The sequence below is a fragment of the Sphingomonas quercus genome (genome assembly GCF_018863195.1).
Classification (GTDB): Bacteria; Pseudomonadota; Alphaproteobacteria; order Sphingomonadales; family Sphingomonadaceae; genus Solisphingomonas; species Solisphingomonas quercus.
On record NZ_JAHKRT010000001.1, the window covers coordinates 223,632 to 445,277 of the forward strand.

A 221,646-nucleotide genomic window follows, 5' to 3' on the forward strand; every position below is an offset into this window, starting at 1 on the left:
TTCCGCCATCATCGCCGCCCCGCCCTCGGCGCGGCAGGTGAGCAGGTCGATGCCGCTGTCGATCAGCGCGTCGAGCACGGCGAGATAGCTTTCGCCGGGCACGCAGGTGGCGCGCTCGACGCCCTGCACGCGCAACTGATCGACGATCAGGCGCGCCGCGCTCCGCATTGGATTGGCCATGGTCCCTGCCTCAGCTGATATGAACCGATTTGGTGACGAGGTGGGCAGCAACTCCCTCCGGCCCATCCTCCGACCCGAAGCCGCTGTCCTTCATTCCGCCGAACGGGGCATCGGGCCAGGTCAGCCTTGTGCCGTTGAACGCGACCATTCCCGCCTCGATCGCGTCGGCGAGGAGATTTTGCCGCCGGGCGTTCTCGGTGAAGCAATAGGCAGCGAGGCCGAAGGGCAGGCGATTGGCGTTGGCGATGGCGTCTTCGACGGTGGCGAAGGACTGGGTCAGCGCCAGCGGCCCGAACGGCTCCTCATTCATCGCCCGCGCAGACGAGGGCACGTCGGCGATCAGCGTCGGCGCGAAGAAGAAGCCGTCGCCCGCCGAACGATCGCCGCCGGCCAGCACCCGCCCGCCCGCGGCACGCGCATCCTCGACCAGTTCGGCAATCGCCGCCGAGCGCCGCGGATTGGCGAGCGGCCCCATCTGCACGTCCGCGCCGAAGCCGCTGCCGAGCCGCAACCGGCGCGTGCGCTCGGCGAAGCCCTCGGTGAAGCGGGAATAGATCGCCTCCTGCACATAAAAGCGCGTCGGCGCGACGCAGACCTGCCCGGCGTTGCGGAACTTGTGGGTGACGAGCATGTCCAGCGTGCGATCGAGGTCGCAATCGTCGAACACCAGCACCGGGCCGTGCCCGCCCAGTTCCATCGTCGTGCGCATCATCGTGTCGGCGGCGAGCCTGGCGAGGTGCTTGCCGACCGGCACCGAGCCGGTGAAGCTCAGCTTGCGCGTCACCGGCGAGGCGAGCAGGTGCCGCGAAACCTCGTCGGGCACGCCGAACACGATCTGCGCGACATTGCCCGGCAGCCCCGCCTCGGCGAGGATGCGCAGAATGGCCACGGCGCTGCCGGGCGTCTCCTCGCTCGGCTTGAGGATGATCGAGCAACCCGCGGCCAGCGCCGGAGACAGTTTGCGGACGACGTTGAGGATCGGGAAATTCCACGCGCAGAAGGCGGCGACCGGACCGATCGGCTGGTGCAGCACCAGAGAGCGGGTGCCCGGCGCCCGCTGCAGCACGCGGCCATAGATGCGCATCGCCTCACCCGCCTGAAAGTCGAGCATCGCGGCTGCGGCCATCGCCTCGCCCTTCGCCTCGGCGATGATCTTGCCCTGCTCGGTGGTGGCGATCGCGGCGAGGGCGTCGATGCGCTCGCGGATCAGCGCTGCGGCGCGCGACAGGACGGCGGCCCGCGCCTCGGGTGCGGTGGCACGCCATTCCCGGAAACCGCGATCGGCGGCCGCCAACGCCCGATCGAGGTCCGCTCGCGTCGCGAGCGGCAGATCGCCCAGCGTCTCGCCAGTGGCCGGGTCGAGCACCGGCACGGTGTCGCGGCCGGCCGCGCCGAGCCATTCGCCGTCGACGAACAGGCCAAGGTCCATCGGGTACGCCGTCATATCGTCCTCCACGTCATCGCGCGGAGAGTGTAGGCGGCGACGGCGTCACTTGCACGGGTCTCCGCGCGACGCTCCGGCGCCACCGTTGCCGGTCAGCCGCCGGGATGGATGCGGCGGCGGCCGGGGTCGGCGTGACAGGCGAGCGTGCAGCCGCCATGATCCTGCCGCGCCGGCGGCTCGCCCGGCGCGATGGGCAGCTCGATCGGCGCGCCCGAGCCGCACAGGCTGAGCCGCAGCACCGCCCCTTGGCCCCCCGCCGGCAGCGAAGCGAGGACGATGCCCGCCGCCGTCGTCAAGGCGATGCTAGACCGCACGGCTGAACGCCCCCACCCCCTGCGCGCGATAGGCGTCGAGATTGCGGGCGATGGCGCGCGCATAGGGAAATCCGTCCGCGGTGATGCCGAGCGTGGGGCCGTCCCACGCGGCGAGCCCGCGGTCGACGAACGGGGCGAGCGGCGCGTTCATTTCCGCCCTGAGCGCGTCGTCGAGCGTGACGCGACCGTCGCACAGCAGCCGCTCGATCGCCGCGCCGCGCCGCCGGTCCTCGGCCGATCGAGCGATGCCGCGGCGTACCGGCAGCCGGCCAGCCGAAACGAGCATGCGATAGGCGCCGGCCTGTTTCTCATTCTGGGCGAGCAGGGTCGGGAAGCTGCTGATCGCGCTGGCGCCCAGCCCGATCAGCACATCGCAGGGATCGTCGGTGAAGCCCTGAAAGTTGCGACGCAGCCGGCCGGTGCGCGCCGCCTCCGCCAGCGGATCGGCAGGCAACGCGAAATGATCGAAGCCGATCGCCTGATAGCCCGCGGCGATCAGCGCTTCCTGCCCGGCCCAGGCCTGGCCGAAGCGCAGTTCGCCGTCAGGCAGCGCGGCGCCGTCGATCTGGCGCTGGCGCGGCAGCAGCTGCGGCAGATGGGCATAGCCGAACAGCGCGATCCGCTCCGGCGCCATCGCAATCGCCATCCCCGCCGTCTCGACGACATCGGCGAGGCTCTGGTTGGGGAGGCCGTACATCAGATCGAAATTGAGCGAGGTGATGCCGGCCAGCCGCAGGCCGGCGACCGCCTCCTCGATCATTTCGCGCGGCTGGATGCGCCCGATCCCCGCCTGAACGTGCGGCGCGAAGGTCTGCACCCCGAGGCTGGCGCGGCGTATGCCGAGCGCGCCGAGCATGTCCGTCCAGTCGCGGTCGAGACCGCGCGGATCGAGCTCGACCGACAGGATCGCGCCGGCCGCGTCGAACCGCTCCACCAGCCGCTCGACCAGCCGGGCGAAGCGAGGCAGCGGCACGGCATTGGGGCTGCCGCCGCCGAACGCGATGCGACCCACCCGACCGCGCAGCCGCGACGCGACGCGGTCAATTTCTTCCTCCACTGCATCGAGATAGGCGAGCAGGCGGGCGTCGCGGTTGGCAGCCCCGGTGTTGCAACCGCAATACCAGCAGATCTCCGTGCAGAAGGGGATGTGGACATAGACCGAGACGGCCTCGTCCGGCGCCACGGCCGCGAGGGCCGCGGCGGCGTCAGCCTCGGTGATTTCGCCGAATTCGGCGGCGGTAGGATAGCTGGTGTAGCGGGGTGCCGGCGCTGCCAGCAATTCGGGATGATATGGCCACATGAAGCGGCCATGGGCCCGTTCTTCCGCCCCCGCTTTGACGGACGTCAATCCACCTTGCCGCCGGGAACAGGCATAACATGCCGGCGACTATGCCGCGCAGCAGGGATGCATCGATGATCGAGATACTGCCCGCCCCCGCCCACGTGCTGTCGCTCCGGCTCAGCGGCACGCTGACGCAGGATGATCTCGAGCGCACCATCGACGATATCGAGGCGCGACTGAAACGCTTCGACCGCATCGGCGTCGTCGCCGACGTCACCGCCTTCGAGGATATCGGCCTGCGGGCCGGGCTGAAGGACATCGCCTATTCCTTCGGCAAGATCATGGAGTGGCGCCGCTTCCCGCGCGAGGCGGTGATCGCTGATCGGCAATGGGTCCGCGCGGCGATCGGCTTCATCGATCCGCTGGTCCCGTTTGTGACCGTGAAGAGCTTCGCGCCGGAAGAAAGCGACGCTGCGCTGGCCTGGGCCGGGGGTTTTGATCCCGGCCGCCGCGACTAACGTCAAGCAACTCATATCGCGTCACAAAGTAGGTCATCCGACCTAGTTATCATTCGCTACGAAAAGCATTTGTCAAATGCCGGAATTTCGATAGTCATCGCCCACGCAATCGTTGCGACCAGCAGGATTGCCGACGCCTCCATCAGGAACGGGCACAGACCCGACCGGAGGAAGATCGGCACGCTGGTAAGGAGAGGGGTGAGATGAATGGCATTTTCCAACCGTTTTAACGGCGCGTCCGCGCTTGTGCTCGCACTGTCAATCTGTGCGCCTGCGGGCGCCCTGGCCCAGTCGGCCGATCCTGCACCGGCGGCCGATGCGACAGCGCCGGCCACGGCTGGCGAGATCGTCGTCACCGGCTCGCGCATCGCCATTTCGGGCTATCGCCAGCCGACGCCGGTGACGGTGGTGAGCGAGGCGACGCTACAGCGCGACGCCAAGGTCAGCATCGGCGATTCGATCCGCGAGCTGCCCTCGGTGGGCACCTCCGGTTCGCCCAATAACGGCGTCGGCGCCAACAACATCGTCGGCGCCGTGACCGGCCTCGACACCGTCAACCTGCGCCAGCTGGGCATCAACCGCACGCTGGTGCTGCTCGACGGCCAGCGCGTCGTGCAATCGAACATCACTGGCGTCGTCGATCTCGGCACGATGCCGACGATGCTGGTGCAGCGCATCGACGTCGTCACCGGCGGCGCCTCCGCAGCGTGGGGCTCGGACGCTGTCGCCGGCGTCGTCAATCTTGTGCTCAACAAGAATTTCGACGGCATCCGGGCGAGCATCGAAGGCGGCGAATCCTACACCTGGGATCACAAGAGCTATCGCCTCCAGGCCGCCGCGGGTACCGGCTTCGCCGACGGCCGCGGCCGGGTGATCGTCGCCGTCAACCATATGAACAGTCCCGACGCCGTGTTCGCCAACCAGCGCGGCTGGAACAAGTATCGCAACCTCGTCCTCAATCCGGCCTATACCGCGACCAACAGCGAGCCGCGGCTGATCCACGCCGACAATGTCGGCCTCGCGCAGGCGACCAATGGCGGCCTGATCACCGGCCAGGCGCAGGTCTGCCGGGTGGCACTGTCGGGAGGCAGCTGCCCGACCGGACAATCCGGCACGGTGCCGGCGTCGCTCGCCAATATCCATTTCGTCGGCGCCAATGCCACGCCGACCAGGTTCAACCCGGGCATCGTCTCGGGGCCGCTTTCGGCCAATGGCGACGGGGAGGCTTTCTATCCGGCAACCAACAACCTCGCCGTCGCTTTCCGTACCACCAACCTGTTCGGCTACACCTATTTCGACCTGAGCGACAATCTGCGCGCCTCGGTGCAGCTCAACTACGGCCTCAGCCGTTCCAAGAATAATTCGACCCCGGCGACGCGCTTCGGCAATCTCTACGTCCAGAGCGACAATCCCTTTCTGCCCGCCGCGATCAAGCAACAGATGGACAGCCTCGGCCTGAGGGCCATCCAGATCGGCACGACCAACATCAACAACGTCCCGTTCGACGATTTCTCCTACGACAACTTCGTCGAGAATTCGGTCGGGATTCCGGTCAGCGTGCAGAAGCGCCGGCTGTTGCGCGGCGTCGTCAGCCTGGATGGCAAGATCGGCTCGGACTGGACGTGGAACGCCTATTACCAGAAGGGCAAGGTCCGCTCGCGGGTCGATACGCTCTCCAACGTGGTGACACAGCGTTATAATTTCGCAGTGGACGCCGTGCGCGACGCCTCCGGCAACATCGTCTGCCGCGCGGTCGCGGCGGGCAATCCGGCGGCGGCGGGCTGCGTGCCGCTCAACGTGTTCGGCGAGGGCGTCGCCAGCCCGCAGGCGATCCGCTACGTCAACGTCACGCCCGGCCAGAACTGGGAGGTGATCAGCCTCACCCAGGATGTCGCGGCGGCGTCGGCGCAGGGCAAGCTGCCCTTCGGCCTGCCGGCGGGCAATATCTCGATGGCGTTCGGCGGCGAATGGCGCCAGGAAAAGGGCAATATCAAGACCGACGCCGGTGCCGCCGCGCGCGCCTATTCATTCGCCAACTTCGCGCCCTTCTCCGGCAAATATAATGTGAAGGAAGCCTTCCTCGAACTCGAAGTGCCGTTGCTTGAGGACAGTTTCGTCGACTCGCTGAGCCTCAATACGGCGGGCCGCATCACCGACTACAGCACCAGCGGCGTGGTCAAGACGTGGAAGATCGGCCTCACCAGCCAGCTCAACAGTCTGATCCGCGTGCGCGGCACCGTCTCCCGCGACATCCGCGCGCCCAACCTCGCCGAGCTGTTCAACAGCGGCACGGCGGTGCAGAGTTCGGCGGTGGATCCCAAGACGGGCCGCAACGTGTCGGTATTCTCGACGACTTCGGGCAATGCCGATCTCGATCCCGAGAAGGCCGACACCTTCTCCGCCGGCGTGGTGTTGAGCCCGGCGCCACGGCTTAATCTCTCGCTCGATTATTATTCGATCAAGCTGAAGGATGCGATCTTCTCGATCGGCACGGCGCAGGTGCTGCAGCGCTGCAATGCCGGCGACACCGCATTCTGCAGCCAGCTTGACTTCAACGGCCCGGAGGGCGCGCTCAGCCAGATCCGCACCTTCCCGCGCAACCTGAGTTCGCAGGATACGTCCGGCCTCGATTTCCAGGTCGATCACCAGCTGCCGTTGTTCGGCGGCACGCTGTCCAGCCGCTTCCTCGGCAATTACATCCTCACCCAGACGCAGGACGCGCTGGGTGTGAAGACTGATTATGCCGGCGCCCTTGGCGTCGACTCGCCGGTGCAGGGCATCCCGAAGCTGCGCGCGACGATCACCGAGACCTATGCCGAGGGTCCCGTCTCCGCGACGATCCAGGGCCGTTTCATCGGCAAGGGCAAGCTGGTCAACGCCTGGGGCGAGAAGGACGTCGACGACAACAGCGTGCCGGCGATCTTCTATATCGACCTGCGCGGCTCCTATCAGATCATGGAAAAGGCGCAGCTTTTCTTCGCGGTGGACAATCTGCTCAACCAGGATCCGCCGAACATCGCCACCAGCTACAACAACTCCGCCTCCTATTATTCGACGGCGGTACGTGGCGACATCTATGATCAGCTCGGCCGTGCTTATCGTATCGGGGTGCGGTTCAACTTCTGATCCTGCTGCCAATCGGCATCGTCGCGCCGGTCATGGGAAACCATGGCCGGCGTTGCCGCATCCCGCGCGGATAGAAAGGCACTTGCCTAACTGTTCCCCCTGTGCAAACTTAGGCAGATGCTTAACCAATCGCCCGAGCTTGACCGTCTTTTCCACGCCCTTGCGGATCCCGCGCGCCGGGCGATGATCGACCGGCTGAGCCACGGCCCCGCCCCGGTCAGCGAACTCGCTCGCCCGCTGCCAATGTCGCTGCCGTCGGCGATGCAGCATCTCGGCGTGCTGGAGGCGGCGGGGCTGGTCCGTTCGGAGAAGGTCGGCCGGGTGCGGACTTGCGCGATCCAGGCGGACGCGCTCAGCCAGGCCGAGCAATGGATCAACGCGCGCCGCCAGCAATGGGAGCAGCGGCTCGACCGCCTCGGCGCCTATCTCGCCACCCTGGAGGACGAAGGAGGTTCCAATGACCGCACCGCATGAGACCGCTCGGCCCGAGCCGCTGCGCATCAGCCGCGAATTCCGCGCCCGTTGCGAGACGGTGTTCCGCGCCTGGAGCAGCGCCGAGCATGTGAAGTCATGGTTCTGCCCGGAAGGCTTCACGGTGCCGGAGGCGGACGTCGATATGCGCGTCGGCGGGGCGTTCAACGTGTGCATGCGCGCGCCCGACGGGCAACAGCATTGGACGCGCGGGACCTTCGTCGAGGTGATCCCGAATCGCCGGCTGGTGATTGACATGATGGTGCCAGATGCGGCCGGCGCGGCGATCTTCAACGCCCGGACCGAAGTCGATTTCTCCGACACCGGCTGCGGCATGCGGCTGGACGTCGTGCAGAGCTACACGCTGGTCGACCCGGACCGCGCGATGGGGATGATCGCCGGGGCCGCGACGGGCTGGCGGATGACCCTCGACAAGCTGGAAGCGCTAGTGCTCAGGCTCGGCGGTTCGGTCGGCGTCGACGCGCGCTCCGTCGCACACGGCAGCTTCAGTCTCGAGCGTAGCTATGACGCGCCGCCTGCGCGGGTTTGGCAGGCGCTGACCGACCCGGCCGCGAAGCAGCAATGGTTTGGCGGCAGGCCCGGCGAATGGGAGCTCATCGAGCGCTCGATGGATGTCCGCGAGGGCGGCCGCGAGCGGCTCAAGGGCCGCTGGAAGAGCGGGATGACCTCCACCTTCGACGCCATCTATCATGACGTCGTCGCGCAGACGCGGCTCGTCTATTCGTACGTCATGCATCTCGACGACAAGAAGATTTCCGCCTCGCTCGCGACCATCCAGCTCGACGCCACGGAGGGCGGCGGCACCCGGCTTGAGATCACCGAACAAGGCGCCTTTCTCGACGGCTATGACGATGCGGGCGGGCGCGAACATGGCACCGGGCTCCTGCTCGACGCGCTCGGCGCCTCGCTAAGCTGAGCTGAGCGCGTCGCGCGGCTGCCCCCGGTTATTCCGCGCCCGGCACGGGGTTGAGCATGAACGGGTTGGTCTCGCCGGCTGCCCTGCGTTCATATTCCTGGGCCAGCATGCGGTGCGTGAGGGCGATCGACGCGCTCGGCGAGCGACGTTCCTTCTCTCGCTCCTCTTTCGCGCGCATCTCGAAATAGAGCCGGTCGATCTGGTCGAACATGCGACGGTCCTCACGACTTTCCGCCCCGTGCCGAACATAGCATGAAGCCGGCGAGCCCGCCGGAGTCGGCCGGCGGCCTGTCGCCGGCCGAATTCGTTTCATCGTTACGGGCGCCGTGCGTCCAGGCTCAGCGGCCCACCGCCGAAAGCGACGATCTGAAGCAGGCCGCCGGCCATGGCGATGTTCTTGAAGAAGTGGATGAACTGGTTCTGGTCGCCGAGAGCGGAGTGGAAGCCGAGCGCCGTTGCCACCGAGAACAGGGCGAGCGCGGCGGCAACGAAGCGGACGCGATAGCCGGCGATCAGCGCCAGTCCGCCGGCCACCTCGACAAAGGCAGCGATGGCGAAAGCGATCTGCGGCACCGGCAGCCCGGCCGACTGGATATAGCCGATGGTGGCGGCCGGCGCCGCGAGCTTGGAGAAGCCGCTCAGCAGGAAGATGGCGGCGATGGCGATACGGCCGACGAGGGCGGTGGCGCCGCCCGTCCGGGGAGAGGCTGCGGAGGGCGCTGCGGAGATGGCGGTGCTGCTCATGGAAATTGGTCCCTGGCTTGGCGGCACCACCATGGTGTCGCCGACAGGGGCTGTTTCGCGCCGCGCAGCCTTGCGAAACAGCCGAATAATATCGGATGGAAAGTTCTATGGTTTAGAAAAGCCGGCGAAGCCATGCTTGGCAGGCCCTCAGGATAAGCAGGGTTGAAGCGCGACGCCGGGCCGCGTAACGCCGCCGACATCATGTCCGAAACCGTCGCCAGCACGGCCGAATCCGGCCTCTCCGCCACCGCCGCCCTCAGTGTCGAGACGGTGGTTTCCGTGCGCCACTGGAACGAGCATCTCTTCTCGTTCCGCATCACCCGCCCGGCGAGCTTCCGCTTCCGCTCGGGCGAGTTCGTGATGATCGGATTGCAGGGCGACAATGGCAAGCCGCTGCTCCGTGCCTATTCCGTGGCCTCGCCAAGCTGGGATGAGGAGCTCGAATTCCTGTCGATCAAGGTGCAGGACGGGCCGCTGACCTCGCGCCTCCAGCTGATCAAGCCGGACGACCAGATCTATCTCGGCCGCAAGCCGACCGGTACGCTCGTCGCCGACGCGCTGCTGCCGGGCAAGCGGCTGTTCCTGCTGTCGACCGGCACCGGCCTTGCGCCGTTCCTGTCGGTGGCGCGCGATCCGGACATTTACGATCTGTTCGATCACGTCATCGTCGTCCATTCCGTGCGCCGCGTCTCCGACCTTGCCTATCGCGAGGAACAGGAGGCGAAATGGGCCAATGATCCGCTGGTCGACGAAAAGTGCGCGACCCAGTTCACCTACATCCCGACGGTGACGCGCGAGCCGTTCCATCGGTCCGCCCGTATCGGCGCGCTGATCGATTCCGGCGAGCTGTTCGCCGCCGGTATCCCCGGCGAGCCGGCGTTCAACCCGGAGACGGACCGGGTAATGATGTGCGGCAGCATGGACATGATCAAGGAGCTCGGCGCCCGCTTCGAGGGGCTCGGCTTCGAGGAAGGATCGAACGCCAAGCCCGGCGCCTATGTGATCGAGCGCGCGTTCGTCGGCTGATCAGTCGGCCTTCGCTGCCGCCCGCGCGTCGCTGTCCACGACAATGCGCAACGACGGCGCGCGAGAAAGCCATTTGCGGGCCGCCTTGCGGACCGCTTCGGCATCCACCGCCTGATAGCCGCTGATCGCGCTGCGGATCTGGTCCAGCACGCGCGGATCGTCGAGGTCGCGATCGAGCACGCCCAGCCAATAGCCGTTGGTGCGGCTGTTGCGCTGGTTGGCGCTGACCACGGGCGCCACCGCGCGGGTCACCTCGTCATCGTTCGGCCCCGCTTTGGCCAGATCTTTGGCGATGTCGCGGGCGACGCGCTCGAAATCGGCGACGCGGTCGGCCCTGACCTGGGCGGTGGCGATGAACACGCCGTAGCGGGGGAACACCTGGCTCTGGTTGCTGCCCACCGAGGGCGAATAGGAGCCGCCCTCGGTCTCCCGGAAACGATCGAACAGGCGGGTGCGGAAGATGGACGCGGCGACGTTCAGCGCCCGCACCGTCGGCACGTCGCGCAACGCGCCGTCGGTCGACCAGACGAGGGCGACGAGCGCCTGCGCCGGATCGCCGCGATGCTTGAGCAGCAGCGGCCGTGAACCGCGCTTTGGCGGGCGGACATTGAGCTGGGCGCGATCCGGCTCCGGCGCCGGCCGCGTCACTGCCGCGCCGATCGTCGCGGCGGTAGCGTCGATGGCAGCCTGCACGTCGACATCGCCGACGATCAGCAACCGGCGCGGGCCATAGGCGAGCAGCGGCGTCCACAGATTACGGTAGCTGTCCATGCCCAGCGTCAGGATCTCCGACTTGCCAGGATAGAACCAGCGCGCGTCCCCGCCATGCAGCGCCTGCGGGGCGAAGGTGCCGAACACCCCGCCCGGCGTGCTGAAGATCGCGTCATAGGTGCCGCCGAGCTGCCCCTTCAGCCGTCCGAACGCGCCGGCATCGAAACGCGGCTCGGCGACGCCCGCCGCGGCGAGGCGCAGCGTATCGGCGAGGTCGCGGGCATTTGTGGCGCCGGCATAGTCGAAGCCATTCTCGTCGACGCCGAAGGACAGGCTGATGCGCCGCCCGGCGAGCAGCCGCTCGATCGCATCGACGTCAAGCGGGCCGATGCCGCCCTGGGTCAGTGCCCGGGCGGTCCACAGCGGCACATAGCGATCCGGCGGCATCCCGGCGATCCCGTAGCCGACCGTCGCTGCGACGAGGACGCGATCCTTCTCGAAATCGGTCTGCTTGACGACCAGCTCGACCCCATTCGCGAAGCGCACCCGCGTGACGCCGAGGTCCGGTATCTCCGAGCGCGAGACGATCCGGCCCGGCACCGGCGGCTTGCCGAGATCGGCGAAGCTCACCGCCTTGGCCTCGACACGCGCCTCGGCCTTGGCCTCGCGCGCCTTGGCAAGGGCTGCGGCGAAGGCCTGCTCGCCGCCCTGGATCGGCACCGGCGCGGTGAACAGCGCGCGCGGCTCGCCCACGGTCAGCGCGCGGAGCGCCGTGCCGACCACTGCCGGCGTCAGCGTCGGCTTTACCGCCTCGAACATGTCGCGCATCGCCTCGGGCGTGGTCAGCGTCATGCCCGCATCGACCGCGCCGAGCATCATCCCCGCCATCACCGGCGACAGCATCGTCGGCCGCGCCGAGATCTGCTGGGCGAGGCTGTCTTCCTGCACCGCGATCTCGCGATCGATCTCCGCACGGGACGGCAGGCCCGCGCTCCCCTCGGCGAGCACGGCGAAGGCGCGCTGCATCGCCGGCTGCCACATCGTCTGGCGATGGGCGACGGCGATGGTCGTCTGGTCCATGAGATGCCGCGCCATCGTCGCCGACACCGACGCGCTGGTGAACGCCGCCCCGCCTCGCGCCGCCTGCGTCATCCGCCGGCTGATGATGCGCGCCGCGATCTGGCGCACGAACTCGTTGGCCTGCCGCTCCTGGCTCCACGGCCGATCGTCATGCGGGCGCGGCCACAGGAAGGTCATGGTGTTGGACGCCTGCCGATCGATGACGATGGCGGTGGCCGGGTCGGGTTGGGTGGGCGTGCCGAAATCCGGGTCGGCCGGCGCATCGCCCTTGCCGCGCCAGCCGGCGAACCATTTCTCGGCGAGCGCGCGCAACATCTCGGGATCGGCATCGCCGGCGATGATGATGGTGGCGCGCTCCGGCCGATACCAGCGCTCGTAGAAGTCGCGGAGCCGGCCGGCGGTGGCGGCGCCGAGGGTTTCGTCGGTGCCGGCGAGTTCGGCCTGCTGCGCGCGAAGGCCGGCATAGAAGACGGACCTCGCCGCCTCCTGGCTGCGGCGGACGAGCGGGGGCATGCGCGCGTCGCGCTCGGCCATCACGACCTTGCGCTCGACATCGACCAGCTTCGGGTCGATCGTCGCCGACCGCATCATGCCGGACAGCGCGCCGAACGCGATGTCGAGCGAGGCGCTGTCATTGCGCGGCAGATCGAGCGCGTAGAAGGTCTGGGTCAGGGTGGTGAAAGCGTTGGTGTCGCTGCCGAAGCTGGCGCCGAGCCGCTGCCAGATGCGGATGCCCTCTCCGTCCGGCACGCCCTCGGCGCCTCGGAACAGCATATGTTCGATGAAATGCGCATAGCCCTTCTGGTCGGGCTGCTCCATCAGCGCGCCGGCATCGATGCGCAGCCGCACCGACACGCTGCCCGCCGGCAATGCGTTGCGCCGGATCGCATAGCGCATGCCATTGTCGAAGCTGCCCAGCTGCCACGCCGGATCGGGCGGCGTGTCGCTGCCTTCATAGAGCCATCCGCCCGGCTGGGCGATCGCCGGCAGCGGAATGTTGAGGACGAGAAGAAGTGCCAGCAGCCGGACGAGCAATGCCATAAACGACTGATAGCCGCCCTTTCTGGCCGCCGCCAGCCGCCCGCTGATCAAGCCAGATCGAGCCGCAGCCGCGCCCACACCGGCAGGTGATCCGACGCCGTCCGTGCCACCGGCGAGTGATGCACGCCGGCGTCCTCCACCGCGATATCGCGGCTCAGCATGATGCGATCGAGCCGGCCGATCGGGCGGCGGGCCGGGAAGCTCGGGAAGCTCGGCGCGAAATGATGATCATGCCCGAAATCGCGCAGGCACCCGGAGGCCGCGCTCCATTCGTTGAGATCGCCCATCATCACCGTCGGCAGCTGTTCCGGCTGGGCGTGAAGATGATTGAGGATCGCGCGCGCCTGCTTGCGCCGCCACAGGCCCGAAAGATCGAGATGCATGCCGACGACGCGCACCGGCCGACCATTGACGACGAGATCGGCGAGCACGGCCCCGCGCGGCTCCAGCGCCGGGATGGCCAGCGTGCAGGCGCGAATCACCTCCACCCCTTCCCTCACGAGCACGGTGTTGCCGTGCCAGCCGATCGAGCCGACGCGCACGTCGAAGGGCACCGGCCGGTAATGGCTGTGCTCGGCCAGCATGTGGAAAGGAATGGCGCTCGCCCGGTCGCCGAAGCGGCGATCCGCCTCCTGCAAGGCGATCACGTCGGCGTCGATCTCGTGGAGCACCTCGATGACGCGATCCGGACGGCGGCGCCTGTCCGATCCGATCGCCTTGCGGATATTGTAGCTTGCAACGGTAACCACGGCGTCTCCTTAGCAGTGCGCAACGGCCTTGGGCGAAACTTTCTCCCTCGGGGCTTGGCCTTGGGGCCGGACAAGCCTATCGGCGCGCTCCTGTCACCACGAAAGGATCAGCCCATGCGTCCCTCGGGCCGCGCGCCGGACCAGATGCGCGTCATCACCATCCAGCCGAACTACACGGTGCATGCCGAAGGCTCGTGCCTGATCGGCTTCGGCGACACCAAGGTGCTGGTCACGGCCTCGATCGAGGAGAAGACGCCGCCATGGCTGCGCGGCAAGGGCCAGGGCTGGGTGACGGCGGAATATGGCATGTTGCCGCGCGCCACCCACACCCGCGGCAGCCGCGAGGCGGCCAAGGGCAAGCAATCCGGCCGCACCCAGGAAATCCAGCGGCTGATCGGCCGCTCGCTGCGCGCGGTGGTCGATCTGCCGGCGCTGGGCGAGCGGCAGATCACGCTCGATTGCGACGTCATCCAGGCGGACGGCGGCACGCGCACCGCGTCCATCTCGGGCGCGTGGGTGGCGCTGCGCCTCGCCGTCGACAGGCTCATCGCCGACGGCAAGCTCACCGCCGATCCGATCCGCGAGAAGGTGGCGGCGATCTCCTGCGGCATCTATGAAGGGGCGCCGGTGCTCGATCTCGACTATATCGAGGATTCCAATGCCCATGCGGATGCCAATTTCGTGCTGATCGGCGACGGCAAGATCGCCGAGGTGCAGGCCACGGCCGAAGGCGCCACCTATGACGAGGAGGCGCTGCTCCGCCTGCTCCGCCTGGCGCGCATCGGCTGCGCGGAGATTTTTGCCACACAGGACAAGGCGACCGGCCGGTGAGCCACCGCAAGCTCACCCCCGGCAAGCTGGTCATCGCCAGCCACAATCAGGGCAAGGTGCGCGAGATCCGCGAGCTGCTCGGCCCCTATGGCATCGAGCCGGTCTCGGCCGCCGAGCTGGACCTGCCCGAACCGGACGAGACCGGCACCACCTTCGCCGCCAATGCCGAGCTGAAGGCGCGCGCCGCCGCCGACCTTTCCGGGCTGCCCGCCCTTGCCGACGACAGCGGGCTGTGCGTCGAGGCGCTGGGTGGCGAGCCGGGCATCTTCTCGGCGCGCTGGGGCGGGCCGGAGAAGGATTTCGGCCTCGCGATGCGGCTGGTGAACGACAATCTCGCCAAGGTCGGGCCGGAGGCGAGCCGCGACGCGCATTTCGTCTGCGCGCTGTCGCTGTGCTGGCCGGACGGACATATCGAGACGTTCGAGGGCCGCGTCGACGGCACGCTCGTCTGGCCGCCGCGGGGCGACAAAGGCCATGGCTACGACCCGATGTTCGTGCCCGGCGAGGGCAAGCTGACCTTCGCTGAGATGGACGACGCGACCAAGAACACCATCAGCCACCGCGCCGACGCGTTCAGGAAGCTCGTTGCCGCACTCCTCTGATCCGCTGGCGCTTTACGTCCACTGGCCGTTCTGCGTCTCCAAATGCCCCTATTGCGACTTCAACAGTCATGTCCGCGCCTCGATCGACGAAGCGGCCTATGCCGACGCGCTGATCGCCGACCTGCGGCATGAGGCGGCGCGGCTGCCGGGGCGGCGGCTCGGCTCGATCTTCTTCGGCGGCGGCACCCCCTCGCTGATGGCGCCGGCGACGGTGGCGCGGGTGATCGCGGAGGCCGGCCGCCACTGGGATTTCGCAGGCGACGTCGAGATCACGCTGGAGGCCAACCCGTCTTCGGTGGAGGCGGCGCGCTTCGCCGATCTGGCGGCAGCGGGCGTCAACCGGGTCAGCCTCGGCCTGCAGGCGCTGGACGATAGCGCCCTCGCCTTTCTCGGCCGCGCCCACAATGTCGCCGAAAGCCTCGCCGCGCTCGACACGGCGCAGCGCCATTTCGGGCGCGTCAGCGTCGACCTCATCTATGCCCGGCCGGACCAGAGCGAGGCGGCATGGGCGGCGGAGCTGGACCGCGCGCTCGCCTTCGGGACCGAGCATATCTCGCTCTATCAGCTGACCATTGAGCCCGGCACGCGCTTCGCGGCACTGGCCGACAAGGGCCAGCTGCCGGCGCTCGACGCCGACACGGCCGCGCACCTGTTCGAGACGACCCGCGCCACCACCGCGGCCGCCGGCGTGCCGGCTTATGAGATCAGCAATCACGCCCGGCCCGGCGCGGAAAGCCGGCACAACCTGACTTATTGGCGCTACGGCAATTATGCCGGGATCGGGCCCGGCGCCCATGGTCGGCGCGGCGGCCTGGCCACGCTCCGGCGGAAGAAGCCGGAGAACTGGCTCGACGCCGTCCACCGCAACGGCCATGGCATGGAAAGCGAAACGGCCCTTGCCGACGAGGAACGCGCCGCCGAGGCGCTGCTGATGGGGCTGAGGCTGGACGAAGGCGTCGATCTCGGGCGCATCGCCGCGCTGACGGGGGTGGCCCGGCTCGTCGACGATGAGGCCGTCGCCCGCCTCTCGCGGCACGGCCTCCTCGCCCGCGACGGCCACCGGCTTCGCGTCACCGAGGCCGGGATGCTGGTCCTCGACCGGATCCTGTCAGACGTCGTCGCGGTCTAAGGACACATAGAGCCCGGCATTCGGGCCGGGAGCGGATGGGCCGCCCCCGGCTCCCTGTTCGGCTCAGAAGCCGTCGACGCTCTTGCTGACCAGGATATTCACCGCGACACGGCGATTCTGCGCCTTGCCCTCGGGCGTGTCGTTGCTGGCCAGCGGGTCCGCCTTGGCCATGCCGGTCGGGGTCAGCATGCGATAGGGCTTCCAGCCGCATGCCTGCTGGAGATAATTGATGACGCGCGACGCGCGCTTCTCGCTCAATTCCTGATTGAAATCGTCGCTGCCCGTTGAATCCGTGTAGCCGACAACCAGCATCAGGGCGTTTTCGGTCGATCCGGCCGAAGCTGCCGCGGCGCACAGATTGGCCTTGTCCTCTTCCGACAGGTTGGCCTTGCCGACGTCGAAATGGACGTTGGTCGTGCTCTTGATGTTATATTTGTCGATATCGGCCATTCGGCCGCGCAACGCCTCGGTGGCCGCGGTCTGTTCGTCGAAACGCTGCGCGGTGGCATTGCGGATCATCGTCGCGGTCTTGAGGTCGTTGTTGCGGAAAGTGACCTGGCTCGCGATCAGCGACGCGCCTGACGGATCATCGGCCGACTGCAAGGTCTTGACGGTGACCGGCAGGCCGTTGAGCAGCGCATCCGGGCCGAGCTTGTTGCGGCTGCCACCGAACAGGCCGCTGCCGGCCTTGATCCGGGTGTTGTCGTTGATGGCGATGATCGTGGTGGCGCCGTCCGCCCCCGTCACCTTCATCTTGTCGGCATTGCGCGCTGAAATTACGCCCTTGATCTCGGGGCCGGCCGGCAATGGCGTGCCATTGACGACGACCTGATCCGACTGCGGCTGTGCATGCAGCGCCGCCGAAGCCGGCAGGGCGAGCATGGCAACCAGGAACTGAACTTCAGGCTTTTTGGAAATTATACGCATCTTTGCGGCTCCTTTAGCCATCTCCGTCCGGCCTTGGGTGTTCAAATCTATCTTTCTATGACATGAACACTGGCCTCAGCCGAGTGGCCAGCCGACAAATCGAGCCAGACGCGCGACGAACCGATGAAGTCGTGGATGTCGAATGCATCGCGGGAACAAACGACGCAACCGTTGATTAGTCAGCGCTGGTTACGGGGAAACTATTGGCTAGGCCGCGACAGCACCCCTGAGCCGAGTACCTTGCGGCAACGGCCAATTTCCCCGGATTCTGGCGGCCGTTACTTGCCCGTACCTCTAGGGTAGGCCGATGAACCGCCGTCGCTGCTGCTCCAGCTCCTGCCCCGCAAGGGTCGGCCGCGCGCTCGCCGCCTGGCCGCGACGCAGCCGCTCGCGGTCCCGCTCGCCGGGCTCGACGCGACGCACACGGACCGCGGCGCGCCCCTTCGCGCGGATGCCGAGCAGTTCTGCCGCGCCGCGCGAAAGGTCGATCAGGCGATCAGGCGCGAACGGCCCGCGATCGTTGATGCGGACCAGGATGGTGCGGCCGGTGTCCAGCGCCGTGACCTCGACATAGGTCGGCAGCGGCAGGGTGGTGTGCGCCGCGGTGATCGCCCCGGGCCGGAACTTCTCGCCGCGGGCGGTACGGTTGCCGGATTCACTGCCGTACCAGCTCGCATAGCCGACCTCGTCGAAGCCGGGGGCAGCGGCGGGCGTATAAGTGAGCCCACGTACCGCATAGGGCCGGCCGATCTGGACGGGCACGTCCGAGACCGGGCGGTAGCTCGCACACGCCGCCAGCGCGAACGCCGGCAGCGCGAGGCCGAGGAGGCGGCCGATCAATTCCCGGTGAAGCTGCGCGGCGCCGGCGAGATGGTGGTCAAGCCGCCCGGCCCGATCTGCTTCACTTCCAGCGCCCGCTCGGCGATACCGTTGCCGCCGAAGCGGAAGGCCCCGTCGACGCCGGCAAAGCCGTCCGCATCGCGCAGCGCCGCCTGCGGAAACGGCGCGCCGACCTTCCAGTTGGCGGCGATGCGCATCGTCAGCAGCACCGAGTCATAGCCCAGGCTGGACAGGCGATAGGGGCCGCGTCCGAAACGGGCGCGATATTTGGCCGCGAACTGATTGTAGAGCCCGTCCGAGACGCTGGCGAACCACGATCCGGCCATCACCGGATCGCGCGACAAGGCCGGGTCGGTATTCCACAATTCGGTGCCGAGGATGCGCGCCTGCGCACCACCCCCGCGCCGCGCCAGCGGCACCGCCTGCAGCACGATGCGTCCGCTGTCGGCGATCAGCAGGGCGTCATAGCCACCCGCCGCCTGCAACTTGGCGACCGCCGCGTTCAGCGAGGCCGGGGTGCGATCATAATCGGCCATTGCCACGACATTGCCTTTCGCGTCCTCCACGGCGCGGAGGAACGCATTCGAGGCGCGACGGCCATAGACCCCCTTCGGCATCAGCCCGGCGAAGCGGCGCAAGCCCCGCGAGGCGGCATAATCGACGACCCGGTCGATCGCGCCGCCGGGCGTAAAGCCGAGCAGATAGACGCCGCTCGCCGCCGCCGACGAATCATTGGAGAAGGCGATCAGCGGCACATGCGCCGCCACCGCCACCGGCGTCGCCACCCGCACATCCTCGCCGAGCAGCGGCCCGAGGAACAGCTGGTTACCCTCGGCGAGCGCCCGCCTGGCAGCCGCCGCCGCGCCGCCGGCGCCGGCCGTGTCATAGGTGGTGATGCGCAGCGACTTGTCGTTGGCGTCGAGCAAGGCGAGATTCGCGGCGTTGGCGATCGACTGGCCGACCCCCGCGTTGCTGCCGGTCATCGGCACCAGCAGCGCGACGCGATGCCGCTCGACGTCCGTCGGCAGCGGGCCGACCGGGGCTGTCTGCACCGGCGGCGGCGGCGCGGCGGGAGGCGGCGCCGGCCGCTCGCGCGGGGCGACGCAGGCCGCGACGGCAAGCGTCAACGCCAGCCCGGCCGCTCGCAGGAAACTGCGGCGCGGTTGCCGCACGGGGGGACGCTCTGCCATGTACACAACCTTATGCAGGAATCTCTCCCGGCAGGGCTCTACATCGTCGCCACCCCAATCGGCAACTTGGGCGACCTCTCACCGCGCGCCGCGGAGGTGCTGGCGCGCGCCGACCTGATCGCGGTCGAGGATTCGCGGGTCACGGCCAAGCTCCTCCAGCGCATCGGCACCAAGCGGCCGATGTTGCCCTATCACGATCACAATGCCGATCGCGTCCGCCCCGGCCTGATCGAACGAATGGCCCGCGAATCGGTGGCCCTCGTGTCGGATGCCGGCACGCCGTTGATCTCCGACCCGGGCTACAAGCTGGTGCGCGACGCGCGGGCGGCGGGCGTGACGGTGACGACGATCCCCGGGCCGTGTGCCGCCGTGGCGGCGCTGACGCTGGCCGGGCTGCCGACGGATCGCTTCCTGTTCATGGGCTTCCTGCCCTCCAGGCAGAAGGCGCGGGCCGACATCGTCGCCGAGGTCGCCGGCGTCCGCGCCACGCTGATCTTCTACGAAAGCGGGCCACGGCTCGGCGCGACGCTGGCGGCGCTGGCCGAGGGACTGGGCGACCGCGAGGCGGCGGTGGCGCGCGAAATCTCGAAGACCTTCGAGGAATGCGTCACCGAGCGGCTGTCCGCGCTCGCCGCGCGCTATGCCGAGGCGCCGCCCAAGGGCGAGATCGTCATCGTCGTCGCCCCGCCCGGCGAGGAAGCGAGCGTCGCGATCGACGCCGATGCGGCGCTGGCCGAAGCGCTGACCCGCCTTTCGCCTGCTCAGGCCGCGCACGAGGTGGCCAGGGCCACCGGCCTCGCCAAGCGCGATCTCTACGCCCGCGCGCTGGCGATGAAGGCGTGAGGGAGAAGGCGTGAGGGACAGGCGCGCCGCCGAGGCGCAGGGCCGCGCCGCCGAGGATGCCGCCGCCGCCTTTCTCGAACGCCGGGGCTGGCGCGTGGTGGCGCGGCGGGTCCGCACCGCCGCCGGCGAGGTGGACCTGATCGCGCGGCGCCCGGGCCTTACCGCCTTCGTCGAGGTGAAGGCGCGAGCCACCACTGCCGCGCTCGACCTTGCGCTCGACGAACGGCGGCTGGCGCGCGTCGCCGCTGCCGCCGAGGCGCTGGCGTCGCGCTATGCCGGCCCCGGCGACGATCTGCGCATCGACGCCATCCTGATCGCGCCGGGCGTGCCGCCGCGCCATCTCGAGAATGTCTGGCTGGGCTGAGACCGGTCGGCGTAGCCCGCACGCGGGCCGGACCGCTAGCGTTTCCGCCGCACGAGACGCCAGCATCCCCACAGCGCCGCTCCGCCGATCAGCAGCCAGCCGCCGACGGACAGCACGGCGCCGAGCAGCGCCGAGAGCATCAGCATCACGAACTCGGTGATGGCGAGGGTGACGTGGATCATCTCGAGGCCATATAGGCGCGACAACACCTGATCAGGAAGGAATCCGACATGTCGCTGCGCGTCGCCGTCCAGATGGACCCGCTGGAGACGATCAACATCGCCGGCGATTCGAGCTTCGCCATCATGCTTGCCGCCCAGGCGCGCGGGCATCGACTGTGGCATTATGAGGCCGGCGACCTTTCCTATCGCGACGGGCGGGTGACCGCACCGGCGCGGCCGGTGACGGTGCAGCGCATCGCCGGGGACCATCATCGCTTCGGGGACCCGGAGGTGCTGGACCTCGCCGAGGATGTCGACGTGGTGCTGATGCGGCAGGATCCGCCCTTCGACCTCGCCTATATCACCGCCACCCACCTGCTGGAGCGCGTCCAGCACCGGACGCTCGTCGTCAACGATCCGGCCGCGGTGCGCAACGCCCCGGAAAAGCTGTTCGTGCTCGATTATGCGCGCTTCATGCCGCCGACGCTGGTCACCCGGCGGCTCGACGATGTGCGCGCCTTCCATGCCGAGCATGGCGAGGTGGTGGTGAAGCCGCTTTACGGAAATGCCGGCTCGGCGGTGTTCCATGTCGGGCGCAAGGACGCCAATCTCGCCGCGCTCACCGAGCTGTTCGGCCAGGTGTGGCGAGAGCCGTTCATGGTCCAGGCGTTCCTGCCGGACGTGTCGAAGGGCGACAAGCGCATCGTGCTCGTCGACGGCAAGGTCGCCGGGGCGATCAACCGGCTGCCCAAGGATGGCGAAATCCGCTCGAACCTCGCTGCCGGAGGACGCGCCGACGCCACGGAACTGACCGCCCGCGAGATCGAGATTTGCGAGGCGCTTGGCCCGGAACTGGCGCGGCGCGGGCTGGTGTTCGTCGGCATCGACGTAATCGCCGGCCATCTCACCGAGATCAACGTCACCTCTCCCACCGGCATCGTCGCCATCGACCGCTTCAACGGCACGGACACCCCTGCCCTGATCTGGGAGGCGATCGAGGCCCGGCTGCGTGGGTGAGCCGCGCGACCCGTCCCGCGCCGATCGTCATGCGGAACGCGGGTCGGCATCCACGCCGTCACCGCCGCCGGACTCCGTGGTGGACCGGCCCTCTGGACCGCATCCGGGGCAGGCCCTGAAACAGGGGTTGGACGGGGCATCCGCGCATGCCCGGGTGGCGGCCCGCCGGCGATGACCGAATGGGTCAACGGACTGGTCGACCAGCTCGGCTATGGCGGCATTCTGTTCCTGATGTTCCTCGAAACGATCTTTCCGCCCATTCCGTCGGAAGTGATCATGCCGCTGGCCGGAGTCGCGGCGGCGCGGGGCGATCTCAGCCTCGCAGGCGTCATCGCTGCCGGCACTGCCGGCGCGATGGCCGGCAACACGGTCTGGTATTATGTCGCGCGCTGGCTGGGGCTGGCGCGATTCCGGCCGCTCGTCATACGCTACGGCCGCATCTTTACCCTCACCGTGGAGGAGCTGGACCGGGTGGATGCCATGTTCGGGCGGCGCGGCCACTGGTTCGTGTGCATCGGCCGGGTGACGCCCAACCTTCGCTCGCTGGTGTCGGTGCCGGCGGGGCTGTTCGGCATGCGGCTGGTGCCGTTCCTGATTTTCTCGACGATCGGCACCGCCTGCTGGACGGGGGCGCTGGCGGCGGCCGGCTATGTTCTGCGCGCGCGCTATGCAGGGATCGAGACGGTGCTCGGCCCGGCCTCGCTGGCGGTCATGCTGCTGCTCGCCGGGCTCTATGTGGTGCGGCTCATCCGCCGGCTCTAGGGTGGGCGTGGCGATAGACGTCGAGCAGATGCGCGGCATCCACTGCCGTATAGACCTGGGTCGAGCTAAGGCTGGCGTGGCCGAGCAGTTCCTGTAGCGAGCGCAGGTCGGCGCCGCGCGCCAGCAGGTGCGTCGCGAAGCTGTGGCGCAGCGCATGCGGCGTGGTGCGCCCGGACAGTCCGAGGCGCGTCCGCGCGCCCTGCACCGCGCGGCGCACCAGCTCGGCCCTGAGCGGCCCGCCCTTGGCGCCACGGAACAGCGCTTCGCCCCGCCCCATCGGCCATGGGCAGAGCCGCACATAATCCTCGATCGCGGCGCGCACCCGCGGCAGCAGCGGCACGACGCGCGTCTTGCCGCCCTTGCCGTGGACGAGCAGCGTGTCGCCGAGCGGAAGCGCGGCGCCGGTCAGCCCCATCGCCTCGCCGACGCGCAGGCCCGAGCCATAGAGAAGCAGCAGCACCGCCATGTCCCGCGCCGCGAGCCATGGCAGGGCGGCGACGGTGGCGGCATCCTCGGCGATATCGAGCGCGTCGGCCGGCGCCACCGGGCGGGGAACGCCGCGCTTGACGCGCGGGCCCTTGACCCGCGGTTGCGCCACGCCGGCGAAGAGGAGGAAACCGCGCACCGCCGACAATTCGCGCGCCGTGGAATTATTGCCCAGCCCCTCCTGCCGGCGATAGGCGAGATAGGCGCGCATCTCCGCCACGCCGGTGCGCGCGAGCAGCGCCTGGTCGACCGGGGCGGCGTGATGGCGGCCAAGAAAGGCGATCAGCCGGTGCGCGGTGGCGACATAGGCGCGCACGGTATGCGCCGAGCGCAGCCGCCCGCTTTCCAGATGGCGCGCCCAATCCGCCGCGATCTGTCGCGCCGGATGATCATCCAGTGTCAGGGGAGCAGCCACCTGCCGATCATGCGCGAAAGCGTGGCGCCGAGGAAGACGAGAAGCTCCGATCCGTGCAACGTCTCGAAGCGCTGGCCGCCGCGCTGGCCCAGCACGAGCAGGCCGGTGAGCGCCGGGTTGGTGGCGGACAGGGTGATCAGCGCCTCGGCGCGAATCAGCGAGGCGGCCGGCCCGAACAGCGGATGTCCCTGCTCCACCCCGCGCAACACGACCCCGTTCACGCCCTGCATGGCGCGATCGATCATGCGCGGCTCGACGAACTGGAGGCCGGACAGATCCGCCCGCATGCCGCGCCCGCCGACGGTCACCGCCAGCGACACCGCGTCGAGACCGAGCGTCTCCGGCCAGCCCTGGGTGACGATATGGAGAAGATGGTCGAGCCCGTCCGCCTCGATCGCGGCGAGCACAGCGGCATGGATCGACGAGACCGCGCCCGAATGGCCGCGTGCAAAGGCGATGAGATCCTGATTGGCCTCCTCCACCTCGGCCACGCGCCGCCGGAGCGTCGCCACCGCCTGTTTCTCGAAGTCGATCACCATGCCTGCCACGATCGCACGCAATCCTTAACGACGAGGACACCCTGCCATTATATGACATGACGGCCCTTGAATCGCGCCACATTATCCGGCGGCCGCAAATTGCCGCGAACGCATGTTGCGCGCGGAACGCAGCCTCTCCCCCGACCGTTGCCCTGCGAATCGGTCCTCAGGGCCGCGGATGGGAGCAACGCCATGGGCATCTTCAGCGCGATCAAGCACGCGATCTTCGGCGATAACGGGCCGCTCGGGGGTCAGCTATCCGGCCATAAGGATGCCCCTGCCCAGCCGGCCGCAGCCCCCGCCCAGCCGCAGGTCGCCGCCACGCCCGCCGCAGCCGCGCCCGCGATCGCTCCGCCCCCGCCGGCCGCCCCGGTGGACGTTGAGGCAGTGCTCGGCGCGCGCCCGGGTGCCGACGCGCTCGACTGGCGCCATTCGATCGTCGATCTGCTCAAGCTGCTCGGCCTCGATTCCAGCCTGTCGGCCCGCAAGGAGCTGGCCGGAGAACTCAATATCCATGTCGGCGCCGACGGCTCGGCGGAGCAGAACATGGCGCTTCACAAGGGGGTGATGCGCGCGCTTGCCGAGAATGGCGGCAAGGTGCCGGCCGACCTTCAGGGCTGAGCGACCCGTTCAGGCAGGGTAGACGCCATCGAACGCGACGATCCGCGTCTCCAGGCCATGGCCTTCATCGAGGCAGCGCAGATTGACGCTGATATGCCCGGGATGCGACCGCGGGCGGTACCAGCTCTTGATCCCGCACTGGCTACAGAAGACGTGCTGCGCGCGGCCGGTGCCGAAGCGATAGCTGGTCACCTCCCTTGCCCCTTCGAGCAGGCGGAAGCGCGCCTCGGGCACGATGACGTGCAGATAACCGGTCATGGCGCAGATCGAGCAGTCGCAATCGAGCACGTCGACCGGCCCGTCCGGCACGGTGACGGCATAGCGAACCAGCCCGCAATGGCATCCGCCCTCGACGATGGGCATGGTCAGTCTCCGGTGAAATGGGGCGCGCGCTTGGCGCGGAAGGCCGCGAGGCCCTCGCGGAAATCGGCGGTGCGCCCGGCGGCGCGCTGATCGGCAACCTCGCGCTCGAGCTGACCCGCGAAATCCGTTTCCAGTGCGGCCCATGCCGCGCGGCGGATCAGCCCCAGCGAAGCGGGGCCGGCGGCGAAATTGCCCGCGAGGTCGAGCGCGACCGCCTCCAGCGTCTCGTCCGTCACCACCCGCGACACCAGTCCCCATTCGAGCGCCCTCGCCGCCGGCAGCCTTTCGCCGAGCAGCATAAGCTCCATCGCCCGCGTCCGCCCGATCGCGCGCGACAGCAGGAAGGCGGCCGCGCCGTCCGGCACCAGGCCGACGCCGCGGAAGGCCTGGAGGAAATAGGCTGACTGCGAGGCGACGATCACGTCCCCCATCAGCGCCAGCGAGCAGCCGAAGCCCGCCGCCGCGCCGCGCACCGCCGTGACGATCGGCAGCGGGCTGTCGCGCAACGCCAGCATCAGCGGATTGCCGTGCCGTTCGAGAAACCATCCGGCGTCGATCTCTCCATCCGCGTCGGGCAGGCGATAGCCGGAGGAGAAGGCGCGGCCGGCGCCGGTGATGACGATCGCCCGCGCTTCCGTCGCCGCCCGATCGAGCGCGGCGCGCAGCGCGTCGGCGCGCGCCTCGGTGACCGCATTGAGCGTCGCCGCATCGTCGAGCGTCAGCAGCGCCACGGCGTCACGGAGCGCATAGCTCACGCCGTCGGTCATGGTCGTCAGCTCCCCGCCTTCTTGCGCGCGGACTGGCGCTCGCGGAAGCTCGCGGCACGGCCCGGAATCTCCTCCTGCCGGCCGCGCGCCAGCGCCAGCGCGTCAGCCGGCACGTCACGGGTGATGACCGAGCCCGCGCCGACGATCGCGCCGGCGCCAACCCGGACGGGCGCCACCAGCGCGCTGTTCGAGCCGATGAACGCCCCTTCGCCGATCACGGTGCGATATTTGAAGAAGCCGTCATAATTGCAGGTGATCGTGCCGGCGCCGATATTGCTGCCGGCGCCGACCTCGGCATCGCCGAGATAGGTGAGGTGATTGGCCTTGGCGCCGCGGCCGAGCCGGGCCTTCTTGGTCTCCACGAAATTGCCGACCCTGGCCTCATCGGCGATCTCGGTGCCGGGGCGCAGCCGGGCATAGGGGCCGATATCCGCCCGACCGACATTGGCTCCCTCGATATGGCAGAAGGGGTGGATGACGGCGCCGTCGGCGATGGTCACGCCCGGCCCGAACACCACATTCTGTCCGATCGTCACGTCGCGGCCGATCGCCGTGTCCCAGGCGAACCACACCGTCGCCGGATCGCGAAGCGTCGCGCCCTCGGCCATCGCCTTCAGCCGCCGGCGCGCCTGCCACGCGCCTTCCACCTCGGCGAGTTCGGCGCGGCTGTTGATGCCGGCCACTTCCCATGGCTCGGCCTCGATCACCGCGGCGGCGCGGCCGTCGGCAAGCGCCAGCATGACGATGTCAGGCAGATAATATTCCCCGGCGGCATTGGCGTTGCCGACGCGGGCGAGCAGCGGCCAGAGATCGACTGCACGGACCGCCATCAGCCCGGAATTGCAGAGGTCGCAGGCGCGTTCCTCCTCGGTCGCGTCCTTATGCTCGACCATCCTGGCGATATGACCATCGGCGTCGGCGATCACCCGCCCATAGGCGAGCGTGTCCGCCGGCCGGAAGCCGAGCACGACGGCGGCCGGTGCGTCGGGCGCGTGCAGCCGGTCGAGCATCGCCTGCATCGTCTCGCTGCGCACCAGCGGCACATCGCCGTAAAGGATCAGGACGTCGCCGGAGAAGCCCGCCAGCGCGCTCTCCGCCTGCAGCACGGCATGGGCGGTGCCGAGCTGCGGCTCCTGCGTGGCGACGTCGATGCCGAGCGGCGCCACCGCCGCCTCGACCTGCGCGCGCCCGGAGCCGACCACCACCACCGATCGCTGCGGCGCAAGCGGCCCCAGCGCGTCGAGAAGGTGAAGCAGCATCGGCCGGCCGGCGACCTCGTGCAGCACCTTGTGGCGATCGGATTTCATCCGTGTCCCCTTGCCGGCGGCAAGGATCACGGCGGCGACGGGCGGGCGGCTCTCGGTCATGCGCCTCCTCTGCCATCTTCCCCTTGCCAATTCCATCGCCGACGGCACAGAGCCGCCGACATGGCCGACCTTTCCATCCGCTTCGACACCGTCGCCTTCGACCTCGACGGCACGCTCGCCGATACCGCGCCGGATCTGTGCGCCTCGCTCAACCACACGCTGATGGCACTCGGGCGGCCGATCGTACCGGCGGAGATGCTGCGCCATCTCGTCGGCCACGGCGCACGCGCGCTGATCGTGAACGGCCTCGCCGCGACCGGCGGCGTCGACGAGGCGCTGGTCGAGCGCGGCCTGCCGATCTTCCTCACCCATTACGCCGCCAATATCTGCGTCGGCACCCGGCCCTTTGACGGTGTGGAGACGGCGCTGGCGGCCCTCGACGCGCGCGGCATCCGCCTCGCCATCTGCACCAACAAGCCGGAGACGCTCGCCCGCGAGCTTATCGGCCGGCTCGGCTGGGACGGGCGCTTCGCGGCGATCGTCGGGGGCGACACCTTGCCGGTGCGCAAACCCGATCCGCTCGCCCTGACCGAGACGATCGCACGAGCGGGCGGCCGGGTGGCGGCGTTCGTCGGCGATTCCATAGCGGACACCGGCGCGGCGCGCGCGGCCGGCGTGCCCTGCATCGCCCTGACCTTCGGTTTCTCCGATCGACCGCCGGCAGAGCTGGGCGCGGACGCGCTGATCGATCATTTCGACGAACTTCTGCCGGCGCTGGCGAAGCTTTAGCGCATCCCCCGCAGCGGAAATCCATGTGAGTCATGGAGCCGCCACAAAAAGCCCGTTAGTCTCTGTCCATGTCGGCGCCGCTCCGTATCCTGATCGCCTCCCTGTGCCTGCTCGGCGCGGGGCTGATCACGGCCTTGTCCGGCGCCAGCCTGCCGGCGCTGACGGCGCTGGTGCTCGGGCTCGTCGCCGGGACCCTGCTCGTCCTGCCCGCGCCCCGCGAGGCGCCGGCACCCGCGCCACCGATCGAGGCGGATGTCGAGATCGAGGCGACGATCGCCGATGTCATCGAGGCGATCGACGACCCCCTGCTCATCATCCACAAGCGCACTGTCACCAATGCCAATGCCGCCGCGCGCACCCTGCTTGGCCAGCACATTGTCGGCGAGGACGCCCGTATCGCCATCCGCCACCCCGACGCCGCCTCCCGCCTCGCCGGGCCGCCGGCGCGGGTGCGAGGCGTGGCGCTGAGCGGGCTCGGCGGGCGGGAGAGCCGCTGGCAGCTCGGCATCACGCCGCTGCCCGGCGAGGGGCGGCTGGTCCATCTGGTCGATCGGTCCGCCGCCCATGCCGCGGAGACGATGCGAGTCGATTTCGTCGCCAACGCCAGCCACGAGCTGCGCACGCCGCTGGCGACATTGCTCGGCTTCATCGAGACGCTCGCCGATCCGGGCGGACCGGACGACCTCGCCACGCGCCAGCGCTTCCTCGGCATCATGCTCGGTGAGGCGCGGCGCATGCGCCAGCTTGTCGACGACCTGATCTCACTGTCGCGGGTGGAGGCCGATCGGCATCGCGCCCCGGACACGCCGCTGGCGCTGGCGCCGCTCGCCGTCTCCGTCGCGGAATCGATGCGGGTGGCCGCAGGCGAAGCCGCCGGCACCTTCGTCGTCGAGGCCGGTGAGGGCCTGCCCCCGGTCGCCGGGGACGAGGCGCAGCTTTCCCAGCTTCTCCACAATCTGCTCGGCAACGCATTGAAATATCGACGGCCGGGCACGCCGGTACGGGTCAGGATCGCGCCCGCCGCCACCGGCTTCATCAAGCTTTCGGTCAGCGACGAAGGTGAAGGCATCTCGCCCGAGCACCTGCCCCGCCTCACCGAGCGCTTCTATCGCGTCGATACCGGGCGCAGCCGGACGATGGGCGGCACCGGGCTCGGCCTCGCCATCGTCAAGCATATCGTCGAGCGCCATCGCGGCCGGCTGGACATCGCCAGCAAGGTCGGCGTCGGCACGGTTGTCACGGTATTGCTGCCCGAAGCGGGGGCGCTGTCACAAAAGCGTAACGAAAATGTCATCGAAATAGGCTCTGACGCCGCCTAGCCGGAGGGGGACGGAGCCGCGGGGGCGGCGTCTCGGCAAGGAGATCGCATGAGGAGGAAAGGCCCGCGGGCCCTGCTGGCCACGCTGCTCCTCACCGGCGTGGCCCTTTCCGGCTGCGACATGTCGGACAGCGCCGCCTCGCGCGATCAGATCCTCGCCGTTGGTTCGTCTACCGTCTATCCGTTCACCACGGCGATGGCGGAGATGTTCCCGCGCAAATATCCCGACTTCAAGGCGCCGATCGTCGAGTCCAACGGCACCGGCGCCGGCCTCAAGCTGTTCTGTGGCGGCATCGGCGCGCGCTTCCCGGACATCGCCGATGCGTCGCGACGCATCAAGAAATCCGAATTTGACGATTGCCGGAAGAACGGCGTCGGAGAAATCGTCGAGATCCAGATCGGCATCGACGGCATCGCCATGGCCGAGAGCGTCCACGGGCCCCACTTCGCGACGCTGAGCGAGGCCGACATCTACAAGGCACTCGCCGCCGATCCCTATGGCCGGCCCAACCGCGCGCGCACCTGGCGGGACGTGAACGCGGCGCTGCCGCCGGTGCCGATTCAGGTCTATGGCCCGCCGCCCAGCTCCGGCACGCGCGATGCCTTTGCCGAGCTGATCCTGACCAAGGGTTGCGAGAGCGATCCCGCGATGCAGGCGCTGAAGAAGGCCGATGCCGACAAGCAGCACGCGATCTGCACCAAGATCCGCGAGGACGGCCTGTTCATCGAGGCCGGCGAGAACGACAACCTCATCGCCCAGAAGCTCGCCGCCAATCCGCAGGCGCTCGGCATCTTCGGCTACAGCTTCCTCGAAGAGAATACCGCCCGGCTGCGCGGCATCCCGCTCCAGGGCGTGGCGCCGACCTATCAGACCATCGCCAGCTATCGCTATCCGGGCGCGCGGCCGCTGTTCATCTATGTGAAGGGCGCGCATCTGAACGCGGTGCCCGGGCTGCGCGAATTCGTCGCCGAATATGCCGGCAGCTGGAACCCGGGCGGCTATCTCGACCGGCGCGGCCTGATCGCGTCGCCCGACGATGTCCGCGCCAAGACGCTTGCCCAGGCGCGCGCGCTCGTGCCGCTCGATCCGGCGACGGTGGAATAGCATGTCGGCGCCCTTCCTCCTCATCGTCATCATCGGCCTCGCCATCGCGGCGTGGTTCACGGCGCGAGCCCGCGCGGCCGCCTTCGCCCCGCCCACCGACGGCGCCCAGCGCCCCCACTCGCGGCCGGGCCAGCATGGCTGGTACACGGCGCTCTGGGTGGCGATCCCGGCGCTGATCGTCGCGGCGGCCTGGAATGTGGCGAGCCCGGCGCTGGTCACCCGCGCCGTGCTCGCCGAGCCCGCCGCAGCCTCGATCCCGGCCGATCCGCTGGAGCGCGGCGCGATCCTGGCCGAGACGCGGGCCCTGGCCACCGGGCGCGTCGCAGCCGCATTCCACCATCAGGCGCCGGTGCTGGCGCCCGCTTATGCGGCGGCGCGTCTGCGCTACGGACTGATGGGGCTGGCGCTGGCGATCGTCGCCGGACTTGCGGGTGGCGCCTATGCCTATTCGCGGGTGCGGCCGGATTTCCGGGCGCGGACCCCGGTCGAGCGGCTGGTGATGGCACTGCTGCTCATCGCCTCGCTCATCGCGATCCTCACCACGATCGGCATCGTCGCCTCGCTTCTCTTTGAGTCGCTGCGTTTTTTCGCCAAGGTGTCGATCGTCGAATTTCTCTTCGGGCTGCACTGGAGCCCGCAGACGGCGATGCGCGCCGATCAGGTCGGAGCGTCGGGCACGTTCGGCGCCGTGCCCCTGTTCTGGGGAACGATCTTCATTGGCGCGATCATCGCGATGATCGTCGCCATCCCGCTCGGCCTGATGAGCGCGATCTTCCTCACCCAATATGCCACGCCGACGGTGCGCAGATGGGTGAAGCCGCTGCTCGAGGTGCTCGCCGGCGTGCCGAGCGTGGTGTACGGCTATTTCGCTGCGCTCACCATCGCGCCGGCGATCCGGACGGCGGGCCTGGCGATGGGCATTTCGAGCGCCTCCTCCGAAAGCGCGCTGGCCGCCGGCCTCGTCATGGGCGTGATGATCATCCCGTTCGTGTCGTCGATGGCCGACGACAGCCTCGCCGCCGTGCCCCAGTCGATGCGCGACGGCAGCCTCGCCATGGGCGCCACCCAGTCGGAGACGATCCGCAAGGTGCTGGTGCCGGCGGCGCTTCCCGGCATCGTCGGCGGCGTGCTGCTCGCCGTCAGCCGCGCGATCGGCGAGACGATGATCGTGGTGATGGCCGCCGGTCTCGCCGCCAACCTCACCGCCAACCCCTTCGCCAGCGTGACCACCGTCACCACCCAGATCGTCCAGTTGCTCACCGGCGATCAGGAGTTCGACAGCGCCAAGACGCTCGCCGCCTTCGCGCTCGGGCTGGTGCTGTTCGTCGTCACGCTGCTGCTCAACATCGTCGCGCTCCGCGTCGTGAAGAAATATCGTGAAGCCTATGAGTGACCTCGTCGTCCTTCCCGATCGCGCGCCGACCGAATGGCGCGGTACGGCCATGCGCCGCCGGATCGCCCGTCGCTACGCTGCCGAGCGTCGCTTCCGGGCGCTCGGGCTGCTGGCGGTGCTGGTCTCGGCCGGTTTCCTCGCCTTCCTGCTTGTCGCCATGCTCGGCGAAGGCGCGCGCGGCTTCCGCCAGACCGAGCTCAGCCTGACCATCGACTTCCCCGCCGCCCATCTGCCGCTGACCGCGCAAGCGGTTGCGCGAGAGCCCAGGCGGGCGATGATCGGCGTCGATCTTGAGGGCGCCGTCGCCAACGCCGCCGAGCGGCAATATGGTGCGGGCGGCGCGCGACTGCTGTCCGACGGCGCCTGGCTGACGGCACGCGACGCGATCCTGCGCGATCCCGATGTGCTCGGCCGCAGCATCACCCTGTGGGTCCCGGCCGCGACCAGCATCGATATCGCCGCCAAGGATGCCGGCGAGCCTGCCGCCGAAGCGGCCTATGCGAAGCTCAGCGGCCGGGGCCTCGTCCGCACCGTCTTCGCCTGGCATTTCCTGACCTCGGCGGACTCCACCGATCCGACGCTGGTCGGCATCTGGGGCGCGCTCAAGGGCTCGCTGCTGACGATGGCGGTGACGCTGCTCCTCGCCTTCCCGATCGGCGTGCTTTCCGCCCTCTATCTCGAGGAATATGCGCCGAAAAACCGCTGGACGGACCTGATCGAGGTGTCGATCAACAATCTCGCGGCAGTGCCCTCGATCATCTTTGGCCTGCTCGGCCTCGCCGTATTCCTGCAGACCTTTCATCTGCCGCGTTCGGCCCCGCTGGTCGGCGGCATCACCCTCGCGCTGATGACGATGCCGGTGATCGTCATCGCCGGGCGCAACGCGATCAAGGGCGTGCCGCCGTCGATCCGCGACGCGGCGCTCGGGATCGGCGCCAGTCGCGTGCAGGTGGTGTTCCACCATGTCCTGCCGCTCGCGCTCCCCGGAATCCTCACCGGCACGATTATCGGCATGGCCCGCGCGCTGGGCGAGACGGCGCCGCTGCTGATGATCGGCATGCGCGCCTTCGTCGCCACCCCGCCCGGCGGCTTCACCGATCCGTCCTCTGCGCTGCCTGTGCAGATCTTCCTGTGGTCGGACGAGGTCAGCGCCGGTTTCATCGAGAAGACCTCGGCGGCGATCGTCGTGCTGCTCGCCGTCCTGATGGCGATGAACGGCGTCGCCATCTACCTTCGCAATAAATTTGAGAGACGCTGGTGATGCTCGAGCCCCGACCCCTCAAGGTGGACGCGCCGAAGATGACGGCACGCAGCGTCAACGTCTATTACGGCGCCAAGCAGGCGATCCGGAATGTCTCGATCGACGTGTCGATGGAGGATGTGACGGCGTTCATCGGCCCGTCCGGCTGCGGCAAATCCACCTTCCTGCGCACGCTGAACCGCATGAACGACACCGTCGCCTCGGCTCGCGTGGAGGGCGACATCACCCTCGATGGCGAGGATATCTACGCTCCCGACATGGACGTGGTGCAGTTGCGGGCCCGCGTCGGCATGGTGTTCCAGAAGCCGAACCCCTTCCCGAAGTCGATCTACGAGAATGTCGCCTATGGCGCGCGCATCCATGGCCTCGCCAGCGCGCGCGCCGACATGGATCAGATCGTCGAACGCTCGCTGCGCCGCGCCGGTTTGTGGGACGAGGTCAAGGACCGGCTGCACGACAGCGGCACCGCGCTCTCCGGCGGCCAGCAGCAGCGGCTGTGCATCGCGCGGGCCATCGCCGTCGACCCGGAGGTAATCCTGATGGACGAGCCCTGCTCCGCACTCGATCCGATCGCCACCGCCCGGATCGAGGAGCTTATCCACGAATTGCGCGGCCGCTACGCGATCGTCATCGTCACCCACAACATGCAGCAGGCGGCGCGGGTCAGCCAGCGTACCGCCTTTTTCCATCTCGGCACGCTCGTCGAATATGGCAGCACGTCGGAGATGTTCACCAACCCGCGGGAAACCCGGACCAAAGACTATATTACCGGCCGCTACGGCTGAGGAGGATGAGATGGCGAGTTCAGGCCATACGGTGAAGGCATTCGACGAGGATCTGACCGATCTGCGCGGCCTCGTCTCGGAAATGGGCGGGCTGGCCGAGCAGGCGATCAGCGCATCGCTCCAGGCGCTCGTCAACCGCGACCTCGACGGCGCCGCGCGCATCGTCGAATCGGACAAGCGAGTCGACGAGATCGAAGCCGAGATCGAATTGCAGGTGGTGCGCCTGATCGCGCTGCGCGCGCCGATGGCGGACGATCTGCGCGACGTGCTGGCGGCGTTGAAGATCGCCAACATCATCGAGCGCATCGCCGATTATGCCAAGAACATCGCCAAGCGCGTGCCGATCGTCTCGGAGACACAGGCGATCGAGCCGCTGTCGATCCTGCCGGCGATGGGCCGCCTCGCCGCCGAGATGGTGCGCGACGCGCTCGACGCCTTCGCCGCGCGCGACGCGGAAGCGGCGGTGGCGGTGTGCGGGCGGGATCGGGCGGTGGATGATTTCTACAACAGCCTGTTCCGCACGCTGCTCACCTACATGATGGAAAATCCGCACAACATCTCGCCGTCGACCCATCTGCTGTTCATCGCCAAGAATCTGGAGCGGATCGGCGATCATGCGACGAACGTCGCGGAGATGGTCTATTTCGCCGCGACCGGCCGCCAGATGGCCGAACGGCCGCGCGGCGAGGATGCGTTCGGACAATTGGACGACCTGGACGAAAAGGGAGGCACGCGATGAGCGGCAGGCTTCTGCTGGTGGAGGACGATCTGGCGCTTGCCGAGCTCGTCACCTGGCATTTCAAGCGCGAGGATTTCGAGGTCGAGCACACCGTCGACGGCGAGGAAGCGCTGCTCCTCGCCCAGGAAAGCCCACCCGACATCGTGCTGCTCGACTGGATGGTCGAGGGCCTGTCCGGCATCGAGGTGTGCCGCCGCCTGCGCCGCCTGCCCGATACCGCCAATGTGCCGATCATCATGCTGACGGCGCGCGGCGAGGAGGAGGATCGCGTGCGCGGGCTGGAGATGGGCGCCGACGATTATGTCACCAAGCCATTCTCCCCGCGCGAGCTGGTGGCGCGCGTCGGCGCGGTGCTGCGCAGGGTGCGGCCGGCACTGGCCGGAGAGCAGCTCGCCTATAGCGACATCGAGATGGACACCGTCGGTCACAAGGTCCGGCGCGGCGGCGGCGCGGTGCCGCTCGGCCCCACCGAGTTCCGGCTGCTCCGCCATTTCCTGGAACATCCCGGCCGCGTCTTCTCGCGCGAACGGCTGCTGGACAGCGTGTGGGGCCGCGAGGCGGACATCGAGCCGCGCACCGTCGACGTCCATATTCGCCGGCTGCGCAAGGCGATCAATCATGGCGGCCGGCCGGACGTCATCCGCACCGTGCGCTCGGCCGGCTATGCGCTGGATGCCGAGGGCGCGCTCTGAATTCCGCTCCCGCCTGTCTCGGCGAGGAACAGGCCAGCTTCCTTTCGTCGGCCCGCCGTCGTAATTGACGTACACGTCAACGAGAGAGGAGCCGTCCATGACCGTGAGCTTTGAGGGCCGCGTCGCGATCGTCACCGGGGCCGGCGGCGGCCTTGGCCGGGCCTATGCGCTGGAGCTGGCAAGGCGTGGCGCCAGGGTGGTCGTCAACGATCTCGGCGGCGCGCGCGACGGCACCGGCCATTCCGACGCCGCGCTGAAGGTCGTGGAGGAGATCGCCGCGCTGGGCGGCGAGGCGATGTCCGACGGCGGCTCCGTCACCGATGCCGGCCAGATGGAGGCGATGGTCGCCCACGCCCGGGAGAAATGGGGCGGCGTCCACATCCTCATCAACAATGCCGGCATCCTGCGCGACAAAAGCTTCGCCAAGATGGAGCTCGCCGACTGGAAGCTCGTCATTGACGTCCACCTGAACGGGTCGGCCATCGCCACCAAGGCGGTGTGGGAGCTGATGCGCGAGCAGAATTACGGCCGCATCCTGATGACCGCATCCTCGACCGGCCTCTACGGCAATTTCGGCCAGGCGAATTACGGCGCCGCCAAGCTCGGCCTCGCCGGCCTCACCAAGACGCTGGCGATCGAGGGGGCCAAGCACAACATCCACGTCAACACCATCGTGCCGGTGGCGGGCACACGCCTCACCGAGGATCTGCTGCCGCCCGAGATTTTCAAGGCGCTGGCCCCGGAAAATGTCGCCCCGGCCGCCCTCCACCTCGTCTCGGAAGCCGCGCCGACCAACATGATCGTCGGCGCCGGCGCGGGCTTTTATCACGCCGCCTATGTGACGATGACGGAGGGCGTGCTGCTGCCGCCGGACGAGCGCACCGTCGAAGGGGTCGCCGCCGCCTGGGACCGCATCATCGATCGCACCGGCGAGCGCGTGCCCCAGAACGGCATGGAACACACCATGGCGGTGATGGCGCGGTTGCAGAAGGGCAGCTGAAGGCGGGCGCCTCGCCCTACCCCTCCACCAGCTTGAGCAATCGCCGCTCGACGGGGGCCAGCACCGGCGACAGTTCATGCCCGCGCCTCAGCACCGCGCCGGCCTCGCCGATCAGCGACCACATGCCCTGGCGGCTGCGCAGTGCCGGCCGCTTCTCGATGCGGAATTCGGGGCGTTCTGCGGCGCGGCGGAAGCAGCTGAACACCGCCGCCTCGCGGCCGAGATCAATGGCATAATCCCGCCAATGCCCCGCCGCGACCATCCGGCCGTAGAGATCGAGGATACGTGACAGCTCCGCGCGATCGAAACCGACCTGGACCGGGGCTTTGACGGGAAGCGGCGTAACCGTTCCCATCAGGCGCGTTCACGCCCCTTGTCGCCCTGCTCGCGCTCCTTGATCAGCTGGGCCAGCTTGTTGCGCAACTGCTCCACCTCGCACTTGAGCATCTCGAGCTGCTGGGTGGCCGGGTCGAACCGCTCGGAGCAGGGCGTGCCATAGGGCACAAAGCTTTTCTGATAGTCGGTCGCATCGACCAGCGTCGGGCGGGCCGGAATGCCCGTCATCGTCGCGCCCATCGGCACATCGCGCGTCACCACCGCGTTGGCGCCGATCCGCGCGCGCTCGCCGACGGTGATCGGGCCGAGCACCTGCGCCCCGGAACCGATGATCGCGCCGTCCAATATGGTCGGGTGGCGCTTGCCGGCGATGCCGTTCGCCGGGTTTGTCCCGCCCAGCGTAACATTTTGATAGATCGTCACATTATTGCCGATCACGGCGGTCTCGCCGATCACGGTGAAGCCGTGATCGATGAAGAAGTTCTCCCCGATCCGGGCGCCGGGATGGATGTCTATCGCGGTGAGGAAGCGGGAAAGGTGGTTTACAAGGCGGGCAAGAAAATAGAGTTCGCCCCGGAACAGCCAATGCGCCACCCGATGGAGGCCGAGCGCGAGCACGCCCGGATAGAGCAGAACCTCCCACCGCGTCCGAGGGGCCGGATCACGGGACTTGATGGAATCGAGATAGGTGACCAGGCCGTTGAACATGTCGCGACTCCACAGGTTGTCTTCAGCAACCGTTCCGGCTCACTTAATCCCGCGCCGCCGATTTTGTAAGATGGCCGACCGGGCGTGACCGATTTGCTCCAGATCGAGGCGCTGGCGCCGTTCGTGCTGGTCGGCTTCCTGGCGCAAATGGTGGACGGGGCGCTCGGTATGGCGTTTGGCATCATCTCCAACACGCTGCTGGTGACTTTGGGGGTGCCGCCGGCCGCCGCCTCGGCAGGCGTGCATACGGTGGAGACCTTTACCACCTGCATCTCGGGCATCAGCCATATCTGGCACCGCAATGTCGATTGGCGACTGTTCGCGCGGCTGGTCATTCCCGGCATCGGCGGGGGCATGCTCGGCGTCTATGCGGTGACGAGCATCCCCGCGGAGATCGTCAAGCCGATCGTGCTCGTCTACCTGATCAGCATCGGCCTGCTGCTGCTCTGGCGAGGCACCCACAAGGCACCGGTCGAGCGCAAGCCGAAGGTGGTTGAGCCGCTCGGGCTGGTCGGCGGCTTTCTCGATGCGGCAGGCGGCGGCGGCTGGGGGCCGGTGGTAACCTCCAACCTGCTCGTGCAGGGCGCCAGCCCGCGACTGACCGTCGGCACCGTCAACACCGTCGAATTCTTCCTCACCGCCACCGTCTCGGCGGCGTTCATCTCCACACTCGGCTGGGCGGCTTTCACCAACGCGACCGTCGGCCTGCTGATCGGCGGGGTGCTGGCAGCCCCCCTCGGCGCGCTGCTCGCCAAGCGCATTGCCGCGCCCAGGCTGATGACGCTGGTCGGCGTCGTCCTCACGGTCACCAGCGCCGTCAATCTATGGACGGCATTGCGCTAGATCGCATTCAATATCAGTCGACATTCGATCAGGTTGTCGGCTAACAGACATTGATAATAGCTGCTAAAGGAATGCGGACAAGCTCCCCGAAAGGGGGCATCTGCGACGTGTCCTCAGAGCGTTCGCGTGCCCCCAGACGAAGCAGGTGCATTATGTTCATCAACCCGCATTTTCCCCGGCCGGAGTCGTTCCGACGGGACGGACGCCGCAGCCGGCCCATGCAGGAGATGCGCTCCATCACGCTGCGCGAGATGGACATTCGCGGTGAGAAAAAGAGCATCTCTATCCGGCTGGTGGAAAGCCGCGAGCGCATCCGCGCTGCGCGCGACCTGATCAACCACCGCTATGCGTGGCGGGGCTACGGATCGGACCATGACATCCGCGCCGACGCCCACCACATGACCTTCACTGCCGAGGACGGAGGCGCGGTGATTGGCACGATCACGCTTGCGGTCGACTCGCCGCGCGGCCTTGCCGTCGATCTCGCCTTTCGCGATGAGGTCGACCCATTTCGCGCCGTACCCGGCAGCGGCCTGTGCGAGCTGACCAAGTTCGCCTTCGATCCCGCCGTCCAGTCCAGGGAGCTGATGGCCGCGCTGTTCCACATCGTGTTCGTCTACGGCCACCGGACCCATGGCTGCACCGACCTGCTGATCGAGGTGAACCCGCGCCACGTCCGTTTCTACGAGGCGATGCTCGGCTTCACCCGCGTCGGCGCTCTGAAGCTAAACGAAAAGGTGGCAGCGCCGGCCCAGCTCATGGCGCTGAAGGTCGCCGCGATCCGTGAGCAGATTAATCGCTTTGCCGGTGGGCGGGGCAGCCCCGGATCGCGATCGCTCTATCCGTTCTTCTTCTCACCGAAGGATGAGGACGGCATTTTCAACCGCCTCGCGCATGCCGCCACGGAAGCGGTCATGCCGCTCTATGCGACAAGCCCGCGGCATAGCCGCGAGATCGCGGTGCTCGCAAGCAACGCCGCCATTCGGCCGCAAGCAACGCCAGCGCCCTGATCGCGCGAACGGAGCGGAGCGCCGACCCGCCGGCGAGATCCATAAGTCTGGCACAGTTGCTTCCGCGAACCCCTGGCACAGACGCATGAGTTGGGGCGCGACGTCTCCCGCGGCTGCGCGTTCCCATGAACCCCTGGCACGGACGCTGAATCATAAGGGGCGCCATCGGCCAAGGCCGGTGGCGCCCCTATGTCATACCGTTGCTTCGATCAGGCGAAGTTGGGGGCGGCCCGCTGGCGACGGCGCGCCGCCATGCCGACGATGCCGAAGCCAGCGACCATCATCGCCCAGGCGGCGGGCTCGGGAACGGCGCTGGTCGCCTGGAAGGCGATGTTGCCCGTATAGGAGCCGACGCCGCTACCGATCACCTGGATGGTGTTCATCACGCCGGCGGTGATCGGAATATTGCTGACCGACAGGAGGATGCCGTTGGCAGCCACGAGGTTCGACGCGAGGAGCGCCGCATAGGAATCGCCATTGATGATGATGTCCGAGATGGTCATCGTCGGATTGGCGAAGTCCGCCAGACTCAAGGACAGCGAGCCGCCGCCGAGCCCGTTCACCGGCAGGGTGAAATTGAAACTGTCGTGAAACGACGTGTCCGTGCTGAAGGCATTGAAGAAAATCGCCGAGACGAAGCTTGGCGTCGACGTCGGGGTGACCGGCCCACCCACGGTGACAAAGAAATTGAACTCTTCGCCCGGGTTCTGCCCGACATCGAAGCTGTTGCAAACATCAGCAGTCGATGTGGTCGGGCAAGCGACCACGGCCGCATTCCCAGCCGATGCCCCGGTTAGCGCGACCACGCCAGCGGCCATCGCCAAACCCATCTTTGTCCAACCCGTAGCCATGCCACTTCCCCTTACCAAATTGCCATGGCGTCCGACTCGTGCCGCCATCGGCACTACGGCAACCAATCTGCGAACGGTTACCGCATTTTATCGGATATTAACAGGGATATTACGCAAATTTACCACGAATCCAATACATGTCCTCATTGGTGACAATTTAGATGTTGAGCGCAGCGATTGACGCAGGTCAATTACAAATTGCGCCCCGCGCGCCCGCTCACGGCAGGCGCGCCGGGGCGCGGGACGAATCACGCGTCAAGAGTGGCGTGGATGGTGGCGACCGCCTTCATCACCGAAGCGATGCGCGCCGCAGTCTGGATGACCTCGGCCTGCACGCCGTGGGTGCGCAGCACCTTCTCGTGGCTGTCGATGCACATGCCGCAGCCGTTCATCGCCGACACAGCGAGGCTGAACAGCTCGAAATCGACCTTCTCGATGCCGGGATTGCCGATGACGTTCATCCTGAGCTTCGCCGGCAGCTGGCCATATTCCTTGTTCGAGGCGAGGTGGACGAAGCGATAATAGACGTTGTTCATCGCCATCACCGCCGCGGCCGCGCGCGCGGCATTGGCGGCCTCGGGCGAGAGCTTGCCCTCGGCCTCCTGCTCGGCGGCGACGACCAGCGGCTTGTAGCCCGAGCCATGGGCGCAGGTGAGCAGCAGCCCGTACTTGCGCTGGTCGCCCAGCGTCTGGTCGCCGAGCAGCGAGCTGACGTTCAGGCGGATGTCCTTGGCATAGTCGGGAAGGGCGTCGGAAAGAGCCTTGATGGACATGGGATGTTCCTTGTTTTCTGGGCAAAAGGAAGGGGCGCGCGGGACCAGCCCGGCGCCCCTCCCCCAGTTTCCGTTGCGGTGATCAGGCGGCCGGACGCAGCACCTCTTCGCCCTGCTGCCAGTTACACGGGCAGAGCTCGTCGGTCTGCAGCGCGTCGAGGACGCGAATCGCCTCGGCCGGGTTGCGGCCCTGGTTGAGGCCGTTGACCGTGATGTGCTGGATCACATTGTGCGGGTCGACGATGAAGGTGGCGCGCAGGGCGACGCCGGCTTCCTCGTGGACGATGCCCAGCGCGTTCGCCAGCTCCTTCTTGTTATCGGCGATCCACGGGAAATCGCAGTTCGCCAGACGCTCGTCGGACTTGCGCCAGGCGAAGTGGACGAAATCGGTGTCGGTGGACGCGCCGATCAGCACGGCATCACGATCCGCCAGATCATTCTTCAGCTCGCCATAGCCGATGATCTCGGTCGGGCAGATGAAGGTGAAGTCCTTCGGCCAGAAGAACACCACCTTCCACTTGCCGCCGGTCTCGGCGAGGTTGATCGTCTCGCCATTGGGAAGGGCGGACACGCCCTGCTGGACGGGCACGGTGAGGGCGGGAAACTTGTCGCCAACGGTGAGCATGCGGAGAGGTCCTTTCAATGGGCCCTGGGGAAAACCTGATAGCGCGACTCCACCGGACGGGGAGCAGCGCGCCGGGGCAGCCTATAGGAAAGCTGGCATATCGCTAGCAAATCGATTATTCCAACGCCGATAATCGAGGGACACGATAAGTGACCACCTATCTGCCGACCCTGAAGCAGCTGCAATATCTCGTCGCGCTGAAGGACGAGGGGCATTTCGGGCGCGCTGCGGACGCCTGTTTCGTCACCCAGTCGACGCTGTCGGCGGGCCTGCGCGAGCTGGAATCGCTGATCGGCATCACGCTGGTCGAGCGCACGCGTCGCGTGGTGCGCTTCACCCCGCTCGGCCAGCGCATCGCCGAGAAAGCGATGCGCGTGCTGCGCGAGGCGGAGGAGCTGGCCGACATGGCGCGTGCCGCCGGCAAGCCGCTGTCGGGCGAGCTGCGCATGGGCGTGATCCCGACCATCGCCCCGTTCCTGCTGCCACGCATGCTGCCGCGGCTGCGCGCCGAATGGCCGGACCTCAAGCTCTATCTGCGCGAGGAGACGACGCCCGCCGCCTGTGAATCGCTTCACCGCGGCCAGCTCGATTGCGTGTTGCTGGCGCTGCCCTATGCGTGCGGCGAGGTGGAGTCGCTCGACCTGTTCGAGGATCGGCTGTTCGTCGCCATGCCGGAGGACGGCCGCGCCCCGACCACCGTCATCGCCCCCGAGGATATCGACCCGGCCCAGCTGCTGCTGCTCGAGGACGGGCATTGCCTGAAGGACCATGCCCTTGCCGCCTGCAACCGGCCGGAGCTGCGCGCGGAGGCGGCGATGCTCGGCACCTCGCTGCACACTCTGGTGCAGATGGTCGACAATCGCCTTGGCGTGACGTTGCTGCCGGAAATGGCGATCACCGCGGGCATTCTCGACGGCACCCGCGTCGTCGCCCATCCGCTCGATGCCGAGCATCCCGTGCGCCGCATCGCGCTGGTCTGGCGGCGCGGCAGTCCGCGGGAAAAGGAATTCCGCCTGCTCGGCGAGGCGCTGCACAAGGCGGCCTGAGCGCGGCGCGAGGGCCGGAGAAGCCCGCCCCCAGGGGCGACGGCGCCGGCTGCTCAGTCCATATGCCTGATGCCGACGCGCAGATAATCCCAGCCGGTGATCACCGTCAGCACCGCGGCCGCCCACAGGCTGAACACCCCGACGAAGCGGACCGACTCCCACCCCGGCAGCGCGCCGGCGAGGATGATGCCGCCCAGCGAGACGAGCTGGAACGTCGTCTTCCACTTGGCGAGCTTCGACACCGGCACTGACACCTGCAGCTGGGCGAGGAACTCGCGCAGGCCCGAAACCGCGATCTCGCGGACGAGGATGATGATCGCGGCGATGACGTTCCAGTCGTCGATGTCGCGGGTGAACACCAGCATCACGATCACCGCGGCGACCATGATCTTGTCGGCGATCGGATCGAGGAAGATGCCGAGCCTGGACACCGCGCCCTGCGCGCGCGCCAGATAGCCGTCGAAATAATCGGTGACGCCCATCAGCACATAGAGCGCGAAGCACAGCGCGTAATGGGACGGCAGCGGATGCCAGAGCAGCGCCACCAGCAGCGGCACGGCGACGATGCGCGACAGGGTCAGGAGATTGGGCAGCGTCAGCATTCGGGCGCAGCCTAGAGTGATTCACGCCACCAAGGAACCCCGCCCGCCTCTTGCCCTTGGACGCGGCCGGCAAAGACGGTTATGGGACGGCGCAGGATAGACAGAGCCGATCCCCACCGCATGACCCCTTCCTTCCGGCTCCTCGGCCAGCGGCGATTTTTGCCGCTGTTCGCGACCCAGTTCCTGGGGGCCTTCAACGACAATCTCTTCAAGACTGCGATGGTGCTCCTCGTCACCTATCGCATCTATTCCGACGAGACGAAGGAAGCGGCGTTCAATGCCGTCGCCGGGGGTGTCTTCATCCTCCCCTTCTTCCTGTTCTCGGCGCTGGCCGGGCAGCTCGCGGACAGCCACGACAAGGCGCGCATCATCCGCATCGTCAAGTCGCTGGAAATCGCCATCATGCTGGTCGGCGCGAGCGGGCTCTATCTGCACAATGTCCCGCTGCTGCTGACGGCGCTGATGGCGATGGGCTGCCACTCGGCCTTTTTCGGGCCGATCAAATACGCCATCCTGCCCCAGCATCTCGAGCCCGAGGACGTGCTCGGCGGCACCGGGCAGGTCGAGGCGGGCACCTATTTCGCGATTCTCGCCGGCACGATCGTCGGCGGCCTCATCTCGGCCGAGGCGGCGGCGGTGCTGGCGCTGGTCGTGGCGGTGATCGGCCGCTTCGTGTCGAGCTTCGTGCCCCCTGCCCCACCGCTCGTCGACGAGAAGCATGCCGGTGTCGACTATCACATCGTCCGCTCCTCCATCCATCTCGTCTCCGAGACGATGCACATCCCGCGCCTGTTCCTGGCGATCGCCTCGATCAGCTTCTTCTGGATGATGGGCGCGATTCTCGCCGCGCAGTTCCCGCCGCTCGTCAAGAACGTGCTCTATGCCGATCAGCAGGTGGCGACGCTGTTCCTCGCCATCTTCTCGATCGGCGTAGCGATCGGCTCGATCGTCATCAACCGGCTGCTCAAGGGCACGGTATCGGCGCGCTGGGCGCCGGCCTCGGCGCTGATCATGGGCGTGTTCGTGCTCGATCTCTACTGGGCGACCTCGCACTGGCCGCTGCCGGAAGCGGGGGCGCCGCTGATGCTGCTCAGCGATTTCATCCGCCTGCCCCATGCCGATCGGGTGCTGATCGACCTGCTCGGCATCGCCACCTTCGGCGGCATGTTCGTGGTGCCCCTCTACGCCTTCCTCACCACCACCGTGGGCAAGGACCACACCGCGCGCACGGTGGCGGCGAACAATATCGTCAACTCAGGCGCGATGGTGCTGGCGGCGGTGCTGCTCTTCGCGCTGGTGCAGATGGGCTATACCGTCGCCGAAACGCTGCTGATGGTGGCGCTGGCCAGCGGCGGCTCGGCGTGGCTCGCCTGGAAGCTGCACAAGGCCTGCGACTGAGGCGGATCAGGCGGTCAGCGCATGCTGGGCGCCGCCGTGTCCGATCGGCGTGCGGAGCACCGGCATCGCCACGGCGTTGGGCATGCCCTCCCCATGCCGGCGCAGAAGCGTGGCGAGCTGGCGCGCATCCACCGCCCGCGAAAACAGGAAGCCCTGCGCGTAGAGGCCGCCCAGCCGCACCAGCTCGGCCGCCTGCTCCACAGTCTCGACCCCTTCCGCAACGACGCGGATGCCGAGCTTGCGGGCGATCTCCAGCAGCCCCTCGATGATCGCCAAGCTGGGATCGCCCGGCGCCATCCGGGCGATGAAGCTGCGGTCGATCTTGATCGCATCGACCGGCACCGACAGCAGGTGAGTGAGCGAGGCATAGCCGGTGCCGAAATCATCGAGGGCGACGCGCAGGCCACAGGAGCGCAGCGCCTGGCTGACTTCGGCGACGACATGGTCATGCTCGCCGATATAGACCTGCTCGGTCACCTCCAGCGTGACGTGGTGAAGCGGAATGCCGCGCGCGTCGAAGGCCGAAACCAGCTTCTCGCGCAGGTTGCCGCCGCGGAAATCTGCGGAGGTGGCGTTGATGCTGACATGCTGGAGCGGCAGCCCCATGTCGAACCAGCGCCGCAGGTCGTCGGCGACCAGCGCCAGCATGCGATCGGTCAGGCTGGCGGCGATGCGGGCATCGGTAATCGCGTCGCTGAACGCGCCGGCGGCGAGGATCTCGCCCCCCGGCAGGATCAGCCGGCACAGCGCCTCCACGCCGATGATCTCGCCCGTGTCGAGGCGGACGATCGGCTGATAGTAAGCGACGATACGGTCGTCGCGCAGCGCCTGCTCGACGTTGCGGATCGACGAAAGCCGGTCAGTCATCCGCGTGCCGATGCCGGGCCAGTATCGCACGAAACCGCCGCGCCCGAGTTCCTTGGCATGATAGAGCGCGAAATCCGCGTTGCGCCGGACCATTTCCGCGTTCTCGTCACCGGGCAGGACAACGGCGCCGCCGATCGTCGCGCGCGGCGTCACCACGAAGACGTCGCAATCCAGCGGGGCGGTGATGGCGGCAAGGATCGCTTCGGCACCGGCCTGGAAATCACCGAGCATGGCCGGGTCCTGCACCAGCACGGCGAAGGCGTTGCCGCCGACGCGAAACACCTTGTCCGGCGCGGCCGAGGCGGCGATGCGCGCGGCGACGCCCTGCAGCACCCGGTCGCCGAGATGACGGCCGAACGTGTCGTTGATGAGGTGGAGATTGTCGATGTCGATCAGCAGCAGGCCCCAGGCGTCCGGCCGGGCGACCGGCATGCCGGCGATCGCCACCCGGAAGGAATCATGATCGGGCAGGCCGGTCAGCGCGTCGAAGCGGGCCCGGCGCTCCCGGGCCAGCGCGCGCTCGTGCCGCTCCATGGCAATGGCGCACAGGCGGGCGCAGAGGTCGACCAGCGAGCGCTCCTCGCCGGTAGGGCCGCGCCGCTCGCGATAATAGATGGCGAAGGTGCCGATCACCTCGCCGGTGCTGTCGAAGACCGGCGTTGACCAGCAGGCGCGCAGGCCGAGGGCGAGGGCAGCCGGGCCGAACTCGCCCCAGCGCGGATCATGCTCGATATCGGAGACGACCACCGGCTCGCGCAGATAGGCAGCGGTGCCGCAGGCGCCGGCATTAGGCCCGATCATCCAGTTGTCGACGGATTCGGCGAAGCTTGCCGGCAGGCTGGGCGCCGACAGCGGGTGCAGGAGCCCGCTGCGGTCGACGCCGATCACCGTACACACGGTCCCGGGCGAGGATGTCTCGACCTCCCGGCAGAGACGGTCGCCGATCAGCCGCGCGGGCGCGCCGCGTGCCAGCATATCCAGAATGGAGATCTGCAGTCGATCCATCGCGGTCCAGCCCTGGTCGGACGCCGGCACAATATACCGGCATGCTGAACAGGAAACCGCAAAACTCTTTGAAAGCGGGTTAATCGCCTCCGACGGTCAGCGCGACCCGGAGCCAAAGGCCCGATTCAGTCCTCGGCCTGCTCGGCGAGGCGCGAATGCTTCTCGGCCTTCGCCGCCTTGGCCTTCAGCCAGTCGCGATTGGCGTAGAGCACCGCTGCGGCGACCGCCGCCGAGCCGATCCCCGCGCCTATGCCGATCCAGCGCGCGACATTGCCATTGGCGGCATTCCGCTCGCCCTTCTCGCCCTTGTCGACCGGCGCCTTGCCGTCCGCGGCACTCTTTCCGTCCGTCTTCACAGTCATATCAATGCGCCATTGCCTTCACGATATCCTCGACCATCTTCTTCGCATCGGCGAGAAGCATCATGGTATTGTCCATGTAGAAGACATCATTGTCCACGCCGGCATAACCAACGCCGCCCATTGATCGTTTCACGAAAAGCACCGTCTTGGCCTTTTCCACGTCGAGCACCGGCATGCCGTAGATCGGCGAGGTCTTGTCGGTCTTGGCCGCCGGATTGGTGACGTCGTTGGCGCCGATGACGAAGGCGACATCGGTCTGGGCGAATTCGCCGTTGATGTCCTCCAGCTCGAACACCTCGTCGTAAGGCACGTTGGCCTCGGCGAGCAGCACGTTCATGTGGCCCGGCATGCGGCCCGCCACCGGATGGATGGCGTACTTCACGGTGACGCCTTCCTTCTTCAACAGGTCGGCCATCTCGCGCAGCGCGTGCTGGGCCTGCGCCACCGCCATGCCGTAACCGGGCACGATGATCACCTGCTCGGCCTGCTTCATCATGAAGGCGGCGTCCTCGGCCGAGCCGCGCTTCCACGGCCGGTCGGTCTGGGCCGCGCCGCCGCCGCCGCCGGCCTCGGCGCCGAAGCCGCCGGCGATCACCGAGATGAAGCTGCGGTTCATCGCCCGGCACATGATGTAGGACAGGATCGCGCCCGAGGAGCCGACCAGCGCGCCGGTGATGATCATCGCCGTATTATGCAGCGTGAAGCCCATCGCCGCAGCCGCCCAGCCCGAATAGCTGTTCAGCATCGACACCACCACCGGCATGTCCGCGCCGCCGATGGGGATGATCAGCAGGAAGCCGATGAGGAAGGAGAGCGCCGTGACAGCGCCGAACACCCAGGTCGACTGGTCGGTCAGGAAATAGGCGATCAGCCCGAGGATCAGCGCCAGCGTGCCAAGATTGATGACATGGCGGCCGGGCAGCATGATCGGCTTGCCCGACATGTTGCCGTTGAGCTTCAGGAAGGCGATCACCGAGCCGGAGAAGGTGATCGCGCCGATCGCCACGCCCAGACCCATCTCGATCCGGCTCTGGAGGTGGATGACGCCGTCCAGGTCGGCGATCCCGAACGGGATCGGGTTGAGATAGGCGGCACCGGCCACCAGCACCGCGGCAAGACCGACCAGCGAGTGGAAGGCCGCGACAAGCTGCGGCATCGCCGTCATCGCGATACGCCGCGCGATAACGAAACCGACGCTTCCGCCGATCAGGATGGCAATCAGAATCTCGGGCAGGCTGGCGATCTCGTGGGTGATGAGCGTCGTCACCACCGCGATCAGCATGCCGATCATGCCGTAGCGGTTGCCGCGGCGCGAGCTTTCCGGGCTCGATAGCCCGCGCAGCGCGAGGACGAAGCACACGCCCGCGATCAGATAGGCGAAGCCCACCCAGGCCGGCACTGCTAGAGCTTCGTGCATCTTAACCCGTTCCCCTCACTGCTTCGGACGATCGCCGGCCCCGCTCAGGCCTTGCGATCCTTTTTCTTGTACATGGCGAGCATGCGCTCGGTGACGGCGAAGCCACCGAAGATGTTGATCGAGGCCAGCACCACGGCCGCGAGGCCGAGCCACTTGGAGGTGGCCGAGCCGGCCGCCGCGGAGGCGACCAGCGCCCCGACGATGATCACCGACGAGATCGCGTTGGTCACCGCCATCAGCGGCGTGTGCAGGGCCGGGGTCACCGACCAGACGACGTAATAGCCCACGAAGCAGGCCATCACGAAGATCGACAGGATCGATACGAAATCCATGTTTCCGCCCTTATTCCCTGCGCTCGTCCGTTCGTTTCGAGCCTGTCGCGAAGCAGCCACCATGGCCGCGCCGTCCCGACTTCGGGTCTCGATCTCGCCCGCCCCACCCCGCTTCGCAAGCGAGGAAGGGGCCGGCAAGCGCCTAGTTCCCCAGCAGCCGCTGGTTCACCACCTTGCCGTCTCTGGTCAGGCGGATCGCGTCACCGATCTCCTCGCCATCGGGCAGGATCGGCCGGTTGGCCTCCTTGTCCCAGAATGCGGAAAGGAAATTATAGAGGTTGCGCGAAAACACCGCCGAGGAATCGGTGGCGATGCGGCTCGGCACGTTGCGGTTGCCGATGATGCGCACGCCGTGCCGCTCCACCGTCTCGCCGGCCACCGCGCCCTCGACATTGCCGCCCGCCTCGACCGCGAGATCGACGATGATCGAGCCGGGGCGCATCGTCGCGATCTGCGCGTCCGTGATCAGGCGCGGCGCGGGCCGGCCGGGGATCAGCGCGGTGGTGATGACGATGTCCTGCTTGGCGATGTGCGAGGAGACCAGGTCCGCCTGCGCGGCCTTATATTCGTCCGACATCTCGGTGGCGTAGCCGCCGGTGCCCTCGCCCTCGATACCGGCGACGCTCTCCACAAAGATCGGCTTGGCGCCGAGCGACAGGATCTGCTCCTTGGTCGCAGAGCGAACGTCCGTCGCCGAAACCTGCGCGCCGAGGCGCCGCGCGGTGGCGATGGCCTGGAGGCCGGCGACGCCGACCCCCATCACGAACAGCTTGGCGGCCGACACCGTGCCCGCCGCCGTCATCATCATCGGCATGGCGCGATCATATTCCGCCGCCGCGTCGATCACCGCGCGGTAGCCGGAGAGGTTCGACTGGGAGGAGAGGATGTCCATGGACTGGGCGCGCGTGATGCGCGGCATGAATTCCATGGCCAGCGCCTCCAGCCCGGCCGCCGCATAGGCATCGACGCGCGCGCGCTCGACAAACGGGTTGAGGCCCGCCACCACCCAGGCGCCGGGCGCCTGTCCGCCCAGCGAGGCGGGGTCCGGGCCTTGCACGCCGAGGATGATCCCGGCGCCGGCCAGCGTCGCGGCGCGGTCGCCCAGCGTCGCGCCGGCATCGGCGTAGGCCTGATCGGGGATGGAGGCGGCGATACCGGCGCCCGACTCCACGGCCAGTTCAGCCCCCAGGCTGCGCAACTTCTTGACCGTTTCCGGCGTGGCAGCGACGCGGCGCTCGCCGGGCGCGCCCTCCTTGAGGACCGCAATCTTCATGGTCAGGGCTTAGCTGGCGATGATGAGGACGACGACGGCCGCGCAGATGAAGCTGATGATCGTGCCCCACTTCATCAGGGCGGTGAACCCGGAATAGGTGCCTTCGTGCGCGCTCAGCTCGAAGCCGCTGTCATGTTCTGCAACCATGCGTTTCCGCCCCCTGATGAATGTGCCGGCTGGTATACAGCCGCGCTCTTATCGCCGCACGACCGGGCGCTCAAGCCCCCGCCGTTTATCGTCCCTTTACACCCCCTGTCCTAGAACGACGCAATACGGCAATAAGGACTTCATGTTCGAGATGGCGGGAATCAGGACAAGGACGCTGCTGCTCGTCGATGACGAGCCGGCGCAGGTGCGTCTTGTCACTGCGATGGCAGCACGAGCCGGCTGGCGGACGATCGCGGTGCCGGATGGGCGCAAGGCGATCGGGTTGATCGCGGATCGGCTCGAACCTGTCGACGCGGTGCTCATCGATGTGTGGCGGCCGGCGGAAAGCGGCGCGGCGCTGGTGCGGGATATCCGCGCGCGCTGGCCGCAGCTGCCGATCGTGATGCTCACCGCGCAGCCGTCGATCGCGCTCGCGGTCGAGGCGATGCGCGCCGGGGCCAGCGATTTCCTGATCAAGCCGATCGCGCCCGACCGGCTGTTCGCCGCGCTCGAAGGCGCCTCCTTCGCCGATCAGGCCGAAGGCGAATTGCGCCCGCTCGCCGAGAAGACCATCGAGTCGCTGGGCTTCGACGAGATCGTCGGTTCCGCCCCCGCTTTCCGCACCGCGATGGCGGTCGCTGCCAAGGCGGCGCGCTCGCGCTTGCCCGTGCTGATCGAGGGCGAGGCCGGCAGCGGCAAGGAGCTGATCGCGCGCGCCATCCACGCCGCCTCGGCCCGCGGGCGGCGCCAGCCCGTGCTCGTCGAATGCGCGGCGCTGAGCCCGACGCACGCCGAATCCGAGATTTTCGGCCATGAGCGGGATGCCTTCGCCGGCGCCTTCCAGTCGAGCCCCGGCCGCATCGCCTATGCCGAGGGCGGGACGCTGATTCTGGGCGAGCCGGCGACGCTGTCCGACGCCGCCCAGGCGCGGCTGCTGACCTTGCTCGAGGACGGGCTGGTGACGCCGGTCGGCGGGCGCAATGCGCGCTGTGTCGACGTTCGCGTGATCGCGCTCGCCGAACGGCCGCTGTCGCAGGCGGTCGCGGCAGGGCGGCTGCGCCCCGAGCTCGCCGAACGGCTGGCGACGATCCAGATCCGCGTGCCCTCGCTGCGCCAGCGTGCCGGCGACGTGCCGGCGCTGGCCCGCCATCTCCTCTCGCGCATCAGCCGCAAGCCGGGCATGCGCGGCCTCGGCCTCACCGACGAGGCGCTGGCCCTGCTCACCACGCACAGCTGGCCGGGCAATGTCCGCCAGCTCCACGACGCGCTGTTCCGCGCGGCGCTGGATGCGGAAGGCGACGTGCTGACCATCGCCGATTTCCCCCAGGTGGCGCGCGCCGCCACCGTGACCGCGGACGCGGCGGTGCCCCTCGCCATTGCCGGCGGCATCGAGCTTTACGAGCGCGACGGGCATATCCGCCGGCTGGAGGCGATCGAAGCCGACATCATCCGCCTCGCCATCGGCCATTACGAAGGCCGGATGAGCGAGGTCGCCCGCCGACTCGGCATCGGCCGGTCGACGCTCTACCGCAAGCTCGTCGAACTGGGCCTGGACAGCGCCGCCTGAGCGCCACGTTAAAGCGTCAGCGCCACGTCGCGCATGCCGCGCCAGACGCGGATCGACTGCATCGTCTCGGGCACGTCATGAACGCGAAGCAGGTGCGCACCCTGCATCGCGCCGGCCAGCGCCAGCGCCAGCGATCCGCCGAGCCGACGGCCCACCGGAGCCTCATTGTCGAGCGCGCCGATCATCCGCTTGCGGCTGGCGCCCAGCATCAGCGGGCAGCCAAGGCCGTGGAACAGTGCCAGCCCGTTCATCAATGCGAGATTGTGGCGTAGCGTCTTGCCGAAGCCGATGCCCGGATCGACGATGATTTGCGATCGCTCGATCCCCGCCGCCTCGGCTGCGGCGATGCGCTCGGCCAGCCAGTCATAGACGTCGAGCAGCACGTCTTCATAATCCGGCGCGTCCTGCATCGTCTCGGGCGTCCCCTGATGATGCATCAGCACCACCGGACACCCCGCGTCCGCCACGATACCGGCCGCGCGCGGATCGTGCGTCAGGGCGGAGACATCGTTGATCAGGCGCGCGCCCGCCTTCAGCCCTTGCGCCATCACCGCCGCGTTGCGCGTGTCGAGCGAGACTGCGGTGCCGGCGCCCGCCAGCCGCTCGATCACCGGCAGGACGCGGGCCGCCTCGTCGCCCTCCCAGATCGGCCTGGCGCCGGGGCGGGTGGATTCACCCCCGACATCGATGATTGCCGCGCCGGCCGCCGCCATGCCGATGCCGGCCGATGCCGCCGCTGCCGCGTCACCATGGTGCGCGCCCGCATCGGAGAAGCTGTCTGGGGTGACGTTGAGGATGCCCATCACCTGCGGCGTATCGAGCGGCACCGTGCGCGGGCCGAGCACCAGCGGCGGGCGCGGCGCGGTGATGCGCGCGAGGATTGCCCGGCCTGGCCCGTCCAGCTCGGCGTCGACCTCGGCGACCGGCACGATGCGCGCCGGCCCGCGCCGTTCGATCAGCTCGACGGCGGAGAACCAGGTGAGCGAGCCGGCGAGGCGAAGCGCCTTCCCGAGGCTGCCGAACGGCGCATCGAGAAAGGCCGTCGGCCGAAGATAGACCGGCTCAGCCATCCCCGTGCTGCAGGAGGTAATCCTGGCGCAGCACGTCGATGGCGACGAGCGCGCCGGCCCGCTCGACATGCCAGAAGGTCCAGCCGTTGCACGAAGGCGCGCCCTGCAACGTGGCGCCGACCTTGTGGATCGAGCCCGTCTCGGTGCCGGCAGCGAGCGAGCCGTCGGCGCGCACGATCGCCGTCCAGCGGCGCCTGGCGTCGCACAGGATCGCGCCCGGCGCCAGCGCGCCGCTTTCCACCAGCGCGCCGAAAGCGACGCGCGGCTGGGTCCGCTTGGAGGCCATCACCGTCATCGCGCTCTCGTCGAGCGGCAGGCTGGCGGCGATGCGCTCCTCGGCGACGGCGACGTACTTGCTCTCGCGCTCGATGCCGATCCAGTGGCGGCCGAGGCGCCGGGCCACCGCGCCGGTGGTGCCGGTGCCGAAGAAGGGATCGAGCACCACGTCGCCCGGCTTGGTCGTCGCCAGCAGGATGCGATAGAGCAATGCCTCGGGCTTCTGGGTGGGATGCGCCTTGGTACCGTTGATCTTCAGCCGCTCCGGCCCGCCGCAGATCGGCAGGACCCAGTCCGATCGCATCTGCAACTCGTCGTTGAGCGCCTTCATCGCCTGATAGTTGAAGGTATAGCGTGAGCCCTCGCCGCGGCTCGCCCAGATCAGCGTCTCATGCGCGTTGGTGAAGCGGGTGCCTTTGAAGTTCGGCATCGGATTGGCCTTGCGCCAGACGATGTCGTTGAGGATCCAGAATCCCTCATCCTGGAGCGCAGAGCCGACCCGGAAGATATTGTGATAGCTGCCGATCACCCACAGCGTGCCGTCCGGTTTCAGAATGCGGCGCGCCTCGGCCAGCCACTCGCGCGTGAAGCGATCATAGGCGGCGAAGGTGTCGAACCTGTCCCAATCGTCGGTGACGGCATCGACGCGGCCGCCCTCCGGCCGGAACAGATCGCCGCCGAGCTGGAGGTTATAGGGCGGATCCGCGAAGATCATGTCGACGCAGGCATCGGGCAGCGCCCGCATCGCCGCCACGCAATCGTCGCGGATGATGCGATCGACCGCAATCGCTTGTGACCCGACGCGCGCGCGCCTCGTCTTCACCGGTAGCACAACGCCCATCCCAAGCCCCCCTGTCAGTGGCGGCAATAAGTGAGTCCCGCCGAGTCGCCGGTCAAGTGCAAAGACTTAGGCTGATTCGCGGAGGTGTCGTGGGAGCGGCGGAACACAAAGAGTCCCCCACATCATGTTGAGTCCGCCCCGCCCGCCCGGACTCAACGGGTGGTGGTGTGGCCGAAAGGACTCACGGCGCCTCGTGCGTAAGTTGGAGGCGGCACGGCGACCGCCAACATGTCTCACAAAAGCGCCGGCACGGGCGGCAGCAGCGCCGCGACCGGCGCGAAGCTGCGGCGGTGGAGGGGGCAGGGGCCGAGGCGGACCAGCGCGGCGCGGTGGTCGGGCGTGGCGTAGCCCTTGTTCGAGGCCCAGTTATAGCCGGGCCAGTCGGCGTGATGCTCCTGCATGATGCGATCGCGCGTCACCTTGGCGATCACCGAGGCGGCCGCGATCGAGCGGCACTTGGCGTCGCCTTCGACGATCGCGGTTGCCGTCCAGCGCCATTTCGGCAGGCGATTGCCGTCGACCAGCACCATCGCCGGCTCCACCCCCAGCGCATCGACGGCGCGAGCCATCGCCAGCATCGTCGCATGATAGATGTTCAGCCGGTCGATCTCCTCGACGTCACAGATGCCGACGCCGACCACGCCCATGCGCCGGATGCGAACATAGAGGCTGTCGCGATCCTCGGCGGTCAGCTTCTTCGAGTCGTCGATGCCGCGCGGGAATTTTCCGCGATCGAGGATCACCGCGGCGGCCACCACCGGGCCGGCGAGCGGCCCCCGCCCCGCCTCGTCGACGCCGGCGAGCGGCAGGGGATGATCCAGTTCGGGCTTGAAACTCGGCGGCATCGCGTCCTCCTAGCCCGCCCGGCCCGGCGCTTCCATCGGCATGATCACGTCGAACGGAACGACGCCCAGCGCGTGGCCCATCGGCCCCGATCCCTGCCCCAGCTCCGGCGCCACCCGCAGCGCGCGGCGGAGATAGGCCCGCGCGCGGCTGACCGAGCGTTCGGCCCCCAGCCCGGCCGCCAGCCCGGCGGCGATGCCGCTTGCCAGCGTGCAGCCGGTGCCATGAGTGTGGACGGTGTCGATGCGCGCCGACGACCAGGCCCGCTCACCCTCGGTCGTAATCAGCACATCGCGGATCACCGGCACGCCGGCGAACTCCGCCTCGATATGCCCGCCCTTGACCACCACGGCATGGCCGTGGCGGGCGACGAGCAGCTTACCGGCCTCGACCGCCTCGTCCATCGTGGTGACCGGCTGGCCGGTGAGCGCCGCCAGTTCCGGCGCGTTGGGGGTGGCAATGGTGGCGATGTCGAGCAATCGGGCAAAGGCGTCGATCGTGCCCCGGTCGGCCAGCATGTCGCCGCTGGTCGCGACCATCACCGGATCGAGCACGATCGGCACGTCCAGCCCCGCCAGTCGCTCGGCAAGCGCATGGGCGGTGCGCGCCGACCCGATCATGCCGATCTTGACCGCGTCGGTGCCGATATCGTCGAGCACGGCGTCGATCTGGGCCAGCACCATCGCCGTCGGGACGGCGTGCACGTCCGTCACGCCGAGCGTGTTCTGGGCGGTGATTGCCGTGATCGCGGTGGTGGCGTGGCCGCCGAGCATGGTGATCGTCTTGATATCGGCCTGGATCCCCGCCCCGCCGCCGGAATCCGATCCGGCGATGACCAGCACGCGCGGGATGGTCATGCCGCGCGCCGCACCGCGTCGCACACCTCGTCGACCACGGTCTCGACCAGCGCCGCGTCCTCGCCCTCGGCCATGACGCGGATAAGCGGCTCCGTGCCGGACTTGCGGATCAGCAGCCGCCCGGTGCCGGCCAGCCGCGCCTCGGCGGCGGCGATCGCGCCCTTCACCGCCTCGTGCTCCAGCGGCTGTCCGCCCGCGAAGCGGACATTCTTCAGCCGCTGCGGCAGCGGCTCGAACTGGCGAAGCAACTCGTGCGCGGGACGACCGGCCTCGACCAGCTCGCCCAGCACCTGGAGAGCGGCGACCAGCCCGTCGCCGGTGGTGGCGTGGTCGGAAAGGATGATGTGGCCGCTCTGCTCGCCGCCGACATTGTAGCCGCCGCGCCGCATCGCCTCGAGCACATGGCGATCGCCGACCGGCGTGCGCACCAGCTCGAGCCCGGCGGTGGCAAGGCGCCGCTCCAGCCCGAGGTTGGACATCACCGTCGCCACCACGCCACCGCCGTGCAGCGTGCCGCGCCGCGCCCAGGCGAGGCCGAGCAACGCCATCAGCTGGTCCCCGTCCACCGCCTGGCCGAGATCGTCGACGACGATCAACCGGTCGGCATCGCCGTCGAGCGCGATGCCGATATCGGCGCGCACCTCCGTCACCTTGCGGCGAAGGGCGGAGGTGTCGGTGGAGCCGACGCCGTCGTTGATATTGGTGCCGTTGGGCGAGACGCCGATCGAGATCACCTCGGCGCCGAGTTCCCACAGCGCCTCGGGCGCGACCTTGTAGGCCGCGCCGTTGGCGCAATCGATGACGACGCGCAGCCCGTCGAGCCGGAGATGCTCGGGAAAGGCAGACTTGACGGCGTGGATATAGCGGCCCTGGGCATCGTCCACCCGCCGCGCCCGGCCGATCTCGGCGGACGGCGCGAGGCGCGGGCTGGCGTCGATGCCCGCCTCGATCGCGGCCTCGTCGGCGTCGGACAGCTTGTAGCCGTCCGGCCCGAACAGCTTGATGCCATTGTCATAATAGGGGTTGTGGCTGGCCGAGATCATCACCCCCAGATCGGCGCGCATCGATCGGGTGAGCATCGCCACCGCCGGTGTCGGCATCGGGCCGACCAGCACCACGTCCATCCCCGCCGAGGTGAATCCGGCGACCAGCGCCGATTCCATCATGTAGCCGGACAGGCGCGTGTCCTTGCCGATGACGACGCGGTGGCGATGGTCGCCGCGCTGAAAGTGCGCGCCCGCCGCCTGCCCGACCCGCATCGCCACCTCCGGGGTCATCGGGGATTCGTTGGTGCGGCCACGAATGCCGTCGGTGCCGAAATATCTGCGGGTCACGGAACGCCTTCCTCGCCGGGAAACTCACCGCCCCTCGATAGCGGGCGCCCGCGTCCATGCAAAGCAGTGCGCTATGCCCAGGACCTAGATGAAGTCCGCCGCGTCGATCGCCGACGGGTTGATGCCGATCAGCCGGATCGCGGTATCGATCGTCGCGCCGCCGCCCTCCACTGAGAAGAGCCAGGTGTCCCCGCCGACAGCGATCGCCGCCACCTCATGCCGGCCGGCGACATCGGCGGCGCGGTCGAGCAGCGACTGGGCGTAGTCCAGCGCCGCCTTCGCGGTGGTGAACGCATCTCCGGTCAGGACCGAAACGGGAAGGCCGTTATAGTGGAAGCCCCGGTCGGGTCCGTCCGCGAATGAGAAGACGGCTCCGCCGAGGCTGATCCTGTCCGCGCCATTCTCGAAGTCGGTGATCGTCTCGACGCGCTCGGTGCCGGCCGGCGCGTCGCCGCCGCCGGCAACCACCACGCCAGAGCCGAAATCGATGCGACCGAAGAGGAAGATGTCGCGACCTTCGCCGCCGCTCAGCAGGTCACGGCCCCCGCCGCCGAGCAGAATGTCATCGCCCCTGTCGCCCTGGATGGTGTCGTCGCCGTCCATGCTGCCGTCAGGCGCGCCGCCGTAGAGCAGGTCATTGCCCTGGCCGCCACGGATCCGGTCGTTGCCCGCGCCACCCTGGATCGTGTCGTCTCCGGCATTGCCGTGGATATAGTCATTCCCGGCGCCGCCATCGATCGAGTCGGCGCCATCCGCCATGCCCTGCACGGCCGTGCTGGCGTTCCCCCAGATATGATCGTTGCCGTCATTCCCCGCCAGGACATCCCCGCCCCCGCCGCCGTAGACGACATCATGGCCGGGTCCGGCATTGGCCCAGTCGTCGGCGCCGGCACCCGTGAGGCTGTCGTCCCTGGTCGTGCCGAACAGGTCCCGCGTCGTGGCTGCATAGCCGGCGCCGCCAGTGACACCGCCGCTCAGGCTCGCCGCCGACAGCGCATCAGCCGGAAAGACGAGGTTCCGGCTGTTGCCGGGACCACCGCCACCGGGGGCGGCGGGGTGCCAGCTGATGTTGAGCGTAGGCGTCAGCCGGATATTGCCGAGATCGTCATAGACCGGGTTCAACGTGGCCAGAAACACGGTGCTGAGGTCCAATGTGTCCGTGGATTTGAAGCCGCTCGCGGCGGCCTGACTCATGTCCAGGAAGGCATAGGCGGTCATTGCATCCCCCGATCTCAGAGCCCACCGGCGCATCATTAGGGCCGTCCGACCCGCATGGCGAAATATTTATTCGCCAGATTACCGCCATTTCCTGTTCTAAAAAGGGGCCCCTCAAAGGGCATTCCTAGCCAAAAATTAACGCAGATCGCGTCAGTTGATCTCAGACACTGGGGTCAGAGGTCACGAAGATGGGTAAGTTTGGATTTGAAAGCCTGACGATCAGGCAGTTGCTGGCGCGCCAGATGCGTGGCGCCGCAGGTCTTTGCGCGGTGGTGCTTGGCGTCACGCTGGCGGGTTCTGTCTATAGCTACAAGTTGATGGAACAGGATCATGCGGTCGCCGATCGCGTGACTGAGACGGTTCAGCTCGAGAAGGATTTCGCTTCCCTCGAACGCGACACCTACAAGGCGATCGCCCGTCAGGATGACGACGCCCGCGCCGCCATGGAAGGCAACGTCAAGGATTATCTCGATCGCCTCGCCAAGGTGACGGCCGGCGCGGAGGAGGCCCAGCGCGGCCCGATCGCGGAGATCGAGACTGCCAATACCAGCTATTTGACGATCAGCCGCAAGCTCACCCATGGGCAGCCCGACGCTGCCGGGCTCAAGGCGCTGGCCGATGCTGGCGACAAGATCGACGGCACCATCGAATCGATCCGCGCGCCGCTGATCGAGATGCAAGGAGCGATCGAGGCCAGCCAGGTCGCCACCGCGCGCCTCATCTCGGTGACGACGATCGTCATCATCCTGCTCGCCGGCGCCTATCTCCTGCTCGTCACGCGCGGCGTCGGCCGGGCGGTGAACAAGGGTCTGGATGCAGCCTCGGGCGCGCTCAAGAACATCGCCGGGGGCCACCTCGACTTCGAGGTGCACGGCACGGAGCGCCAGGACGCGCTGGGCGACCTCGCCCGCGCCGCCGTGCGGCTGCGCGAGGTAAGCCTCGCCAAGCAACAGGCGGATGCCGGCCTGCATGGCACGATCGACATCTTCGCCACCAATCTCGCCGCGCTGGCCAATGGCGACCTGCGCGTCGCCATCGACGGCCTGCCCGCCGAGTATGAGCGGCTGCGGGTCGACTTCAACCAGGCGACCCGCGCGCTGGAGGGCGCGATGCTGCGCGTCGCCGATGCGGCGGAGAGCATCCACACCGGTTCGAGCGAGATCAGCCAGGCGTCGGACGACCTCTCCCGTCGCACCGAGCATCAGGCCGCCGCGCTGGAGCAGACCGCCGCCGCGCTGCAGGAGATCACCGGCAGCGTGCGCGAGACGGCGAGCCAGGTCGCTGCCGCCAATCAGGCGGTCACCGCGGCCGAGGATGACGCCACGTCGAGCGGCACGGTGGTGCGCGAGGCGGTGGCGGCGATGGCCGACATCGAGCGCTCGGCGGATCAGATCGCCCAGATCACCCAGGTGATCGACGGCATCGCCTTCCAGACCAACCTCCTCGCCCTCAACGCGGGCGTCGAGGCGGCGCGCGCCGGGGACGCCGGCAAGGGCTTCGCGGTGGTTGCCTCCGAAGTCCGCGCGCTCGCCCAGCGCTCCGCCGAGGCAGCGAAGGACATCAAGGAGCTGATCGAACAGAGCAACGCGCAGGTCAGCGACGGCGCCCGGCTCGTCGCCCAGACCGGCGAGGCGCTGGAACGCATTCTCAGCCGCGTCGCGGTGGTCAGCAAGCTCATCCACCACATCTCCGACGCCACCACCCGGGAAGCGACCAGCCTCGCCGAGGTCAATGTCGCGATCGGCGAGATGGACCAGACCACGCAGCAGAACGCCGCGATGGTGGAGGAATCGACTGCCGCCGCGCGTCATCTCGCCGATCAGGCGGGGGAGCTTTCCGGGCTGGTCGGCCGGTTCCAGCTCAACGGCGCCGCGTCCCGGCCCGAGCGTATGGCGGCCGTCACGCCGACGCCGCTGCCGGTGCCGGCCGCGCGGGCCTCTCGCCCTCTGCCGGTGCGCGGCAATCTCGCCGTTGCCCCTGCCGCCGAGGACGACTGGAGCGCCTTCTAAGGGCGCCCGCACCGCCCCTGTCGCTGCGGCAACAGGGGCGGTGCGCAGGCCATCGGTCCAACGCTCAGTTAGGCCGACTTTAACCAGTTAGGTTGAATGACGAACATCGCGCGCCCCGAAGGAGACGTCATGATCGCCCTGCCCACCCTTCTCGACACCCAGGCCGCCGGCCCGCTGCTCGCGGACCTGCGCCAGTCCTTTGCCGAGCCGGGCGACGTGCGCGTCGATGGCGGGGCGGTGGAGCGGGTTGGCCAGGCTGCCGTGCAGCTGCTCGCCAGCGCCCGGCTCAGCGCCGCAGCCGACGCGCGTGGCTTCGTCATCGAGCCGGTGAGCGCGCCGTTGCTCGCCGCCGCCAAGCTGCTGGGGGTGCAGGAGCTGCTGTGGCCCGAGGGCGAACCGGCCGTCGTGGCAGCGAATTAAGGGGCAGGACCGATGGAACTCGACGAAATCGCGGCGATCTTCTTCCTCGAATGCGACGAGGGCCTTGCCGCCATCGAGACGCATCTCGCCGTCTATGACCGGGACGATAGCGATCCCGAGACGATCAACACGATTTTCCGCGCCGTCCACTCGATCAAGGGGGGCGCCGGCGCCTTCGGTCATGAGCGGCTGCAGCACTTCGCCCACCATTACGAGACGGTGCTGGACGGCCTGCGCAACAACAAGTTCAGCGCCGACAAGCAGGTCCGCGCGATCCTGTTCGCCGCCTTCGATCTGCTGACCGATCACGTCCTCGCCGCCAAGGGCGAGCGCGACGTGCCGGACGATGCACGCGTGCTGGAGCAGCTCGACGCCGTCGCCGAGGGCCGCCTGTCCTCCGCCGACGACGCCGCGGCCCCGGCGCCCGCCGCGCCCGAACCGGACGAGAACGGCTTCGTCGTCCAGGCCGTCGATCTCGGTGCCCTGTTCGACGAGCCCGCCGACAGCGGCCCTGCGCCGTGGAAGGTGGTTTTCAGGCCCGAGCAGCGCGCTCTCGACAACGGCCAGGAGCCTTCGCTGCTCGTCGCCGAGCTTTGCCAGATGGGCGGCAAGCTGATCGCAGTCGATCACGAGTCGCTGCCCGCGCTCGACGCCATCGCCGCCGACGAGAGCTATCTCGGCTGGACGCTGGAGCTGCCGGCCGATCTCGATCGCGATGAGATCCTCGGCGTGTTCGATTTCATTTCGCCGGCCTCGACGGTGATCGTCGAGCGCTCGGGCGAGCCAGCCGCCGCCGACACGCCGGCGGAGGCTGACGAGGCGGGCTTCGTCGTGACGCCGGTCTCGCTCGACGATTTTGATATCCCCGCCGCGGCCCCCGCCGCCGCGCCTGCGCCAGAGCTGAAGCCCACGCCGGCCGCGCCGGCTGCGCCGGCTGCGAAAGCCGCCCCGGCCGCGCCCGCCGCCGGCCCGTCGCCGACGATCCGCGTCGAACTCGACAAGCTCGATCGCCTGGTCAATCTCGTCGGCGAGCTGGTCATCACCCAGGCGATGCTGGCGCAGCGCCTGTCCGAAAGTGGCATCCCGACGCTCGACGAGCTGTCCGACCTCGATCACCTCACGCGCGAGCTGCAGGACAGCGCCATGTCGATCCGCGCGCAGCCGGTGAAGTCGGTGTTCAGCCGCGTGCCGCGCATCATCCGCGAGCTCGAGTCCGAGACCGGCAAGCGCGTCCGCCTCGAGGTCGAGGGCGAGATGACGGAGGTCGACAAGACCGTCGTCGAGCGCATTGGCGAGCCGCTCACCCACATGATCCGCAATGCCGTCGACCACGGCCTGGAGAAGCCCGAGGACCGCGTCGCCGCCGGCAAGAACCCGGAGGGCGTGGTGCGCCTCGCCGCCGAGCATCGCTCGGGTCGCATCGTCATCTCCGTCACCGATGACGGGCGCGGCATCAATACCGCCAAGGTGCGCGAGAAGGCGATCGAGCGCGGCATCATCACCGCCGATCAGCAGCTGTCGGAAGAGGAGCTGGAGAACCTGATCTTCGCGCCCGGCTTCTCGACGGCTGCGACCGTCTCCAACATCTCCGGCCGCGGCGTCGGCATGGACGTGGTGCGCAAGAATGTGCAGGCGCTGGGCGGCCGCATCCTCATCGCCAACCGGCCCGGCCAGGGCTCGACCTTCAGCCTCACCCTGCCGCTGACCCTCGCCATCCTCGACGGCATGATCGTCACCGTCGGCGGCCAGACCTATGTCATCCCGCTCACCCATATCGTCGAGAGCCTGCGCCCGCAGCCATCCGACATCCATCATCTCGGCCCGGACGCGATGGTGCTCAACGTGCGCGGCAACTACCTGCCGGTCCACACCATCGGCCGCCTGCTCAGCGTTCCCGGCGCCCGCGCCCAGCCGACCGAGGCCGTGCTGGTCGTGGTCGAGACGGATGCCGGCCGCGCCGTGCTGATGGTCGACGACATTCAGGACCAGCGCCAGGTGGTGGTGAAGAGCCTCGAGGCGAATTATCAGCCGGTCGCCGGCATCACCGGCGCCACCATCCTCGGTGACGGCCGCGTCGCGCTGATCCTCGACGTCGAGGGCCTCGTCGCCCGCCACAACCAGATCGGCGGCGATTTCGAGATGCTCGCGGCATGAGCGGCGCCGCCCTTCTCGACGCGCCTGCCGGGTCCTTCGCCTTCTCCAAGGCGGATTTCGCGGTGATCGCGCGCATCGTGCATTCGCAGGCCGGCATCACGCTCAACGAGAGCAAGATGCAGCTGGTCTATTCGCGCCTCGCCAAGTTCGTGCGGGCGAAGGGGATGAGCGACTTCCACGACTATGTCGCCCTCATCCAGCAGGACAAGGAGGAGCGTCAGCGCGCGATCTTCGCGCTGACCACCAACCATACCCGCCTGTTCCGCGAGGATCACCATTTCACCCATTTCGAACAGGTGATGCGCCCGGCGATCCTGGCGGCTGCGGAAAGCGGCAAGCAGGTGCGGCTGTGGTCGTCCGCCTGCTCCAGCGGCGAGGAACCCTATAGCCTCGGCATGACCCTGCTCGGGTCCGACCGCGCCGAGGCGCAGCGGCTGATCAACCGCAACGTCGCCATTCTCGCCACCGACCTTGCCCCGCATGTGCTGGCGACGGCACGCGCCGGCGCCTATCCCGCGACCGCTGCTTCCGACATTCCCGATCGCTATCGCAAGCTGTGGACCAGAATATCCGGCGATACGATGCAGATGGCGCCGGAGCTGATGACGCTGATCGCCTTCCGCCAGCTCAACCTGCTCGACGAATGGCCGATCAAGGTGAAGTTCGACGCGATCTTCTGCCGCAATGTCATGATCTATTTCGACGACGCCGTGAAATCGCGCCTGATCGAGCGCTTCGCCGAGCGGCTGGCGCCGGGCGGCTACCTCTATATCGGCCATTCCGAGCGGCTGGTCGGCCCCGCCACCAATCGCTTCGTGCCCGCCGGCCAGACGATCTACAGGAGCGTCGCATGAAGCCGATCCGGGCCATGATCGTCGATGACAGCCCGACGATGCGCGCGATGGTCGCCCATCTGCTGACGCTCGATCCGGGCATCGAGGTGGTCGGCGCCGCCGCCGAACCGGCGCAGGCGCGCGCGATGATCAAGGAACTCAATCCCGACGTGCTGACGCTCGACATCGAGATGCCGGGCATGAACGGCATCGACTTCCTCGAGAAGATCATGACGCTCAGGCCGATGCCAGTGGTGATGGTCTCTACCCTCACCCAGCGCGGCGCCGAGGCGACGATCCGCGCGCTCGAACTCGGCGCCTTCGATTGCTATGCCAAGCCGCAGCGCGTCGGCAGCGACGGCGGCAAGCTTGCCAGCATCGTCCGCCACGCCGCCACCTCCGGCCGACGCGGTGCCTCCCTCCGGTTGCCGACAGTGTCCCAGGCGCGCGCGGCCACCCCGTCGCAGGATTATCGCCCGGCCGCGAACACGATGATCGCGGTCGGCTCGTCCACCGGCGGCGTCGAGGCGCTGCTGACGCTGTTCCGCGGCTTCCCGGCCAATTGCCCGCCGACCGTGGTCGTCCAGCATTTCCCGGCCGGCTACACGACCAGCTTCGCCCAGCGTCTTGACCGCAGCTGCGCGCCCACCGTCGTGGAGGCGCAGAACGGCATGACGCTGATGGAGGGCCATATCTACATCGCGCCGAGCGGGCCCCAGCATACCGAGGTGATCGGCACGGCCTCGCCGCGCCTGCGCACGCTGCCCGGTGATCCGGTGAGCGGCCATCGCCCGTCGGTGGATGTGCTGTTCCGCTCGGTGGCGAAGATGCCGATGCGTTCGGTCGGCGTGATCCTCACCGGCATGGGCCAGGATGGCGCCGCCGGCCTGCTCGACATGCGCCGTGCGGGCGCGCGCACCATCGGACAGGATGAGGCGAGCTGCGTCGTCTACGGCATGCCCAACGCCGCCCATGCCATGGGCGCGGTCGAAAAGCAGCTTCCTCTCGGCCAGATCGCGGAAAGGGCGCTTGAACTATGTCGGGCATGACGCGCACCTCCGCCGGCACGGCCCTTGGCGGCCTGCGCCAGGACGGCTTTCGCTATGTGAACATCGTCCAGGGCAATCGCGGCGTGTCGCGCGATCCGCAGACGATGTTCACCACCGTGCTGGGCAGCTGCGTCGCCGCCTGCCTGTTCGATCCGGACGCGAAGATCGGCGGCATGAACCACTTCCTCCTCGCCGAGCCGGACGAGGACCAGCATGTCGATGCCGTCGCCGCCCAGCGCTACGGCGTGCATGCGATGGAGCTGCTCATCAACGAGATGCTGCAGGTCGGCGCCGATCGCCGGCGCCTGCGCGGGCATCTCTATGGTGGCGCCAACCTCCACGCCGGCATGCGTGCCATCGGCACCAGCAATGCCGAGTTCGCCATCCGTTTCCTGCGTGACGAGGGCATCCCCCTCATGGCGCAGAATCTCGGCGGCACCGCGGCGCGGCGCGTCGATTTCCAGCCTGCCCACGGCCGCGCCCGCTGCCGCATCGTGCAGGACACCGTCGCCGACGAGGTGCCACGCCGCGTCGCCCCCATCCGCCCCGCCGCCCCGTCCGGCGACCTCGAACTCTTTTGATCGCATACCGGAGCCAGACCAATGTCCCGAACCATCATGACCGTGGATGATTCGCCCAGCATGCGCGCGCTGCTCCGCAATGCGCTCGCTGCCCAGGGCTATACCGTCGCCGAGGCCGAGGACGGCGTCGACGCGCTGGAGCGGATCGACGCATCCGCCCCCGATCTCGTCATCACCGACATCAACATGCCCCGCATGGATGGCTTCGGCCTGATCGAGGCGTTGCGCGGGCGCTCGGCCTATGCCGGCACGCCGATCCTGGTCCTCACCACCGAATTCTCCGACGAGAAGAAGGCGCGCGCCCGCAACGCCGGCGCCACCGGCTGGATCGTCAAGCCCTTCCACCCCGACAAGCTGGCCTCGGCGATCCGCCGCGTCCTGCTGTAACGCCCCAGAGAGGAGCCGCACCCCATGTCCCGTCAGCTCATCACCTTCGAACTGGGCGAACAGTCGCTCGGCGTCGATATCATGGCGATCCGTGAAATCCGCGCCTGGTCGCCGGCGACCCCGCTGCCCAACGTGCCGGCGCACGTCCGCGGCGTCGTCAACCTGCGCGGCGTCGTGCTGCCGGTGCTCGATCTGTCGATGCGCCTCGGCTGGGGCCTGACCGATCCGAGCGCGCGCCACGTCATCATCGTCGTGCGCATCGGCGACCAGCTCCAGGGTGTCATCGTCGATGCCGTCAACGACATCGTCACGATCCGCGAGGAGCATATGCAACCGCTGCCGGATGTCGGCTCCAACGAGGCTTCGGGCTTCCTCGAAGGACTGGCGACGGTCGACGATCGCATGATCCTCGTCCTCGACCTCGAAAAGCTGACGACCGAGATCAAGACGTCTGCCTCGCTGGCGGAAGCCGCCTGACCGGCCGGCCCCGGGGTGGGGCCGGCAGGAGAATATAACGTCTAGTCTCGGAGCCTTGTCGTGGCTGAGTTGCTTCATTCCGGCTTTTCCACCGTCGTCGGCGATCATTCCGTGCGGTCCGTGATCGCCAACGAAATCCTGACGGCGCGCCGCCTGATCGAGACGCTCGGCGCCGAGCTTTGCCGCGATCCGGCGATCACCGCGCGTCACGGCGAAGCCCTCCAGCAGCTTGATCTCGCCGCTCAGCTCATCGAACAGGCGGCCCGGCTGCTGCGCATGGAGGGGGACATGGCCCGTGCGCTCGACGCCGTGACGCTGGAGGCGATGCGTGCCCGCATCGCCAGCGCGCTCGCCATCGCCGATCACGACCCGGCCCCCGCGGTGGCGCAGGAGGACGAGTTCTGGTGAGAAGCCGCATTCGCCTGAATAGCCATCGAGCAGGCCGAAGCCTCGTCTCAGGGCGAACGGTTTAACTTCGGGCGCGCAAGCCCTAAAGCCCCGGACGATGACCGAGATCGTCCCCCTCTCCGACGAAGCCGTCGCCCGCGCCGCCGCGCTGATCCGCGACGGCCAGCCGGTCGCGGTGCCGACCGAGACGGTGTACGGCCTTGCCGCCGACGCTACCAATGGCGTCGCGGTCGCTGCCATCTATGCCGCCAAGGGGCGGCCGAGCTTCAATCCGCTGATCGTCCATGTCCCCGACGCCGGGGCGGCATCGGCCATCGCAGTGCTGGACGGCCCGGCGCGGCGGTTGGCCGAGGCTTTCTGGCCCGGGCCGCTGACCCTCGTGTTGCCGGCGCGCGTGGACGGGCCCGTCGCCGCCCTGACCCGCGCCGGCCTGCCCACCGTGGCGGTGCGCGCGCCGGCCCACCGGGCGATGCGCAGCCTGCTGGCGGCGAGCGGCCGCCCGCTCGCCGCGCCATCGGCCAACGCCTCCGGCACGATCAGCCCGACCCGCGCCGAGCATGTCGCGCGCTCGCTCGACGGGCGCATCCCGCTGATCATTGATGACGGGCCGTGCGCGCTCGGGCTTGAATCGACGATCGCGCGGGTGATGCACGACGGGATCGCGCTGCTCCGCCCCGGCCCGGTCGCCATCGACACGCTGGCAGAGGCGGCCGGCCTGCCGGTCGTGCGCGCGCCAGCGGGCGTTCAGGCGCCCGGCCAGCTCGCCAGCCACTATGCGCCGGCCGCCGCGGTGCGCCTTGACGCCACCGCGCGGCGGGAAGGCGAATGGCTGATCGGCTTCGGGGCGGTAGCCGGGGACGACACGCTGTCGGCGGACGGCGACCTCGTCGAGGCGGCCTGCCGCCTGTTCGACGCCCTCCACCGCGCCGATCTCAGCGGTCGCCCGATCGCCGTCGCGCCCATTCCGGCGACCGGCCTGGGCGCGGCGATCAACGACCGGCTGGGCCGCGCGGCAGCCGAGCGGTAGGCACCAGTGGTAGCCGGGGAGGTCTAGGCCCCGAGCAACCCCAGACACCAGAGCAGCACCGACTTCTGCGCATGCAGCCGGTTCTCCGCCTCGTCCCAGATCGCCGAGGCCGGACCGTCGATCACCGCGTCGACCACCTCTTCGCCGCGATGCGCCGGCAGGCAGTGGAGAAACACCGCTTTCGGATCGGCGCCGGCCATCAGCTCCGGCGTCACCTGATAAGGCTGCATCGCCGCGATCTTCTCGGCCGCATCCGCCTGGCCCATCGAGATCCAGGTATCGGTGACGACGACATTGGCATCGGCGACCGCGCGCACCGGATCGCGGATGATCTCGACCCTGGCGCCGCGTTCAGCCGCCTTGGCGAGCACCGCCACGTCCGGATCATAGCCCGGCGGGCAGGCGGCGCGCACCTCGAAGCCCATCAGCCCGGCCGCCTCGACGATCGAGTGGAGGACGTTGTTGCCGTCGCCCAGCCACGCCCAGCGCGAGCCGGGCAAGGCCACGCCATGCTCGATCACCGTCAGCAGGTCGGCCATGATCTGGCACGGGTGGCTGAAATCGGTGAGGCCGTTGATCACCGGCACGGTGGCGTGGCGCGCCATCTCGACCAGCTTCTCGTGATCGTCGGTGCGGATCATGATCGCGTCGACATAGCGGGAGAGCACCCGCGCGGTGTCAGCGATGGTCTCGCCGCGACCGATCTGCATTGAGCCCGCGTCCATCACGATCGTCGTGCCGCCCAATTGCCGCATCGCCATGTCGAACGAGACGCGGGTGCGCGTCGAATTCTTCTCGAAGATCATCGCCAGCGTGCGGCCGGCAAGCGGGGCGTCGCCATCGACGCGGCCCTTCGGCCAGCCGGCGCGCGCCGCCTTGCGCTCGATGGCGTCATTGATCATCGCCGCCATGGCGAAGCCGCCGGCGTCGGACAGGTCGAGGAAATGCCGCGCCCCCATCACGCCTGCTCCTCCGGCGCATAGCTCCGCGCCGCATCCGAGAGCTTGCCGATGAACTCGTCGATGTGGCTCTGCTCGATGATCAGCGGCGGCAGCACGCGCACCACATTATCCCCCGCCGACACCGTCAGCAGGCCATGATTGTCGCGCAGATGGGCGACGAAGGCGCGGCTGTCGGTCTTCAGCTTGAGGCCGAGCATCAGGCCCATGCCGCGCACCTCCTGGAACAGGTGATCGTGATTGGGGATCATCTGCTCGAGCGCCTGGCGCAGCCGCGCGCCCATCGTCCGGACATTCTCGAGGAAGCCCGGCTCCAGCACCACGTCGAGCACCGCCTCGCCCACCGCCATGGCCAGCGGATTGCCGCCATAAGTGGAGCCGTGGGTGCCGATGGTCATGCCCTTGGCGGCCTTTTCAGTGGCGAGACAGGCGCCGAGCGGGAAGCCCGCGCCGATGCCCTTGGCCACCGCCATGATGTCCGGGACGATGCCATATTGCTCATGCGCGAAGAAGGTGCCGGTACGGGCATAGCCGCACTGCACCTCGTCCAGCACCACCAGCAGCCCGTGCTCATCGGCCAGACGGCGCAGGCCCTGGAGGAACTCAGGCGTTGCCGGCGTCAGCCCGCCTTCGCCCTGGATCGGCTCGATCAGGAAGCCGGCGGTGGTGGCGTCGATCGCCGCCTCGACCGCGGCGAGATCGCCGAACGGGAGCACCTCGAAGCCCGGCAGCAGCGGCTCGAAGCCGTCGCGCATCTTCGGCTGGTCGGTGGCCGAGATGGTGCCGAGCGTGCGGCCGTGGAAAGCGTTCTTGAAGGTGATCAGCTTCACCCGCTCCGGATGGCCATCGGCATAATGATAGCGGCGCGCCGTCTTGATCGCGCATTCCACTGCCTCGGCGCCGGAGTTGGTGAAGAACACCGTGTCGGCGAAGGTCGCGTCCACCAGCCGCTGCGCGAAATGCTCGCCCTGCGGGCTGCCATAGAGGTTGGAGACGTGCATCAGCGTCGCCGCCTGCTCGGCGATCGCGCCGACCAGCTTCGGATGGCCATGGCCCAGCAGGTTGACGGCAATGCCCGAGGCGAAGTCGAGATAGCGCTCGCCCTGCTCGCCGATCAGGTAGCAGCCCTCGCCTCGCACCGGACGCACCCCGCACCGCGGATAGACGGGCATGAGGGGCGTGATGGCCATTGGCGGGGCACTCCTGAGAAAGAACCGTGAAAACGCGAAAAGGCGGCCCGTCCGGGCCGCCCTGTCACGAGGTCGCGCTATAGCGTCGTCACCTCACGCCTTCAAGCGCCAGCCGCTGCGGAGCAACAGGTAGCAGGCGACGCCGAACACCACATTCAGCCCGAGCAGCAGCAGCGAGCCGAGGAGCACCGGCGAATCGCTCTGGCCGAGGAAGCCGTAGCGGAAGCCGGAGATCACGTAGAAGATCGGATTGGCATGGCTGATCGCCTGAAAGGCGGGCGCCAGATGATCGACCGAGTAGAAGGTGCCCGACAGCAGCGCCAGCGGCTGCACGACAAAATTGGTGACCGCCGCGGCGTGGTCGAACTTCTCCGCCCAGACCGAGGTGATCAGGCCGAGAAAGGCGAGCAGCATCGATCCCATCAGCCCGAACCACAGCACCGCCCACAGGTGATGCGGGGTGACATGCACGCCCGGCCACAAGGCCATCGCCAGCCACACGGCGCCGCCGACCAGGAACGCCCGCGTCACCGCCGCGCCGACCATGCCGGCGACCAGCTCGCCATTGGAGAGCGGCGGCATCAGATAATCGACGATGGTGCCCTGCATCTTGCCGACGAGCAGCGAGAAGCTGGCGTTGGCGAAGGCGTTCTGGATCATCCCCATCACGATCAGGCCGGGCGCGATGAAATCGGCGAACGGCACGCCCATCACCCGCTGCCCGCCACGCCCCAGCGCCACGGTGAAGATGATGAGGTACAGCAAGGTCGTGATCGCGGGCGCCCACACCGTCTGGAGGTGGACCTTGAAGAAACGGCGCACCTCCTTGATATAGAGGGCCTTCAATCCGCCCCAGTTGACCTGCCGGATCACGGGCACGCCAGGTGGGGAGCGGACCCAATCCGATGCTTGTTCGGAAGCTGCTTGTTCGGGCATGTCTCCCCGACTATCGGCGGCGGCGGATGCGGGCAAGCCCGACGACACGGCCAAATGGCCGAAGAAGGAGTTTTTGATGGCCTGGACCGACGAGCGCATCGAGCAGCTCAAGACGCTCTGGGGACAAGGCATGACCGCGAGCCAGATCGCCGAGGCGCTCGGCGGCGTCAGCCGCAATGCGGTGATCGGCAAGGCCCATCGGCTCGGTCTCGAGGCGCGGCCATCGCCCGTGCGCGCCAATGAGGTGCCGACGGTGGCCCCCGTGGAGACGCGCAGCGACGGTCCGGTCGAGGCGCCGCCTTTCGTCACCGCACCCGATCCGACGCCCGAACCGCCGACGATCGAGGCCCGCGCCGAAGCGCCGCGCCCGGCACCGCGCCCGGCTGCCCCGGCGCCGGCTCCCGCCCCCGCCGCGGCGGCGGAGCCCGCCGCTTCGGCAACTGCGCCAGCGGCCCCGCCGCAGCCGGTGATGCGCTCAGTCGGCCCGGGCGGCTTCGTGCGCCAGTCGCCCGGTGAACAGCAGCCCCCGTCCCAGCCGGCGCCGCCGCGCCGTATGGTGCCGGCCCGCCCGTCCGCCGACATGGCCGGCAAGACCAGCCTGCTCGAGCTCAACGACAAGATCTGCAAATGGCCGCTCGGCCACCCGGGCGAGCCCGACTTCCACTTTTGCGGGCAGCAGGTGAACCCCGGTTTCCCTTATTGCGTGGAGCATTGCGGCCTCGCCTATCAGGCGCAACTGCCCCGCCGCGATCGCCGCCCGCCGCCGCCCCTGCCCTTTGGCGGTCCGCGCGTGCGCTGAGCGCGCACCCGAGGCCCCTCGTCATGCTGAACCGTTCGACAAGCTAAGGACAGCCAGGTTCAGGGTGACGGGGAAGGCTGAGGCCGCCGCCGTCCGTTTCCCGCCCTTTGCCTCCGCGCGCGCAAGCCGCTAACGCTTGGGCCATGTCCGATCTCTTCGCGTCCGCGCCGTCCACCACGTCCGGAAATTACGACGCTTCGGCGATCGAGGTGCTGGAGGGGCTGGAGCCCGTCCGCCGCCGCCCGGGCATGTATATCGGCGGCACCGACGAGCGCGCGCTGCACCATCTCGCCGCCGAGGTGCTGGACAATGCCATGGACGAGGCCGTCGCCGGCCACGCCAATCGCATCGAGGTGTCGCTGAGCGCCGACAACCGGCTGGCGATCACCGACAATGGCCGCGGCATACCGGTCGATCCGCATCCCAAATATCCGGGCAAGTCGGCGCTGGAGGTGATCCTCACCACGCTGCACTCCGGCGGCAAGTTCACCGACAAGGCCTATGCCACCTCGGGCGGCCTGCACGGCGTCGGCGTGTCGGTGGTCAACGCCTTGTCGACCTCGACGGTGATCGAGGTGGCACGCGACCGGCGGCTGTTCCGCCAGTCCTTCGCGCGCGGCCTCGCCGTGACCGGCCTGGAGGAGGTCGGCGCCGCCCCCAATCGCCGCGGCACCCAGGTCGCCTTCACGCCCGATCCGGAGATTTTCGGCGAGGGCGCGAAGTTCCGCCCCGGCCGGCTCTACCGCCTCGCGCGGTCCAAGGCCTATCTGTTCGCCGGCGTCGAGATACGCTGGCGCTGCGACCCCTCGCTGATCGACGACGACACGCCCGCCGAAGCGGTGTTCCAGTTCCCGGGCGGCCTCGCCGACCATCTGCGCGAGCAGGTCGGCAGTCGCGAATGCGCGACCGCCGACTTCTTCACCGGCCACCAGAATTTCCCGGACGGCGCCGGCTCGGTGGACTGGGCGGTGGCCTGGCCGCTGTGGTCGGAGGGCAGCTACAGCTATTATTGCAACACCATCCCGACGCCTGACGGCGGCACCCACGAGCAGGGCCTGCGCGCGGCGTTGACCAAGGGCATCCGCGCCTTCGCCGAGCTGGTCGGCCAGAAGAAGGGCAAGGACATCACCGCCGAGGATGTGGTGACGGGGTCGGAGATCATGCTCTCCGTGTTCATCCGCAATCCGCAGTTCCAGAGCCAGACCAAGGATCGACTGACCAGCCCGGAGGCGGCCGGCCTCGTCGAGCGGGCGGTGCGCGATCATTTCGATCATTTCCTGTCGGACAATATGGAGCGCGGCCGTGCGCTGCTCGGCTTCGTGCTGGATCGCATGGACGAGCGCCTGCGCCGCCGCGCCGAACGGGAGGTGAAGCGCAAGACGGCGACCTCGTCGCGCAAATTGCGCCTGCCCGGCAAGCTCACCGATTGCGCCAATGACGATCCGGCCGGCACCGAGTTGTTCATCGTGGAGGGCGATTCGGCGGGCGGCTCGGCCAAGCAGGCGCGCGATCGCAAGACGCAGGCGATCCTGCCGATCCGCGGCAAGATCCTCAACGTCGCATCCGCTTCCGCCGACAAGATCCGCGCCAACCAGGAAATCGCCGATCTCATCCAGGCGCTCGGCTGCGGCACCGGCAAGAACTGCGACCCGTCGGCGCTGCGCTATGAGCGCATCGTGATCATGACCGACGCCGATGTCGACGGCGCCCATATCGCCACCCTGCTGATGACTTTCTTCTTCCAGGAAATGCCGGACGTGGTCCGGCAGGGCCATATCTATCTCGCCCAGCCGCCGCTCTACCGCCTCACCGCCGGCGCGAAATCGCTCTACGCCCGCGACGACGCGCATCGCGCCGCGATCGAGAAGAAGGAATTTCGCGGCAAGAAGGTCGACGTTGCCCGCTTCAAGGGCCTCGGCGAGATGAACCCCGGCCAGCTCCGCGAAACGACCATGGATCCCAAGACGCGGACCCTGATCCGCATCACCCTGCCGCAGGAATATGAGGAGCGCGCGGCCGTGCGCGATCTCGTCGACCGGCTGATGGGCCGCGAGGCGTCGCACCGCTTCGCCTTCATCCAGAATCACGCCGCCCAGGTGGACGAAGAGGCGATCGACGCCTGAGCGTGCGCCGTGGCGCGCTCGTCGCACGCCCCGGAAACTGGTCGCAGCCGGCAGCGCACCGGTCGCGCGCGGCTGGGCATTGGCCGCACATATCGCAGTGAGGCGCTCACACCCCCGCCAACCGGGGTCACAGCCCAGGAGTATTGCGATGCTTTTCCATGTTTCGATCGAGGCGGATCGCCCCCAGCACGTCGCCAGCGTGATCGCCGAGCTGTGGGACGGAAAGGCGCTGCCGTTCCCGCCGGTCGGCCTCGGATCGTGGGTGGCGTTTGCCGGGGACGACCGCTCGACCCTGATCGAGGTCTATCCGCGCGGCACCGAGCTGCACGAGGCGCCCGGCGATCACGACGCGGTCGGCGTCACTGCCGCCCACCGCCGCTACACCGCCACCCACATGGCCATCGCCACGCCGCTGGACGTCGACCGCGTGTTCGCCATCGCCCGCCGCGAGGATTGGCCGTGCAAGGTCTGCACGCGCGGGGGCAAGTTCCGCGTCATCGAGCTGTGGGTCGAGGGCGGCCAGCTCGTCGAGGTGCTGACGGCGGAGATGCAGCGCGAATATCTCGCCACGGTGACGATCGAGAATTGGGAACGCATGCTCGCCGCGGCGCCGAGGATGGCGGCGTGATCAAAAGCCCCGCCCTTCTTCGCCGGGTTCTCAGCCCGCCAGCGCCGCCACCAGCGCCTTGACCTTCTTCTGGCGCCATTGCGGCACCGGCGCGACCAGCCAATAGCCGGTCTGGGACGGTGTCTCGCCCACCGCCGTCACCCGGCCGGCGGCGAGGTCGGCGGCGGCGAGCAGCGCCGGCACGCAGGCGCGGCCGAAGCCCTCCGCCGCCGCATCGAGCGCGAGCCCGGCGTCCGGCACGGTCAGGCCGCCGGCGCCCTTGTCTTCGGAGGGGCATCCCGGCCAGGCGATGGGGCGATCCGTGCCGCCGTCGACGCCCACCGTCACGAAGCCCGGTGCGGCCAGCGCCACGCCCTCATGCTCGCCCGGGGAGTCGGCCAGGATCACGGCCAGGTCGAGATTGGCCTGAGTGAAATCGAGCGGACCTTCCGCCGCCATCAGCACGAACCGCAGCTCCGGGTCGCTGCGACCGTAATCGGACAGGCGCTTCGCCAGCCATTTCGCGGTGAAATCGCGCGGCGCGGCGATGGTCAGCGTCTTGGAGGATTGGCCGGCCTGCATGGCGCGCACCGCTTCCTCGAACTGGAGGAAACCGGCGCGCAGCGAATCCAGCCCGGCCTCGCCCTCCGCCGTCAGCTCGAGCCCCTTGGCGGTGCGGCGGAACAGCACCACGCCCAGCGTGTCCTCAAGCGCGCGAATCTGCTGGCCGACGGCGGCCGGCGTCACCGCCAGCTCGTCGGCGGCGCGGGTGAAGGACAGGTGCCGCGCAGCCGCGTCGAACACGCGCAGGCCGTTGAGCGGCAGATGCGTACGCTTCATTGGAGCCCCCTTCCCCCTTACCCGGCGGCACGCGCCGGGCTGACCAGCGCGAAGGGCGGAATGGCAACCTCGAAACCCATGCCATCCTCCCCGCCGATCATGTGATAGCTGCCCTCCATCGCGCCGGTCGGCGTATTGAGCGGGCAGCCGGACACATAGTCGTAAGACTCGCCCGGGCCGATCACCGGCTGTTCGCCGACGACGCCGGCTCCCCGCACATCGTGCCGCCCGCCGCGCCCGTCGGTGATCCGCCAGTGGCGGGAGATGAGCTGGACGGGCTCCGTCGCGCCATTTTCGATGCGGATATGATAAGCCCAGAACCACTTGCCCCGGGCCGGCTCCGACTGTTCGGGCAGGTAGCTTACCGACACCCGCACCGTGACGCCCCGTGTCGTCTCGGCATGCGGGAACAGCGCTTTCACCTCACAACCCCGCCTTGCCCAGCGCCTGATCGAAATCGGCGATGACATCGTCCGGATCCTCGAGGCCGATGGACAGGCGCAGCATGCCCTCGGTGATGCCCATGTCGAGACGCACCTCCTCCTTCAGGCCGGCATGGGTGGTGGAGGCCGGGTGCGTCATCAGCGAGCGCGAATCGCCGACATTGTTGGAGATGTCGACCAGCTCCAGCGCGTCCAGCAGCCCGTGCGCCTGAGCGCGCCCGCCGTCGAGGAAGAGCGACATGATCGTGCCGCCCGCCTCCATCTGGCGCATCGCGAGCTCATGCTGCGGATGGGAGGCAAGCGCCGGATAGAGCACGCGCGGCACCCGCTTTTCCAGGAATCGCGCCACCTTCAGCGCGTTCTCGCTCTGCCGGCGGACGCGCAGGTCCAGCGTCTCCAGCCCCTTCAGCACCACCCAGGCGTTGAACGCCGACAGCGTCGGGCCGGTGTTGCGGGTGAACGGCAGCAGCGTCTCGACGATGAACTTCTCGGTACCGCACACCGCGCCGGCCAGCACGCGGCCCTGCCCGTCCATCATCTTGGTGGCGGAATAGGCGACGACATCCGCGCCTAATTCCATCGGCCGTTGCAGGCAGGCGGTGGCGAAGGCGTTGTCGGAAACCGTGGTGATCCCCGCGTCCCTGGCGATGCCGCACACCGCGGCGATATCGACCACGTCGAGCGTCGGATTGGCCGGCGTCTCGAAGAAGAACGCCTTCGTTTCCGGGCGGATCGCCGCCTTCCATGCGTCATTATCGGTGCCGTCGACGATCGTCGTGGCGATGCCGAAGCGCGGCAGCAGCGTGTCGGTCAGCCAGCGGCAGGATCCGAACATCGCCTTCGCCCCGACGAGATGATCACCCGCCGAAAGCTGGCAGAGGAGCGCCGCCGTCATCGCCGCCATGCCGGACGCCATGCAGCGTGCCGCCTCGGCGCCTTCCATCAGCGCGATGCGCTGCTCCAGCATCTCCACCGTCGGGTTCTGCAGGCGCGAATAGGTCATCCCCTGCTGTTCGCCGGCGAAGCGCGCGGCGGCGTCGCCGGCGCAATCATAGGCATAGCCCGAGGTCAGGAAGAGCGCCTCGGACGTCTCCCCATATTCCGTCCGCGCCACGCCGCCGCGCACGGCCTTGGTGGCCGGGCGCCAGCCCTGGGTGATGCTGCGGTCCTGTCCGGTCTTCTTCTTCATGCCATTCCCTTGCGCGCTGGGCGCGCCTTCCGTCAATCACAGCGCGGCGAGCACTGCATCCGTCATCCGCGCGGCGGTCAGCGTGCCGCCGAGATCGGCGGTGCGCGCGCCGCCGGCCAGGGCCTTGGCCACCGCCGCCTCGATGCGATCGGCGGGCTCGGGCATCGCCAGCGAATAGCGCAGCATCATCGCCGCCGACAGGATCGTCGCCAGCGGATTGGCCTTGCCCTGCCCGGCGATATCCGGCGCCGAGCCGTGGATCGGCTCGTACAGCCCCTTTTGCGCGTCGTTGAGCGCCGCCGACGGCAACAGGCCGATCGAGCCGACGCACATCGACGCCTGATCGGACAGGATGTCGCCGAACAGATTGCCGGTGACGATGACGTCGAACTGACGCGGGTCGCGGACCAGCTGCATCGCCGCGCTGTCGACCAGCATGTGGCTTAGCGCAACGTCCGGATACTCGGCCGCCACCTCGGTGACGACGTCGCGCCATAGCTGCGAGGTCTCCAGCACATTGGCCTTGTCCACCGAGCAGAGCCGGCCGCCCCGCGCGCGCGCCGTCTCGAAGCCGACGCGGGCGATGCGGCGCACCTCGGCCTCGTTGTATGACATCACGTCATAGCCTTCGCGCAGGCCGTCGGCGGTGGTGCGCATCGCCTTCTCGCCGAAATAGACGTCGCCGTTCAGCTCGCGAACGATGACGAGGTCGGTGCCCCGGATCACCTCCGGGCGCAGCGCCGATGCGTCGAGCAGCTCATCGAACAGCCGCGCCGGGCGGAGATTGGCGAACAGGCCCAGCTCCTTGCGCAGGCCGAGGATCGCCTGCTCGGGGCGGAGATGCCGCTCCAGCCGGTCGCAGTCCGGGTCGCCGACTGCGCCGAACAGGATCGCATCGGCGCGGCGGGCGAGATCGAGCGTGCGCGGCGGCAGCGGATGGCCCTGCGCCTTGTACGCCGAGCCACCGACCGGCGCTTCCTCGAAACCGAGGCCGAGATCCAGCGCCTCGAGCACGCGGCGCGCCTCGGCGATGATCTCCGGCCCAATTCCGTCACCCGGCAACAGCGCGACCAACATCGGCAAATCCTCCCTGATCGGATCGTCCATGGCCAGACGGGGCGGATCAGGCAAGCCGCTTGAGCCGGGAAATAAGCCGTTCGCGCGCCGACAGCGCATCGCCGCGTCGCTCCGCCAGCACGTCGCGCTCCAGGAACCAGCCGGTCAGGCGGAAGCCGTCGAACAGCTGCGGCCAATCCGCGTCGCCGCCTTCCACCAGAAAAGCCGGGAGCGGCAGCAGGCGATCGGCATAGGCAGCGCCCGCCCCCGCCGACACCGCCCCCGCGCTCTTCGGGCTGACATAGCGCAACTGCGTCTCGGCCCCGGTCGCCACGCAGCGCGACAGATCGAGGCCGAAGCCGAGCTCCGCCAACAGCAGCAATTCATAGCGTACCACCGCGCCCGCCCAGCCGCGCGCGCTGGGCGCCGCCTCCACCGCATCCAGCACCGCGGAGAGGGCGGCGTGGAGGCGCGGATAAGGCTGGCCCTCCGGCAAGGCGACGGCGGTGAGCGTCGTCAGCCATTCGATCGCGGCGGTGGCCAGCGCTTCGCCGAGCAGCGCCGCGCGGCTGCGCACCAGCTCGACGGTGAGACCGGCAAGCTGGTCCTCGGTGCGCGCGCGGAACTCGGCGGCGACGATATTGCCGGGCTGGAGCACCGGCCGCAGCCGCCGCGATCTTCCACCGCGCACATAGCCGGCGAGCAGCCCGTCGTCCGGCGTCATCAGCCGCGCAATGGCGCCGTGCTCGCCATGGACACGGATGGCGCAGACAATGGCGTGGGCGGCGACATGCATCGCGCCCCTCATGCGCCCGCGCGGCCGGAGCGCCAAGGCGCCGTTCCAGCAATAAATATGCGTATTTTACGTAAAACATGCGCTAGGCACCGTCGAGGACGCGCCGGCCGGGGAGTCGCAAGGACGCGCACATGACCTCTGCGGAGGGGTTTCAACCCCGTCGGCCGGACCCGGGCCGGCGCATCTACGGCATCGACGCCTGGCGGGGCCTGGTTCTCGCCTTGCTCGGCATCGCGCTCCACGGCACCGTCGCGCTCGCCTCCCCGCAGGCCAAATATGTCATCAAGGAAGGCATCCACGTCTTCCGGATGGAAACCTTCTTCGCGATCTCCGGCTTCCTCGCCTGCCTGAAGAATGATCGACCGGGATGGGTCAGGCAGCGCGCCGTCACCTTGCTGGTGCCGCTGGCGTTTGTGGGCGTGTCGACAATCATCGTCCGGAACCTGTTCACCAATCCGCCGCACTGGTGGGCGGAAACCGACCACCTCTGGTTCCTGCCGGCGCTGATGCTGTGCTCATTGCTCCCGCCGATGACGCCGTCGGCGCGGCAGGTCGTGGCGTTCGCGCTGCCGCTGTCGCTGGGCCTCGTCGTGCTGACGGCGCTGCCACCGGATCGCCTGCCGTTGCTCGTCAGCAACCTCGCGGCCACGCCCTATTATGCCGTCTTCTATCTCGCCGGTCATGCCATCGCCGCCGGCAGCATCACCCCGAGGCGCAGCCACATGTGGCTGGCGATCGCCGCCTATACCGGGTGGGTCGGATGGGTCGTCCTGTCGTCGAGCCATTCGTCGTTTCTTCCCGCCTCCCCCCGGAGCGTCGGCGGCGCCATCGGTCAGCTCGCCCGTTGCGCGGTGGCGCTGTCGGTGACGCTGGGCATTTTCTATCAAGCCCTCCGTGTTCGCCGGACCGGCTGGCCGATGCCGCAGCTCTCCCGCGCGGCCTATACGATCTACCTCGTCCACTTCGTGGTGCTGGCGATAATGCAGATGGCCGCCTACCGGCTGAACCCGGATTATCGGGGGTGGCCGGCCTATTTCGCCTTCTGCGCGGTGACACTGATCGTCTGCCTGACCGCGCATTACGGCCTCGTCGAGCGGTTCGGAGCGATCGCCTTCCTTCTCAACGGCCGGCGGCTGACACGCCATCGTCCGCCTGCGCCGGTCGGCGGCCGTCGCCCGGTGCTAGAAGGACAGGCCCAGTCGTGCGACGACCGCGTCACCGGCATGGCCCGGGTCGGCGAATGGCGAGGCGATTGCCCGCCGCCTGCGGATATCCGTGCCGACATAGTCGAGCGCGACGCTGATCGGCCCGCGCGTCCAGCTGCCGCCGATCCGCCAGTCCCAATAGCCGCCAGCCGGACGCAGGCGAGCCGCGCGACGGGGATCGTCCGTATCGCCGCTGGAATGGCCGGCCGCCGCGGAAAGGGCGAAGGGCGTGCCGATCACGGCGACGCCCGCGCGTGCGCCGAGGCGGAGATTGTCGCCGCCGATCGCCGCCTGATCGGGCGCGTAGCTGGCGGTGAGGTCGAGCTGCGCCGGGCCGATCAGCCACCCGCCCTGCGCGCCGATTTCCATGTAATCGAGGGCCTCGCGGCCGCCCGCGAAGACATGTCCCGTCACCCAGCCATCGACGCGCAAGCCGCCGAAGCTGCGCCCATAGCCGCCGCTCACATCGACGACGGCATCCGCCCCGCCGTGGCGCACGCTGTTGCGGGCCGCGACGGCGCGCGCATCGAGGCGCAGATCGCCCAGCCCGAGCCCGACCATGGTCGAGGCCGCCGCCCGCCCGCCGCTCCAGCTCAACCCGCTGCGGCGCTCGTCGGTGGCGATGCCGGCGGCGAATGAAAGGTCCGGCGCCGCCCACCCCGGGGCGGCGGCGGCGAGCATCATGCCGGCCAGCGCCGGCGCGGCCCTATTTCTTCGGGAAGCCGCTGAACGTCGCTGCCTCGCATTTGCCTTCGGTGGCGGCATATTCGCCCGGCGGATAGGGGCCGGCATAGAGATCGACCCATTTGCCGGTGGCGGGTTCATAGGATTCGTCAACCAGCTCGTCCTGTTCATTGGCTTTGGCGTGGGCCTTGAACGCGATCTTGCCCGGCGCGGCGCCGGCCAGCTTGTCGATGCCGATGCACTGGTCGCGGCAATAGCTGCCGGCCGCCACGTCGACGCGATAATGCGCCTCGATCGGGGTGGCGGCGCCGTCCGGCGTGAATTTCTGCTGGCCCTTGCACAGCAGGTCAAACTGGTCGGCGGCCAGCGCCGGCGTCGTGGCCAGGCCAATGGCAAGGGTCAGGCAGAACAGGCCCCGCATCCGTCTCTCCTCTCGGCCGGGCATGGAGTGGCCCGGTCTCGGGCGGCATGCCTACATGGATCGCCTGTGCCGGCAAGGGGCGATCGGTCAATCGCGGGAGGCGATGCGGCGGGCCGCCTCCAGCTCGGCCAGCGCCTGCGGCCGATCGCGCCCGGCGACGGCGGCGACATGGGCGCGCACCGTCTCGCCCCGCGCTGCCACGTCCTCGCCGACCGCCCGGCGATTGGCGAGACAGTCGCCGGGCCGGCTTCCCGACATGATTTCGTCCGTCGCGACGGTGCGCGTGCTGCCCCCCATCGTCCGGTCGACAGCGACATGCACCCGCCACGCGCAGCGCACCGCGGACACCCGCGTCGAGCTCGCCGCGCCGACCTGCTTGCTGCGGATCGTCGCCCGGCCGCGATAGACCAGCTCGACGGCCGCGCCCTGATGCTGCACCTCGGTGCGGTGATCCAGCCCATCCAGCGTCGCCGGCATGTGCACGGCCGCTGCGGCGGCGAACAACATGATGCTCATACTCGTCTCCTCACGCGCCGGATCGTGAAGCCCGGTCGTCCGCCCTAGATTGGCGGACGCGCATTGCGGGTCCGTCTCGCCAACGCGACGAACCTTTTCAGCCGCGCGGGTGGAAATGATCGTAGATGGTGCGTGCCACCGCCTTCGACACCCCGGGCGCGCGCTCCAGATCCTCCAGCGCCGCGCCACGCACCGCGCGGGCCGTGCCGAAATGCATGAGCAGCGCCCGCTTGCGCGCCGGGCCGATGCCCGGCACCTCGTCCAGCGGACTGGCGGTGAAGTTCTTCGCCCGCTTGGCGCGATGAGTGCCGATGGCGAAGCGATGCGCCTCGTCGCGCAGCCGCTGCAGGAAAAACAGCACCGGCGAGTTTGGCGGCAGCATCGATTCGCGGCCATCGGGCAGGTGGAAATGCTCCCGCCCCGCATTGCGATCCGGGCCCTTTGAAATGCCGACCACCGGCACATCCTCGACGCCCGCCTCCTGGAGCACGGCGCACACCGCCGCCACCTGGCCCTTGCCGCCGTCGATCAGCAGCAGGTCGGGCCATTCGCCGGAATTGCGGTCGGGATCCTCTTTCTCCAGCCGGGCGAAGCGGCGCTCGAGCACCTCGCGCATCATCGCGAAATCGTCGCCGGGGGCGGTCTCGGGCCGTTTGATGTTGAACTTGCGATAGGCGCTCTTGCGAAAGCCCTCGGGGCCGGCGACGATCATCGCGCCGACCATGTTGGTGCCCATGATGTGGCTGTTGTCATAGACCTCGATGCGGCCCGGCGGCTCGCCCAGCTCGAACAGGTTGGCGATCTCGCCGAGCAGCTTCCCCTGCGTCGTCGATTCGGCGAGGTGGCGATCCAGCGCTTCCTCGGCGTTGCGGCTGGCCTGGGCGAGCAACCTGCGCTGCTCGCCGCGCTGCGGCCGCTTCAGCTCGACCTTGCGGCCGGCGCGATCGGCCAGCGCCTCGGCGAGCAGCGCCGCCTCGCTCAGATCGCGATCGAGCAGGATCAGGCGTGCCGGCGGCACCTCCTCGTAGAACTGGACGAGAAAGCTGGTCAGCACCTCGTCCTCCGGCACTTCGGCGGTATGGGCCGGAAAGAAGCTGCGATGGCCCCAATTCTGGCCGCCGCGGATGAAGAAGGCCTGGATGCACATGACGCCGCCCTTGGCGTGCAACGCAAACACGTCGGCGTCGGCCACGCCCTCGGCGTTGATCGACTGGCTGCCCTGAATGAAGGTCAGCGCGCGCAGCCGGTCGCGCAGCACCGCGGCGAGTTCGAAGTCCATCGCCTCGGCCGCCGCCTGCATCTGGACGCCGAGCTTCTGCTGCATCTTGGTGGAGCGGCCGGAGAGATAATCCTCCGCGTCACGCACCAGCTCGGCATAATCGTCCGTGCTGATCCGGTCGACGCACGGCGCCGAGCAACGCTTGATCTGATGCAGCAGGCACGGCCGCGTGCGGTTGGCGAAGAAACTGTCGGTGCACGAGCGCAGCAGGAACAGCTTCTGGATCGCGGTCAGCGTCTTGCGCACCGCGCCGGCGCCGGCAAACGGCCCGAAATACTGCCCCTTGGCGCGCCGTGCGCCACGATGCAGCTGCACGCGTGGAAATTCATGATCCTCGCGCAGCAGGATGAACGGGAAGCTCTTATCGTCGCGCAGCAGCACATTATAGGGCGGGCGGAACCGCTTGATCAGCTGCGCCTCGAGCAGCAGCGCCTCGGCCTCGGTATTGGTGGTGACGATGGTCATGCCGCGCGTCTGGGCGACCATGCGCTGCAACCGCTTCGGCAGGCGGGAGACCTGGGTATAATTGGTAACGCGGTTCTTCAGCGCCCGCGCCTTGCCGACATACAGCACCTCGCCGCGCGCATCCTGCATGCGATAGACGCCAGGCCGGACCGGCAGGGTCTTCAACACATTGCGGATCGCCGCAATGCCGGCGTCGAGGTCCGGCTTGTCGGAGCCGCGCACCGTGTAGGTGGACTTCTCCTCGTTGAAGCGGTCGGTGGGCGGGGTATCGTTCACGGGTGGGGATTTAGAGGGTGCGAGGGGGGGATTGAAGCCCCTGCGTTTCACTTCCGTTCTTTGCCGCCCCACCACCGTCCAAAGCTTCGCCCCACCCAGGCCCACAGCGCTGCGGCGGGGATCATCACCAGCCCGATCGGATCATAGCGGACCGGCGTGGCGGCCAGCCAGAGCAGCGCCGGCACGGCCAGCGCCAGTATCAGCACGATCCAGCGGAAACGCCGCAGCAGGAAGCCGCCGATCACCGCCGGCAGTGCCAGCGCCGGGCTCGACAGCCCGGACAGCAAGACGAACCAGACGGCCGCGGCGTCCGGCATCGGCGCCGCCTGCCGGATCAGTTCAGCCGGGAGATCGCCGCGTCGACCAGCGCCTTGTCGGCGGCCTTGTCGTGCACCTCGCCGATCAGCGTCGCGGCGGCGGCAGCGGCGGCGGACGCCGCCTTGGCACGCACCTCGGCGATAGCGGCACGCTCGGCGGCGCCGATCTTGTCCTCGGCCATCCTGGCGCGGCGCTCGATAAGAGCGTCGGCGTCGGTGCGGGCCTTGGCGAGCAGGGCATCGGCCTCATGCCGGGCGGCGGTGCGGATCGCCTCCGCCTCGGCCTCGGCGCCAGCGGTCTTGCCGGTATATTCCGCCTTCAGCGCCTCGGCCTCGGCGCGCAGCCGGCTGGCCTCGTCGAGCTGGGCGCGGATGGCCGCGATCTTCTTGTCGAGCGAGGCGCCAATCACCGCCGGCACTTTCTTCGCCAGCATCAGCGCGATCACCACGATCATGGCGAGCGCGACCCAGGCGGTCGCGTCGAGCCCGAGCGCGGTCGGCTCGGCGGCGGGCTCGCCATGGCCCTGCACGAACGTCGCCTCGACATTCTGGTGCGGCGCGAAGGGCATGGAATTGTCGGCGTTGGCGAGATTGTGGGCGACGGTGGCGTCGGCGGCGGCTGCGTTGCTCATCTGTCGATCCTCAGCCCTGCTGCGCCAGCGCGGCCTTCACCGCCGCGTCCGCACGATCGCGGGCCACGGCGACGCCGGAAAGCCGCTGGACGATGTCCTGCGCCGCCTCGGCGGCGACGCCCTCGATCGTGGCCAGCGCCTCGTTGCGCTGGACGGCGAGACGCGCCTCGGCATCGGCCAGCTTGGTGGCGGAGACGGCATCGGCCGCCTTCACCCGTGTCTCGGCTTCGGCGGCGGCGGCCGACTTGGCCTCGGCAGCGGCCTTCTGCGCGGCGGCGCGAGCCTCGGCGAGGCGGGCACGATAGCCGGCCTCCGCCTCGTCGGCGTCGCTCCGTGCGCGGCTGGCCGCGACGAGATCCTCCCGGACCCGCTTGTCGCGGCCGTCCATCGTCGCCTCGATCTTCGGCAGCATCGACTTCGCGATGACGAAGTAAATCAGGCCGAAGACGACCAGCATCCAGAAGATCTGGGACGAATAGATTTCGGCGAGCTGCGCGATCTGAGGCATCAAGGATTCCTGAGAAGCTGGCGCGGGCGGCGCGAACGCCGCCCGCCCGACCTCATCTTGTTAGGCGACGAAGAGCAGGATCATCGCGACGACGAAGGCCAGCAGGCCGAGCAGCTCGGCGGCCGCGAAGCCGATGAAAAGGCGGCCCTGCTGGCCGTCGGCGGCGGCCGGATTGCGCAGCGCGCTCTCCAGGAACGAGCCGAAGACATTGCCCACGCCCAGCGCGGCGAGGCCCACGCCGATCGCGGCCAGACCGGCGCCGATCAGCTTCGCGGCTTCTGCGTCCATGATAAAACTCCCTTGTTCAAACCATTGAAAGATCAGTGAAGATTGACCGCGTCATTGAGATAGAGCGAGGTCAACAGAGCGAACACATAAGCCTGGATGGCACATACCAGCAGTTCCAGCGCCGAGATGCCGATCATCAGCACGAAGCTCGGCAGGCTGACCAGCAGGCCATAGCCGACCCCGGCCGAGATGCCCTTGATCACGAAGCCGCCGAGCACCTTCAGCAGGATATGGCCTGCAGTCATCGCCACGAACAGTCGCAGCGCGAGGCTGAACGGACGGACGAGGAAGGAGAACAGCTCGATCACGAACATCAGCGGGATCATGATCACCGGCGTGCCATGCGGCACGAACAGCGAGAAGAAGTGGAAGCCGTGGCGCGAGAAGCCGACGATCAGCACCGTCGCGAAGCTCAGCACCGCGAGCACGCCGGTGACGGTGAAGTGGCTCGTCGCCGTGAAAGCGTGCGCGCCATGCCACACCGGCGTCAGGATGCCGATCGGCACCATGCCCATCAGGTTGGCGATGATGATGAACATGAACAGCGTGAACACCAGCGGCACGAAACGCCGGCCCTCAGGCCCGATGCTGGTCGATACCATCGAGTTGACGAAGCCGACGACGCTCTCAGCGGCCGCCTGCCAGCGGCCGGGCACCAGCTGCCGCTTCATGCCGCCGAGCATGAACACCCACAGCACGAACAGCGAGAGCACCATCCACAGCGCGGAATTGGTGAAGGCGATGTTATAGCCGCCCACCTGGAGGCCGCCCGTACCGAACAGCGGCTCCACCATGAACTGGTGCATCGGATCGATCTTGCCAGGTTCGGCGGCCACGGTCGTCAATACCCCCAAAAATTTGGTGCGTCGTCTATGTCAGTCGAGCGCCCGAATTCACTCCGGACGCTCGTTGGAAATCCTGATGATGTTCCTGAAGGCCACCACCATTCCGAGGAACAGGAAGCCAAGCAGGAACCAGGGCGACGTGCCCGCGAACCGATCGATGACCCAGCCCACCAGCGCGCCACCGGCAAGACCCCCGATCAGCTCCGCCAGCACGCGATTGCCCTGGGAATATCCCTTGTTGGCATTGCCGCGTGCCTTGTCGGTCCTGACCTTCTCCGCGTGGTGCGCCGCCTTCAGTCGCGCATCGAGCGCGGTGAGACGGGCATCCTCCGTTTCGATCGGGTCGTGCCCGGGATCGCCTGCCGTCATGTCGCCGCCTCCTTCTGGTCAAGCGCGTCATGCCGCCGAGCGTTCCCGCCAAGGCGCCGCCCCTTTAGGAACGGGCCTCCTGCGAGTCAACCGCGCGGCTGCGCATCGCATGCATGGCCGGGGGACAAGTCGCGAAAATGCGTGTTAATGGCCGGATGATGAAGCGCTTTGCCCTGTCCGCTCTGATGCTGCTTGCCGCGTGCGACAAGCCAGCGGCGCCCCCCGCCCCCTCGCCCGCCCGGCCGCAGGCGACGGCGCCGGCCGCTCCGGCTGCTCCGGCTGCTCCCTCCGCCCCCGCCTCCGCGCCCGCTGCGGCGCCGGTGGTCATCGCCGACAAGAGCGCGCTCATCAATTTCAGCTATCAATGGCCGGCCGAGGCGGCGGCGATTCCGGCGCTCGATGCGCGGCTCCGCGCCGATGCGCGCACCAGTCGCCAGCATGCCATCAACGGCGCGCGCGAGGACAAGCGGGCTCGCCCGGCCGACGCCCCCTTCTTCGCGCACGAGATGCAGAAGACCTGGACGGTGGAGGGCGAGGCGGCCGGCCTGCTCGCCCTGCGCGACGAATTCGCCACATTCACCGGCGGCGCCCATGGCATGAGCGGATTCGAGGCGATCCTGTGGGATCGCGCCGCCGGCCGCGACATCACGCCATGGAGCCTGTTCACCGATCGCGCCCGCGCGCTCGCCGCACTCAAGGCGCGCTTCTGCCCGGCCCTCAACGCCGAGCGCGCCGCCAGGCGCGGCGCGCCGGTGACGACCGGCGAGGACTGGGACGTCGCCTGCCCCGACATCACCAAGCAGATCGTCATCCCCTCGGACGTGAAGAACGGCCGCTTCACCAGCCTGCGCGTGCTGATCGGGCCCTATGAGGCCGGCCCCTATGCCGAGGGCAGCTACGACGTGAACCTTCCCGTCGACGCCGCCATCCTCGCCCTGCTCCGCCCCGAGCGCCGCGGCGCCTTCGCCGCACGGCCATGAACGAAATCGCCACCTCCGACGCCGCCGGCCATCGCGCGCGCATGCGTGAGCGACTGCTCCGCCATGGCGCGGAGACGCTCGGCGATGTCGAACTGGTCGAATATCTGCTTATGCTCGCCATCCCGCGCCGCGACACCAAGCCGCTCGCCCGGCGGCTGCTGCGCGAGTTCGGCGATATCGAGCGGCTGATCTCCGCCCCGCCGGAGGCGCTGATGGCGATGGATGGCGTCGGCGAGACGGTCGCCGCCGCCTTCAAGATCGCGCAGGGCGTCGCCATCCGCCTGCTCCGCCAGCGCACGCTCGAGCAGCCGGTGCTGGCCGGCTGGGAGGCGCTGCTCGACTATCTCCACGCCGACATGGCCCATATCGGCATCGAGCGAGTGCGCGTGCTGCATCTCGATCGCCGCAACCGGCTGCTTCGCGACGAGGTGATGGCGGAAGGATCGGTGGATCAGGCGGCGTTGCATGTGCGCGAAGTCATCGCGCGCGCCATCCAGCTCGGCAGCTCCGCCCTGATCCTCGTCCACAATCACCCGAGTGGAGACGTGAAGCCCAGCCGGCAGGACATCGCGCTCACCCGCGAGGTCGTCGACGCCGGCCGTCCGCTGGGCATCACCGTCCACGATCACGTCATCGTCGGCGGCGCCGGGCATAGCAGCATGCGCGCGCTGGGGCTGCTCTAGCGCCCCCCGCCTTCGCGCTCACCGTGAAAGCCCGCTCCTTTTCCTATTGCGCCAGAAAGCTCGTCAGCTCCTGCGGCGTGATGACATGATCGCCATTCGCATCCGCCTTGCCGAAGAAGCCGGCGGTGGCGTTCAGCACCTGCGCCGGCGGCATGCCGTCGGCGCTGCGGCCGTTGGCGGCCATCACCCAGGCGCCGAATTCCAGAGGGGTCAGCGCACCCTTGTTCTCGCGATCATATTTGCCCCATTGCGCGCGCACCGCATCGGCGATGACGCCGGAGGGCAGCGCCGCCGCCTGTGCCTGCGACTCCGCGGACGGAGAGGGAAGAACGGGGCCCTGCGGCGTATCGGGCAGCGGCGGCAGCGCCCCGGCCGGCACGGCGGCGGACTGGGGAATGGCGGTCATGGGCGCTTGCGCGAGCGCCGGGCCGGCGAGCGCCGCCGCGGCGATGAGCAAGGTCTTCATCGAGAGTCTCCGATCGGTCTCATTGCCCGCCATAATCGCAGGCCTTGCCGCCACGACAAAGGTCGGTTCGTCGCGCAAAGCGGTTGACAGGGCGCACGCGGCATGATGCTGCGAGCGCTTCTCCTAACCCGGCAACCCTGACAGGACAGCGCCATGATCCCCCGCTACGCACGCCCGCAGATGGTCGATATCTGGACGCCGGAAAGCCGTTTCCGGATCTGGTTCGAGATCGAGGCGCATGCGCTGGACGCGATGGCCGAACTCGGCGTCGTGCCGAAGGAAGCCGCCGCTGCGGTGTGGGCCAAGGGGGGCTTCGACGTCGCCCGCATCGACGAGATCGAGGCCGAGGTGAAGCATGACGTCATCGCCTTCCTCACCTCCGTCGCCGAGCATGTCGGCCCCGAGGCGCGCTTCCTGCACCAGGGCATGACCAGTTCGGATGTCCTCGACACCTGCCTCGCGGTGCAGCTGAAGCGCGCCGCCGACCTGCTGATCGCGGACCTCGACGCGCTGCTCGCCGTGCTGCGCCGCCGGGCGGAGGAGCATCGCTACACGCCGACGATCGGCCGCAGCCACGGCATCCATGCCGAACCGGTCACCTTCGGCCTCAAGCTTGCCCAGGCCTACGCGGAGTTCGATCGCTGCCGCGCCCGCCTCGTCGCCGCGCGGGAAGAGATCGCCACCTGCGCCATCTCCGGAGCGGTGGGCACCTTCGCCAACATCGACCCGCGCGTGGAAGCGCATGTCGCCGAGAAGATGGGCCTGACGGTCGAGCCCGTCTCGACGCAGGTCATCCCGCGCGATCGCCACGCGATGTTCTTCGCGGTGCTCGGCGTCGTCGCCTCCTGCATCGAGCGGCTGGCCATCGAGGTTCGCCATCTCCAGCGCACCGAGGTGCTCGAGGCAGAGGAATATTTCTCGCCCGGCCAGAAGGGCTCGTCGGCGATGCCGCACAAGCGCAACCCGGTGCTGACCGAGAACCTTACCGGCCTCGCCCGCCTCGTCCGCGCGGCAGTGACCCCGGCGATGGAGAATGTCGCGCTATGGCATGAGCGCGACATCAGCCATTCCTCGGTCGAGCGCGGCATCGGCCCCGACGCCACCGTAACGCTGGACTTTGCCCTGGCGCGGCTGACCGGGGTGATGGACAAGCTCGTCATCTATCCCGAGCGGATGCGCAAGAATCTCGACAAGATGGGCGGTCTGGTCCACTCCCAGCGCGTGCTGCTGGCCCTGACCCAGGCGGGCGCGTCGCGCGAGGACGCCTATCGGCTCGTCCAGCGCAACGCGATGAAGGTGTGGGATTCGGACGGGGAGCTCTCCTTGATGGAGCTGCTCAAGGCGGACCCCGACGTGACGGCGTCGCTGTCGGCGGAAGATATCGAGGAGAAGTTCGACCTCGGTTATCATTACAAGCACGTCGATACGATCTTCCACCGCGTGTTCGGGGCCTGATCCGGCCAAAGCCGTCACCCTGAACCTGTTTCAGGCTCCATTCCGCCACAAGCTCCGGGGCTTGTGGCCGGTGGACGCTGAAACAACTCCGCATGACATCGCGACGATGCCAATCACCCCCGCCGCATGATGAACTCGTCGTCGCGCCAGTTGCCGACGGCATATTGATAGGCGCCCACCGTGGCGAAGCCTCGCGCCGCATAGAAATGCTGCGCCTTGTCGTTGCCGGACCATACGCCGAGCCACAGCCGGCGCGGCCCGGAGCGCTCAAGCCAGCCGATCGCCGCATCGAACAGGCGCGCCCCAAGCCCGGTTCCCTGCGCCGCCCTGGCGACATAAAGCATGCGCAACTCGCCGTCCTCGGTTGAGGCTTCGGGGTGCGGAAGCTGGCAGGGGCCGGCCACGGCATAGCCCCGGGCCACGCCGTCCGCCGTCTCGCCGATCCATACCCGCGTGTCGGGCCCGGCGATGCGGGCAGCGAACACATCCGCGCCAAACGTCTTCGGCGCCCAGACGGCGACATCCTCAGGCGGATAGGGGATGCCGAAGCCGCCCTCCATGAACGTCTCGCGGAAAGTCGCCTCGCTCAGGCGGGACAGGGCCTCGGCATCGGTGGCTTCGGCCACCCGCACGCGCGTCCCGGCCTTATTCAGCGAACCGGCCCTTGAGGCGCGAGAAAAAGCCCTCCGGCTGATCCTCCACCGCGCCGCCCAGTTCGATCGAGCGCAGTTCCTCGAGCAGTTCGCGGCTGCGCGGATCGAGCCTCGTCGGCGTCTCGACATCGACCTGGATGACGAGGTCGCCCGCGCCGCGGCCATTGAGCACCGGCATGCCGGCGCCGCGCTGGCGCAGCTGGCGGCCGGACTGGATGCCGGCCGGCACGCGGATCTCATGGTTATGGCCGTCAATACCCTCGACGGAGATGACCCCGCCGAGCGCCGCGGTTCCGAAGCCGATCGGCACCCGCGTCAGCAACATGGTGCCGTCACGCTCGAACCGTTCATGCCGGGCGACATGCAGGAAGATGTAGAGATCGCCCGGAGGCGCGCCGCGTGCGCCGGCCTCGCCTTCGCCGGTGAGGCGGATGCGCGTGCCCTCGTCGACACCGGCGGGAATCTTCACCGACAGTGTCTTGCTGCGATCCACCCGGCCCTCGCCGCGGCAGCCGGGGCACGGATCGGCGATCACCTGCCCCGCGCCGTGGCAGGACGGGCAGACCCGCTCGACCACGAAGAAGCCCTGCTGCGCGCGCACCTTGCCGTGGCCCGCGCAGGTGCGGCAGGCGCTGGCCGAAGTGCCCGGCTTGGCGCCACTGCCGTCGCATTGTTCGCACGTCGCAGCGACCTCGATCGAGACCGAGGCGTCCTTGCCGTGAAACGCATCCTCGAGGGTGATCTCCATGTCGTAGCGCAGGTCAGCGCCGCGCTGGTTGGTGCGCCCGCGCCCGCGGCCGCCCCCCATGAACTCGCCGAAGATATCCTCGAAGATATCCGAAAAGCCTTCGAAGCCCTGCGCGCCGCCACCGCCCCGGCCGCCATTCTCGAAGGCGGCATGGCCGAAGCGATCATAGGCCGCGCGCTTCTGCGGGTCCTTCAGGCAATCATAGGCGTGGCTGATCGACTTGAATTTCGCCTCTGAATCCTTGCAGCCCGGATTCTTGTCGGGATGATAGCGCAACGCGAGGCGGCGATAGGCGGCCTTGATGGTCTTGTCGTCGGCGCCGCGCTCGACCTCAAGAAGCTCGTAGAAATCCACACTCTCGGACATGACGACCCCTGCGTGACGGGGCCGCCGCATGTGCGGCGGCCCCGCTCATTCCTCACTTCTTGTCGTCTTCCACTTCGGAGAATTCGGCGTCGACGACATCCTCGCCGCCGCCCGCATTCCCCGCGCCCGTGCCCGCGCCGGCAGCGGCGTTGGGCGAGGCCGAGGCCTGCTGCTCCTTCTCGTAGATCGCCTGACCCAGCTTCATCGCCACCTGGCTGAGCGCCTGGGTCTTGCTGTTCATGGCGTCCGCGTCGCCGCCTTCCACCGCGGCTTTCGCCTCGGCGATCGCCGCCTCGATCTCCGACTTGAGCCCCGCGTCGACCTTGTCGCCATGCTCCTTGAGCTGGCTCTCCGTCGAATGGATCAGGCTGTCGGCCTGGTTCTTCGCCTCGGCGGTCGCACGGCGCTTCTTGTCCTCCTCGGCGAAGGCCTCGGCGTCCTTGACCATCTTCTCGATGTCGGTGTCGGACAGGCCGCCCGACGCCTGGATGCGAATCTGCTGCTCCTTGCCGGTGCCCTTGTCCTTGGCGTGGACGTTGACGAGGCCGTTGGCGTCGATGTCGAACGTCACCTCGATCTGCGGCACGCCGCGCGGCGCCGGCGGGATGCCGATCAGGTCGAACTGGCCGAGCAGCTTGTTGTCGGCGGCCATCTCGCGCTCGCCCTGGAAGACGCGGATCGTCACCGCCGACTGATTGTCGTCAGCCGTGGAATAGACCTGCGACTTCTTGGTCGGGATGGTGGTGTTGCGGTCGATCATGCGGGTGAACACGCCGCCCAGCGTCTCGATGCCCAGCGACAGCGGGGTCACGTCGAGCAGCAGCACGTCCTTCACGTCGCCCTGCAGCACGCCGGCCTGGATGGCGGCGCCCATTGCCACGACTTCGTCCGGATTGACGCCGGTGTGCGGCTCCTTGCCGAAATAGGCCTTCACCACGTCGCGCACCTTGGGCATGCGCGTCATGCCGCCGACGAGCACGATCTCGTCGATCTGGTCCGCCTTGAGGCCGGCGTCGGCCAGCGCCTTCTTGACCGGCTCGATCGAGCGCTGGATCAGCGGCTCGACCAGCTTCTCGAGGTCGGTGCGGCTGATCGACTTGACGAGGTGCTTCGGTCCCGTCGCATCGGCGGTGATGAAGGGCAGGTTGACCTCGGTGGTCTGCGCGGAGGACAGCTCGATCTTCGCCTTCTCGGCCGATTCCTTCAGGCGCTGCAGCGCGAGGCGATCGTTGCGCAGGTCGATGCCCTCGGCCTTCTTGAACTCGTCGGCCAGAAACTCGACGACCCGGCTGTCGAAATCCTCGCCGCCGAGGAAGGTGTCGCCGTTGGTCGACTTCACCTCGAACACGCCGTCGCCGACTTCGAGGATCGAGATGTCGAACGTGCCGCCGCCAAGGTCATAGACGGCGATCGTCTTGTTCTCGTTCTTCTCGAGGCCATAGGCGAGCGCGGCCGCGGTCGGCTCGTTGATGATGCGCAGCACCTCGAGGCCGGCAATCTGGCCGGCGTCCTTGGTCGCCTGGCGCTGGGCGTCGTTGAAATAGGCCGGGACGGTGATCACCGCCTGCGTCACGGTCTCGCCGAGATAGGCCTCGGCGGTCTCCTTCATCTTCTGCAGCGTGAAGGCGGAGATCTGCGACGGGGAATAATCCTTGCCGCCCGCCTGCACCCAGGCGTCGCCATTCTGGCCGCGCACGATGTGGTACGGCACCAGCTCGGTATCGCGCTTGGTCACGGGATCGTCGAAGCGGCGGCCGATGAGGCGCTTCACCGCAAAGATCGTGTTATCGGGATTGGTCACCGCCTGGCGCTTGGCCGGCTGGCCGATGAGCCGCTCGCCGTCCTTGGCGAAGGCGACGATCGACGGGGTGGTTCGCGCGCCCTCGGAATTCTCGATCACCTTGGGCTTGCCGCCCTCCATCACCGCCACGCAGCTGTTGGTGGTCCCGAGATCGATCCCGATCACTTTAGCCATGTTAGTCCTTTCATCCCCACATATAGAGCCGCCGCCCGCTTCCCTCATCAAGCAGAAGCGGAATGGCGAGCCAGTGCGTTCATTTCGCCCGGCGATATAGGGGTGCGGCCAGTTGCTGCAAGACGCCTTGGCGGTTAAGCAGCCGCCGAATTCCTGCCGATCGCAAAGGATGTTGGCCATGGTCCGTCGCACGCTCACCCTCATGGCGGCATTCGGGCTGGCCGCATGCGGCGGCGGCGGCGGCAAGGAGGTCAGCGTCACCGACGCCGAGGTCCGCTTGCCGGTCGTGCCGGGCCGCCCGGGCGCTGCCTATTTCACGGTCACCGCCGGCGGGCAGGCCACCCGCCTCGTCTCCGTCGAGGGGCCGGCGGCGACGCGGATCGAGCTGCATTCCAACACCAACGTCAACGGCCATATGGAGATGCACCGGCTGGACGGCGTGGCGCTGGCCGCCGGCCAGAAGATCAGCTTCGCGCCCACCGGCAACCACGCCATGCTGTTCGGCGTCCCCCCGACGCTGAAGCCGGGCGACACCACCCGCCTCACCTTCCGCTTCGAAAAGGGCGTCCCCGTCACCGCGGAGGCGAAGGTCGTGGCGGGGACGGACGCCCACTGATCGCCACCGCGCCGGCCGCGAGCCGCGCCCTCACGCCGGGCGAGGTGGCGCTGGTCCGCGCCATGTTCGGCGATGCCATCGACACCGCCGCCGTCAGGCTGCACCGTCGCCGCTGGTGGCCGTTCCAGCCGCGCCATTACTGCATGGCGCCGGACGGGCACCTCTGGTTCCACCCGGAAGGCGATCTCTGGCAGGAGGATTTCGCCGACGCGCCGCTGGCGCTGCAGGGGCTGTTCATCCATGAGATGACCCATGTCTGGCAAACGGCACGCGGCGGCCGATGGTGGCTGCCGCTGATGCGGCATCCCTTCTGTCGCTATCGCTATGCGCTGACGCCCGGAAAGCCCTTCGCCGCCTACGGCATCGAGCAACAGGCCGAGATCGTCCGCCACGCCTTCCTGCTGCGCAATGGCTGGATATTGGAAGGTCGCCCGCAATTGTCCGTTTACGAGACGCTCCTGCCCTTCCCGGCCTAGCGGCTTGGCAAGCCCGCGCGGCCGAGTTACGGCGCCGAAACCAGTTTTGTTAAGGGTTGAAGGCGATGAAGGCCGGCCAGGGTCCGGTCGTGCGGCGAATAGTCTCCGTCCTGTTCCTGATCGTCGGCAGTGCGGCCTGCCTCTCGATGACGGCGCAGGACCCGTCCGGACGCGTCAACGAACGGCTGCTCGCCGCCCATAATGGCGAGCGTGGCCGGGTCGGCGTGCCGCCGCTGCGCTGGAACGCGAGACTTGCCGCGGAAGCGGCGCGATACGCCGCCGAGCTCGTCGCCCAGCCGGTGCCGGTCTTGCGGCACGATGTCCTGATGGAGAGCCCCGACAATATCGAGGGCGAGAATATCTGGCTCGGCACCCGCGCCGCCTATTCGCCCGAGGACATGGTCGGCCTGTGGCTCGGCGAGCGCAGGGCGTTCAGGAACGGCCTGTTCCCCAACGTCTCGGCGACCGGCAACTACATGGATGTCGCCCATTATACCCAGGTCGTCTGGCGCAGCACCCGCGAGGTCGGCTGCGCCATCGGGACCGGCGAAGATTACGAGGTGCTGGTCTGCCGCTATCTGGAAGGCGGCAACGTCACCGGCGAGCGGAGCTTCTAGCTCAGCCCGCCGCCTTCGCCACCGCGACCAGCGCCGGGCGCAGCAGCCGATCCTTCAGCATGTAGCCGGCCTGCATCTCCTGGACGATCGTGCCCGGCTGGGCGTCGTCGCTGGGCAGCTCGACCATCGCCTGATGGCGATGCGGATCGAGCGGCTGGCCGAGCGCCTCGACACGGGTGATGCCATGGCGAGAGAAGACATTGTCCAGCTCGCGGCCCGTCGCCTCCAGACCTGAAACGAGGCCCTTCAGCTTGTCGTTGGCGCGCAGCTCTTCGGGGATCGCGGCCAGCGCGCGGGCGAGATTGTCGGCGACGGACAGCATGTCGCGGGCGAAGCCGGTGGCGGCGTAGGCGGCAGCGTCCGCCTTTTCCTTCTCCAGCCGGCGGCGGACATTCTGCGTCTCGGCAGCGGCATAGAGCGCCTTCTGGCGGAGATCCTCCACCTCGGCGCGCAACGCCGCCAGCCCGTCCTCGCCCGCAGGGGCGGAGTCGGCGGCCTCGGCGATATCCTCGCGCAGCTCTTCGTTCACGGATTCGTTGGCGGAATTCTCTGTGCTCATGCCATCAATCTGGACAGGGTCTTTGCGGTGAAGTCAACCATGGGGACCACGCGCGCATAGTTCAACCGGGTCGGCCCGATCACTCCGATCACGCCGACGACATGGCCCTCCGCATCATGCCACGGCGCCGCGATCACCGACGAGCCGGACAGCGAAAAAAGCTTGTTCTCCGATCCGATGAAGATGCGGGTCGCCGGCGCGTGGCGGGCGCCTTCGAGCAGGCGGGCGATCTCTTCCTTGTCCTCCAGCTCGTCGAGCAGCTGGCGGACGCGCTCCAGATCGGCGGCGGCGGCCTGATCGATCAGATTGGCCTGGCCGCGGACGATCAGCACCGGCCGGCTCGCTCCATCCTCGGACCAGATGGCGAGCCCGCGCTCGACGAGATCATGGGCGGCCGCGTCGAGCGCGGCATGGCCCTGGCTCAGCTCGGCGCGCAGCCGCGCCTGCGCCTCGGCCAGCGTGTAGCCGGACAGCCGCGCGCTGACATAATTCGCCGCCTGATTGAGCGTCGAGGAGGATGTGCCGGGCGGCACGTCCACCACTCGATTCTCGACGGTGCCGTCCGTGCCGACGAGCACCGCCAGCGCGCGGCCCGGCGACAGCGGCACGAAGCCGAACTGGGCCAGCACCGGCTCGCGCTTGGGCACCATGACGATGCCCGCGCACGCCGAGAGGCCGGACAGCGCCGCCGTCGCCGCGGCCAGTGCATCCTCGATCGGGCCGCCGCGCTGGACGAGCTGCTGCTCGATCGCGGCGCGCTCCTCCGCGCTCGGCTCGGCCGCCTGCATCATGCCGTCGACGAACAGGCGCAGGCCCGTCTCGGTCGGCATGCGCCCGGCCGAGACATGGGGGGCGGCAAGCAGGCCCAGCTCCTCAAGGTCCTGCATGACATTGCGAATCGACGCCGGCGACAGGTTGAGCCCCGACAGGCGCGAGATGGTGCGGCTGCCCACCGGCGCGCCCGAGCCGAGATAGCTTTCCACCACGACGCGGAAAACGGCGCGGGCGCGATCGGAGAGCTCGGCTACGGGCTGGGTCATGGCATGCTGCTATCTAGGACGCTAAGCGGACAGCGACAACGGCCATGCAACCGGCCACGGGCTCCGCGCGCTTGGCGCCGCGAGCCTGAGACGCGAAGGAGACAGACCATGGCCACATCCACTCCGGATATCCGCAAGGGAGCGCTGGCCGGACTCGCCGCCGGCCTCGTCGCCTCGCTGGCGATGGACGGCTTCCAGCGGCTGTTCAGCAGCCCCAAGGGCATGCCAGCCACCGAGAAGGCCGCCGAGCGGATCGGCGAGGCGGTGACCGGAGACGCTCCCGGCCGGGAAAGCCGCAAGGCCGGCGCCTCCCTCATCCACTATGCCACAGGCATCGGCATCGGCATCGCCTATGGCATCGCCGCCGAATTCGCGCCGGAGGTGACCAAGGGCGGCGGCACCGCCTTTTCCTCCGGCGTCGCCGGCTTGCTCGATGAAGGCGCGGTCCCGGCGCTCCGCCTCGGCCCGGCGCCGTGGGACACGGATGCGGAAACCCACGCCTTCGGCCTCACCTCCCATCTCGTCTTCGGCGTCGTGGCGGAAGGGACGCGCCGCGCCGCCCGCGCGCTTGCCGATCGCGCGCTCGACACGTGATGCGCCTTGAAAGCGGCCTGGCTTTGCGCCCATCTAGAAGGCGATGACCGAACCGCTGCCCTCCGCACCCCAGGATCTTACCGGGGCCTTCAAGGGGGCAATGCGCCGCCTCGCCACGACCGTCACCATCGCCACCACCCGGGCCCCGGACGGACATCCGATCGGGATGACGGCGACGGCCGTCACCTCGCTCTCGGCGGATCCGCCGGCGCTGCTGATCTGCGTCAATCGCGCCGCCAGCATGCACAAGGCGCTGACCATGGGACACCGCTTCTGCGTCAACCTGCTGACCTGCGATCATGGCGAGCTGAGCTATGCCTTTGGCGGCGGGCTCGCCGCTGACCAGCGCTTCAGCGTCGGCAGCTGGGAGCGAAGCGATGGCGAGGTGCCCTATCTCGCCGATGCCCAGTCCAACCTGTTCTGCGTCGTCGACGGGCTTCACGATTACGGTACACATACGATTGTGATCGGCCGGGTGGAATCGGTGCGCCTGCACGGGGACGTGCGGCCGCTGATCTTTGGCGACGGGCGCTTCCTGCCCGTGTGACGAGCGAGCGGAGGGGGAATGATGAGCGACGACAAGGCCGGCGTCTATCCGGTGCCCGCGGAATGGGCGCACGCGAAGATCGATGCCGCCGGCTATCGGGAGATGTATCGCCGCTCGGTGGAGGATCCGCACGGCTTCTGGACCGAGCATGGCCGGCGGATCGACTGGATCAAGCCCTTCACCCGCACCGGCGACTGGTCCTTCGACGCGGAGCATTTCGGCATCGCGTGGTTCGCGGACGGCACGCTCAACGTGTCGGCCAATTGCCTCGATCGCCATCTCGCCACCCGTGGCGAGCAGGTCGCGATCCTGTGGGAGCCCGACGATCCCGCCGGCGAGGGGCGCTCGCTCACCTATCGCGCGCTTCATGACGAGGTCTGCCGCTTCGCCAATGCGCTGAAATCACTGGGCGCGGGCAAGGGCAGCCGCATCACCCTCTACATGCCGATGATCCCTGAAACGACGGTGGCGATGCTCGCCTGTGCGCGGATCGGGGCGATCCATTCGGTGGTGTTCGCCGGCTTCTCCCCGGAAGCGCTCGCCGGCCGCATCCAGGATTGCGATTCGACGATCGTCATCACCGCCGACGAAGGCCGGCGCGGCGGCAAGACCGTGCCGCTCAGGGCCAATGTCGACGAGGCGCTGACCCACTGCAACTCGGTCGAGCATGTCATCGTTGTCCGCCACACCGGCGGCGGCGGCGCGCCGAAGGAGGATGGCCGCGAGCATGACTACGCCGCGCTGGTCGCGGCCGCCTCGCCGGATTGCCCTCCCGAGGAAATGGCGGCGGAGGACCCGCTGTTCATCCTTTACACCTCGGGGTCGACCGGCAAGCCGAAGGGCGTGCTGCACACCTCCGGCGGCTATCTCGTCTGGGCGGCGATGACCCACGAGATCGTGTTCGATTATCGCGCGCCGGAGGTCTATTGGTGCGCCGCCGATGTCGGCTGGGTCACCGGCCACAGCTACATCGTCTACGGCCCGCTCGCCAATGGCGCGACCAGCCTGATGTTCGAGGGTGTGCCCAACTGGCCGGACGCCTCGCGCGTCTGGCAGGTCGTCGACAAGCATCGCGTCACCATTTTCTACGGAGCGCCGACGATGCTGCGCGCGCTGATGCGCGAGGGCGATCAATGGGTCGCGCGCACCGAACGTTCGTCGCTGCGCCTGCTCGGCTCCGTAGGGGAGCCGATCAATCCCGAGGCCTGGGAATGGTATCACAAGGTGGTCGGCGGCGGCCGCTGCCCGATCGTCGATACCTGGTGGCAGACAGAGACGGGCGGCCACATGATCACTCCGCTGCCCGGCGCCACGGCGCTCAAGCCGGGCTCGGCCACCCTGCCCTTCTTCGGCGTGGTGCCCGAGCTGGTCGACGCCGAGGGCAAGCTGCTGGAAGGCGCGGCCGAGGGCAATCTCGTCCTCGCGACGAGCTGGCCCGGCCAGATGCGCACCGTCTGGGGCGATCATGCGCGTTTCTTCCAGACCTATTTCTCGGCCTATCCGGGCAAATACTTCACCGGCGACGGCTGCCGTCGCGACGCCGACGGCTATTACTGGATCACCGGCCGCGTCGACGACGTCATCAACGTTTCCGGCCACCGCATGGGCACCGCCGAGGTGGAGAGCGCGCTCGTCGCCCACCCCAAGGTGGCCGAGGCCGCCGTGGTCGGCATGCCGCACGCGGTAAAGGGCCAGGGTATCTACGCCTATGTCACGCTGAATGCCGGCGAGACCGGCGACGAGGCGCTGCGTGCCGAGCTGGTCCGCTGGGTGCGCCACGAGATCGGGCCGATCGCCGCGCCCGATGCCGTGCAATTCGCGCCCGGCCTGCCGAAGACCCGTTCCGGCAAGATCATGCGCCGCATCCTGCGCAAGATCGCCGAGGGGGAGGTCGGCTCGCTGGGCGACACCTCGACGCTCGCCGATCCGAAGGTGGTCGACGATCTGGTCGCCAACCGGGTGCCGGCCGCGTCCTGAGCCGACGCTGTCGGCGCCTTGGTGAACCCGAAGGGCCGGCCTATACGTTGTCACGTTGAAAAACGGGAGGAAAACCATGCTCGAACCCAATAAGGCAGCGAAACAATCCGCGGCCCAGGCGCAGTCTCTCAACGCCAAGGTGCTCGATCACGCCGAGGAGAATGTGCGCGAGGCATTCAAGGCACTGCGCGCTGCCGCCGGCTCCAGCTCCGTCGCCGATGTGCTGAAGGCGCAAGGCGATTATGTGAAGGAACAGAGTGCCCGCAGCATGGCCCAGGCCAAGGAGATCGGCGAGCTGATCGCCAATTTCGGGCGCAGCGCGATGACCGGCTGGGGCGGCTTCGACAAGAAGGACTAAGCCCCGCCGCGCCGATGCGAGACGGACGGGCGACGAGCGGTTGCTGCCGCGCGCCCGTCCGAATCAAGGATTCTTGTTCGATTCCAGCGAGTCGTCTATAATTCCCCATGGGCGGAGCAAAAACCAGGCCCGCCGGGGAAAGGGGTTTGCGGGGTTGCGACACGCTATCATTGCTGCGCTCGCGCTGACTGCGGGCATCGCCGGAACGCCTGCGATGGCGCCGGCCGCCGGTCTCACACCGATCATCCAGCCGCGCTATGCGGCGATCGTGATGGACGCCTCGACGCGCGAAGTGCTGTACGCCAACGCCGCCGACGAAATCCGCCACCCCGCCTCGATCACCAAGGTGATGACGCTGTTCCTCACCTTCGACGCGCTGCGGTCCGGCCGCCTGCAGCTTGACGACCAGGTGCCGATTTCCCGTCACGCCGCCGCGCAGCGCCCGTCCAAGCTGGGGCTGCCCGCGGGCCGTTCGATCAGCGTGCGGGAGGCGATCGAGGTCGTCGCCGTCAAATCCGCCAACGACATCGCCGTGGCGCTGGCCGAGAAGATCGCCGGCTCCGAACCCGCCTTCGCCCGGATGATGACGAACAAGGCCCGCATGCTTGGCATGAAGGCGACCTATTTCTCCAACGCCTCCGGCCTGAACGACGTGGCGAATTTCACCACGGCGCGGGATCTGGCGATCCTGTCGGCGTCGATTCTGGCCGCCCATCCGGATCGCTACAGCTATTTCGGCATGCGCACCGCTTCCTTTGGCAAGCTGCGCTTCGCCAATCACAATCCGTTGCTCGGCAAGCTGGACGGCGTGGACGGCATCAAGACCGGCTTTACCAACGACGCCGGCTATACGCAGGCGGCGTCGGCCGTGCGCGGCGGGCGCCGGCTCATCACGGTGGTGATGGGCGAACCGACCATCGCGGCGCGCAGCCGCGATCTGACGGCGCTGCTCGACGCCGGCTTCTCGGTGCTTGAAAAGCGGGCCAGGGGCCAGCTCACCACCGTCGCGGCAAACCTCCCGGACATTAGCCATCCGGCGCTCAGGATAATGCCCGGCCACGCAGAGGGTTCGGCCGAATATTGACAGGACTTGACAACGCCGCCTGATTGTGCGGATCGGGCGGCCGCATTGTTCGTTTTACGGGAAACCGCCTGGGGTTTCTCGCAATGCCTGTTGCTTTTCCCGCTGCTGCCCGCCCCGCCCTCGCCGGCCCGTCCTTCGGGGCGCTGGCCTCCATCCTGATGCTGGGCATGCAGCCCGCCGTCCGCGCGCAGGAGCCGGCGCCGCCTGCCGGCTGGTCCCTCACCGCGGCCCGCGGCCTGCTCAAGGCGATCGAAGCCTCCGCAGCCGAAGGGCTCAATCCCGCCGACTATGATCCGGAGGCGCTGCGTCAGGCGATCGCCGGCGGTGAAGGTCCGGGACTGGACGGCGTCGCCGACAGCGCCGGCATGGCCATCGCCCGCGACTATTTCCTCGGCCGGGTGCGGGATCGCGCCGCGTTCGACTGGCATATCGAGCGATCGCCCTACGAGGCGTTCGCGCTGGGCGAGGGGCTGCACAAGGCGGTCGCCACGGGCGATGTGGAGGCATGGCTGGCCGGGCTGCTGCCCAAGGCGCCGCAATATCGCGCGCTCCGCGATGCGCTGCCCGCAGCGCATGACCCGGCCGAGATCGAGCGCCTGCGCGCCAATATGGAGCGGTGGCGCTGGCTGCCGCGCACGCTCGGCGACGATTATCTTCTGGTCAACGTCCCCTCCTACACGCTGCGCGTGGTGCGCGGCGGCGTCGAGGAGGCACGCTACGACGTGGTGGTCGGCGCGCCGAAAACGCCGACCCCGGCGATCGTCGCTCCGGCCGGCCAGGTCGTCGTCAACCCATGGTGGACATTGCCGCCGAGCGTGCTGGCGGAGGGCGGCAGCTACCCGGCGGCGCGCGGCTTCGTGCGGGTGCGGGCGGCCTCCGGCGAGACGATGATCCGCCAGCGCCCCGGCCCGCAGAACGCGCTCGGCCGGATCAAGATCGACATGCCCAACCCGCAGGCCATCTACCTTCACGACACGCCGGCCAAGGCCGCCTTCGCCCGCAAGGACCGCGCGCTGAGCCATGGCTGCATCCGCGTCCGCGGCATCGCCCAGCTGGCCGCCTCGCTGCAGGACGACGGCGCCGTCGCCGCTGCGCTCGACGGCGACGCCACCACCGCCATCGCCCTCAGCCGGCCGCTGCCCGTCTACATCGTCTACATGACGGCCGAGGCGAAGGACGGCCGCGTCGCCTCCTTGCCGGATATTTACCGGCGAGATGAACGACTTGTCGCAATGATGGACAGCGCGACGAAGCGTGCATCAAGTGGGCCGATCTTGGCCAGCAGGGACGGAACCGGGGCCGCCATGGGGTCCAATTAACGGGATATTATGCTAAATGGGCCATTACCAAGCGGGTAGGCAGTTTAGCAGGTTTCGTCTTGAACGATCTTCTCAACGCGAGCGCGGTCTCGCGTCGCAGCTTCCTGTCGGTCACGTCCCTGGGGATCGCCGGCACCCTTAGCGCAGGCCGCGTCGCCGCGGCCCTGCCGGCCGCGGCCGCCACGCCGGCGGCGGTTCGCCCGTCGCTGATGGCGAAGGCGATGGCCGCCCTCCAGCGCCATGGCGACGCCATTCCCAATCGCGATCTGGTCGGCATCGCCGATTTCGCCATCGCCTCGGGCACGCCGCGTTTCCACCTCGTCGACATGGCCAGCGGTCGCACCACGACGCTGCTCGTCTCGCACGGCAAGGGGTCCGATCCGTCGCATAGCGGCATGCTGCAACGCTTCTCCAATATCGAGGGTTCGGAGGCTTCGTCCTCTGGCGCCTACCGCACCGGCGACATCTATGTCGGCAAGCATGGCCGCTCACGTCGGCTGGTCGGGCTCGATCCGACCAATTGCAACGCGCTGGGCCGCGCCATCGTCGTCCATGGCGCCTGGTATGTCTCGCCGGACATCGTCCGCCAGCATGGCAAGCTCGGTCGCAGCCAGGGCTGCCTCGCCGTCTCCACCGCCGAGCTCGAGCAGGTGCTCACCCGCCTCGGCACGGGGCGGATGATCTACGCCGACAAGGTGTGAGGGCCGGGCGGGATCAATCCCCCGCCCTCTCCCTCGCCAGCAACGCCCGCTTGATCGCGAGCCCGTAGGCATAACCGCCCAGCGAGCCATCGCCACGTTGCGCGCGGTGGCAGGGAATCAGCAGCGCAATCGGATTAGCCCCGCACGCCGATCCCGCCGCCCGCGCCGCGCCTGGGCGCCCCGCCCGCGCCGCCAGCGCCGCATAGGACAGCGTCTCGCCCGGCGGGATGCGCGCCAGTTCCCGCCACACCGCTTCCTGAAAGGCGGTGCCGCGCACGTCGAGCGGCAGGGTCATCGCGCGTCCCGGCTCCTCGACATAGGCCACGGCCTCCGTCACCAGTCCGGCCAGCGCCTCTCCGCCCGGTTCGATCGTCGCGTTGGGGAAGCGCTCGGCCAGCATCTCGGCGTCTTCGTCGAAGGACAGCCGGCAGATGCCGCGCGCCGTCGCCGCCACGAACAATGTGCCGAGATCGGTCTCGGCGGTAGCCCAGCGGATCGTCTCGCCCCGTCCGCCGTTCCGCCATGCCGACGGCGTCATCCCCAGGCGATCCCCGGCATCGGCGTAGAAACGGGCTGGCGCGGCATAGCCGGCATCGTAGATGGCCTCGGTCACGGTCTCGCTCTCCTTGAGGGCCTTGGCCGCCCGCTCGGCGCGGCGCGCACGGGCATAGGCGGCGGGCGTGACGCCGGTCGCCCGGCGGAACAGTCGGTGGAAATGGAACAGGCTGTATCCCGCCGCCTCGGCCAGCGCGGCAAGCGACGGCGGCTGCTCCGCCGCCTCGATCAGCGCGAAGGCGCGGGCAAGGCCGGCCTCGTCGGCGGCGATGTCGTCCGGACGGCAGCGCAGGCAGGGCCGCAAGCCGGCCTGCCGTGCCTGGCCGCCGCCGACGAAGAAGCGGACATTCTGCCGCTTGGGGTGTCGCGCCGCGCAGGACGGCCGGCAATAAATGCCCGTGGTCATCACGCCGGTGACGAATTGCCCGTCCCAGGCGCGATCCCGCCGCAGCACGGCCTGCCAGCGATCGCGATCCAGAAGTGATTCGGCCTGTTTCATGCCCCAGATATGGCGCGGCCCGCCTCCGTGCGCATCCCGCGCCTTGCGCTCAAAGCGGCTCGCCGAGCGCGCGCCTTGCATCCACCGGCCCGCTTTGCTAACCGGCCCGCGACCCGAGGGGGCGCGCCATTGGCCGCCGCCCCTTTTCTATATGGGCAAAGCGCATTTACAGGGGAAGCAAGGCGCGTGGAGATTTCCGGCGGCATTCAGGCAAGCCTAAGCGGTCGCTATGCGATCGCCCTGTTCGAGCTGGCGCGGGATGAGAGGCAGCTGGATCCAGTCGCCGCGAGCCTCGCCACGCTGAAGCAGGCGATCGCCGAATCTGCCGATTTCAAGGCGTTGACGAGTTCTCCTCTCGTCAAGCGCCAGGACGCGGGCAAGGCCCTGGCGGCGCTGGCGCCGGTGCTCGGCCTCGATCGGCTGACCCAGAATTTCCTTGGCGTGCTGGCCCGGAACGGCCGCCTGTTCCAGCTTTCCGCGATCATCCGCGCCTTCAACACGCTGCTCGCCGCCCATAAGGGCGAGACGACGGCGGAGGTCGTCTCGGCCCATCCGCTCGACGCGGAGCAGGCCGAGGCGCTGAAGGCCAAGCTCAAGGCCCGTTTCGGCCGTGACGTGACGATGGACCTGAAGGTCGATCCCGCGATCCTCGGCGGGCTGATCGTCCGGGCCGGCTCGACGCAGATCGACGGCTCCATCCGCACCAAATTGAACACGCTCGCGCAGGCGATGAAAGGCTGAACATGGACATCCGCGCCGCAGAAATCTCGAAGGTCATCAAGGACCAGATCGCCGGCTTCGGCACCGAGGCCGAGGTCTCCGAGGTCGGTCAGGTGCTGTCGGTCGGCGACGGCATCGCGCGCATCCACGGGCTGGACAATGTCCAGGCCGGCGAGATGATCGAATTCGCCAATGGCGTGAAGGGCATGGCCCTCAACCTCGAGGCCGACAATGTCGGCGCCGTGATCTTCGGCTCGGACGCCGAGATCCGCGAGGGCGACACGGTGAAGCGCACCGGTACCATCGTCGACGTGCCGGTCGGCAAGGGCCTGCTCGGTCGCGTCGTCGACGGCCTCGGCAATCCGATCGACGGCAAGGGCCCGATTGTCGCCGAGAAGCGCATGCGCGTCGAGGTGAAGGCGCCGGGCATCATCCCCAGGAAGTCGGTGCACGAGCCGGTGCAGACCGGTCTCAAGGCGCTCGACGCCCTCGTTCCGGTCGGCCGTGGCCAGCGCGAGCTGATCATCGGCGACCGCCAGACCGGCAAGACCGCCGTCGCGCTCGACACCTTCATCAACCAGAAGGCCGCCAACGCCAGCGGGGACGAGAACCAGAAGCTCTACTGCATCTACGTCGCGGTCGGCCAGAAGCGCTCGACCGTCGCGCAGATCGTGCGCGCGCTGGAGGAGAATGGCGCGATGGAATATTCCATCGTCGTCGCCGCCACCGCGTCCGAGCCGGCGCCGCTCCAGTTCCTCGCGCCGTACACCGGCTGCACGATGGGCGAATATTTCCGCGACAACGGCATGCACGCTGTGATCGTCTATGACGACCTTTCCAAGCAGGCCGTCGCCTATCGCCAGATGTCGCTGCTGCTGCGCCGCCCGCCGGGCCGCGAGGCCTATCCCGGCGACGTCTTCTATCTCCACTCCCGCCTGCTGGAGCGCGCGGCGAAGCTGAACGACGCCAATGGCAATGGCTCGCTGACGGCGCTGCCGGTGATCGAGACGCAGGCCGGCGACGTGTCGGCCTACATCCCGACCAACGTGATCTCGATCACCGACGGCCAGATCTTCCTCGAGACGGACCTGTTCTATCAGGGCATCCGTCCGGCCATCAACGTCGGCCTGTCGGTGTCCCGCGTCGGCTCGGCAGCGCAGACCAAGGCGATGAAGAAGGTCTCGGGCTCGATCAAGCTGGAGCTGGCCCAGTATCGCGAAATGGCCGCCTTCGCCCAGTTCGGCTCGGACCTCGATGCCTCGACCCAGCGCCTGCTGAATCGTGGCGCGCGCCTGACCGAGCTGCTCAAGCAGGCCCAGTACGCGCCGATGCCGTTCCAGGAGCAGGTGGCGTCGATCTTCGCCGGCACCAACGGCTATCTCGACACCATCCCGGTCTCGGACGTCACCCGCTACGAGCAGGCGATGCTGAGCTTCCTGCGCAGCGAGCATGCCGCCGTGCTGGAAGGGATTCGCACCAGCCGCGATCTGTCGGATGATCTCAAGGCCGGTCTGAAGGCGGCGCTCGACGCCTTCGCCAAGACCTTCGCCTGATAATCTCGCCCTCGCGCGGTCGGAACGGATAAATGGCTAGCCTCAAGGCTCTCAAGCTTCGCATCGGCTCGGTGAAGTCGACGCAGAAGATCACCAAGGCGATGAAGATGGTCGCCGCCGCCAAGCTGCGCCGTGCGCAGGAGGCGGCGGAGGCCGGCCGTCCCTATGCGGAGCGCCTCGCCGAGGTGATGTCCAGCCTCGCCGGCAAGGTGACGGTGGGGCCGCAATCGCCCAGGCTGCTCGCCGGCACCGGCGAGGATCGGGTGCATCTGCTCGTCGTCGCCACGTCCGAGCGCGGGCTTGCCGGCGCCTTCAACACCAACATCGTCCGCGCCGCCCGCAAGAAGGCCGAGGAGCTGGTCGCGCAGGGCAAGCAGGTGAAGTTCTACCTGATCGGCAAGAAGGGCCGCGCCGTTATCCAGCGCATCTTCCCGGGCAAGATCGTGCATCAGGTCGATCAGAGCCATATCAAGAACGTGTCGTTCGGCGACGCGCTCGAGGTCGCGCAGGACATCACCCGCCGCTTCGAGGCGGGCGAGTTCGACGTGGCGCATCTGTTCTACGCCAAATTCCAGTCGGCGCTGGTCCAGATCCCGACCGAGCAGCAGATCATCCCGGTGTCGATCCCGACCGCCGGCTCTGTCGCGCCCGCCGCGGGCACCGCCGCCGCCGTCGAATATGAGCCGGGCGAGGAGGAAATCCTTGCCGCGCTGCTGCCGCGCAACATCGCCGTGCAGCTGTTCCGCGCGATGCTGGAAAATGCCGCATCCGAGCAGGGCAGCCGCATGACGGCGATGGACAACGCCACCCGCAACGCCGGCGACATGATCAATCGCCTCACCATCCAGTATAACCGCACCCGCCAGGCGGCGATCACGACCGAACTGGTCGAGATCATCTCCGGCGCGGAAGCGCTCTAAGGCATAAAGGCAAGGAATAACCGATGCTCAAGCCCTCGCCCCGTTCGGCACAGACCACCAATAATGTCGGCCGCGTCAGCCAGGTCATCGGCGCCGTCGTCGACGTGACCTTCGACGGCCAGCTGCCCGCCATTCTCAGCGCGCTGGAGACCCGCAACCAGGGCAACCGCCTGGTCCTCGAGGTCGCCCAGCATCTCGGCGAGAACACGGTGCGCACCATCGCCATGGACGCGACGGATGGCCTCGTCCGTGGCCAGGAGGTGACCGACACCGGCGCGCAGATCAGCGTCCCGGTCGGCCCGATGACGCTCGGCCGCATCCTCAACGTGGTCGGCGAGCCGATCGACGAGCGCGGCCCGGTCGGCACCGATCTCACCGCCCCGATCCACGCCAAGGCGCCGGAATTCGTCGATCAGTCCACGGAGACGAGCATCCTCGTCACCGGCATCAAGGTGATCGACCTGCTCGCGCCTTACGCGAAGGGCGGCAAGATCGGCCTGTTCGGCGGCGCCGGCGTCGGCAAGACCGTGCTCATCCAGGAGCTGATCAACAACATCGCCAAGGGCCATGGCGGCACTTCGGTGTTCGCCGGCGTCGGCGAGCGCACCCGCGAGGGCAATGATCTCTATCACGAGTTCCTCGACGCGGGCGTCATCGCGAAGGACGCCGACGGCAACCCGACGCCGGAAGGCTCCAAGGTGGCGCTGGTGTTCGGCCAGATGAACGAGCCGCCGGGCGCCCGCGCGCGCGTCGCGCTGTCGGGCCTGACCATCGCGGAATATTTCCGCGACCAGGAAGGCCAGGACGTGCTGTTCTTCGTCGACAACATCTTCCGCTTCACCCAGGCGGGTTCGGAAGTGTCGGCGCTGCTCGGCCGCATCCCGTCGGCCGTGGGCTATCAGCCGACGCTGTCGACCGACATGGGCGCCCTTCAGGAGCGCATCACGTCGACCAACAAGGGCTCGATCACCTCGGTGCAGGCGATCTACGTGCCCGCCGACGATCTTACCGATCCGGCGCCGGCCACCTCCTTCGCCCACCTCGACGCGACGACGGTGCTCAGCCGCGCCATCTCGGAGCTGGGCATCTATCCGGCCGTGGATCCGCTCGACTCGACCAGCCGCGTGCTGTCGCCGGCGGTCGTCGGCCAGCAGCATTACGACACCGCCCGCGCCGTCCAGGAGACACTGCAGAAGTACAAGTCGCTGCAGGACATCATCGCCATCCTCGGCATGGACGAGCTTTCCGAAGAGGATAAGCTGACGGTCAGCCGCGCGCGCAAGATCCAGCGCTTCCTGTCGCAGCCCTTCCACGTCGCTGAGGTGTTCACCGGCATCCCCGGCAAGTTCGTGCAGATCGAGGATACGGTCCGCTCGTTCAAGGCCGTGGTCGACGGCGAATATGATCACCTGCCGGAAGCCGCCTTCTACATGGTCGGCTCGATCGACGAGGCGGTGGAAAAGGCGCAGAAGCTGGCCGCCGCTGCGTAAGGTGGCGGATGCGCTGCGCCTTGTCGATGCGGTGAACAGCGTCTGTCCCTGGTCGGGCGATCCGATCAGGGACGACAGCCTGACGCTCTATCGCGGCGCAGTCGTGGGCTTCTGCAATCCGGGTTGCCGCGACAAGTTCGAAGCGGCGACCCGCGCATTCGACCGCGCGATCGCGGACAAGGATTAAGTCATGGCAGAGCTGCATTTCGAACTCGTCACGCCCGAGCGGCTGATCCGCTCCGAGGATGTGTACATGGTGGTCGTGCCCGGCACCGAGGGCGATTTCGGCGTGCTCGCCGGCCACGCGCCGCTGATGTCCGTGATTCGCAATGGCGAACTCGCCATTTACTCATCCCCGACCAACGTCACCGCGCGCATCCACGTCGAGGGCGGCTTCGCCGAGGTCAATGAGCGCGGCCTGACGGTGCTCGCTGAACGGGCGACCGAGGCGGCTTGACAGGCCCCTCCCCGAGCAATCCCGGGGAGGAATATCTCTACAGGTCCAGCGCCAGCACCGGGTCGTCATAGACCTGGGCGCCGACCTGAAACCGGCGCTGCCCGATCTGCGCGAAACCCTGGCGGCGATAAAAGGCCAGCGCCCGAAAATTCTCGTCCCACAACGCAAGCAGCAGACGCGCCATGCCCTGCTCCCGTGCCCAACGGATCGCCTCGTCCATCAGGGCTTGCCCCGCGCCCGTGCCGTAAAGGCGGGACAGCAGGTAGATGCGCTTCAGCTCGACGTCGCCGGGCGCGGCCGTGAAGCCATCCATGTCGGGCGGCGCCACCACCTGATAGCCGACCGGCGCCCCGCCCTCGTCGGCCTCGACCAGCCATAGCGCATGATCGGCCGCGGTCCCCCAGCGGGCATAGGTGGCCGGCTGGTTCTTGGCGGCGGCATGGGCGACGATGCCCGCCCCCGGCATCCGGCCTGCATAGGCATCGAGGAAGGTCGCCGACCCGATCAGGGCCAGCGCATCGGCATCGCGTTCGTCCGCGCGTCTGATCCGCCACCGCATGGCGCTCAATCCCGTGCGGTTAGCATATTGTCAAACCTCATCCTTTAGTCGGTTGCGCATGAGCGCATTCGGACGACGTGGCGGAGCAGCGGGACCGGGCAGCGGACGCCCGGCCTTCGGCGTGGCGCGACCCATGCAGAGCGCTGACGGCGCTCAGGCCGGCGGGGGCGACCAGTTTCCGCCGATCGAAAGCCTTTCCGCCGACACGGGCGGCGGCGATGACGCGATGGCGCGTCTGCACAGCCGCTCGGCCTTCGTGCCCGAAGCCGCGGCCAAGGCCGAGGGCTTCGAGGCCTCGGTCCACCGCATCAAGGAGCAGGTGCTGCCGCAGCTGCTCGAGCGCGTCGATCCGGAGGCGGCGGCGACGCTGACCAAGGACGAACTGGCCGAAGAGTTTCGCCCGATCATCGGCGAGGTGCTGGCCGAACTGAAGATCCACCTCAACCGCCGCGAACAGTTCGCGCTGGAAAAGGTGCTGGTCGACGAACTGCTCGGCCTCGGCCCGCTGGAGGAGTTGCTCGCCGATCCCGACATCAGCGATATCATGGTCAACGGTCCCGGCCAGACCTATGTCGAGCGCAAGGGCCGGCTGGAGCAGGCCACTGTCCAGTTCCGCGACGAGGAGCATCTGTTCCAGATCGCCCAGCGCATCGTCTCCAAGGTCGGACGCCGCGTCGACCAGACGACCCCGCTCGCCGATGCGCGCCTCGCCGACGGCAGCCGCGTCAACGTCATCGTCCCGCCGCTCAGCCTGCGCGGCACCGCCATCTCGATCCGTAAATTCTCGGCCAAGCCGATCACCATCGACATGATGTCGAAGGGCGGCTCGATGTCGGAGAAGATGGCGACCTGCCTGAAGATCGCGGGCGCCAGCCGCTTCAATATCGTCATTTCGGGGGGCACCGGCTCGGGCAAGACGACGATGCTCAACGCCATGTCGAAGATGATCGACCCGGGCGAGCGCGTGATCACCATCGAGGACGCCGCCGAGCTCCGCCTGCAACAGCCGCACTGGCTGCCGCTGGAGACGCGACCGGCCAATCTCGAGGGTCAGGGCGCGGTCACCATTCGCGATCTCGTCGTCAATGCGCTGCGCATGCGGCCCGATCGCATCATCCTCGGCGAGGTGCGTGGCGCCGAATGTTTCGACATGCTGGCGGCGATGAACACCGGCCATGACGGCTCGATGTGCACCCTGCACTCCAATTCCCCGCGCGAATGCCTGGCGCGCATGGAGAATATGGTGATGATGTCGGACATCAAGGTGCCGAAGGAGGCGATCAGCCGCCAGATCGCGGATTCGGTGGACATGATCGTGCAGGTCAAGCGCCTGCGCGACGGCAGCCGCCGGGTCACCTCGATCACCGAGGTGACGGGCATGGAAGGCCCGGTGATCGTCACGCAGGAGCTGTTCAAGTTCGTCTATCAGGACGAAGGCACCGACGGGAAGATCCGCGGCGAATATCAGGCGTGCGGCCTCCGCCCCTATACGCTCGACAAGGCCCGGCAGTTCGGCTTCGACGGGCCGTTTCTCGAAAGCTGCATGTAGCAACGCTCGAACAGGCCGGCTGTCTGCTCGCCCTGATCAGCCGCTGAGCCGGCCGAAGCGTCGGGGCGCCAACGGGCTCGTCTGGGCCACCCTTCCTCGACAAGGCCGTGGACTTCGTTTGGTCGGAGCGCTCAGCCGTGCATCCCGAGCGCTACCGCGCCCGCGAACACGAACAGCGCCAGCACGGTCAGCCCGGACCACGGCACCCAGCCGACGCGGTCCATGCCGTCGCGCCTCCCGCGGCGACGCTCGGCGAGGCCGCAGCCGCCGGCGGCAGCGAGCGCGGCCGCCGCCACCAAAACCCAAACTTGCATTGCCGGCCCTCCCCCCACATCCTGCCGCCAGAGACCAGCAACCACTGGCCCAAGGAGAAACAATGCGCCACCTGCTTCTCGCCGCCGTCGCGCTGGGCGCGACGGCCCCCCTGTCGCTGCCGATCGCGCCCGCCTTCGCGCAGACGGCGTCCCCCGCCATCGCCAAGGCGGTCGCCGATCCGCGCCGCAAGGCGGAGAACCGCGCCCGCGACCGCTATCGCCACCCGGCCGAGACACTCGCCTTCTTCGGCGTGAAGCCGAACCAGACGGTGGTCGAGGTGTTGCCCGGCGGCGGCTGGTATTCGGAAATACTGGCCCCCCTGCTCCATGATCAGGGTCGTTATATCGCCGCGGTGCCGGCCGGCGGACGGGCCGGGTTCAGCCGCTTCACTGCCGCCGATCCGGCGCGGTTCGGCAAGGTCACGGTGACCGAGTTCGCGCCCGGCAAGGTGCCGATCGCCCCGGACGGCTCGGCGGACGTGGTCCTGACCTTCCGCAACGTCCACAATTTCCTGATGGGTGAGGACGCGACCCCGGCCGCCGCCTTCGCTGCTTTCTTCCGCGCGCTGAAGCCCGGCGGCGTGCTCGGCGTCGTCGACCATCGCCTGCCCGAGGGTCGCGACAGCGCGCTGGAAAAGAAGAGCGGCTATCTCAAGCGCTCCACGGTGGTGCGGCTGGCCGAGCAGGCCGGGTTCCGCCTCGCCGGCGAAAGCGAGGTCAACGCCAACCCCAAGGACACCGCGGACTGGCCGGACGGCGTATGGACCCTGCCCCCGACCTACCAGCTGAAGGACAAGGATCGCGCCAGATATGCCGCGATCGGCGAGAGCGATCGCATGACCCTGCGCTTCGTCAAGCCGGCGCGCTGAACGATGACCAGCGCGTTCGACTTCACCGTGAGGGGCGCGGACGGCGCCCCTCACCCGCTGGACCAGTATCGCGGCCGCGCGCTGCTGATCGTCAACACCGCGTCGAAATGCGGCTTCACGCCTCAATATGCTGGGCTTGAGGCGCTGTGGAAGCGATATCGGGACCAGGGGCTGACGGTGATCGGTTTCCCCTGCAACCAGTTCGGCGAGCAGGAACCGGGCAGCGCCGAGGAGATCGCCAGCTTCTGCTCGCTCACCTACGACGTCGACTTCCCCCTGATGGCCAGGATCGACGTCAATGGCCGCGATGCCGAGCCGCTTTACGAGTGGCTGAAATCCGCGGCGCCCGGCTTGCTGGGGTCGAAGGGGATCAAGTGGAACTTCACCAAGTTCCTCGTCGGCCGCGACGGCCGCGTCATCGAACGCTATGCGCCGACGACCAAGCCCGAGGCGATCGAGGACGACATCGTCAAAGCGCTCGCCTGATCCGCCGGAGTCTGAACGGCGACCTGGCCCGCCGTTCAGCTCCACGACAAAGCGCGTGGGATACAGGCCAGCCCGCATGCGTTGCACTTGCCCTCCACGGAAAGCCTGACCATCTCATGATCATGGACCAACCGACCCGCCGGGACATGCTCGCGACGCTCGGCATGGCCCCCCTGCTGTTGGCGCCCGGTGCGGCGCTGGCGGCGGCGGAGCCCTTCTCCTTCGATCTGCTGAAACGGCGCGCGGCCCAGCTCGCCCGGCGCCCCTATCAGGCCGCGCCGCCGGTGCCCGGCGCGAGCGGGGTCGATTTCGACGCTGCGTGGAAGATCAGGTTTCGCGCGGAACGCACCCTGTTCGCCGGCACTGCGACGCCAGTGCGGTTGTTCCCGCCGATCGCCACCGCGCAGCTGCCGATCGCGATCAACATCGTCAAGAACGGGGTGGCGACGCCCCTCGATGCGGCGGGGGACTGGTTTTCGGCGCCCGACGGCATTCGGGTGCCGGCGGGCTTCGCCGGCTTCCGGGTCATGACCGAGGGCAAGGAAAGCGACTGGCTGGCCTTCATGGGCGCATCCTATTTCCGTTCCTCGGGCGAGCGCGACCAATATGGGCTGTCGGCGCGCGCGATAGCCGTGAATGTCGGCATCGACGGACGCGAGGAATTCCCGCGCTTCACCGAATTCTGGCTGGAGCCCGCGGCGGACGGCGCGCTCACCATCTATGCGCTGCTCGACGGCGAGAGCCTGACCGGCGCCTTCCGCTTCGTCTGCCGCTCGGGCAAGAAGGGCGTGACGCAGGACGTCACCGGCTTCCTGCGCATCCGCCGCGACATTCAGCGCCTCGGCTTCGCCCCGGCGACGAGCATGTTCTGGTACGGCGAGGGCAATCGCCGTGACGCCACCGACTGGCGACCCGAAATCCACGACTCGGATGGGCTCGCGATCATCAACGGCCGGGGCGAGCGCGTCTGGCGGCCGCTCGCCAATCCGCGCCGGCCGATCATCAACACCTTCGCGGACGACAGTCCGGCCGGCTTCGGCCTGCTCCAGCGCGATCAGCATTTCGACCATTATCAGGACGACGGCGCATTTTACGATCGCCGGCCGGGCCTGTGGATCACGCCGCAGGGCAAATGGGGCAAGGGCGCCGTGGCGCTCTACGCCTTCCCGACCCGATCGGAGACGGACGACAATGTCGTCGCCTATTGGTCACCCGCCGGAATCGCCAAGAGCGGACAGGAGTTCAACTACGCCTATCGGCTGGACTGGACCTCCGAAGATCCGACCGCCTCGCCACTGGCGCGCGTGACCGACGTGTGGACCGGCGCCGGCGGCATTCCCGGCGCGCCGCAGCGGGCCGGCGTCACCAAGCTCGTCGCAGATTTCCGCGGCCCGACGCTCAAGGGGCTGGGCCGGGACAGCGGCGTCACCTTCGCGGCCAGCATGGTGCGCGGCCGCATCCTTTCCGCCACTCCCTATCCGGTGGCGGGCTCCGAATCCCACTGGCGCGCCATGCTCGAGCTGTCGCTCGACGGCGGCGGCGAACCCGCCGATCTGCGCCTCACGCTGCAGCAGGGCGGCAAGGCGATCAGCGAGACGCTGATTACCCAACTCTTTGCGGGAAATTGACGCGAATGCGCGACGAAGACAGGAACGCGGAGGCGGGCAACGGGTTTCTTGACCTCAGAAGGGGTCCGACCGTGTCACATGCCGCCGCCAATGAGCTGATGCCTCCCGAAGCGCCGCTGGCGATGAGGGAGCAGGATTTCGCACGCCATGGCGGCACCGCGCGCATGCCCGAGCCGCTGAGCGACGATATGACCGCGCGGCGGACCATCCTGGTGCTTGCCACGCTGTTGCTCGCCGCGGCCGCCGGCACGGAGCTGCGCGTCGCCCTCTCGCAGGATGGGCTGACGCTGAGCGACATCCTGTTGCTGCTGTTGTTCTGGCCGCTGTTCGCATGGATCGCGTTCGGCTTTGTCGGCTCGGCGGTCGGCTTCTGGCAACTGCTCACCCGCCGCACGATGATCGAGCCGGCGCCGCCCTCGGCCCGGCCGGTGGGACGGACCGCGATCCTGGTGCCGATCCGCAACGAGGATATCGACGCGGTCAGCCGCCGTATCGCCGCCATGGCGAGCTCGATCGCCGCCACTGGCTCGGCCGATCGCTTCGCCTTCTTCATGCTGAGCGATTCCGGCGCCGCGGAGGGCGAGGCCGAGGTCAAGGCGGCGAGGCGCCTGCGCCGCAACAGCCCGGTGCCGGTCTATTATCGCCGCCGCGCCATCAACCACGCCCGCAAGCCCGGAAATATCGCCGACTGGGTGCGCAACAACGGCGCCGACTGGGATTACATGCTGGTGCTGGACGCCGACAGCATGATGGGCGGGCGGACGATCGCCGGCCTTGCCGCAGCGATGGACGCACGGCCCGGCGTCGGCCTGATCCAGACCTCGCCGAACATCATCGGCGCGCAGACCCTGTTTGCCAGGTGGCAGCAATTCGCCACCCGCCTTTACGGGCCGATCGCATCGGCCGGCCTGATGTGGTGGTCGGGCTCCGAGGCGACCTTCTGGGGCCATAATGCGATCCTGCGCACCCGTGCGTTCGCGGAGAGCTGCGGCCTGCCCGCGCTGCCCGGCGCGGCGCCATTCGGCGGGCACATCATGAGCCACGACATGGTCGAGGCGGCACTGCTGCGCCGCGACGGCTGGGGCGTGCACATGATCATGGTCGCCGACAGTTTCGAGGAATATCCGCCGACGCTGGTCGACCACGCCATCCGCGATCGCCGCTGGTGCCAGGGCAATATCCAGCATGTCCGCCTGTTCGGCGCCGCCGGCTTCCATTGGGTGAACCGACTTCAGCTGATCATCGGGGCCTCGGCCTATGTCACCTCGCCGCTGTGGCTGCTGCTGCTGCTCGCGGCGACTGCCGGCCACCTGACGCCAGCCGGGGTCGACGCGCTGGCGCCGTCGCCATGGATCCTCGGCCTCACGCTGCTGCTGTTGTTCGGGCCGAAGCTGATGGGCCTCGGCCTCGCTTTGGCGGATCCGGCGCGGCGGGCGGCGTTCGGCGGGGCGAAGCGGCTGATCCTGTCGACCGCGGTCGAAATCCCGCTTGCCATCCTCACCGCCCCGGCAACGATGCTGACCCAGACCATGGCGCTGATCGACATTGTGCGTGGCCGCGCCAGCGGCTGGGCACCGCAGAGCCGCGAAAGCAATGGCATCGCGCTTGCCGACGCGCTGCGCCACTATCGGCCGCACATGATCGCCGGCGTCGGGCTGCTCGCGCTCAGCGCCTTGCTCAATGCCGACCTGTGGTGGATCGCGCCGGTAGTCGCCGGCCTGCTTGCCGCTCCGCTGGTGGCGTCGATCACGTCCCGCCGCGACCTTGGCGAGCGCGCCGCTGCAATCGGCCTGTTCCAGGTGCCCGGCGAGGGCCTTCCCAGTCGCGAGCCACGGTCGCCGACCTCGGCGCGAGCCGCCCAGCGCGTCTAAGCCGCTCATCCTGCTGCACGAAAAGAGAGGTCGGCCTCAGGGTCGGCCTCTTTTTTATGTCTGAATGAGTAGTCCCGGAGCCGCGAGGCTCCATGCGACTCCGGGACCGAGGATTCTGTAATCCATTTCGATTGTGATTTGCATCACATTTTTCGTGTTTTTGTATTTATATCTGGCCGCAATTGAATCTGACCGCCCGGCGGCCTCGCCGTTTGCCGGGAGGGGCTGGCGTGGGCTCGCGGCGCGTGGCAATTCTCCGGCGCAATCCTGCCCGGAGCTCCCTGCCGCACTCATGCACAAGCTCGTCATCGGCATCGCCGGCATCGCCCTCATCCTGGGCATCGCCTTTGCGCTGTCCGCCAACCGTCGCCATATTCGCCTGCGGGTGGTCGGCTCCGCTTTCGCGCTTCAGGTCGGCATCGCCGTGCTGGTGCTCTATGTGCCGGCCGGACGTGCCATCATCGGCTGGATGTCGGCGGGCGTCGGCAATCTCCTCTCCTATGCGCAGGAGGGAACGAATTTCCTGTTCGGCGCCTTCGCCACCTCCGAGCTTGGCAAGAATTTCGCCATTCAGGCGCTGCCGGTGATCATCTTCTTCGCGGCCCTTGTCTCGATCCTGTATTATCTCGGCGTCATGCAGGCCGTTGTCCGGTGGATCGGCGGAGGCATCGAGAAGGTGATCGGGGTCAGCAAGGTGGAGTCGCTGTGCGCCGCGGCAAACATCTTCGTCGGCCAGTCGGAAAGCCCGCTGGTCATCCGCCCCTATCTGCCGGGCCTCACCCCACCGCAGCTGTTCGCGGTGATGACCAGCGGCATGGCCGGCGTCGCCGGCACGATCCTCGCGGCCTATGCTTCGATGGGCATCCGCATCGAATATCTGCTGGCGGCCTCGTTCATGTCCGCGCCGGGCGGCCTGCTGATGGCCAAGATGATCATGCCGGACGATCCGCACCTGCCGCTCGACCGGGTGGTGGAGGTAGCGGATTCGCCGCATTCCCCCGGCCACCCCGAGGAGCGCGACGCCAATATCATCATGGCCGCCGCGTCCGGCGCGCAGACCGGCGTGAGGCTGGCGGTGGCGGTTGGCGCGATGGTGCTGGCCTTCGTCGCGCTGGTCGCGCTGGCCAACGGCATCCTCGGCGGCATCGGCCACTGGTTCGGCCTTGAGGGGCTGAGCTTCCAGCGGCTGCTCGGCTTCCTGTTCGCGCCGGTGATGTACCTGCTCAACGTGCCGTGGAACGAGGCACTGGCGGCTGGCGGCCTGTTCGGCGAGAAGGTCGTGCTCAACGAGTTCGTCGCCTACATCCATCTCGGCCAGATCGCCGGTCAGCTCAGCGCGCATACCATCGCCGTGGTCACCTTCGCGCTGTGCGGCTTCGCGAATTTCTCCTCGATCGCCATCCAGATGGCGGTGACTGGCAGCCTCGCGCCTTCCCAGCGGCCGACCATCGCCCGGCTGGGCGTGAAGGCGCTGGTTGCCGGCAGTCTCGCCAACCTGATGTCGGCGGCGCTGGCCGGCCTGCTCATCCCCTAGAGGCCCCCGGGAGTGGCTGCCATGCTATCGCGCCGCCGGTTCCTTGCCGCCACGGCAGCGGTATCGCTGGGCGCGCCGGCCGTGCTGCGCGCCCAGCCGATGCGCTTCGCCGCATGGCCGTTCCGGCTTGGGGTAGCCGCGGGCGATCCGACCAGCGACGGCATGGTGCTCTGGACCCGCCTCTGCCCGGAGCCGGCCGACGTGCGCGGCGGCATGCCGATGACGCCGATCGCGGTGAGCTGGGAGGTCGCCACCGACAAGGCCTTCGCCAGCATCGTTGCGAGCGGCGAGGCAACCGCCTGGCCGGACCTCGCCCACAGCGTCCATGTCGAGGTGGCGGGGTTGCAGCCGGACCGGCCCTATTTCTACCGCTTCCACTGCGGCGGCGAGCGCAGCGACACCGGCGCCGCGCGCACCCTCCCCGCCCCGGGCGCGGCGGTGGGGCGGATACGCTTCGCGGTTGCCGGCTGCCAGCAATATGAGGACGGCCTCTACACCGCCTGGCGGCGCTTGGCTGCCGATCCGGACCTCGCCTTCTGCTATCACTTTGGCGACTATATCTACGAGAACCGCGAATATCTCTCGCCCACCGATCGCGCGCGCGCGCCGGCCGTCCGTCACCACGACGCGCCGGAGTGTTTCAGCCTCGACGATTATCGGCGCCGCTACACGCTCTACAAGCAGGATGCCGACCTCCAGGCGGCGCATCGCGCCCTCGCGATGTTCCCGACCTTCGACGATCACGAGGTGCAGAACGACTGGACGTCGAACCACGGCCCTGCCGGCACCCCGCCCGAAATCTTCCTGCTTCGGCGCGCCAGCGCATTGCAGGCGTGGTACGAGCATATGCCGGTGCGTGCCCGCTCGATGCCGCATGGCGGAATGATCGAGATGGCCCGGTCGGCGCGGATCGGCACGCTGCTCGACCTGCGGCTGCTCGACACCCGCCAGTTCCGCACCGCCCAGCCGTGCGGCGGCGGCTTCCGGCCGGTCTGCGCGGGGATCAACGACCCGGGCGCGCAGATCATCGGCGGACCCGCCGAACAGGCGCTGGCCAAGGCGTTGGCCCGGCCCGAGACGCGCTGGACGGCGCTCGCCCAGCAGGTGATGATGATGGATCTGGACCGTCGCACCGCCGACGCACCGTCAAAGATCGTCAATATCGACACCTGGGCCGGCTATGCGGTGCCGCGCGCGCGCGTGCTTGATCATCTCGGCGGCCGCGGCGACGTGGTGGTACTGACCGGCGACGAGCATCAGAATTTCGCGGGCCATCTCCGTGATTCAAGGGGCAGGACGGTGGCGGTCGAGTTCGTCTCCACCTCGATCAGCTCCGGCGGCGATGGATCGGACAAGCGCTCCGGCACCGACAGGATACTCGCCGAGAATGACTGCCTGACCTTCATGAACGACCAGCGCGGCTTCACCGTCTGCGAGGTGACGCCGGATCGCTGGAGCACCGATTTCATGGTCCTCGACCGGGTCTCGTCGCCGGGGGGCACGTTGTCCAGGCGCGCGCGTTTCTCCATGGAGCGCGGCAATCCGATGCTGGTGCAGGACGCCTGATCCCGCCGGCCCACGGGGCGTATCCCGAATGCCACAGTCGGCAACAGATATTGGCGCGATTGCGGGCTTCTTCGCCAACTTGCTGCAACTGCGTCATCAATCTGTCAAACGCGCGCCCCAAGGGCAGCGCAATGCGGGCCAGTCTCCGGATTAGCGCTCTCCATCGGCGAGAATCGGGCTCGCCAAACCAACCAGGGGGTTGAAATGCGTAACTATCTTCTTGGAACGGCCGGCATGGCGATCGCCATGGCGGTGGTGTCGCCTGCGTCTGCGCAGGAAACCACTTCGTCCATCCGCGGCAGCGTGAACTCGGCCGGCACGCCGGTCGCCGGCGCTTCGATCACCGTCACCCACACGCCGTCGGGCACGGTGTCGACGGCGACGACGGACGCCGCCGGTACGTTCAACGTCACCGCGCTGCGCGTCGGCGGCCCCTTCACTGTCGCCATCTCGGCGCCGGGCTATTCCAACGCCACCGTCACCGACATCTTCACCGTCGTCGGCCAGCCGTTCAGCCTGCCGGTGGAGCTCGCCAGCGCCGGTCAGGAGATCGTCGTCACCGCCTCGTCGATCGGCGCGCGTACCGTCAGCCAGGGCCCGCAGACCGTCCTCACCACGGCCGACATCGCCAATGTCGCCACGATCAACCGCGACATCCGCGACCTGATGCGCCGCGATCCGTTCGCGCGTCTCGACGACACCCCCTCGGGCGGCCGCGCCATCTCCTTCGCCGGCCAGAATGCCCGCTTCAACCGCTTCACGGTGGACGGCGTGCCGATCACCGACAATTTCGGCCTCAATCCAGACGGTCTGCCGAGCCGCCGCTCGCCGATCCCGCTCGACGCCATCGGCCAGTTCCAGACCAAGGTCGCGCCCTATGACGTGCGCGAAGGCAATTTCCAGGGCGGCACGATCAACGTCGTGCTCCGTTCCGGCACCAATGATTTCCAGGGCACCGGCTTCTTCTCCTATTCGTCGGACGAACTGACCGGCAAGAAGACCAAGGCCGGTCCGGGCGTGCCGACCGGCCGCGTCGTCCAGCCGAATTTCGAGATCAAGAATTACGGCGCCGAGCTGTCCGGCCCGATCATCAAGGACAAGCTGTTCTTCATGGTCGCCGGCGAACGCATCCGCGCCCCACGCCCGATCGCCGAAGGTCCCGGCGACAACAATGCCGGCACGGCCATTCCGACGCTCTCCCAGGCCCAGGTCGACAAGATCAGCGGCATCGCCAAGTCGAAGTACGGGTATGACACCGGCGGCGTCGTCAGCAGCAATGGCGACAAAGACGACCGGCTGGTCGCCAAGATCGACGCCAACCTCACCGAGAAGCACCGCGCCTCGCTGACCTTCACCTACGCCAAGGACTCGATCGTCCTCACCAACAACACGGTGGCGACGCCGAGCGCGCCGTCGCTGGGTCTCGCGTCCAACGCCTATCTGCAGGGCAACAAGCTCTACACCGGCGTCGCCCAGGTCAATTCCGAGTGGAGCGACAGCTTCTCCACCGAGGTCCGCGGCTTCTACAAGGACTATACCCGCATCCAGGACCCGCTGATGGGCCGCGGCTTCGCCGAGATGCGCGTCTGCACGGCGCAAGACTCCGATCGCAACAATCCCGGCGCGGCCGGCAGCGGCGCGTCCACCACGTGCGCCCCGGGCTCGGCGGTGGTCGCGTTCGGCCCCGACGTCTCACGCCAGACCAACGCGCTCCATACCGAAACCTTCGGCGGTATGGTCCAGGGCCGGCTGAACGTCGCCGAGCACGACATCCGCCTGTTCACGGAGTTCCAGTACACGAAGGTGTTCAACGCCTTCCTGAGCAGCTCCAACCCGCGTGGCGGCACCAGCGGCACCTATTATTTCGACTCCATCACCGACTTCCAGGCCGGCAACGCCCAGCGCTTCGGCTATACCAACGCGGTGCCGACGGCGAACCCGGACGATGCCTCGGCCCGCTTCGCCTATGCCAGCTACGTGTTCGGCATCCAGGATACCTGGCGCATCAACGACATGCTGACCGTGTCCTATGGCGGCCGCTACGACCTTTACGGCAGCAAGAGCCGCGCCGCGATCAACCCGGCCTTCACCAGCCGCTACGGCTTCCCGAACAACGAGTTCATCAGCGGCCGGGGCATCTTCCAGCCGCGCCTGGGCATCGAGTTCAAGCCCGATCGTCGCCTGTCGGTACGCGGCGGCGTCGGCATCTTCTCCGGCGGCATGCCCGACGTCTACACCTCGAACAGCTTCTCCAACACCGGCATCCTGTCGAATACCATCGACATCAGACAGGAGAATAACGGCAGCTACACCGGCAATTCGACCTTCCCGGCGGGCTTCCAGCCGCAGGCGATCCTGACCAACGTCAACGGCGCGGCGATCCCCGCGACTGCCAACCAGTATCTCGTCGGCGGCGTTTCGGCGGCGGCGACCAACGCCGTCGATCCGAAGTTCAAGGTGCCGTCCCAGTGGCGCGGCACCCTGTCGGCGGATTACGACCTCAATCTCGGCGCGCTCGGCGATCACTGGGATATCGGCGGCGACCTGTTCTACTCCAAGGTTCGCAACCAGGTGTTCTTCAAGGACATCCGCCTGACGCCACTCGCGTCGACGACGCCGGACGGCCGCGTCCGCTACGGCTCGCTGACCACGTTCAGCGACACGCTGAACGACATCCTGCTCACCAACACCAGCAAGGGCCGCAGCTACGTCGCCGTCGCCCGCATCCGCAAGGCATGGGATTTCGGCCTCGAGGCGGGCGTCAGCTACACCTACCAGAACATCAAGGACCAGACCCCGGCGACCTCGTCGACGGCCGGCTCCAACTACGCCAACGGCGCGTTCCTGGACGGCAATCTCGCCGCCTACGGCACGTCGAACGACGAGGTGAGGCACAACTTCAAGTACGACGTCACCTTCGAGCGCGCCTTCTTCGGCGACTACAAGACGACCATCGCCCTGTTCGGCGAAACGCGCATCGGCCGTCCGTACAGCTACACCTTCCAGGATACGTCGAGCGGCCGCTCGGCCCTGTTCGGCACCACCGGCTCGACGGCGCGCTATCTGATCTACGTGCCGAGCGGCATCGACGATCCGCGCGTGTCCTATGACTCGGCGGCGACCGCCTCGGCGCTGGATGCGTTCTTCAAGTCCTCGGGTCTTGCCAAATATCGCGGCCGGATCGCGCCGCGTAACGCCTTCAACTCCAGGTGGTTCACGCGCATCGACCTGCACTTCGCGCAGGAGGTCCCGACCTTCCTCGGCCGCTCGCGGATCACCTTGTTCGCTGACGTGGAGAACTTCACCAACCTGCTCAACAGCAAGTGGGGCCAGATCCGCGAATACGCCTTCCCCTATACCTCGGTGGCGGCGCGCGTGCAGTGCCTGGTAACCCCGGCCGCGACCGGCACGCCCGGCACCGTCGCCACCAACACGTCGCAGGCGTGCGGCCAGTATCGCTACAGCATGCCCAACGCGACGCCGAGCGACACGATCTACAGCAACCAGTCGCTCTACGCGATCCGCGTCGGCGCCCGCTTCACCTTCTAGGAACCGGGCCGAGACAGAAAAAGGCGGCATCCCGATGGGGTGCCGCCTTTTTCTTTGGATGCGCACCGGTATCGGCGGCTGCTTCCCGACAGGCTCGAAGCGATCGGGCGGGGTGATCAGGCGTCACCAGCCTCGGGGGGAAACGGGAAAGAGGCGCGCAGCCCTATCGCGCGGCGCGCAGCACCGCGCTCACGCCCACCGCGCGCGGCTCATAGTCGACGCTGGAACGCAGCTGCGCCGCCATGCTGCCGATCAGCTTCGTGCCGAGGCCGGTGCCCTTGATCTCGCCGTCCTGCATGCCGCGGCCGTCATCCTGCACGCACAGCCGGAAATGATCCTCCCCGTCGGCGGCGAACTCGATCCTCACCGCGCCGGAGCAATCCTCCGCATAGGCATATTTGCAGGCGTTGCTGACCAGTTCGGTGACGATGATGCCCACCGCCACCGCCTTGTCGGTAGCGAGCCGGATCGGATCGGCCTCGAGGGTCAGCGAGCGCGGCGCGGCGCTCGTCGACCAGGTCGCGGCGAGCTCGTCGATCAGCGAGCCGAGATAGTCCTTCATGTCCACCACCTCGACCGAATCCGAGGTGTAGAGCCGCTTGTGGACCTGGGCGATCGCCTGAATGCGCTGCTGCGTGTCGGCGAGCACCGCGCGGGCGGCCTCGTCGGCCACCTCGCGCGACTGGAGATGGACGAAGGCCGAGGCGAGCTGGAGGCTATTGGCGACACGATGGTTGACCTCGTGCAGCAGCGACTGAAGCCGCTCGTTGCTCTCCCTCAGCCGCTCTTCCGCGCGGTCGCGCTCGTTGCGCAGGCGGACGGTCTCCAATCCCTGCTCGACGGCGCGCGCCAGCAGGTCGAAGAAATCGTCGCTGACCGATTTCACCACATAGTCGATGGCGCCGGCCTTGAGCGCGGCGACCGCGATGCGGCTCTCCTCCGATCCGGTGACGTAGATGACCGGCGGCGTCTCCGGCAGCTCGCGCAGGGCCGCAAGCGTCGCCAGTCCGTCCTGGCCGGGCATGTAATGATCGACCGCGACGAGGTCGAAGCGCGTCTCGGCGGCCTTGGCCACCCCTTCGGCGCCGCTGGCGGCCAGCTCCACGCGGAAGCCCCGCCGCTCCAGCGCGCGGCGGGTCAGCCGGCGCAGGCCTTCATCATCGTCAATGTAAAGGATTGCGGGCTTGTCCGTCATCATTCCTCGATGTCGGGAACCTGGATGACGGACAGGAACAGGCCGAGCTGGCGGATAGCGTCCGCGAAGCTCTCATAATTCACCGGCTTGGTGATGTAGACGTTGCAGCCGAGATCATAGCAACGCTGGATCTCCAGCTTGTCGTCGGTCGTCGTCAGCACCACCACTGGCGCGCGCCGAAGCGGGCCGTCGCTCTTCAGTCGGGCGAGGATGTCGGTGCCGCTCATGTCCGGCAGGTTGAGGTCGAGCAGGATCAGCGCCGGGCCGTTATGCGCGGGGCCAACCGGATCCTCGTAGAGAAACTCCAGCGCCGAGGTGCCGTCGGTGAAATGACGAATGTCGTTGAAGATGCCGGCGCGGCGGATGTTCTTCTCGATCAGGCGGGCATGGCCTTCATCGTCCTCGATCATGACGATGCTGACGGGCTGATGCGTGTTCATGCAAGCTTTCCTTGTTCGCCGGCAAACACCGCCGGCAGGTTCACGCGGAACGTCGCGCCTTCCCCCAGACGCGAGTCTATCGCGATCGTACCGCCAATCCGGTAAGCCAGAGCGCGCACATGCGCTAGCCCGATCCCCTCGCCGGGCTGGTCCTGCACACCGGAACGCCGGAAAAGATCGAAAATGCGCTCATGATCGCGGGGATCGACACCACGACCGTTATCCGCCACCTCGAACGTCACCCGCGGCCCGTCGCGCCGGCCCCTGATCTCGATCAGCCCCGGCCGGCCGGGTTTGAGATATTTGACGGCGTTCTCGACAAGGTTCGACAGGATCTGCTCGATCGCCAGCCGATCGCAGACGATCTGCGGCAAGGGCTCGTCGACCCTGATCTCGGCGCCGAGTTCCAAGACGCGATGCTGGAGCGATCCGGCGATGGCATGGGCCATCGCCGTCATGTCCAGCGCCTCCGGCGTCATCGTCCGCCGGCCCTCGCGGGACAGGCGCAGGATGGCGTTGATCAGGCGGTCCATCTTCTGGGTGGACGTGCGGATGAAGGCGATCGCCTCGGGCAGCTCCTCGCATGCCGCCTCGCGCGCCTCGACGGTGAGCACCTCCGGGGCCTGCGCCTCGACCGTCTCGATGAGCGTGGTGATGGTGCGCGTCGCCGCTTCCAGCTCGGCGGTGAAGCCCATCACGTTGACCAGTGGCGATCGCAGGTCGTGGCTGACGATATAGGCGAAGCGCTGGATCTCGTCATTGGCGCGCTGCAGATCCACGGTGCGCTCGCGCACGGCATCCTCCAGCCCCTCGTTGAGCTTGCGCAGCTGATCGCGCGACGACATCAGCGCCAGCGTGTAGCGCCGGATCACCCACAATGAGCCCACCGCCACCGCTGCCAACATCACCCCTGTCAGCACCAGTGTGACGTAGAACCATGTGACCGCGCCCTGTCGCTGGCTTTCGCGCGTCGCCAGCAGGCGCCGCTCCGCCTCGAGCATCCGGTCGCTCATCTGCACCACGGCCGCCGATGCGACCTGCCGGCGCGCTTCGACCTCGGGGCTGCGATCGCTCCTCGCGGAGAGCGAAAGGCTCATCAGCGCATCAAGCGCGCGCGCGCTTTCACGCAGCCGGCCGACGTTGGCCTGCTGTTCCGGATTATCGGCGGTGAGCCGCGCCACACGCTGGATCGAGCGATCGAGCAGGCGTGTGGAGGCGACATATTGATCGCGCATCGTCGGCGACAGATTGAGCAGCGCGCCGCGGCGCGCGCTGCGCATCTGCTCCAGGGCCAGACGAATGCCGGCGAGCTCGCGCTCCACCTGGTAGGTGTGCGAAATCCAGTTCGCCCGCTCCTGGCTGCGCGACATGGCGATGCCCGCGACGCCGACCGCGAGCAGCACCGCCGCGAATCCGGCCAGCATGAGCAACAGCACGGTGCGGCCGAAACGTGCCTCGGCAAGGCTTTGCGGTGTCTCGGTCGTGCTGGCCACGAGCGCACTCGTAGTCGGCGAAACCCCGAGCGCCAATAACCTATCGCAATCCCGCCGCCGCTCGCCGGTCGGCATGACCAGCCGATTGCGCCATTCCGGTTCTAGGCAGACGGCCACTGATCGCCGTCGCGGCGCTCCGCTGCGCCGGTTTCACCCCGGCCCCGCAGGGGGCGACGGATCATTCCGGCGGGGATGGGATGCTGGTGCTGCCGGCGAGGATTGAACTCGCGACCTCAGCCTTACCAAGGATGCGCTCTACCACTGAGCTACGGCAGCATCGCCAGCATGGACGACCACGCAATTGCGCGGTGGGCGGCGCTATGAAGAAGGATAGGCCGAGCGTCAAGGCTTGGGCTAAGGCAAAGCGATGACGAAGGATGAACGCGAACGGAGGCTGGCCGAAGCGCTGCGGGCCAACCTGCGCCGCCGCAAGGCACAGGCGCGGGAGGCGGAAGCGGAGCCGCCTCCCAAGCCGGAGCCCCCGCCGGAACGGACCTGAGCGCTATGCCGCGCCGCTGTCACCCCGAACCTGTCGCCGGCCCAGTGCGCCAGGCTCGGCAGCGCGTGGCTGTGTGGATGCTGCAACAGTTCGGCATGATCGCGAATTGGTCAGTCGCCGATCGGCGCGGTGACAGCATCCAGCCATTGCCGCGTCTCCTCCGGCAGCAGCGGGCCGATGCGCGCCCGGACGTCGGCATGATAATCGTCGAGCCAGGCGCGCTCCATCTCGTTCAGCAGGCCCGGCGCGATCAGCGCGCGGTCGATCGGCGCAAAGGTGAGCGTTTCAAACCCGAGTACCGGCTTCTCCTGCCCATCCACAGGCCGATCCACCACCAGCACCAGATTCTCGATGCGGATGCCATATTCCCCCGCCTTGTAATAGCCGGGCTCGTTGGAGAGGATCATGCCGGCGCGCAGCGGCTCGTCTCCGCCGGATTGGCTTGAGCCGGCCGGCGAAATGCGCTGCGGCCCCTCATGTACGGACAGGAAGGCGCCGACGCCGTGGCCGGTGCCATGTGCGTAATCAAGCCCCGCCGCCCACAGATATTGGCGGGCGAGACTGTCCAGCTGCGAGCCGCGCGTCCCGGCCGGGAAGCGGGCGGTGGCAATGGCGATATGGCCTTTCAGCACCCGGGTGAAGCGGTCCTTCATTTCGTCGCTGGGCGTGCCGACGATGATCGTGCGCGTCACGTCGGTGGTGCCGTCCTGATATTGGCCGCCGGAATCGACGAGATAAATTTCGTCCAGCCGGAGCGGCAGGTCGCTTGCCTCGCTCACCCGGTAATGCGGGATGGCGGCGTGCGGGCCGGCGGCGGAGATGGTGTCGAAGCTGAGGTCGCGCAGCAGCCGCGTCTCGTCACGAAGCTCGCGGAGCCTGGCGGCGGCGGACAGCTCCGTCAGCCCGCCCTTCGGCGCCTCGATCGACAGCCAGTGGAGAAAGCGGACCAGGGCCGCACCGTCGCGGGCCTGCGCTGCCTTGTGGCCGGCGATCTCGGCCGGGTTCTTGATCGCCTTGGGCAGCACGGTCGGGTCGCGCTCGGCGCGGATCTGCGCGCCGCCTGCCGCCAGCGCCTCGAAGATCGCGGCCACGGCGCGCTCCGGATCGACCATCACCGTCTTGCCGGCCAGCGCCTCCAGCGCCGCCGGGAAGGCGGCACGGTTGGCGATGCGCACCGCATTGCCGAGATGCTGGCGAACATCGTCGCCAATCTTGGCGGCATCTACGAACAGGTCCGCCGTCCCGTCGGCGTGGACGATGGCATAGGCGAGCGCGACCGGCGTGCGATCGACATCAGCGCCGCGCACGTTGAACGCCCAGGCGATCGAATCGAGCGCGGACAACACGGTGGCGTCGGCGCCGGCCTTGCCCAGCCATTCGGCGATATCCTGCCGCTTCTCGGCGGCGCTGCGGCCGGCGAGCGCGTCCGGATGCACGATCAGGCGGGCGTCGGACGGCGCCGGATGGTCCGGCCAGACGGCGTCGATCGGATTGGTCTCCACCGCGACCAGCTCCGCGCCCTTGCCGGCGAGAGCGGCGCGGGCCGCCTCCACCCAGCCGCGCGTGTGCAGCCACGGGTCATAGCCGATGCGCGCGCCGGCGGCAGCATTGGCCTCCAGCCATTTGGCGATGCTGGTGTCGGGCACGGACTGGTATTGCCAGTGCCGGCTGTCGACCTGCTCTCGCACCTGGAGGGTATAGCGTCCATCGACGAAGATCGCCGCATCCTCGGGCAGCACCACCGCCGAGCCGGCCGAGCCCTCGAACCCGGTCAGCCACGCCAGGCGCTGCGCATAGGCGCCGACATATTCGGACATATGCTCGTCGGTGAGCGGCACGACGAAGCCGTCGAGGCGGCGCCGTGCCAGTTCGGCGCGCAATGCCTTGAGGCGATCTTCATAGGTGGACATGGGGCAAGCCTTGCGATCAGGGAATGTGGCGCCAAGATAGGCGGCCGCCGCCATCGGCAACAAGGGGCCGGCACAAGGGGAAGTCCATGCGCCGCCTGATCCTGCCCTTCGCCTTCCTCGCCACCACAGCACAGGCCGCCATGATCGACATCTCCAAGCTCCCCGCGCCCCCCGTCGCCGCCGTCCGCCCGCATGAGACGACCGCGCATGGCGTGACCATCGCCGACCCCTATTTCTGGCTGAAGGATCAGGGCTATCCCAAGGTCGATGATGTCGAGGTGCTCGATTATCTGAAGGCCGAGAATGGCTATTTCGAAGCAGCGATGAAGCCGGTCCGGCCGCTCGTCGATCGCCTGTTCGCGGAGATGAAGGGCCGCATCCAGGAAGATGATTCGGGCGTGCCGCAACAGGATGGCGACTGGATCTATCGCTGGGCGTTCGCCGCCGGGGGCCAGTATCGCGTCTGGTATCGCAGGCCCGTCGCCGGCGGCACCGAGGCGATCGTGCTCGACGAACCCAAAGAGGCGGCGGGCAAGGAGTATTTCAAGCTCGGCACGCTCGCCGTCAGCCCCGATGGCCGCCTGGCGGCGTGGTCGGCCGACGATAATGGCTCGGAGCGCTTCACGCTGCGCATCCGCGATCTTGCCACCGGGCAGGACATCGAGACGGTGTCCGCCGTCACCAACGGCGCGGTGGCGTGGAGCGCCGACTCCACCGCGCTGCTCTACACCGAGGTCAACGAGAATTGGCGCAGCTACCGCGCCCTCCTCCACCGCCTCGGCACCGATGCCAAGGCGGACAAGGTCGTTTACGAGGAGACGCAGAACCCCGGCTTCCAGATCGGCGTCGGCAGCACCCAGGATCGGCAATGGCTGATCGTCGCCACCGGGGACAATTCCTCCGACGAAGTCCGCCTGATCCCGGCCGACCGGCCCGAGGCCGAGCCGATCATCGTCAGCCCGCGCAAGGAGAAGCGCAAATATTCGGTCGACGCCGCCCACGGGAAGCTGTGGGTGCTGACCAATGACGAGCACATCAATTTCCGCCTCGCCGAGGCGGACCCGACCCGGCCGGGCGAGTGGAGCACCGTCATTCCCGGCTCGGACCATGTCTATCTGACCGGCGTCACCAGCTTCGCGAAACATCTTGTCGTCAGCGAGCGGGTCGACGGCCTCGATCAGATCATCCTGCGCAGTTATGACGGAGGACGGGAAGAGCGCGTCCCCTTCGCCGAGGCGAGCTATGCCGCGGGCCTCGCCAGCAACCCGGAATATGATCCGCCGGCCTATCGCCTCGCCTATACCTCGATGGTCACGCCGGCGACGGTCTATGATTATGATCCGGCCACCGGCCAGCTCGCCACGCTGAAGGTGCAGAAAATCCCGTCCGGCTATGACGCCGGCCAATATGTCACCGAGCGGGTGATGGTGCCGGCGCGCGACGGCAAGCGCATCCCGGTGTCGATCCTGATGCGGAAGGGCTTTGTGAAGGACGGCAAGGCGCCGCTCTATCTCTACGCCTATGGCGCCTATGGCTACGCCATCCAGCCGACCTTCAACGCCAATTGGCTGAGCTTTGCGGATCGCGGCTATGCGGTGGCGATCGCCCATATCCGCGGCGGCGACGAGATGGGCTATGGCTGGTATCTCGACGGCACCGCGAAGAACCGCTGGAACACGTTCCGCGATTTCGTCGACGCGGCGAAAGGGCTGGTGGCGGAGGGCTACACCTCGGCCGGCCGCATCGGCATCCAGGGCGGATCGGCGGGCGGCGAGCTGATGGGCGTCGTCGCCAATACCGATCCCAAGCTGTGGGGGGCGATCGTCGCCGATGTGCCGTTCGTCGACGTGCTCAACACCATGCAGGACGAGAGCCTGCCGCTGACCCCGGGCGAATGGCCGGAATGGGGCAATCCGATCACCGACAAGGACGCCTTCGCGCTGCTCCGCTCCTACTCGCCCTATGACAATGTCACGGCGCAGGCCTATCCGCCGATGCTGATCACCGGCGGCCTCAACGATCCACGCGTGACCTATTGGGAGCCGGCCAAATGGGCCGCCCGCCTGCGTGCCACCAAGACGGATCGCAACCCGCTGCTTCTCAAGATCAATATGGGCGCCGGCCATGGCGGCAAGACCGGCCGCTACGTGGCGCTGGAGGAGCGGGCGGAAGCCTATGGCTTCATCATCAGCCAGCTCGGCTATGGAGCGGCGGCGGCGCCGGGCGTGAAGGAGGGAGATGACGGCCGGTAGCCTCGTCCTCCCTCAAAGCGGGAGAAGGCCGAGGCATCAGATCCCGTCCGTCACCGGCGCGAACCCGGCCGCCGCCAGCCCCCGGGCGAGGGCGGCCGCGCAGGCGTCGAGCAGCGCTTCGTCGCTCGATCTCACGACGAAATTCGCCCCCACCCGCCCCTCGCGGAAGAAGGGATAGCTGCCGATCTGGCAGCCGGGATGGGCGCGCTCCGTCTCGCTCAGCAAATCCGCGACCTCGCTCTCCGCCACCCAGCAGCCGATGGTGCGGCTGATCAGCGGCCGGCCGCCTTCGAGCGTGCCGGTCAGCGCTTCCAGCATCATGCCGGCGATGTGCGGCACGCCGGCAAGGATGAAGACGTTGCCGATGCGGATACCCGGCGCGCCCGACATGCGATTCTCGATCAGCGTCGCCCCTTCGGGCACGCGAGCCATGCGCAGCCGCGCCTCGGTGAGCCCGCCGCGCGCCGCATAATAATCCTCCAGCACCGCGCGCGCCCGCGGATGGACGATCACCGGCACGCCGAGCGCGGCGGCGATCGCGTCGACGGTGATGTCGTCATGGGTCGGCCCGATGCCGCCGGTGGTGAACAGATAGTCATGGGCGGCGCGTAGCGCGTTCACGGCCCCGCCGATCGCCTCGGCGACGTCGGGCACCACGCGCACCTCGGCGAGGCGGATGCCCTGCACGTTCAGCCACAGAGCGATTTGGGCGATGTTGCGATCCTGCGTGCGGCCGGACAGAATCTCGTCGCCGATGACGATCAGGGCGGCGGTCCAGATACGATCTTCAGCCATGGCGCTGTCATAGACACCTGCGAGCCCGCTCGCAAAGCGGGGTGGAGGGCGCTATATGAGGGTCATGACCAATTATGTCTTCGCCGCCGACGACGCCGTGGCCGAGCGCACGGGCGCCATCAAGCTTCACGGGCCGGAGGGCTTTGCCGGGATGCGCGCCGCGGGCCGGCTTGCCGCCCAAGTGCTGGATGCGCTCGTCCCCCATGTCGTGCCGGGCGTCACCACCGGCGAACTCGACGATCTCGTGCGCGAGCATATGCTTCGCGAGGGCGGCCTGCCGGCCACGCTCAATTATCGCGGCTATTCGAAGAGCTGCTGCATCTCGATCAACCATGTCGTCTGTCATGGCATCCCCAGCGATCGGGTGCTCAAGGAAGGCGACATCGCCAATATCGACGTCACCGTCATCCTGGACGGCTGGCATGGCGACACCAGCCGCATGTTCCTGATCGGCGACGTGCCGTTGAAGGCGCGCAAGCTGGTCGAGGTCACCTATGAGGCGATGATGCGCGGGATTGCCCAGGCGAAGCCCGGGAACCGCATGGGCGATGTCGCCCACGCCATCCAGAGCTTTGCCGAGCAGTTCCGCTACGGCGTGGTGCGCGACTTTTGCGGCCATGGCCTCGGCCGGCTGTTCCACGATGCGCCGGAAGTCGTGCATGCCGGCAAGCCCGGCACCGGGCCGGAGCTGAAGCCCGGCATGTTCTTCACGATCGAGCCGATGATCAACATCGGCCGCCCGGACGTGAAAGTGCTCGACGATGGCTGGACGGCGGTGACGCGCGACCGCTCGCTCTCCGCCCAGTTCGAGCATTCGGTCGGCATCACCGAGGATGGCTGCGAGATCTTCACGAGGAGCCCCGCCGGCCTCGATTGCCCGCCTTACGCCTGAGCCAGGACGACACAGGCTGGCGAGCGCACTTTCAACGGTGGCGAACAGCCGCTAAGCAAAGGTTCAGCCGGCCTGTGCAACGCCGGGCTTCAACCCTCGCATGTTCGGAACGGTAACAGCCTTGGTCTCTCGTTTCCCGCGCCTTGCCGCCGCCTTTCTCCCGCTCGGACTCATCGCGGTCGCCGTTCCTGCCGTGGCGCAGATGGATGCGTCGCCCGCCGATAATCCCGTCAACAGCGCGGACAATCTGAAACTGCCGAGCTCGGTCGAGCTGTTCGGCAAGGCGGACCCGAATGTCCGCAAGGCCACCGCCATCGTGAACGGCGCGATCATCACCGACACCGATGTCGACCAGCGGCTGAACCTGTTCCTCGCCGCCAATGGCGGCAAGATCGAGGGGGAGGAGCGCGAGCGGCTGCGTCTCCAGGTGCTGCGCAACCTGATCGACGAATCGCTGGAGATCCAGGAAGCGAGGGCCAATGACATCACCATCACCCGTGATGAACTGACCCAGGCCTTCAACCGTGTCGCCGGCAATTTCCGCCGCACGCCGAAGGATTTCGGCGAGTATCTGAAGTCGATGGGCTCCTCGGAAGCCTCGATCCGGCGGCAGATCGAGGGCGAACTTGCCTGGCAGCGCCTGCTGCGCCGGCGCGTCGAGCCCTTCGTCAATGTCGGCGAGGAAGAGGTCCGCTCGGTCATCAACCGGCTGAACGCGGCCAAGGGCACCAACGAATATCGCGTCGGCGAGATTTTCCTGTCGGCCACGCCGGAGAACACCAGCGAGGTGTTCGCCAACGCCCAGCGCATCGTCACCCAGATCCGCGGCGGCGCCTCGTTCGTGGCCTATGCCCGCCAATATTCGGAAGCCTCGACGGCGGCGGTCGGCGGCGATCTCGGCTGGGTGCGTGCCGAGCAGCTGCCCGAGCCGCTCAGCAACGCGATCAAGGGCATGCGCAGCGGCGAGCTGTCCGAGCCGATCCCGATTCCCGGCGGCTTCTCCGTGCTGGTGCTGATCGACCAGCGTCAGGTGCTCACTGCCAATCCGCGCGACGCGATGCTCAGCCTGAAACAGGTGTCCCTGAAATTCCCGCCCGGCGCCAGCCGCGCCAGCGCCGCGCCGCTGGTCGAGAAGCTCGCCGCCGCCGGCAAGGCGGTGCAGGGCTGCGGCAATGTCGACGCGATGGTCGCTGGGCTGCCGGGCGCCGAAGTGGTGCAGAATGACAGTGTGCGCGCCGGCGACCTGCCGCCGCAGCTCCAGGACATGATCCTCAATCTTTCGGTGGGTCAGGCGACCCAGCCGTTCGGCTCGCTGGAGGATGGCGTGCGGGTCCTCGTGCTGTGCGGGCGCGACGATCCGGAGCAGGCCAAGGGCCCCTCGCCCGAGCAGATCATGGCGCAGATGGAGGAAGAGCGCGTCAACATGCGCGCCCGCCGCTATCTGCGCGACCTGCGTCGCGATGCGGTGGTCGATTATCGCTGACCCCCGCCCCGTGAGGCCATTGGCCGTCTCGCTCGGCGATCCCAGCGGGATCGGGCCGGAGATCGTTGCGAAGGCGTGGGATGCGCGCGACAGGGCGGGGCTGCCGCCATTCTTCGCGGTCGGCGACGGGCTGAGCATTGAGGCCGTGTGGCCCGGCCCCATCGCCCGGCTGTCCGATCCGGCCGACGCCGTGGCCGCCTTCCCCGACGCGCTGCCGGTGATCGAGGTGCAGGACACCGGCCCGATCACCCCCGGCGCGCCCGATCTCGCCGGCGCGCGCTGCTCGCTCGACGCGCTCGAGCTGGCGGTCGGCCTCACCCGCTCGGGGACGGCGGCGGCGCTGGTCACGGCGCCGGTCGCCAAGTCCCAGCTCTATGCGATCGGCTTCACCCATCCCGGGCAGACCGAGTTCGTCGCCGAGCGCTGCGGCATCGCGCGCGAGAATGCGGTGATGATGCTGGCCGGCCCGACGCTGCGCACGGTGCCGGTGACGACCCATTTGCCGCTGGTCAAGGTGCGCGACGCGCTGTCCGTCGAGCTGATCGTGCAACGGGCGCGGATCACCTGGCGGGGGCTGGTCCGCGATTTCGGGATCGAGAATCCGCGCATCGTCATCGCCGGCTTCAATCCCCATGCCGGCGAGGGCGGCGCGCTCGGCACCGAGGAGATCGACCTGATCCAGCCGGCGATCGAGCGGCTGGCGGCGGAAGGGATCAATGTCGGCGGCCCGTTCGCGTCGGACACCCTGTTCCACGCCCGCGCGCGCGCGACTTATGACGCGGCGCTCTGCCTCTACCATGATCAGGCGCTGATCCCGATCAAGACGCTGCATTTCGACGAGGGCGTGAACATGACGCTCGGCCTGCCGATCGTGCGCACCTCGCCCGACCATGGCACGGCCTTCGCGCTGGCCGGGCGGAACGAGGCCGATCCGGGCGCGATGATCGCCGCCATCGCCCTGGCCGGCCAGTGCGCCGCGCGGCGCGCCGGTGCGGAGCTTGCCACCGCGGGATGACGCTCGACGACCTGCCGCCGCTGCGCGAGGTGATCGCCCGCCACGGGCTCGCCGCCTCGAAGGCGCTCGGCCAGAACTTCCTGCTCGACGGCCAGCTGCTGGACCGGATCGCCCGCGTGCCCGGTCCGCTGGATGGCGCACGCGTCTATGAGGTCGGTCCCGGTCCCGGCGGGCTGACCCGCGCGCTGTTGCGCGCCGGCGCCAGCGTGACGGCGGTGGAGCGCGACGATCGCTGCCTTCCCGCCCTTGCCGAACTGGCGGAGGCGGCGCCGGGAAGGCTCAGCGTCGTGCCCGGCGACGCGATGGATATGGACGAGGAAGCGGCCGTGGGGCGCGGCGCGCACATCGTCGCCAACCTGCCCTACAATGTCGGCACGGCTTTGCTCGTCCGTTGGCTGACCGGCACGGAATGGGCGCCGTGGTGGGCGTCGCTCACCCTCATGTTCCAGAAGGAGGTGGCGGAGCGGATCGTCGCCGCGCCGGACAGCGACGCCTATGGCCGGCTCGCCGTGCTCGCCCAATGGCGGACCAGCGCGTCCCTTGCCTTCACGGTACACCGCTCGGCCTTCGTGCCGCCCCCCAAGGTGATGTCGGCGGTGGTGCATATCCGCCCGGCCGCCGCGCCCGAGGGGGTGACGGCGGCGCGGATCGGCCAGCTGACGGCCGCAGCCTTCGGACAGCGGCGCAAGATGCTGCGCCAGAGCCTGAAATCCCTGCCCGGCGCGCTCGGCGCACTGGAGCAGCTCGGCATCGACCCGGCGCGGAGGGCAGAGACAGTGAGCGTCGCCGAATATGTGGCGATCGCGCGAGCGCTCTAGTTCGGCTTGACCGTCGTCTGTTCCTGGCCCTTGGGCGGCACCTTGTCACTCGCCTGCGCGGTCTGCACCGCAGGCGGCGGACCCTTGGCGATGGCGGCGGCAAGCGTGGTGGCGGGCTGGCACGTGGTCTTGCACAGGCTCTGGATGCGGGCGAGATTGGCCTTGGCGCGTTCGATCGCGCCGCGCTGGACCATGGCATCGCCCTGGGCGGAAAGCGCGTTGACGTCGTCCGGCTTGAGCGCCAGCGCCTCGCGATAGAAGCGGATCGCCTTGCCCGGCAGGGCCTGCGCCTGGGCGACGCGGCCGAGCGCGATATAGGCGTCGCGATTGCGCGGATCGACCGCCAGCGCCGTCTCCAGCAAATCCTGCGCGCCGGTGAGATTGCCGGCGGTACGAAGCGCGTCGGCCTGCCTGACGAGCGCCGTGGAGCGCGGATTGATGGCGTCGTCAGGCTTCTGGCCGACACCCTGGCTCGACACGGTGAGCAGGGCGAGGCCGAGCGCGATGACAGGCGGCGTGAAGCGCATAAGCGTCTCCGAAGACGGTACGAAACGCCCGTCTAGCACGGGCGCCGCATCCGCGCGAAGAAAAACCCGTCAGTTCCGTCACGTGACGGGGTGAGCCGAATGCCCGGCGGGGCGGGCGTACCGGCGCCGATCTCCACCTCGTCCGCCGGCCAGTCGAGCCCGGCGGCGATCGCCGGCCCCTCCTCGGGCAGCAGCGAGCAGACCCCGTAAACCAGCGCGCCGCCCGGCCGCACCAGCCGCGCCGCAACCGCCAACAGCCGCGCCTGCAGCGTCGTCAGGCGGGTCAGCCGCTCCGCCGTCAGCCGCCAGCGCGCCTCGGGATTGCGCCGCCAGGTGCCGGTGCCGGAACAGGGCGCGTCGACCAGCACGATGTCCGCCGCGCCGGCAAGATCGGCGAGCGCCTCGGCCTCGCGCCCGCCGTCCAGCAGGCGCGTCTCGATGATCGACACGCCGGCGCGCTCGGCACGCGGCGCGAGTCGCGCGAGGCGGGCGCGGTCTGCGTCGCACGCGATGATCCGGCCCTTGCCCGCCATCATCGCGGCCAGCGCCAGCGTCTTGCCCCCCGCGCCTGCGCACAAGTCGACCACCGTCATCCCGGGCGCCGCGCCGCAGGCGAGGCTGAGCAGCTGGCTGCCCTCGTCCTGCACCTCGACCTGACCGGCGAGGAACGGCGCGCTCGCCTCGACCGCGAACGGCTCGGGGAAGCGCAGGCCGTCAGGCGCGTGCGGCGTGTCGAAGGCGTCGGGAAAGGCGGCGCGCATCTGGCTGCGAGTCGCCTTGAGGGTGTTGACGCGCAGATCGAGCGGCGCGCGTTCGAGCAGCGCGGCAAGATCGCCGGCGCCGAGCGTGGCAGCCAGCCTGGCGGCGAGCCATTTGGGGGCCACGCCGGCCGGGGCGCGCGGCTCGCCGGGCGAGAGCGGCGCCGGGCCGTGCGGTGCGCCGTCAAACAGGGCCGCGACGGCGGGATCATCCTCGGCGAGGCCGGCGAGCGCGGCCCGACCGCTTTCGGGCCGCTCGCCGGCGCGACGGATCGCGGCATAGACGAGGTCGCGCACCGCCCGACGGTCCTTCGCACCGGCATAGCGCCGCGCCTTGAAATAGCGCTGGACGAGCGTGTCGGCGGCGGGGCCGGCATCGCGGGCGGCGGCGATCACCGCATCCAATATCTCGATCGCCGCCTGGGCGCGGGCCTGCGGGGTCATCGGCTGAGCATGGGAATGGTGGGGGAGGAGGCGCGCATCGCCGGAACGTTAATGGAACGGTGACGCCGAGGAAAGCGGCTGCCGCGCCCCTCCCCGTCATGCCGAACTTGTTTCAGCATCCACTCATCCACAAACGCCGGAGCCTGTGGCGCAGTGGCCCCCTGAATCACGCCTGCCTGAGCCTGTCGAAGGGTTCAGGGTGACGAGCCTGCTGCTGCGGCGGCTCGCCACGCTCATGCGTCATGCTGAAACAAGTTCGGATAACGGTTGTCGTTGGCGGAAGCGGGTGACCGCGCCTTATCGCCGCACCAGCCCGGCGGGCGCCTCCGGCACCACCGGCAGCAGCACCGCGCTGGCATTCGCCCCGCCGCGCATCACCGTGATCGTCGCCTTCTGATAGTCCGCCTTTTTCGCGTAGAAGATGTTGGGAACGAACTTCTGCGGATTGCGATCATAGACCGGGAACTGGGTCGACTGGATCTGGATCATGATGCGGTGGCCCGGCTCGAAGACATGGTTCACGGCCGGCAGCCGGAACTTGTATTCCTGCACCTGATTGGCGGGGATCGCGGTCGGCTTGGCGAAGCTGTTGCGGTAGCGGCCGCGGAAGATGTCCTGGCTGATCGCCAGCTGATAGCCACCCATCTTCGGATCGGTCGCATCCTCCGCCGGGAACACATCGATCACCTTGACGATGAAATCCCCGTCGGTGCCGGTGGTCTTTGCGAAGATGTCGGCCATCGGCACGCCGGACACGCGCACCGGCGCGGTCAGCACCGGCGTCGAATAGGACAGCACATCCGGCCGGCCATCATAGCTGCGCTGGTCCTGCACCAGCCAGTCGCCCCAGCGGCCGTCGCCGAAATTGACCGGCCGCGGCAGGTGCGGGACCGGCTTGGCCGGATCGGAGACGTAGGAATCGCCCCCTGCCCCGCCCTTGCCGAAGCCGAGCCCGTCATCGTCCTGCATGTAGATCGGACGCAGCGGGGTTTCGCAGCCGGCCTCGCATGCCGCCGGCCAGGACTTGAAATAATCCCAATGATTCTCGGACGTGTTGTAGATCGCCGCCGGCGCCGGCGTGAAGGCCGGGCCGTCCTTCAGATAATGATTGAAGAAGGGCAGGACCATGTCTTCGCGATATTGTGCGGCGGTGTCGCCGTTCCACTTGAACGGCCCGAGTTCATAGCCGACGCGATTGATCTGGCTGTGCCGCCACGGCCCCATGACGATGAAGTTGTTGGCGGTCTTGCCGGCCTTGACCAGCGATTCATAGCTGTGGATGGCGCCGTACATATCCTCCTGATCCCACAGCCCCTGTTCCCAGAGGGTGGGCACGTCGGAGGGGGACTTGGCGAGCAGCTTGTCGAGCGCCTGGCCGGACCAGAATTCGTCATAGGCGGGGTGCTGCGACATGCGCTCCCACGCCGGAAGCTGGTCATAACCCGACTTCTTCGCCCATTCGCTGGCCGAGCCGACCTCGCGGAAATTGTCGTAATCGTCATAGCCGCCGGACGGCGGCGCCTTGCCCTCGCCCTTGTAGCCGGTCTGCGATCCGATCCAGCCGATATTGGCGAGGCGGAACGCGCCGTGGTGGAACCAGTCGTCGCCCATCCAGCCGTCGATCATCGGGCTCTGCGGCGCCGCCACCTTGAGCGCGGGATGCGGATGGAGCAGCGCCATCACCACCGTGAACCCCTCATAAGAGGAGCCGATCATGCCGACGCGGCCGTTGGACTGGGGCAGGTTCGCCTTGTTCACCAGCCAGTCGATCGTGTCATAGGCGTCGGTGGTATGATCGACCTTGGTCGGGTTGAGCGCCCCGATCACCGGGCGGGTGACGATGTAATTGCCCTCGGACTTATACTTGCCGCGAATGTCCTGATAGACGCGGATATAGCCGTTGCGCACGAAGATCTCGTCGGCGAGCGGCAGGGTGGACAGCATCGACGGGCTGTCCGAGCGCTTGGCCCGCGCATCGGCGTGATAGGGCGTGCGGGTGAGCACGATCGGGGCGTTGGTGGCGTTCCTGGGGATGACGATGACGGTGTGCAGCTTGACGCCGTCGCGCATCGGGATTTCCACCTCGCGCTTGATATAGTCGGCGTTGGCGGTGATCGGCGGATTGAACTTCGCCGGAATGTCGTTGCCGCTCGCCGGCCAGACGGGCGCATCCTGCGCGATGGCGGCGGTGAACATCAGCGCCGCGAGCGGCAGGAACATCAGCGATTTCTTCATCTGGGGCCCATCCCTGAACGACTTTATGCCCGCGGTCTTAGGACCGGCGGGCGATGGGAGCAATGAAATGAAATGCGCGGCGTCGGGGGGCGAGCCGCCGCCGCCAAACAAACCCGTCACCCCGGACTTGATCCGGGGTCCATCTCTCTCCACCAGCGAAGGCGCCGGTGCTGACATGGATGCTGAAACAGGCCTGCCCTGAACGTGTTTCAGGGTTCAGCATGACGGGTGCAAATTGCCGGCGAGCATTCGCCTCCCTAGCGCGTCGGGTAGTTGGGCGCCTCGCGGGTGATCGAGACGTCGTGGACGTGGCTTTCGCGGAGGCCAGCATTGGTGATGCGCACGAAGCGGGCCCGCGCCTTCAGTTCCGGGATGGTGGGCGCGCCGGTATAGCCCATCGCCGCCTTGATACCGCCAACCAGCTGGTGGATCACGTCGCGCGCCGGGCCCTTGAACGGCACCTGGCCCTCGATGCCCTCGGGCACGAGCTTGAGCTGATCCTTGATGTCCTGCTGGAAATAGCGATCGGCGGAGCCGCGCGCCATCGCCCCGACCGAGCCCATGCCGCGATAGGATTTATAGGCGCGGCCCTGATAGATGAAGGTCTCGCCCGGAGCCTCGGCGGTGCCGGCGAGCAGCGAGCCGACCATCACCGTGCCGGCGCCCGCAGCGAGCGCCTTGGCGAGATCGCCGGAGGTGCGCAGGCCGCCATCGGCGATCACCGGCACGCCGGACTTGGCCGCTTCCTCGGCCGCGTCCATGATCGCGGTGAGCTGGGGCACGCCGACGCCCGCGACGACGCGGGTGGTGCAGATCGAGCCCGGGCCGATGCCCACCTTCACGCCATCCGCGCCGGCATCGATGAGGGCGCGGGTCGCCTCGGCGGTGGCGACGTTGCCGGCGACCACCTGCACGGAGTTGGACAGCCGCTTCACCCGCTCGACGGCGCGGGCGACGTCGCGGTTGTGACCATGGGCGGTGTCGATGACGATCAGGTCGCATTCGGCGTCGACCAGCGCCTCGGTGCGCTCATAACCCTTGTCGCCGACGGTGGTGGCGGCGGCGACGCGCAGCCGGCCGGAACCGTCCTTCGTGGCGGCGGGATAGTTCACCGCCTTCTCGATGTCCTTCACCGTGATCAGGCCGACGCAGCGATAGGCGTCGTCCACCACCAGCAGCTTCTCGATACGGCGCTGGTGGAGCAGGCGGCGCGCCTCGTCCTGGCCGACACCGGCCGGGACGGTGGCCAGATTCTGCGAGGTCATCAGCTCGCGCACCGGCTGGCGCGGGTTCTCGGCGAAGCGCACGTCGCGATTGGTGAGGATGCCGACCAGCTTGCCGGACGCCTCGACCACCGGCACGCCGGAGATCCGATTGTCCTGCATCAGCGCCTGCGCGTCGGCCAGCGTGGCATCGGGCAGGATCGTGATCGGGTTGACGACCATGCCGCTCTCGAAGCGCTTGACGGCGCGGACGGCGGCGGCCTGCTCCTCCACCGACAAATTGCGGTGGAGCACGCCGAGGCCGCCCAGTTGCGCCATGACGATCGCCATGTCGGCCTCTGTCACCGTATCCATCGCGGCGGAGAGGATCGGGATGTTGAGCGCGATATCGCGCGTCACTTGGGTGCGGGTATCCGCCTGGCTCGGCAGCACGTCGGAGGCGCCGGGCTGGAGGAGGACATCGTCGAAGGTGAGGCCGAGGCGGATTTCCATGGGAGTCTCTGGTGTCTCTTAACGTCGGGGGGAGGGATAAAGGGCAGGATCGGCGAGCGCGCGGGCGAGTGCGACGTGCAGCGTCGCATCCTCGGCGGCCCCGTCGAGCGGGGGCAGATGGGCGACATCGTCCAGCGGCCCGTGATAATTGGCGCGAAGATAGGCCATCAGCTTGTTCATGTCGCTGAACGAGCCGGACACCATCACGGCCGGCACGCCCTTCTCGCCGAACGCCCAGCCGTCCTGCCGTTTGAGCATGATGTCGGCCTCATTGTCGCTGTCGAGCTGGCGGCCGGCCTTGCGGATGGCGGCGTCGATGGCGGTGTCGAGGGCGGGGGTGCGGCCGCGGCCCATGATCGCGACCGGCATGCCGGCCGGCGCGATGGCGGCGGTGTCGATGTTGAGATTGGCGACGACGCGGCCGAGCGGCACCGGCGGCGCGTCGGCAAAGGCTCTGGCGCCGAGCAGGCCCAGCTCCTCCGAGGTGGTGGCGAGGAAATAGACGTCGCGCCGGGGCCGCGGGCCGGCAGCGACGCGGCGGGCGATCTCGATCAGCATCGCCGTGCCGCTGGCATTGTCGACGGCGCCGTTGCAGATGCGATCCGGCGCGCCTTCGGGGCGGCATTGGGCGCCGAGATGATCCCAGTGCGCGCTCAGCACCACGGCGCCAGCCGCGGGATCGCTGCCTGCCACCTTGCCGACGATGTTTGCGGTCTGGAACGGCGCCACGCGCGTCTCCGCGCTGAGGGTGGCGCCGCCCGGCAGACGGAGGGGCCGGAACCCGGCGCCGCCGGCGGCGGTCAGCAGCGCGTCGAAGCTCTGGCCGGTGAACTGGGCGAGCCGCGCCGCGGCTGGCCGGGCGATGGCGCCTTCGATCCTCGCGCCGAAATCGGGCAGGCGGGCGCGGCCGCCCTGCTCGGCGGCGAAGGCCGGCCAATCGGCGTCGGCAGCGGGAATGATCAGGATGGCGGCGGCGCCGGCGGCGCGCAACGCCTCCTCCCGATCGCCGAGGCCATGACCGCCGCCGGGCAGCTCGCTGGCGAGGAGGACGATGGCGCCGTGAAGATCGGTGTCGGCGATCTGCTCGGGCAGGGCCGCGCCGACGAAGAACACCGGCGCCCCGTCCAGACCTTCCGAACCGCCGCGCCCGGTCAGGGCAAGCTGGTCCGCGCCGATTCCGACCGGGCCGAGGCGAAATGCGGCGGTGACCGGCGTGCGGCGCACGAGGGTGATCGTCTGCCGCCAGCCGCCGCCCGCCGCGCCGGGCGCGAGCTTCGCCCGGGCGAACGCCTTGGCGACATAGGCCTCGGTGCGCAGGCCGCCCCTGGTGCCGGGCTGGCGACCCTGGAACTTGTCGTCGGCAAGGGTGGCGATGCGCGCCTGCAGTTCCTTCACGCTCACCGTTTCCGGGATCGCCCTTGGCGAAACAGCGGCAGCACCGGCCCCCGTGGCGAGGAACAGGGCGAGAGTCGCAGCGAAGAAGCGGGGCATATCCGGCCTTGGCACCAGCTTCGCCTTAGCGCAACCCCGCTCCTACTCTCCCGCCAGCGCCAGCACGCGGCGCGCCTGCGCGACATGCATCGCCTCGATCATGCGATCACGGAAGCGTTCCGCCCCGCCCCCGAATGCGGCGATGAGCGCGCGGGCCTCCTCCACTTCCTGCGGCGTCGGACCGAAGGCGGCGTTGGCGGTGGCGATCTGGGCAGGATGGATCAGGGTCTTGCCGTCGAAGCCGAACGCACGGCCCTCGGCGCATTCGGCGGCGAGGCCCTCGGCATCGTCGAGCCGGTTGAACACCCCGTCCAGCACGGGCACGCCCGCCGCGCGCGCCGCCAGCACCACCGCTTGCAGCGCGAAGCCGAGCCCGCCCCGCCCGCTGCCCGGCGGCAGCTGCAGCGTCGCGGCGAGATCGTTGGTGCCGACGATCAACCCGGCGCACGCCACCGCGATCGACGGCGCGGCGAGCACGCCGGCAGGCGTCTCGATCATCGCCAGCACGGGTCGCTCGACGCCCCGCGCGACGGTGGCGACGGTGACCGCGTCCTCGACCTTGGGCAGCACCACGAAGGTCGCCTTCGATGCGCGCACCGCGGTGACGTCGCCGACGTGCCACGGGGTGCCGCGCAGGTTGAGGCGGACGCCCGCCTCGGCCCGGCCGAAACCCTCGGCCAGCGCCGCGATGGCGGCATCGCGCGCGCCGTCCTTGCCGTCGTCACGAACCGAATCCTCGAGATCGACGATGATCATGTCGCAGGGCAGCGCCGCCGCCTTGGCGAGCGCGCGGTCGTTCGAGCCGGGCACGAACAGCGCCGAGCGGCGCGGACGATCGGGGGAGAGATGCATGCGGCTGGCCCTCCTTGTCTGGCCTGGCGCCACGAACGCCGCATGAAGGGCAACCATGTCAAGCCCGCCCCCCGCCTTCGGACCGCCGGGTCGTTTTTCCGCCTGATGTCGCCGATCGCTCGTCCATCGGCGGACCAGCGCGATCGCGTCCGCATCGCCGGCCGGCGCTGCCCGGCGCGCCCGGCGCTCCACCTCGTCGATATCGCGCACGACGCCGGTCCCGTTGCCATGCATCAGGGCGCTGCGCCGGCCATTGCGCCGCGCGCATATTGGCGGACATCCGCGAACGGCGCATAACATCCGCAATCATGACCGCCGCGGAAGGATGATCCCTTGCTGTTCGCCCTTGCTCTCCTCGCCCTGCTTGCGGTGATGTTCGTCTTCGCCGGCGTGACCGTGGTCCGCCAGGGCTATCAATACACGATCGAGCGGTTCGGCCGCTTCACCCAGGTGGCGCGGCCGGGCTTCACTTTCATCGTGCCGTTCGCCGATCGGGTCGGACGGCGTGTGAACGTGATGGAGCAAGTGCTTGATATCCCCGGGCAGGAGATCATCACCCGCGACAATGCGATGATCTCCACCGACGGCGTCGTATTCTTCCAGGTGCTGGACGCCGCCAAGGCGGCCTATGAGGTGTCCGACCTCTACAACGCCATCCTCAACCTGGTGACGACCAACCTGCGCACCGTGATGGGGTCGATGGACCTCGACGAGACCCTGTCCAAGCGCGACGAGATCAACGCCCGCCTGCTCTCCGTGGTCGATCACGCGACCGTGGCGTGGGGGGTGAAGATCACCCGCGTCGAGGTGAAGGACATCCGTCCGCCGGCGGACATCGTCAACGCCATGGCCCGGCAGATGAAGGCCGAGCGCGAGAAGCGCGCCAGCATCCTCGAGGCGGAGGGCGCGCGCGCCTCCGAGATCCTGCGCGCCGAAGGTGCCAAGCAAAGCCAGATTCTCCAGGCCGAGGGACGGCGCGAATCCGCTTTCCGCGACGCCGAGGCGCGCGAGCGCGCCGCCGAGGCCGAGGCCACCGCCACCCGCCTCGTCTCCGAAGCGATCGCCGGCGGCGATGCCAAGGCGATAAACTATTTCGTGGCGCAGAAATATGTCGAGGCGGTGGCCCAGTTCGCCTCGTCACCCAATGCCAAGACCATCCTGTTCCCGGTCGAGGCGACGCAGCTGATCGGCACGCTGGGCGGCATCGGCGAGATTGCGCGCGAGGCGCTGGCGCCCGGCAAGGCGGGCACGCCGCCCGCCCCGCCGGCCGGCGGCGTGCCGCGTGTCACCAGCCGGGAGGGCTGAGCGGCGTGGACGGGATCGATCCGGCCTGGGCGTGGATCAGCGCCGGCCTCGCGCTGGCCGCGGCGGAAATCCTGCTGCCGGGCTATTTCCTGATCTGGATCGGGCTGGCGGCATTGGTCACCGGCACGCTGACGCTCGCTTCCGGGGTGGCGCTGGTGCCGCAGCTCGGCCTGTTCGCGGTGGTGACGGTCCTTTCCGTGCTGGTGGCCCGGCGCTGGACGACGGAAGTGCTGCCGGACGAGACGCTGATGCTCAACGACCCTGCCGCGCGCCTGATCGACAGCATCGTCATCGTCGAGGAGACGGTGAATGCCGATCACGGCCGGGTGCGGGTCGCCGATGGCACATGGCCGGCACGCGGCGACCCGGCGCGCCCCGGCGACAAGGTGCGCGTCGTCGCGGTGGAGAATGGCTGCCTGATCGTGACGCGCCGCAGGCGGAGTGGACAAGGGCGCGGGAATCGCTAAAAGTTCGCCTTCCGTTCCAGTGGAGGCCTCGTGGATCCCGCGCTTGTCATCGGCCTGATCGTAGCGCTGCTTGCCGGCCTCGGCGCCGGCTGGCTGCTCGGGCGGCAGGGCCTCGCCGCCGCGCGCGGCGAACGCGACGAGGTTCGTCGTGATTTCAACCGCGCCATCACCGAGCTCGCCGCCGCCGCGACGGAAGCGAAGCAGGTTGAGCCGCTGAAGGCGGAGCGCGCCGCGGCGGAGGCACGCGCCGTCGCCGCCGAGACGGCGCTTGGCGCGGCACGCGCTCAGGCGGAGGAGCGCGCCGCCGCTCATGCCGCGCAGATCGCCCAGCTCAACGAGGCGCGCGAGGCTCTGGCCGCGCAATTCGGGGAGGTCGGCACCAAGCTGCTCGCCGAGGCACAGCGCAATTTCCTCGAGCGCGCCGACCAGCGCTTCGCCGAGGCCGGCAAGGACAGCGAGACCAAGCTCAAGGCCCTGCTCTCGCCGGTGCAGGATACGCTCAAACGCTATGAGGAAGGCCTGTCGCGCGTCGAGAAGGAGCGCGTCGATTCCTACGCGGAACTGCGCCAGACGGTTACCCAGCTCGCCCAGGGCAATGACGTGGTGCGGCGCGAGACGGCGCGGCTCGCCAATGTGCTGCGCTCCAGCCCGAAGCATCGCGGCCGCTGGGGTGAGGAGCAGTTGCGGACCGTGCTGGAATCGGCCGGGCTGTCGGAGAATGTCGACTTCTCGCTGCAAGGCGCGGTGAATGACGGCGAGCGGCTGTTGCGGCCGGACTGCGTGATCCACCTGCCGGGCGGGCGCTGCATCGTCATCGACGTGAAATGTCCGCTGGTCGCCTTCGAACAGGCTTTCGACGAAGAGGATGAGGAGCGCCGCGCCGCGCTGTTGCTCGCCCATGCCAATGCGATGCGCAGCTATGCCGCCGATCTCGGGCGCAAGGGCTATTGGCGGCAATTCGAGCTATCGCCCGATTTCGTGATCATGTTCATCCCGGGCGAGCATTTCCTCGCCGCCGCCGCCGAGCGCGCCCCGGACCTGATCGAGACCGCGTTCCGATCCGGCGTGATCATCGCGTCCACGATCAACATGCTGGCGCTGGCCAAGGTCATGGCGGGCATGTGGCGGCAGGAGAAGCTTGCCGAGCAGGCCGAGGCGATCGGCGCGCTCGGCAAGGAGCTTTATGCCCGCCTGGCGGTGATGGGGGACCACGTCGCCAAGCTGGGCCGTAACCTCAATCAGGCGACGGGAGCCTACAACGCCTTCGTCTCGAGCCTCGACCGCAACGTCCTGACCAGCGCGCGCCGCTTCGAGGCGCTCAAGGTCGACACCTCCGGCAAGGCGATCGAGCCGGTGTCACTGATCGACGCGACGGCGATCGGCTCGACCAAGCTGTCCGCCTTGGCCGACGGCACGGCGGAGGCCGCGGAGTAGGCGACCCGGCGCCCCGTCGATCAGGCGACGGAATGCGCCGTCTCGATCAGGGAAGGCCGGCCGCGCATCGCCAGCCACCACGCCGCCAGCGAGGGGCGATGTGCGCGCCAGTCCCGTTCCGGCCAGCGGAAATCGAGATAGCCGAGCAATGCCGCCACGGCGATTTCGCCGATCGTCCACGCCTCGTCAGCGAGCCCGGTGATTTCCAGCCTGTCCAGCGCGGCATCGCGCGCCTCATGGAATCGGGCGATCATCGCCGGCACTTGCTGTCCGGCCGGGCGCCGTTCGTCAGCGAACAGGCGCCCTGCCGCAGTGCAGGCGCCGTCGGCGAGCCCTTGCAGAAGAAGCGCCCGCCACCGCGCCGCGCCCTCCGCCGGGATCAGCCGGCGGATCGGGCCGAGACTGTCCAGCCAGTCGCAGATGACAGCGGACTCATAGAGGACGCCCCCCTCATCCGTGACCAGCGTCGGCACCTTGGCGAGCGGATTGAGCGCGCGGAGGCCGGCGTCCGTCCACGGATCGACCCGCCGCAACACGAGGCGCCCGGTGAGCCCGAGTTCATGCGCGGCGATCCGCACCTTGCGCGCGAAGGGGGAGGTCGGCGCGTAGTAAAGCTCCATGCTCACCCCCGCCGATGCTGGTTGAGCACCTCATAGGCCATCACCGCCGTCGCCACCGCGGCGTTGAGGCTGTCGGCGGCGCCCTGCATCGGAATCTTGACGCGCACGTCGCAGGCCGCCGCATAGTCGGCAGGCAGGCCCTGCGCCTCGTTGCCGACGAGGAGGAAGGTCGGGCGCGGATAGCGCGGCGCCTGATAATCCTCCGACGTGTCGAGGCTGAGGCCGACGAGCAGCCCTTCCCCTGCCCTTAGCCACGACAGGAAATCCGGCCAGCGCGCGCGGGCCACCTGCTGGGTGAACAGCGCACCCATGCTGGCGCGCACCGCCTCGACCGAGAAGGGGTCGACGCAATCGTCGATCAGGATCAGCCCGCCCGCGCCGACCGCGTCGCCGGTGCGCAGGATGGTGCCGAGATTTCCCGGATCGCGCAGCGACTGAGCGACCAGCCAGATATCGGCCCGGCTGCGATCGACGGCGCCAAGATCGGTGGCGAACTCGTCATAGACGCCGAGCACCGTCTGCGGATTATCCTTGCCCGACAGCTTGTGCAGAATGTCCCGATCGGTCTCGATCGCCTCACCGCCAGCGGTTTCGGCGGCCGCAGAGAGGCGCCGGACGAGCGGATGGCCGGCGGTGTCGGCGGTGTGGAAGATGTAGCGCGGCAGGCGACCGGCCGCTTCCGCCTCGGCGAGAATGCGGAGCCCCTCGGCAAGGAACATGCCTTCGTCGCGGCGATGCTTCTTATCGCGAAGCGCGCGTACGCGCTTGACCAGCGGATTGGAGAAGGCGGTGATGACGCGCGGCATGCTGGCGGGTTAGCCGATGCCCTGGTGGAGGAACAGACTTAACCGAAACGAAACCAGAAACATGGAAATGCCGTGGCCGCGCGGGAAGCACCCGCCCCGGGGGGAAGAACCATATGTTGATGCAGTCACGCGACTTCGGCGCGATGCGAATCGTCGCGCCGCCACGCCGCTCCGCCATCGTGATGCGCAGGGCCACCGGCGCGGCGGTACGCGCGATCACCGCCCCGCTCGCCGCGATCCTGTTCCTGATCCTGGCGACGTGGCTGGTCGTGGGCACCGGGCTTGGCGTCGCCGCCTATCTCGGCCGGCGCGCGCGGGGCGCGGCCGGCGTGCGATAGCGCTAGTCCTCGCCGAACTTGGCCTCGACCAGTTCGGCGAGCGCCAGCACCGCGACCTCGGCGCCGTCGCCGGCGGCACTGATCGTGACGCTGTCGCCCATCGCGGCGCCGAGCATCATCAGACCCATGATCGATGTGCCGGCGACGCTGGAGCCGTCCTTCTCCACTTCGACATTCGCCGGCTGCCGGCTGGCGAGCGTGACGAATTTCGCGGATGCGCGCGCGTGAAGACCGCGCTTGTTGGTGATCTGGACCGTCCGTCGGACTGGGGTCATGCAGCAGCCTCTCCGAGAATTTCGGACGCCACCGATATATATTTCCTGCCCGCCTCTCGGGCGGCGGCGGCGGCAGCCTTAACCTGCATCGTCTTTCGCGCCCCGTCCAGACGGATAAGCATCGGCAGATTGACGCCGGCGATAACCTCCACCCGCTCGCTCTTCATCAGGCTGATGGCGAGGTTGGAGGGCGTACCCCCGAACAGATCGGTGAGCAGGATCACCCCGCTGCCGTCATCGACACGACCGACGGCGGCGGCGATCTCCTCGCGCCGGGCTTCCATGTCGTCCTCGGGGCCAATGCAGATCGCGGCGATCGCCTCCTGCGGCCCGACCACATGCTCCATCGCATTGACGAACTCGGTAGCGAGTCGTCCGTGCGTCACCAGCACCAAACCAATCATTCAATCCCACCCGCGCCATGCTCCCCGGCTGGCCGCTCTTGTGTGATGGCGGCGTGCGCGAGGTCCCTGTGCTGGACCGTGAGCGAAAAACCGCTGCAGCGCAACAGCGCCGCCACACGCTCCGCCGCGTGAACCGACCGGTGTTTCCCTCCGGTACACCCGAAAGCCACTGTAACATAGGACTTTCCCTCCCCGGCGTAGCGGGGAAGCAACAGATTCAGCAGCCCTTCGATCCGCTCCAGCGACTCCTCATAGGCCGGGTCGCCCGCGATATAGTCGGCGACGGCGGGATCCCGGCCGGTCAGCGGGCGGAGCGCGACGTCCCAATGCGGATTGCGCAGATAGCGCATGTCGAACACCAGATCGGCGGCACGCGGCAAGCCGCGCGAGAAGGCGAAGGAGAGGATGGCGAGCGTCATCGTCCCCTGCCCTCCGGCGCTGCCGAAGCGCTGGCGGAGTTCCGCCTGGAGGGCGTTGCTGGTGAGGCCGGTGGTGTCGATGAGGTGATCGGCGCGGGCGCGCAGCGGGGCCATCTGGCGACGATCCTCGGCAATGCCGAGCGCGGCGGGGCGATCCAGCGCCAGCGGGTGGCGGTGGCGGGTCGCGGAAAAGCGATGCTCCAGCTCGGCATCGGCGCAATCGAGGAACACGATCTCGACGTCATGTCCGCTGCGCGCCAGCTCGGCGACGATGCGGCCGCCGTCAAAGCCGCGCGTGGCGCTGCCCAGGCCGATGGCGAGCGGGCGCTCCTCGGGCGCATGGGCGGCGGGGGCGACGCCGAGCAGGCGGTCGAACAACCGCACCGGGATGTTATCGACCACCTCCCAGCCGAGATCCTCGAATGTCTTGAGCGCGGTGGTCTTGCCGGCGCCGCAGAGGCCGGTGACGATCATCACGCGCTGCGGCACGACCTCGCTCATGCGCCGTGCCTGCCCAGATGAGCCAGCGCCAGCTCGACCTTGAGCGGCGCGGAAGCCTCCAGCGCGGCGAGCCGCACCAGCGGCACGGCGATGCCGGCAAGCAGCCGGGTCTCGCCTTCGTCCGGCATGCGCACCGGCGCCTCGCCGAGGTCGACGAGCAGCGCCACCGCCGCCTCAGGGCGCGACGGCATCGCGATGATGCCCAGTCCGCGCACCTCGATCCGCCCGGCGATCGTCCGCGGTGCGCGCGCCACCAGCCGGTCACCCTCGGCGGCGATCAGCGTATAATCGTCGCTCACCAGCTCCGCACCGCGATCGATGAGGCGAAGCGCAAGGTCGGACTTGCCCCGCCCCGATTCGCCGGCGAGCAGAACGCCCCAGCCGCCGATCGCAACGCAGCTGGCGTGGATCGTGCCGCTCATGCCGGCTCCCCGGCGAGGCGCGGTGCGGCGGGCAGGGTGACGACGAAGCGCGCGCCGGGGCGCCCCTGCCCGCGCTCGCTCACCTCGATGCGGCCGTCATGGCCCTCGGCGACGGCGCGCGCGATGGCGAGGCCGAGACCGGAATGACGGCCGAAACTGTCATCATCGGCGCGGCTGGAATAAAAGCGGCGGAAGATCGCCTCACGCTGGGCGGGGGGCACGCCCGGCCCCTCATCGTCCACGGTGATACGCACGTCGCCCTCACCCTCCTCAGGCCCGACACGGACGGCGCCGACCTTCACGAGGCCGCCCGGGGGCGAGAAGGACACCGCATTATCGACGAGATTGGCGATCATCCGCGCCAGCCGCGAGCCGTCGCCCATCACCACCGCCGTCTCCACATAGGGGCGGGCGAAGGCGACGCGGACATCGCCATTGGCGCCGCGCGTCTCGCGCGCCTCGAGCAGCCCCTCGATAAGCGGGCCGAGATCAATGCGCTCGAAGCGCGCGCGGCCAAGCTCGCCATCGAGACGGGAGATATCGGCGACGTCGGTGATCAGGCGATCCAGCCGCACGACATCGTCGCGGATGACGTGGATCAGCCGATCCTGCAGCACCGGATCCTTGACGCGCTCCAGGCTGTCGACGGCCGAGCGCAGCGATGCGAGCGGGTTCTTCAGCTCGTGGGTGACGTCGGCAGCGAACGCCTCGACGGCGTCGATGCGGCGGCTCAATGCCTGGCTCATGTCGGCGAGTGCGCGCGCGAGCATGCCGATCTCGTCGCGGCGACCGGGCAGGCGCGGCATCACCACGTCACGGGCGCGGCCGAGCCGCACGCGCACCGCGGCGCGCGCCAAGCGGCGCAGCGGCCGGGCGATGGTGCGCGCCAGGAACAGCGACAGCAGCACCGAGCACAGCACCACGCCGGCCACCACCAGCGCCAGCATCGAACGTTCGGCACGCACGCCGCGGGTGATGTCGCGGGCACTGCCGGTGACGAGCAGCACCTCGCCCGGGCGGCCGGGAATGGGCAGCGCGGTGGAGATCACCGGGGTGCGGTCGGGCGCCTCGCGGATGCGGCTTTCCACCTTGCTGCCGGCGATGACGCGGCTGACCTCATCCCAGGCGCCGGCGCGATCGACCTCGGGTTCGACGAAGGGCGCGAAATTGGGCGCCCCGACGATGCGATCGAAACCGCGATCAAGGAAGCGGGCGACATGCTTCTGCCACGGCTCGGTGCGCGGATCGCGCAGCTCGTAGGTGGGCGGCCCGACGGCCCAGCTGTCATGCAGCTTGGTCCCGTCCGGGCCATAGGCACGCAGCCGCACGTCGCCGACCTGCCCAAGCCGCACCGACAGCGCCGCGCGCATCGGCCCGGGTACGGCGGTAATGGCGACGGCGATGATCTGGCTGTCCGTCTCGAACTGGGCGACCCGATCGTCGGACAGCCGCCAGCGATAGGAATCGAGATAGACGAAGCTGCCAGCCAGCATCGCCAGCGCGAACACGTTCACGGCGAGGATGCGCGCCGTCAGCGACATGCGCCCCGTCCAGCGCACGGCGAGATCCCGCTCCTCGCAGGTCGCGACGGAAGAGGACGCCGCCGGCGTCTCAGTCTTCTGAGAAGCGGTAGCCGACGCCATATAATGTCTCGATGCCCTTGAAGGCCGGATCGACCTGACGGAATTTGCGGCGCAAGCGCTTGATATGGCTGTCTATCGTGCGGTCGTCGACGTAGACGTCGTCCTGATAGGCGGCGGTCATCAGCTGATCGCGGTTCTTCACGAAGCCGGGGCGCTGGGCGAGCGCCTCCAGGATCATGAATTCGGTGACGGTGAGCGTCACGTCATGCCCGTTCCAGGTGACGCGGTGGCGGGCGGGGTCCATCTCCAGCCGGCCGCGGACGATGCGCTCGGCGGCCTGCTCCTCGCTGGTGCCGAGCGGCCCGGCGCGATTCTCGGTGCGGCGCAGGATGGCGCGGATGCGCGCGATCAGCAGGCGCTGGCTGAACGGCTTGGCGATATAATCATCGGCGCCCATGGCGAGGCCGAGCGCCTCGTCCAGCTCGTCATCCTTGCTGGTTAGGAAGATCACCGGCATCGCCGTCTTCTCGCGGAGGCGCCGGAGCAGTTCCATGCCGTCCATGCGCGGCATCTTGATATCGAGCACGGCGAGATCCGCCGGCGTCTCGACCAGCGCCTTCAGGGCCGCCTCGCCGTCCGTGTAGAGGCGGACGCCGAACCCCTCCGACTGGAGCGCGATCGAAACGGAGGTCAGAATATTGCGATCGTCATCGACGAGCGCGATCATCGCGGTCATGCTGTGCTCGTCCTCCAGCGCCCTGACTAGCCCAAGCCGTCCACTTCGGGCAATCGGTGGTGATGCACGCGCCCCGACTGTTCGAAAACGATGAATCCGTCCGCCGCATCGGCGAAGGGCTGCTCGACCATAGCCTGCCCAAGGCCGAATGGACGCACGAGGCCCATATCGCGGCAAGCTTCTGGCTGGTGGCGGAGCGGCCGGACATCGACGTGGACGCAGAGATCGCCGAGATCATCTCCGGCTACAACGTCGCCACCGGCGGCGTGAACGACGACGCCAACGGCTATCACGACACGATCACCCGCTGCTTCCTGGCCGGCGTGCGGGCGCACGCCATGCTGGCGCTGGGCGGCACGCTGGCAGACCGCGTGAATGCGCTGCTCGAATCCGAGGCGGGGCGACGGGACTGGCCATTGCGCTTCTACAGCCGGGAACGGCTGTTCTCCGTCGAGGCGCGGCGGGGATATGTCGAGCCGGACCTGAGGCCCCTGCCCTAGGCCGCGCGCCTCGTCTTCCGGGCCTTGTCCAGCTTCTTCAGGATCATCTCGCGCTTCAGGCGGGAGAGGTGATCGATGAACAGGATCCCCTCCAGATGATCCATCTCATGCTGGAGGCAGGTGGCGAGCAGCCCGTCGAGCCTCGCCTCGTGCTTCGCGCCGTCGCGGTCCAGCCAGCGGGCATGGATCACTGCGGGCCGCTCGACCTCGGCATATTGATCCGGCACCGACAGGCAGCCTTCGTTGTAGAGATTCTGCTCCTCGGACGGCTCGAACAGCTCGGGATTGATGAACACGCGCGGATTGCGCACCGGCGTCTCGTCGGTCGCGCCCTCGCCATCGCCGAGATCGATGACCAGCACGCGCTTGGGCACGCCGACCTGGATCGCGGCAAGGCCGATGCCGGGCGCGTCGTACATCGTCTCGAACATGTCGTCGATCAGCGTGCGCAGCGCCTCGTCCACCGTCTCGACCGGCTTGGAGACGACGCGCAGCCGGGGGTCCGGCGCCTCAAGAATGGGAAGTATGGCCATCCCTATCAGCTAGGAAAACCGCCCCGTAACGTCAAGCGAACGCTATCGATAAGGCTGATCGAGGCTTACGAAACGGGCCGTCGCGCGCGCAGCGCCTGGGCCAGCGTGCCCTCGTCGAGATAGTCAAGCTCGCCACCAACCGGCAGGCCATGGGCGAGCTGGGTGACGCGCACCGGCAGCGTCTCCAGCCGCTCGGCGAGATAATGGGCGGTGGTCTGCCCTTCCAGCGTCGCGTTCATCGCCAGCACCACCTCGTCGATGCCGCCGCCGCCGATACGCGCGAGCAGGCGATCGATCGACAGATCCTCGGGCCGCACCCCCTCCAGGGCGGACAGCCGGCCGCCCAGCACGTGGAAGCGGCCTGGGAACAGCCGCGAGCGATCCAGCGCCCACAGGTCGGCCACCTCCTCCACCACGCAGAGCAGGCGCGGATCGCGGCGCGCATCGCTGCACACGGCGCAGGGATTGGCGGTGTCGACATTCCCGCACAGCCCGCACGTCACCAGCCGCTCATTGACGCGGGCCAGCGCCTCGAGCAGCGGCCCGAGCGCGGAGTCCCGCCGCTTGAGCAGATGCAGCACGGCGCGCCGCGCGGAACGCGGGCCAAGCCCCGGCAGGCGGGCCAGCGCCTGGGTGAGCGCCTCGATCTCGGGGGAAGCCATTGGCCGTTAGATAGGAGATCGGCGAGGCGGGTGCAAAGTCGTCTGTCGTCTCCGTCGTTCCGCAACCCTGCCACGAGGAAAAGGCAGGCTCTGGTGCGGCTCCATGCCGCCATCACGCCGACGTGGCGGATCGGCGGGGCGGCCCGTGGCCACCGCGACATTGCTCTTTCCCCGCCCCGCCCGCCGGTCCAATAGCACGCCCATGCGGATCATCTTCATGGGAACGCCGGACTTCGCGGTGCCGACGCTGGACGCGCTGCTCGCCGCGGGGCACGACATCGCGGCGGTCTATTGTCAGCCGCCCCGGCCTTCCGGGCGCGGCAAGGCACTCGCGCCGACGCCGGTCCAGCGGCGCGCCGAGGCGCTGGACCTTCCGGTGCGCCATCCGCTGACCCTGCGCGACGCAAACGAGCAGGCCAGCTTCGCCGCGCTGGATGCGGATGTGGCCGTGGTCGCGGCCTATGGGCTGATCCTGCCGCAGCCGGTGCTCGACGCGCCGCGCCATGGCTGCCTCAACGTCCATGCCTCGCTGCTGCCGCGTTGGCGGGGGGCGGCGCCGGTGCAGCGCGCCATCCTCGCCGGCGATGCGACGACCGGGGTCACGATCATGCAGATGGAGCGCGGGCTCGATACCGGGCCGATGCTCGCCACCGTCGAGACGCCGGTGGCCGGCAAGACCGCCGGTGCGCTGACCGCCGAACTGGCGGACAAGGGCGCGGCGCTGATGGTCTCGGTGCTCGCCGACCCCGCCGCCCACCCGCCCGTCGCCCAGCCCGACGAGGGGGCGACCTATGCCGCCAAGATCGACAAGGCCGAGGCGCGGCTGGATTTCACCGCCCCGGCCGAGGCCGTCGCGCGGCAGGTGCTGGCGTTCAATCCGGCGCCGGGGGCGTTCTTCATGCTCGGCGACGAGCGGGTGCGCGTGCTCACGGCCGAGATTCTCGCGGAAACGGGCGAGCCCGGCATGGTGCTCGACGACCGGCTGACCATCGCCTGCGGCGTCGGCGCGATCCGGCCGCTCAGCGTCCAGCGCGCCGGGCGCGGGGCAATGACGCCGGCCGAGCTGCTGCGCGGGTTCGCGATACCGACCGGCACGCGGCTCTCATGACCCGCTTCCGCCTGACGCTGGAATATGACGGGCGGCCATTCATGGGCTGGCAGCGCCAGAATCACGGGCCGAGCGTGCAGCAGGCGCTGGAAGAGGCCGCTCATGCAGTGACCGGCGAGGATATCGCGGTGCATGCCGCCGGGCGGACCGACGCCGGTGTCCACGCCACCGCCATGGTCGCTCATCTCGATCTCGCCAAGGCGTTCACGCCGTTCCGCCTGATGGAAGCGCTGAACGCGCGGCTGCGGCCGGCACCGGTGGCGGTGCTGGCGTGCGAGGCGGTGGCCGACGACTGGCATGCGCGCTTCTCCTGCACCGGGCGTTCCTACGAATATCGGGTGATCAACCGCCGGGCGCCGCTGGCGCTGGATGCCGGCCGCGCGTGGCGGGTGCCGGCGGTGCTGGACGCGGATGCGATGCGCGAAGGGGCGGCCCGGCTGATCGGGCGGCACGACTTCACCACCTTCCGTTCGGCGCACTGCCAGGCGGACAATCCGGTGCGCACGCTCGACCGCCTCGATGTCGAGGCCGATGGCGAGCAAATCTCGTTTCTGGTCGAGGCGCGCGCCTTCCTGCATCATCAGGTGCGCTCGATGGTCGGCTGTCTGGTGCTCGTCGGGCGGGGACGGTGGACGCCGGACGATATCGGCCGGGCGCTGGCCGCACGCGACCGCGCCGAGCTGGGGCTGAACGCCCCGCCCGACGGGCTCTATTTCACCGGCGCGCGCTACTAGCCGGCGGCATTCGGCCGGCCGGGGATGGCGATCGGGCCGGCGGCGCGAACCTTGTCCCAGATGCGCCGGCCGATCGCATCGGCGCGGGCGACGATGTCGGCCTCGTCCAGCGTCAGCACCTTGCGATCGCGCATCACGAAGCGACCGTCGACCATCGTCGATTCCACGTCCGAGGGCTGGCCATTGTGGATCAGCGCAGAGAGGAAGCGCCCGTAAGGGACGAGGTGGGCGCGCATCGTGTCGACGACGATCAGGTCCGCCTTCTTGCCGACCTCGAGCGATCCGATCTGCGCCTGCATGCCGAGCGCCTGGGCCCCGCTCAGCGTCGCGTCCTGAAGCACATCCTCCGGCTGGGGCAGCACGCCGGGAAAAGGATCGTCACGGCGGACACGTTCGGTGAGCAGCGCGGTGCGCATCACCGAGAACAGGTCGTTGGTATTGTTGTCGGTGCCGTTGGCGATGGCGACGCCCGCCGCGCGCAGCGCCGGGATGGGCGGGATGACGCCGCGATTGGCCGCCATGTTCGCCTGATGCGAGACGACCGTGCGGGTTCTCGCGAGGAGCGCGATGTCACCCGCGTCGACATAGCGGCAATGGGCGGCGAACAGGCGTGGCCCGAGAAAGCCGTGGCGATCGAGGAAGGCGACCGGGCTCATCCCGTGCCAGCGCTTCATGAAATCGACCTCGGCGACGCTCTGCGACAGATGGATGGTGTAGCCGAGGCCGTGCTTGTCGGCGAAGGCGCGGATGGCGCGGAGCAGCTCCGGCGAGGATGTCTCGGACAGGGCGGCGGCGGGGAAGACGCTGATCCGCCCCTGCTCGGCGCCATGCCAGCGGGAATGAAGCGCCTCGATACGCGCCATGCCCTGCTCGCGGCTGGCCTGCGAGAACACCGGCCGGACACTGGCGGCAAGCCCGGCGGGCGCCATCGGCCCGGCGACATTGTCGCTGTCGCGCACCGCCTCGGCGAAGACCATGCGCAGGCCGGAGCCGGCGAGCGCGGCGGCGTGGGGGGCGATATCGGCGACATTCTCGACCAGCGTGGTGGTACCGGTGCGGATCGCCTCCAGCGCGCCGACGACGCACATCAGCACCGCCTCCTCCGGCGACAACAGGCTCGACGGGCGGACCGCCAGCTTCGCCGAGTTGGGGAAGCCGAAATCCTCGTTGAAACCGCGCTCCAGCGTCGCCGAGAGATGGGCGTGGCAATTGACGAGACCGGGCAGCAGCACCTTGCCGCGCCCGTCATAGGTCTCGGCGCCGGGATGGGCCTTGAGCAGCGCGTCGGTGTCGCCGATCGCGGCGATGCGATCGCCGACCACGGCCAGCGCCATGTCGTCGCGGATGCGGTCGCCGACCAGCACGCCGACATGGGCGAACACCACGGAGCGCTCTGTCGGCGCCGGCGCCGCCCGGGCGCCACTCGCCGCCATCGCGGCGGTCGCCACCCCGGTCGCGCCCAGCAGCTCGCGGCGGCTCAGCCCCTCCTCGTTCGTCATTCCTGCCCCCAGTTTCGTTTTATTGTGGAGGCAGTGGATACCGGGCGGGGCCGGCCGTCAATCCTCACTCGGCGGCGAGCGCCTCGTAGTCGGCCTCGGCGAGGAAGCGCTCGGCGTCGAGCGCGGCCATGCAGCCGGTGCCGGCGGCGGTGACCGCCTGACGATAGATCTTGTCCATCACGTCGCCGCACGCGAACACGCCGGGGACGGAGGTGTTGGTGGTGCCGGGCGTCACCTTGATATAGCCGTCCTCATCGAGATCGACATGGCCCTGGAACAGCTCGGTCGCCGGATGATGGCCGATGGCGACGAATCCGCCGTCGACGTCGATCCGCTCCACCGCACCGCTACGCGTATCCTTGAGGTCGAGGGCGACGAGGCCGCGATTGCCGTCGCCATGGACGAACTCGGCGACCTCCTTGTTCCACAGCACCTTGATCTGGGGATGGGCGAACAGGCGCTTCTGCAGGATCTTCTCGGCACGCAGGCTGTCGCGCCGGTGGATCAGGGTGACGTCGTGGCTGTGGTTGGTGAGGTAGAGCGCCTCCTCGACCGCGGTGTTGCCGCCGCCGATCACCGCCACCTTCTTGCCGCGATAGAAGAAACCGTCGCAGGTGGCGCAGGCCGACACGCCCTGCCCGCGCAGCCGCTGCTCGCTCTCCAGCCCCAGCCACTTGGCCTGCGCCCCGGTGGCGATGACCAGCACGTCGCAGGAATAGACGGTGCCGCCGTCGCCGATCAGGCGGAACGGACGGCGGGACAGATCGACCTCGACGATCGTGTCCCACATCATCTGCGCGCCGACATGCTCGGCCTGCGCCTGCATCTCCTCCATCAGCCACGGGCCCTGGATGACATCGCGGAAGCCGGGATAATTCTCGACATCGGTGGTGGTGGTAAGCTGGCCGCCCGGCTGGATGCCCTGCACCACGATCGGCGCCATGCCGGCGCGCGCCGCATAGATGGCGGCGGTGAGGCCGGCGGGGCCGGAGCCCAGGATCAGCATGCGGGTGGAGTGGGTTGCGGGCATGGATGGCTTTCGAATGATGTCGTTCCGCGTGGGAGATAGGATGTCCCGCTATTCCCCCGCAAGATTGGGGGGCCTATCTTTCGCGTCATGAGAGAGACTCTGAAGGCAGACACCATGAACGAAACCCACGACAACCCGCTCGGCCTCGACGGCTTCGAGTTCGTCGAGTTCACCGGCCCCGACCCGCAGGCGCTGGCGACGATGATGGAGGCGATGGGCTTCACCCATCTCGCCAACCATCGCTCCAAGAATGTCCGCCGCTATCAGCAGGGCGACATCAATTTCATCCTCAACATGGAGCCGTCCGGCCAGGCGGCCGATTTCCGCGCGGCGCACGGCCCCTCGGCCAACGCCATGGCGTTCCGCGTCCATGATGCGCGGCAGGCCTTCGAGCAGGCGGTGGCGCGCGGCGCCAAGCCGGTCACCGGCCCGGTCGGCCCGATGGAGCTGAACATCCCGGCGATCGAGGGCATCGGCGGATCGAACCTCTATCTGGTCGACCGCTACGGCGCGCAGGAGATTTACGACGTCGATTTCGTCGCCACCGGCGCGGCGCGCGATTCGCGCTCCGTGGGCCTGCACACGCTCGATCACCTCACCCACAACGTCCATCGCGGGCGGATGAATGTGTGGGCCGGCTTTTACGAGCGCATCTTCAACTTCCGCGAGATCCGCTATTTCGACATCGAGGGGCAGGCCACCGCCCTGCTCTCGCGCGCGATGACGGCGCCGGACGACAAGATCCGCATCCCGCTCAACGAAAGCCAGGACGAGCATAGCCAGATCGAGGAATTCCTGCGCGAATACAAGGGCGAGGGCATTCAGCATCTGGCGCTGGCCACCGACGACATCTTCGCCACCGTCGACGCGCTGCGCGCCAACGGCGTCCATTTCCAGGACAGCCCCGAGACCTATTACGACATGATCGACCAGCGCGTGCCCGGCCACGGCCACTCGATCGCCGAGATGCGCAAGCGGCGCATCCTCATCGACGGATCGCCCGAGACCGGCGAAGGCCTGCTGCTCCAGATCTTCACCGAGAATATGGTCGGCCCGATCTTCTTCGAGATCATCCAGCGCAAGGGCAATCAGGGCTTTGGCGAGGGTAATTTCAAAGCCCTGTTCGAATCGATCGAACTGGATCAGATCAGGCGCGGTGTAATCCCGGCTCCGGCCGGCGCGTAACGCGAGAGGCTAAGGGCATGGCGGATCACTCGCACAGTATCGCGGATCATGGCCATGCCCATGCCTTCCTGGGCGCCGATCATGAATCCAAGGAGCGGCGGACCATCGCGGCGGTGGCGCTGACGCTGGTGATGATGGCTGGCGAGATCGTCGCCGGGTGGATGTTCGGCTCGATGGCGCTGCTCGCCGACGGCGTGCACATGGCGACCCATGCCGGCGCGCTCGGCATCGCGGCGGCGGCCTATTTCTACGCGCGCACCCGGCAAGGCGATCCGCGCTTCACCTTCGGTACCGGCAAGGTCGGCGAGGTCGCCGGCTTCGCCTCGGCGCTGATCCTCGGCATCGTCGCGCTGTGGATCGCGTGGGAATCGGCGATGCGGCTGATCGAGCCTCATCCCGTGGCCTTTCGCGAGGCGACCGTCGTGGCGGCGATCGGCCTCGGCGTGAATATCGCAACGGCGGCCCTGCTGGCGGCCGGCGGCCACGGACATGACCACGGCCACGGCCATGGGCATGACCACGGCCATGGGCATGACCACGGCCATGGGCATGGCCATGATCATGGGCATGGGCATGGGCACGGACATGGGCACGCCCATGATCACGGCCACGCCCAGAATACCGGGCCCAGCCACAAGCACGAGGATGCGAATTTCCGCTCGGCCTATCTGCATATCGTCGCCGACGCCCTGACCTCGGTGCTGGCGATCGCGGCGCTGCTGGCCGGGCGTTTCCTCGGCTGGGTGTGGGCGGACGCGGCAGTCGGCATCCTCGGCGCCATCGTCATCGCACTTTGGAGCCGGTCGCTGCTCGCCTCGAGCTTTCGCGTGCTGGTCGACGCCACCGACCCGCGACTGGTGGAGCGCGTGCGCCGCGCCGTGGAGGCGGGCGGTGACGCGACGGTGAGCGACATCCATGTCTGGCAGGTAGGCCCCGGCGCACAGGCCGCGATCATCCACCTCGTCGCCGCACAGCCCCGGGCGGTGGACGAGTATCACGCCCGCCTGAAAGGCTTCGACACGCTGCGCCACATCTCGGTCGAGGTGCGGCAGTGCGAGGAATGCGGGTGAGCCGCGCCCTACCCCCGGCATTCCGGGGGGGGGATTATCACAGCATCGCCATGCCGCCGTTCACATGAAGGGTCTGGCCGGTGACATAGGCGGCCTCGCGGCTGACGAGATAGACCACCGCCGCGCCGATATCCTCGCCCTCGCCGAGCTTGCCGGCCGGAATGCGGCTGGTCAGCGCTTCCTTCTGCGCGTCAGGCAGGACCTCCGTCATCGCCGAGCGGATGAAGCCGGGAGCGACGCAGTTGACGGTGATGTTGCGGCTGGCAAGCTCCTGCGCCAGCGCCTTGGACATGCCGACCAGCCCGGCCTTGGAGGCGGCATAGTTGGCCTGGCCCGGATTGCCGGTGGCGCCGACGATCGAGGTGATCGAGACGACGCGGCCGAAGCGCTGCTTCATCATCGGCTTGGCAGCGGCGCGGATCAGGCGGAAGGCGGCCTCGAGGTTGACGCGGATCACCTGATCCCATTCCTCGTCCTTCATCCGCATGGCGAGATTGTCCCGCGTCACGCCGGCATTGTTGACGAGGATGTCGAGCCGCCCGCCCAGCGCCTCGACCGCACGGGGCACCAGCCCGTCCACCGCGGCGGCGTCGGAGAGGTCGCAGACGAGGACGACGTGATCGCCGCCGAGTTCGGCTGCAAACGCCTCCAGCTTCGCCTGATTGGAGCCGGACAGCGCCAGCCGCGCCCCCTGCCCCGCCAGCGCCCGCGCGATCGCGGAGCCGATGCCGCCCGAGGCGCCCGTGACCAGCGCGGTCATGCCGGTGAGATCGAACATTCTGGTGTCTCCTCGTGACGGGATATTAAATCAGAGCGTCTTCAGCAGCGCTTCGATATCGTCCATCGTCACCACGCTCACGGCGGTGGCGTCAGGCGCGATGCGCTTGACCATCGGCCCCAGCACCTTGCCGCCGATCTCGACGAACTGGTCGACGCCGGCAGCCGCCATCGCCTGGACGCTTTCACGCCAGCGCACGGTCGACGTCACCTGCTCGACGAGCAGGGTGCGGATGCGCTCCGGATCGGCCACCGGCTCGGCGGTGACATTGGCATAAACCGGCACCAGCGGCGCGCGCAGCTCCGCGCCCGCGAGCGCCTTGGCCATGGCGTCGGCGGCGGGCTGCATCAGCCGGCAGTGGAACGGCGCCGACACCGGCAGCAGCATCGCGCGCCGCCCGCCGCGCACCTTGGCAAGCTCGATGGCGCGCTCGACCGCCGCCTTGTGCCCTGAGACGACGACCTGCCCGGGGGCGTTGTCGTTCGCCGCCTCGCAGACGTCGTTCTCGGCGGCGTCGGCGGCGACCGCGGACGCGGTCTCCCAGTCGAGGCCGAGCAGCGCGGCCATGGCGCCAATGCCCACCGGCACGGCAGCCTGCATCGCCTGTCCGCGCAGCTTGAGCAGGCGGGCGGTGTCGGCGAGCCGCAACGCATCGGCGGCACACAGTGCGGTATATTCGCCGAGCGAGTGGCCGGCGACGAAATCTGCCTTGTCGGCGAGGCGGATGCCGGCTTCCTTCTCCAGCACCCGCAGGGTGGCGATGGCGTTGGCCATGATCGCCGGCTGGGCATTTTCGGTGAGGGTGAGCTGGTCCTCCGGGCCCTCGCTCATCAGTCGGAACAGGCTCTGGCCGAGCGCCTCGTCGACCTCCTGGAAGATCTCGCGCGCGGCGGCGCTCGCGGAGGACAGCGCCTGCCCCATGCCGACGGACTGGCTGCCCTGGCCCGGAAAGATGAATGCGCGCATATGCCCTGTTCCTTTCGTGGAGGCCGCGGTTAGAAACCAACGCCGCTTATGGCAAGCTTGCCTAATCGACGAAATCCGCTATGAGGCCGGCCGCTTCCATATTCGGAGCGAGACGACAGCCGGAGGGGCGCACCGCATGGGGCGGGCGTCAGCGATCGGCCAAGGATGAGGCAAGAAGCATGGCTCTTTACGAGCATGTGTTCCTCGCGCGTCAGGATCTGGCTCAAGCCCAGGTCGATGCGCTGGCGGAAGCCGCGACGAAGATCGTCGAGGAACAGGGCGGCAAGGTGGTGAAGACGGAGACCTGGGGTCTGCGCAATCTCGCCTACCGCATCCAGAATAATCGCAAGGCGCATTATGTCCTGATCGAGATCGACGGCCCGCCGGCCGTGGTCGCCGAGCTGGAGCGCCAGACCCAGATCAACGAGGACGTCGTCCGCTACATGACCATCCGCGTGGATGAGCATGAGCAGGGCCCGTCGGCGATGATGCGCCGCAACGAGCGCGGCGATCGCGACAGCCGTCGCGCGCCCGGTGGTGATCGCGGCGACCGTGGTGATCGCGGCGACCGTGGCGACCGCGGCGACCGCGGCGACCGTCCCCGTCGCGACGACCGTGACGCGGCTTAAGGCAGGAGACACAGACAATGGCCCGTGCATTCTTCCGCCGCCGCAAGAGCTGCCCCTTCTCCGCGAAGGACGCGCCCCGGATCGACTATAAGGACGTGCGCCTGCTCCAGGGCTTCGTGTCCGAGCGCGGCAAGATCGTGCCGTCGCGGATCACCGCAGTCTCCGCCAAGAAGCAGCGCGAGCTCGCCCAGGCGATCAAGCGTGCCCGTCATATCGGGCTCCTCCCCTATATCGTGAAGTAAGGAGCCGATCCGATGGACGTCATCCTGCTGGAGCGTGTCGAGAAGCTGGGCAAGATCGGGGACGTCGTCTCCGTGAAGGCCGGTTTCGCGCGCAACTATCTCCTCCCCCGCAAGAAGGCGCTGCGCGCCAACGAAGCGAACAAGAAGGTCTTCGAGGCCAACCGCGCCCAGATCGAAGCCGACAATGCCGCCCGCCGTTCCGACGCCGAGAAGGCATCGACGGGCATCGACGGCAAGACGATCACCCTGATCCGTCAGGCGTCGAACACCGGCCAGCTCTACGGCTCGGTCTCCGCGCGTGACCTCGCCGAGGTGCTCGAGGCCGATGGCGCCAGGGTCGCCAAGAGCCAGATCGTCCTCGATCGCCCGATCAAGGCGATCGGCCTCTACGAGGTGAAGGTCTCGCTGCACGCGGAAGTGTCGGTGACGATCAAGGTCAACGTCGCCCGCAGCCCCGAGGAAGCCGAACTCCAGGCCCAGGGCGTGGACGTGATGGCCGAGATGTTCGAGCGCGACGAAGCCGGCTTCACCGAGGATTACGATCCGAACGCCGAGCCGGGCGAGATCGCCTCGGATCGCGAGGAGGCTCCGGCCGAAGAGGCCTGATCCTTCCCGATCATCGCAAGGAAAAGGGCCGGCCGGAGCGATCCGCGCCGGCCTTTTTCATTCGTCCCCGAGCTTTTCGCGGAAGCGGTAGAGGAGCGGATTCGCCGGGCATGGCCCGCCGCCGCCGTGCTTCGCGGGCTCACCCTCCCAGCCAGCTGGGGGCGCAGTCAGCCTCGGGACACCATCACCACGGCGCCGCTGATCGCGAAACCGTCGCGCAACTCGGCAAGGGCGATGCGCACCGGCAGCTCGCCACCGCCATTGACCAGCATGATGCTGTCGAAGGCGCGCGCACCCTGACCGGTCAGCACCGCCTCGATCGCGTCCGAAGCGGCGGCGCGCGACGGCAGGCTGAGCAGATCGGTGAAGCGCACCCCGCCCAGCCGTTCGGGCGCGAAACCGGCCATCTGGGCCAGCGGCTCCTCGACATGCTCGAAGGTGGCGCGCGGGCCCAGCCGGCCGACGCCGACCCCGCCGTGCGTCACCCGCGCCTGCGCCAGCGCGGCATGCTCCTGCTCGGCGCGCTCGGCGTTGCGCAGGCCCGCGACGTTGCGGAACGTGACGCCGACGCCCCCCGGATACGGGAACAGGCGCATGCGCAGCAGTCGCTCGCCGTTAGGGCCGGCGGGCAGATCCACCTGCATCTCCTCGCCGGTGCGCAGCGCCTCGCGCAGATGGCCGGCGATCATCGCCTCTCGTCCGGTGAACACCTCTTCCGGCGTGCGGCCGATCAGTCGCTCTTCGGGCTGGCCGAAATGGGCGACCGCCGCCGCATTGAGCCGCACGAAGCGCAGCTCCGTATCGAAAGCGGCAAAGGCGCTGCCGATCTGACCGAGCACCACCGAGAGGCGGGCGGATTCGAGGTCCTCTTCCTCCGCCGCGGGGCCGTGGCCGGCGGCCAGCTCCTCATAATGCTCGACGGCGAGCATCATCACGCGCGGCCGCCCATGATGGGTGACGACCAGTGGCCCCTGGGCAGCACGATCCTGCCACATGCCGAAATTTCGCGTGATTTCCGCGGCTGAGACGAAGCGCGGAGTCTTTCCCTGGTACATGCCAGCCTCCTTTCGTGTCACCGCATCGACGCACGAAGCGGAAAACTGAGCAAAGCCAGACGAGTCCATTTTAACGGCAATTCCGCAAAGCGCCCGGTTCGCATGGTAGGTGTATCACTAATCAACGCCGCCCATTCTACACAAATGGGTGAGGTATTGAAACGAAACGAGAAAGGCGCTGCGGCGGTCGAGTTCGCGCTCGTCGCGCCGGTGCTGCTCGCCATGCTGGCGGGGATCGTCGCCTATGGCGGATGGTTCTGGATGGCGCATTATCTGCAACAGGCGGCCAATGATGGCGCACGCGCGGCCCTCGCCGGCCTCACCGCGTCCGAACGCCAGACCATCGCCAACGCCACCGTTCTCGCCGACCTCGCCACCGCCGGCAACCTCGACCCCGCGAAGGCCGCGGTCAGTGTCGAGGAAACATCCGAAACGGTTGTGATTCGCATCCGCTATGATGCTCGGAACAACCCATTTTTTGCGTTCCGGCTGATTCCGATGCCGCCGCGGACAATCCGCGCCTCGGCCGCCGTCCGCCTGCCGCCGGCATGATCCGCCGCCTCGGCCGGGACCGGCGCGGCAGCGTCACGATCCTGATGGCCGGCATCATCGTGGGCTTGCTCGGCGTGACGGGCCTCGCGGTCGATGTCGGCGGCGCCTATCTGAAGGCGCGTTCCCTGCAAGGCACCGCCGATGCCGCAGCGCTCGCCGCCGCCGGCAATCCCGCCGCGGCGCAGGCGGCGGCGGTGGCGGCGGTGCGCGACAATGGCTGGGGGGGCGCCGCGGTGCAGGTGCAGCAGGGCCAATATGCGCGCGACGTCGCGGTGCCGCTCGCCGCCCGCTTCACGGCGGGCAACACGCAGCCGAACGCGGCGCGGGTCACCGTGAGCGGGGAGGCGTCGCTGCGCTTCGCCCGGGCGCTGTTCGGCCAGAGCAGCGTGCGGATCACTCGCCGCGCCACGGCGATGCGGATCAATCAGGCGTCCTTCTCGATCGGCACGAGGCTGGCCAGCCTCCAGGGCGGGGTCGCCAATGCGCTGATCGGGCAGCTGATCGGCGGGTCGCTCAATCTGTCGGTGGCGAGCTACAGCGCGCTGCTCGGTGCCAATGTCGATCTGTTCACGACGCTGGATGCGCTGCGCAGCCGGCTGAGCCTGACCGGCGCGAGCTATGGTCAGGTGCTGGCCGCGAATGTCACGGTGCCGGTGCTGCTGCGCTCGATCGCCGACGCATTGGGCCAGGGCGGCCAGGGCGCGGCGGCGGCGGCGCTCAACCAGATCGCCAACAGCGCGGCCGCGCGCCCGCTCCAGACCAGCCGGCTGATCGGCCTCGGCTCCTATGGCGCGCGGATGACCGCAGGCGGGGTGCAGATCGGCATGTCCGCCTGGGATCTCGCCCAGGCGGCGATCGGGCTGGCCGGTGGGCCCCGCCAGGTCACCGTCAACGTCAGCACCCTGCCGGGGCTGAGCGGCCTGCTCAACACCAACCTCTATTTCGCGACCGGCGAGCGGGCGGCGCAATCGCCGTGGCTGACGGTGACGAGCAGTACCAGCGCTGTCGTGCGCACCGCGCAAAGCCGCCTCTATCTGTCGACGCGGGTCAGCGTTGCCGGGTTGCAGGCGCTGGGCCTGGGCACGCCGGTCGACCTGCCGATCTATGTCGAGCTGGCCTCGGCCGAAGCGCGGCTGTCGAGCATCTCCTGCCCGACCAGCGCCACCGCCGAGGCGCGGCTCGCGGTGACGGCCGGCGGCGGCCATCTCGCGCTGCGCAAGGTGGCCAACCCGGCCACCGCGCTTGCCGACTTCACCCGGCCGGTCAGCGAATCGCGGGCGACCCTCGCCGACCTCGCGCTGGTCAAGCTCTACGCCAATGGCCGCATTGATCTCGGCGGCAACACCCCGCAACAGCTGACATTCACCCGCGCCGATGTGAATGCGGGGACGCTGCGCTCGGTATCGACGCTCGACCTCGCCGGCGGCATCGTGCTCAGCCTCGTGCGCTATCCGGGCATGATCTCGGCCGACCTGCTCGGCATTCCGCTCAACCTCGATGCGATCGTCAACCTGCTGGCGAACGCGCTGACTCCGACCGCCGGGCTGCTCGACGAGGTGCTGAACAGCGTGATGGGGCTTGTCGGCCTGCATATCGGACAAGTCGACGTGCGGATGAACGGCATCAGCTGCGGCCAGCCGATCCTCGTCGCCTGAGCGGAGGAACGATCGCCCCGCCTGTGGATTGATTCCGTTCGCGAAACGGAGACGGGCAAGATGGCGGCGCGTGCATATTGGCAGGGTCAGATCAGGCTGGCGCTCGTTTCCATCCCGGTCGAGGTCTATTCAGCAACGAAGAGCGGCGCCTCGATCAGCTTCCACCAGATCCACGAGCCGAGCGGCAAGCGGATCAAATATGAGAAGGTGGTGCCGGGCATCGGCCCGGTCGATCGCGACGAGATCCTCAAGGGCTTCGAATATGAGAAGGGCGAATATGTCCTGCTCGACGAGAAAGAGATCGAGGGGGTCAAGCTTGATTCCAAGCGCACGCTCGAGCTGACCCAGTTCGTCGATTATACGGACATCGATCCGATCTATTACGACAAGCCCTATTATGTCGTCCCGGCCGACGACCTCGCCGAGGAGGCGTTCATCGTGCTGCGCGAGGCGCTGCGCCGGGCAAAGAAGGTCGGCATCGGCCAGCTGGCGCTTCGCGGGCGCGAATATGCCGTCAGCCTCAAGCCGTGCGGGCGCGGGCTGGTGATGGAAACGCTGCGCTATGCCGACGAGGTCAACAAGGCGGCCGGCTATTTCCGCGAGATTCCGGACGACAATCCGGATGCCGACCTGCTCGACCTTGCCACGACGCTCATCGAGAAGAAGACCGGCAAGTTCGACGCCAGCGAGTTTCACGACCGCTATGTCGACGCGCTGCGCGCCCTGATCGATCGCAAGCGCAAGGCCAAGGGCGGCCGCAAGATCATCGAGGAGGAGGATACGCCCGCCCAGTCGCGCGGCTCCAACGTCGTCGACCTGATGGCGGCGCTCAAGAAATCGCTTGAACGGCCCGACGCCAAGACCAGCAAGGCGGTGAAGACCACGCCGGCCAAGGACGCGCCGGCGCCCCGCAAGACCGCCGCCCGCCGTTCCACCGCCAGCCGCAAGCGCGCCTGACATGGCCCGCACCGCCAAGGGCGATCCGCTCGCCACCTACAACGCCAAGCGCGACTTTTCCCGGACCAGGGAGCCGAAGGGCGAGCGCAAGCAGGGCGAGGGCAATCTGTTCATCGTCCAGAAGCATGACGCTACCCGCCTCCATTGGGATTTCCGGCTGGAGCTGGACGGCGTGCTGAAGAGCTGGGCGGTGACCAAGGGCCCGAGCCTCGACCCTGCGGACAAACGACTCGCGGTGCGGACCGAGGATCACCCGATGTCCTATGCGACATTCGAGGGGATCATCCCCAAGGGCGAATATGGCGGCGGCACGGTGATGCTGTGGGACCAGGGGACGTGGACGCCGGTGCCGGGCAAGGATCCGCGCCGCACGCTGGAGGAGGGGCATCTTCACTTCACCCTCGACGGCGAGCGGATGAAGGGGGAATGGCTGCTCGTCCGCCTCAAGCCGCGACCGGGGGAGAAGCGCGAGAACTGGCTGCTGCGCAAGGTCGCCGATGCCGAGGCGGGCGCGTCGGGCGGGCTCGTCGATACCGCGCTGACTTCGGTCAAGACGGGGCGCTCGATGATCCAGATCGCGGAGGGCAAGGAGGTCTGGCATTCCAACCGCGCCGAGGCCAGCGCCGACCCGCAGGCGGAATTCGCGAAGCCGGCGAAGAAGGCGGCGGCGGCCAGGCCGCGGCGGTCCGCCGCGGGCAAGCGCCACCCGCTCCCCGCCTTTCAGCCACCCCAGCTCGCCACGCTGGTCGATCATGTGCCGTCCGGCTCGGCGTGGCTGCACGAGGTCAAATATGACGGCTATCGCTGCCTGGTCGCGGCCAGCGGCGGCGAGGCCAGGGCCTATACCCGCACCGGGCTCGACTGGTCGGACAAGTTCGCACGGGTCGTGAAAGCGGTGGCCGGGCTTGGCCTCGACGGCGCGCTGATCGACGGCGAGGTGGTCGCGCTCGACGCCAAGGGGCGCCCGAGCTTCCAGGCGTTGAAGGACGCGCTGTCGGCCGGCGGCGAGCTTCACTATTTCGCGTTCGACCTGCTGCGCGACGGCGGCGAGGACCTGACCGGCCTTTCCAACCTCGAGCGCAAGGCGCGGCTCGCGGCTCTGCTCGAAGGCGCGGCGCCGCCGATCCATTATGCCGAGCACATCACCGGCGGCGGCGAGGAGATGCTGCAGACGCTCTGCCGCGAAGGCTATGAGGGCGTCGTCTCCAAGCTCGCCGACGCTCCCTATCGTGGGCGGCGGACGCAGGGCTGGGTGAAGACCAAATGCCTGCACCGGCAGGAGTTCGTGATCGTCGGCTGGACGGCCAGCGACAAGGCGCGGCGCGGCTTCCGCGCGCTGCTGCTCGGGCTCAACGGGCCGGACGGGCTGCGCTATGCCGGCAAGGTCGGCACCGGCTTCGACCAGGCGATGATGACGGAGCTGATGGAGCGCATGCGGCCGCTGGCGCGCAAGACGGCGACGGTCGAGGCGCCGCGCGCCGCGACGCGCGGGGCGCAGTGGATCGCCCCGAAGCTGGTCGCCGAGATCGCCTTTACCGAGTTCACCGACGACGGCGTGCTGCGCCATCCGAGCTTTATCGGCCTGCGCGAGGACAAGGCCGCCGAGACGGTGGTCGCCGAGACCCCGGTGCCGGCCCCGGACGTCCCCGCGCGCGACAGCTTTGCCGGCGTGAAGATCAGCAATCCCGACCGGGTGCTGTTCCCGGAGGGCAAGCTGACCAAGGCCGATCTCGCGGCCTATTATGGGACGATGGCCGAGGCCATGCTCGACTGGATGGGCGATCGCCCGATCAGTCTGGTGCGCTGCCCGCAGGGGCGCGCCAAGCAATGCTTCTTCCAGAAGCATGACGCCGGCAGCTTCGGCGATGCCGTGCATCACGTCCCGATTCGCGAGAAGGACGGGCATGAGGAGCCCTATCTCTATGTCGACGACGCGCGCGGGCTGATGACCTGCGTGCAGATGGGTACGATCGAGTTCCACGGCTGGGGGGCGCGGCGCGAGGACGTCGAGAAGCCGGACCGGATGGTGTTCGATCTCGACCCCGATGTCGGGCTCGGCTTCGACGTGGTCAAGCGCGCCGCCTTCCAGCTGCGCGACATTTTGGGCGAGATGGGGCTGGTCAGCTATCCGATGCTCACCGGCGGCAAGGGCGTGCATCTGGTGCTGCCGCTGGAGCCGTCTCGCGAATGGCCAGAGGTCAAGGATTTCGCCGAACGCTTCGCCCGCGCCGCCGCTGCCGCCCATCCCGATCGCTTCACCGCCAACATGAAGAAGGCGACCCGCACCGACCGCATCTTCCTCGACTGGCTGCGCAACCAGCGCGGCGCCACCGCCGTCATGCCCTATTCCGCCCGCGCGCGGGCCGGGGCGCCGGTGGCAGCGCCGGTGACCTGGGCCGAGCTGGAGGAGATCGAGACGCCCGCGCTCTACCATATCGGCGATGCCGCGACGCTGCTCGCCCGCCGCGCCTCGCCTGCGCTCAAGGATTGGGGCACGCACCGGCAAAGACTGCCCGACCTCTGACAGCCCTGTTCCGGACGAGTTCCGCTTCGCCAACAACTTGTTAAGCGTTATGGGGAAAAGGGGGGATAGGGGGGACTCGGTCCTGCGGGCTCCCGAGAGGGGTAGACACACACGATGCGTGCCGTGCTGGCCTTATTGCTGGCACTGCTGGGAAGCTTCTCGGCAGGCGTGGCGGGTCGTGCGGCCACGCCCGTGGTACTGCGCATCGGCGCGCCGCTCTGCCATGCCATCACCCCCCGCGATGCGCCGCCGCCGGCCGCCGCCGCCTATCGCTGCACCGGCACGCCGCAGGGTTATCAACGGGGTACGCTGTGGCTGCGCGCGACGCTGACCGGCGAGACGCTGGCCGGACATGGCATGAGCCTGCTCGTCCACCAGACCCGTTTCGACCGGGCGACGACCTGGTTCGATTATGCCGACGGCGTCCATATCGAGACGGGCACGGTGCTCGCCGGCAATTATGGCGACCTGTGGCGGCTGAACGGCCAGGTCGCGTTCGCCGCACCGGGCCGGCGCGTGCCGGTGACGGCGGTGACGCTGCGCTTCGACGGGCTGGCAAGCAGCGACCTGCTGCGCATCCGCCTGCTGCCGGCCGACGCCGCCGGACGCGAGGTGTCCCTGGCTTCGGCGCTGGTCGGCGGCGGGCTCAGCCTGTTGCTGCTCGGCGCGCTCTACAGCCTGTCGCTGGCGGTCGCGGCGCGACAGGCGTTCATGGCCTGGCACGCGGCGTGGGCCGGCAGCGTCTTCCTCTGGGGGACGATCTGGTCGCAAGCCGCGCTGACCATCGTGCCGGGGATTGCCGGTACAGCAGCTTCGCAGGCCTGCACCTTCCTCTCGACCCTCGCCATCGCCTGCGCCACCGCCTGCGCGATAAAATCGATCCCGGCGGGTGTCGTACCGCGCTGGTTGAGGTGGGCGGCGCTGATGCTCGGCGGCGCGGTAGCGTTATGCGGGACATGGGCGGCCACGCTTACCGACGGACGCATCGCGGCGGCCGGCGTGCTGCTCAGCGTGCTGGTGCTGTCCTTGCTGGCGGCGGTGGCGGCGGCGATCGCGCTCGCATGGCGGCGCGGCAGCCGCGACGCGCGTGACTTCGCCTTCGCGTGGGTGCCGGCGATGATCACCCTGGCGCTGACCCAGATTTTCGATTTCGACACCAGCCTGATGGGCGGCGGATCGCAGGTGGCGGTGCTGATCGCCTCCGCGCTGCAAACGGCGTGGCTGTCGATCGCGGTGACGCTGCGCCTGTCCCGCCTGCGCAGCGAGCGCGATGCCGCGCGCACCGCCCAGCGCGAGCTGGACGAGCTTTCCCGGCGCGATTCGCTGACCGGCCTGTTCAACCGGCGCGGCTTCATCGCGCGCGCCACGGCGACGCTGGAGAGCGAGGCGCTCGGGCTGCTGCTGATCGACATCGACCACTTCAAGCGGGTCAACGACAGTTTCGGCCATGATGCGGGCGACGCCGTGCTGCAGGGCATCGCCGCCTGCCTGCGCGAATGGGAGGACGAGCATTGCTTCGCCGGGCGGATGGGCGGCGAGGAATTCGTGCTCGGCATGCACGGGCTCGCCGCCGGACCGCTGTTGCAGCACGCCGAACAGGTGCGCGAGGCGATCGCCCGCTGCCCGCATGAGGCGCTGGCCGACGGACCCGGCGTCACCGCCAGCATCGGTGTTGCCGCCGGACCGCCCGGCGCGTCTTTCCGCGACATCTACAAGGCGGCCGACCAGGCGCTGTACGAGGCCAAGCGCCTCGGCCGCAACCGCGCCGAAAGTCGCGCGACGGTGACCAGCGCCGGCCCGCCCCCACCGCAGCCGGAGCGGCGCGCCAGCTTGTGAGCCACCGGGGGCTATGCCACACAGCCGGCCATGACCGTCGCCCTCGCGCTCCTGCTCGCCGCTGCGGCCCCGACCGGGGAATTGTCCAACGGCCGGATCAGCCTGTCCTATTATCTGCCCGACGCTGCCGCCGGCTATTATCGCGGCACCCGGTTTGACTGGGCGGGGCTGGTCTCGCGGCTGGAGTATCGCGGGCAGCGTTTCTATGGGCCGTGGTATGATCGCATCGACCCGGCGGTGCGCGACTTCACCGATACGCCCGACGCGATCACCGTCGGCACCAACAGCAGCGCGATGGGGCCGGCCGAGGAATTCGCCGCAATCGGTTATGACGAGGCCGCCCCCGGCGCGACCTTCCTGAAGATCGGCGTCGGCCTGCTGCGCCGCGCCGACGACAAGCCCTATAACCAGTTCCGCAGCTACGACGTCGCCGATGCCGGCCAGTGGAGCGTCGCGGCCGATCGCCGCCATGTCAGCTTCACCCAGACCCTGCGGGATCGGGGATCGGGCTACGGCTATGTCTATACCAAGACGCTGCGACTGGTGGCGGGCAAGGCCGAGCTGCGCGTCGAGCATGTCTTGCGCAATACGGGGCAACGGATGATCGCGGCGGACGTCTACAGCCACAATTTCCTCGTCACCGGACTCAACACCGGGCCGGATTTCGCGATCACCGCGCCCTATGCGATCACCAACGCCCCGCCCAGATCGGCGGCGCTGGCGACAGTGACCGGACACCGTGTCGGCTTCACCCGGCCGCTGACCCCCGGCGAGCGCGTGTTCATGCCGGTCGAGGGCAAGGGGCCTTATGATTTCCGGGTCGAGAACCTCCGCACGGGCGCCGGCTTCACCGTGAAGGGAGATCGGCCGATCGAGCGGGTCGTGCTGTGGTCGATCCGCACCACCATCTCGCTTGAACCGTTCATCGCCATCCGCGCCGCGCCCGGGCAGGAGACGCGGTGGAGCTATCGCTACCGCTATTTCGCGCCCGCCAGCCGCCGGCGCCCGCGCCATTAGGTCGCACAGGCCCTAGACCAGCGCCGTCGCGCGGGCATGGCCGTGGTGTAGCAAAGCCTCCAGCCGCTGCAGCGCGCGACGCAGCCGTTCATGGTCCATCGCTCCGCCGAACGAGATGCGCACGGCCGGCGGCGACGCCTCGTCGGGCCGCGCCGCGAAGGCCTGCGCCGACACCGCCGACAGGCCGGCCGGACGCAGCATCGCCGCCAGCTCGGCCGGCGCCGGCATGTGCGCGGCATCGAGGCGCAGCCAGAGGTGATAACCCTCCGGATGGGTGGCGTAATCGAGCCCCGCCAGCGCGCGCGAGACGATGCGCTGGCGAGCCACCGCCTCCTCCCGCACCGCCGCGATCAGCCGCCCGAACGTCCCGTCGCGCAGCCACAGCGAAACCAGCGCGGCGTTGAGCGGTGGCGCCATCACCGCCGTCTCGTGCACGTCCGCCGCCAGCCGCCACGCATCGCGCAGCGTGGGCGCCCGGACATGGGCGACGCGCAGCGCCGGGGAGATGATCTTCGACGTGCTGGCGACATGCCAGGTCAGCTCCGGCGCGAGCGCGGCGATCGGCGTCTGCGGGGCGGCGGGAAGCAGGCCATAGGCATCATCCTCGATGATCGCGAGGCCGTGGCGCCGCGCCACCTCGGCGATCGCGCGGCGGCGCTCCATGTCGAGGGTCACGGTGGTGGGGTTGTCGTTGGTCGGCACGATGTAAAGCGCGCGTGCCCCCTCGCCCGCTGCCGCCGCCAGCGCATCCGGATCGATGCCGCCGGCGTCACCCGGCAGCGCCCGCACGCTGAGCCCGAAGCGCGCGGCGAGCGCCAGCATGCCGGGATAGGCATAGGCGCCGGTGCAGATCACATCGCCACGCGCCAGGGTCGCGCCCAAGATGGCGTGCAACGCATTCTGCCCCCCGGCGGTGACGATCACCTCGTCGTCGGCGGTCTCCAGCCCGCGCGCGGTGAACGCCGCTGCGGCGGCGAGGCGATCGTGCAGGCTGCCCCCGTCCGGCTGATATTGCAGCATCGGCGACTGACCGCCCGCGCGCAGCAGCACGGCATGACCCGTGCGGATCGCATCGGCGAGCAGCGCGAAGCCCGGCTGCGGCGGCATGTTCATGCCAGTATCCGCCGCCGCCCCCGCCGAGGCGGACAGCGCCACCCCGTTGCGGACATAGGAGCCGAGCCGCCCCGCCCCCTCGATCAGCCCGGCCTCGCGCATGATCGTATAGGCGCGGGTCACAGTCGTCAGGTCGACCGCGAGCGTCCGGGCGAGATCGCGTTGCGGCGGCAGGCGCTCGCCCGGCCGCAGCCGGCCGTCGCGGATCGCCTCCTCGATAGCGGTGGCGATGACCGCATATTTGGGGCCGCCATGGTCGTCGAGCCGCGGGAGCCAGCTTTGCATGGGAACAGTGGAGCCTTTGTATGGTTGTTAGGACCATACATAAATCCTAGATAGCGGGCAACGCCGAGTGATCGTTGGAGTCGTCCCGATGGAAGCCGCCGCCGCCCCCGCCGAAAAGGAATGGCCGAAGCTCGATCCGGTGCAGACGGGGCTGCGCGGCCGCTGCCCGCGCTGCGGCGAGGGGCATTTGTTCAAGGGCTATCTGAAGCTGGCCGAGGGCTGCGAGGCCTGCGGGCTCAGCTATGGCTTTGCCGACCCGGCGGACGGCCCGGCCTTCTTCGTGATCTGTTTCGGCTGCGTGCCGGCGGTCACCTTCGCGCTGCTGCTGCAGATTTTCGTCGACCCGCCGATGTGGGTGCATCTGGTGACCAGTCTGCCCTTCCTGCTCGCCACCTGCATCCTGCCGCTGCGCCCGCTCAAGGGCTGGCTGGTGTGCAGCCAGTATTTCTACAAGGCGCGCGAAGGGCGGATATTGGGCGAGTGGAAGCCGTTCGGGCCGGATGGCCCGTCGGTGAGGTCGCCAGCGCATCCGTGGTAAGGATGATCGCTTTTCTGGGGTGACATCCTGCGCATCGGCATGATGCGGCGGCCAACGTGAACCGGTCAAATTCTCGAATGCCGGTCGACCATTCCCGAACGATCATATCTTCGCTTCGACGGCCCCGGCCTACTTCACCACTTCCCCCGCCGCGACGCCCCATAGCCTGTCCGTCGCCACGAACCCCCGCTTCCCCTTCACGTCGAACGCGCACCAGCCGTCCGCGCAGCTCGCGATGCGGCCGACGACGCCGGGCTCGGCTTCCCACACCACGCGCGCGCCCGGTTCCGGGGAGGCGCGCAGCGGTTCGGTGCCGGCGCCGGTGATGACTCCGGTCCGTGTCTCGCTCAGCAGGTTGGCGAGCATCCAGCCGACGGCGCCGTCCTGATCCTGAACGCGGCGCCAGCCCTGCACAACCTGCAGCACCTTCACCGGCAGGCCGGCGCGGCGATACAGCCAGATCGCCGGAAATTGCCGGCCCGGGCCGGTGCGCATGCGCGCCTCGCCGGCCGAGATCGACGCCCAATAGGGGACGGCGCGCTCCGGCGGCTGGGCGTGGGCAACGGCGGGGAGCGTGGCGGCGAGGAGGGCAGCGAGGCGGGCAGTCTTCATGGCCGCGCCATAGCGGTTCGCGGGCGCGCGGGGAATATTCGCCGGGCCGGTGCCCTGCGGAACCTGTCGGGAGGTACCTCGTTCCACCGCGGTAACTATCGGGGAGGTCCATTGATGAAGCGTAACTCTATCCTCGCCGCGGCGGCCGTCCTTTCGCTCGGGCTGGCCGGTCCTGCCTCGGCGCAGAGCGCAAAGCAGATGCTGAAAGGCACCGCTATCGGCGCCGGCGGCGGCGCGCTGGTCGGGGCGATCGTGCCGGGCATGTCGGTCGGCACCGGCGCATTGGTCGGCGGGGCCGGCGGCGCCGCCTATACGGCGCTCAAGAAGAACCACAAATATTACCGGGACAGCCGCGGGCGGCGTTACTATCTCGATCGGCGCGGGCGGCGCGTCTATCGCTGAGCGGCGTCTGTCCCCGTCAGGATGACGGGTGCTCCGGGACGAACGGAAACTAATCCAGCTCCGCCAGCCACTCCGTGATCATCCGGCGACCGGCCGCCACTGCGTGCGCGCCGTGGCGGTCGTTGTCGGCGCGCAGCGTCGCGATGTCGGTGCCGGCCTCGGCAATATAGTCGACATTCTCCAGCCAGGCGTCGAAGCGCGGATCCTCGCCCATCTCCGCATGGCATTGCAGCGCCAGCAGCGCGCGTCCGCGGCGGAATACCTGGTGCGGATAGGCTTCGGTGGAAGCGAGCAGCTCGACATCGTCGGGCAGCTCGAACGTGTCGCCATGCCAGTGCAGGATCGGCACCTCGGCAAGGTGACGGAGCGGCGAGGCGAGCCCCGCCGCGGTCAGCCGCAGCGGGGCATAGCCGACCTCCTTGACCGGCCCGGCATAGACACGTTTGCCGAGGGCGGCGGCGATCATCTGCGAGCCGAAGCACACGCCGAGCGTCGGCCGGCCGGCGTCAAGGCGGGCGGCAAGGCCATCGAGCTCGCGCGGAATCCACGGATGGTCGGCATGTTCATAGACGCCCATCGGCCCGCCCATCACCACCAGCAGGTCCGGCGCGAGATAATCGACGGCGTGGAATTCCGGATCGGCGACGTCGATGCGATCCAGCACGAAGCCGGCCTGCTCGACAGGCGCACGGAAGCCGGCGATCCCCTCATAAGGGACGTGGCGGATGATGAGGCCCTTCTTCATGCCCGACCTCTGGCCCGGCGGCGGGCCGGAGGTCGAACAAGAAAGGCTTGGGCGCCCTCAATTGCCGGTGAGGATGCGATCCACGAGCTGGCCGACGCTGGGCACGAAGCCGTTCGAATAGAAGGGATCCTGCCGGAAACGATAAGCGGCATGGCCGGCGAACATCAGGTTCTGGTCTACATCGCCGCCATGGGCGATGTCTTGCAGGGTCTTCTGGATGCAGAAGCTGCGCGGATCGGCAAGGCGGCCGGTGGAATTGGATTCGGTATCCATCCACGAGGAGAAGCCGCAGGCCGACAGGCAGCCCATGCAATCAGCCTGATCCTTGCGGATGACGCGCGCCTCCGCATCGGTGACGAAGACGAGGGTGTTGTCCGGCGTCTTCAGCGCCGTGGTGAAGCCGAGGCCGAACCATTCGCGGGCGCGCAGCAGGTCGTTGCGGGTGACCCAGAAGCTCTTGCCCTTGACGCCGACGTCGAGCTGATACTGGTGGTCGCCCGCCGCCTGGGTGGAGAAGGCGATCTGCCGTTCCGAGCGCGCCTCGAGGTTGCGCAGGAAGGGATTGCGCACCGCGCTCGAATAGAAGCCGGTCGGCGAGAAGCGGTGGAGCAGGATGTCGCCCTCGTCGAGCGTCATCAGCCGCTGCTTCCATGCCTCCGGGATGGGGCTCTCCCTGGTGAGCAGCGGCCGGGTGCCGAACTGGAAGGCGATGGTGCCGAGTTCGGGATTGTCGATCCAGTCATTCCACTCGCGCAGGAACCAGACATTGCCGGCCATGACGATCGGCGTGCTGTCCGGGATGCCGCCCTCGCGCATCGTCTCGCGCAGCGCCTTGACGCGGGGATAAGGATCCTCGGGGATCAGCGGATCCTCGGCGTTGGACAGGCCGTTATGGCCGCCCGCCTTCCACGGATCCTCGTAGACCACCGCCGCCAGCCAGTCGGCTGCCTTCGAATAGGCACGCTTCCACAGCGCGCGGAAGGCGCGCGCCGAGGATACGATCGGCAGATAGCTGACATTGTAGGAGGCGGCGATCTCGGACAGCTTGTAGGGCATGCCGGCACCGCAGGTGACGCCGGAGACCAGGCCGCGGGTGCGTTCGAGCACGCCGTGCAGGACGCGCTGGGCGCCGCCCATCTCCCACAGCACGTTGATGTTGATGGCGCCGTGACCGCTGGCGATGTCATAGGCGCGGCGCACCTGCTCGACGGCGCCGTCGATGGCGTAATTGATCAGCTCCTCGTGGCGATCACGGCGGGTGAGCGCGCGATAGACCTGGGGAATGATGCGGCCTTCCGGATCATAGCTGTCGGCGTTGACGGCGGAAACGGTACCGATGCCGCCGGCAGCCGCCCAGGCACCGGAGGAAGCGTGGTTCGTGGCCGCCACGCCCTTGCCGCCCTCGACCAGCGGCCACACCTCGCGACCCCCATAGACGATCGGCCGCAAACCCTTGAACATCTCGCCTCCGTGCTGAAAAATCCGCCGGCCTATAGCAGAAGCGAGGCATTTTGCGCGCGGAAAACTGTGTCGGAATGTAAGGCTCAGGCGAGTCCGAACGCGCTCTTGGGCACATGGGTGATGCGGCAGGCGAGGTCCGCCTCGCCGGATGCGACGATAAAATGGTCGCCCGCGTCGGCCAGGCCGGTGGAGAACACCACGTCACGAATATACATCCGGTGCTCCAGCGGCCGGGTCAGCTCGGGGGCGGGCTCGAGGATGGGCTGGTGGCTGGTGCGCACCACGCGCGAGGGATCGTCGCGGTCGAGCAGCGACCAATAGGTGCGGTAGATGCCGACGATCTCCTTGGGCTCGACGCCATGCCACAGCGACAGCCAGCCCTGGTCGGTGAGCACCGGCGGGGTGCCGCCGCCCATGCGCGCGGTATGCAAGGTGGCCGAATGGGGGCGGATGCCCGGCTTCTCATAGGGCTTCCAGTGAAGCCCGTCCGGCGAGCGGGCGAGGTTGATCGACGGGCCGGCGCGCCATTCGCTGCCCGGGGGATATGCGAAATAGAGGTCGCCGAGCGGCCGCGTCTGGGCCCAGTAGAAGCCGTCCACCAGCCCCTCGAAGATCAGCATATCCTTGTTCTGATGATCGAGGATGATGCCTTCCAGCCGCCAGTCGCGCGCGTCCTCGGAGGTGTAGAGGGTGGTGGAATGGCGCTCGGGGCTGACCGAACAGCTGGTCATCATGTAGCGGCCGTCGACGCGGCTGATCCGCGCGTCCTCGACGCCATAGCATTGCCACGACGCGGCAGGTGCGACGGCCCGCTCATAATCGACGGCGACCACCTCCCGCCCGTCCGCCGACAATTCGACCGGCAGCAGCCATGACAGCGAGGTCAGCGCCATCACCCGCCAGCCCGGCCCATGGACCAGGAACTTGCGCGGATCGCGCGTGTCGACGAGGTCGAGCGGCCACGCATCCAGAACATAATTGCCCTCGTCCCAGCGGATGGCGCGGATATGGCCGTCGCGGATCGGATGGCTGAGCGCTTCGGCGATGCGCACCATCATCAGCAGATTGCCGTTGGGCAACCGCGTCAGCGCCGGGTTGAACGCGCCGAGCACGAACGTCTCCTCCCCGCCGAGCCGGCCGGCGAGCGGGGAGCGGGACAGATCGACATCATCAGGGCCGAAGACCAGGCGGTCGATCGGGGCGCTCATTCCTTGTCCTCGGTGCGCGGGGTGATGACGAGCTGCTGGACGACGGCGCGCCGCGGCTGGGTGAGGAGATAATGGACGCCGACGGCGATATCTTCGGCGCGGAGCATCGTCTCCTCCCTGATCTTCTCGCGCTGCTTTTCCGGCGGGAATTCCGGATATTGGAAATCGGCCCCGGTCTTGCCCGGCTCGACCAGCGAAACCTTGATGCCCTTCGGCCCCAACTCGCGGCGCAGCGCCTCGGAAAAGCCGGCGATGCCCGCCTTCATACCGGCATAGACGGTGGAACCCGGCTGAAGCGTGTGCGACGACATCGAGCCGATCAGCACGATGTCGCCCTCGCCGCCCAGCCGATCCGCGGCGGCGTGCGCGCTCATCAGATAGGCGGTGAAGTCGGTAGCGATGGCGTAGCGCAATTCGGCGGCGCTCATTTCGGTGAGGCCGCTGGCCGGAATGGCGGCGTTGATCACCGCGATGTCGAGCCCGCCAAGCGCCTGCTCCGCGGCAGCGAAGAACCGGTCGGAGGCGCCCTCCCCGGCGAGATCGATGGCGATGCCGTCGCCCTCGCCCACCTCGCGGATGCGGGCGAGCGCATCATCGAGATGCTCCGGCGTGCGACCGCATACGAACACTTTCGCCCCCTCGCTCGCCAGCAGCACGGCGATGGCGCGACCGATGCCGGTGGTGCCGCCGGTGATGGCGGCGCGGCGTCCCCTGAGATCGGGCTTGGCGGTGTGAGCGTCGGCGAGATCGGTCATGTTGGGGGGCTCCTCTGTCCGGAGGCCAAAAGCCCCGAACGGGCGGAGCGTTCCCCGCATCATCAGCAGAGCGGACGAGCCACCCGCCTCACCCGATCACTTTCGCCATGCTGCCGGCCCCACCTAGGCCACTCGCGCCAGCAGCCGGTCGATCGCCTCCGCCACCGGCGGCTCGTCCAGCGTCGGGGCGTGGCCGGTGCGGGGCAGCGTCACCAGTTCGAGCCCGATGCGGGAGACCATCCGCTCGGCTGATTCGGCCGAGAGGATGTCGCTGAGCGCGCCGCGCACCAGCAGTCCCGGCATGTCGCGCAGCGCCTCGGCGGCCGGCCACAGGTCGATAGCATCGGCATGGAGCCGCATCGGCTCGGCGATCTTCATGTCATAGTCGTAGACGATGCGGCCCGACGCGTTCAGCCGGCAGAGCCTTTTGGCCATGGCCAGCCAATCCTGCAGCGCATAATCAGGGAAGACCGCGGCATTGCCGTCAGCCAGCGCGCGGGCGGCGTGGAGCCAGGTCGGATAGGCGGCGGGCTTGCCGACATAGCCGCGAATGCGCTCCAGCCCGCGCGGGTCCAGCTCCGGCCCGATATCGTTGAGCAGCACGCCGGCGAACCTGCTCCGCCCGGTGGCGGCGAGCAGCATGCCGAGCAGCCCGCCCAGCGACGTGCCGAAATAGACGAAGCGCGCGAGCTGCAATTCGGTGATTAGCGCTTCCAGATCCTGCAGGTAGGTGAGCGGCACATAGGTCATGGAATCGCGCGCATAGGCGCTCTCGCCGCGGCCGCGCAGCTCGACGCAGATCAGCCGCCAGTCGCCGGCCAGCCGCGCCGCCAGCCCCTCGAAATCGCGCGCGTTGCGGGTAAGGCCGGGCACGCAGACGATCGGCGGGCGGTCCGGCCGGCCCGGATAGTCGCGATAGTGAAGGCGCAGGCCGTCGCGCGACCACCACCAGCCGTCGTGCCATTCGATCGCCCGTGCTGTCATGGTTGCGCTCCCGCCTCCCTGCCCCCCATATCGCGTCATGGCCCAGACCCCGCAATATAATCCGGCAACGCCGATCCTCACGCTCGGCGACGGCTTTTACGATCCGGTGGCGGCGGCGGACTTTCCGCAGACGATGCTGCGCTTCCGCAACGATCGCGCGGCGGCGACGGTGGGGCTGGCAGGGCTCGGCGATGCGGAGTGGATCGCCCATTTCGGCCGCTTCCAGCCGCTTCCCGACAACCTGCCGCAGCCGCTGGCGCTGCGTTATCACGGCCACCAGTTCCAGGTGTACAATCCGGATATCGGCGATGGGCGGGGCTTTCTCTTCGCGCAACTTCGCGCCGGGGATGGCCGGCTGCTCGATCTCGGCACCAAAGGGTCGGGGCAGACCCCCTATAGCCGCTTCGGTGACGGTCGGCTGACGCTGAAGGGCGGCGTGCGGGAAATCCTCGCCACCGAGATGCTGGAGGCGCTCGGCGTGCGGACTTCCCGGACCTTCTCGCTGATCGAGACGGGGGAGCGGCTGCAACGCAACGACGAGCCCTCCCCGACCCGCTCGGCCGTGCTGGTACGGCTGTCGCATGGGCATATCCGCATCGGCAGCTTCCAGCGGCTGGCCTGGTTCAAGGATGCGGAGGGCATGCGTGCGCTCACCGCCTATTGCCTTCGCACCCTCTATGACGAACATCCGGGCGACGTGCCGGAGGTGCAGCTCCTCTCCCATGTCGTGCGCGGCGCGGCGCGGCTGGCGGCGAGCTACATGGGGGCAGGCTTCGTCCATGGCGTGCTCAACAGCGACAATATCGCGATCACCGCCGAGAGCTTCGACTATGGCCCGTGGCGCTTCGCGCCGAACTGGGAGCCCGGCTTTACCGCCGCCTATTTCGACCATCAGGGCCTCTACGCTTTCGGTCGGCAGGCGCAGGCGATCCACTGGGACGTCGTGCAGCTGGCGGTGTCGCTGCGGCTGTTGAGCGAGGCCGACCCGCTGGTCGAGGTGCTCGAGGAGTTTCCGCAATTCTACGAGGCGGAACTGGCGGCGGCGATGCTCGCCCGGCTCGGCGTGACGCTGGCGACGGAGGCGGACCGGCTCGCGCTGCTCGAGGCGATGCAGGCGGCGCTGACCGACGGCGGCGTCGGGATCGACCGCTTCTTCTTCGACTGGCGGGGCGGGCGCCTGCGCCGCGAGGCGGATGCGTACGACGCACCGGCCTTTGCCGGCTTCCGGCTGGCGGTGGCCCATGCGGCGCCGGTGGCCGGGGCGACGGATCACGATTACTGGGCGGAAGAAGCCCCGTGCTCGATGCATATCGACGAGGTGGAGGCGATCTGGTCGGCGATCGCCGAACGTGACGACTGGGCACCGCTATACGCCAAGGTCGAGGCGATACGGCGCATGGGTGAAGCGCACCGAGTGTGAAGGAGTAAGACTATGCGTATCCTGCTTCTCACCGCCGCCGCGCTGGCCCTTGCCGGCTGCGTGCGCACGGCGGCCAATATCGTCACCTTCCCCGTGCGCGCCGGCAGCCAGGTGGTCGACTGGTCTACCACCAGCCAGGAAGAAGCCGACCGCAATCGCGGCCGCGAAATGCGCAAGCAGGAGGAACGCGAGGCGAAGGAGCGGCGCAAGGAGGAAAAAGAAGCCCGGCGGCGAGAGCGGGACGCCGGGCGCTAGAGGCGCCCTCGCCTGCCCCTCCGTCATGCTGAACCCGGTTCAGCAGCCATGTCGCCACAAGCTCCGGAGTTCGCGGATGGATGGACCCCGGATCAAGTCCGGGGTGACGGCCAAGGGGCGGCTGTTGGCGGGCGGCTGGCTCACAATCCCCACCCCGCCACCAGAGAAAGTATCTCTGTACCCTCTCAAAAATTCCCTCGGTTGCGCAGCGGCGCGTCTGACGCCAAATGCGCGACCATGGCGACACTTCTCGATCCTCAGGCGCGCGGGCGCGTCATTCTGGTCGGTGCCGGCCCCGGTGATCCGGGGCTGCTGACGCTGCGTGCCGTGGAGGCGCTGCGCGAGGCCGACATCATCGTGCATGACGGGCTGATCGACATGCGCGTGCTGGATCACGCCCGGCCCGAGGCGCAGCGCATCAGCGTCGCCAAGACCCGCGCCCGCCACACCCTGCCGCAAGACGCGATCAACGCGCTGATCGTCGCCCATGTCCGCGCCGGCTCGATCGTCGTGCGGCTGAAGGGCGGCGATCCGTTCGTGTTCGGGCGCGGCGGCGAAGAGGTCGAGGCAGTGCGCGAGGCCGGCCTCAAGGTGGAGGTGATCCCCGGGGTGTCGGCAGCGCTCGGCTGCGCGGCCGAGGCGATGCTGCCGCTCACCCATCGCGACTGGTCGTCGGCGGTGAGCTTCGTCGCGGGCCAGTGCAAGGGCCTGTCGGAGCAGGACTGGTCCGGCCTTGCCGGCAAGGGCCGCACGCTCGTCATCTACATGGGCGTCGCCAATGCCACCGCGATCGCCGACAAGCTGATGGCCGACGGCGCAGCGCCGTCGCTACCCGTCGCCGTGCTGGAGCGCGGCACGCTGCCCGAGGCGCGGGCGATGCGGACGATTTTGGCCGATCTGGGGGACATGGTGCGGCGTGAGAAGGTGTTGAGCCCGGCGATCATCGTCGTCGGCGAAGTGGTGCTGCTGTCTGACGCGGAGAACCGGCTGGCGAGCCTCGCCGCCCGCGCGGAGGCCTTGCAGGCATGAGGATCCTCACCGGCAATGACCTGGTCACCGGGCAGGTGACGTGGTGGACCGGCGAGGGCTGGTCGCTGCATGTCGACGAGGCGACCGACGTCGCCGACAAGGCCGACGCGATCCTCGCCGTCGAGCAGGCGGCGCGGCGCGTCAACGGCGCCTACGCCATCGACGCCACCCGCGAGGGCGGCCATGTCCGTCCCGATCATATCAAGGACCGCATCCGCGCCATCGGGCCGACCGTCCGGCCCGACCTTGCCCTTGCCCCCGCCGATCCGGCCGACCGCGACTGGGTGATCTGATGTACCGTTATGATGATTTCGACCACGGCATGGTCGCCGCCCGCGTCGACGAGTTTCGCGAGCAGGTGGAGCGCCGCCTGTCCGGCGCGCTGACCGAGGACCAGTTCAAGCCGCTCCGGCTGATGAACGGCCTCTATTTGCAGCTCCATGCCTATATGTATCGCATCGCCGTTCCCTATGGCACGATGAGCGCACGGCAGCTGCGCAAGCTGGCCCATATCGCGCGCACCTATGATCGCGGCTACGGCCATTTCACGACGCGCCAGAACATCCAGTTCAACTGGATCGAGCTGAAGAACGCGCCGGACATCATGGCCGAGCTTGCCTCGGTCGAGATGCATTCCATCCAGACCAGCGGCAATTGCATCCGCAACACCACGTCCGATCAATATGCCGGCGCCGCCGCCGACGAGATGACGGACCCGCGCCCCTGGGCGGAACTGCTCCGCCAGTGGAGCACCTTCCATCCCGAGTTCAGCTATCTTCCGCGCAAGTTCAAGGTCGCGGTGATCGCCAGCGCCGAGGATCGGGCGGCCATGCGGCTGCACGATATCGGCGTCGAGATCGTCCGCAACGAGGCCGGCGAACTCGGCTTCAAGGTGTTCGTGGGCGGCGGCATGGGGCGCACGCCGATGGTCGCGCCGCTGATCCGCGAATTCCTGCCGGCCGCGAATTTCATCAGCTATCTGGAGGCGTGCCTGCGCGTCTACAATCGCTATGGCCGGCGCGACAACATGTTCAAGGCGCGCATCAAGATCCTCGTCCACGAGATCGGCGCGGCGGAATATGCCCGCCAGGTGGAAGAGGAATGGGCGCATGTGAAGACGCTCGGCCTCGATCCGCCGGCAGAGGAATTCGAGCGCATCGCCGTGCAGTTCGCCCCCCCGCCCCTCGACCCGGAGGCGCCGGACGAACTGGACCTTGGCGATCCGGATTTTCGCGTCTGGGTCGATCAGAACATCGTCGCCCACAAGGCGAAGGGCCATGCCATCGTCACGATCAGCCTGAAGCCGATCGGCGGCATTCCCGGCGATTGCTCGGCCGACCAGATGGACCTGATCGCCGACCTCGCCGAGCGCTACAGCCATGACGAGCTGCGCGTCACCCATGCGCAGAACCTCGTCCTGCCGCATGTCGCCAAGCGCGATCTCTACACGATCTGGCAGGCGCTAGACGCGGCCGGCCTCGCCACGCCCAATCTCGATCTGATCAGCGACATCATCGCGTGCCCCGGCCTCGATTATTGCGCGCTGGCCAATGCCCGCTCGATCCCGGTGGCCCAGAAGATCGCCGAGCGTTTCTCCAGCCTCGAGCGGCAGCGCGACGTCGGCGAATTGAAGCTCAAGATTTCCGGCTGCATCAACGCCTGCGGCCATCATCATGCCGGCCATATCGGCATCCTCGGCGTCGACAAGAAAGGCGAGGAGAATTACCAGCTCTCGTTCGGCGGGTCGGGCGCGGAAGATGCCAGCGTCGCCAAGATCATCGGTCCCGGCTTCTCCGAGGACGGGGTGGTAGATGCCGTCGAGAAGGCGGTGGAGACCTATCAGGCGCTGCGCGATCCGGGCGAGCGCTTCCTCGACACCTATCGCCGGGTCGGCCTCCAGCCTTTCAAGGAAGCCATTTATGGGTGACGCCCTGCGTTTTCGCGACGACGAGCCGCATGAGGAGCCGGCCGTCACGCTCGACAGCTTCCTCGGCCAGTCCAATGCCACCGCCGTCCGCCTCGAATCGGACGAGGACGCGCGCCTGCTGCTGCCCTATCTGGACCGGCTGGCGCTGGTCGAGGTGGCGTTCCCGACGTTCCGCGACGGGCGCGGCTATTCCGCGGCGAGCATCCTGCGCGAGGCCGGCTACAAGGGCGAGCTTCGCGCGCAGGGCGATGTGCTGGTCGATCAGATCGCCCATATGCGCCGCTGCGGCTTCGACAGCTTCGCGCCCGAGGCGCCGCTCGACATGGCGGCGGTGGAGCGGGCGTTGACCCGTTATCCCGCCCGCTACCAGCCCGCCGCCGACGGCACGGCCCCGATCTGGGCGCGCCGCCGTGGCTGAGCCCGCCCGCACCCTCGACATGATCGACGTCACGCCGGCCTTCACCCAGGCCGATGCGGACGCCTTCAACGCGCGCTATACCGGCATGCCGACGGAAGACATGCTGGCGGAGCTGCTCGCCGGGCCGCTCAAGGACCGGGTGGCCGCGGTGTCGTCCTTCGGCTCGGAATCGGCGGTGTTGCTGCACATGATCGCGAGCGTCGATCGCGACGTGCCCGTGATCTTCACCAACACCCAGAAGATGTTCGGCGAGACGCTGGCCTATCGCGACGAGCTCGCCGAACGGCTGGGCTTCACGGACCTGCGCGTCTATCGCCCCGATCCGCGCATCCTTGCGGCCAGGGACGACAAGGGACTGCGCTGGTCCTATGATCCGGACGGCTGCTGCGAGATCCGCAAGGTGGAGCCGCTGCGCCGGGCGCTGGTGCCGTTCGATGCGTGGATTTCCGGCCGCAAGGGCTTTCAGGCGAACACCCGCAAGGCGCTGCCGCTGTTCGAGATGGACGAGGGCCGGCTCAAGCTCAATCCGCTCGCCGGCTGGGACAAGACCGCGCTCGAAGGCTATTTCGAGGCGCACAAGCTGCCCCGCCACCCGCTGGAGGCCGAAGGCTACCCCTCGATCGGCTGCGCGCCCTGCACGTCAAAAGTGCTGCCCGGCGAAGACCCGCGCGCCGGCCGCTGGCGGGGCTGGGACAAGGTCGAGTGCGGCATCCATGTGACCCCGAAGCCGGGCGAAGAGCCGGCGTTCTGACACGACGGGGCGCCGGTCGGCGCCCCTCTTTGTCGCCACATTTCCGATCGATTTGCATCGTGATGCAATCAGGTCACAATCGGGCAAGTTCCGTTTTTGCATATTGCGGACTCTTCCGCGTTGGGTTAGCTATTCCCCTGCGACACAGTCGGGCCAAATGGTTTCCGTAACGTTTATCGTCATTGCAACGATACCGCTGCAGTTCCGCAGCATGTCGCGAAACAACAAGCACGGTCAAAGGGGATAAGCCCAAGGCGATCCGGTGACGGACGTACTTGGTGCACTCCACGATCTGGGGGGATATCATGAAATCTTTTGCGCTCTCTTCGCGCATGGCGATCGCTGTTGCCATGCTGGCAGCTGGCACGGCCGCGCGCGCCCAACAAGCAGCCGACGTCGAACCGCAGCAGGACATCATCGTCACCGGTACGCGCACCACCGGCATGGGTGCCGCGGACAGCCCGGCGCCGATCCAGCTGCTCGGTGGCGATCTCCTGGCCCGCACAGCCCAGCCGGATCTGGTGCAGACACTTGCGCAGAACCTGCCATCCGTGCAGGCCCAGTCCTTCGGCACCGACCTGCAGCAGGTGAACCTGTCCTTCCGCTTGCGCGGCCTTAGCCCGAACCACACCCTGGTCCTCGTGAACGGCAAGCGCCGCCACGGCACGGCAAACGTCTCGGTTGCTGGTGGCGTCTTCGGCGGTGCCGCCGCGCCCGACATGAGCTTCGTGCCTTCCGTTTCAATTGATCATGTGGAAGTGCTGCAGGACGGAGCCGCGGCGCAGTACGGCACAGACGCCATCGCCGGCGTCATCAACATCATTCAGAAGAAGGCCAATCACGGCGGCTCGTTCACCGTCGACGGCGGCCAGTATTTCGATCAGAGCAAGGATGGTTCCTGCCCCGGCGGCCTCGTCGATCATTGCATGCAGACAGGCGGAAAGTCCTGGAGCATCAGCGGGAATATCGGCATCGAGCCGTTTGAAGGCGCCTATCTGAATTTGTCTGCGGAGCGGCGGCACAAGGGTCGGAGCGTTCGCACCCACTACAACGCCCAATATTACCAGACCGGCCCGGCCAATACGACCGCTGCCGGCAACCTCGCCCTGTATCCGGATTATCTCAACAATCCTGATTATCCCTATGTGGATCAACGTCAGGGCGATCCGGAAATGGATCTCGCCAACGTGGCCTATAATGCCGGCTATGAATTCGGCGATTTCGAGATCTACAGTTTCGGCAGCTACGGGCACAAGAACGCCCGGACGCTGCAGGTGGCCCGTCCTCCGGCCAACATCTATTGCGTCGTCGGCAGTTCCGCCGGCTGCGCGGGCGATGTCGAGGGCGGTTACTATATGAACACCGGCGCGGTGACCGTCGACGGCGTCACCTATCCGGCTGGCCCGGCAAGCGGCGCCGCCATCGTCTCCGGCCGGACGCGAATGCTGTTCGCCCCGCAGGGCTTCGAGCCGGAGCAGGTTACCTCCGAGACCGACTACGCCTTTACCGGCGGCTTCAGCGGCGCGTTCGGCGACACGCACTTCGACCTCGCCACTACCTATGGCCGCGACCGCTATGATCTGAGCGTGGCGAATTCGGCCAATGGCACGCTCTATGCCAATACCGGCGCCACGCCGACAAACATCTACATCGGCAATCTGAAGGCCAGTCAGTGGAGCACCACGCTCGATCTGACCCATGAATTCGACATCGGCCTCGTCAACCCGGTAACCATCGCCTTCGGTATGGAATATCGCCACGAGACCTACGCCATCGGCGCGGGCGATCCGATGTCCTATTATGGCGGCGGGGCACAATCCTTCTACGGCTGGACTCCGGACAGCGCGGCATCGGGCCATGGCAAGCGCAATAACTTCTCCCAATATCTCGATATCAGCGTCAAGCCGACCGACAAGTGGATCGTCGACGGCGCAATTCGCCATGAACATTATAGCGACTTCGGCAACACCACCGTGTTCAAGCTGACCAGCCGCTATGATTTCTCCGATGCGATTGCCGTCCGTGGCACGGTTTCCACTGGCTTCCGTGCGCCCACATTGGCCGAGGAATATTATTCCGGCATCAACGTCAGCACCAATTATCTGGCAGGCATATTCCCCGCCAATGGCGACATTATTTCGAACCTGGGCTTCGGCAACCTGAAGCCGGAGAAATCAACGAATTTCAGCCTTGGCCTGGTGCTGAAGCCGATCGATCGTTTGTCGATCACGGTCGACGCCTACATGATCAAGCTGCGTGATCGCATCATGATGACGCCGACCTTCTACGGATATCGGGGCAATTATTGCCCGCCAGCGAATGTCGTCCAGAACAGCAATCCCAATGATGCACGGACACTGGGGAGCACCCCGACGTCGCCGACCACCCTGTCCTGCAACGTCGCGGCGGCCATTGGCACCTACACCTCGCAGCAGGTCACCGACGACAATTATTTCATCAACAACCAGAAGCCGATCTATGACGTCATGACCTCGGTCGTGAGCGATATTCCGGCTGCGGTGCTCTATCTGAACGCAGACCCCGCCAATGGCCGCGAACTTAGCGGCGGCTACCTGTCGGTACAGTCGTTCGCAAACGCTCTCTCCGTGCGTACCAAGGGCATCGACATTCAGGCCAACTACCGCAGCGACTTCGGTCCGGTGCGCGTCAACTGGAACCTGTCGATGAACTATAACAAGAACAAGATCACCAAGGTGAATCCGCTTCCGGATGGCTTCTATATTTCGGAGATCCAGCCGAACCTGACCACGCTTTACGCGACGGATACCGGCTTCGACAGTTATCCGACTGAGCATGACAGCCCGCACATTCGCATAACGGCGGGCGCCAACGCGACATGGAACAAGCTTAGCGTGGGGCTGCGTGGCAGCTATTATGGCTCCACCTGGTCATCCGCGACGCAGTCCACCGGTTCGATCAACGACGACGGCAGCGTTGTTGGAAGTTGCTCGACCTGTGTCGCGCCCCTGATCTACAAGCAGCGCATCAACGCTGCCTTCCTTGCCGACCTCGACATCAGCTATCAGCTCACCGACTTCCTCAGGCTGACGATTGGCGCGAACAACCTGTTCAATCATTATCCGAACGGGGTGAGCTGGCAGTATAACCAGGAGGTGAAGGAGCGGATCGGCAACGGTAGCAACCTCACCGGCCCCTACCAGAACGGTTCGCCCTATGGTTATAATGGCGGCTATTATTATGCCAGGGTCGGCTTCAAGTTTTAAGGGGGTGTAATGTCGGAGGACATCGGGCTTGCGCGCAGACAACTGCTCACAGGCTCGATAGCCCTCAGCGGGCTGAGCCTCGCCGGATGCACGACCGGGCTTGCGAGAAGCGGGCCCGGTCGTACGCCGTCTGGGCCGATGCTCGCCCCGATGCGCGTCTCGCCGAACGAGTTGGTCGACGTGAAATGCTGCATCCGGCCATTCCGCGCGCAGGGCTGCCGGCTGGACGCCGAGCAGCTCGGCGACACGCTGGTCATCCATAATTACGGCCATGGCGGCAGCGGCTGGTCGCTGTCTTGGGGATCGGCGGAGATCGCGGTCGGCAAGGCGATGTCGGTCCTGCCGAGGGATATCGCCGTGGTCGGCTGCGGCATCGTCGGGTTGACCGCAGCGGTAGTCGCGCAGCGCGCAGGGCTCAACGTCACCATCTACGCACGCGAGATGTTCTCCCGCACGCGATCGGTGCGGGCGTTTGGCGCGTGGACGCCGTCGTCGCGCATCGCGCTCACCGAGCCGGCCGGGCCGGCCTTCGCCGCCCTGTGGGAGCAGATGGCGCGCATTTCCTGGCGCTATTTCCGTGCCTGTCTCGGCCTGCCGGGGCAGCCGGTCGAGTTCATCGACAGCTACAGCCTCTCGGACACGCCGCCCCGCAATCGGGAGCACGCACCGGCGACGAGCAGCTTCGCTGCCACCGGCGTGCCGCAGAGCGAAGGCGAGTTCGCCGAATATGATTCGCTGGTCAGGGATATCGTCCCCTCCTCGACCAACCTTGCGGCCGGCGAGAACCCGTTCGGCACGGCCTATGCCAGGCGGCGAAGCCAGATGCATTTCAACTTCACCGGCTATGGCCATATGCTGCTGAGCGAGTTCTTCGCGATGGGCGGGAAATTTCAGAACCGCGATTTCCATTCGCCGGCGGATATCGCCGCACTGCCGGAGAAGGTGGTGATCAACTGCCCCGGCTATGCCGCGCGCGACCTGTGGCGCGACCAGACGATCATTCCGGTGCGCGGCCAGACCGGCTGGCTGATCCCCCAGCCCGAGGCGCATTACGGGCTCGGCTATGGCGGCGTGTCGCTGCTGTCGAAGAGCGACGGGGTGATGGTGATGCACACCGACAGCACGCTCGGTGACATGGAAGGGGTCGGCAACAGCATGGAGCTGCCCGACCGCAGCAATATCGAGGCGGGACTGGCGATCGTCGCGCCGCTGTTCGCGCGCATGGCGGGAGGCCGGGCGTGAGCCGCCTTGTCGCCCTCGTCTGCCTGCCGCCGGCGCTGGCGCTCGCCGTCGCCGCGCCCGGCCAGCGGCCCGCCGCCAGCACCGCGACCGGCGTCTATAGCGAAGCGCAGGCGGCGCAGGGCGCGATGCTCTACAAGGACGCCTGCGCGGCCTGCCATGGCGAGACGCTGGCGGGCACCTATGAGATCCCCGCCCTTACCGGCCGTTTCCTGCGCAACTGGTCGAACGGATCGGTGGGCACGCTGTTCGATTATATCGGCCGAGCGATGCCGCAAATGGCGCCGGGGTCACTGACGCCGGAGGACAATGCCCGCATCGTCGCCTATCTGCTCAAGGCGAACGGGATGCCGGCGGGCGCGCAGCCCCTGCCGGCGGATCAGGGCGCGCTGGACCGGATCGCGTTTGCCCCGCGTTAACAATGGCCTCGAATCTTGTTCAAGATCAAAGGTTTCACGATACGCCCGATGATATCTGTCCATTCTGACCGGACCAGATTCTGAGGGAATGACTATGCCGAACATGCGACCATTGGTGGGCGCCATCATCCTGGCGGTGGCGATGGGGGGCGGAAGCCTTGCCCCCGCAGCGGCGCCATCGGCCGCGCGGCCCGATCCCCGGATCACCCGGGCGTGGCTGACGGGCGGGTGGAGCTATGAGGGCGGGTGCGAGAATGATCAGGGCGTGGCCTTTGCGGCGGACGGCAAGGTGCAGGATGTCGACGGCCATGGAAGCTGGAGCCTGCGCGGCGACGTCGTCACGCTGACGATCCGCGAAGTCATCGAAACCGACGAAGGCGCCCCGGTGCGCCTTCCCACGCCGCAGGTCGTGCAACATAAGGTCCGCTGGCTGGGGCCGAAGGCAGCGATGCTGGGAGACGACAAGATCGTCAAATGCCAGTGACGCGCCCCGGCGGCCCGCCGGACCGGGGCCCGCCCTACTGAAACCGCTCTGGCTGATAGACGTCGTCCGCGAAGTCGCTGAACTTGGTGATTCGGCTGTCGAAGCGAAGCTTGACCTTGCCGGTGGCGCCATGGCGCTGCTTGGCGACGATCACTTCGGCCATGCCCGACACGCGCTGCATGTCCCGGCCCCATTCGTCATAGGCGTCGTGGACCTTGGCGTCGTCTTCCGGCATCGGGCGCTTGGGCTCGCGGGCGGCGACGTAATAATCCTCGCGATAGACGAACAGCACGATATCGGCGTCCTGCTCGATTGAGCCGGATTCGCGCAGGTCCGACAGCTGCGGCTTCTTGTCCTCGCGCTGCTCGACCGCACGGCTGAGCTGGGACAGCGCCAGCACCGGCACGTTCAGCTCCTTGGCGAGCTGCTTGAGGCCGCGGCTGATCTCCGAGATTTCCTGCACGCGATTGGATTCGGACGATTTGCCCGAGCCCGACAGCAGCTGAAGATAGTCGATGACGATGAAGCCGATGCCGCGCTGCCGCTTCAGCCGGCGGGCGCGGGTGCGCAGCGCAGCGATGGTCAGGCCGGGGGTGTCGTCGATATAGAGCGGCAGCTCCTCCAGCTCCGCGGCGGCACGGGCGAGGTTGCGAAACTCCTGCTGGCTGATCTTGCCCATGCGCAGGTTTTCGGAGCTGATCCCCGATTGTTCGGAAAGGATGCGGGTGGCGAGCTGATCGGCTGACATTTCGAGGCTGAAAAAGGCGACCGCCGCGCCCACCGACCGCTTCTCCTCGATGCCGTCCTCCTTGTCGCGGAGATAGCGGCGCGCCGCGTTGAAGGCGATGTTGGTGGCAAGGCTGGTCTTGCCCATGCCGGGACGGCCGGCGAGGATCAGCAGATCGGAGTGATGCAGGCCGCCGATCTTGGCATTGAGCCCCTCCAGCCCGGTGGTGACGCCAGAAAGATGGCCGCCGGAGTTGAGCGCCTTCTCGGCCATTTCCAGGGCGAGACGGGTGGCGATGCCGAAGCTCTTGGTTCCGCCGCTCTCGCCGCCCTGCTCGGCGACCTGATAGAGCGCCACCTCGGCGGCCTCGATCTGGGTCTTGGGATCGACGGATTCGGAGGTGTCGGTGGCATTCTCGACCATCTGCCGCCCGACGCCGATGAGGGCGCGGAGCAAGGCGAGATCGTAGATCTGCTGGGCGAAATCGCGCGCGCCGATCAGCGCCGCGCCAGAACCGGTGAGCTGCGCCAGATAGGCCGGGCCGCCGAGCGTCTTCAGCGCTTCGTCCGCCTCGAACATCGGCTTCAGCGTCACCGGGTTGGCGACCATGTTCTTGTCGACCAGCCGGAGGATCGCCTCGTAGATGCGGCCGTGCAGCGGCTCGTGGAAATGATCGACCTTGAGCTTGACCTGCACGTCCTCGACGACGCGATTGTCGATGAGAAGCGCGCCGAGCAGCGCCGCCTCGGCCTCGACATTGGCGGGAATGGAGGTCGCTTCCGCGTGGGGCGCGGACATGAGTCGCATCGGTTCGGCCATGGCGCAGGGTTTGGCACAGCCGCCCCCCGCCCGCCACCCCGCGCTGCGGCCGGCGCCCGCCAAACCGGGGCGGAGCCACCCGCGGCCCGGCGCGTTTTGCCTTTCGCACTCGCAGCATATAAAAGGCGCCGGATGGGTGATCCGCGTATCATCGACATCGAGCTGGACGCCGACACGATCATGTGGCGCAGCGACGAGGTGGAGCAGGAACGGCGCGTTGCCGTGACCGATCTGCTCGCCGCGAATTATTTCGCGCCCGAGCGCGCCTATCCGCAAGGCTATGATGGACCGTTCCGGGTAGCCCTGAGCGTGGCCGAGGGGCGGCTGGCGATCGACGTCGCCGCGCGGGACGGCGCGCCACTGGAGACGCTGGTGCTGTCGCTGACCCGGTTCCGCCGGCTGATCAAAGATTATTTCGCGATCTGCGACAGCTATTTCCGCGCCGTGCGGCAGGCATCGACCCAGCAGATCGAGACGATCGACATGGCCCGGCGCGGTGTCCACAACAGCGCGGCGGAGCTGCTGCGCGAGTGCCTGGCGGGCAAGATCGCCGTCGATTTCGACACGGCGCGGCGACTCTTCACTCTCATCTGCGTGCTGCATATACGCGGCTGATATGGAGATACCGATCGAGGACGTCGCAGCCCGGGTGCTGATCGATGCCGCGCGCGAGGCGGCCCGCCACGCCCACGCCCCTTATTCCCGGTTCGCGGTCGGCGCGGCGCTGTTGATGACGGACGGGGAGATCATCACCGGCACCAATTTCGAGAATGCCAGCTATGGCCTGTCCCTCTGCGCCGAGACGGTGGCGCTGGCGACGGCCAATGCCCGGGGCCGGCTGCGCGATGTGGTGGCGGTGGGCGTGGTCGGCGGGCTCATGGACGCCGGCGGGCGGATGGGCGGCGACGTGGTGGTGCGCCCGTGCGGACGCTGTCGGCAAGTGCTCAACGAGGCGGCGCAGCTCGGCGGGCGCGACATCGCCGTCCATTGCGGCGCGGCGCAGGGCGACGCGATCTCCCACCATCGCCTGTCGGAACTGCTGCCGATGGCGTTCGGCCCCGGCGACCTCGGCATCGGCTGATTGCCAATCGGCGCAGGGAGCGGCTAGGCCGTGCCCCCAGGAGGAAGCCCGTCAATGTCGATCATGTCCGACCGCTGGATCCGTGCCCAGGCCGAGGCGCATGGCATGATCGAGCCCTTCGTTGAGAGCCAGCGGCGCGACGGCTGCATCAGCTACGGCCTTTCCTCCTACGGCTATGACGCGCGTGTGGCCGACGAGTTCAAGATCTTCACCAATGTCGATTCGGCGACGGTGGACCCGAAGAATTTCGCCGCGAACAGCTTCGTCGACCGCAAGACCGAGGTCTGCATCATTCCCCCGAACAGTTTCGCGTTGGCGCGCACCGTCGAATATTTCCGGGTGCCGCGCGACGTGCTGGTGATCTGCCTCGGCAAATCCACCTATGCGCGCTGCGGCATCATCGTGAACGTGACGCCGCTGGAACCCGGCTGGGAAGGCCACGTCACGCTCGAATTTTCGAATACCACGCCGCTGCCCGCCAAGGTCTATGCCAATGAAGGGGCGTGCCAATTCCTCTTCCTACAGGGCAATGAGCCGTGCGAGGTGAGCTACGCCGACCGGGCCGGCAAATATATGGGGCAACGTGGCGTAACGTTGCCGCGGCTCTAGAGTTCCCGCCCCTTTGGCTGATTTTTCTGCAATTTCCGTTGCGCGCATTGCATGCCGCATTGCGGTAGAATCCGACTATAGACCCGCCCAGGCACTGACGAGAACCTGAGGGAGGTCCCGGATGGCCAAGCTTGCGAGCCTGTTTGCGACGCTCGGAATTGGTACGGCCGTGATGCGGCCCGATCTGGCCCATCTGGCCTGGGTCGCGGTATTCGCATCGACGATGATGGCGACGGCGGCGATCGGCCGGCAACGCGCCTATCACGCGGGCAATCGCGTCATCAGCTGACGAAGGCGCCGGCATCACCCGCCGGAATAACGCGCCCGCTGCTCGGCTACCCGCGCGCGGGCCTGTTCCATTTCGTGCACCTCGGTCGCCTCGAAGAGCGATTCGAGCACATGGTTCATGTGATCCTGCATCGCCGCGCGAGCCCGATCGGGATCGCCGGTGCGCAATGCCTCGAGGATCACGGCATGTTCCTCGATGCGCGGGCGGACGCCGGCGGCATGAGCCTTGGCGGCAAGCAACTGATATTGCGGCGAGCGGGCGCGCGTGTCCCACAGCATCCTGACCGCGGCGACGAGGGCGCTATTCTCCGAGGCGCCGGCAACGAGCAGGTGAAAGCGCCGGTCGGCATCCTCCGACATCACCACGTCGCGCTCATTCTCGGCCTGCATCTCGGCAACGACACCGGCCAGATCGTCCAGCGTCTCCTGGCTGATGCGCTGGGCGGCAAGCGCGCAGGTCTCGCTCTCGATCGCGCGCCGCGCCTCGGTGAGTTCGAACGGACCGACATCGGTGGGCGCGGCCTTGCCGCCGCGCGGCTGGCATGCGACCACATAGACGCCCGAGCCGATACGCACCTCGACCAGCCCGTCCAGCTCGAGGGCGATGATCGCCTCGCGCACGGTCGGCCGCGACACGGCATAGTGGAGCGCGAGGTTGCGCTCGGCGGGCAGGCGCTGGCCGATCTCGTAATGTCCGGCGGCGATCGCCTCGGCGATATCGCGCGATACCCGTTCGTAGAGTCGCCCACCTTCGGCCTTGCCGTTCATTCCCGCTCCTCTTTGGTCAGACCAGTAGATTGACCGGCCTGACCAATTTCTGCAAGCAACAAGGTGCTTGCGCCCGGGCCGCTATCCTCTTTACCGCACGGGCGAGCAAGTTGGGGTAATGCGATGAGCGACACGCGTGACGGCCGGCCTGAGGATGAGCGACCGCAGGATCCGGACCGCCGGCTGTTGCTGGGCGGGCTGGCGGCGGCCGGCGTTGCCGCTGCCGTGGCGAGCGGCAGCGAGGCCAAGGCCCCGCCCCGCCAGACCGGACCCGGGAAGCCTGTCACCGATGCGGTGCTGCGCGCGCATATCGACACGGTCGTCGTGATCTTCGCCGAGAATCGCAGCTTCAATAATCTTTTCGCCGGCTTTCCGGGGCTGGAGCAGCCCTTGTCGGCGGTGCCGCCCGAGCGCTTCCTCCAGCGCGACCGCGACGGGCGGGTGCTGGATAAGCTGCCGAAGATCTGGGAAGGGCTGGTGCCGCAGGAGCAGGTGGTGGAGCACCGCACCTTCCGCATCGGGCCGGACGATCTCGCGCCGCTGCCCAACGCGCCCTTCGCGCTCAGCACGCCCGAGGGCGATCCCCTGCCCCATGGCGTGGTGACCCGCGACCTCATCCACGCCTTCTACAACAACCAGCTGCAGATCAATGGCGGCCGCAATGACGGGTTCGTCGCCTGGGGGGACAGCGGCGCGCTGGTGATGGGCCATTATGGGGATTGCTCGGCCAACCTCCGCCTGTGGCAGCTCGCCCGCGAATTCACGCTGTGCGACAATTTCTTCATGGGCGCGTTCGGCGGCTCCTTCCTCAACCACCAATATCTCGTTGCCGCCCAGCCGCCTTATTATCCGAATGCCGACAGGAGCCCTGCGCGCGACCGCGTCACTCAGCTGGACGATGCGAGCCCGCGCGGCATCCGCCCGAAGCTGCACAAGGACAGCCCGGCCAGCGCGATGGACGGCCCGCCGGCCTTCGTCCCGAACTCGATCACCCCCGATTTCTGGGCGGTGAACACGATGATGCCGCCCTATGCGCCGGCACCGAAGCTCGATCCGGCGCGCCCGGACCATGCGGATGCGACCAGCCCGGTCACCGTGCCGCCGCAGCGGCACAAGATGATCGGCGACGTGTTGAGCGCGCGCGGCGTCGACTGGGCCTGGTATGCCGGCGGGTGGGGCGAGACGCTGAAAGGCCTGAACACCGAGCGCGCCTTCCCCGCCCGGCCGAATTTCCAGTATCACCACCAGCCGCTCAATTACTTCGCGAGCCTCGCCCCCGGCACGGCGGCGCGCGATCGCCATCTGCGCGACGGCGGCGTCGGCGAGACGGCGCGGACCAACCTGTTCCTCGCCGATGTCGAGGCCGGCAAGCTGCCGCCGGTCACTTTCTACAAGCCGCAGGGCAATCTCAACATGCACGCCGGCTATTCCGACGTGGATGCCGGTGACCGGCATATCGCCGGCGTCGTCGACGCGCTGCGCAAGAGCCCGCAATGGGACAAGATGCTGATCGTCGTCACCTTCGATGAGAATGGCGGCTGGTGGGATCATGTCGCGCCGCCAAAGGGCGACCGCTGGGGGCCCGGCACGCGCGTCCCGGCGATCGTCATCTCGCCCCATGCGCGGCATGGCGAGGTCGATCACAGCATTTATGACACCGGGTCGATCGCCCGTTTCATCACCCGCCGGTTCGGCCTCGAACGGCTGCCCGGCCTGATCGAGCGCGAGCGGGCGATGGTCGCCGCCGGTGGCCCCGCCCCGGGCGATCTCACCAACGCGCTCCGTTTCGCCTGACCGACGATTGCCCGTCGCTCCGCGCGGGCATAGTCTTGGCCAGCATGACCTGCGAATGGGTGCGATCGGCTTCTGCTTGGGGATGGGGCGCGAGGCGCCGGGGTGGCCCCATCCGCTTCCTGTCTGGCGCTCAGCTGTAGGAGCATTGTCATGACGACGATCACCACCGAAGACGGGACCGAGATCTTCTACAAGGACTGGGGCGCCAGGGACGCGCAGCCGATCGTGTTCCATCATGGTTGGCCGCTGAGCGCGGACGACTGGGACAACCAGATGCTCTATTTCCTCGGCAAGGGCTTTCGCGTCATCGCCCATGACCGGCGCGGCCATGGCCGGTCCAGCCAGACCGATACCGGCAACGAGATGGACACCTATGCCGCCGACGTCTCAGCGCTCGCCGAAGCGCTGGACCTGAGGGACGCCGTCCATATCGGCCATTCCACCGGGGGCGGCGAGGTGACCCGCTATGTCGCGCGCGCCAAGCCCGGCCGGGTGTCCAAGGCGGTGCTGATCGGCGCCGTGCCACCGGTGATGGTCAAGTCGGAAAGCAACCCCGGCGGGCTGCCGCTGGAGGTGTTCGACGGGTTTCGCAAGGCGCTGGCCGACAATCGGGCGCAATTCTACCTCGATGTGCCGTCGGGTCCGTTCTATGGCTACAACAGGCCGGGCGCGAAGGTGGACCAGGGTGTCATCCGGAACTGGTGGCGGCAGGGCATGATGGGCGGGACCAAGGCCCATTATGATTGCATCAAGGCCTTTTCCGAGACCGACTTCACCGCCGATCTACAGGCGATCGAGGTCCCGGTGCTGGTGATGCACGGCACCGATGATCAGATCGTGCCCTATGCGGACTCGGCGCCGCTCGCCGTGAAGCTGCTGAAGAACGGCACGCTCAAATCCTATGAGGGGCTGCCGCACGGCATGTGCACTACCCATGCCGATGTCGTGAACCCGGAGCTGCTCGCCTTCATTCAAGGCTGAACCGAAGGGCGCCCGGGCCGCGCGGTCCGGGCGTCCCGCGGTCAGGCGGCGTTGGCGCGCAGCGTGTCGCGCAATTGCACGATGGCGCGCTCCAGTACCCCGAGCTGCTCCGGCGTGCGGCCGGTGGCGGCGAGCACTTCGCCCGGCACGCATTTCGCCTCCTCGGCAACCGCCCTCCCCTTGTCGGTCAGGGTGACGCGGACGACGCGCTCATCCTCGCTGTCGCGACGGCGGGTGACCAACCCCGCAGCCTCCAGCCGCTTGATTAGCGGAGTAAGCGTGCTCGAATCCAGAAACAGCTGATCGCCAAGCTCGCCCACCGTCTGCCCGTCCTCGCCGCGCAGGATGACCATGGCGAGATATTGCGGATAGGTGAGGCCGAGCCGATCCAGGATCGGCTTGTAGACGCGGTTGAAGGCCAGCCCCGTCGAATAGACCGCGAAGCAGAGGTGGCCGCCCAGCGCATCGGCATCAGGAGATTTGCGTTTCACGGGTCGAATATATATCGCGTGCGATTTTATCGCAAGTGCTCCCTCGACTATGTCACCTTGTTTCTGGGTCTCGGTTGCACAAGGCCGGGCTTGTCGGCGGGCGTAATGATCACGATAACATGGACTGCATCCGATTGCGGATCAGGGGAGATTATCATGAAGTTGACGAAGGCCGCCCTCCTGCTGGCGCTGGCCGCCTCGGCTCAGGCCAATGCGCAGGTGAATGCGGGCGAGCAGAAGCCGGAAGCCAGCCTTCCCTTCACCATGACGCAGGTCGCGACATTCAATCTGCCGTGGCGCATCGCCTTCCTGCCGGACGGCCGCATGCTCGTCACCGAGAAGGTCGGCCCGGTCTATCTGGTCACGCAGCAGGGCCAGAAGGTGCAGATCACCAACGTGCCGGCGGTGGCCTATGGCGGCCAGGGGGGCATGCTCGGCATCTATCTGTCGCCGCATTACGCGACCGACCATAATGTCTACCTCACCTATTCCGAGCCCGGCGAGGGCGGCTCGAGCCTGGCCCTGGCGCGGGCGCGGCTGGCGATCGGCCAGGGTACGGCCAGCCTCGAGGGGCTGCAGGTGATCTGGCGGCAGATGCCCAAGGGCAAGGGCGGCCAGTTCGGCGCGGCGATCGCCTTCTCCCCGGACGGCAAATATCTGTTCCTGACGGTCGGCGACCGCCAGCGCATGACGCCGGCCCAGGATCCCAACCAGGAACTGGGCAAGATCCTGCGCCTGACGCTGGACGGCAAGCCCGCGCCGGGCAATCCGGGCGCCGGCAAGACCGGCGCCGGGAAGGTGACGTTGATCGATCCGCCGAAGGACACCGAAGCCGCCAAGACCGCGCCGGTGGTGAGCACCTACAACTTCCCCGGCCCGAATGTGACGCCGTCGGAAGTGTGGTCCTCCGGCCATCGCACCCCCTACGGCCTCGCCTTCGCGCCCGACGGCCGCCTGTGGGAGCTGGAGCATGGGCCCAAGGGCGGCGACGAGCTGAACCTGATCGAGCCCGGCAAGAATTACGGCTGGCCGCTGGTGTCCTACGCCGTCAATTATGACGACGTGCCGATCCCGAGCCCCGACACCCGGCCCGACCTGACCAAGCCGGTCATCTATTGGCGGCCGGTGATCGCCCCGGGCAACCTCACCTTCTACAAGGGCGGGATGTTCAAGGCGTGGCAGGGCTCGGCGCTGATCGGCGGCATGGCCAGCAAGACGCTCAGCCGCGTCGTCTTCGACGGCAAGGGCGGCGCCCGGCCAGCCGAGCGCTGGGATGTCGGCCACCGCATCCGTGACGTCGCGGTGGCGCCAGATGGCGCGGTGTGGGTCGTCGAGGATGCCAATCCGGGCGGTCTGTTCCGCGTGACGCCGGGCAAGTGACCCATCCCCCCCGCGCGGAAAAAATTCCGCGCGGGGGTTTCTTCCGGGAACCCGATCCTGTATTAGGCGTTCCCAATCGCGCATTGCCCGCTTTTTCGGGCCATGCGTGGTGAAAGGCGGCCCTGCCGGCATTCAAGCCGGCCGTGCTCGCCCTTCGATAACGGCAAACCGCCAGCGATGGCGGGACGCAAAGCCTCCGGTCTCGGCAGTGTCGAGGTAGCGGGGTTACCGAATAGGGCTGACCATGCGGACCGTCTTTGATGGACTTTCGCGCCTTCATTCCGTCACCCGCCGGGGAATATCGGCGGTCTTGTTGTCGGCGATGGCGCTCCCCTTCCTCACCGCTGCGATCGTCGAACCGCCGAGCGTCGAGGCACGGCTGTTGCTCGCTCACAATGTCGCCCGGCGCCAGCTCGGCCTCGGCCCGCTGACCTGGGACCCGGCGCTCGCCGTCGATGCCGCGAAATGGAGCCAGCACCTCGCGCGCGTCGGCTATCTCGTCCACTCGCCGAGCGACCCGCGCGATCGCGATCCGCAGGGCGAGAATCTGTGGGCCGGCACCAAGGGCTATTACTCGCCCGAGCAGATGGTCGGGCTGTGGCTGAGCGAAAAGCGCAATTATGTCGACGGCACCTTCCCCTATGTCAGCCGCACCGGCGAGCTTGAGGATGTCGGCCATTACACGCAGATCGTGTGGCGCTCGACGCAGACGGTCGGCTGCGCCGTCGTCACCGGGCGCTATGACCAGTTCCTCACCTGCCGCTATGCGGAGGGCGGCAATGTGATCGGCGAACGCGCCTTCTAGGGCCGGACGAGGGCGGCGATCGCCTCGTCGATCGTGGTGCGGCCCTTGCGGTGATCCTCATTGGCCCCGGTGAAGTCTATCCACCCCTGGTTGAAGCCGTCGAGCATCTGCATGCGCGGGCCCGGGTTGCGCATGCCCTGAGCGCGGAACATCGCCTCCCATTGTTCGCGCGGCACCGCCTCCGCGCGGACGGGCCGGCCAAGCGCGCGTGCAAAGGCGGCGGCGATGTCATGCGGCGAGACACGCGCGGCGGCTTCCAGCTCGACGATGCGCTCCCCCTGCCAATCCTCGAGCAGCAGGTCCGCCGCGACCCGCCCGACGTCGCCGGCCGAAACCATCGCCACCTTGCGATCCAGCGGCTGAAGGCAGGATCGGATCACCCCCTCGTCACGGGCCGGGGCGACGTCCCATTCGGCATTCTCCATGAACCAGGCGGCGCGGAGGAAGGTGACCGGCACCGGAACGGCGGCCAGCCCCTGTTCGAGGAAACGCAGCGCGTTGAGCAGATTGGGCCGCTCGGCGTCGGCCCCGATCGTCGACAGCACCACCAGCCTGGCGGGACGGGCGCGCACCACCGCCTCCCGGAACGCGGCGATCGCCCCACGCGCCTCGGCGAAATCCGGCGCCGGGTCGAACATCGGCCGCAGCAACAGGAAGGCGCCGGCGACGTCGGTGAAGGCGGCGGCCAGCGCATCGGCGTCCGACGCATCGGCATGGGCCACCGCGCAGCCGCGTGCCGCCCACGCCTCGCCCTTCGCCGCGTCGCGCACGACGGCGCGCACGGCATGGCCGCGATCGATCAGGGTTCGGGCCAATGCGCCGCCGACGCGGCCGGTGATTGCAGTGATTGCGTACATGACGTCGCGGTCTTCCCTGTGAAATTCGGACAGCAACGGAATAGCCGCGACGGAAGATTGATCAGAGCGCCGATATGTCACATCATTATGGATTGACAATCCGGAATTGTGACGATGCTCCATGATGGTCGCCTGCTCTCCGGCGTGACGGTGCTGATGGCCGTGGTCGAAGCCGGCTCGATGACCCGCGCGGCCGAGGCGCTCGGCCTCACCCCTTCCGGCGTCGGCCGCGCGATCGCGCGGCTTGAGGCGCGGATCGGGGTTCGGCTGCTCGATCGCACGACCAGGGTGATGCGCCTGACCGACGAGGGCCGCCTGTTCCACGATCGCGTCGGCCCGCTTCTCGACGGCATAGAGGAAGCGGCGGCGGAGGCATCGGGCGCCGCGGCGCGGGTGCGCGGGCGGCTGCGCGTCAATGTCGATCCCTTTTTCTCGCAAGTGGTGCTGGCCGGCCGTGTCGCGGATTTCGTCGCCCGTCATCCGGAGCTGGCGCTTGAGCTGATCATGCGGGACCGGATCGGCGATCTCGTCGCCGACGGCTTCGATCTGGCGCTGCGCTTCGGGCCGTTGCCGGGCGGGAATTTCGTCGCGCGCCGGCTGTTCGAAACGCGGGTGGTGACGGTCGCGGCGCCGGCTTATGTGGCGCGGCGCGGGCGTCCGGCGCATCCGTCCGACATCCCGCAGCATGACGTGATCGACTTCTGGGACGCGGCGCATGGTCGCCCCTATGAATGGGAATTCCGCCGCCGTGACGAGGTGCTTCCGGTGCGGCCGGTGTCGCGGCTGATCACCTCCGACGCGCGCACGATGCTCGACGCCTGCCTCGCCGGCGCGGGTATTGCCCAGGTGCTCGCATTCGGCACGCGCGGCGAACTGGCACGAGGTGAGCTGATCGACCTGTTTCCCGACTGGCCGGACGAGATGTTCCCGCTGCACGCGGTCAGTCCCTCGCGCCGCCATCGCCCCGCGAAGGTCCGCGCGCTGATCGATTTCGTGGCGGAACTGGTCGCGCCTCTCGATCAACATTGATCGCCCCCGACGGCCAAAAAAAACCCGCCACGACAGCACCGTCTGGCGCCGCCATGGCGGGGTGCAGGGGGGTTCGAGAGGTTAGAAGTTCACGCGCACGCCAAGGCGGAACATCCGGCCCAGCACATCATAGAGCTGCGGGTTGAGATCGATACCGGTGTTGGTCGCCGGGCTCGGCTCCGGATCGCGGTTGAACAGGTTGTCGACCTTGAAATAGGCCTCGATGCTCTTCGTGATGCTGTAGGATCCCGACACGTCCACGTAGAAGGCGCCCTTCATCGTGTTGTTGTCGATGGTCCGGTTGTTGCTGGTCGAGACCGGGCAGTTCGTCTGGCAGACAATGTAGGTGCTGTTGTAGACGCCGTCCGAGAACCAGCGCTCCTGCAGGGTGAAGCGCCACTTGTCGGTCGCCCAGGTCTGCATGCCGAGCAGCTTCCAGTTCGGCGTCGCGCCGGAGTTCACGCCCGCCGAGTCGATTGGGATCGAGCCGGGAATGCCGGAATCCTGGGTGTTGTGGATGACGTGAGTGGCCAGCGCGCGCAGCGTCAGGCGGCCGTCAAGCCCGAGCGGATTGACGAACTGGTAGGTCGCCTCGATGTCCAGACCCTCGGCCAGCAGCTTGGCGAAGTTGAACGGCTGGGTGTTGACGAAATTGCCGACGCCGTCGGCATGGCTGAGGTCGAAATAGGCGTTGGACAGGTTCTTGCAGTTGGCGAGCGTGCCGTCGAAGCAGAAATTGACGACCTGCGTCGGCGACAGGCTGGCGATGACGCCCGACACCTTCACCTTGTACCAGTCGACAGACAGGTTCAGGCCCGGCGCCCAGCTCGGCCGCGACAGCACGATGCCGGCGGTGGTGTTGCGGCCGACTTCCGGCTTCAGCGCGGGGTTGCCGCTGGTGATCTGCAGGATGTTGACCGGCGCGCCGAACGGATTGTTGAAGTTCGGCGTGTTGACCGAGCTGCCGGCCGCGAACAGCTCCGACAGGTTCGGCGCACGCACGTCACGCGAGGTCACCGCGCGCAGCTTGATGCCGTCGATGGGGGTGTCCCAGGTGCCGCCGATCTTCCACGCATAGGTGGTGCCCGACGTGCTGTAGTCGGTCACGCGGATGCCGCCGTTGAGGTTGGCGCGGCCCAGCGCCTCGGAATCGATCACCGGCAGGTTGAGCTCGAGGAAGCCCTCCAGCACATGGTAGGAACCGCCGCCGCTGCGATAGTTGCCGGCATACCAGTTGTTGCCGGCAGCGTTCAGCGTCGGGTCGACCGGGTAGAGCGAGGCCAGGTCGCCATTCGCGGCGCCATTGCCGTTGCTGTAGGGATCGCCGGTCACCTTGTACCACTCGCGGCGCCACTCGACGCCGGTGGCGACGGAGAGCGGACCGGCCCAGAGCTGCGCCGGCTCGCCGGACACGTTGAAGCTGGCGACGTCCTGCGTCTGGCGGGTGTGCTGGAAGGGGCCAGCGCCCGGCTCGATATAGTTGAGCGTCGCCGCCGACGGCGCGACATTGCCGAAGATGTTGAGCGGGACGCAGCCATTGGCCCGCGCCGTGGCGTTGGAGCAGACGATCTGCCCGTTCAGCACAGTCGCCTGGATGGCGTTGTTGTAGCGATTGTTGAGCGTGATGTTGTCGACACGGATGTCGGTGATGCTTTCACCATGCTCGTAATAGGTGTCGTAGCGCCAGTCGGTGCCGAACAGGCTGGCCTTGCCCGTCAGGCCGCCGACGAAGCGATATTGCTGGCGCGTCGGGTTGACGGTGATGTTCGGCAGGATGGCGTTGCTGAGACCATATTGGAACTGGCTGATGCCGTTGGCCGCGCAGGCCTGCTGGACGAGGTCCGGCACGAACGGATTGGCGCACTGGATGATCAGGCCGCTCTTGGCGGCACCCGGGTTGGGCTGCGTCTGGGTGCTGATCTTGGCGACGTTGGCGGTGACATAGAGCTCGGTGTCGGGCGTGATGTCGAAGCCGACGCGGGAATAGGTGTTCCAGCGCTTGATGCTCGCCTGCAGCGTGGTGCCGATGCCGACATTGCCGGACAGGTCGCCGCCCATGCAGAAGCCGTTATAGCAATTGTTGACGGTGCCCGCCGCATTCTTGGCAGGCACGCCCTGCACGCCGTTGGCGTTGCCGCCATAGACGAAGGTGAAAGGCTTGCCGTCGGCGCCGATCGCGGTGCCCTGGAGCGGACCGGCGGTGATCAGGCCGTATTTCGAATATTGATAGGCCTGGGCATGGTCGCCGCGGATATACTGCGGACCGCCGCCGGCGGCGGTGCTGCCGGTGTCGAACAAGGTGGAGGTGCGATACCAGTCGCGGCCGGCCGGGGCGGCCTCGCCATAGCCGCCGGCGCCCACGCCCTCCTCATAATCATACTCGCCGCTGACCACGACATGCAGGCGGCCATCCATGAACGCCTTGCCAAGCGCGACCTGCGCGGTGCCCTGGGCATTGTCGCCATAGGTGCTGATGCCGGTCTGGAAATTGCCCTTCACACCCTCGAAATGCTTCTGGGTGACGAAGTTGACGACGCCGCCGACGGCGTCCGAACCGTAGGAGGCAGAAGCGCCGCCGGTCACCACGTCGACGCGCTCGACGAGGATCTGCGGGAACAGGCTGATGTCCGGTACGCCGGTCACGTTGGCGCCGACGACGCGCTGGCCGTCGAGCAGGGTCAGCGTGCGGATCGTGCCGAGGCCGTGCAGCGCGAAGGAGCTGAGGCCCTGCGTGCCGCTCGACGTGCTGTTGTTGCCGACGGTGGCGCCGGTCGAGCCGAGCAGCGAAGGCAGCTGGGCGATAGTGGTGAAGATGTTCGGCTGGGCATTGGCCTGCAGCTGGGCGGCATCGACCATCTGGGTCGGCGTCGGCGCCGCGAAGCTGCTCGAGGTGATGCGCGAGCCGGTGACGACAATCTCGCCCTCGGCGGGCGCGGCCGGCGCGGCGGCCGCGGCGGGCGCCGCCACCGGCTCCTGCGCCATGGCGGGCGCGGCCAGGCCGACGAGGCTGGAGCCAGCCAGCAACGCCAGGGTGAAGTTCATTTTATTCATGTTACTCCCCGTTTTTACAGTCCCGGCAGCGGGGCCGGACCCGGTTCATCTATGGTGTTCAAGAAGTTCGCCGAGGCGCATCCGATGGAGCAGATCGAATTGCGTGGATCGGGCCATCGGCGAGCGCGAATGTTCGCAATCAGCCGGAGCGCATGCTGCAAGTGGAGCGGTACGACCGGCAAAGCACATCGCGCGACGGCGAGCCGACTGGCCCTGCCCTGGGGCGATGCCTCATATTATCCTCCCACATTCGCGGCGCGCGTGCGCTTCTTGCTGATTAACCTCGCTGTAGCAGAATTTGCCTACGCGGCACCCGAGACCAAGGTCGTAATAGCCATCCGCCGCCCTCGTTCGATAACAGCGGCGAAGTCCGGCTCCCTCTGGAGGCGCCGCCTCATGGGACGCCCGCGGCCCGGGCCTTTGAATCAGGGAAGTCAGGTGCGACGGCAATCCGATATCGCCGCAGCCCCGCCACGGGCGGTCATCGTCATGGGCGTCAGCGGCAGCGGCAAATCCACGTTGGGCGCATTGCTCGCCCAGGATCTCAAATGCCGCTTCCTCGAAGCCGATGATTTCCACTCGGCGGAAAATGTCGCGAAGATGCGCTCCGGCCAGCCTCTCGTCGACGAGGATCGCTGGCCGTGGCTCGATCGGCTCGGCGAGACGATCGGCGCCGCCATCTCGGCCGAGGGCGCGGCGGTGGCCGCCTGCTCGGCGCTGAAACGCAGCTATCGCGAGCGGCTATGCCGCGCGGCGGGCACGCCGATCGCCTTCATCCTGCTCAATGCCGGGCGCGACGAGCTGGTCCGCCGGCTCGGCAACCGGCCGGGTCACTTCATGCCGGTCAGCCTGCTGTCCAGCCAGCTCGAGGCGCTCGAGATTCCCGCGCCCGACGAGCAGGCGATCACCCTCGACGCCGGCCAGCCGCCGGCAGATCTGGTGCGTGCTGCCCGCCAATGGCTGGGCTTGCGCGAGAAAATGGCCAGCTGAGCGCCGCCGCGCCGCGCCGCCGGCGCCCTCGACAGCCGCGATCCCGCCCGGCAAGAGGGTGACCGCACTGGCTGAGGGGAGAGCGGCAATGCTGGCAAGGATCGGGATCGCCGCCGCGATGCTCGCGGTGACGGGCGTGGCCCAGGCGCAGTCGCCGGCCCAGATGCGGGTGATCCGCACCATCGAGGTCAGGCCCGCCTTCAAGGCTGCGCTCGCCGAGCTTGATCGCGAACATCCCCGGTGGATCGAGAACATCGTCACGCTGACGGAAATTCCCGCCCCGCCCTTCAAGGAGGCCGAGCGGGGCAAGGCCTATGCCGACATGTTCCGCAAGCTTGGCCTGGAGGTGTCGATCGATGAGGTCGGCAACGTCCTCGGCCTGCGTCGCGGCACCCAGCCGGGCGGCAAGGCGATCGTCGTTTCCGCCCATCTCGATACCGTCTTTCCCGAAGGCACGCCGACCAAGGTGCGACGCGAGGGGGACAAGCTGTTCGCGGCCGGCGTCGGCGACGATTCCACCGGGCTCGCCACCCAGCTCAGCCTGATCAATGCGATGAACGCGGCAGACATCCGCACGCCATCCGACATCCTCTTCGTCGGCACGGTCGGCGAGGAAGGGCTGGGCGATCTGCGCGGCGTGCGCCACCTGTTCACACAGGGCGCCTACAAGGATCGCATCGCCGCCTTCTTCTCGCTGGATGGCAATTCCACCGATGAATTCACGATCGGCGGCGTCGGCTCCAAGCGTTATCGCCTCACCTTTACGGGGCCCGGCGGGCACAGTTTCGGCGCCTTTGGGCTGGTCAATCCAATGACGGCGCTCGGCCAGACCATCACCGATCTCTACAAGGTGCAGGTGCCAGCCTCGCCGAAGACGACCTACAGCGCCAGCGTCGTCGGCGGCGGCACCTCGATCAACGCCATCCCGCGCGAGGCGTGGCTCGAAGTCGACATGCGCTCGGAAAGCGCCGCCGAGCTGGCCAGGCTCGAACGGCAGTTCCTCGACATTGTCGGGCGCGCCGTCGCCGGCGAAAATGCGGCGCGCTCCACCGCGGAAGGCCCGGTCAAGGTCGACATCAAGCTGGTCGGCGATCGCCCGGCAGGCGCCACGCCGCGCGATGCCGATATCGTCGGCTTCACCACGGCGGCCTATGCCTCCGCCGGCATCACCCCGCGCTACAGCTCCAGCTCCACCGATTCCAACGTGCCGATGAGCCTTGGCATCCCGGCAATCACCATCGCCCGCTCGGCCCAGGGCGGCCGCAGCCATTCGCTCGACGAATGGGTCGGCACCACCAGGGAGCCGGCGCTGCGCATCCTCCGGCTCGACCTGCTCTCCGTGCTGGCGGTGGCGGGCTACAGATAGATCCCCCCGCGCCCGGGGGAGAAGGGATCAGGCCGGCTTGCGTGCGAGCAAGGCGGTGCGCAGACATTCGCACACCGGCTCATCGCGCTGGTTGAGCGCGCGGTGGCGGAAGGTGACGACGCCCGCGTCCGGCCGCGAGCGGGACTCGCGCAGCGCCTCCACCCCCGTCTCGGCGCGCAGCGTGTCGCCGAGAAACACCGGCCTCGGCATGACCAGCTTGTCATAGCCGAGATTGGCGACGAGCGTGCCGAGCGTGGTGTCGCCCACCGACAGGCCGATCATCAGCGCGAAGGTGAAGGTGCCGTTGACGAGGATCTGGCCGAACTCGCTCGCCCGCGCCGCCTCGGCATCGATGTGCAAAGGCTGGGGATTGTGGGTCATCGTCGAGAACAGGAGATTGTCCGTCTCCGTGACGGTGCGGCGGATGTCGTGGACGATGCGATCGCCGACCTGCCACTCATCATACCAGCGCCCGGCCATGCTCAGCCTTCCTTCTCGATGCGGACGAGCAGCGCGCCCTCGCTGACCTGCGAGCCTGCCGCCACCGGCAGCGCCGCGACGACGCCGTCGAACGGGGCCTGAAGCGCCTGTTCCATCTTCATCGCCTCGATCACCACCAGCTTCTGCCCGGCCTTGACGCTCTCCCCCGCCGCCACTTCGACGGCGACCACCCGGCCCGGCATCGGCGCCAGTACTGCTCCGTCGCCGGCGGCGGCGCCGCCTCCGGCGCGGTTGGCATCGGGCGCGGCGAAGGGCCACGCCTCGCCATTGAGAAACGCCACACGCTCGGTCCCGACAACGGCGCTGCGCGCCGCCCCGGCCATGGGCTCGGCCAGCTGCATCTCGCCGCCGATCACCAGCGCGACACGGCGATCCTCCGGCCCGTTGAGGCGGAAGCCGGCCAGCGCCTGCCACGGGTCCGCGCCGCCCGCACGGACCAGCGCCGCCGCCGCGCCCGCCACCAGCTCAGCCGACGGGCGGGCGGGCGGGATCAGCGCGTCCTGATGGCGTTCGATAAACCCGGTATCGACATCACCGGCGACGAAGTCATCATGCGCGGCAGCACGCGCGAGGAAGGCGGCGTTGGTGCGCACCGGCCATACCTCGACCGCGCCGCACGCCGCCGCCAGACGCGCCGCGGCGGTCGGCCGGTCGCGCTCGTGGACGATCAGCTTGGCGATCATCGGATCATAATAAGGCGTGACCTCCCCGCCCTGCTCGACGCCGCTGTCGACGCGGATACCGGCCGGAAAGACGAGATGGGCAAGCGGACCGGTGGACGGCAGGAAGCCGGTCGCCGGATTCTCGGCATAGAGCCGCGCCTCCATCGCCCAGCCGCTGATCGCGAGTTCGTCCTGCGCGCGCGGCAGCGGCTCGCCGCTGGCGACGCGCAGCTGCCACTCGACGAGATCCTGCCCGGTGATCGACTCCGTCACCGGATGCTCGACCTGAAGGCGGGTGTTCATCTCCATGAACCAGATGCGATCGGCGCGCAGGCCATCCGAGCCGTCGGCGATGAACTCGATCGTGCCTGCGCCGACATAATCCACGGCGCGCGCCGCGCGCACCGCCGCCTCGCACACCGCCGCGCGCGTCGCCGCGTCCATGCCGGGGGCGGGCGCCTCCTCGATCACCTTCTGGTGACGGCGCTGGAGCGAGCAATCCCGCTCGAACAGGTGGACAACCTGCCCATGGGTATCGCCGAATACCTGCACCTCGATGTGGCGCGGGTTCAGCACATATTTCTCGATCAGCACGCGATCGTCGCCGAACGCCGCCGCCGCCTCGCGCCGGCAGCTTTCCAGCGCGTCGGCGAAGGCGGCGGGATCGTCGACGCGGCGCATCCCCTTGCCGCCGCCGCCGGCGACCGCCTTGATCAGCACCGGCCAGCCGGTCGCCTCGGCCTCGGCAAACAGGCGCGCTTCGGTCTGGTCGTCGCCCATATAGCCGGGGGTGACGGGCACGCCCGCCGCCTGCATCAGCCGCTTGGCGGCGTCCTTCAGCCCCATCGCCCGGATGGCCGCCGGGGGCGCGCCGACCCACACCAGCCCGGCGGCCTGCACCGCCTCCGCGAAACCGGCATTTTCGGACAAGAAACCATAGCCGGGGTGGATCGCCTGCGCGCCCGTCTCGCGGGCGGCGGCAAGGATGCTCGCCTGATCGAGATAGCTTTCCCGTGCCGGCGCGGCGCCGATGCACAGCGCTGCATCCGCCTCCCGCACGAACGGCATGCCGGCATCGACATCCGAATGCACGGCGATGGTCCGTACGCCCATCCGCCGCGCCGTCCGGAGGATCCGCCGCGCGATCTCCCCGCGATTGGCGATGAGCAGCGATTCAATCATCTGCCCGCGCATCCGTCCGTCCGCTGGGTCCAGGTGACGTTGAGGACGCGCCATTTGCCGTCCTGGCGGACGAGGTCGAAATGATTGATGCCGCAATGCACGAAGGCGCCGTTGCGAGTGAGGGTGAAGTCGCCCCACACCATCGCGATATCTCCGTCGCTACGCACCTCGGCGCGCGACATCGTCTCGACGACGCCGCTGCCCGGCTTCACATTGGCGGCGAAGGCCGCCCAGCTTCGGGTGCTGACATAGGGCTTGCCGTCACGCACACCGGTGCCGGTGGCGAGGCCCTCGGGCACGGTCAGCGCGGTGAACGCCGCCGCGTCGCCAGCCGACATCGCCGCCAGCATCGCCTTCGCGGCAGCGAGTGCGCCGGCGTCGTCGGCCGGCGCCGCCAGGGCCGGGGCAGCGGCGAGAAGCATCGCGGCAGGCAAGATCATGCGCATGGCGTCACATCCTGAAAATGCCGAACTGCGCGCGATCAGCGATCGGCGCGTTCAGCGTGGCGGAGAAAGCGAGGCCGAGCACGTCGCGGGTGGCGGCGGGCTCGATGATGCCATCATCCCACAGGCGGGCGGTGGCGTGATAGGGGTTGCCCTCATCCTCATATTTCTGGCGGATCGGCGCCTTGAACGCCTCGGCCTCCTGCGGCGTCCAGCGCTCCGCGTCGCGATGCACCGTCGCCAGCACCGACGCCGCCTGCTCGCCGCCCATCACCGAGATGCGCGCATTGGGCCAGGTGAACAGGAAGCGCGGGGAATAGGCGCGCCCGCACATGCCGTAATTGCCGGCGCCGAAGCTGCCCCCGATCAGCACCGTGATCTTCGGCACCTGCGCGGTGGCGACGGCGGTAACCAGCTTGGCGCCATGTTTGGCGATGCCCTCGGCCTCATATCTGCCGCCGACCATGAAGCCGGAGATGTTCTGGAGGAACAGCAAGGGCACGCGGCGCTGGCAGGCCAGCTCGATGAAATGCGCGCCCTTCTGCGCGCTTTCCGAGAACAGCACGCCATTATTGGCGAGGATCGCCACCGGCATGCCCCAGATGCGCGCGAACCCGCAGACGAGGGTGGTGCCGTAGAGCGGCTTGAACTCGTGCAGTTCCGATCCGTCGACGATGCGGCCGATCACCTCGCGCACGTCATAGGGCGCGCGCACGTCGACCGGCACGATCCCGGCCAGCTCGGCCGGATCGAGGCGCGGCGGGACCGGCTCGGCGATGTCGAGATCGACGCGCTTCGGCCGGTTGAGCGTCGACACGATTTCGCGCACGATGGCGAGCGCGTGGGCATCGTCCTCCGCGACATGATCGACGACGCCCGACTTGCGGCCGTGCGTCTCCGCGCCACCCAGCTCTTCGGCGGAGATGATCTCGCCGGTCGCGGCCTTGACCAGCGGCGGACCGGCAAGGAAGATCGTGCCCTGGTTGCGCACGATCACCGTTTCGTCGGACATGGCCGGCACATAAGCGCCGCCGGCCGTGCAGCTGCCCATCACGCAGGCGATCTGCGGAATACCCTGCGCGGACATGTTGGCCTGATTGAAGAAGATGCGGCCGAAATGGTCCCGGTCGGGAAACACCTCGGCCTGATGCGGCAGGTTGGCGCCGCCGCTGTCGACGAGATACAGGCAAGGCAGATGATTTTCGGCGGCGACCTCCTGCGCGCGGAGATGCTTCTTCACCGTCATCGGATAATAGGTGCCGCCCTTCACCGTCGCGTCGTTGCAGACGATCATGCACTCGCGGCCGGATACACGGCCGATGCCGGCGATCACGCCCGCCCCCGGCACCTCGCCGTCGTAGAGGTCGCCCGCCGCCAGCGCGCCGATTTCGAGGAACGGCGACAGCGGATCGAGCAGCCGGTTGACCCGCTCGCGCGGGAGGAGCTTGCCGCGCGCGACATGCCGCTCGCGCGACTGTGCCGATCCGCCGAGCGCAGCCTCCGCGGTGCGCGCGCGCAACTCCGCCACCAGCGCCGCATTATGCGCGGCGTTGCCCCGGAACGCCGGGTCCGCCGGGTCGGCGAGGGAGCGGATGATCGTCACGCGCCGATCAGCTCGCGGCCGATCAGGAAGCGCCTGATCTCGTTGGTGCCGGCACCGATATCGTAGAGCTTGGCGTCGCGCGCCAGCCGCTCGACCGGCCATTCGCGGGTATAGCCCGCCCCACCCAGCGCCTGGATCGCCTCCAGCGACACCTTCACCGCATTTTCCGAGGCGAGCAGGATCGCGCCCGCCGCGTCGAAGCGCGTGGTGCGGCCGGCATCGCACGCCCGCGCCACCGCATAGACATAGGCGCGCGCCGAATTGAGCGCGACATACATGTCCGCCACCTTGGCCTGCATCAGCTGGAAGGCGCCGATCGGCCGCCCGAACTGCTGCCGCTCGCGAACATAGGGCAGCACCACGTCGAGGCAGGCCTGCATGATCCCGAGCGGCCCGGCGGAGAGCACGGCGCGTTCATAATCGAGGCCGGACATGAGGATCTTCACCCCCTCGCCTTCCCGGCCCATCACCGCCTCGGCGGGAATCTCGCAATCCTGGAACACCAGCTCGGCGGTATCCGAGCCACGCATGCCCATCTTGTCGAGCTTCTTCGACACCGAGAACCCGGGCGTCCCCTTCTCGACCAGGAAGGCGGTGATGCCGCGCGATCCGGCTTCGGGATCGGTCTTGGCGTAGACGACGAGAGTATCGGCATGCGGCGCGTTGGTGATCCAGAACTTCGTGCCGTTGAGGCGATAGCGGTCATTGCCGATCTTCTCGGCACGCAGCTTCATCGACACCACGTCGGACCCCGCCCCCGCCTCGGACATGGCGAGGCTGCCGACATGCTCGCCGGAAATCAGCTTGGGCAGATAGCGGCGCTTCTGCGCCTTCGAGCCCCAGCGCCGGATCTGGTTCACGCAGAGGTTGGAGTGCGCGCCATAGGACAGGCCGATGGACGCCGAGGCCCGGCTCACTTCCTCCATCGCCACGACATGCTCGAGATAGCCGAGGCCGAGCCCGCCGAACTCCTCCTCCACGGTGATGCCGTGCAGGCCGAGATCGCCCATTTCAGGCCACAGCTCGCGCGGAAAGAGGTTGGTCTCGTCGACCTCCGCGGCGCGCGGAGCGATGCGGTCGGCGGCGAAGCGGGCGGTGGTGTCGCGGATCATGTCCGCGGTCTCACCCAGCCCGAAGTCCATCGGCGTGGCGTGCATGCGGCGTCCTCTCCTTGCCTTGTCCGGCCGGAGACTAGTCGATCGCACGGCATCCGGAAAATTGAAAGTCTGCGAAGCAGGGTATAGTTCCCATCTATGATCGACCGCTATCTGCTGCGCTATTTCCTGGCCGTGCTCGACTGCGGCAGCTTCTCGCGCGCGGCGGCGCAGGTGAACGTCGCCCAGCCGACGCTGTCGGTCGGCATCGCCAAGCTGGAGCGGCTGCTCGGCGCCAAGCTGTTCGAGCGTACCAGCCAGCGCGTCCACCTGACCGAAGCCGGCACCCGCTTCGCCGCCCATGCCCGCCGCATCGAAAGCGAGTTCAACCTCGCCGAGGCGGCGATGCTCGGGGTCGAGCCGGCGCGCGTGCTGCGCCTCGGCGTGCTCGCCACCATCCCCAGCGTCGCACTGGCCACGCTGGCGGAGGCGTCCGGCGACGACCGGCTGGAACTGGTCGAGGGCACCGAACGCAGCCTGCTCCAGCGCCTCGCCCGCGGGCGCATCGACGTCGCGCTGACCCTGGTGCGCGGCGACGCCGACCGTTTCGCGCAGGAGCCGCTGTGGAGCGAGGGCTACCGCCTCGCGCTTCCCGCCGGCCATCGCCTTGCCGGGGAGGACAGCATCGCGGCCGAGGCGCTGGCCGGCGAGGCGATGATCGTGCGCCGTCATTGCGAGGCGTTGGCCGAGACCAGCCGCCATTTCATCGAGCGCGGCGTGCGCCCGTTCCTCGCCTTCAAGACCACCAATGACGATCGCGCGCTGGAGCTGGTCCGCGCCGGGCTCGGAGTGACGGTGATGCCGGAAGCGCATGCGCTGGCGGGCGTGGCGAGGCCTCAGCTCGCGGGCTTCGCCGCGCGCCGGACGATCGGGCTGGTGTGGGCGGCCCATGCAGAACCGCTGCGCCATGCCGGTGGCGGGGTGATCGAGGCTCTTCGCACGTCAAATTCGGCTTGATCGCCGATTTTGTCGAAAGCCATAGAACACGGGGCTTGTTTCCCATCCGTAACCAGATCAGCCTTTCTCACAACATCCTCATATATCGGCGTATTAATCCGCGGTTCAGTTTCACGTTAACCATCACCCGCGCAAATAACTAGGAACCTGCATTTACGATCATCGTTTTCTCCGCCGGTGTTTAAGGGAGATTAGTTATGCGTAAGCTTGGCTATATGATGCAGGGCCTGCTTGCGGCCTCCGCCCTGGTGATGGCGGCGAGCCCGGCTCTTGCCGGTGATGAGGAGCGCGCCCGCGCCGCCATCGCCGAGGCGCAGGGCAAGATCGATGCTGCCCAGCGCGTGAAGGCCACCGACGTCTCGCCGGGCGTGATCGCTCGCGCCCAGGCTTCGCTCCGCCTCGCGCAGGAGGAGCTGAAGAGCGGCCATGAGCAGCGCGCCATCCAGGCGGCGATCGAATCGCAGCAGATGGCCGACACGGCGCTCGGCCAGGCGCAGCAGCAGGCCAGCCGCCAGTCCGAGATGCAGGCGGCGAGCGTTGCCAGCGCGCAGCAGCAGGCCGATGCCGCCAACGCCCGCGCCGAGGCGGCCGAGCAGGCCGCCGCAGCCGCCGCAGCCGACGCGCAGGCCGCGCGCAATACGCCGCCGGTGGTCGTCGCCACCGCGCCGCAGCCGCCGGCGCCGCCCCCCGTCACGACCGTGACCACCGAGACGGTGAAGACCACGCCCGTCGCGCGCACCTCGACCACGGTGAGCAAGCCGAAGGTCGTCCGCCGCACGCAGACCGCCACGCGCCCCCGCGCCGCGGTGACGGAAAAGACCACGACCACGGTCACGACGATGCGCTGAGGCGCCTCGTCGCGACCGGGGGATGGCCGGCGGTTCCCGATGGAATCGCCGGCCATTGCTTGTCCGCTCAGGCGCGCCGCGGCATAGTCGGCGCTCTGGGGAGGACTGAATGATAAGAACAATGATAGTGCTGATCGCGCTCGCCGCCTGCGGGACGGCCGCCGGGGCGCAGACATTCGCGGTGCGTTGCAAGGGCACCGATTTCTCGGACGATACGACCAGCGGCGTGGTGGTCGCCGGCAAGCATGCGCTGGACTGGCAGACCTACGTCATTGATACCACCGCCAGGCACGTCTCCCGCCTGGTTCCCGAGCGCAAGGCGCTGATCGACCTGTGTGACCTGACCAGGCCGTCCTGCAACATCGACGTCACCGGCGGCTATGTTCAGCTGGACGGCGTCGCCGACAAGGACGGGCTCAAAGCCGGCGTCGCCTTCGAGTATAACAGCCAGAACAACGTCGCCCTCCACGAAGTCAATGTCGACTATGACGATGGGCGCTACGTCCACATTCGCTGGCAGATGAGCTGCGAAAAGACGGCAATGCCGGCGTTATAATCTGTCCGCGGCAACCGTTCGCGACACCGACATCGTCATCCTGTGGGCCGGCGCCGGGTTCAACCCAGCAGCCGCTCCACGATCACGTCCGCCGCCTGTTCCGGCGTCAGCCCGGTGGTGTCGATGTGTATCTCCGCCTCCTCGGGCGGCTCATAGGGACTGTCGATGCCGGTGAAGTTCTTGAGCTGGCCCGCCCGCGCCTTGGCATAGAGGCCCTTGACGTCGCGCCTCTCCGCCTCCGCCAGCGGCGTGTCGATATGGACCTCGATGAACTCGCCCGGCGCCATCATCTGGCGCACCATCTGCCGCTCGGCGCGGAACGGCGAGATGAACGCGGTGATCACGATCAGCCCGGCGTCGGTCATCAGTTTCGCCACCTCGCCGACCCGGCGGATATTCTCCACCCGGTCGGCATCGGTGAAGCCGAGGTCCTTGTTGAGGCCGTGGCGGACATTGTCGCCGTCGAGCAGGAAGGTGTGGCGGTTCATCCGCGCCAGCTTCTTCTCGACAAGATTGGCGATGGTGGACTTGCCGGCGCCGGACAGGCCGGTGAACCACAATACCGCCGGCTTCTGGTTCTTGAGCGCGGCATGCGCCTCGCGCGTCACGTCCATCGCCTGCCAGTGCACGTTCTGCGCACGGCGAAGCGAGAAGTGCAGCATGCCCGCCGCCACCGTGGCGTTGGTCAGCCGGTCGATGAGGATGAAGCCGCCAAGGTCGCGATTGTCGGCATAGGCCTCGAACACGATGCCGCGATCCACCGAGAGATTGGCGACGCCGATCGCGTTCAGCTCCAGCGTCTTCGCCGCGAGATGTTCCAGCGTGTTGACATTGACCTGATATTTGGGCGCCTGCACCTGCGCCGACACCGTCTGGGCGCCGATCTTCAGCCAATAGGCGCGGCCGGGCAACATCGCCTCGTCGGCCATCCAGATGATCGTCGCCTCGAACTGGTCTGCGACCTGCGGCGGGGAATCCGCTGCGGCGATGACGTCGCCGCGCGAACAGTCGATCTCGTCGCTGAGCGTGAGGGTGACGGACTGACCGGCCACCGCGCGATCGAGGTCGCCGTCGAGCGTGACGATACGCGCCACGGTCGAGGTCCGCCCCGAGGGCAGCACCCGGACGGGGTCGCCGCGCGCCACCGTTCCGCTCGCGATCAGGCCGGAAAAGCCACGGAAATCGAGGTTCGGGCGGTTCACCCATTGCACGGCCATGCGGAATGGCCGCGCCTGATCCGCAGTCTCGTCGAGTGGCACATCTTCCAGATGGGCGATGAGGCTGGGTCCGCCATACCAGGGGGTGTTGGACGAGGGACCCGTGATGTTGTCGCCCTTGAAGCCGGAGATCGGCATGGCGATGAAGTCGTCGATCCCGATCGTCCGTGCGAAATCGCGATATTCCCCGACGATCGTATCGAAGATGTCCTGGCTGTACCCGACCAGGTCCATCTTGTTCACCGCCAGCACGATGTTGCGGATGCCGAGCAGGTGGACGAGATAACTGTGTCGCCGGGTCTGGGTCAGCACGCCTTTGCGCGCATCGATAAGGATCACGGCAAGGTCGGCGGTGGACGCGCCCGTCACCATGTTGCGGGTATATTGCTCATGCCCGGGGGTGTCGGCGACGATGAACTTGCGCTTCTCCGTAGCGAAGAAGCGATAGGCGACGTCAATGGTGATGCCCTGCTCGCGCTCGGCGGCGAGGCCGTCGACGAGCAGCGCGAAGTCGATCTCCTGGCCCTGCGTGCCGACGCGCTTCGAATCCGATTCCAGCGCGGCAAGCTGATCCTCGAAGATCATCTTGCTGTCGTAGAGCAGCCGCCCGATCAGCGTCGACTTGCCGTCGTCCACCGAGCCGCAGGTGATGAAACGCAGCAGGCTCTTGTGCTGGTGCCGCGCGAGATAGGCGTCGATATCCTCGGCGATCAGCGCCTCGGGACGGTAGGAGGACGGCTCCGACATCAGAAATAGCCCTCCTGCTTCTTCTTTTCCATCGAGGCGGACTGATCGTGATCGATCGCTCTCCCCTGCCGCTCGGAGGTGGTGGCGAGCAGCATCTCCTGGATAACCTCGGACAAGGTGGCCGCCTCGCTCTCCACCGCGCCGGTGAGCGGATAGCAGCCGAGGGTGCGGAAGCGGATCGAGCGTTCCACCGGCACCTCCCCCGGCTTCAGCGGAAAGCGATCGTCATCGACCATCAGGATCAGTCCGTCGCGCTCCACGGTGGGGCGCTTCGCTGCGAAGTAGAGCGGCACGATCGGCACGTTCTCCAGCTGGATATATTGCCAGATGTCGAGTTCGGTCCAGTTGCTGATCGGGAAGACGCGAATGCTTTCGCCCTTGGCCTTGCGGGCATTATAGAGGTGCCACAATTCCGGCCGCTGGTTCTTCGGGTCCCAGCGGTGATTGGCCGAGCGGAAGGAGAAGACACGCTCCTTGGCGCGGCTCTTCTCCTCGTCGCGGCGTGCGCCGCCAAAGGCCGCATCGAAGCCATATTTGTCGAGTGCCTGTTTCAGCCCCTCGGTCTTCCACATGTCGGTGTGCAGCGCCGAGCCGTGATCGAACGGATTGATGCCGCGCGCCTGCGCCTCGGGATTGTGATGGACGAGCAATTCCATGCCGCTCTCGGCGGCCATGCGATCGCGGAGCGCGTACATGTCGCGGAACTTCCACGTCGTATCGACATGCAGCAGCGGAAAGGGCGGCGGCGACGGGAAGAAAGCCTTGCGCGCCAGATGCAGCATCACCGCCGAATCCTTGCCCACCGAATAGAGCATCACCGGCCGCTCCGCCTCGGCGACGACCTCGCGCATGATGTGGATGCTCTCGGCCTCGAGCCGCTGGAGATGGGTCAATGCTGCGGTCATGCTGCGGGGTCCGTATAGAATTGGCGCAGGGCCGGCGCCGGCGCGCCGCCGGTGGCGACGAAGCCGGGATTGCGATAGCCGGGCTTGCCATAGACGAGCGCGGCGCCGTCCAGGTCGAAGGTCATGCCGCCGGCGGCGCGCAGGATCGCGTCGCCCGCTGCCGTATCCCATTCCATGGTCGGCCCGGCGCGGGGATAGAGATCCGCCTCGCCTGCCGCCACCAGCAGGAACTTGAGCGACGAGCCGACCGACAGCCGCTCGCCCGCGCCGCAATGATCCAGATAAGCGTCGGTCTCGGGCGTGCAATGCGACTTCGAGGCGACGGCACGCGGGCTTCCGGCGGGCTTGCCGCAGCCGAGCGGCGCCGCCGGGCCGAGCACGCCCGCCGCCGG

General features: G+C 68.2%; 227 protein-coding genes, 1 tRNA gene, 1 pseudogene and 1 riboswitch (2 of these 230 running past the window's edge). Of the genes and pseudogenes, 120 read left to right on the plus strand and 109 right to left on the minus strand.

The features are described 5' to 3' along the window. From KOF26_RS01105 to KOF26_RS01120, 4 genes are all read right to left on the minus strand, one after another. Positions 1–180, minus strand: the start of a protein-coding gene (locus KOF26_RS01105; protein ID WP_216318665.1) for a thiamine pyrophosphate-binding protein. 1,488 nt of this gene lie to the left of the window's left edge; the window shows 180 of its 1,668 coding nt (coding positions 1–180); the start codon lies at positions 178–180; its stop codon lies off the left edge, out of view. A 10-nt stretch (positions 181–190) separates the two neighbouring features. Next, positions 191–1,624 carry an NAD-dependent succinate-semialdehyde dehydrogenase gene (locus KOF26_RS01110; RefSeq protein WP_216318669.1) on the minus strand — a complete coding sequence of 478 codons (1,434 nt, stop codon included), beginning with the start codon at positions 1,622–1,624 and terminating at the stop codon, positions 191–193. A gap of 92 nt (positions 1,625–1,716) precedes the next feature. Then, positions 1,717–1,938 (minus strand): hypothetical protein, encoded by a 222-nt coding sequence (locus KOF26_RS01115; RefSeq protein ID WP_216318671.1) that lies wholly within the window; start codon positions 1,936–1,938, stop codon positions 1,717–1,719. After that, a complete protein-coding gene (locus tag KOF26_RS01120) occupies positions 1,928–3,238 on the minus strand; it encodes a radical SAM protein (protein WP_216318673.1) in 1,311 nt (436 codons plus the stop codon). Before KOF26_RS01120 ends, KOF26_RS01115 begins: the two co-directional genes overlap by 11 nt. 113 nt (positions 3,239–3,351) lie before the next feature. Between KOF26_RS01120 and KOF26_RS01125 the strand changes: the two genes are divergently transcribed. The 4 genes from KOF26_RS01125 (at position 3,352) to KOF26_RS01140 (ending at position 8,272) form a co-directional block, all read left to right on the plus strand. Continuing rightward, positions 3,352–3,738, plus strand: coding sequence for a SpoIIAA family protein (locus tag KOF26_RS01125; RefSeq protein ID WP_216318675.1), 387 nt, complete (start codon positions 3,352–3,354; stop codon positions 3,736–3,738). A gap of 207 nt (positions 3,739–3,945) precedes the next feature. Beyond that, positions 3,946–6,864, plus strand: coding sequence for a TonB-dependent receptor domain-containing protein (locus KOF26_RS01130; RefSeq protein ID WP_216318677.1), 2,919 nt, complete (start codon positions 3,946–3,948; stop codon positions 6,862–6,864). A 117-nt stretch (positions 6,865–6,981) separates the two neighbouring features. Beyond that, positions 6,982–7,338, plus strand: a complete 357-nt coding sequence (locus KOF26_RS01135; RefSeq protein ID WP_216318679.1) for an ArsR/SmtB family transcription factor — start codon at positions 6,982–6,984, stop codon at positions 7,336–7,338. Continuing rightward, the gene (locus KOF26_RS01140) at positions 7,322–8,272 is read left to right on the plus strand and encodes an SRPBCC family protein (protein ID WP_216318681.1); all 951 of its coding nucleotides are present in this window, start codon (positions 7,322–7,324) and stop codon (positions 8,270–8,272) included. Before KOF26_RS01135 ends, KOF26_RS01140 begins: the two co-directional genes overlap by 17 nt. A 28-nt stretch (positions 8,273–8,300) precedes the next feature. On the opposite strand, the gene KOF26_RS01145 is transcribed toward KOF26_RS01140, so the two are convergent. Next, a complete protein-coding gene (locus KOF26_RS01145; protein WP_216318683.1) occupies positions 8,301–8,483 on the minus strand; it encodes a hypothetical protein in 183 nt (60 codons plus the stop codon). 104 nt (positions 8,484–8,587) lie between these two features. Continuing rightward, on the minus strand, positions 8,588–9,016 hold the full coding sequence (locus KOF26_RS01150; protein ID WP_216318685.1) for a DoxX family protein: 429 nt from the start codon (positions 9,014–9,016) through the stop codon (positions 8,588–8,590). 201 nt (positions 9,017–9,217) lie between these two features. On the opposite strand from KOF26_RS01150, the gene KOF26_RS01155 reads away from it, so the two are divergent. Next, a complete protein-coding gene (locus KOF26_RS01155; protein WP_216319881.1) occupies positions 9,218–10,042 on the plus strand; it encodes a ferredoxin--NADP reductase in 825 nt (274 codons plus the stop codon). Here KOF26_RS01155 and KOF26_RS01160 read toward each other — a convergent pair whose 3' ends face one another. Together KOF26_RS01160 and KOF26_RS01165 are read right to left on the minus strand one after the other, a co-directional pair. Further along, positions 10,043–12,874 carry a M16 family metallopeptidase gene (locus tag KOF26_RS01160; protein WP_216318688.1) on the minus strand — a complete coding sequence of 944 codons (2,832 nt, stop codon included), beginning with the start codon at positions 12,872–12,874 and terminating at the stop codon, positions 10,043–10,045. It abuts the gene before it with no gap. Positions 12,875–12,921: 47 nt separating this feature from the next. Next, on the minus strand, positions 12,922–13,623 hold the full coding sequence (locus KOF26_RS01165) for an endonuclease/exonuclease/phosphatase family protein (RefSeq protein WP_216318690.1): 702 nt from the start codon (positions 13,621–13,623) through the stop codon (positions 12,922–12,924). Between the two features lie 114 nt (positions 13,624–13,737). Here KOF26_RS01165 and rph point away from each other — a divergent pair, with 114 nt between their 5' ends. The 3 genes from rph to hemW are packed head-to-tail and all read left to right on the plus strand — an operon-like array spanning position 13,738 to position 16,185. Then, positions 13,738–14,454 (plus strand): ribonuclease PH, encoded by a 717-nt coding sequence (gene rph, locus KOF26_RS01170; RefSeq protein ID WP_216318694.1) that lies wholly within the window; start codon positions 13,738–13,740, stop codon positions 14,452–14,454. Continuing rightward, positions 14,451–15,056, plus strand: a complete 606-nt coding sequence (gene rdgB, locus KOF26_RS01175; RefSeq protein WP_363181545.1) for an RdgB/HAM1 family non-canonical purine NTP pyrophosphatase — start codon at positions 14,451–14,453, stop codon at positions 15,054–15,056. The genes rph and rdgB overlap by 4 nt, the downstream gene beginning before the upstream one ends. Beyond that, positions 15,040–16,185, plus strand: coding sequence for a radical SAM family heme chaperone HemW (hemW, locus tag KOF26_RS01180; RefSeq protein ID WP_216318697.1), 1,146 nt, complete (start codon positions 15,040–15,042; stop codon positions 16,183–16,185). Before rdgB ends, hemW begins: the two co-directional genes overlap by 17 nt. Positions 16,186–16,248: 63 nt before the next feature. Here hemW and KOF26_RS01185 read toward each other — a convergent pair whose 3' ends face one another. The 3 genes from KOF26_RS01185 to KOF26_RS01195 form a co-directional block, all read right to left on the minus strand. After that, positions 16,249–17,112: an OmpA family protein gene (locus tag KOF26_RS01185; RefSeq protein WP_216318700.1), complete on the minus strand. Its 864-nt coding sequence runs from the start codon at positions 17,110–17,112 to the stop codon at positions 16,249–16,251. A gap of 294 nt (positions 17,113–17,406) precedes the next feature. Next, complete coding sequence (locus tag KOF26_RS01190; protein ID WP_216319887.1) at positions 17,407–17,949, minus strand: septal ring lytic transglycosylase RlpA family protein; 543 nt, start codon at positions 17,947–17,949, stop codon at positions 17,407–17,409. Next, entirely contained in the window at positions 17,949–19,142 is a 1,194-nt protein-coding gene (locus tag KOF26_RS01195) for a penicillin-binding protein activator (RefSeq protein WP_216318703.1), read from the minus strand. The genes KOF26_RS01190 and KOF26_RS01195 overlap by 1 nt, the downstream gene beginning before the upstream one ends. A gap of 12 nt (positions 19,143–19,154) precedes the next feature. Here KOF26_RS01195 and rsmI point away from each other — a divergent pair, with 12 nt between their 5' ends. Next, entirely contained in the window at positions 19,155–19,985 is an 831-nt protein-coding gene (rsmI, locus tag KOF26_RS01200; RefSeq protein ID WP_216318706.1) for a 16S rRNA (cytidine(1402)-2'-O)-methyltransferase, read from the plus strand. Between the two features lie 10 nt (positions 19,986–19,995). Then, the gene (locus KOF26_RS01205; protein WP_216318709.1) at positions 19,996–20,349 is read left to right on the plus strand and encodes a YraN family protein; all 354 of its coding nucleotides are present in this window, start codon (positions 19,996–19,998) and stop codon (positions 20,347–20,349) included. Positions 20,350–20,384: 35 nt separating this feature from the next. Here KOF26_RS01205 and KOF26_RS01210 read toward each other — a convergent pair whose 3' ends face one another. Further along, positions 20,385–20,531, minus strand: coding sequence for a hypothetical protein (locus KOF26_RS01210; RefSeq protein WP_216318712.1), 147 nt, complete (start codon positions 20,529–20,531; stop codon positions 20,385–20,387). Positions 20,532–20,579: 48 nt separating this feature from the next. On the opposite strand from KOF26_RS01210, the gene gshB reads away from it, so the two are divergent. Both gshB and KOF26_RS01220 read left to right on the plus strand, forming a co-directional pair. Continuing rightward, entirely contained in the window at positions 20,580–21,527 is a 948-nt protein-coding gene (gene gshB, locus KOF26_RS01215; protein WP_216318713.1) for a glutathione synthase, read from the plus strand. 171 nt (positions 21,528–21,698) lie between these two features. Beyond that, complete coding sequence (locus tag KOF26_RS01220) at positions 21,699–22,289, plus strand: DedA family protein (RefSeq protein WP_216318717.1); 591 nt, start codon at positions 21,699–21,701, stop codon at positions 22,287–22,289. Here KOF26_RS01220 and KOF26_RS16960 read toward each other — a convergent pair. Together KOF26_RS16960 and KOF26_RS16965 are read right to left on the minus strand one after the other, a co-directional pair. After that, a complete protein-coding gene (locus KOF26_RS16960) occupies positions 22,273–23,190 on the minus strand; it encodes a tyrosine recombinase XerC (RefSeq protein WP_363181549.1) in 918 nt (305 codons plus the stop codon). The two genes, KOF26_RS01220 and KOF26_RS16960, sit on opposite strands and share 17 nt — an antisense overlap. After that, on the minus strand, positions 23,175–23,729 hold the full coding sequence (locus KOF26_RS16965) for a DUF484 family protein (protein WP_253201021.1): 555 nt from the start codon (positions 23,727–23,729) through the stop codon (positions 23,175–23,177). Before KOF26_RS16965 ends, KOF26_RS16960 begins: the two co-directional genes overlap by 16 nt. A gap of 192 nt (positions 23,730–23,921) precedes the next feature. On the opposite strand from KOF26_RS16965, the gene KOF26_RS01230 reads away from it, so the two are divergent. After that, the gene (locus KOF26_RS01230) at positions 23,922–24,350 is read left to right on the plus strand and encodes a DUF3597 domain-containing protein (protein ID WP_216318724.1); all 429 of its coding nucleotides are present in this window, start codon (positions 23,922–23,924) and stop codon (positions 24,348–24,350) included. A 9-nt stretch (positions 24,351–24,359) separates the two neighbouring features. Here KOF26_RS01230 and KOF26_RS01235 read toward each other — a convergent pair whose 3' ends face one another. From KOF26_RS01235 to glmU, 3 genes are read right to left on the minus strand one after another with little or no spacing between them, the layout of a single operon-like run. After that, positions 24,360–24,713, minus strand: coding sequence for a GFA family protein (locus tag KOF26_RS01235; RefSeq protein ID WP_216318728.1), 354 nt, complete (start codon positions 24,711–24,713; stop codon positions 24,360–24,362). Between the two features lie 2 nt (positions 24,714–24,715). Beyond that, on the minus strand, positions 24,716–25,480 hold the full coding sequence (locus tag KOF26_RS01240) for an enoyl-CoA hydratase-related protein (protein WP_216318730.1): 765 nt from the start codon (positions 25,478–25,480) through the stop codon (positions 24,716–24,718). 5 nt (positions 25,481–25,485) lie between these two features. Next, positions 25,486–26,847: a bifunctional UDP-N-acetylglucosamine diphosphorylase/glucosamine-1-phosphate N-acetyltransferase GlmU gene (glmU, locus tag KOF26_RS01245; RefSeq protein WP_216318733.1), complete on the minus strand. Its 1,362-nt coding sequence runs from the start codon at positions 26,845–26,847 to the stop codon at positions 25,486–25,488. A 60-nt stretch (positions 26,848–26,907) separates the two neighbouring features. Here glmU and gph point away from each other — a divergent pair, with 60 nt between their 5' ends. The 9 genes from gph (at position 26,908) to KOF26_RS01290 (ending at position 35,869) form a co-directional block, all read left to right on the plus strand. Then, the gene (gene gph / locus KOF26_RS01250) at positions 26,908–27,576 is read left to right on the plus strand and encodes a phosphoglycolate phosphatase (protein WP_216318738.1); all 669 of its coding nucleotides are present in this window, start codon (positions 26,908–26,910) and stop codon (positions 27,574–27,576) included. A gap of 68 nt (positions 27,577–27,644) precedes the next feature. Continuing rightward, positions 27,645–28,895 carry an ATP-binding protein gene (locus tag KOF26_RS01255; protein WP_216318741.1) on the plus strand — a complete coding sequence of 417 codons (1,251 nt, stop codon included), beginning with the start codon at positions 27,645–27,647 and terminating at the stop codon, positions 28,893–28,895. Positions 28,896–28,943: 48 nt separating this feature from the next. After that, complete coding sequence (locus tag KOF26_RS01260; RefSeq protein ID WP_216318744.1) at positions 28,944–29,999, plus strand: substrate-binding domain-containing protein; 1,056 nt, start codon at positions 28,944–28,946, stop codon at positions 29,997–29,999. A gap of 1 nt (position 30,000) precedes the next feature. Further along, positions 30,001–31,392 (plus strand): phosphate ABC transporter permease subunit PstC, encoded by a 1,392-nt coding sequence (gene pstC, locus KOF26_RS01265; RefSeq protein WP_216318747.1) that lies wholly within the window; start codon positions 30,001–30,003, stop codon positions 31,390–31,392. Then, positions 31,385–32,653, plus strand: a complete 1,269-nt coding sequence (gene pstA / locus KOF26_RS01270; RefSeq protein ID WP_253200938.1) for a phosphate ABC transporter permease PstA — start codon at positions 31,385–31,387, stop codon at positions 32,651–32,653. The genes pstC and pstA overlap by 8 nt, the downstream gene beginning before the upstream one ends. Further along, positions 32,653–33,438 carry a phosphate ABC transporter ATP-binding protein PstB gene (gene pstB, locus KOF26_RS01275; RefSeq protein WP_216318751.1) on the plus strand — a complete coding sequence of 262 codons (786 nt, stop codon included), beginning with the start codon at positions 32,653–32,655 and terminating at the stop codon, positions 33,436–33,438. The genes pstA and pstB overlap by 1 nt, the downstream gene beginning before the upstream one ends. 10 nt (positions 33,439–33,448) lie before the next feature. Next, the gene (gene phoU / locus KOF26_RS01280; RefSeq protein WP_216318754.1) at positions 33,449–34,177 is read left to right on the plus strand and encodes a phosphate signaling complex protein PhoU; all 729 of its coding nucleotides are present in this window, start codon (positions 33,449–33,451) and stop codon (positions 34,175–34,177) included. Next, a complete protein-coding gene (gene phoB / locus KOF26_RS01285) occupies positions 34,174–34,869 on the plus strand; it encodes a phosphate regulon transcriptional regulator PhoB (RefSeq protein WP_216318759.1) in 696 nt (231 codons plus the stop codon). Before phoU ends, phoB begins: the two co-directional genes overlap by 4 nt. A gap of 97 nt (positions 34,870–34,966) precedes the next feature. Beyond that, positions 34,967–35,869: an SDR family NAD(P)-dependent oxidoreductase gene (locus KOF26_RS01290; RefSeq protein WP_216318762.1), complete on the plus strand. Its 903-nt coding sequence runs from the start codon at positions 34,967–34,969 to the stop codon at positions 35,867–35,869. Between the two features lie 16 nt (positions 35,870–35,885). Here the strand turns inward: KOF26_RS01290 and KOF26_RS01295 are convergent, their stop codons facing one another. Next, on the minus strand, positions 35,886–36,224 hold the full coding sequence (locus tag KOF26_RS01295) for a DUF2794 domain-containing protein (protein WP_216318765.1): 339 nt from the start codon (positions 36,222–36,224) through the stop codon (positions 35,886–35,888). Further along, the gene (epsC, locus tag KOF26_RS01300) at positions 36,224–36,913 is read right to left on the minus strand and encodes a serine O-acetyltransferase EpsC (RefSeq protein WP_216318768.1); all 690 of its coding nucleotides are present in this window, start codon (positions 36,911–36,913) and stop codon (positions 36,224–36,226) included. The genes KOF26_RS01295 and epsC overlap by 1 nt, the downstream gene beginning before the upstream one ends. An 84-nt stretch (positions 36,914–36,997) precedes the next feature. Between epsC and KOF26_RS01305 the strand changes: the two genes are divergently transcribed. Further along, the gene (locus tag KOF26_RS01305; RefSeq protein WP_363181556.1) at positions 36,998–37,756 is read left to right on the plus strand and encodes a sulfite exporter TauE/SafE family protein; all 759 of its coding nucleotides are present in this window, start codon (positions 36,998–37,000) and stop codon (positions 37,754–37,756) included. 227 nt (positions 37,757–37,983) lie between these two features. Further along, a complete protein-coding gene (locus tag KOF26_RS01310) occupies positions 37,984–38,766 on the plus strand; it encodes a GNAT family N-acetyltransferase (protein ID WP_216318771.1) in 783 nt (260 codons plus the stop codon). A 209-nt stretch (positions 38,767–38,975) separates the two neighbouring features. Here KOF26_RS01310 and KOF26_RS01315 read toward each other — a convergent pair whose 3' ends face one another. The 3 genes from KOF26_RS01315 to KOF26_RS01325 form a co-directional block, all read right to left on the minus strand. Next, on the minus strand, positions 38,976–39,596 hold the full coding sequence (locus tag KOF26_RS01315) for an FxDxF family PEP-CTERM protein (RefSeq protein WP_216318774.1): 621 nt from the start codon (positions 39,594–39,596) through the stop codon (positions 38,976–38,978). 269 nt (positions 39,597–39,865) lie between these two features. Beyond that, a complete protein-coding gene (gene ahpD, locus KOF26_RS01320; protein WP_216318777.1) occupies positions 39,866–40,390 on the minus strand; it encodes an alkylhydroperoxidase, AhpD family in 525 nt (174 codons plus the stop codon). Between the two features lie 82 nt (positions 40,391–40,472). Next, entirely contained in the window at positions 40,473–41,015 is a 543-nt protein-coding gene (locus KOF26_RS01325; protein WP_216318779.1) for a peroxiredoxin, read from the minus strand. A gap of 149 nt (positions 41,016–41,164) precedes the next feature. Between KOF26_RS01325 and KOF26_RS01330 the strand changes: the two genes are divergently transcribed. After that, positions 41,165–42,061 carry a hydrogen peroxide-inducible genes activator gene (locus KOF26_RS01330; protein ID WP_216318783.1) on the plus strand — a complete coding sequence of 299 codons (897 nt, stop codon included), beginning with the start codon at positions 41,165–41,167 and terminating at the stop codon, positions 42,059–42,061. A 53-nt stretch (positions 42,062–42,114) separates the two neighbouring features. On the opposite strand, the gene pgsA is transcribed toward KOF26_RS01330, so the two are convergent. Continuing rightward, complete coding sequence (gene pgsA, locus KOF26_RS01335; protein ID WP_216318786.1) at positions 42,115–42,663, minus strand: CDP-diacylglycerol--glycerol-3-phosphate 3-phosphatidyltransferase; 549 nt, start codon at positions 42,661–42,663, stop codon at positions 42,115–42,117. Positions 42,664–42,783: 120 nt separating this feature from the next. Between pgsA and KOF26_RS01340 the strand changes: the two genes are divergently transcribed. After that, positions 42,784–44,061, plus strand: coding sequence for an MFS transporter (locus tag KOF26_RS01340; protein WP_216318789.1), 1,278 nt, complete (start codon positions 42,784–42,786; stop codon positions 44,059–44,061). Between the two features lie 6 nt (positions 44,062–44,067). Here KOF26_RS01340 and KOF26_RS01345 read toward each other — a convergent pair whose 3' ends face one another. The 6 genes from KOF26_RS01345 to KOF26_RS01370 form a co-directional block, all read right to left on the minus strand. Then, positions 44,068–45,933 carry a putative bifunctional diguanylate cyclase/phosphodiesterase gene (locus KOF26_RS01345; protein WP_216318792.1) on the minus strand — a complete coding sequence of 622 codons (1,866 nt, stop codon included), beginning with the start codon at positions 45,931–45,933 and terminating at the stop codon, positions 44,068–44,070. Between the two features lie 125 nt (positions 45,934–46,058). Next, positions 46,059–46,295, minus strand: a complete 237-nt coding sequence (locus KOF26_RS01350; RefSeq protein ID WP_216318795.1) for a hypothetical protein — start codon at positions 46,293–46,295, stop codon at positions 46,059–46,061. A gap of 1 nt (position 46,296) precedes the next feature. Further along, positions 46,297–47,712 carry an NAD(P)(+) transhydrogenase (Re/Si-specific) subunit beta gene (locus KOF26_RS01355; protein WP_216318798.1) on the minus strand — a complete coding sequence of 472 codons (1,416 nt, stop codon included), beginning with the start codon at positions 47,710–47,712 and terminating at the stop codon, positions 46,297–46,299. Positions 47,713–47,756: 44 nt separating this feature from the next. Continuing rightward, a complete protein-coding gene (locus KOF26_RS01360; protein WP_216318801.1) occupies positions 47,757–48,044 on the minus strand; it encodes an NAD(P) transhydrogenase subunit alpha part 2 in 288 nt (95 codons plus the stop codon). A 142-nt stretch (positions 48,045–48,186) separates the two neighbouring features. Continuing rightward, positions 48,187–49,317 (minus strand): NAD(P) transhydrogenase subunit alpha, encoded by a 1,131-nt coding sequence (locus KOF26_RS01365; RefSeq protein ID WP_216318804.1) that lies wholly within the window; start codon positions 49,315–49,317, stop codon positions 48,187–48,189. A 9-nt stretch (positions 49,318–49,326) separates the two neighbouring features. After that, positions 49,327–49,464, minus strand: a complete 138-nt coding sequence (locus tag KOF26_RS01370; RefSeq protein WP_216318808.1) for an aa3-type cytochrome c oxidase subunit IV — start codon at positions 49,462–49,464, stop codon at positions 49,327–49,329. Between the two features lie 151 nt (positions 49,465–49,615). Here KOF26_RS01370 and KOF26_RS01375 point away from each other — a divergent pair, with 151 nt between their 5' ends. After that, the gene (locus tag KOF26_RS01375) at positions 49,616–51,031 is read left to right on the plus strand and encodes a sigma-54-dependent transcriptional regulator (protein WP_216319895.1); all 1,416 of its coding nucleotides are present in this window, start codon (positions 49,616–49,618) and stop codon (positions 51,029–51,031) included. A gap of 8 nt (positions 51,032–51,039) precedes the next feature. Here the strand turns inward: KOF26_RS01375 and folP are convergent, their stop codons facing one another. The 6 genes from folP to KOF26_RS01405 all read right to left on the minus strand — a co-directional run bounded on the left by folP (position 51,040) and on the right by KOF26_RS01405 (position 57,470). After that, positions 51,040–52,101 (minus strand): dihydropteroate synthase, encoded by a 1,062-nt coding sequence (gene folP, locus KOF26_RS01380; RefSeq protein WP_216318811.1) that lies wholly within the window; start codon positions 52,099–52,101, stop codon positions 51,040–51,042. Continuing rightward, on the minus strand, positions 52,094–53,218 hold the full coding sequence (locus tag KOF26_RS01385; RefSeq protein WP_216318814.1) for a site-specific DNA-methyltransferase: 1,125 nt from the start codon (positions 53,216–53,218) through the stop codon (positions 52,094–52,096). The genes folP and KOF26_RS01385 overlap by 8 nt, the downstream gene beginning before the upstream one ends. A 233-nt stretch (positions 53,219–53,451) precedes the next feature. Then, positions 53,452–54,063, minus strand: a complete 612-nt coding sequence (gene rnhB, locus KOF26_RS01390; protein ID WP_216318817.1) for a ribonuclease HII — start codon at positions 54,061–54,063, stop codon at positions 53,452–53,454. Positions 54,064–54,072: 9 nt separating this feature from the next. Further along, on the minus strand, positions 54,073–54,918 hold the full coding sequence (thiD, locus tag KOF26_RS01395) for a bifunctional hydroxymethylpyrimidine kinase/phosphomethylpyrimidine kinase (RefSeq protein ID WP_216318820.1): 846 nt from the start codon (positions 54,916–54,918) through the stop codon (positions 54,073–54,075). Further along, on the minus strand, positions 54,915–56,252 hold the full coding sequence (glmM, locus tag KOF26_RS01400; protein ID WP_216318823.1) for a phosphoglucosamine mutase: 1,338 nt from the start codon (positions 56,250–56,252) through the stop codon (positions 54,915–54,917). Before glmM ends, thiD begins: the two co-directional genes overlap by 4 nt. Before the next feature lie 84 nt (positions 56,253–56,336). Then, positions 56,337–57,470 (minus strand): calcium-binding protein, encoded by a 1,134-nt coding sequence (locus tag KOF26_RS01405; protein ID WP_216318826.1) that lies wholly within the window; start codon positions 57,468–57,470, stop codon positions 56,337–56,339. Positions 57,471–57,658: 188 nt separating this feature from the next. Between KOF26_RS01405 and KOF26_RS01410 the strand changes: the two genes are divergently transcribed. From KOF26_RS01410 to KOF26_RS01455, 10 genes are all read left to right on the plus strand, one after another. Then, the gene (locus KOF26_RS01410; protein WP_253200940.1) at positions 57,659–59,479 is read left to right on the plus strand and encodes a methyl-accepting chemotaxis protein; all 1,821 of its coding nucleotides are present in this window, start codon (positions 57,659–57,661) and stop codon (positions 59,477–59,479) included. Between the two features lie 96 nt (positions 59,480–59,575). Continuing rightward, positions 59,576–59,899, plus strand: a complete 324-nt coding sequence (locus tag KOF26_RS01415) for an STAS domain-containing protein (protein ID WP_494516705.1) — start codon at positions 59,576–59,578, stop codon at positions 59,897–59,899. Positions 59,900–59,911: 12 nt separating this feature from the next. Further along, positions 59,912–62,053: a chemotaxis protein CheA gene (locus KOF26_RS01420; RefSeq protein WP_216318832.1), complete on the plus strand. Its 2,142-nt coding sequence runs from the start codon at positions 59,912–59,914 to the stop codon at positions 62,051–62,053. After that, a complete protein-coding gene (locus tag KOF26_RS01425; RefSeq protein ID WP_216318834.1) occupies positions 62,050–62,907 on the plus strand; it encodes a CheR family methyltransferase in 858 nt (285 codons plus the stop codon). The genes KOF26_RS01420 and KOF26_RS01425 overlap by 4 nt, the downstream gene beginning before the upstream one ends. Next, positions 62,904–63,935, plus strand: a complete 1,032-nt coding sequence (locus tag KOF26_RS01430; RefSeq protein WP_216318837.1) for a protein-glutamate methylesterase/protein-glutamine glutaminase — start codon at positions 62,904–62,906, stop codon at positions 63,933–63,935. Before KOF26_RS01425 ends, KOF26_RS01430 begins: the two co-directional genes overlap by 4 nt. After that, positions 63,932–64,516, plus strand: coding sequence for a chemotaxis protein CheD (locus tag KOF26_RS01435; RefSeq protein WP_216319900.1), 585 nt, complete (start codon positions 63,932–63,934; stop codon positions 64,514–64,516). The genes KOF26_RS01430 and KOF26_RS01435 overlap by 4 nt, the downstream gene beginning before the upstream one ends. A gap of 21 nt (positions 64,517–64,537) precedes the next feature. Further along, entirely contained in the window at positions 64,538–64,903 is a 366-nt protein-coding gene (locus KOF26_RS01440; RefSeq protein ID WP_216318841.1) for a response regulator, read from the plus strand. A 24-nt stretch (positions 64,904–64,927) separates the two neighbouring features. Continuing rightward, positions 64,928–65,380 (plus strand): chemotaxis protein CheW, encoded by a 453-nt coding sequence (locus KOF26_RS01445; RefSeq protein WP_216318844.1) that lies wholly within the window; start codon positions 64,928–64,930, stop codon positions 65,378–65,380. Between the two features lie 60 nt (positions 65,381–65,440). After that, positions 65,441–65,788, plus strand: coding sequence for a hypothetical protein (locus KOF26_RS01450; protein WP_216318847.1), 348 nt, complete (start codon positions 65,441–65,443; stop codon positions 65,786–65,788). Between the two features lie 97 nt (positions 65,789–65,885). Beyond that, a complete protein-coding gene (locus KOF26_RS01455; RefSeq protein WP_216318849.1) occupies positions 65,886–66,815 on the plus strand; it encodes an L-threonylcarbamoyladenylate synthase in 930 nt (309 codons plus the stop codon). A 23-nt stretch (positions 66,816–66,838) separates the two neighbouring features. Here KOF26_RS01455 and argF read toward each other — a convergent pair whose 3' ends face one another. From argF to KOF26_RS01470, 3 genes are all read right to left on the minus strand, one after another. Further along, the gene (gene argF / locus KOF26_RS01460) at positions 66,839–67,774 is read right to left on the minus strand and encodes an ornithine carbamoyltransferase (protein ID WP_216318851.1); all 936 of its coding nucleotides are present in this window, start codon (positions 67,772–67,774) and stop codon (positions 66,839–66,841) included. Beyond that, complete coding sequence (locus KOF26_RS01465) at positions 67,774–68,964, minus strand: aspartate aminotransferase family protein (RefSeq protein ID WP_216318853.1); 1,191 nt, start codon at positions 68,962–68,964, stop codon at positions 67,774–67,776. Before KOF26_RS01465 ends, argF begins: the two co-directional genes overlap by 1 nt. 93 nt (positions 68,965–69,057) lie before the next feature. Next, on the minus strand, positions 69,058–69,900 hold the full coding sequence (locus tag KOF26_RS01470; protein ID WP_253200942.1) for an ABC transporter permease: 843 nt from the start codon (positions 69,898–69,900) through the stop codon (positions 69,058–69,060). 76 nt (positions 69,901–69,976) lie between these two features. On the opposite strand from KOF26_RS01470, the gene KOF26_RS01475 reads away from it, so the two are divergent. The 3 genes from KOF26_RS01475 to KOF26_RS01485 all read left to right on the plus strand — a co-directional run bounded on the left by KOF26_RS01475 (position 69,977) and on the right by KOF26_RS01485 (position 73,450). Next, positions 69,977–70,699 carry a GcrA family cell cycle regulator gene (locus KOF26_RS01475; RefSeq protein WP_216318859.1) on the plus strand — a complete coding sequence of 241 codons (723 nt, stop codon included), beginning with the start codon at positions 69,977–69,979 and terminating at the stop codon, positions 70,697–70,699. Between the two features lie 143 nt (positions 70,700–70,842). Further along, positions 70,843–72,822, plus strand: coding sequence for a DNA topoisomerase IV subunit B (gene parE, locus KOF26_RS01480; RefSeq protein WP_216318862.1), 1,980 nt, complete (start codon positions 70,843–70,845; stop codon positions 72,820–72,822). 148 nt (positions 72,823–72,970) lie between these two features. Continuing rightward, a complete protein-coding gene (locus KOF26_RS01485) occupies positions 72,971–73,450 on the plus strand; it encodes a hypothetical protein (RefSeq protein WP_216318864.1) in 480 nt (159 codons plus the stop codon). A 30-nt stretch (positions 73,451–73,480) separates the two neighbouring features. On the opposite strand, the gene KOF26_RS01490 is transcribed toward KOF26_RS01485, so the two are convergent. Genes KOF26_RS01490 through recO form a run of 5 tightly spaced genes read right to left on the minus strand, consistent with a single transcriptional unit; the run spans position 73,481 to position 77,753 of the window. Beyond that, a complete protein-coding gene (locus KOF26_RS01490) occupies positions 73,481–74,269 on the minus strand; it encodes a LysR family transcriptional regulator (RefSeq protein ID WP_216318867.1) in 789 nt (262 codons plus the stop codon). Positions 74,270–74,286: 17 nt separating this feature from the next. Next, positions 74,287–74,691 carry a Co2+/Mg2+ efflux facilitator ApaG/CorD gene (gene apaG, locus KOF26_RS01495; RefSeq protein WP_216318870.1) on the minus strand — a complete coding sequence of 135 codons (405 nt, stop codon included), beginning with the start codon at positions 74,689–74,691 and terminating at the stop codon, positions 74,287–74,289. 1 nt (position 74,692) lies between these two features. Then, positions 74,693–75,901 (minus strand): trans-sulfuration enzyme family protein, encoded by a 1,209-nt coding sequence (locus KOF26_RS01500; protein ID WP_216318873.1) that lies wholly within the window; start codon positions 75,899–75,901, stop codon positions 74,693–74,695. 36 nt (positions 75,902–75,937) lie between these two features. Next, the gene (leuB, locus tag KOF26_RS01505) at positions 75,938–76,978 is read right to left on the minus strand and encodes a 3-isopropylmalate dehydrogenase (RefSeq protein WP_216318876.1); all 1,041 of its coding nucleotides are present in this window, start codon (positions 76,976–76,978) and stop codon (positions 75,938–75,940) included. Between the two features lie 46 nt (positions 76,979–77,024). Then, positions 77,025–77,753 carry a DNA repair protein RecO gene (gene recO, locus KOF26_RS01510; protein ID WP_216319903.1) on the minus strand — a complete coding sequence of 243 codons (729 nt, stop codon included), beginning with the start codon at positions 77,751–77,753 and terminating at the stop codon, positions 77,025–77,027. 131 nt (positions 77,754–77,884) lie between these two features. Between recO and KOF26_RS17360 the strand changes: the two are divergent. Further along, positions 77,885–78,817 (plus strand): annotated as a pseudogene (locus KOF26_RS17360) (acyltransferase family protein); the annotation flags it as partial. Positions 78,818–78,934: 117 nt separating this feature from the next. On the opposite strand, the gene KOF26_RS17365 reads toward KOF26_RS17360, so the two are convergent. From KOF26_RS17365 to KOF26_RS01560, 10 genes are all read right to left on the minus strand, one after another. After that, positions 78,935–79,783: a TorF family putative porin gene (locus tag KOF26_RS17365; RefSeq protein ID WP_363181692.1), complete on the minus strand. Its 849-nt coding sequence runs from the start codon at positions 79,781–79,783 to the stop codon at positions 78,935–78,937. Further along, positions 79,665–80,063 (minus strand): hypothetical protein, encoded by a 399-nt coding sequence (locus KOF26_RS01520; RefSeq protein ID WP_216318882.1) that lies wholly within the window; start codon positions 80,061–80,063, stop codon positions 79,665–79,667. Before KOF26_RS01520 ends, KOF26_RS17365 begins: the two co-directional genes overlap by 119 nt. An 87-nt stretch (positions 80,064–80,150) precedes the next feature. Then, positions 80,151–80,579, minus strand: coding sequence for a hypothetical protein (locus tag KOF26_RS01525; RefSeq protein ID WP_216318885.1), 429 nt, complete (start codon positions 80,577–80,579; stop codon positions 80,151–80,153). A 97-nt stretch (positions 80,580–80,676) separates the two neighbouring features. Then, positions 80,677–82,599 carry an excinuclease ABC subunit UvrC gene (gene uvrC, locus KOF26_RS01530; protein ID WP_216318888.1) on the minus strand — a complete coding sequence of 641 codons (1,923 nt, stop codon included), beginning with the start codon at positions 82,597–82,599 and terminating at the stop codon, positions 80,677–80,679. 47 nt (positions 82,600–82,646) lie between these two features. After that, positions 82,647–82,916 (minus strand): hypothetical protein, encoded by a 270-nt coding sequence (locus tag KOF26_RS01535; protein ID WP_216318891.1) that lies wholly within the window; start codon positions 82,914–82,916, stop codon positions 82,647–82,649. Positions 82,917–82,933: 17 nt separating this feature from the next. Beyond that, on the minus strand, positions 82,934–83,548 hold the full coding sequence (locus KOF26_RS01540) for a F0F1 ATP synthase subunit B family protein (RefSeq protein ID WP_216318894.1): 615 nt from the start codon (positions 83,546–83,548) through the stop codon (positions 82,934–82,936). Between the two features lie 10 nt (positions 83,549–83,558). After that, positions 83,559–84,056, minus strand: coding sequence for a F0F1 ATP synthase subunit B family protein (locus KOF26_RS01545; RefSeq protein WP_216318897.1), 498 nt, complete (start codon positions 84,054–84,056; stop codon positions 83,559–83,561). A 60-nt stretch (positions 84,057–84,116) separates the two neighbouring features. After that, entirely contained in the window at positions 84,117–84,344 is a 228-nt protein-coding gene (locus KOF26_RS01550) for a F0F1 ATP synthase subunit C (RefSeq protein ID WP_010127014.1), read from the minus strand. A 32-nt stretch (positions 84,345–84,376) separates the two neighbouring features. Further along, the gene (locus KOF26_RS01555; RefSeq protein ID WP_216318900.1) at positions 84,377–85,180 is read right to left on the minus strand and encodes a F0F1 ATP synthase subunit A; all 804 of its coding nucleotides are present in this window, start codon (positions 85,178–85,180) and stop codon (positions 84,377–84,379) included. Between the two features lie 57 nt (positions 85,181–85,237). Next, a complete protein-coding gene (locus KOF26_RS01560) occupies positions 85,238–85,558 on the minus strand; it encodes an AtpZ/AtpI family protein (RefSeq protein WP_216318903.1) in 321 nt (106 codons plus the stop codon). A gap of 158 nt (positions 85,559–85,716) precedes the next feature. Between KOF26_RS01560 and KOF26_RS01565 the strand changes: the two genes are divergently transcribed. Together KOF26_RS01565 and radC are read left to right on the plus strand one after the other, a co-directional pair. Beyond that, a complete protein-coding gene (locus tag KOF26_RS01565) occupies positions 85,717–86,538 on the plus strand; it encodes a PdaC/SigV domain-containing protein (protein WP_216318906.1) in 822 nt (273 codons plus the stop codon). Further along, entirely contained in the window at positions 86,535–87,221 is a 687-nt protein-coding gene (gene radC, locus KOF26_RS01570; RefSeq protein WP_216318909.1) for a RadC family protein, read from the plus strand. Before KOF26_RS01565 ends, radC begins: the two co-directional genes overlap by 4 nt. 43 nt (positions 87,222–87,264) lie before the next feature. Here the strand turns inward: radC and KOF26_RS01575 are convergent, their stop codons facing one another. Continuing rightward, positions 87,265–87,687 carry a CREC-EF hand family protein gene (locus tag KOF26_RS01575; RefSeq protein WP_216318912.1) on the minus strand — a complete coding sequence of 141 codons (423 nt, stop codon included), beginning with the start codon at positions 87,685–87,687 and terminating at the stop codon, positions 87,265–87,267. 153 nt (positions 87,688–87,840) lie between these two features. On the opposite strand from KOF26_RS01575, the gene purB reads away from it, so the two are divergent. Then, positions 87,841–89,142: an adenylosuccinate lyase gene (gene purB / locus KOF26_RS01580; RefSeq protein ID WP_216318915.1), complete on the plus strand. Its 1,302-nt coding sequence runs from the start codon at positions 87,841–87,843 to the stop codon at positions 89,140–89,142. A 113-nt stretch (positions 89,143–89,255) separates the two neighbouring features. Here purB and KOF26_RS01585 read toward each other — a convergent pair whose 3' ends face one another. Genes KOF26_RS01585 through dnaK form a run of 3 tightly spaced genes read right to left on the minus strand, consistent with a single transcriptional unit; the run spans position 89,256 to position 92,884 of the window. After that, on the minus strand, positions 89,256–89,768 hold the full coding sequence (locus tag KOF26_RS01585; RefSeq protein WP_363181579.1) for a GNAT family N-acetyltransferase: 513 nt from the start codon (positions 89,766–89,768) through the stop codon (positions 89,256–89,258). Between the two features lie 19 nt (positions 89,769–89,787). Next, positions 89,788–90,909 (minus strand): molecular chaperone DnaJ, encoded by a 1,122-nt coding sequence (gene dnaJ, locus KOF26_RS01590; RefSeq protein WP_216318918.1) that lies wholly within the window; start codon positions 90,907–90,909, stop codon positions 89,788–89,790. 52 nt (positions 90,910–90,961) lie between these two features. After that, positions 90,962–92,884: a molecular chaperone DnaK gene (gene dnaK, locus KOF26_RS01595; RefSeq protein WP_216318921.1), complete on the minus strand. Its 1,923-nt coding sequence runs from the start codon at positions 92,882–92,884 to the stop codon at positions 90,962–90,964. Positions 92,885–93,062: 178 nt separating this feature from the next. Between dnaK and KOF26_RS01600 the strand changes: the two genes are divergently transcribed. The 3 genes from KOF26_RS01600 (at position 93,063) to KOF26_RS01610 (ending at position 94,593) form a co-directional block, all read left to right on the plus strand. Then, on the plus strand, positions 93,063–93,500 hold the full coding sequence (locus tag KOF26_RS01600; RefSeq protein WP_216318925.1) for a copper chaperone PCu(A)C: 438 nt from the start codon (positions 93,063–93,065) through the stop codon (positions 93,498–93,500). 62 nt (positions 93,501–93,562) lie between these two features. Further along, entirely contained in the window at positions 93,563–93,976 is a 414-nt protein-coding gene (locus tag KOF26_RS01605; RefSeq protein ID WP_216319908.1) for a vgr related protein, read from the plus strand. Positions 93,977–94,041: 65 nt separating this feature from the next. Further along, positions 94,042–94,593, plus strand: coding sequence for a CAP domain-containing protein (locus KOF26_RS01610; protein ID WP_216318928.1), 552 nt, complete (start codon positions 94,042–94,044; stop codon positions 94,591–94,593). A gap of 1 nt (position 94,594) precedes the next feature. Here KOF26_RS01610 and grpE read toward each other — a convergent pair whose 3' ends face one another. Both grpE and hrcA read right to left on the minus strand, forming a co-directional pair. After that, on the minus strand, positions 94,595–95,152 hold the full coding sequence (grpE, locus tag KOF26_RS01615) for a nucleotide exchange factor GrpE (RefSeq protein ID WP_216318930.1): 558 nt from the start codon (positions 95,150–95,152) through the stop codon (positions 94,595–94,597). Beyond that, positions 95,149–96,192: a heat-inducible transcriptional repressor HrcA gene (gene hrcA, locus KOF26_RS01620; RefSeq protein WP_216318933.1), complete on the minus strand. Its 1,044-nt coding sequence runs from the start codon at positions 96,190–96,192 to the stop codon at positions 95,149–95,151. Before hrcA ends, grpE begins: the two co-directional genes overlap by 4 nt. Positions 96,193–96,300: 108 nt before the next feature. Between hrcA and KOF26_RS01625 the strand changes: the two genes are divergently transcribed. The 7 genes from KOF26_RS01625 to KOF26_RS01655 all read left to right on the plus strand — a co-directional run bounded on the left by KOF26_RS01625 (position 96,301) and on the right by KOF26_RS01655 (position 102,772). After that, positions 96,301–96,786 (plus strand): DUF1440 domain-containing protein, encoded by a 486-nt coding sequence (locus KOF26_RS01625; protein ID WP_216318936.1) that lies wholly within the window; start codon positions 96,301–96,303, stop codon positions 96,784–96,786. Between the two features lie 43 nt (positions 96,787–96,829). Further along, positions 96,830–97,333, plus strand: a complete 504-nt coding sequence (locus tag KOF26_RS01630; RefSeq protein ID WP_216318939.1) for a flavin reductase family protein — start codon at positions 96,830–96,832, stop codon at positions 97,331–97,333. Between the two features lie 21 nt (positions 97,334–97,354). Further along, positions 97,355–99,310 carry an acetate--CoA ligase gene (acs, locus tag KOF26_RS01635; RefSeq protein ID WP_216318941.1) on the plus strand — a complete coding sequence of 652 codons (1,956 nt, stop codon included), beginning with the start codon at positions 97,355–97,357 and terminating at the stop codon, positions 99,308–99,310. A 76-nt stretch (positions 99,311–99,386) separates the two neighbouring features. Then, positions 99,387–99,668: a phasin family protein gene (locus KOF26_RS01640; RefSeq protein ID WP_216318945.1), complete on the plus strand. Its 282-nt coding sequence runs from the start codon at positions 99,387–99,389 to the stop codon at positions 99,666–99,668. Between the two features lie 154 nt (positions 99,669–99,822). After that, positions 99,823–100,752, plus strand: a complete 930-nt coding sequence (locus KOF26_RS01645; protein ID WP_253200946.1) for a D-alanyl-D-alanine carboxypeptidase family protein — start codon at positions 99,823–99,825, stop codon at positions 100,750–100,752. An 83-nt stretch (positions 100,753–100,835) separates the two neighbouring features. Beyond that, the gene (locus KOF26_RS01650; RefSeq protein WP_216318949.1) at positions 100,836–102,071 is read left to right on the plus strand and encodes a L,D-transpeptidase family protein; all 1,236 of its coding nucleotides are present in this window, start codon (positions 100,836–100,838) and stop codon (positions 102,069–102,071) included. A 59-nt stretch (positions 102,072–102,130) separates the two neighbouring features. Continuing rightward, a complete protein-coding gene (locus KOF26_RS01655) occupies positions 102,131–102,772 on the plus strand; it encodes a murein L,D-transpeptidase catalytic domain family protein (protein ID WP_253200948.1) in 642 nt (213 codons plus the stop codon). 13 nt (positions 102,773–102,785) lie between these two features. On the opposite strand, the gene ada is transcribed toward KOF26_RS01655, so the two are convergent. Then, on the minus strand, positions 102,786–103,826 hold the full coding sequence (ada, locus tag KOF26_RS01660; RefSeq protein WP_216318952.1) for a bifunctional DNA-binding transcriptional regulator/O6-methylguanine-DNA methyltransferase Ada: 1,041 nt from the start codon (positions 103,824–103,826) through the stop codon (positions 102,786–102,788). Between the two features lie 186 nt (positions 103,827–104,012). Between ada and KOF26_RS01665 the strand changes: the two genes are divergently transcribed. Genes KOF26_RS01665 through KOF26_RS01690 form a run of 6 tightly spaced genes read left to right on the plus strand, consistent with a single transcriptional unit; the run spans position 104,013 to position 108,966 of the window. After that, positions 104,013–104,567: a F0F1 ATP synthase subunit delta gene (locus KOF26_RS01665; RefSeq protein ID WP_216318955.1), complete on the plus strand. Its 555-nt coding sequence runs from the start codon at positions 104,013–104,015 to the stop codon at positions 104,565–104,567. Between the two features lie 2 nt (positions 104,568–104,569). Then, positions 104,570–106,099: a F0F1 ATP synthase subunit alpha gene (gene atpA, locus KOF26_RS01670; protein ID WP_216318958.1), complete on the plus strand. Its 1,530-nt coding sequence runs from the start codon at positions 104,570–104,572 to the stop codon at positions 106,097–106,099. A gap of 32 nt (positions 106,100–106,131) precedes the next feature. Beyond that, on the plus strand, positions 106,132–107,019 hold the full coding sequence (locus tag KOF26_RS01675; RefSeq protein ID WP_216318961.1) for a F0F1 ATP synthase subunit gamma: 888 nt from the start codon (positions 106,132–106,134) through the stop codon (positions 107,017–107,019). A 23-nt stretch (positions 107,020–107,042) separates the two neighbouring features. Next, on the plus strand, positions 107,043–108,509 hold the full coding sequence (atpD, locus tag KOF26_RS01680) for a F0F1 ATP synthase subunit beta (protein WP_216318963.1): 1,467 nt from the start codon (positions 107,043–107,045) through the stop codon (positions 108,507–108,509). Between the two features lies 1 nt (position 108,510). After that, complete coding sequence (locus KOF26_RS01685; RefSeq protein ID WP_216318966.1) at positions 108,511–108,696, plus strand: glutathione S-transferase; 186 nt, start codon at positions 108,511–108,513, stop codon at positions 108,694–108,696. A gap of 3 nt (positions 108,697–108,699) precedes the next feature. Then, positions 108,700–108,966, plus strand: a complete 267-nt coding sequence (locus KOF26_RS01690; RefSeq protein ID WP_216318969.1) for an ATP synthase F1 subunit epsilon — start codon at positions 108,700–108,702, stop codon at positions 108,964–108,966. A gap of 37 nt (positions 108,967–109,003) precedes the next feature. On the opposite strand, the gene KOF26_RS01695 is transcribed toward KOF26_RS01690, so the two are convergent. Beyond that, complete coding sequence (locus tag KOF26_RS01695; RefSeq protein ID WP_216318971.1) at positions 109,004–109,525, minus strand: GNAT family N-acetyltransferase; 522 nt, start codon at positions 109,523–109,525, stop codon at positions 109,004–109,006. A 58-nt stretch (positions 109,526–109,583) separates the two neighbouring features. Between KOF26_RS01695 and KOF26_RS01700 the strand changes: the two genes are divergently transcribed. Then, complete coding sequence (locus KOF26_RS01700) at positions 109,584–111,074, plus strand: TadA family conjugal transfer-associated ATPase (protein WP_216318974.1); 1,491 nt, start codon at positions 109,584–109,586, stop codon at positions 111,072–111,074. A 131-nt stretch (positions 111,075–111,205) separates the two neighbouring features. Here KOF26_RS01700 and KOF26_RS01705 read toward each other — a convergent pair whose 3' ends face one another. Then, entirely contained in the window at positions 111,206–111,388 is a 183-nt protein-coding gene (locus tag KOF26_RS01705) for a hypothetical protein (protein WP_216318977.1), read from the minus strand. A gap of 62 nt (positions 111,389–111,450) precedes the next feature. On the opposite strand from KOF26_RS01705, the gene KOF26_RS01710 reads away from it, so the two are divergent. The 7 genes from KOF26_RS01710 to KOF26_RS01740 all read left to right on the plus strand — a co-directional run bounded on the left by KOF26_RS01710 (position 111,451) and on the right by KOF26_RS01740 (position 122,891). Continuing rightward, entirely contained in the window at positions 111,451–112,257 is an 807-nt protein-coding gene (locus KOF26_RS01710) for a class I SAM-dependent methyltransferase (RefSeq protein ID WP_216318980.1), read from the plus strand. A gap of 3 nt (positions 112,258–112,260) precedes the next feature. Beyond that, positions 112,261–112,743, plus strand: coding sequence for a glutathione peroxidase (locus KOF26_RS01715; protein ID WP_216318983.1), 483 nt, complete (start codon positions 112,261–112,263; stop codon positions 112,741–112,743). 122 nt (positions 112,744–112,865) lie between these two features. Further along, positions 112,866–114,371 (plus strand): OpgD/OpgG family glucan biosynthesis protein, encoded by a 1,506-nt coding sequence (locus tag KOF26_RS01720; RefSeq protein WP_216318985.1) that lies wholly within the window; start codon positions 112,866–112,868, stop codon positions 114,369–114,371. 71 nt (positions 114,372–114,442) lie between these two features. After that, entirely contained in the window at positions 114,443–116,242 is a 1,800-nt protein-coding gene (mdoH, locus tag KOF26_RS01725) for a glucans biosynthesis glucosyltransferase MdoH (RefSeq protein ID WP_216318989.1), read from the plus strand. 292 nt (positions 116,243–116,534) lie between these two features. Next, entirely contained in the window at positions 116,535–117,776 is a 1,242-nt protein-coding gene (locus KOF26_RS01730) for a NupC/NupG family nucleoside CNT transporter (RefSeq protein ID WP_216318993.1), read from the plus strand. Between the two features lie 21 nt (positions 117,777–117,797). Continuing rightward, a complete protein-coding gene (locus KOF26_RS01735; protein ID WP_216318996.1) occupies positions 117,798–119,342 on the plus strand; it encodes an alkaline phosphatase D family protein in 1,545 nt (514 codons plus the stop codon). Positions 119,343–119,546: 204 nt separating this feature from the next. Beyond that, on the plus strand, positions 119,547–122,891 hold the full coding sequence (locus tag KOF26_RS01740) for a TonB-dependent receptor (protein WP_216318998.1): 3,345 nt from the start codon (positions 119,547–119,549) through the stop codon (positions 122,889–122,891). Between the two features lie 163 nt (positions 122,892–123,054). On the opposite strand, the gene KOF26_RS01745 is transcribed toward KOF26_RS01740, so the two are convergent. From KOF26_RS01745 to KOF26_RS01760, 4 genes are all read right to left on the minus strand, one after another. Beyond that, on the minus strand, positions 123,055–124,086 hold the full coding sequence (locus tag KOF26_RS01745) for a sensor histidine kinase (protein WP_253200950.1): 1,032 nt from the start codon (positions 124,084–124,086) through the stop codon (positions 123,055–123,057). Beyond that, the gene (locus tag KOF26_RS01750) at positions 124,086–124,526 is read right to left on the minus strand and encodes a response regulator (protein ID WP_216319006.1); all 441 of its coding nucleotides are present in this window, start codon (positions 124,524–124,526) and stop codon (positions 124,086–124,088) included. Before KOF26_RS01750 ends, KOF26_RS01745 begins: the two co-directional genes overlap by 1 nt. Further along, positions 124,523–126,019 carry a sensor histidine kinase gene (locus KOF26_RS01755; RefSeq protein WP_363181591.1) on the minus strand — a complete coding sequence of 499 codons (1,497 nt, stop codon included), beginning with the start codon at positions 126,017–126,019 and terminating at the stop codon, positions 124,523–124,525. The genes KOF26_RS01750 and KOF26_RS01755 overlap by 4 nt, the downstream gene beginning before the upstream one ends. A 201-nt stretch (positions 126,020–126,220) precedes the next feature. Continuing rightward, positions 126,221–126,295 (minus strand) — tRNA-Thr (locus KOF26_RS01760). Positions 126,296–126,386: 91 nt separating this feature from the next. Here KOF26_RS01760 and KOF26_RS17260 point away from each other — a divergent pair. Next, a complete protein-coding gene (locus KOF26_RS17260) occupies positions 126,387–126,518 on the plus strand; it encodes a hypothetical protein (protein ID WP_301183102.1) in 132 nt (43 codons plus the stop codon). A 110-nt stretch (positions 126,519–126,628) separates the two neighbouring features. Here KOF26_RS17260 and KOF26_RS01765 read toward each other — a convergent pair whose 3' ends face one another. Next, entirely contained in the window at positions 126,629–128,428 is a 1,800-nt protein-coding gene (locus KOF26_RS01765; protein WP_216319013.1) for an aminopeptidase P family protein, read from the minus strand. 140 nt (positions 128,429–128,568) lie between these two features. Between KOF26_RS01765 and KOF26_RS01770 the strand changes: the two genes are divergently transcribed. Beyond that, positions 128,569–130,680, plus strand: coding sequence for a S9 family peptidase (locus KOF26_RS01770; RefSeq protein WP_216319918.1), 2,112 nt, complete (start codon positions 128,569–128,571; stop codon positions 130,678–130,680). A gap of 36 nt (positions 130,681–130,716) precedes the next feature. Here KOF26_RS01770 and KOF26_RS01775 read toward each other — a convergent pair whose 3' ends face one another. Then, on the minus strand, positions 130,717–131,475 hold the full coding sequence (locus tag KOF26_RS01775) for a competence/damage-inducible protein A (protein WP_216319016.1): 759 nt from the start codon (positions 131,473–131,475) through the stop codon (positions 130,717–130,719). A 64-nt stretch (positions 131,476–131,539) separates the two neighbouring features. Between KOF26_RS01775 and map the strand changes: the two genes are divergently transcribed. The 4 genes from map (at position 131,540) to rsmA (ending at position 135,683) form a co-directional block, all read left to right on the plus strand. Beyond that, a complete protein-coding gene (gene map, locus KOF26_RS01780) occupies positions 131,540–132,367 on the plus strand; it encodes a type I methionyl aminopeptidase (protein ID WP_216319018.1) in 828 nt (275 codons plus the stop codon). Positions 132,368–132,467: 100 nt separating this feature from the next. After that, on the plus strand, positions 132,468–133,850 hold the full coding sequence (locus KOF26_RS01785) for a peptidylprolyl isomerase (protein WP_216319021.1): 1,383 nt from the start codon (positions 132,468–132,470) through the stop codon (positions 133,848–133,850). Next, entirely contained in the window at positions 133,828–134,865 is a 1,038-nt protein-coding gene (gene pdxA / locus KOF26_RS01790) for a 4-hydroxythreonine-4-phosphate dehydrogenase PdxA (RefSeq protein ID WP_216319024.1), read from the plus strand. Before KOF26_RS01785 ends, pdxA begins: the two co-directional genes overlap by 23 nt. Further along, the gene (gene rsmA, locus KOF26_RS01795) at positions 134,862–135,683 is read left to right on the plus strand and encodes a 16S rRNA (adenine(1518)-N(6)/adenine(1519)-N(6))-dimethyltransferase RsmA (RefSeq protein ID WP_216319027.1); all 822 of its coding nucleotides are present in this window, start codon (positions 134,862–134,864) and stop codon (positions 135,681–135,683) included. Before pdxA ends, rsmA begins: the two co-directional genes overlap by 4 nt. Here rsmA and KOF26_RS01800 read toward each other — a convergent pair. The 6 genes from KOF26_RS01800 to KOF26_RS01825 form a co-directional block, all read right to left on the minus strand. Then, on the minus strand, positions 135,680–136,210 hold the full coding sequence (locus KOF26_RS01800) for a tetratricopeptide repeat protein (RefSeq protein WP_216319030.1): 531 nt from the start codon (positions 136,208–136,210) through the stop codon (positions 135,680–135,682). The two genes, rsmA and KOF26_RS01800, sit on opposite strands and share 4 nt — an antisense overlap. Positions 136,211–136,242: 32 nt before the next feature. Next, positions 136,243–137,412, minus strand: coding sequence for an RsmB/NOP family class I SAM-dependent RNA methyltransferase (locus KOF26_RS01805; protein WP_216319033.1), 1,170 nt, complete (start codon positions 137,410–137,412; stop codon positions 136,243–136,245). Between the two features lie 297 nt (positions 137,413–137,709). Continuing rightward, entirely contained in the window at positions 137,710–139,647 is a 1,938-nt protein-coding gene (locus KOF26_RS01810; protein WP_216319036.1) for a CocE/NonD family hydrolase, read from the minus strand. A 257-nt stretch (positions 139,648–139,904) separates the two neighbouring features. Beyond that, positions 139,905–141,362 (minus strand): IMP dehydrogenase, encoded by a 1,458-nt coding sequence (gene guaB, locus KOF26_RS01815; protein ID WP_216319039.1) that lies wholly within the window; start codon positions 141,360–141,362, stop codon positions 139,905–139,907. An 18-nt stretch (positions 141,363–141,380) separates the two neighbouring features. Next, a complete protein-coding gene (locus tag KOF26_RS01820) occupies positions 141,381–142,868 on the minus strand; it encodes a M28 family peptidase (RefSeq protein WP_216319042.1) in 1,488 nt (495 codons plus the stop codon). Positions 142,869–142,895: 27 nt separating this feature from the next. Continuing rightward, positions 142,896–143,705 carry an HpcH/HpaI aldolase/citrate lyase family protein gene (locus tag KOF26_RS01825; RefSeq protein WP_216319045.1) on the minus strand — a complete coding sequence of 270 codons (810 nt, stop codon included), beginning with the start codon at positions 143,703–143,705 and terminating at the stop codon, positions 142,896–142,898. Between the two features lie 42 nt (positions 143,706–143,747). Here KOF26_RS01825 and KOF26_RS01830 point away from each other — a divergent pair, with 42 nt between their 5' ends. The 4 genes from KOF26_RS01830 to KOF26_RS01845 all read left to right on the plus strand — a co-directional run bounded on the left by KOF26_RS01830 (position 143,748) and on the right by KOF26_RS01845 (position 146,911). Further along, on the plus strand, positions 143,748–144,002 hold the full coding sequence (locus tag KOF26_RS01830) for a hypothetical protein (protein WP_216319046.1): 255 nt from the start codon (positions 143,748–143,750) through the stop codon (positions 144,000–144,002). A gap of 75 nt (positions 144,003–144,077) precedes the next feature. After that, positions 144,078–145,010, plus strand: a complete 933-nt coding sequence (locus KOF26_RS01835) for an SPFH domain-containing protein (RefSeq protein WP_216319921.1) — start codon at positions 144,078–144,080, stop codon at positions 145,008–145,010. A 5-nt stretch (positions 145,011–145,015) separates the two neighbouring features. Next, complete coding sequence (locus KOF26_RS01840; protein ID WP_216319049.1) at positions 145,016–145,477, plus strand: NfeD family protein; 462 nt, start codon at positions 145,016–145,018, stop codon at positions 145,475–145,477. A 30-nt stretch (positions 145,478–145,507) separates the two neighbouring features. Beyond that, entirely contained in the window at positions 145,508–146,911 is a 1,404-nt protein-coding gene (locus KOF26_RS01845; RefSeq protein ID WP_216319051.1) for a DNA recombination protein RmuC, read from the plus strand. Positions 146,912–146,931: 20 nt separating this feature from the next. Here the strand turns inward: KOF26_RS01845 and KOF26_RS01850 are convergent, their stop codons facing one another. Both KOF26_RS01850 and KOF26_RS01855 read right to left on the minus strand, forming a co-directional pair. After that, a complete protein-coding gene (locus KOF26_RS01850) occupies positions 146,932–147,531 on the minus strand; it encodes a glutathione S-transferase family protein (protein WP_216319054.1) in 600 nt (199 codons plus the stop codon). 2 nt (positions 147,532–147,533) lie between these two features. After that, positions 147,534–148,337, minus strand: coding sequence for a TrmH family RNA methyltransferase (locus tag KOF26_RS01855; protein ID WP_216319059.1), 804 nt, complete (start codon positions 148,335–148,337; stop codon positions 147,534–147,536). A 113-nt stretch (positions 148,338–148,450) separates the two neighbouring features. On the opposite strand from KOF26_RS01855, the gene KOF26_RS01860 reads away from it, so the two are divergent. Further along, a complete protein-coding gene (locus KOF26_RS01860; RefSeq protein WP_216319062.1) occupies positions 148,451–148,675 on the plus strand; it encodes a hypothetical protein in 225 nt (74 codons plus the stop codon). Between the two features lie 2 nt (positions 148,676–148,677). On the opposite strand, the gene KOF26_RS01865 is transcribed toward KOF26_RS01860, so the two are convergent. The 6 genes from KOF26_RS01865 to KOF26_RS01890 form a co-directional block, all read right to left on the minus strand. After that, positions 148,678–148,950 carry an HPr family phosphocarrier protein gene (locus KOF26_RS01865; protein WP_216319065.1) on the minus strand — a complete coding sequence of 91 codons (273 nt, stop codon included), beginning with the start codon at positions 148,948–148,950 and terminating at the stop codon, positions 148,678–148,680. Continuing rightward, complete coding sequence (locus KOF26_RS01870) at positions 148,947–149,354, minus strand: PTS sugar transporter subunit IIA (protein ID WP_216319068.1); 408 nt, start codon at positions 149,352–149,354, stop codon at positions 148,947–148,949. Before KOF26_RS01870 ends, KOF26_RS01865 begins: the two co-directional genes overlap by 4 nt. After that, positions 149,351–150,274 (minus strand): RNase adapter RapZ, encoded by a 924-nt coding sequence (gene rapZ, locus KOF26_RS01875; protein ID WP_216319070.1) that lies wholly within the window; start codon positions 150,272–150,274, stop codon positions 149,351–149,353. Before rapZ ends, KOF26_RS01870 begins: the two co-directional genes overlap by 4 nt. Next, the gene (locus KOF26_RS01880) at positions 150,271–150,696 is read right to left on the minus strand and encodes an HPr kinase/phosphorylase (RefSeq protein ID WP_216319073.1); all 426 of its coding nucleotides are present in this window, start codon (positions 150,694–150,696) and stop codon (positions 150,271–150,273) included. Before KOF26_RS01880 ends, rapZ begins: the two co-directional genes overlap by 4 nt. Beyond that, positions 150,693–152,237, minus strand: coding sequence for a sensor histidine kinase (locus tag KOF26_RS01885; RefSeq protein ID WP_253201045.1), 1,545 nt, complete (start codon positions 152,235–152,237; stop codon positions 150,693–150,695). The genes KOF26_RS01880 and KOF26_RS01885 overlap by 4 nt, the downstream gene beginning before the upstream one ends. Positions 152,238–152,307: 70 nt before the next feature. Then, a complete protein-coding gene (locus KOF26_RS01890) occupies positions 152,308–153,015 on the minus strand; it encodes a response regulator transcription factor (protein WP_216319079.1) in 708 nt (235 codons plus the stop codon). A 62-nt stretch (positions 153,016–153,077) separates the two neighbouring features. On the opposite strand from KOF26_RS01890, the gene KOF26_RS01895 reads away from it, so the two are divergent. Further along, complete coding sequence (locus KOF26_RS01895; RefSeq protein ID WP_216319082.1) at positions 153,078–153,515, plus strand: hypothetical protein; 438 nt, start codon at positions 153,078–153,080, stop codon at positions 153,513–153,515. Here the strand turns inward: KOF26_RS01895 and def are convergent. After that, entirely contained in the window at positions 153,512–154,048 is a 537-nt protein-coding gene (def, locus tag KOF26_RS01900) for a peptide deformylase (protein ID WP_216319085.1), read from the minus strand. The two genes, KOF26_RS01895 and def, sit on opposite strands and share 4 nt — an antisense overlap. 65 nt (positions 154,049–154,113) lie before the next feature. Further along, complete coding sequence (recR, locus tag KOF26_RS01905) at positions 154,114–154,710, minus strand: recombination mediator RecR (protein WP_216319088.1); 597 nt, start codon at positions 154,708–154,710, stop codon at positions 154,114–154,116. A gap of 202 nt (positions 154,711–154,912) precedes the next feature. On the opposite strand from recR, the gene fmt reads away from it, so the two are divergent. Next, positions 154,913–155,818 (plus strand): methionyl-tRNA formyltransferase, encoded by a 906-nt coding sequence (fmt, locus tag KOF26_RS01910; RefSeq protein ID WP_216319091.1) that lies wholly within the window; start codon positions 154,913–154,915, stop codon positions 155,816–155,818. After that, positions 155,815–156,552, plus strand: a complete 738-nt coding sequence (gene truA / locus KOF26_RS01915) for a tRNA pseudouridine(38-40) synthase TruA (RefSeq protein ID WP_216319094.1) — start codon at positions 155,815–155,817, stop codon at positions 156,550–156,552. Before fmt ends, truA begins: the two co-directional genes overlap by 4 nt. On the opposite strand, the gene KOF26_RS01920 is transcribed toward truA, so the two are convergent. After that, the gene (locus KOF26_RS01920) at positions 156,549–158,051 is read right to left on the minus strand and encodes an amidohydrolase family protein (RefSeq protein WP_216319097.1); all 1,503 of its coding nucleotides are present in this window, start codon (positions 158,049–158,051) and stop codon (positions 156,549–156,551) included. The two genes, truA and KOF26_RS01920, sit on opposite strands and share 4 nt — an antisense overlap. A gap of 64 nt (positions 158,052–158,115) precedes the next feature. Next, positions 158,116–159,081: a thioredoxin-disulfide reductase gene (trxB, locus tag KOF26_RS01925; RefSeq protein WP_253200952.1), complete on the minus strand. Its 966-nt coding sequence runs from the start codon at positions 159,079–159,081 to the stop codon at positions 158,116–158,118. A gap of 114 nt (positions 159,082–159,195) precedes the next feature. Between trxB and hppD the strand changes: the two genes are divergently transcribed. Together hppD and KOF26_RS01935 are read left to right on the plus strand one after the other, a co-directional pair. After that, on the plus strand, positions 159,196–160,266 hold the full coding sequence (gene hppD, locus KOF26_RS01930; RefSeq protein ID WP_216319100.1) for a 4-hydroxyphenylpyruvate dioxygenase: 1,071 nt from the start codon (positions 159,196–159,198) through the stop codon (positions 160,264–160,266). A 17-nt stretch (positions 160,267–160,283) separates the two neighbouring features. After that, on the plus strand, positions 160,284–161,336 hold the full coding sequence (locus KOF26_RS01935; RefSeq protein WP_216319103.1) for a cation diffusion facilitator family transporter: 1,053 nt from the start codon (positions 160,284–160,286) through the stop codon (positions 161,334–161,336). A gap of 37 nt (positions 161,337–161,373) precedes the next feature. On the opposite strand, the gene fabG is transcribed toward KOF26_RS01935, so the two are convergent. Together fabG and fabD are read right to left on the minus strand one after the other, a co-directional pair. After that, a complete protein-coding gene (gene fabG, locus KOF26_RS01940) occupies positions 161,374–162,114 on the minus strand; it encodes a 3-oxoacyl-[acyl-carrier-protein] reductase (protein ID WP_216319106.1) in 741 nt (246 codons plus the stop codon). Positions 162,115–162,144: 30 nt separating this feature from the next. After that, a complete protein-coding gene (gene fabD, locus KOF26_RS01945; protein ID WP_216319109.1) occupies positions 162,145–163,080 on the minus strand; it encodes an ACP S-malonyltransferase in 936 nt (311 codons plus the stop codon). Between the two features lie 179 nt (positions 163,081–163,259). Between fabD and rpsF the strand changes: the two genes are divergently transcribed. The 3 genes from rpsF to rplI are packed head-to-tail and all read left to right on the plus strand — an operon-like array spanning position 163,260 to position 164,557. After that, positions 163,260–163,709: a 30S ribosomal protein S6 gene (gene rpsF, locus KOF26_RS01950; RefSeq protein WP_216319112.1), complete on the plus strand. Its 450-nt coding sequence runs from the start codon at positions 163,260–163,262 to the stop codon at positions 163,707–163,709. Positions 163,710–163,726: 17 nt separating this feature from the next. Continuing rightward, the gene (rpsR, locus tag KOF26_RS01955; protein WP_011950937.1) at positions 163,727–163,951 is read left to right on the plus strand and encodes a 30S ribosomal protein S18; all 225 of its coding nucleotides are present in this window, start codon (positions 163,727–163,729) and stop codon (positions 163,949–163,951) included. A gap of 12 nt (positions 163,952–163,963) precedes the next feature. Beyond that, positions 163,964–164,557, plus strand: a complete 594-nt coding sequence (rplI, locus tag KOF26_RS01960; RefSeq protein WP_216319115.1) for a 50S ribosomal protein L9 — start codon at positions 163,964–163,966, stop codon at positions 164,555–164,557. 167 nt (positions 164,558–164,724) lie between these two features. On the opposite strand, the gene KOF26_RS01965 is transcribed toward rplI, so the two are convergent. Beyond that, the gene (locus tag KOF26_RS01965; protein WP_216319117.1) at positions 164,725–165,612 is read right to left on the minus strand and encodes a PAS domain-containing protein; all 888 of its coding nucleotides are present in this window, start codon (positions 165,610–165,612) and stop codon (positions 164,725–164,727) included. 144 nt (positions 165,613–165,756) lie between these two features. On the opposite strand from KOF26_RS01965, the gene KOF26_RS01970 reads away from it, so the two are divergent. The 6 genes from KOF26_RS01970 (at position 165,757) to KOF26_RS01995 (ending at position 174,153) form a co-directional block, all read left to right on the plus strand. Further along, positions 165,757–166,164, plus strand: a complete 408-nt coding sequence (locus KOF26_RS01970; RefSeq protein ID WP_253200953.1) for a TadE/TadG family type IV pilus assembly protein — start codon at positions 165,757–165,759, stop codon at positions 166,162–166,164. Next, complete coding sequence (locus KOF26_RS01975) at positions 166,161–167,819, plus strand: pilus assembly protein TadG-related protein (RefSeq protein WP_216319120.1); 1,659 nt, start codon at positions 166,161–166,163, stop codon at positions 167,817–167,819. The genes KOF26_RS01970 and KOF26_RS01975 overlap by 4 nt, the downstream gene beginning before the upstream one ends. A 60-nt stretch (positions 167,820–167,879) precedes the next feature. Further along, positions 167,880–168,776, plus strand: coding sequence for a non-homologous end joining protein Ku (gene ku / locus KOF26_RS01980; protein WP_216319122.1), 897 nt, complete (start codon positions 167,880–167,882; stop codon positions 168,774–168,776). Between the two features lies 1 nt (position 168,777). Next, the gene (ligD, locus tag KOF26_RS01985; protein ID WP_216319125.1) at positions 168,778–171,300 is read left to right on the plus strand and encodes a DNA ligase D; all 2,523 of its coding nucleotides are present in this window, start codon (positions 168,778–168,780) and stop codon (positions 171,298–171,300) included. A 114-nt stretch (positions 171,301–171,414) separates the two neighbouring features. Beyond that, entirely contained in the window at positions 171,415–173,136 is a 1,722-nt protein-coding gene (locus KOF26_RS01990) for a GGDEF domain-containing protein (protein ID WP_216319128.1), read from the plus strand. Positions 173,137–173,166: 30 nt separating this feature from the next. Then, positions 173,167–174,153 (plus strand): hypothetical protein, encoded by a 987-nt coding sequence (locus KOF26_RS01995; protein ID WP_216319132.1) that lies wholly within the window; start codon positions 173,167–173,169, stop codon positions 174,151–174,153. A gap of 12 nt (positions 174,154–174,165) precedes the next feature. Here the strand turns inward: KOF26_RS01995 and KOF26_RS02000 are convergent, their stop codons facing one another. Beyond that, positions 174,166–175,551, minus strand: coding sequence for an aminotransferase-like domain-containing protein (locus tag KOF26_RS02000; RefSeq protein ID WP_216319135.1), 1,386 nt, complete (start codon positions 175,549–175,551; stop codon positions 174,166–174,168). 88 nt (positions 175,552–175,639) lie between these two features. On the opposite strand from KOF26_RS02000, the gene KOF26_RS02005 reads away from it, so the two are divergent. Then, on the plus strand, positions 175,640–176,089 hold the full coding sequence (locus KOF26_RS02005) for a DUF983 domain-containing protein (protein WP_216319138.1): 450 nt from the start codon (positions 175,640–175,642) through the stop codon (positions 176,087–176,089). Positions 176,090–176,218: 129 nt separating this feature from the next. On the opposite strand, the gene KOF26_RS02010 is transcribed toward KOF26_RS02005, so the two are convergent. After that, a complete protein-coding gene (locus KOF26_RS02010; RefSeq protein WP_216319141.1) occupies positions 176,219–176,701 on the minus strand; it encodes an SH3 domain-containing protein in 483 nt (160 codons plus the stop codon). Between the two features lie 114 nt (positions 176,702–176,815). Here KOF26_RS02010 and KOF26_RS02015 point away from each other — a divergent pair, with 114 nt between their 5' ends. Continuing rightward, positions 176,816–177,103: a YMGG-like glycine zipper-containing protein gene (locus KOF26_RS02015; protein ID WP_216319145.1), complete on the plus strand. Its 288-nt coding sequence runs from the start codon at positions 176,816–176,818 to the stop codon at positions 177,101–177,103. Positions 177,104–177,152: 49 nt separating this feature from the next. On the opposite strand, the gene KOF26_RS02020 is transcribed toward KOF26_RS02015, so the two are convergent. From KOF26_RS02020 to KOF26_RS02040, 5 genes are all read right to left on the minus strand, one after another. Next, a complete protein-coding gene (locus KOF26_RS02020; RefSeq protein ID WP_216319148.1) occupies positions 177,153–177,848 on the minus strand; it encodes a glutamine amidotransferase in 696 nt (231 codons plus the stop codon). Between the two features lie 57 nt (positions 177,849–177,905). Continuing rightward, on the minus strand, positions 177,906–179,309 hold the full coding sequence (locus KOF26_RS02025; protein ID WP_216319151.1) for an NAD(P)H-dependent flavin oxidoreductase: 1,404 nt from the start codon (positions 179,307–179,309) through the stop codon (positions 177,906–177,908). A gap of 83 nt (positions 179,310–179,392) precedes the next feature. Beyond that, on the minus strand, positions 179,393–180,517 hold the full coding sequence (locus KOF26_RS02030) for a glycoside hydrolase family 130 protein (RefSeq protein ID WP_216319154.1): 1,125 nt from the start codon (positions 180,515–180,517) through the stop codon (positions 179,393–179,395). Further along, entirely contained in the window at positions 180,514–181,272 is a 759-nt protein-coding gene (locus KOF26_RS02035) for an SDR family oxidoreductase (RefSeq protein WP_216319157.1), read from the minus strand. Before KOF26_RS02035 ends, KOF26_RS02030 begins: the two co-directional genes overlap by 4 nt. A 123-nt stretch (positions 181,273–181,395) precedes the next feature. Continuing rightward, positions 181,396–182,256, minus strand: a complete 861-nt coding sequence (locus KOF26_RS02040) for an alpha/beta fold hydrolase (RefSeq protein ID WP_216319160.1) — start codon at positions 182,254–182,256, stop codon at positions 181,396–181,398. 37 nt (positions 182,257–182,293) lie between these two features. On the opposite strand from KOF26_RS02040, the gene KOF26_RS02045 reads away from it, so the two are divergent. The 11 genes from KOF26_RS02045 (at position 182,294) to KOF26_RS02095 (ending at position 193,443) form a co-directional block, all read left to right on the plus strand. Next, entirely contained in the window at positions 182,294–183,676 is a 1,383-nt protein-coding gene (locus tag KOF26_RS02045; RefSeq protein ID WP_216319163.1) for a protein adenylyltransferase SelO family protein, read from the plus strand. A gap of 12 nt (positions 183,677–183,688) precedes the next feature. Continuing rightward, complete coding sequence (locus KOF26_RS02050; RefSeq protein WP_216319166.1) at positions 183,689–183,931, plus strand: hypothetical protein; 243 nt, start codon at positions 183,689–183,691, stop codon at positions 183,929–183,931. A gap of 237 nt (positions 183,932–184,168) precedes the next feature. Continuing rightward, positions 184,169–184,960 carry a uroporphyrinogen-III C-methyltransferase gene (gene cobA / locus KOF26_RS02055; protein WP_216319168.1) on the plus strand — a complete coding sequence of 264 codons (792 nt, stop codon included), beginning with the start codon at positions 184,169–184,171 and terminating at the stop codon, positions 184,958–184,960. After that, a complete protein-coding gene (locus KOF26_RS02060) occupies positions 184,957–185,253 on the plus strand; it encodes a DUF2849 domain-containing protein (protein ID WP_216319171.1) in 297 nt (98 codons plus the stop codon). The genes cobA and KOF26_RS02060 overlap by 4 nt, the downstream gene beginning before the upstream one ends. Continuing rightward, entirely contained in the window at positions 185,253–186,887 is a 1,635-nt protein-coding gene (locus tag KOF26_RS02065) for a nitrite/sulfite reductase (protein ID WP_216319173.1), read from the plus strand. Before KOF26_RS02060 ends, KOF26_RS02065 begins: the two co-directional genes overlap by 1 nt. Next, positions 186,880–187,305, plus strand: a complete 426-nt coding sequence (locus tag KOF26_RS02070) for a DUF934 domain-containing protein (protein WP_216319175.1) — start codon at positions 186,880–186,882, stop codon at positions 187,303–187,305. The genes KOF26_RS02065 and KOF26_RS02070 overlap by 8 nt, the downstream gene beginning before the upstream one ends. Beyond that, positions 187,298–188,056 (plus strand): phosphoadenylyl-sulfate reductase, encoded by a 759-nt coding sequence (locus KOF26_RS02075; RefSeq protein WP_216319177.1) that lies wholly within the window; start codon positions 187,298–187,300, stop codon positions 188,054–188,056. The genes KOF26_RS02070 and KOF26_RS02075 overlap by 8 nt, the downstream gene beginning before the upstream one ends. A 332-nt stretch (positions 188,057–188,388) precedes the next feature. Further along, on the plus strand, positions 188,389–191,301 hold the full coding sequence (locus KOF26_RS02080; RefSeq protein WP_253200954.1) for a TonB-dependent receptor plug domain-containing protein: 2,913 nt from the start codon (positions 188,389–188,391) through the stop codon (positions 191,299–191,301). 150 nt (positions 191,302–191,451) lie between these two features. Next, complete coding sequence (locus KOF26_RS02085; protein WP_216319181.1) at positions 191,452–192,543, plus strand: FAD-dependent oxidoreductase; 1,092 nt, start codon at positions 191,452–191,454, stop codon at positions 192,541–192,543. Further along, positions 192,540–192,959: a c-type cytochrome gene (locus KOF26_RS02090; protein WP_216319183.1), complete on the plus strand. Its 420-nt coding sequence runs from the start codon at positions 192,540–192,542 to the stop codon at positions 192,957–192,959. Before KOF26_RS02085 ends, KOF26_RS02090 begins: the two co-directional genes overlap by 4 nt. A gap of 115 nt (positions 192,960–193,074) precedes the next feature. Next, complete coding sequence (locus KOF26_RS02095) at positions 193,075–193,443, plus strand: hypothetical protein (RefSeq protein ID WP_216319186.1); 369 nt, start codon at positions 193,075–193,077, stop codon at positions 193,441–193,443. A 34-nt stretch (positions 193,444–193,477) separates the two neighbouring features. Here KOF26_RS02095 and KOF26_RS02100 read toward each other — a convergent pair whose 3' ends face one another. Continuing rightward, on the minus strand, positions 193,478–194,989 hold the full coding sequence (locus KOF26_RS02100; RefSeq protein ID WP_216319188.1) for a replicative DNA helicase: 1,512 nt from the start codon (positions 194,987–194,989) through the stop codon (positions 193,478–193,480). Between the two features lie 132 nt (positions 194,990–195,121). On the opposite strand from KOF26_RS02100, the gene KOF26_RS02105 reads away from it, so the two are divergent. From KOF26_RS02105 to KOF26_RS02120, 4 genes are all read left to right on the plus strand, one after another. Then, positions 195,122–195,604, plus strand: a complete 483-nt coding sequence (locus KOF26_RS02105) for a UPF0262 family protein (RefSeq protein WP_216319191.1) — start codon at positions 195,122–195,124, stop codon at positions 195,602–195,604. A gap of 1 nt (position 195,605) precedes the next feature. Continuing rightward, complete coding sequence (locus tag KOF26_RS02110; protein WP_216319194.1) at positions 195,606–196,070, plus strand: cytidine deaminase; 465 nt, start codon at positions 195,606–195,608, stop codon at positions 196,068–196,070. Between the two features lie 54 nt (positions 196,071–196,124). Then, a complete protein-coding gene (gene dcd, locus KOF26_RS02115; RefSeq protein ID WP_216319197.1) occupies positions 196,125–196,679 on the plus strand; it encodes a dCTP deaminase in 555 nt (184 codons plus the stop codon). A 121-nt stretch (positions 196,680–196,800) separates the two neighbouring features. Then, positions 196,801–196,968, plus strand: coding sequence for a hypothetical protein (locus KOF26_RS02120; RefSeq protein WP_216319200.1), 168 nt, complete (start codon positions 196,801–196,803; stop codon positions 196,966–196,968). A gap of 14 nt (positions 196,969–196,982) precedes the next feature. On the opposite strand, the gene KOF26_RS02125 is transcribed toward KOF26_RS02120, so the two are convergent. Then, positions 196,983–197,735: a FadR/GntR family transcriptional regulator gene (locus tag KOF26_RS02125; protein ID WP_216319203.1), complete on the minus strand. Its 753-nt coding sequence runs from the start codon at positions 197,733–197,735 to the stop codon at positions 196,983–196,985. A gap of 123 nt (positions 197,736–197,858) precedes the next feature. On the opposite strand from KOF26_RS02125, the gene acpA reads away from it, so the two are divergent. Continuing rightward, positions 197,859–199,529 carry an acid phosphatase gene (acpA, locus tag KOF26_RS02130; protein WP_216319206.1) on the plus strand — a complete coding sequence of 557 codons (1,671 nt, stop codon included), beginning with the start codon at positions 197,859–197,861 and terminating at the stop codon, positions 199,527–199,529. A 150-nt stretch (positions 199,530–199,679) separates the two neighbouring features. Next, positions 199,680–200,510, plus strand: a complete 831-nt coding sequence (locus KOF26_RS02135; protein WP_216319209.1) for an alpha/beta fold hydrolase — start codon at positions 199,680–199,682, stop codon at positions 200,508–200,510. A 41-nt stretch (positions 200,511–200,551) separates the two neighbouring features. On the opposite strand, the gene KOF26_RS02140 is transcribed toward KOF26_RS02135, so the two are convergent. Next, a complete protein-coding gene (locus KOF26_RS02140; RefSeq protein ID WP_363181617.1) occupies positions 200,552–201,001 on the minus strand; it encodes a MarR family winged helix-turn-helix transcriptional regulator in 450 nt (149 codons plus the stop codon). A gap of 156 nt (positions 201,002–201,157) precedes the next feature. Between KOF26_RS02140 and KOF26_RS02145 the strand changes: the two genes are divergently transcribed. Together KOF26_RS02145 and KOF26_RS02150 are read left to right on the plus strand one after the other, a co-directional pair. Beyond that, the gene (locus tag KOF26_RS02145) at positions 201,158–202,381 is read left to right on the plus strand and encodes a PQQ-dependent sugar dehydrogenase (protein ID WP_216319212.1); all 1,224 of its coding nucleotides are present in this window, start codon (positions 201,158–201,160) and stop codon (positions 202,379–202,381) included. Between the two features lie 152 nt (positions 202,382–202,533). Next, positions 202,534–202,614: riboswitch (cyclic di-GMP riboswitch) on the plus strand. Positions 202,615–202,703: 89 nt separating this feature from the next. Then, on the plus strand, positions 202,704–203,186 hold the full coding sequence (locus tag KOF26_RS02150) for a CAP domain-containing protein (protein ID WP_216319216.1): 483 nt from the start codon (positions 202,704–202,706) through the stop codon (positions 203,184–203,186). On the opposite strand, the gene KOF26_RS02155 is transcribed toward KOF26_RS02150, so the two are convergent. Beyond that, positions 203,183–204,043 (minus strand): NmrA family NAD(P)-binding protein, encoded by an 861-nt coding sequence (locus KOF26_RS02155; protein WP_216319217.1) that lies wholly within the window; start codon positions 204,041–204,043, stop codon positions 203,183–203,185. The two genes, KOF26_RS02150 and KOF26_RS02155, sit on opposite strands and share 4 nt — an antisense overlap. Before the next feature lie 114 nt (positions 204,044–204,157). Between KOF26_RS02155 and KOF26_RS02160 the strand changes: the two genes are divergently transcribed. Continuing rightward, positions 204,158–205,072, plus strand: a complete 915-nt coding sequence (locus KOF26_RS02160) for a LysR family transcriptional regulator (protein WP_216319931.1) — start codon at positions 204,158–204,160, stop codon at positions 205,070–205,072. A gap of 81 nt (positions 205,073–205,153) precedes the next feature. Here KOF26_RS02160 and KOF26_RS02165 read toward each other — a convergent pair whose 3' ends face one another. Continuing rightward, positions 205,154–208,114 carry a TonB-dependent receptor plug domain-containing protein gene (locus KOF26_RS02165; protein ID WP_216319220.1) on the minus strand — a complete coding sequence of 987 codons (2,961 nt, stop codon included), beginning with the start codon at positions 208,112–208,114 and terminating at the stop codon, positions 205,154–205,156. A 447-nt stretch (positions 208,115–208,561) separates the two neighbouring features. Between KOF26_RS02165 and KOF26_RS02170 the strand changes: the two genes are divergently transcribed. Both KOF26_RS02170 and KOF26_RS02175 read left to right on the plus strand, forming a co-directional pair. After that, complete coding sequence (locus tag KOF26_RS02170) at positions 208,562–209,113, plus strand: gluconokinase (RefSeq protein ID WP_435876831.1); 552 nt, start codon at positions 208,562–208,564, stop codon at positions 209,111–209,113. Between the two features lie 88 nt (positions 209,114–209,201). Then, on the plus strand, positions 209,202–210,479 hold the full coding sequence (locus KOF26_RS02175; protein WP_253200955.1) for a M20/M25/M40 family metallo-hydrolase: 1,278 nt from the start codon (positions 209,202–209,204) through the stop codon (positions 210,477–210,479). 27 nt (positions 210,480–210,506) lie between these two features. Here the strand turns inward: KOF26_RS02175 and KOF26_RS02180 are convergent, their stop codons facing one another. Genes KOF26_RS02180 through KOF26_RS02200 form a run of 5 tightly spaced genes read right to left on the minus strand, consistent with a single transcriptional unit; the run spans position 210,507 to position 216,027 of the window. Continuing rightward, positions 210,507–210,959 carry a MaoC family dehydratase gene (locus KOF26_RS02180; RefSeq protein WP_216319223.1) on the minus strand — a complete coding sequence of 151 codons (453 nt, stop codon included), beginning with the start codon at positions 210,957–210,959 and terminating at the stop codon, positions 210,507–210,509. 2 nt (positions 210,960–210,961) lie between these two features. Further along, on the minus strand, positions 210,962–212,824 hold the full coding sequence (locus KOF26_RS02185; RefSeq protein WP_216319226.1) for an acetyl/propionyl/methylcrotonyl-CoA carboxylase subunit alpha: 1,863 nt from the start codon (positions 212,822–212,824) through the stop codon (positions 210,962–210,964). Further along, positions 212,821–213,270 (minus strand): DUF4440 domain-containing protein, encoded by a 450-nt coding sequence (locus KOF26_RS02190; RefSeq protein WP_216319229.1) that lies wholly within the window; start codon positions 213,268–213,270, stop codon positions 212,821–212,823. The genes KOF26_RS02185 and KOF26_RS02190 overlap by 4 nt, the downstream gene beginning before the upstream one ends. A 4-nt stretch (positions 213,271–213,274) precedes the next feature. Beyond that, complete coding sequence (locus tag KOF26_RS02195; protein WP_216319232.1) at positions 213,275–214,870, minus strand: carboxyl transferase domain-containing protein; 1,596 nt, start codon at positions 214,868–214,870, stop codon at positions 213,275–213,277. Beyond that, a complete protein-coding gene (locus KOF26_RS02200) occupies positions 214,867–216,027 on the minus strand; it encodes an isovaleryl-CoA dehydrogenase (RefSeq protein WP_216319234.1) in 1,161 nt (386 codons plus the stop codon). The genes KOF26_RS02195 and KOF26_RS02200 overlap by 4 nt, the downstream gene beginning before the upstream one ends. Positions 216,028–216,123: 96 nt before the next feature. On the opposite strand from KOF26_RS02200, the gene KOF26_RS02205 reads away from it, so the two are divergent. From KOF26_RS02205 to KOF26_RS02215, 3 genes are all read left to right on the plus strand, one after another. After that, positions 216,124–216,981, plus strand: coding sequence for a LysR family transcriptional regulator (locus KOF26_RS02205; protein ID WP_216319237.1), 858 nt, complete (start codon positions 216,124–216,126; stop codon positions 216,979–216,981). Between the two features lie 197 nt (positions 216,982–217,178). After that, positions 217,179–217,829, plus strand: a complete 651-nt coding sequence (locus tag KOF26_RS02210) for a hypothetical protein (RefSeq protein ID WP_216319239.1) — start codon at positions 217,179–217,181, stop codon at positions 217,827–217,829. A gap of 109 nt (positions 217,830–217,938) precedes the next feature. After that, complete coding sequence (locus KOF26_RS02215; RefSeq protein ID WP_216319242.1) at positions 217,939–218,385, plus strand: hypothetical protein; 447 nt, start codon at positions 217,939–217,941, stop codon at positions 218,383–218,385. Positions 218,386–218,444: 59 nt separating this feature from the next. On the opposite strand, the gene cysN is transcribed toward KOF26_RS02215, so the two are convergent. The 3 genes in view from cysN to cysQ are tightly spaced (each overlapping or abutting the next) and all read right to left on the minus strand, a layout consistent with a single transcriptional unit that may run on beyond the window. Then, the gene (gene cysN, locus KOF26_RS02220; RefSeq protein ID WP_216319245.1) at positions 218,445–220,349 is read right to left on the minus strand and encodes a sulfate adenylyltransferase subunit CysN; all 1,905 of its coding nucleotides are present in this window, start codon (positions 220,347–220,349) and stop codon (positions 218,445–218,447) included. Further along, positions 220,349–221,254, minus strand: a complete 906-nt coding sequence (gene cysD, locus KOF26_RS02225; RefSeq protein WP_216319248.1) for a sulfate adenylyltransferase subunit CysD — start codon at positions 221,252–221,254, stop codon at positions 220,349–220,351. Before cysD ends, cysN begins: the two co-directional genes overlap by 1 nt. Next, positions 221,251–221,646: the final stretch of a 3'(2'),5'-bisphosphate nucleotidase CysQ gene (gene cysQ, locus KOF26_RS02230; RefSeq protein ID WP_216319251.1), read on the minus strand. The gene runs 438 nt beyond the window's last position; only the last 396 of its 834 coding nucleotides appear in the window; its start codon lies off the right edge, out of view; the stop codon is at positions 221,251–221,253. Before cysQ ends, cysD begins: the two co-directional genes overlap by 4 nt.

Excerpts from the sequence above, each read along its gene's own strand:
- KOF26_RS01740 (WP_216318998.1), top strand. The coding sequence starts at position 119,547 with ATGCGTAACTATCTTCTTGGAACGGCCGGCATGGCGATCGCCATGGCG.
- KOF26_RS01890 (WP_216319079.1), bottom strand. The coding sequence starts at position 153,015 with ATGACCGCGATGATCGCGCTCGTCGATGACGATCGCAATATTCTGACC.
- rpsF (WP_216319112.1), top strand. The coding sequence starts at position 163,260 with ATGGCTCTTTACGAGCATGTGTTCCTCGCGCGTCAGGATCTGGCTCAA.
- KOF26_RS01370 (WP_216318808.1), bottom strand. The coding sequence starts at position 49,464 with ATGGTTGCAGAACATGACAGCGGCTTCGAGCTGAGCGCGCACGAAGGC.
- purB (WP_216318915.1), top strand. The coding sequence starts at position 87,841 with ATGATCCCCCGCTACGCACGCCCGCAGATGGTCGATATCTGGACGCCG.
- KOF26_RS02215 (WP_216319242.1), top strand. The coding sequence starts at position 217,939 with ATGATAAGAACAATGATAGTGCTGATCGCGCTCGCCGCCTGCGGGACG.
- KOF26_RS01350 (WP_216318795.1), bottom strand. The coding sequence starts at position 46,295 with ATGACTGTGAAGACGGACGGAAAGAGTGCCGCGGACGGCAAGGCGCCG.
- KOF26_RS01475 (WP_216318859.1), top strand. The coding sequence starts at position 69,977 with ATGGCCTGGACCGACGAGCGCATCGAGCAGCTCAAGACGCTCTGGGGA.
- KOF26_RS17365 (WP_363181692.1), bottom strand. The coding sequence starts at position 79,783 with ATGAACCCGCCACCGGCAAATGGGTCGATCTCTATGCCGGCCCCTATC.
- KOF26_RS02065 (WP_216319173.1), top strand. The coding sequence starts at position 185,253 with ATGTACCGTTATGATGATTTCGACCACGGCATGGTCGCCGCCCGCGTC.
- rsmI (WP_216318706.1), top strand. The coding sequence starts at position 19,155 with ATGCAGGAATCTCTCCCGGCAGGGCTCTACATCGTCGCCACCCCAATC.
- KOF26_RS01710 (WP_216318980.1), top strand. The coding sequence starts at position 111,451 with ATGCGCCACCTGCTTCTCGCCGCCGTCGCGCTGGGCGCGACGGCCCCC.
- rpsR (WP_011950937.1), top strand. The coding sequence starts at position 163,727 with ATGGCCCGTGCATTCTTCCGCCGCCGCAAGAGCTGCCCCTTCTCCGCG.
- KOF26_RS01425 (WP_216318834.1), top strand. The coding sequence starts at position 62,050 with ATGAGCGGCGCCGCCCTTCTCGACGCGCCTGCCGGGTCCTTCGCCTTC.
- KOF26_RS02100 (WP_216319188.1), bottom strand. The coding sequence starts at position 194,989 with ATGGCCGAACCGATGCGACTCATGTCCGCGCCCCACGCGGAAGCGACC.
- grpE (WP_216318930.1), bottom strand. The coding sequence starts at position 95,152 with ATGAGCACAGAGAATTCCGCCAACGAATCCGTGAACGAAGAGCTGCGC.
- KOF26_RS01130 (WP_216318677.1), top strand. The coding sequence starts at position 3,946 with ATGGCATTTTCCAACCGTTTTAACGGCGCGTCCGCGCTTGTGCTCGCA.
- KOF26_RS01610 (WP_216318928.1), top strand. The coding sequence starts at position 94,042 with ATGAAGGCCGGCCAGGGTCCGGTCGTGCGGCGAATAGTCTCCGTCCTG.
- KOF26_RS01575 (WP_216318912.1), bottom strand. The coding sequence starts at position 87,687 with ATGAAGACCTTGCTCATCGCCGCGGCGGCGCTCGCCGGCCCGGCGCTC.
- KOF26_RS01220 (WP_216318717.1), top strand. The coding sequence starts at position 21,699 with ATGACCGAATGGGTCAACGGACTGGTCGACCAGCTCGGCTATGGCGGC.
- KOF26_RS02025 (WP_216319151.1), bottom strand. The coding sequence starts at position 179,309 with ATGTTCAAGGGTTTGCGGCCGATCGTCTATGGGGGTCGCGAGGTGTGG.
- rplI (WP_216319115.1), top strand. The coding sequence starts at position 163,964 with ATGGACGTCATCCTGCTGGAGCGTGTCGAGAAGCTGGGCAAGATCGGG.
- KOF26_RS02125 (WP_216319203.1), bottom strand. The coding sequence starts at position 197,735 with ATGAACGGCAAGGCCGAAGGTGGGCGACTCTACGAACGGGTATCGCGC.
- KOF26_RS01625 (WP_216318936.1), top strand. The coding sequence starts at position 96,301 with ATGGCCACATCCACTCCGGATATCCGCAAGGGAGCGCTGGCCGGACTC.
- recO (WP_216319903.1), bottom strand. The coding sequence starts at position 77,753 with ATGCATGTCGCCGCCCACGCCATTGTCTGCGCCATCCGTGTCCATGGC.
- KOF26_RS02060 (WP_216319171.1), top strand. The coding sequence starts at position 184,957 with ATGAGGATCCTCACCGGCAATGACCTGGTCACCGGGCAGGTGACGTGG.
- KOF26_RS01195 (WP_216318703.1), bottom strand. The coding sequence starts at position 19,142 with ATGGCAGAGCGTCCCCCCGTGCGGCAACCGCGCCGCAGTTTCCTGCGA.
- KOF26_RS02165 (WP_216319220.1), bottom strand. The coding sequence starts at position 208,114 with ATGAACTTCACCCTGGCGTTGCTGGCTGGCTCCAGCCTCGTCGGCCTG.
- fabD (WP_216319109.1), bottom strand. The coding sequence starts at position 163,080 with ATGCGCGCATTCATCTTTCCGGGCCAGGGCAGCCAGTCCGTCGGCATG.
- KOF26_RS01310 (WP_216318771.1), top strand. The coding sequence starts at position 37,984 with ATGCGCTCCATCACGCTGCGCGAGATGGACATTCGCGGTGAGAAAAAG.
- acs (WP_216318941.1), top strand. The coding sequence starts at position 97,355 with ATGAGCGACGACAAGGCCGGCGTCTATCCGGTGCCCGCGGAATGGGCG.
- KOF26_RS01385 (WP_216318814.1), bottom strand. The coding sequence starts at position 53,218 with ATGGGCGTTGTGCTACCGGTGAAGACGAGGCGCGCGCGCGTCGGGTCA.
- rnhB (WP_216318817.1), bottom strand. The coding sequence starts at position 54,063 with ATGCCGCCGAGTTTCAAGCCCGAACTGGATCATCCCCTGCCGCTCGCC.
- KOF26_RS01360 (WP_216318801.1), bottom strand. The coding sequence starts at position 48,044 with ATGGATTTCGTATCGATCCTGTCGATCTTCGTGATGGCCTGCTTCGTG.
- KOF26_RS01650 (WP_216318949.1), top strand. The coding sequence starts at position 100,836 with ATGCCTGTTGCTTTTCCCGCTGCTGCCCGCCCCGCCCTCGCCGGCCCG.
- KOF26_RS02030 (WP_216319154.1), bottom strand. The coding sequence starts at position 180,517 with ATGAGCGCCCCGATCGACCGCCTGGTCTTCGGCCCTGATGATGTCGAT.
- KOF26_RS01470 (WP_253200942.1), bottom strand. The coding sequence starts at position 69,900 with ATGCCCGAACAAGCAGCTTCCGAACAAGCATCGGATTGGGTCCGCTCC.
- KOF26_RS02015 (WP_216319145.1), top strand. The coding sequence starts at position 176,816 with ATGAAGCGTAACTCTATCCTCGCCGCGGCGGCCGTCCTTTCGCTCGGG.
- gshB (WP_216318713.1), top strand. The coding sequence starts at position 20,580 with ATGTCGCTGCGCGTCGCCGTCCAGATGGACCCGCTGGAGACGATCAAC.
- KOF26_RS02045 (WP_216319163.1), top strand. The coding sequence starts at position 182,294 with ATGGCCCAGACCCCGCAATATAATCCGGCAACGCCGATCCTCACGCTC.
- hppD (WP_216319100.1), top strand. The coding sequence starts at position 159,196 with ATGAACGAAACCCACGACAACCCGCTCGGCCTCGACGGCTTCGAGTTC.
- KOF26_RS01405 (WP_216318826.1), bottom strand. The coding sequence starts at position 57,470 with ATGACCGCCTATGCCTTCCTGGACATGAGTCAGGCCGCCGCGAGCGGC.
- KOF26_RS01410 (WP_253200940.1), top strand. The coding sequence starts at position 57,659 with ATGGGTAAGTTTGGATTTGAAAGCCTGACGATCAGGCAGTTGCTGGCG.
- KOF26_RS01810 (WP_216319036.1), bottom strand. The coding sequence starts at position 139,647 with ATGAAGAAATCGCTGATGTTCCTGCCGCTCGCGGCGCTGATGTTCACC.
- KOF26_RS02190 (WP_216319229.1), bottom strand. The coding sequence starts at position 213,270 with ATGCGCATGATCTTGCCTGCCGCGATGCTTCTCGCCGCTGCCCCGGCC.
- KOF26_RS01870 (WP_216319068.1), bottom strand. The coding sequence starts at position 149,354 with ATGATTGGTTTGGTGCTGGTGACGCACGGACGACTCGCTACCGAGTTC.
- KOF26_RS02000 (WP_216319135.1), bottom strand. The coding sequence starts at position 175,551 with ATGCAAAGCTGGCTCCCGCGGCTCGACGACCATGGCGGCCCCAAATAT.
- KOF26_RS17260 (WP_301183102.1), top strand. The coding sequence starts at position 126,387 with ATGACGAAGGATGAACGCGAACGGAGGCTGGCCGAAGCGCTGCGGGCC.
- KOF26_RS01435 (WP_216319900.1), top strand. The coding sequence starts at position 63,932 with ATGACGCGCACCTCCGCCGGCACGGCCCTTGGCGGCCTGCGCCAGGAC.
- KOF26_RS01730 (WP_216318993.1), top strand. The coding sequence starts at position 116,535 with ATGCACAAGCTCGTCATCGGCATCGCCGGCATCGCCCTCATCCTGGGC.
- KOF26_RS01160 (WP_216318688.1), bottom strand. The coding sequence starts at position 12,874 with ATGGCATTGCTCGTCCGGCTGCTGGCACTTCTTCTCGTCCTCAACATT.
- dnaK (WP_216318921.1), bottom strand. The coding sequence starts at position 92,884 with ATGGCTAAAGTGATCGGGATCGATCTCGGGACCACCAACAGCTGCGTG.
- KOF26_RS02020 (WP_216319148.1), bottom strand. The coding sequence starts at position 177,848 with ATGAAGAAGGGCCTCATCATCCGCCACGTCCCTTATGAGGGGATCGCC.
- map (WP_216319018.1), top strand. The coding sequence starts at position 131,540 with ATGACCAATTATGTCTTCGCCGCCGACGACGCCGTGGCCGAGCGCACG.
- KOF26_RS01375 (WP_216319895.1), top strand. The coding sequence starts at position 49,616 with ATGGCGGGAATCAGGACAAGGACGCTGCTGCTCGTCGATGACGAGCCG.
- KOF26_RS02185 (WP_216319226.1), bottom strand. The coding sequence starts at position 212,824 with ATGATTGAATCGCTGCTCATCGCCAATCGCGGGGAGATCGCGCGGCGG.
- KOF26_RS01550 (WP_010127014.1), bottom strand. The coding sequence starts at position 84,344 with ATGGACGCAGAAGCCGCGAAGCTGATCGGCGCCGGTCTGGCCGCGATC.
- KOF26_RS02145 (WP_216319212.1), top strand. The coding sequence starts at position 201,158 with ATGAAGTTGACGAAGGCCGCCCTCCTGCTGGCGCTGGCCGCCTCGGCT.
- KOF26_RS01525 (WP_216318885.1), bottom strand. The coding sequence starts at position 80,579 with ATGAGCATCATGTTGTTCGCCGCCGCAGCGGCCGTGCACATGCCGGCG.
- KOF26_RS01485 (WP_216318864.1), top strand. The coding sequence starts at position 72,971 with ATGCTTTTCCATGTTTCGATCGAGGCGGATCGCCCCCAGCACGTCGCC.
- KOF26_RS01545 (WP_216318897.1), bottom strand. The coding sequence starts at position 84,056 with ATGCCTCAGATCGCGCAGCTCGCCGAAATCTATTCGTCCCAGATCTTC.
- KOF26_RS01325 (WP_216318779.1), bottom strand. The coding sequence starts at position 41,015 with ATGCTCACCGTTGGCGACAAGTTTCCCGCCCTCACCGTGCCCGTCCAG.
- trxB (WP_253200952.1), bottom strand. The coding sequence starts at position 159,081 with ATGCCCGCAACCCACTCCACCCGCATGCTGATCCTGGGCTCCGGCCCC.
- KOF26_RS01895 (WP_216319082.1), top strand. The coding sequence starts at position 153,078 with ATGCACGCGCCCCGACTGTTCGAAAACGATGAATCCGTCCGCCGCATC.
- pdxA (WP_216319024.1), top strand. The coding sequence starts at position 133,828 with ATGCGGTGGTCGATTATCGCTGACCCCCGCCCCGTGAGGCCATTGGCC.
- KOF26_RS02200 (WP_216319234.1), bottom strand. The coding sequence starts at position 216,027 with ATGCACGCCACGCCGATGGACTTCGGGCTGGGTGAGACCGCGGACATG.
- pstC (WP_216318747.1), top strand. The coding sequence starts at position 30,001 with ATGTCGGCGCCCTTCCTCCTCATCGTCATCATCGGCCTCGCCATCGCG.
- hrcA (WP_216318933.1), bottom strand. The coding sequence starts at position 96,192 with ATGACCCAGCCCGTAGCCGAGCTCTCCGATCGCGCCCGCGCCGTTTTC.
- pstA (WP_253200938.1), top strand. The coding sequence starts at position 31,385 with ATGAGTGACCTCGTCGTCCTTCCCGATCGCGCGCCGACCGAATGGCGC.
- KOF26_RS01520 (WP_216318882.1), bottom strand. The coding sequence starts at position 80,063 with ATGCGGGGCCTGTTCTGCCTGACCCTTGCCATTGGCCTGGCCACGACG.
- KOF26_RS01355 (WP_216318798.1), bottom strand. The coding sequence starts at position 47,712 with ATGCACGAAGCTCTAGCAGTGCCGGCCTGGGTGGGCTTCGCCTATCTG.
- KOF26_RS02070 (WP_216319175.1), top strand. The coding sequence starts at position 186,880 with ATGGGTGACGCCCTGCGTTTTCGCGACGACGAGCCGCATGAGGAGCCG.
- KOF26_RS01565 (WP_216318906.1), top strand. The coding sequence starts at position 85,717 with ATGAAGCGCTTTGCCCTGTCCGCTCTGATGCTGCTTGCCGCGTGCGAC.
- guaB (WP_216319039.1), bottom strand. The coding sequence starts at position 141,362 with ATGGAAATCCGCCTCGGCCTCACCTTCGACGATGTCCTCCTCCAGCCC.
- KOF26_RS02050 (WP_216319166.1), top strand. The coding sequence starts at position 183,689 with ATGCGTATCCTGCTTCTCACCGCCGCCGCGCTGGCCCTTGCCGGCTGC.
- acpA (WP_216319206.1), top strand. The coding sequence starts at position 197,859 with ATGAGCGACACGCGTGACGGCCGGCCTGAGGATGAGCGACCGCAGGAT.
- KOF26_RS01120 (WP_216318673.1), bottom strand. The coding sequence starts at position 3,238 with ATGTGGCCATATCATCCCGAATTGCTGGCAGCGCCGGCACCCCGCTAC.
- KOF26_RS01690 (WP_216318969.1), top strand. The coding sequence starts at position 108,700 with ATGGCAGAGCTGCATTTCGAACTCGTCACGCCCGAGCGGCTGATCCGC.
- KOF26_RS01560 (WP_216318903.1), bottom strand. The coding sequence starts at position 85,558 with ATGACGGCAGGCGATCCCGGGCACGACCCGATCGAAACGGAGGATGCC.
- KOF26_RS01990 (WP_216319128.1), top strand. The coding sequence starts at position 171,415 with ATGCGTGCCGTGCTGGCCTTATTGCTGGCACTGCTGGGAAGCTTCTCG.
- KOF26_RS02180 (WP_216319223.1), bottom strand. The coding sequence starts at position 210,959 with ATGGCCGGGCGCTGGTATGATGAGTGGCAGGTCGGCGATCGCATCGTC.
- cobA (WP_216319168.1), top strand. The coding sequence starts at position 184,169 with ATGGCGACACTTCTCGATCCTCAGGCGCGCGGGCGCGTCATTCTGGTC.
- fmt (WP_216319091.1), top strand. The coding sequence starts at position 154,913 with ATGCGGATCATCTTCATGGGAACGCCGGACTTCGCGGTGCCGACGCTG.
- thiD (WP_216318820.1), bottom strand. The coding sequence starts at position 54,918 with ATGACCATCCCGCGCGTGCTGGTCATCGCCGGATCGGATTCCGGCGGC.
- KOF26_RS02005 (WP_216319138.1), top strand. The coding sequence starts at position 175,640 with ATGGAAGCCGCCGCCGCCCCCGCCGAAAAGGAATGGCCGAAGCTCGAT.
- KOF26_RS01490 (WP_216318867.1), bottom strand. The coding sequence starts at position 74,269 with ATGAAGCGTACGCATCTGCCGCTCAACGGCCTGCGCGTGTTCGACGCG.
- KOF26_RS01850 (WP_216319054.1), bottom strand. The coding sequence starts at position 147,531 with ATGGAGCTTTACTACGCGCCGACCTCCCCCTTCGCGCGCAAGGTGCGG.
- KOF26_RS01150 (WP_216318685.1), bottom strand. The coding sequence starts at position 9,016 with ATGAGCAGCACCGCCATCTCCGCAGCGCCCTCCGCAGCCTCTCCCCGG.
- KOF26_RS01125 (WP_216318675.1), top strand. The coding sequence starts at position 3,352 with ATGATCGAGATACTGCCCGCCCCCGCCCACGTGCTGTCGCTCCGGCTC.
- parE (WP_216318862.1), top strand. The coding sequence starts at position 70,843 with ATGTCCGATCTCTTCGCGTCCGCGCCGTCCACCACGTCCGGAAATTAC.
- KOF26_RS01415 (WP_494516705.1), top strand. The coding sequence starts at position 59,576 with ATGACGAACATCGCGCGCCCCGAAGGAGACGTCATGATCGCCCTGCCC.
- KOF26_RS01135 (WP_216318679.1), top strand. The coding sequence starts at position 6,982 with ATGCTTAACCAATCGCCCGAGCTTGACCGTCTTTTCCACGCCCTTGCG.
- KOF26_RS01805 (WP_216319033.1), bottom strand. The coding sequence starts at position 137,412 with ATGACCCCGCAGGCCCGCGCCCAGGCGGCGATCGAGATATTGGATGCG.
- KOF26_RS01230 (WP_216318724.1), top strand. The coding sequence starts at position 23,922 with ATGGGCATCTTCAGCGCGATCAAGCACGCGATCTTCGGCGATAACGGG.
- epsC (WP_216318768.1), bottom strand. The coding sequence starts at position 36,913 with ATGTTCAACGGCCTGGTCACCTATCTCGATTCCATCAAGTCCCGTGAT.
- leuB (WP_216318876.1), bottom strand. The coding sequence starts at position 76,978 with ATGTTGGTCGCGCTGTTGCCGGGTGACGGAATTGGGCCGGAGATCATC.
- KOF26_RS02110 (WP_216319194.1), top strand. The coding sequence starts at position 195,606 with ATGGAGATACCGATCGAGGACGTCGCAGCCCGGGTGCTGATCGATGCC.
- KOF26_RS02010 (WP_216319141.1), bottom strand. The coding sequence starts at position 176,701 with ATGAAGACTGCCCGCCTCGCTGCCCTCCTCGCCGCCACGCTCCCCGCC.
- KOF26_RS02160 (WP_216319931.1), top strand. The coding sequence starts at position 204,158 with ATGCTCCATGATGGTCGCCTGCTCTCCGGCGTGACGGTGCTGATGGCC.
- ahpD (WP_216318777.1), bottom strand. The coding sequence starts at position 40,390 with ATGTCCATCAAGGCTCTTTCCGACGCCCTTCCCGACTATGCCAAGGAC.
- KOF26_RS01640 (WP_216318945.1), top strand. The coding sequence starts at position 99,387 with ATGCTCGAACCCAATAAGGCAGCGAAACAATCCGCGGCCCAGGCGCAG.
- KOF26_RS01465 (WP_216318853.1), bottom strand. The coding sequence starts at position 68,964 with ATGGCCATCACGCCCCTCATGCCCGTCTATCCGCGGTGCGGGGTGCGT.
- KOF26_RS01605 (WP_216319908.1), top strand. The coding sequence starts at position 93,563 with ATGTTCGGCGATGCCATCGACACCGCCGCCGTCAGGCTGCACCGTCGC.
- KOF26_RS01825 (WP_216319045.1), bottom strand. The coding sequence starts at position 143,705 with ATGCATCTCTCCCCCGATCGTCCGCGCCGCTCGGCGCTGTTCGTGCCC.
- atpD (WP_216318963.1), top strand. The coding sequence starts at position 107,043 with ATGCTCAAGCCCTCGCCCCGTTCGGCACAGACCACCAATAATGTCGGC.
- KOF26_RS16965 (WP_253201021.1), bottom strand. The coding sequence starts at position 23,729 with ATGGTGATCGACTTCGAGAAACAGGCGGTGGCGACGCTCCGGCGGCGC.
- KOF26_RS01155 (WP_216319881.1), top strand. The coding sequence starts at position 9,218 with ATGTCCGAAACCGTCGCCAGCACGGCCGAATCCGGCCTCTCCGCCACC.
- pgsA (WP_216318786.1), bottom strand. The coding sequence starts at position 42,663 with ATGCTGACGCTGCCCAATCTCCTGACCCTGTCGCGCATCGTCGCCGTG.
- KOF26_RS01255 (WP_216318741.1), top strand. The coding sequence starts at position 27,645 with ATGTCGGCGCCGCTCCGTATCCTGATCGCCTCCCTGTGCCTGCTCGGC.
- KOF26_RS02135 (WP_216319209.1), top strand. The coding sequence starts at position 199,680 with ATGACGACGATCACCACCGAAGACGGGACCGAGATCTTCTACAAGGAC.
- KOF26_RS01700 (WP_216318974.1), top strand. The coding sequence starts at position 109,584 with ATGAGCGCATTCGGACGACGTGGCGGAGCAGCGGGACCGGGCAGCGGA.
- KOF26_RS02205 (WP_216319237.1), top strand. The coding sequence starts at position 216,124 with ATGATCGACCGCTATCTGCTGCGCTATTTCCTGGCCGTGCTCGACTGC.
- atpA (WP_216318958.1), top strand. The coding sequence starts at position 104,570 with ATGGACATCCGCGCCGCAGAAATCTCGAAGGTCATCAAGGACCAGATC.
- KOF26_RS01500 (WP_216318873.1), bottom strand. The coding sequence starts at position 75,901 with ATGAAGAAGAAGACCGGACAGGACCGCAGCATCACCCAGGGCTGGCGC.
- truA (WP_216319094.1), top strand. The coding sequence starts at position 155,815 with ATGACCCGCTTCCGCCTGACGCTGGAATATGACGGGCGGCCATTCATG.
- ku (WP_216319122.1), top strand. The coding sequence starts at position 167,880 with ATGGCGGCGCGTGCATATTGGCAGGGTCAGATCAGGCTGGCGCTCGTT.
- KOF26_RS01800 (WP_216319030.1), bottom strand. The coding sequence starts at position 136,210 with ATGCGCTTCACGCCGCCTGTCATCGCGCTCGGCCTCGCCCTGCTCACC.
- KOF26_RS02040 (WP_216319160.1), bottom strand. The coding sequence starts at position 182,256 with ATGACAGCACGGGCGATCGAATGGCACGACGGCTGGTGGTGGTCGCGC.
- dnaJ (WP_216318918.1), bottom strand. The coding sequence starts at position 90,909 with ATGTCCGAGAGTGTGGATTTCTACGAGCTTCTTGAGGTCGAGCGCGGC.
- recR (WP_216319088.1), bottom strand. The coding sequence starts at position 154,710 with ATGGCTTCCCCCGAGATCGAGGCGCTCACCCAGGCGCTGGCCCGCCTG.
- KOF26_RS01775 (WP_216319016.1), bottom strand. The coding sequence starts at position 131,475 with ATGGCTGAAGATCGTATCTGGACCGCCGCCCTGATCGTCATCGGCGAC.
- phoU (WP_216318754.1), top strand. The coding sequence starts at position 33,449 with ATGGCGAGTTCAGGCCATACGGTGAAGGCATTCGACGAGGATCTGACC.
- cysD (WP_216319248.1), bottom strand. The coding sequence starts at position 221,254 with ATGACCGCAGCATTGACCCATCTCCAGCGGCTCGAGGCCGAGAGCATC.
- KOF26_RS01750 (WP_216319006.1), bottom strand. The coding sequence starts at position 124,526 with ATGAACACGCATCAGCCCGTCAGCATCGTCATGATCGAGGACGATGAA.
- KOF26_RS01860 (WP_216319062.1), top strand. The coding sequence starts at position 148,451 with ATGTTGATGCAGTCACGCGACTTCGGCGCGATGCGAATCGTCGCGCCG.
- KOF26_RS01540 (WP_216318894.1), bottom strand. The coding sequence starts at position 83,548 with ATGAGCAACGCAGCCGCCGCCGACGCCACCGTCGCCCACAATCTCGCC.
- rsmA (WP_216319027.1), top strand. The coding sequence starts at position 134,862 with ATGACGCTCGACGACCTGCCGCCGCTGCGCGAGGTGATCGCCCGCCAC.
- KOF26_RS01995 (WP_216319132.1), top strand. The coding sequence starts at position 173,167 with ATGACCGTCGCCCTCGCGCTCCTGCTCGCCGCTGCGGCCCCGACCGGG.
- KOF26_RS01830 (WP_216319046.1), top strand. The coding sequence starts at position 143,748 with ATGAAGGGCAACCATGTCAAGCCCGCCCCCCGCCTTCGGACCGCCGGG.
- KOF26_RS01430 (WP_216318837.1), top strand. The coding sequence starts at position 62,904 with ATGAAGCCGATCCGGGCCATGATCGTCGATGACAGCCCGACGATGCGC.
- KOF26_RS01675 (WP_216318961.1), top strand. The coding sequence starts at position 106,132 with ATGGCTAGCCTCAAGGCTCTCAAGCTTCGCATCGGCTCGGTGAAGTCG.
- KOF26_RS02035 (WP_216319157.1), bottom strand. The coding sequence starts at position 181,272 with ATGACCGATCTCGCCGACGCTCACACCGCCAAGCCCGATCTCAGGGGA.
- ligD (WP_216319125.1), top strand. The coding sequence starts at position 168,778 with ATGGCCCGCACCGCCAAGGGCGATCCGCTCGCCACCTACAACGCCAAG.
- KOF26_RS01420 (WP_216318832.1), top strand. The coding sequence starts at position 59,912 with ATGGAACTCGACGAAATCGCGGCGATCTTCTTCCTCGAATGCGACGAG.
- fabG (WP_216319106.1), bottom strand. The coding sequence starts at position 162,114 with ATGTTCGATCTCACCGGCATGACCGCGCTGGTCACGGGCGCCTCGGGC.
- KOF26_RS01455 (WP_216318849.1), top strand. The coding sequence starts at position 65,886 with ATGACCGAGATCGTCCCCCTCTCCGACGAAGCCGTCGCCCGCGCCGCC.
- KOF26_RS01535 (WP_216318891.1), bottom strand. The coding sequence starts at position 82,916 with ATGCCGGACGCCGCGGCCGTCTGGTTCGTCTTGCTGTCCGGGCTGTCG.
- KOF26_RS01855 (WP_216319059.1), bottom strand. The coding sequence starts at position 148,337 with ATGCCGCGCGTCATCACCGCCTTCTCCAATCCGCTGGTCAAGCGCGTA.
- KOF26_RS02150 (WP_216319216.1), top strand. The coding sequence starts at position 202,704 with ATGGCGCTCCCCTTCCTCACCGCTGCGATCGTCGAACCGCCGAGCGTC.
- glmU (WP_216318733.1), bottom strand. The coding sequence starts at position 26,847 with ATGACCGAGAGCCGCCCGCCCGTCGCCGCCGTGATCCTTGCCGCCGGC.
- phoB (WP_216318759.1), top strand. The coding sequence starts at position 34,174 with ATGAGCGGCAGGCTTCTGCTGGTGGAGGACGATCTGGCGCTTGCCGAG.
- KOF26_RS01745 (WP_253200950.1), bottom strand. The coding sequence starts at position 124,086 with ATGACGGACAAGCCCGCAATCCTTTACATTGACGATGATGAAGGCCTG.
- KOF26_RS01290 (WP_216318762.1), top strand. The coding sequence starts at position 34,967 with ATGACCGTGAGCTTTGAGGGCCGCGTCGCGATCGTCACCGGGGCCGGC.
- KOF26_RS01630 (WP_216318939.1), top strand. The coding sequence starts at position 96,830 with ATGACCGAACCGCTGCCCTCCGCACCCCAGGATCTTACCGGGGCCTTC.
- KOF26_RS02105 (WP_216319191.1), top strand. The coding sequence starts at position 195,122 with ATGGGTGATCCGCGTATCATCGACATCGAGCTGGACGCCGACACGATC.
- KOF26_RS01295 (WP_216318765.1), bottom strand. The coding sequence starts at position 36,224 with ATGGGAACGGTTACGCCGCTTCCCGTCAAAGCCCCGGTCCAGGTCGGT.
- KOF26_RS01735 (WP_216318996.1), top strand. The coding sequence starts at position 117,798 with ATGCTATCGCGCCGCCGGTTCCTTGCCGCCACGGCAGCGGTATCGCTG.
- KOF26_RS01185 (WP_216318700.1), bottom strand. The coding sequence starts at position 17,112 with ATGCGTATAATTTCCAAAAAGCCTGAAGTTCAGTTCCTGGTTGCCATG.
- KOF26_RS02210 (WP_216319239.1), top strand. The coding sequence starts at position 217,179 with ATGCGTAAGCTTGGCTATATGATGCAGGGCCTGCTTGCGGCCTCCGCC.
- KOF26_RS01970 (WP_253200953.1), top strand. The coding sequence starts at position 165,757 with ATGGGTGAGGTATTGAAACGAAACGAGAAAGGCGCTGCGGCGGTCGAG.
- KOF26_RS01260 (WP_216318744.1), top strand. The coding sequence starts at position 28,944 with ATGAGGAGGAAAGGCCCGCGGGCCCTGCTGGCCACGCTGCTCCTCACC.
- gph (WP_216318738.1), top strand. The coding sequence starts at position 26,908 with ATGGCCGACCTTTCCATCCGCTTCGACACCGTCGCCTTCGACCTCGAC.
- KOF26_RS01340 (WP_216318789.1), top strand. The coding sequence starts at position 42,784 with ATGACCCCTTCCTTCCGGCTCCTCGGCCAGCGGCGATTTTTGCCGCTG.
- KOF26_RS01785 (WP_216319021.1), top strand. The coding sequence starts at position 132,468 with ATGTTCGGAACGGTAACAGCCTTGGTCTCTCGTTTCCCGCGCCTTGCC.
- KOF26_RS02175 (WP_253200955.1), top strand. The coding sequence starts at position 209,202 with ATGCTGGCAAGGATCGGGATCGCCGCCGCGATGCTCGCGGTGACGGGC.
- ada (WP_216318952.1), bottom strand. The coding sequence starts at position 103,826 with ATGAAACAGGCCGAATCACTTCTGGATCGCGATCGCTGGCAGGCCGTG.
- KOF26_RS01885 (WP_253201045.1), bottom strand. The coding sequence starts at position 152,237 with ATGTCGCTGACGGCGCGCATCCTCGCCGTGAACGTGTTCGCGCTGGCG.
- KOF26_RS01695 (WP_216318971.1), bottom strand. The coding sequence starts at position 109,525 with ATGCGGTGGCGGATCAGACGCGCGGACGAACGCGATGCCGATGCGCTG.
- KOF26_RS01720 (WP_216318985.1), top strand. The coding sequence starts at position 112,866 with ATGGACCAACCGACCCGCCGGGACATGCTCGCGACGCTCGGCATGGCC.
- KOF26_RS01865 (WP_216319065.1), bottom strand. The coding sequence starts at position 148,950 with ATGACCCCAGTCCGACGGACGGTCCAGATCACCAACAAGCGCGGTCTT.
- KOF26_RS01210 (WP_216318712.1), bottom strand. The coding sequence starts at position 20,531 with ATGATCCACGTCACCCTCGCCATCACCGAGTTCGTGATGCTGATGCTC.
- KOF26_RS01920 (WP_216319097.1), bottom strand. The coding sequence starts at position 158,051 with ATGACGAACGAGGAGGGGCTGAGCCGCCGCGAGCTGCTGGGCGCGACC.
- KOF26_RS01600 (WP_216318925.1), top strand. The coding sequence starts at position 93,063 with ATGGTCCGTCGCACGCTCACCCTCATGGCGGCATTCGGGCTGGCCGCA.
- KOF26_RS01345 (WP_216318792.1), bottom strand. The coding sequence starts at position 45,933 with ATGGATCGACTGCAGATCTCCATTCTGGATATGCTGGCACGCGGCGCG.
- cysN (WP_216319245.1), bottom strand. The coding sequence starts at position 220,349 with ATGTCGGAGCCGTCCTCCTACCGTCCCGAGGCGCTGATCGCCGAGGAT.
- KOF26_RS02085 (WP_216319181.1), top strand. The coding sequence starts at position 191,452 with ATGCGCGTCTCGCCGAACGAGTTGGTCGACGTGAAATGCTGCATCCGG.
- rph (WP_216318694.1), top strand. The coding sequence starts at position 13,738 with ATGCGTCCCTCGGGCCGCGCGCCGGACCAGATGCGCGTCATCACCATC.
- KOF26_RS01880 (WP_216319073.1), bottom strand. The coding sequence starts at position 150,696 with ATGAGCGGCACGATCCACGCCAGCTGCGTTGCGATCGGCGGCTGGGGC.
- pstB (WP_216318751.1), top strand. The coding sequence starts at position 32,653 with ATGCTCGAGCCCCGACCCCTCAAGGTGGACGCGCCGAAGATGACGGCA.
- KOF26_RS01140 (WP_216318681.1), top strand. The coding sequence starts at position 7,322 with ATGACCGCACCGCATGAGACCGCTCGGCCCGAGCCGCTGCGCATCAGC.
- def (WP_216319085.1), bottom strand. The coding sequence starts at position 154,048 with ATGGCCATACTTCCCATTCTTGAGGCGCCGGACCCCCGGCTGCGCGTC.
- KOF26_RS02120 (WP_216319200.1), top strand. The coding sequence starts at position 196,801 with ATGGCCAAGCTTGCGAGCCTGTTTGCGACGCTCGGAATTGGTACGGCC.
- KOF26_RS01835 (WP_216319921.1), top strand. The coding sequence starts at position 144,078 with ATGTTCGTCTTCGCCGGCGTGACCGTGGTCCGCCAGGGCTATCAATAC.
- KOF26_RS01235 (WP_216318728.1), bottom strand. The coding sequence starts at position 24,713 with ATGCCCATCGTCGAGGGCGGATGCCATTGCGGGCTGGTTCGCTATGCC.
- KOF26_RS01705 (WP_216318977.1), bottom strand. The coding sequence starts at position 111,388 with ATGCAAGTTTGGGTTTTGGTGGCGGCGGCCGCGCTCGCTGCCGCCGGC.
- KOF26_RS01965 (WP_216319117.1), bottom strand. The coding sequence starts at position 165,612 with ATGTACCAGGGAAAGACTCCGCGCTTCGTCTCAGCCGCGGAAATCACG.
- KOF26_RS01440 (WP_216318841.1), top strand. The coding sequence starts at position 64,538 with ATGTCCCGAACCATCATGACCGTGGATGATTCGCCCAGCATGCGCGCG.
- argF (WP_216318851.1), bottom strand. The coding sequence starts at position 67,774 with ATGGGGGCGCGGCATTTCCTCGACCTGTCCGACGCCGGCGGCTTCGCC.
- KOF26_RS01765 (WP_216319013.1), bottom strand. The coding sequence starts at position 128,428 with ATGTCCACCTATGAAGATCGCCTCAAGGCATTGCGCGCCGAACTGGCA.
- radC (WP_216318909.1), top strand. The coding sequence starts at position 86,535 with ATGAACGAAATCGCCACCTCCGACGCCGCCGGCCATCGCGCGCGCATG.
- rapZ (WP_216319070.1), bottom strand. The coding sequence starts at position 150,274 with ATGAGCGAGGTCGTGCCGCAGCGCGTGATGATCGTCACCGGCCTCTGC.
- KOF26_RS01770 (WP_216319918.1), top strand. The coding sequence starts at position 128,569 with ATGATCGACATCTCCAAGCTCCCCGCGCCCCCCGTCGCCGCCGTCCGC.
- KOF26_RS01110 (WP_216318669.1), bottom strand. The coding sequence starts at position 1,624 with ATGACGGCGTACCCGATGGACCTTGGCCTGTTCGTCGACGGCGAATGG.
- dcd (WP_216319197.1), top strand. The coding sequence starts at position 196,125 with ATGTCGATCATGTCCGACCGCTGGATCCGTGCCCAGGCCGAGGCGCAT.
- KOF26_RS02080 (WP_253200954.1), top strand. The coding sequence starts at position 188,389 with ATGGCGATCGCTGTTGCCATGCTGGCAGCTGGCACGGCCGCGCGCGCC.
- KOF26_RS01935 (WP_216319103.1), top strand. The coding sequence starts at position 160,284 with ATGGCGGATCACTCGCACAGTATCGCGGATCATGGCCATGCCCATGCC.
- KOF26_RS02155 (WP_216319217.1), bottom strand. The coding sequence starts at position 204,043 with ATGTACGCAATCACTGCAATCACCGGCCGCGTCGGCGGCGCATTGGCC.
- KOF26_RS01145 (WP_216318683.1), bottom strand. The coding sequence starts at position 8,483 with ATGTTCGACCAGATCGACCGGCTCTATTTCGAGATGCGCGCGAAAGAG.
- folP (WP_216318811.1), bottom strand. The coding sequence starts at position 52,101 with ATGGCTGAGCCGGTCTATCTTCGGCCGACGGCCTTTCTCGATGCGCCG.
- KOF26_RS01445 (WP_216318844.1), top strand. The coding sequence starts at position 64,928 with ATGTCCCGTCAGCTCATCACCTTCGAACTGGGCGAACAGTCGCTCGGC.
- KOF26_RS01365 (WP_216318804.1), bottom strand. The coding sequence starts at position 49,317 with ATGAAGATTGCGGTCCTCAAGGAGGGCGCGCCCGGCGAGCGCCGCGTC.
- KOF26_RS01715 (WP_216318983.1), top strand. The coding sequence starts at position 112,261 with ATGACCAGCGCGTTCGACTTCACCGTGAGGGGCGCGGACGGCGCCCCT.
- KOF26_RS01315 (WP_216318774.1), bottom strand. The coding sequence starts at position 39,596 with ATGGGTTTGGCGATGGCCGCTGGCGTGGTCGCGCTAACCGGGGCATCG.
- KOF26_RS01240 (WP_216318730.1), bottom strand. The coding sequence starts at position 25,480 with ATGACCGACGGCGTGAGCTATGCGCTCCGTGACGCCGTGGCGCTGCTG.
- KOF26_RS01975 (WP_216319120.1), top strand. The coding sequence starts at position 166,161 with ATGATCCGCCGCCTCGGCCGGGACCGGCGCGGCAGCGTCACGATCCTG.